The sequence below is a fragment of the Photobacterium atrarenae genome (assembly GCF_024380015.1).
Lineage (GTDB): Bacteria > Pseudomonadota > Gammaproteobacteria > Enterobacterales > Vibrionaceae > Photobacterium > Photobacterium atrarenae.
Window position 1 is genome coordinate 515,037 of the sequence record NZ_CP101509.1, and the last position, 230,686, is coordinate 745,722.

The 230,686-nt window shown below is 53.5% G+C and carries 184 protein-coding genes, 1 tRNA gene and 2 pseudogenes (2 of these 187 only partly in view); 88 read left to right on the plus strand and 99 right to left on the minus strand.

The features are described from left to right. Positions 1–143: the start of an NUDIX domain-containing protein gene (locus NNL38_RS18480; RefSeq protein WP_255391906.1), read on the minus strand. 310 nt of this gene lie to the left of the window's left edge; the window shows 143 of its 453 coding nt (coding positions 1–143); the start codon lies at positions 141–143; the stop codon falls past the left edge of the window. A gap of 127 nt (positions 144–270) precedes the next feature. Between NNL38_RS18480 and NNL38_RS18485 the strand changes: the two genes are divergently transcribed. Then, positions 271–1,395 carry a M14 family metallopeptidase gene (locus tag NNL38_RS18485; protein ID WP_255391907.1) on the plus strand — a complete coding sequence of 375 codons (1,125 nt, stop codon included), beginning with the start codon at positions 271–273 and terminating at the stop codon, positions 1,393–1,395. 259 nt (positions 1,396–1,654) lie between these two features. Here the strand turns inward: NNL38_RS18485 and NNL38_RS18490 are convergent, their stop codons facing one another. After that, complete coding sequence (locus NNL38_RS18490) at positions 1,655–2,536, minus strand: glutathione S-transferase C-terminal domain-containing protein (RefSeq protein ID WP_255391908.1); 882 nt, start codon at positions 2,534–2,536, stop codon at positions 1,655–1,657. 2 nt (positions 2,537–2,538) lie between these two features. After that, positions 2,539–3,096: an NADPH-dependent FMN reductase gene (locus tag NNL38_RS18495; protein ID WP_255391909.1), complete on the minus strand. Its 558-nt coding sequence runs from the start codon at positions 3,094–3,096 to the stop codon at positions 2,539–2,541. 179 nt (positions 3,097–3,275) lie between these two features. Between NNL38_RS18495 and NNL38_RS18500 the strand changes: the two genes are divergently transcribed. Then, positions 3,276–4,184 carry a LysR family transcriptional regulator gene (locus tag NNL38_RS18500; RefSeq protein ID WP_255391910.1) on the plus strand — a complete coding sequence of 303 codons (909 nt, stop codon included), beginning with the start codon at positions 3,276–3,278 and terminating at the stop codon, positions 4,182–4,184. A gap of 44 nt (positions 4,185–4,228) precedes the next feature. On the opposite strand, the gene NNL38_RS18505 is transcribed toward NNL38_RS18500, so the two are convergent. Then, on the minus strand, positions 4,229–5,134 hold the full coding sequence (locus NNL38_RS18505) for a DMT family transporter (RefSeq protein WP_255391911.1): 906 nt from the start codon (positions 5,132–5,134) through the stop codon (positions 4,229–4,231). 273 nt (positions 5,135–5,407) lie between these two features. On the opposite strand from NNL38_RS18505, the gene NNL38_RS18510 reads away from it, so the two are divergent. After that, positions 5,408–6,217, plus strand: a complete 810-nt coding sequence (locus NNL38_RS18510; protein WP_255391912.1) for a hypothetical protein — start codon at positions 5,408–5,410, stop codon at positions 6,215–6,217. Here the strand turns inward: NNL38_RS18510 and NNL38_RS18515 are convergent. Beyond that, on the minus strand, positions 6,214–6,861 hold the full coding sequence (locus NNL38_RS18515) for an HAD family hydrolase (protein ID WP_255391913.1): 648 nt from the start codon (positions 6,859–6,861) through the stop codon (positions 6,214–6,216). The two genes, NNL38_RS18510 and NNL38_RS18515, sit on opposite strands and share 4 nt — an antisense overlap. A gap of 164 nt (positions 6,862–7,025) precedes the next feature. Between NNL38_RS18515 and NNL38_RS18520 the strand changes: the two genes are divergently transcribed. Then, positions 7,026–7,916: a dihydrodipicolinate synthase family protein gene (locus NNL38_RS18520; protein ID WP_255391914.1), complete on the plus strand. Its 891-nt coding sequence runs from the start codon at positions 7,026–7,028 to the stop codon at positions 7,914–7,916. 102 nt (positions 7,917–8,018) lie between these two features. Here NNL38_RS18520 and NNL38_RS18525 read toward each other — a convergent pair whose 3' ends face one another. After that, positions 8,019–9,188: a hypothetical protein gene (locus NNL38_RS18525; RefSeq protein WP_255391915.1), complete on the minus strand. Its 1,170-nt coding sequence runs from the start codon at positions 9,186–9,188 to the stop codon at positions 8,019–8,021. Between the two features lie 272 nt (positions 9,189–9,460). Between NNL38_RS18525 and NNL38_RS18530 the strand changes: the two genes are divergently transcribed. The 4 genes from NNL38_RS18530 to NNL38_RS18545 all read left to right on the plus strand — a co-directional run bounded on the left by NNL38_RS18530 (position 9,461) and on the right by NNL38_RS18545 (position 14,984). Next, the gene (locus NNL38_RS18530; RefSeq protein ID WP_255391916.1) at positions 9,461–10,945 is read left to right on the plus strand and encodes an ATP-binding protein; all 1,485 of its coding nucleotides are present in this window, start codon (positions 9,461–9,463) and stop codon (positions 10,943–10,945) included. After that, positions 10,942–11,586 carry a response regulator transcription factor gene (locus NNL38_RS18535; RefSeq protein WP_255391917.1) on the plus strand — a complete coding sequence of 215 codons (645 nt, stop codon included), beginning with the start codon at positions 10,942–10,944 and terminating at the stop codon, positions 11,584–11,586. The genes NNL38_RS18530 and NNL38_RS18535 overlap by 4 nt, the downstream gene beginning before the upstream one ends. Before the next feature lie 11 nt (positions 11,587–11,597). After that, complete coding sequence (locus tag NNL38_RS18540; protein ID WP_255391918.1) at positions 11,598–12,539, plus strand: DUF2861 family protein; 942 nt, start codon at positions 11,598–11,600, stop codon at positions 12,537–12,539. Between the two features lie 120 nt (positions 12,540–12,659). Continuing rightward, positions 12,660–14,984 (plus strand): glycoside hydrolase, encoded by a 2,325-nt coding sequence (locus NNL38_RS18545; RefSeq protein WP_255391919.1) that lies wholly within the window; start codon positions 12,660–12,662, stop codon positions 14,982–14,984. Positions 14,985–15,196: 212 nt separating this feature from the next. Here NNL38_RS18545 and NNL38_RS18550 read toward each other — a convergent pair whose 3' ends face one another. Next, entirely contained in the window at positions 15,197–16,444 is a 1,248-nt protein-coding gene (locus NNL38_RS18550) for an MFS transporter (RefSeq protein ID WP_255391920.1), read from the minus strand. Positions 16,445–16,569: 125 nt separating this feature from the next. Here NNL38_RS18550 and NNL38_RS18555 point away from each other — a divergent pair, with 125 nt between their 5' ends. Both NNL38_RS18555 and NNL38_RS18560 read left to right on the plus strand, forming a co-directional pair. After that, a complete protein-coding gene (locus NNL38_RS18555; protein WP_255391921.1) occupies positions 16,570–17,487 on the plus strand; it encodes a LysR family transcriptional regulator in 918 nt (305 codons plus the stop codon). Positions 17,488–17,625: 138 nt separating this feature from the next. Next, positions 17,626–18,222, plus strand: a complete 597-nt coding sequence (locus tag NNL38_RS18560) for an acyloxyacyl hydrolase (protein ID WP_255391922.1) — start codon at positions 17,626–17,628, stop codon at positions 18,220–18,222. On the opposite strand, the gene NNL38_RS18565 is transcribed toward NNL38_RS18560, so the two are convergent. Further along, on the minus strand, positions 18,155–18,583 hold the full coding sequence (locus tag NNL38_RS18565; RefSeq protein WP_255391923.1) for a DMT family transporter: 429 nt from the start codon (positions 18,581–18,583) through the stop codon (positions 18,155–18,157). The genes NNL38_RS18560 and NNL38_RS18565 overlap by 68 nt on opposite strands. Continuing rightward, positions 18,580–19,140, minus strand: a complete 561-nt coding sequence (locus NNL38_RS18570) for a DMT family transporter (RefSeq protein WP_255391924.1) — start codon at positions 19,138–19,140, stop codon at positions 18,580–18,582. The genes NNL38_RS18565 and NNL38_RS18570 overlap by 4 nt, the downstream gene beginning before the upstream one ends. A 114-nt stretch (positions 19,141–19,254) precedes the next feature. Between NNL38_RS18570 and NNL38_RS18575 the strand changes: the two genes are divergently transcribed. Continuing rightward, positions 19,255–20,154, plus strand: a complete 900-nt coding sequence (locus tag NNL38_RS18575; protein ID WP_255391925.1) for a LysR family transcriptional regulator — start codon at positions 19,255–19,257, stop codon at positions 20,152–20,154. Positions 20,155–20,221: 67 nt separating this feature from the next. Here NNL38_RS18575 and NNL38_RS18580 read toward each other — a convergent pair whose 3' ends face one another. From NNL38_RS18580 to NNL38_RS18620, 9 genes are all read right to left on the minus strand, one after another. Then, a complete protein-coding gene (locus NNL38_RS18580; RefSeq protein ID WP_255391926.1) occupies positions 20,222–22,219 on the minus strand; it encodes a HAMP domain-containing methyl-accepting chemotaxis protein in 1,998 nt (665 codons plus the stop codon). A gap of 548 nt (positions 22,220–22,767) precedes the next feature. Beyond that, positions 22,768–23,454: an N-acetylmannosamine-6-phosphate 2-epimerase gene (locus tag NNL38_RS18585; RefSeq protein ID WP_255391927.1), complete on the minus strand. Its 687-nt coding sequence runs from the start codon at positions 23,452–23,454 to the stop codon at positions 22,768–22,770. Continuing rightward, entirely contained in the window at positions 23,451–24,992 is a 1,542-nt protein-coding gene (locus NNL38_RS18590; RefSeq protein ID WP_255391929.1) for a PTS transporter subunit EIIC, read from the minus strand. The genes NNL38_RS18585 and NNL38_RS18590 overlap by 4 nt, the downstream gene beginning before the upstream one ends. Positions 24,993–25,119: 127 nt before the next feature. Continuing rightward, entirely contained in the window at positions 25,120–25,971 is an 852-nt protein-coding gene (locus NNL38_RS18595; protein ID WP_255391930.1) for a MurR/RpiR family transcriptional regulator, read from the minus strand. A gap of 1,204 nt (positions 25,972–27,175) precedes the next feature. Next, positions 27,176–28,009 (minus strand): MurR/RpiR family transcriptional regulator, encoded by an 834-nt coding sequence (locus tag NNL38_RS18600; RefSeq protein WP_255391931.1) that lies wholly within the window; start codon positions 28,007–28,009, stop codon positions 27,176–27,178. Between the two features lie 133 nt (positions 28,010–28,142). Beyond that, entirely contained in the window at positions 28,143–29,039 is an 897-nt protein-coding gene (locus NNL38_RS18605; protein ID WP_255391932.1) for a dihydrodipicolinate synthase family protein, read from the minus strand. 60 nt (positions 29,040–29,099) lie between these two features. Further along, positions 29,100–30,383, minus strand: a complete 1,284-nt coding sequence (locus NNL38_RS18610) for a TRAP transporter large permease (RefSeq protein ID WP_255391933.1) — start codon at positions 30,381–30,383, stop codon at positions 29,100–29,102. A 9-nt stretch (positions 30,384–30,392) separates the two neighbouring features. Beyond that, positions 30,393–30,902 carry a TRAP transporter small permease gene (locus tag NNL38_RS18615; protein ID WP_304414215.1) on the minus strand — a complete coding sequence of 170 codons (510 nt, stop codon included), beginning with the start codon at positions 30,900–30,902 and terminating at the stop codon, positions 30,393–30,395. Positions 30,903–30,945: 43 nt separating this feature from the next. Further along, a complete protein-coding gene (locus tag NNL38_RS18620; protein WP_255391934.1) occupies positions 30,946–31,911 on the minus strand; it encodes a sialic acid TRAP transporter substrate-binding protein SiaP in 966 nt (321 codons plus the stop codon). 237 nt (positions 31,912–32,148) lie between these two features. Between NNL38_RS18620 and NNL38_RS18625 the strand changes: the two genes are divergently transcribed. Genes NNL38_RS18625 through NNL38_RS18635 form a run of 3 tightly spaced genes read left to right on the plus strand, consistent with a single transcriptional unit; the run spans position 32,149 to position 34,555 of the window. Continuing rightward, a complete protein-coding gene (locus NNL38_RS18625) occupies positions 32,149–32,850 on the plus strand; it encodes a putative N-acetylmannosamine-6-phosphate 2-epimerase (protein ID WP_255391935.1) in 702 nt (233 codons plus the stop codon). Further along, positions 32,847–33,725, plus strand: a complete 879-nt coding sequence (locus NNL38_RS18630) for an N-acetylmannosamine kinase (protein ID WP_255391936.1) — start codon at positions 32,847–32,849, stop codon at positions 33,723–33,725. The genes NNL38_RS18625 and NNL38_RS18630 overlap by 4 nt, the downstream gene beginning before the upstream one ends. Positions 33,726–33,727: 2 nt before the next feature. Then, positions 33,728–34,555, plus strand: a complete 828-nt coding sequence (locus NNL38_RS18635; protein ID WP_255391937.1) for a GDSL-type esterase/lipase family protein — start codon at positions 33,728–33,730, stop codon at positions 34,553–34,555. Between the two features lie 88 nt (positions 34,556–34,643). Here the strand turns inward: NNL38_RS18635 and NNL38_RS18640 are convergent, their stop codons facing one another. Next, a complete protein-coding gene (locus NNL38_RS18640) occupies positions 34,644–35,153 on the minus strand; it encodes a phage regulatory CII family protein (protein WP_255391938.1) in 510 nt (169 codons plus the stop codon). A gap of 365 nt (positions 35,154–35,518) precedes the next feature. On the opposite strand from NNL38_RS18640, the gene NNL38_RS18645 reads away from it, so the two are divergent. Continuing rightward, entirely contained in the window at positions 35,519–37,030 is a 1,512-nt protein-coding gene (locus NNL38_RS18645) for a vWA domain-containing protein (protein WP_255391939.1), read from the plus strand. Positions 37,031–37,093: 63 nt separating this feature from the next. On the opposite strand, the gene NNL38_RS18650 is transcribed toward NNL38_RS18645, so the two are convergent. Both NNL38_RS18650 and NNL38_RS18655 read right to left on the minus strand, forming a co-directional pair. After that, on the minus strand, positions 37,094–39,109 hold the full coding sequence (locus tag NNL38_RS18650) for a Clp1/GlmU family protein (protein WP_255391940.1): 2,016 nt from the start codon (positions 39,107–39,109) through the stop codon (positions 37,094–37,096). A gap of 44 nt (positions 39,110–39,153) precedes the next feature. Then, positions 39,154–40,350: an RtcB family protein gene (locus NNL38_RS18655; protein WP_255391941.1), complete on the minus strand. Its 1,197-nt coding sequence runs from the start codon at positions 40,348–40,350 to the stop codon at positions 39,154–39,156. Between the two features lie 149 nt (positions 40,351–40,499). Between NNL38_RS18655 and NNL38_RS18660 the strand changes: the two genes are divergently transcribed. Beyond that, on the plus strand, positions 40,500–40,994 hold the full coding sequence (locus NNL38_RS18660) for an SAM-dependent methyltransferase (RefSeq protein ID WP_255391942.1): 495 nt from the start codon (positions 40,500–40,502) through the stop codon (positions 40,992–40,994). Between the two features lie 152 nt (positions 40,995–41,146). Here the strand turns inward: NNL38_RS18660 and NNL38_RS18665 are convergent, their stop codons facing one another. From NNL38_RS18665 to NNL38_RS18700, 8 genes are all read right to left on the minus strand, one after another. Next, on the minus strand, positions 41,147–42,241 hold the full coding sequence (locus NNL38_RS18665) for an HD domain-containing phosphohydrolase (RefSeq protein WP_255391943.1): 1,095 nt from the start codon (positions 42,239–42,241) through the stop codon (positions 41,147–41,149). A gap of 113 nt (positions 42,242–42,354) precedes the next feature. After that, the gene (locus NNL38_RS18670) at positions 42,355–42,849 is read right to left on the minus strand and encodes a SixA phosphatase family protein (protein WP_255391944.1); all 495 of its coding nucleotides are present in this window, start codon (positions 42,847–42,849) and stop codon (positions 42,355–42,357) included. A gap of 128 nt (positions 42,850–42,977) precedes the next feature. After that, positions 42,978–44,225 carry an ABC transporter substrate-binding protein gene (locus tag NNL38_RS18675; protein WP_255391945.1) on the minus strand — a complete coding sequence of 416 codons (1,248 nt, stop codon included), beginning with the start codon at positions 44,223–44,225 and terminating at the stop codon, positions 42,978–42,980. A gap of 27 nt (positions 44,226–44,252) precedes the next feature. Beyond that, positions 44,253–45,695, minus strand: a complete 1,443-nt coding sequence (locus NNL38_RS18680) for an ATP-binding protein (protein WP_255391946.1) — start codon at positions 45,693–45,695, stop codon at positions 44,253–44,255. 44 nt (positions 45,696–45,739) lie between these two features. Continuing rightward, the gene (locus tag NNL38_RS18685; RefSeq protein ID WP_255391947.1) at positions 45,740–46,468 is read right to left on the minus strand and encodes a response regulator; all 729 of its coding nucleotides are present in this window, start codon (positions 46,466–46,468) and stop codon (positions 45,740–45,742) included. A 312-nt stretch (positions 46,469–46,780) separates the two neighbouring features. Further along, positions 46,781–46,987, minus strand: coding sequence for a DUF3283 family protein (locus tag NNL38_RS18690; protein ID WP_255391948.1), 207 nt, complete (start codon positions 46,985–46,987; stop codon positions 46,781–46,783). A 123-nt stretch (positions 46,988–47,110) separates the two neighbouring features. After that, entirely contained in the window at positions 47,111–47,626 is a 516-nt protein-coding gene (locus NNL38_RS18695) for a porin family protein (RefSeq protein ID WP_255391949.1), read from the minus strand. 200 nt (positions 47,627–47,826) lie between these two features. Next, a complete protein-coding gene (locus NNL38_RS18700) occupies positions 47,827–48,093 on the minus strand; it encodes a hypothetical protein (RefSeq protein ID WP_255391950.1) in 267 nt (88 codons plus the stop codon). A 99-nt stretch (positions 48,094–48,192) separates the two neighbouring features. On the opposite strand from NNL38_RS18700, the gene NNL38_RS18705 reads away from it, so the two are divergent. The 4 genes from NNL38_RS18705 to NNL38_RS18720 all read left to right on the plus strand — a co-directional run bounded on the left by NNL38_RS18705 (position 48,193) and on the right by NNL38_RS18720 (position 54,103). Next, on the plus strand, positions 48,193–48,363 hold the full coding sequence (locus tag NNL38_RS18705) for a XapX domain-containing protein (protein WP_255391951.1): 171 nt from the start codon (positions 48,193–48,195) through the stop codon (positions 48,361–48,363). A 41-nt stretch (positions 48,364–48,404) separates the two neighbouring features. Next, entirely contained in the window at positions 48,405–49,115 is a 711-nt protein-coding gene (deoD, locus tag NNL38_RS18710; RefSeq protein WP_255391952.1) for a purine-nucleoside phosphorylase, read from the plus strand. Between the two features lie 347 nt (positions 49,116–49,462). Continuing rightward, entirely contained in the window at positions 49,463–50,953 is a 1,491-nt protein-coding gene (locus tag NNL38_RS18715) for a lactate dehydrogenase (protein WP_255391953.1), read from the plus strand. Between the two features lie 303 nt (positions 50,954–51,256). Beyond that, positions 51,257–54,103 carry a hybrid sensor histidine kinase/response regulator gene (locus NNL38_RS18720; protein WP_255391954.1) on the plus strand — a complete coding sequence of 949 codons (2,847 nt, stop codon included), beginning with the start codon at positions 51,257–51,259 and terminating at the stop codon, positions 54,101–54,103. Between the two features lie 18 nt (positions 54,104–54,121). Here NNL38_RS18720 and norR read toward each other — a convergent pair whose 3' ends face one another. Continuing rightward, the gene (gene norR / locus NNL38_RS18725; RefSeq protein ID WP_255391955.1) at positions 54,122–55,687 is read right to left on the minus strand and encodes a nitric oxide reductase transcriptional regulator NorR; all 1,566 of its coding nucleotides are present in this window, start codon (positions 55,685–55,687) and stop codon (positions 54,122–54,124) included. Positions 55,688–55,906: 219 nt separating this feature from the next. On the opposite strand from norR, the gene NNL38_RS18730 reads away from it, so the two are divergent. The 5 genes from NNL38_RS18730 (at position 55,907) to tkt (ending at position 62,175) form a co-directional block, all read left to right on the plus strand. Beyond that, positions 55,907–58,180, plus strand: a complete 2,274-nt coding sequence (locus NNL38_RS18730) for a nitric-oxide reductase large subunit (protein ID WP_255391956.1) — start codon at positions 55,907–55,909, stop codon at positions 58,178–58,180. Beyond that, complete coding sequence (locus NNL38_RS18735) at positions 58,177–58,320, plus strand: hypothetical protein (protein WP_255391957.1); 144 nt, start codon at positions 58,177–58,179, stop codon at positions 58,318–58,320. Before NNL38_RS18730 ends, NNL38_RS18735 begins: the two co-directional genes overlap by 4 nt. Before the next feature lie 53 nt (positions 58,321–58,373). Then, positions 58,374–58,748, plus strand: a complete 375-nt coding sequence (locus NNL38_RS18740; protein ID WP_255392285.1) for a SirB2 family protein — start codon at positions 58,374–58,376, stop codon at positions 58,746–58,748. A 400-nt stretch (positions 58,749–59,148) separates the two neighbouring features. Beyond that, a complete protein-coding gene (tal, locus tag NNL38_RS18745) occupies positions 59,149–60,099 on the plus strand; it encodes a transaldolase (RefSeq protein ID WP_255391958.1) in 951 nt (316 codons plus the stop codon). 81 nt (positions 60,100–60,180) lie between these two features. Continuing rightward, the gene (gene tkt, locus NNL38_RS18750) at positions 60,181–62,175 is read left to right on the plus strand and encodes a transketolase (RefSeq protein ID WP_255391959.1); all 1,995 of its coding nucleotides are present in this window, start codon (positions 60,181–60,183) and stop codon (positions 62,173–62,175) included. A gap of 131 nt (positions 62,176–62,306) precedes the next feature. Here tkt and NNL38_RS18755 read toward each other — a convergent pair whose 3' ends face one another. Beyond that, positions 62,307–62,537: a hypothetical protein gene (locus NNL38_RS18755; protein WP_255391960.1), complete on the minus strand. Its 231-nt coding sequence runs from the start codon at positions 62,535–62,537 to the stop codon at positions 62,307–62,309. 102 nt (positions 62,538–62,639) lie between these two features. On the opposite strand from NNL38_RS18755, the gene NNL38_RS18760 reads away from it, so the two are divergent. The 7 genes from NNL38_RS18760 (at position 62,640) to NNL38_RS18790 (ending at position 67,838) form a co-directional block, all read left to right on the plus strand. Continuing rightward, a complete protein-coding gene (locus NNL38_RS18760) occupies positions 62,640–63,587 on the plus strand; it encodes a LysR substrate-binding domain-containing protein (RefSeq protein ID WP_255391961.1) in 948 nt (315 codons plus the stop codon). A 280-nt stretch (positions 63,588–63,867) separates the two neighbouring features. Further along, positions 63,868–64,269 carry a DUF2170 family protein gene (locus NNL38_RS18765; protein WP_255391962.1) on the plus strand — a complete coding sequence of 134 codons (402 nt, stop codon included), beginning with the start codon at positions 63,868–63,870 and terminating at the stop codon, positions 64,267–64,269. Next, entirely contained in the window at positions 64,266–64,964 is a 699-nt protein-coding gene (locus NNL38_RS18770; RefSeq protein ID WP_255391963.1) for a PspA/IM30 family protein, read from the plus strand. The genes NNL38_RS18765 and NNL38_RS18770 overlap by 4 nt, the downstream gene beginning before the upstream one ends. 66 nt (positions 64,965–65,030) lie before the next feature. Continuing rightward, positions 65,031–66,053, plus strand: coding sequence for a potassium channel family protein (locus NNL38_RS18775; protein ID WP_255391964.1), 1,023 nt, complete (start codon positions 65,031–65,033; stop codon positions 66,051–66,053). A 63-nt stretch (positions 66,054–66,116) separates the two neighbouring features. Continuing rightward, entirely contained in the window at positions 66,117–66,749 is a 633-nt protein-coding gene (locus NNL38_RS18780; protein ID WP_255391965.1) for a YjfK family protein, read from the plus strand. Positions 66,750–66,776: 27 nt separating this feature from the next. After that, complete coding sequence (locus tag NNL38_RS18785) at positions 66,777–67,193, plus strand: DUF350 domain-containing protein (protein WP_255391966.1); 417 nt, start codon at positions 66,777–66,779, stop codon at positions 67,191–67,193. Between the two features lie 9 nt (positions 67,194–67,202). Continuing rightward, positions 67,203–67,838: a DUF1190 family protein gene (locus NNL38_RS18790; protein WP_255391967.1), complete on the plus strand. Its 636-nt coding sequence runs from the start codon at positions 67,203–67,205 to the stop codon at positions 67,836–67,838. A gap of 97 nt (positions 67,839–67,935) precedes the next feature. On the opposite strand, the gene NNL38_RS18795 is transcribed toward NNL38_RS18790, so the two are convergent. Further along, the gene (locus tag NNL38_RS18795; RefSeq protein WP_255391968.1) at positions 67,936–69,219 is read right to left on the minus strand and encodes a cytochrome-c peroxidase; all 1,284 of its coding nucleotides are present in this window, start codon (positions 69,217–69,219) and stop codon (positions 67,936–67,938) included. Positions 69,220–69,504: 285 nt separating this feature from the next. Beyond that, positions 69,505–69,819, minus strand: coding sequence for a hypothetical protein (locus tag NNL38_RS18800; RefSeq protein ID WP_255391969.1), 315 nt, complete (start codon positions 69,817–69,819; stop codon positions 69,505–69,507). A 315-nt stretch (positions 69,820–70,134) separates the two neighbouring features. Between NNL38_RS18800 and NNL38_RS18805 the strand changes: the two genes are divergently transcribed. From NNL38_RS18805 to NNL38_RS18840, 8 genes are all read left to right on the plus strand, one after another. Beyond that, complete coding sequence (locus tag NNL38_RS18805; RefSeq protein WP_255391970.1) at positions 70,135–70,836, plus strand: helix-turn-helix transcriptional regulator; 702 nt, start codon at positions 70,135–70,137, stop codon at positions 70,834–70,836. A gap of 80 nt (positions 70,837–70,916) precedes the next feature. Then, entirely contained in the window at positions 70,917–71,693 is a 777-nt protein-coding gene (locus NNL38_RS18810; RefSeq protein WP_255391971.1) for an alpha/beta fold hydrolase, read from the plus strand. Between the two features lie 241 nt (positions 71,694–71,934). Continuing rightward, entirely contained in the window at positions 71,935–72,717 is a 783-nt protein-coding gene (locus NNL38_RS18815; RefSeq protein WP_255391972.1) for a protein-tyrosine phosphatase family protein, read from the plus strand. Between the two features lie 418 nt (positions 72,718–73,135). After that, positions 73,136–73,450, plus strand: coding sequence for a (2Fe-2S)-binding protein (locus NNL38_RS18820; protein ID WP_255391973.1), 315 nt, complete (start codon positions 73,136–73,138; stop codon positions 73,448–73,450). Beyond that, positions 73,443–74,828, plus strand: a complete 1,386-nt coding sequence (locus NNL38_RS18825; RefSeq protein ID WP_255391974.1) for an FAD/NAD(P)-dependent oxidoreductase — start codon at positions 73,443–73,445, stop codon at positions 74,826–74,828. The genes NNL38_RS18820 and NNL38_RS18825 overlap by 8 nt, the downstream gene beginning before the upstream one ends. Continuing rightward, positions 74,825–76,078 carry an NAD(P)/FAD-dependent oxidoreductase gene (locus NNL38_RS18830; RefSeq protein WP_255391975.1) on the plus strand — a complete coding sequence of 418 codons (1,254 nt, stop codon included), beginning with the start codon at positions 74,825–74,827 and terminating at the stop codon, positions 76,076–76,078. The genes NNL38_RS18825 and NNL38_RS18830 overlap by 4 nt, the downstream gene beginning before the upstream one ends. A gap of 512 nt (positions 76,079–76,590) precedes the next feature. Then, positions 76,591–77,508, plus strand: a complete 918-nt coding sequence (locus NNL38_RS18835; RefSeq protein ID WP_255391976.1) for a leukocidin family pore-forming toxin — start codon at positions 76,591–76,593, stop codon at positions 77,506–77,508. Positions 77,509–77,591: 83 nt separating this feature from the next. Then, positions 77,592–78,266: a topoisomerase I gene (locus NNL38_RS18840; protein ID WP_255391977.1), complete on the plus strand. Its 675-nt coding sequence runs from the start codon at positions 77,592–77,594 to the stop codon at positions 78,264–78,266. Positions 78,267–78,445: 179 nt separating this feature from the next. Here NNL38_RS18840 and NNL38_RS18845 read toward each other — a convergent pair whose 3' ends face one another. Further along, positions 78,446–79,360 carry an alpha/beta fold hydrolase gene (locus NNL38_RS18845; protein ID WP_255391978.1) on the minus strand — a complete coding sequence of 305 codons (915 nt, stop codon included), beginning with the start codon at positions 79,358–79,360 and terminating at the stop codon, positions 78,446–78,448. Positions 79,361–79,497: 137 nt separating this feature from the next. Here NNL38_RS18845 and NNL38_RS18850 point away from each other — a divergent pair, with 137 nt between their 5' ends. Then, positions 79,498–79,881 (plus strand): winged helix-turn-helix transcriptional regulator, encoded by a 384-nt coding sequence (locus NNL38_RS18850; protein ID WP_255391979.1) that lies wholly within the window; start codon positions 79,498–79,500, stop codon positions 79,879–79,881. A 56-nt stretch (positions 79,882–79,937) separates the two neighbouring features. Here NNL38_RS18850 and NNL38_RS18855 read toward each other — a convergent pair whose 3' ends face one another. The 3 genes from NNL38_RS18855 to NNL38_RS18865 all read right to left on the minus strand — a co-directional run bounded on the left by NNL38_RS18855 (position 79,938) and on the right by NNL38_RS18865 (position 83,530). After that, positions 79,938–80,219: a sll1863 family stress response protein gene (locus NNL38_RS18855; protein WP_255391981.1), complete on the minus strand. Its 282-nt coding sequence runs from the start codon at positions 80,217–80,219 to the stop codon at positions 79,938–79,940. An 88-nt stretch (positions 80,220–80,307) separates the two neighbouring features. Further along, complete coding sequence (locus NNL38_RS18860; protein ID WP_255391982.1) at positions 80,308–81,666, minus strand: DUF2254 domain-containing protein; 1,359 nt, start codon at positions 81,664–81,666, stop codon at positions 80,308–80,310. A 274-nt stretch (positions 81,667–81,940) separates the two neighbouring features. After that, on the minus strand, positions 81,941–83,530 hold the full coding sequence (locus tag NNL38_RS18865; RefSeq protein WP_255391983.1) for an ABC-F family ATP-binding cassette domain-containing protein: 1,590 nt from the start codon (positions 83,528–83,530) through the stop codon (positions 81,941–81,943). Between the two features lie 637 nt (positions 83,531–84,167). On the opposite strand from NNL38_RS18865, the gene NNL38_RS18870 reads away from it, so the two are divergent. The 4 genes from NNL38_RS18870 (at position 84,168) to lhgD (ending at position 90,375) form a co-directional block, all read left to right on the plus strand. Then, on the plus strand, positions 84,168–85,517 hold the full coding sequence (locus NNL38_RS18870) for a sigma-54-dependent transcriptional regulator (protein WP_255391984.1): 1,350 nt from the start codon (positions 84,168–84,170) through the stop codon (positions 85,515–85,517). A gap of 386 nt (positions 85,518–85,903) precedes the next feature. Continuing rightward, complete coding sequence (locus NNL38_RS18875; protein ID WP_255392286.1) at positions 85,904–86,902, plus strand: TAXI family TRAP transporter solute-binding subunit; 999 nt, start codon at positions 85,904–85,906, stop codon at positions 86,900–86,902. Positions 86,903–86,961: 59 nt separating this feature from the next. Continuing rightward, the gene (locus NNL38_RS18880; protein ID WP_255391985.1) at positions 86,962–89,094 is read left to right on the plus strand and encodes a TRAP transporter permease; all 2,133 of its coding nucleotides are present in this window, start codon (positions 86,962–86,964) and stop codon (positions 89,092–89,094) included. Positions 89,095–89,115: 21 nt separating this feature from the next. Beyond that, entirely contained in the window at positions 89,116–90,375 is a 1,260-nt protein-coding gene (gene lhgD / locus NNL38_RS18885; RefSeq protein ID WP_255391986.1) for an L-2-hydroxyglutarate dehydrogenase, read from the plus strand. A 121-nt stretch (positions 90,376–90,496) separates the two neighbouring features. Here lhgD and NNL38_RS18890 read toward each other — a convergent pair whose 3' ends face one another. Continuing rightward, a complete protein-coding gene (locus NNL38_RS18890; RefSeq protein WP_255391987.1) occupies positions 90,497–91,030 on the minus strand; it encodes a GNAT family N-acetyltransferase in 534 nt (177 codons plus the stop codon). Positions 91,031–91,188: 158 nt separating this feature from the next. Between NNL38_RS18890 and NNL38_RS18895 the strand changes: the two genes are divergently transcribed. Then, a complete protein-coding gene (locus tag NNL38_RS18895) occupies positions 91,189–91,902 on the plus strand; it encodes an AraC family transcriptional regulator (protein ID WP_255391988.1) in 714 nt (237 codons plus the stop codon). Between the two features lie 140 nt (positions 91,903–92,042). After that, positions 92,043–92,912 carry a DMT family transporter gene (locus NNL38_RS18900; protein WP_255391989.1) on the plus strand — a complete coding sequence of 290 codons (870 nt, stop codon included), beginning with the start codon at positions 92,043–92,045 and terminating at the stop codon, positions 92,910–92,912. 109 nt (positions 92,913–93,021) lie between these two features. Here NNL38_RS18900 and NNL38_RS18905 read toward each other — a convergent pair whose 3' ends face one another. From NNL38_RS18905 to NNL38_RS18930, 6 genes are all read right to left on the minus strand, one after another. Beyond that, complete coding sequence (locus tag NNL38_RS18905) at positions 93,022–95,256, minus strand: TonB-dependent receptor (protein WP_255391990.1); 2,235 nt, start codon at positions 95,254–95,256, stop codon at positions 93,022–93,024. Between the two features lie 59 nt (positions 95,257–95,315). Next, on the minus strand, positions 95,316–96,131 hold the full coding sequence (locus tag NNL38_RS18910; RefSeq protein ID WP_255391991.1) for a (2Fe-2S)-binding protein: 816 nt from the start codon (positions 96,129–96,131) through the stop codon (positions 95,316–95,318). Positions 96,132–96,312: 181 nt separating this feature from the next. Further along, a complete protein-coding gene (gene fhuB, locus NNL38_RS18915) occupies positions 96,313–98,292 on the minus strand; it encodes a Fe(3+)-hydroxamate ABC transporter permease FhuB (protein ID WP_439651422.1) in 1,980 nt (659 codons plus the stop codon). A gap of 17 nt (positions 98,293–98,309) precedes the next feature. After that, positions 98,310–99,191, minus strand: a complete 882-nt coding sequence (locus NNL38_RS18920) for an ABC transporter substrate-binding protein (protein ID WP_439651423.1) — start codon at positions 99,189–99,191, stop codon at positions 98,310–98,312. A 33-nt stretch (positions 99,192–99,224) separates the two neighbouring features. Further along, positions 99,225–99,992, minus strand: coding sequence for an ABC transporter ATP-binding protein (locus NNL38_RS18925; RefSeq protein WP_255391993.1), 768 nt, complete (start codon positions 99,990–99,992; stop codon positions 99,225–99,227). Between the two features lie 200 nt (positions 99,993–100,192). Continuing rightward, on the minus strand, positions 100,193–102,355 hold the full coding sequence (locus NNL38_RS18930; protein WP_255391994.1) for a PAS domain-containing sensor histidine kinase: 2,163 nt from the start codon (positions 102,353–102,355) through the stop codon (positions 100,193–100,195). Between the two features lie 165 nt (positions 102,356–102,520). Here NNL38_RS18930 and NNL38_RS18935 point away from each other — a divergent pair, with 165 nt between their 5' ends. Then, positions 102,521–103,069: a DUF3016 domain-containing protein gene (locus tag NNL38_RS18935; RefSeq protein ID WP_255391995.1), complete on the plus strand. Its 549-nt coding sequence runs from the start codon at positions 102,521–102,523 to the stop codon at positions 103,067–103,069. A 114-nt stretch (positions 103,070–103,183) separates the two neighbouring features. Here the strand turns inward: NNL38_RS18935 and NNL38_RS18940 are convergent, their stop codons facing one another. From NNL38_RS18940 to NNL38_RS18960, 5 genes are all read right to left on the minus strand, one after another. Next, entirely contained in the window at positions 103,184–104,059 is an 876-nt protein-coding gene (locus NNL38_RS18940) for a 6-carboxytetrahydropterin synthase (RefSeq protein WP_255391996.1), read from the minus strand. Positions 104,060–104,193: 134 nt separating this feature from the next. Beyond that, positions 104,194–104,862: an outer membrane protein gene (locus NNL38_RS18945; RefSeq protein WP_255391997.1), complete on the minus strand. Its 669-nt coding sequence runs from the start codon at positions 104,860–104,862 to the stop codon at positions 104,194–104,196. Between the two features lie 154 nt (positions 104,863–105,016). Continuing rightward, positions 105,017–105,394: a SpoIIAA family protein gene (locus NNL38_RS18950; protein WP_255391998.1), complete on the minus strand. Its 378-nt coding sequence runs from the start codon at positions 105,392–105,394 to the stop codon at positions 105,017–105,019. A gap of 307 nt (positions 105,395–105,701) precedes the next feature. After that, positions 105,702–107,234: a long-chain-fatty-acid--CoA ligase gene (locus tag NNL38_RS18955; RefSeq protein WP_255391999.1), complete on the minus strand. Its 1,533-nt coding sequence runs from the start codon at positions 107,232–107,234 to the stop codon at positions 105,702–105,704. Positions 107,235–107,445: 211 nt separating this feature from the next. After that, positions 107,446–108,405, minus strand: coding sequence for a LysR family transcriptional regulator (locus tag NNL38_RS18960; protein ID WP_255392000.1), 960 nt, complete (start codon positions 108,403–108,405; stop codon positions 107,446–107,448). A gap of 282 nt (positions 108,406–108,687) precedes the next feature. Between NNL38_RS18960 and NNL38_RS18965 the strand changes: the two genes are divergently transcribed. The 3 genes from NNL38_RS18965 (at position 108,688) to NNL38_RS18975 (ending at position 112,651) form a co-directional block, all read left to right on the plus strand. Further along, entirely contained in the window at positions 108,688–110,529 is a 1,842-nt protein-coding gene (locus tag NNL38_RS18965) for a 2-oxoacid:acceptor oxidoreductase subunit alpha (RefSeq protein WP_255392001.1), read from the plus strand. After that, a complete protein-coding gene (locus NNL38_RS18970) occupies positions 110,516–111,517 on the plus strand; it encodes a 2-oxoacid:ferredoxin oxidoreductase subunit beta (protein ID WP_255392002.1) in 1,002 nt (333 codons plus the stop codon). Before NNL38_RS18965 ends, NNL38_RS18970 begins: the two co-directional genes overlap by 14 nt. Before the next feature lie 144 nt (positions 111,518–111,661). After that, on the plus strand, positions 111,662–112,651 hold the full coding sequence (locus tag NNL38_RS18975) for a glutathione S-transferase family protein (protein WP_255392004.1): 990 nt from the start codon (positions 111,662–111,664) through the stop codon (positions 112,649–112,651). Positions 112,652–112,706: 55 nt separating this feature from the next. On the opposite strand, the gene pdxR is transcribed toward NNL38_RS18975, so the two are convergent. Then, on the minus strand, positions 112,707–114,149 hold the full coding sequence (pdxR, locus tag NNL38_RS18980; RefSeq protein ID WP_255392005.1) for a MocR-like pyridoxine biosynthesis transcription factor PdxR: 1,443 nt from the start codon (positions 114,147–114,149) through the stop codon (positions 112,707–112,709). A gap of 46 nt (positions 114,150–114,195) precedes the next feature. Between pdxR and NNL38_RS18985 the strand changes: the two genes are divergently transcribed. The 3 genes from NNL38_RS18985 to NNL38_RS18995 all read left to right on the plus strand — a co-directional run bounded on the left by NNL38_RS18985 (position 114,196) and on the right by NNL38_RS18995 (position 116,343). Further along, on the plus strand, positions 114,196–114,834 hold the full coding sequence (locus NNL38_RS18985; protein ID WP_255392006.1) for an FMN-dependent NADH-azoreductase: 639 nt from the start codon (positions 114,196–114,198) through the stop codon (positions 114,832–114,834). A gap of 236 nt (positions 114,835–115,070) precedes the next feature. Next, on the plus strand, positions 115,071–115,508 hold the full coding sequence (locus NNL38_RS18990) for a carboxymuconolactone decarboxylase family protein (protein WP_255392007.1): 438 nt from the start codon (positions 115,071–115,073) through the stop codon (positions 115,506–115,508). A 133-nt stretch (positions 115,509–115,641) separates the two neighbouring features. After that, positions 115,642–116,343, plus strand: a complete 702-nt coding sequence (locus NNL38_RS18995; protein ID WP_255392008.1) for a DJ-1/PfpI family protein — start codon at positions 115,642–115,644, stop codon at positions 116,341–116,343. A 141-nt stretch (positions 116,344–116,484) separates the two neighbouring features. Here the strand turns inward: NNL38_RS18995 and NNL38_RS19000 are convergent, their stop codons facing one another. The 8 genes and pseudogenes from NNL38_RS19000 to NNL38_RS19030 form a co-directional block, all read right to left on the minus strand. Further along, positions 116,485–117,132 carry a CatB-related O-acetyltransferase gene (locus NNL38_RS19000; protein WP_255392009.1) on the minus strand — a complete coding sequence of 216 codons (648 nt, stop codon included), beginning with the start codon at positions 117,130–117,132 and terminating at the stop codon, positions 116,485–116,487. 328 nt (positions 117,133–117,460) lie between these two features. Beyond that, the gene (locus NNL38_RS19005) at positions 117,461–118,237 is read right to left on the minus strand and encodes a TerC family protein (protein WP_255392010.1); all 777 of its coding nucleotides are present in this window, start codon (positions 118,235–118,237) and stop codon (positions 117,461–117,463) included. Between the two features lie 464 nt (positions 118,238–118,701). Continuing rightward, positions 118,702–119,865, minus strand: a complete 1,164-nt coding sequence (gene ampC / locus NNL38_RS19010; RefSeq protein WP_255392011.1) for a class C beta-lactamase — start codon at positions 119,863–119,865, stop codon at positions 118,702–118,704. A 225-nt stretch (positions 119,866–120,090) separates the two neighbouring features. Then, positions 120,091–120,264: pseudogene (locus NNL38_RS24800) on the minus strand (MFS transporter); the annotation flags it as partial. Positions 120,265–120,669: 405 nt separating this feature from the next. Continuing rightward, on the minus strand, positions 120,670–121,431 hold the full coding sequence (locus tag NNL38_RS19015; RefSeq protein ID WP_255392012.1) for a helix-turn-helix domain-containing protein: 762 nt from the start codon (positions 121,429–121,431) through the stop codon (positions 120,670–120,672). Position 121,432: 1 nt separating this feature from the next. Then, entirely contained in the window at positions 121,433–121,894 is a 462-nt protein-coding gene (locus NNL38_RS19020; RefSeq protein ID WP_255392014.1) for a carboxymuconolactone decarboxylase family protein, read from the minus strand. A gap of 227 nt (positions 121,895–122,121) precedes the next feature. Next, positions 122,122–124,068, minus strand: coding sequence for an alkaline phosphatase D family protein (locus NNL38_RS19025; protein WP_255392015.1), 1,947 nt, complete (start codon positions 124,066–124,068; stop codon positions 122,122–122,124). Between the two features lie 73 nt (positions 124,069–124,141). Beyond that, complete coding sequence (locus tag NNL38_RS19030) at positions 124,142–125,035, minus strand: LysR family transcriptional regulator (protein ID WP_255392016.1); 894 nt, start codon at positions 125,033–125,035, stop codon at positions 124,142–124,144. Between the two features lie 180 nt (positions 125,036–125,215). On the opposite strand from NNL38_RS19030, the gene NNL38_RS19035 reads away from it, so the two are divergent. Continuing rightward, the gene (locus tag NNL38_RS19035; RefSeq protein WP_439651415.1) at positions 125,216–126,571 is read left to right on the plus strand and encodes an MATE family efflux transporter; all 1,356 of its coding nucleotides are present in this window, start codon (positions 125,216–125,218) and stop codon (positions 126,569–126,571) included. 197 nt (positions 126,572–126,768) lie between these two features. Next, positions 126,769–127,128 (plus strand): VOC family protein, encoded by a 360-nt coding sequence (locus NNL38_RS19040; protein ID WP_255392018.1) that lies wholly within the window; start codon positions 126,769–126,771, stop codon positions 127,126–127,128. 9 nt (positions 127,129–127,137) lie between these two features. Here the strand turns inward: NNL38_RS19040 and NNL38_RS19045 are convergent, their stop codons facing one another. Beyond that, on the minus strand, positions 127,138–128,229 hold the full coding sequence (locus NNL38_RS19045) for an FHA domain-containing protein (protein ID WP_255392019.1): 1,092 nt from the start codon (positions 128,227–128,229) through the stop codon (positions 127,138–127,140). Positions 128,230–128,465: 236 nt separating this feature from the next. Continuing rightward, positions 128,466–128,966 carry a DUF2938 domain-containing protein gene (locus NNL38_RS19050; protein ID WP_255392020.1) on the minus strand — a complete coding sequence of 167 codons (501 nt, stop codon included), beginning with the start codon at positions 128,964–128,966 and terminating at the stop codon, positions 128,466–128,468. 144 nt (positions 128,967–129,110) lie between these two features. Here NNL38_RS19050 and NNL38_RS19055 point away from each other — a divergent pair, with 144 nt between their 5' ends. Beyond that, complete coding sequence (locus NNL38_RS19055) at positions 129,111–129,833, plus strand: ArsR/SmtB family transcription factor (protein WP_255392021.1); 723 nt, start codon at positions 129,111–129,113, stop codon at positions 129,831–129,833. Between the two features lie 118 nt (positions 129,834–129,951). Here NNL38_RS19055 and NNL38_RS19060 read toward each other — a convergent pair whose 3' ends face one another. The 3 genes from NNL38_RS19060 to NNL38_RS19070 all read right to left on the minus strand — a co-directional run bounded on the left by NNL38_RS19060 (position 129,952) and on the right by NNL38_RS19070 (position 133,088). Then, positions 129,952–131,499 carry a tripartite tricarboxylate transporter permease gene (locus NNL38_RS19060; protein WP_255392022.1) on the minus strand — a complete coding sequence of 516 codons (1,548 nt, stop codon included), beginning with the start codon at positions 131,497–131,499 and terminating at the stop codon, positions 129,952–129,954. A 3-nt stretch (positions 131,500–131,502) separates the two neighbouring features. Beyond that, complete coding sequence (locus NNL38_RS19065; protein WP_255392023.1) at positions 131,503–131,976, minus strand: tripartite tricarboxylate transporter TctB family protein; 474 nt, start codon at positions 131,974–131,976, stop codon at positions 131,503–131,505. A gap of 131 nt (positions 131,977–132,107) precedes the next feature. Next, on the minus strand, positions 132,108–133,088 hold the full coding sequence (locus tag NNL38_RS19070; protein ID WP_255392024.1) for a tripartite tricarboxylate transporter substrate binding protein: 981 nt from the start codon (positions 133,086–133,088) through the stop codon (positions 132,108–132,110). Between the two features lie 198 nt (positions 133,089–133,286). On the opposite strand from NNL38_RS19070, the gene NNL38_RS19075 reads away from it, so the two are divergent. The 6 genes from NNL38_RS19075 (at position 133,287) to NNL38_RS19100 (ending at position 138,224) form a co-directional block, all read left to right on the plus strand. Next, positions 133,287–134,969 (plus strand): ATP-binding protein, encoded by a 1,683-nt coding sequence (locus NNL38_RS19075; RefSeq protein WP_255392025.1) that lies wholly within the window; start codon positions 133,287–133,289, stop codon positions 134,967–134,969. After that, the gene (locus tag NNL38_RS19080) at positions 134,966–135,658 is read left to right on the plus strand and encodes a response regulator (RefSeq protein WP_255392026.1); all 693 of its coding nucleotides are present in this window, start codon (positions 134,966–134,968) and stop codon (positions 135,656–135,658) included. The genes NNL38_RS19075 and NNL38_RS19080 overlap by 4 nt, the downstream gene beginning before the upstream one ends. Positions 135,659–135,700: 42 nt before the next feature. Further along, positions 135,701–136,456: a sulfite exporter TauE/SafE family protein gene (locus NNL38_RS19085; protein ID WP_255392027.1), complete on the plus strand. Its 756-nt coding sequence runs from the start codon at positions 135,701–135,703 to the stop codon at positions 136,454–136,456. Between the two features lie 9 nt (positions 136,457–136,465). Further along, positions 136,466–137,056, plus strand: a complete 591-nt coding sequence (locus NNL38_RS19090) for an O-methyltransferase (protein ID WP_255392028.1) — start codon at positions 136,466–136,468, stop codon at positions 137,054–137,056. Positions 137,057–137,193: 137 nt separating this feature from the next. Further along, on the plus strand, positions 137,194–137,622 hold the full coding sequence (locus tag NNL38_RS19095) for a hypothetical protein (protein WP_255392029.1): 429 nt from the start codon (positions 137,194–137,196) through the stop codon (positions 137,620–137,622). Between the two features lie 107 nt (positions 137,623–137,729). Further along, positions 137,730–138,224: a copper chaperone PCu(A)C gene (locus tag NNL38_RS19100; protein WP_255392030.1), complete on the plus strand. Its 495-nt coding sequence runs from the start codon at positions 137,730–137,732 to the stop codon at positions 138,222–138,224. Between the two features lie 101 nt (positions 138,225–138,325). On the opposite strand, the gene NNL38_RS19105 is transcribed toward NNL38_RS19100, so the two are convergent. Next, positions 138,326–138,553 (minus strand): hypothetical protein, encoded by a 228-nt coding sequence (locus NNL38_RS19105; RefSeq protein WP_255392031.1) that lies wholly within the window; start codon positions 138,551–138,553, stop codon positions 138,326–138,328. A gap of 230 nt (positions 138,554–138,783) precedes the next feature. Here NNL38_RS19105 and NNL38_RS19110 point away from each other — a divergent pair, with 230 nt between their 5' ends. Beyond that, positions 138,784–139,671 carry a helix-turn-helix domain-containing protein gene (locus NNL38_RS19110; protein WP_255392033.1) on the plus strand — a complete coding sequence of 296 codons (888 nt, stop codon included), beginning with the start codon at positions 138,784–138,786 and terminating at the stop codon, positions 139,669–139,671. A gap of 80 nt (positions 139,672–139,751) precedes the next feature. Beyond that, positions 139,752–140,342: a GNAT family N-acetyltransferase gene (locus NNL38_RS19115; protein WP_255392034.1), complete on the plus strand. Its 591-nt coding sequence runs from the start codon at positions 139,752–139,754 to the stop codon at positions 140,340–140,342. A gap of 116 nt (positions 140,343–140,458) precedes the next feature. Here the strand turns inward: NNL38_RS19115 and NNL38_RS19120 are convergent, their stop codons facing one another. The 8 genes from NNL38_RS19120 to ocd all read right to left on the minus strand — a co-directional run bounded on the left by NNL38_RS19120 (position 140,459) and on the right by ocd (position 154,805). Next, the gene (locus tag NNL38_RS19120; RefSeq protein ID WP_255392035.1) at positions 140,459–143,284 is read right to left on the minus strand and encodes a hypothetical protein; all 2,826 of its coding nucleotides are present in this window, start codon (positions 143,282–143,284) and stop codon (positions 140,459–140,461) included. Between the two features lie 92 nt (positions 143,285–143,376). Further along, entirely contained in the window at positions 143,377–143,865 is a 489-nt protein-coding gene (locus NNL38_RS19125; RefSeq protein WP_255392036.1) for a GNAT family N-acetyltransferase, read from the minus strand. Between the two features lie 102 nt (positions 143,866–143,967). Further along, complete coding sequence (locus NNL38_RS19130; protein WP_255392037.1) at positions 143,968–145,029, minus strand: TfuA-like protein; 1,062 nt, start codon at positions 145,027–145,029, stop codon at positions 143,968–143,970. Next, positions 145,026–146,249 carry a YcaO-like family protein gene (locus NNL38_RS19135; protein ID WP_255392038.1) on the minus strand — a complete coding sequence of 408 codons (1,224 nt, stop codon included), beginning with the start codon at positions 146,247–146,249 and terminating at the stop codon, positions 145,026–145,028. Before NNL38_RS19135 ends, NNL38_RS19130 begins: the two co-directional genes overlap by 4 nt. A 21-nt stretch (positions 146,250–146,270) precedes the next feature. Continuing rightward, the gene (locus tag NNL38_RS19140; RefSeq protein ID WP_255392039.1) at positions 146,271–147,095 is read right to left on the minus strand and encodes a hypothetical protein; all 825 of its coding nucleotides are present in this window, start codon (positions 147,093–147,095) and stop codon (positions 146,271–146,273) included. Positions 147,096–147,115: 20 nt separating this feature from the next. Beyond that, positions 147,116–151,156 (minus strand): protein kinase domain-containing protein, encoded by a 4,041-nt coding sequence (locus tag NNL38_RS19145; protein ID WP_255392040.1) that lies wholly within the window; start codon positions 151,154–151,156, stop codon positions 147,116–147,118. Positions 151,157–151,979: 823 nt separating this feature from the next. Further along, positions 151,980–153,434, minus strand: coding sequence for a Na+/H+ antiporter NhaC (gene nhaC, locus NNL38_RS19150; RefSeq protein WP_255392041.1), 1,455 nt, complete (start codon positions 153,432–153,434; stop codon positions 151,980–151,982). A gap of 324 nt (positions 153,435–153,758) precedes the next feature. Next, a complete protein-coding gene (gene ocd, locus NNL38_RS19155; RefSeq protein ID WP_255392042.1) occupies positions 153,759–154,805 on the minus strand; it encodes an ornithine cyclodeaminase in 1,047 nt (348 codons plus the stop codon). A 155-nt stretch (positions 154,806–154,960) separates the two neighbouring features. Here ocd and NNL38_RS19160 point away from each other — a divergent pair, with 155 nt between their 5' ends. Further along, positions 154,961–155,413 carry an Lrp/AsnC family transcriptional regulator gene (locus NNL38_RS19160; RefSeq protein ID WP_255392043.1) on the plus strand — a complete coding sequence of 151 codons (453 nt, stop codon included), beginning with the start codon at positions 154,961–154,963 and terminating at the stop codon, positions 155,411–155,413. A gap of 237 nt (positions 155,414–155,650) precedes the next feature. Here the strand turns inward: NNL38_RS19160 and NNL38_RS19165 are convergent. After that, positions 155,651–155,741 (minus strand) — tRNA-Ser (locus tag NNL38_RS19165). Between the two features lie 124 nt (positions 155,742–155,865). Further along, complete coding sequence (locus NNL38_RS19170; protein ID WP_255392044.1) at positions 155,866–172,809, minus strand: Ig-like domain-containing protein; 16,944 nt, start codon at positions 172,807–172,809, stop codon at positions 155,866–155,868. Positions 172,810–173,854: 1,045 nt separating this feature from the next. Between NNL38_RS19170 and NNL38_RS19175 the strand changes: the two genes are divergently transcribed. After that, the gene (locus NNL38_RS19175) at positions 173,855–174,580 is read left to right on the plus strand and encodes a YebC/PmpR family DNA-binding transcriptional regulator (RefSeq protein ID WP_255392045.1); all 726 of its coding nucleotides are present in this window, start codon (positions 173,855–173,857) and stop codon (positions 174,578–174,580) included. A 338-nt stretch (positions 174,581–174,918) separates the two neighbouring features. After that, positions 174,919–177,042 carry a methyl-accepting chemotaxis protein gene (locus NNL38_RS19180; RefSeq protein ID WP_255392046.1) on the plus strand — a complete coding sequence of 708 codons (2,124 nt, stop codon included), beginning with the start codon at positions 174,919–174,921 and terminating at the stop codon, positions 177,040–177,042. 137 nt (positions 177,043–177,179) lie between these two features. Here the strand turns inward: NNL38_RS19180 and NNL38_RS19185 are convergent, their stop codons facing one another. The 6 genes and pseudogenes from NNL38_RS19185 to NNL38_RS19210 all read right to left on the minus strand — a co-directional run bounded on the left by NNL38_RS19185 (position 177,180) and on the right by NNL38_RS19210 (position 182,856). Next, positions 177,180–177,710, minus strand: a complete 531-nt coding sequence (locus NNL38_RS19185; RefSeq protein ID WP_255392047.1) for an MltR family transcriptional regulator — start codon at positions 177,708–177,710, stop codon at positions 177,180–177,182. A 120-nt stretch (positions 177,711–177,830) separates the two neighbouring features. Further along, positions 177,831–178,859 (minus strand): annotated as a pseudogene (locus tag NNL38_RS19190) (PTS mannitol transporter subunit IICBA); the annotation flags it as partial. 240 nt (positions 178,860–179,099) lie between these two features. After that, positions 179,100–179,303 (minus strand): hypothetical protein, encoded by a 204-nt coding sequence (locus NNL38_RS19195; RefSeq protein ID WP_255392048.1) that lies wholly within the window; start codon positions 179,301–179,303, stop codon positions 179,100–179,102. A 19-nt stretch (positions 179,304–179,322) separates the two neighbouring features. Then, positions 179,323–179,622 carry a hypothetical protein gene (locus NNL38_RS19200; protein ID WP_255392049.1) on the minus strand — a complete coding sequence of 100 codons (300 nt, stop codon included), beginning with the start codon at positions 179,620–179,622 and terminating at the stop codon, positions 179,323–179,325. Between the two features lie 59 nt (positions 179,623–179,681). Further along, entirely contained in the window at positions 179,682–180,824 is a 1,143-nt protein-coding gene (locus NNL38_RS19205) for a mannitol-1-phosphate 5-dehydrogenase (protein ID WP_255392050.1), read from the minus strand. 97 nt (positions 180,825–180,921) lie between these two features. After that, positions 180,922–182,856 (minus strand): PTS mannitol transporter subunit IICBA, encoded by a 1,935-nt coding sequence (locus tag NNL38_RS19210; RefSeq protein ID WP_255392051.1) that lies wholly within the window; start codon positions 182,854–182,856, stop codon positions 180,922–180,924. A gap of 1,453 nt (positions 182,857–184,309) precedes the next feature. Here NNL38_RS19210 and ptsG point away from each other — a divergent pair. Continuing rightward, positions 184,310–185,698 carry a PTS glucose transporter subunit IIBC gene (ptsG, locus tag NNL38_RS19215; RefSeq protein WP_255392052.1) on the plus strand — a complete coding sequence of 463 codons (1,389 nt, stop codon included), beginning with the start codon at positions 184,310–184,312 and terminating at the stop codon, positions 185,696–185,698. A 246-nt stretch (positions 185,699–185,944) separates the two neighbouring features. After that, the gene (locus NNL38_RS19220; protein ID WP_255392053.1) at positions 185,945–189,004 is read left to right on the plus strand and encodes an EAL domain-containing protein; all 3,060 of its coding nucleotides are present in this window, start codon (positions 185,945–185,947) and stop codon (positions 189,002–189,004) included. An 87-nt stretch (positions 189,005–189,091) separates the two neighbouring features. Here NNL38_RS19220 and NNL38_RS19225 read toward each other — a convergent pair whose 3' ends face one another. Further along, positions 189,092–189,724: a hypothetical protein gene (locus NNL38_RS19225; protein ID WP_255392054.1), complete on the minus strand. Its 633-nt coding sequence runs from the start codon at positions 189,722–189,724 to the stop codon at positions 189,092–189,094. Positions 189,725–189,856: 132 nt separating this feature from the next. Then, positions 189,857–190,771 carry a DUF808 domain-containing protein gene (locus NNL38_RS19230; protein WP_255392055.1) on the minus strand — a complete coding sequence of 305 codons (915 nt, stop codon included), beginning with the start codon at positions 190,769–190,771 and terminating at the stop codon, positions 189,857–189,859. A gap of 437 nt (positions 190,772–191,208) precedes the next feature. On the opposite strand from NNL38_RS19230, the gene NNL38_RS19235 reads away from it, so the two are divergent. From NNL38_RS19235 to NNL38_RS19255, 5 genes are read left to right on the plus strand one after another with little or no spacing between them, the layout of a single operon-like run. Then, entirely contained in the window at positions 191,209–192,327 is a 1,119-nt protein-coding gene (locus tag NNL38_RS19235; RefSeq protein ID WP_255392056.1) for a cytochrome c oxidase subunit II, read from the plus strand. 35 nt (positions 192,328–192,362) lie between these two features. Next, positions 192,363–194,162 carry a cytochrome c oxidase subunit I gene (ctaD, locus tag NNL38_RS19240; RefSeq protein ID WP_255392057.1) on the plus strand — a complete coding sequence of 600 codons (1,800 nt, stop codon included), beginning with the start codon at positions 192,363–192,365 and terminating at the stop codon, positions 194,160–194,162. Beyond that, positions 194,159–194,779: a cytochrome c oxidase subunit 3 gene (locus tag NNL38_RS19245; protein WP_255392058.1), complete on the plus strand. Its 621-nt coding sequence runs from the start codon at positions 194,159–194,161 to the stop codon at positions 194,777–194,779. Before ctaD ends, NNL38_RS19245 begins: the two co-directional genes overlap by 4 nt. A 13-nt stretch (positions 194,780–194,792) precedes the next feature. Then, on the plus strand, positions 194,793–195,482 hold the full coding sequence (locus NNL38_RS19250) for a heme-copper oxidase subunit III family protein (RefSeq protein WP_255392059.1): 690 nt from the start codon (positions 194,793–194,795) through the stop codon (positions 195,480–195,482). A gap of 8 nt (positions 195,483–195,490) precedes the next feature. Then, entirely contained in the window at positions 195,491–195,859 is a 369-nt protein-coding gene (locus tag NNL38_RS19255; RefSeq protein WP_255392060.1) for a cytochrome C oxidase subunit IV family protein, read from the plus strand. A gap of 92 nt (positions 195,860–195,951) precedes the next feature. On the opposite strand, the gene NNL38_RS19260 is transcribed toward NNL38_RS19255, so the two are convergent. Beyond that, positions 195,952–196,509 carry a DUF4231 domain-containing protein gene (locus NNL38_RS19260; protein ID WP_255392061.1) on the minus strand — a complete coding sequence of 186 codons (558 nt, stop codon included), beginning with the start codon at positions 196,507–196,509 and terminating at the stop codon, positions 195,952–195,954. Positions 196,510–196,756: 247 nt separating this feature from the next. On the opposite strand from NNL38_RS19260, the gene NNL38_RS19265 reads away from it, so the two are divergent. Next, positions 196,757–196,948, plus strand: a complete 192-nt coding sequence (locus NNL38_RS19265; RefSeq protein WP_255392062.1) for a hypothetical protein — start codon at positions 196,757–196,759, stop codon at positions 196,946–196,948. 83 nt (positions 196,949–197,031) lie between these two features. Here NNL38_RS19265 and NNL38_RS19270 read toward each other — a convergent pair whose 3' ends face one another. Beyond that, positions 197,032–198,288 carry a D-amino acid dehydrogenase gene (locus NNL38_RS19270; protein WP_255392063.1) on the minus strand — a complete coding sequence of 419 codons (1,257 nt, stop codon included), beginning with the start codon at positions 198,286–198,288 and terminating at the stop codon, positions 197,032–197,034. Between the two features lie 114 nt (positions 198,289–198,402). Between NNL38_RS19270 and NNL38_RS19275 the strand changes: the two genes are divergently transcribed. Continuing rightward, positions 198,403–199,335 (plus strand): LysR substrate-binding domain-containing protein, encoded by a 933-nt coding sequence (locus NNL38_RS19275; RefSeq protein WP_255392065.1) that lies wholly within the window; start codon positions 198,403–198,405, stop codon positions 199,333–199,335. A 335-nt stretch (positions 199,336–199,670) separates the two neighbouring features. On the opposite strand, the gene NNL38_RS19280 is transcribed toward NNL38_RS19275, so the two are convergent. Both NNL38_RS19280 and NNL38_RS19285 read right to left on the minus strand, forming a co-directional pair. Next, positions 199,671–201,131 (minus strand): alpha-amylase family protein, encoded by a 1,461-nt coding sequence (locus tag NNL38_RS19280; protein ID WP_255392066.1) that lies wholly within the window; start codon positions 201,129–201,131, stop codon positions 199,671–199,673. A gap of 234 nt (positions 201,132–201,365) precedes the next feature. Then, positions 201,366–202,019, minus strand: coding sequence for a GntR family transcriptional regulator (locus tag NNL38_RS19285; RefSeq protein WP_255392067.1), 654 nt, complete (start codon positions 202,017–202,019; stop codon positions 201,366–201,368). A gap of 147 nt (positions 202,020–202,166) precedes the next feature. On the opposite strand from NNL38_RS19285, the gene NNL38_RS19290 reads away from it, so the two are divergent. The 3 genes from NNL38_RS19290 (at position 202,167) to NNL38_RS19300 (ending at position 206,395) form a co-directional block, all read left to right on the plus strand. Next, positions 202,167–203,522, plus strand: a complete 1,356-nt coding sequence (locus NNL38_RS19290) for an FAD-dependent oxidoreductase (protein ID WP_255392068.1) — start codon at positions 202,167–202,169, stop codon at positions 203,520–203,522. A 10-nt stretch (positions 203,523–203,532) separates the two neighbouring features. Then, positions 203,533–204,657 carry a mandelate racemase/muconate lactonizing enzyme family protein gene (locus NNL38_RS19295; RefSeq protein WP_255392069.1) on the plus strand — a complete coding sequence of 375 codons (1,125 nt, stop codon included), beginning with the start codon at positions 203,533–203,535 and terminating at the stop codon, positions 204,655–204,657. A 100-nt stretch (positions 204,658–204,757) separates the two neighbouring features. Further along, entirely contained in the window at positions 204,758–206,395 is a 1,638-nt protein-coding gene (locus tag NNL38_RS19300; protein ID WP_255392070.1) for a BCCT family transporter, read from the plus strand. Between the two features lie 580 nt (positions 206,396–206,975). Here the strand turns inward: NNL38_RS19300 and NNL38_RS19305 are convergent. The 3 genes from NNL38_RS19305 to ohrR form a co-directional block, all read right to left on the minus strand. Next, on the minus strand, positions 206,976–207,335 hold the full coding sequence (locus NNL38_RS19305; RefSeq protein ID WP_255392071.1) for a diacylglycerol kinase: 360 nt from the start codon (positions 207,333–207,335) through the stop codon (positions 206,976–206,978). A 273-nt stretch (positions 207,336–207,608) separates the two neighbouring features. Next, on the minus strand, positions 207,609–208,040 hold the full coding sequence (locus tag NNL38_RS19310; protein ID WP_255392072.1) for a universal stress protein: 432 nt from the start codon (positions 208,038–208,040) through the stop codon (positions 207,609–207,611). 178 nt (positions 208,041–208,218) lie between these two features. After that, the gene (ohrR, locus tag NNL38_RS19315) at positions 208,219–208,707 is read right to left on the minus strand and encodes a transcriptional regulator OhrR (RefSeq protein ID WP_439651424.1); all 489 of its coding nucleotides are present in this window, start codon (positions 208,705–208,707) and stop codon (positions 208,219–208,221) included. A 131-nt stretch (positions 208,708–208,838) separates the two neighbouring features. Between ohrR and ohr the strand changes: the two genes are divergently transcribed. Beyond that, positions 208,839–209,261, plus strand: coding sequence for an organic hydroperoxide reductase Ohr (gene ohr, locus NNL38_RS19320; protein WP_255392074.1), 423 nt, complete (start codon positions 208,839–208,841; stop codon positions 209,259–209,261). A 136-nt stretch (positions 209,262–209,397) separates the two neighbouring features. Here ohr and NNL38_RS19325 read toward each other — a convergent pair whose 3' ends face one another. From NNL38_RS19325 to NNL38_RS19365, 9 genes are all read right to left on the minus strand, one after another. After that, positions 209,398–211,272 (minus strand): propionyl-CoA synthetase, encoded by a 1,875-nt coding sequence (locus tag NNL38_RS19325; protein ID WP_255392075.1) that lies wholly within the window; start codon positions 211,270–211,272, stop codon positions 209,398–209,400. 40 nt (positions 211,273–211,312) lie between these two features. After that, a complete protein-coding gene (gene prpF, locus NNL38_RS19330) occupies positions 211,313–212,503 on the minus strand; it encodes a 2-methylaconitate cis-trans isomerase PrpF (RefSeq protein WP_255392076.1) in 1,191 nt (396 codons plus the stop codon). Positions 212,504–212,515: 12 nt separating this feature from the next. Then, positions 212,516–215,101, minus strand: coding sequence for a Fe/S-dependent 2-methylisocitrate dehydratase AcnD (acnD, locus tag NNL38_RS19335; protein WP_255392077.1), 2,586 nt, complete (start codon positions 215,099–215,101; stop codon positions 212,516–212,518). A gap of 128 nt (positions 215,102–215,229) precedes the next feature. After that, on the minus strand, positions 215,230–216,390 hold the full coding sequence (gene prpC, locus NNL38_RS19340; RefSeq protein WP_255392078.1) for a bifunctional 2-methylcitrate synthase/citrate synthase: 1,161 nt from the start codon (positions 216,388–216,390) through the stop codon (positions 215,230–215,232). Positions 216,391–216,694: 304 nt separating this feature from the next. Next, a complete protein-coding gene (prpB, locus tag NNL38_RS19345; RefSeq protein WP_255392079.1) occupies positions 216,695–217,573 on the minus strand; it encodes a methylisocitrate lyase in 879 nt (292 codons plus the stop codon). Further along, a complete protein-coding gene (locus NNL38_RS19350; RefSeq protein WP_255392288.1) occupies positions 217,570–218,247 on the minus strand; it encodes a GntR family transcriptional regulator in 678 nt (225 codons plus the stop codon). Before NNL38_RS19350 ends, prpB begins: the two co-directional genes overlap by 4 nt. A 325-nt stretch (positions 218,248–218,572) precedes the next feature. After that, positions 218,573–221,326, minus strand: coding sequence for an immune inhibitor A domain-containing protein (locus tag NNL38_RS19355; RefSeq protein ID WP_255392080.1), 2,754 nt, complete (start codon positions 221,324–221,326; stop codon positions 218,573–218,575). A gap of 108 nt (positions 221,327–221,434) precedes the next feature. After that, complete coding sequence (locus tag NNL38_RS19360) at positions 221,435–221,734, minus strand: hypothetical protein (protein WP_255392081.1); 300 nt, start codon at positions 221,732–221,734, stop codon at positions 221,435–221,437. 415 nt (positions 221,735–222,149) lie between these two features. Next, positions 222,150–223,100: a LysR family transcriptional regulator gene (locus NNL38_RS19365; RefSeq protein ID WP_255392082.1), complete on the minus strand. Its 951-nt coding sequence runs from the start codon at positions 223,098–223,100 to the stop codon at positions 222,150–222,152. A 114-nt stretch (positions 223,101–223,214) separates the two neighbouring features. Between NNL38_RS19365 and NNL38_RS19370 the strand changes: the two genes are divergently transcribed. The 7 genes from NNL38_RS19370 (at position 223,215) to NNL38_RS19400 (ending at position 229,320) form a co-directional block, all read left to right on the plus strand. Continuing rightward, positions 223,215–223,697 carry a TRAP transporter small permease gene (locus tag NNL38_RS19370; RefSeq protein ID WP_255392083.1) on the plus strand — a complete coding sequence of 161 codons (483 nt, stop codon included), beginning with the start codon at positions 223,215–223,217 and terminating at the stop codon, positions 223,695–223,697. A gap of 3 nt (positions 223,698–223,700) precedes the next feature. Further along, positions 223,701–224,999, plus strand: coding sequence for a TRAP transporter large permease (locus NNL38_RS19375; protein ID WP_255392084.1), 1,299 nt, complete (start codon positions 223,701–223,703; stop codon positions 224,997–224,999). Positions 225,000–225,013: 14 nt separating this feature from the next. Then, complete coding sequence (gene dctP / locus NNL38_RS19380) at positions 225,014–226,072, plus strand: TRAP transporter substrate-binding protein DctP (RefSeq protein WP_255392085.1); 1,059 nt, start codon at positions 225,014–225,016, stop codon at positions 226,070–226,072. A gap of 61 nt (positions 226,073–226,133) precedes the next feature. After that, a complete protein-coding gene (locus NNL38_RS19385; protein WP_255392086.1) occupies positions 226,134–227,249 on the plus strand; it encodes an NAD(P)/FAD-dependent oxidoreductase in 1,116 nt (371 codons plus the stop codon). Continuing rightward, entirely contained in the window at positions 227,185–227,511 is a 327-nt protein-coding gene (locus tag NNL38_RS19390; RefSeq protein ID WP_255392087.1) for a (2Fe-2S)-binding protein, read from the plus strand. Before NNL38_RS19385 ends, NNL38_RS19390 begins: the two co-directional genes overlap by 65 nt. Positions 227,512–227,552: 41 nt before the next feature. Then, complete coding sequence (locus NNL38_RS19395; protein ID WP_255392088.1) at positions 227,553–229,013, plus strand: FAD/NAD(P)-dependent oxidoreductase; 1,461 nt, start codon at positions 227,553–227,555, stop codon at positions 229,011–229,013. Continuing rightward, positions 228,970–229,320, plus strand: coding sequence for a RidA family protein (locus NNL38_RS19400; protein ID WP_255392089.1), 351 nt, complete (start codon positions 228,970–228,972; stop codon positions 229,318–229,320). Before NNL38_RS19395 ends, NNL38_RS19400 begins: the two co-directional genes overlap by 44 nt. A gap of 235 nt (positions 229,321–229,555) precedes the next feature. Here the strand turns inward: NNL38_RS19400 and NNL38_RS19405 are convergent, their stop codons facing one another. Continuing rightward, on the minus strand, positions 229,556–230,686 hold the 3' portion of the coding sequence (locus tag NNL38_RS19405) for an aminotransferase-like domain-containing protein (protein ID WP_255392090.1). The gene runs 273 nt beyond the window's last position; the window shows 1,131 of its 1,404 coding nt (coding positions 274–1,404); its start codon lies off the right edge, out of view; the stop codon is at positions 229,556–229,558.

Sequence of the window (230,686 nt, forward strand, 5' to 3'; positions counted from 1 at the left end):
TCACGCTTGAGTGCCTGTTTGGCCGGCTCGGCAAATTCGATGTGTCCGCCGGGCAGGAAGGTTTTGTCGTCGCCTTTGGCCCGAACCAGCAACACATACGCACCGGAAGTGATAATCCCCCGCGCCTGATAGTGAAACGTCATTCAAATCCCCCTACATTCAAACCGGGACATGATATAACGTTCTTCCCGGATCTGGGGATCCTTTTTCAATCCTGCCCCAAAGTTGTGCTAACCTCGGACATTCATCCTCCAATAACGCAAGATCACCATGAGAATATTCAGTAATTTCGAAAGCGGCAACATCAATGTCGTCAAAGCCGACGATGCCAACGACATTCAACTAACGATCCCGAACGATAACCAGTCTGAGTTTTATCAGTGGTTCCATTTCCGCCTGGAAAGCCAGCCGCATTCAGAGCACCAGATCAAGCTGCTGAACCTGGCTAAATCAGCCTACCCGGAAGGCTGGCAAGGGTACGATGTGGTTGCGTCCTATGATCGCGAAGAATGGTTCCGCATTCCATCCGAGTTCGACGGTGACACCCTGAGCTTTAAGGTGATCCCGGAGCATCACTCGATGTATTTCGCCTACTTTGCGCCGTACAGCTACGATCGTCACCAGGATCTGCTGCATCAGGCGCAGCTGCATCCGGAATGTCGCCTGGAAACCCTGGGCAGCACCTTGGACGGCAACGACATGAGCCTGCTGACCATCGGCGAGCCGTCGGATGAGAAGAAGAACGTCTGGATCATCGGCCGTCAGCACCCGGGCGAAACCATGGCCGAGTGGTTTATTGAAGGCCTGCTGCAACGCCTGCTGGATGATACCGACACCGTGGGCCGTGCGCTGCTGGAGCAAGCGGTATTCCATGTGGTACCGAACATGAACCCGGACGGCAGTATCCGCGGTCACCTGCGCACCAATGCGGTCGGGGTGAACCTGAACCGCGAGTGGCAAACCCCGTCGATGGAGAAGAGCCCGGAAGTTTACCTGGTCCGTGAGCGCATGCTGGCCACCGGGATCGATCTGTTCCTGGATATCCACGGCGATGAAGCCATCCCGTATAACTTTGTCGCCGGCAGCGAAGGCGTGCCGTCTTACGATGCGCGCATGGCTGAGCTGGAGCAGGCCTTCAAACAAGCGCTGCTGACCATCACCCCGGAATTTCAGGACGAGCACGGCTATGACAAAGACAAGCCAGGCGAAGCGAACCTGACGGTGTGCTCAAACTGGGTTGCTGAACAGTTCAAGTGCCTGTCCTACACCGTGGAAATGCCGTTCAAGGATCACAACCTGCATCCGGACAGCTTCTACGGTTGGTCGCCGGAGCGAAGCGTAGCCTTTGGGCAGGACATGCTGGCCGCGATTCAGGCCGTGATTGCCAAGGTGTGATCTGCTTGAAGATAAAAGAGGCTCACCACTTCGGTGAGCCTCTATTGTAACGCCAACAGCAAGCTGATGGTGCTCTACAATATCCTGCTCCATCTCAAGCTGCCGTCGGGGATCCGAAAAGTCGCGTTCAAATCGGGTTGAGTCCAGCCCCACTTCAGCTGCAATCGCGGCGATAAAACGTAACACCAACCGCAGATCGCATCATGAAAAAACTCGACTCGGATTTGCCGACTCAATGCAGCTCTCCTGCATATGCTGATCACCAGTTGAGCGCCGGGCCGGCCGGCACAATGCCGTGCGGATTGAGGGGCCGGTGTGAAACGTAGTAATGCTGCTTCATGTATTCAATATCAATCGTCTGCCCGATGCGCTCCATGCTGATCAGATCCAGCATATATCGATACAGCCGGGTAAACGCACTGAGCGATTGTTTGTTGGCCTTAAAATGAAGCGCATACACCGCTTCAAAACGAACCAGTGTCGGCAGTAGAAACAGATCAGACAGGGTGATCTGGTCACCATGCAAATAACGATGTTCACCAAGTCTGCGATCCAGTTGTGCCAGTGCCGAGAACAACGTATCACTGGCCGCATCGTAGGCTTGCTGATCCGTGGCAAACCCGACGTGATAGACCTTACGGTTGACGTTCTGGTGCAACCACAGATTCATCGCCTCAATTTTTTCGCGTAATTGCGCCGGCACGAGTTCCGCTGGGTGCTTGGCCAGTGGCAACCAGTCTTTAGCCAGCATCACCGCCAGTGCCGACGAGTCATTCCCCCGGATAGTTTGCGCTTGCTTGTCCCACAGTACCGGTACAGTCACGCTCCCGCTATAAGTCGGCTTGGCCTGAAGGTAGCGCTCGGCCAGAGTAGACACGTCATCCAGGGGATCAGGATGTTCCGTATCAAATCGCCAGCCGGACTCAAACCGCTCGGCCGCCACCGAAGAGACCGAGATCGCATCATCCAACCCCAGATAACGGATCACCAAATAAGGCCGGTGGGCAAACGGACAGGCGTAAGACATATACAAGTGATATCGCCCGGCCTCTGCTGCCACCGGAAGGTCAAACTGATCTTCAGTAACCAGATCGCTCGCGACTTTATCGGGATACCAGATCCCCTGCTCCATCACGGCCATGATTAATTCTCCTGCACCGATGAAATCGCCTGCTCAAATGCGGCAACCAGATCGGCCAGCGCTGCTTGTGTCTCAGCATCAAAAGCGCCCTCGCGAAACTTCTCCGGATAACTGCCCAGACTGTAGGTGGCTTTCACATCCCCGCCCCACCACGGCATCAGCTCAGCCATGGTCTTGAGGTTAGTCGCCCCGCCATTCGGCCCCGGCGACGTGCTGGCAAGCAGCACCGGCTTTTTCGTCTCACCAAAGAAAGGCTGGCCCGGCTCGGCCACCCGGGAAAGCCAGTCAATCACATTTTTCAGAAACGCCGGCATCGCGCCATTGTGCTCCGGCGAAGCGATGATCAGTGCATCATGATCGTGCATGATGGCTTTTAACTTCATGACGTTGGCGGGAATACCCTGGGCTTCGATATCAAGACCGTACATCGGCAATTCAAAGTCACCCAGATCCAGCACCGTGACTTCAGACTCGGTCACTTGCGCCGCCAGGGCGTGAATTAAGCTGTTGTGAATCGACTGGCTGTGGTTGCTGCCCGAAAAAGCTAGGATTTTTTTCATCACTTCTCCTTAAAATTGATTTCATCTACACCTCATTGCAAGGTGATGATTCAATCCTAAACAACCAAAACAAGTGAATAAACATTACTATAGTTGCCATATAGTTCACCCTGAGTAAACTATCATTCGTATCACACACCAACTTTGGCCCACCTGATCATCAACTAAGGACGACAAAGATGGATAAAATCAGAGCGCTGACGGTTTTCAGACGCGTGGTGGAACTGGGCAGCTTTAAAGCCGCCGCGGAAGATCTGGCGTTGTCCAAAGCAGCAGTGAGCAAGAACATCAATGAGCTGGAAGATTACCTGAAAAGTCCGTTAATCAACCGCACCACCCGGAACATGCACATCACCGATCAGGGACAGCACTATTACAACCGGGTGTGCCATATTCTCGATGAGCTGGCCTCGGCCGATCTGTCGGTCATTGAGTCTTCCCACAACTTAACCGGCTCGCTCAAGATCAGCGTGCCGATGTCACTCGGGATCCTCGAAATCAACCCGATCATTTGCGAATTCATGCACCAGCATCCGGAGTTATCGATTGAAGTGGTGATGAATGACCAGTACGTTGATCTGATTGATCGGGGTATTGATATCGCGATCCGTGGCGGTGGCGAGCTCAGCAACTCCAGCCTGAGATCGCGCAAACTACTCGAGATGGAACGTGTCCTGTGCGCCGCCCCGGACTATCTGGCTGCTGCGCCGGATCTGCGGGAGCCCCGGGATCTGATCCAGCATCAATGCCTGATCTACAGCTTTTCGTCCTCCGCACGGCGCTGGTTATTCACCCATGCTGACGATGCAACGCAAGTTCAGGAAGTTGATCTGCCGCCCGGCCCCTATGTGGTCAACAACGGCATTGCCCTGAAGCAAGCCGCCTGCGCCGGCCATGGTATTTTATTGCTGCCGAAGTTATTCGTCGATAAAGAGCTCAAATCAGGCCGGCTGATCACGGTGCTGCCAACCTGGCAGGCTGAGACCCATTCTCTGTATGTCGTGTACCCTTACCACAAAGAGCAATCGCAAAAAGTCAGGGCTTTGATTGATTTCATGGCCGAACATTTTTCCAGCGACCAGCCATAAGCAATTCTTTTCCTGACACGTTCACACCTGCTTCGCCCCCGTATTCAGGAGCGAATGCGATCAGACCCCGGTTTAACCGTTGTCATTTGCAGCACGATTGTGGAGACAATCGAGAGGAGGATCCCGGGATAGACAGCAACCGGGATCGCTTTGCCTTCAAACAACAGCATCAGCACCGCGACAAAGACCGGACTTAAATAGATATAGGCCATCACTTTTGCCGGCCCCAGAGCCACAGTGGTTTTGTGAATAATGAAGGTCGAGACCAGGGTGGCAAAGAAAGCAAGATAGAGCATATGGCCGGTCAGCCTGGCATCAAACCGAGCCCAGTCCAGCGGCTGCTCCAACACAAACAGCGCCAGTGCCATCCAAAGCGCGCCGCCGACCAGGGTACAAAAGACAGTCACCACGCTGTCTTCTCCCCGGTGAAACAGTTTCATCGACAGCGAAAAACAGACCATCGACACACATCCGAGCAAAAATAACCCGTCCCCCTGGTTAAGATTCAGGCTCAGTAATGTTGCCAGATCACCACGCACCACGACCCAGCAGGTCCCCGCGGCCCCGGTCAAATAGACCCCCAATCGCACAAGCGAAATGGTTTCCTTAAACAACAACACACTCGCCATCGCAGTGATAAACGGAACCAGGGTATATAACGTGCCGGTATTTAAAGCCGTGGTGGTTTCCAGCCCTTTAAACATGCAGATAAAAAAGATCGCAAAGAACAGGCTCATCACCAAACTTCTTGGAAAGACCCGAATCGCCATCCGGATCCGCGGTTTGGCCAGCAGAATGTAAGGCAGCAAAACCAGAGCCGCCAGCAAGAACCTGAGTAGCGTCAGGGAAAACGGATTCATCACGCCGGAGAGCTGCGCCGAAGAGAGAAAAGAACCGGCCACCAGCGCAGTGACCAATAAAGAGAGTAAATGATATTTCAGAGTGTTCATATCCAGCCTTCTGTGTCAGGAATCCAATAGGGTTATTGCAACACCGGCACTTTATCAACCGGTGACTGTAAATAAACACAGGTTGGGTAACTTCTCTGTTTACTCAAAGAAAACAATCAACGAAAAAAACACAACAAAACCTATAACCAACCGCAAATAATCCACTAACAGTAAATAGTCTATTCACCTAGGTCCTGTTTATCCTCACCCGAACCGCCCCTACACTGAATCGTGAACTCACTATTCAACTTTTGAAAACGCGGAGAGCGAACAATGAACAAATGGATCAACTTGGTACTTGCCGGCATGCTGACTGCCTTACCCATAGCTGAGAGTGTGGCGAAAACAGGATCGACCGAAGGGCAACTAACCTTGCAATACAGCGATGGCCGGGCAGCCTCGCATGGCCTGCAGGAAGTAAACAGAGTACTGAAAACCGTCGGGGTGCGGGTCAGCCAGACAACCATTCCAAGCGAAGCGGCACCGCTCCTGAAAATATCTGAGCAACGGGCGCTGAACAGTGCAGAATCGAACCAGTTAATCTCGATGTTCCACCTGCACCGGGGCGAGCTGTTAGATCAAATCAAACTGGCGGGCCGTGAGCCGGAAGCCCATCGCGGCGGGTATCTGTCGACATCAGAGATCGGTGTCGCCCCTTACCCGAAAGTCTATGACATGAAGGCCATGACCCCGGAAGTGATGTACTATTTGCAGGAGAAGTTCGGCAAACTCCACGTCAACAGTGCCAATAGTGGCGTCGGGATCGACGAAGTCATGACCATTGTCTCAGGCGGGCCGTGGACCTGGTTTTTCGTCCTACCGGATAACGTGATCGGAAAACTGACCCTGGGTGAAGTGTCCTACCCGGGCAACGCCTGGCGGATCAGCTATCCGGGTCTGGTGCCTCATGGTGGATTCCTGGATGCCCCCCACGGGCTGGTGGTGGCCTTCGCGCACGGACCGGAACACTTTGTGATGCGTTACGAAGAGCCCAGCGTGATGGGAACCGAAGTGCTCGGCACCAACAGCTGGATCGACTTCAGCGGCGAAGTTCCTCAACTGCTGGACGAAGCCCAGAACTAAGCGCCACCCCCGATGACGAAACGCAACGCCGCATCGACATCGAGATAGTTCGGCAACTGCTGATGATGCTCGACGCGGTTGCCGATAATCACTAGGTTCACTCCCAGTGACCGGCAGGCATTCACATCCCATAGTGCGTCGCCAAAATAAGTCAGTGATCCCTCGCTCACCTCGCCGACCTGATGTCTGGCGATCTTCATGATCCCGGTCCTGGCATGATGATCATTTGAGGAGGTAAGCTGTAGCCGGCTGGTATCAAACCCGGCAGACTGCAACTTGAGCAGCGCCGTCTCTCCCCATCCGCCGGTCGCCAGGGAGACCGTAAACTGGTCGCTGTCGAGCAGTTGCGCCATAAAATTCCGCGCCCCTGCGATTTCGCGAACCGGATGGTCGCTGATGTGTTGTTTGATATTGCGGATGAACACGGCTTTCACCTGCTGCTCCAAGCTCGCCAAATCGTATTGGGGTAGTTGGCGTTCAATCAAGGTCATCAAAATCCCGCGATCGGTCGCATGAGGATAACGCTCCCAGTTACTGTCCACCGACAAACCGGTCACTTCCTTGATTGCTGCAACAAAACAATCGCTATCAAACTGATACGACTCAATTAAAGTACCGTCGATATCAAACATGACGTGATGCATTCATATCCTCTCCCTTGTCCCACGAAAGCACTGCCCGTGTCTGTTCTGGTGAATAACTGAGAAACCAAACCATGTTCCCTTTTGTCAGAGACCACGGTAACCTGAAACACGCAAAAGGAAAACAGCTTCAATTCATTTGAAAACAAATACATGGAGAGTCAGTCATGGTCAACGGCCTTTGTGCATTTCCCCTCACGCCACTCAACCAACGCGGGATTGATGAAGCGGCTTTCATTCGACTGATCGAGCGTCTGGTCGCCGCCGAGGTCGATTCTATCTGCGTCCTCGGCTCTACCGGCAACTACGCCTACCTCAGCCGTGCCGAGCGTGCGCGGGTGATCCAGTTGGCCATGCAGCATGCCGGACACATTCCGGCGATGGCCGGGATCAGCGCCTTGACTACGAAAGATGTGCTGGATCTGGCACAAGATGCCCAGCAGGCCGGTGCCGGCGCGGTCCTGCTGGCACCGATGTCGTATCAGAAGCTCACCGCGGATGAAGTGTTCGGCCTGTATGAAACCGTAGCCCACGCCCTGTCGGTACCACTGTGCGTCTACGACAATCCGGGGACGACACATTTTGAATTCAGCGACGAACTGCACGGCCGGATCGCGCAACTGCCGAATGTGGCTTCCATCAAGATCCCACCGGTGCCGACCGATCCCGAAGCCGCCAAAGCCAGGGTCGATCGCCTGCGCGCGTTGATCCCATCTCACGTCAGTCTGGGGATCAGCGGTGATGTCTGTGCCGCCACCGGGATCGAGGCCGGATGCGAAACCTGGTACTCCGTCATCGGGGGGCTGTTCCCGCACACCGCCCTGAGCATCACCCGCGCCGCCCAAGCCGGAGACTCCCAAACGGCTGCCAAACTGTCCGCACAGCTGGAAAGCCTCTGGGCACTGTTTCGCCAATACGGCAGCCTGCGGGTTGTTGCCACTGCCGCCGAAATTTTGGCCCTGGCTGAATCACCTTGCTTGCCGGCACCGCTCCAACCGCTGACCGGCCAGGCGCGCCAGCAACTGGCACGGGTGCTGGAGCCGCTGTCACTGAGATGAGTACTGAGGTGAGAATTTCATTGGGGTAAAAAACATCACGGCTTCCCGGAGGAAGCCGTGATGCTTCATTTCGCAAGGAGTGATACCGGCCTGATTCGATAGTTATGGCTCATCAGAACAAAAGACATCCGGAGACAACTGGCAAAGCGCTTCCAGTAATACCCCGGGATCCTCAAAGCCACACGCTTCACTTTCAAGCACGGCCAGCGAATCACCGACGCACACCAGCGCTTCCCTTTCGCCAGTCAACTCGCCATCTTCCATCGCTTCGGCCAGCACAAACCCCACCCCAGCCAGATAATACTTAAATTCACTGGAATCGGGTTCAAGCGGCGTAAAATCAAGCGTTTTCAGGCAATTGCCTTCACAGGGAAATGCTTCATTTTCTTCAGTCGGCGTCGCCATCAGGTTAACATATTGCACGATGTCCTCCGCTTCACCCAGTGCAAACTCTTGTCGGTGTGCCTGATCAACAACAGGTTGTGCTCGGATCAGAACGCCCGACTTGGCAAACGCTTTGCCAGCCTCGAACGAACCATCCAGATTGGACAAGCGGCCGTCTTCGTAATTGCGGGACAGCTCACCACAGTAATAAACATTTCCTGCCTCATCCTGGGCATACCAGTCATCGGTCCATTCTTCCGGAATGTATTGTGCACCGCCATTATCTTCATCTTCTTCCAGCGTCAGCACGATATCGACTACAACCCGGCAGGCGACGCCCTGAATGTCGACGCTTTGATCCGTCACGTGGACAACCACCGTTTCTTCGCCGTCCTCACCAGCCTGCAAGACATACGTATGCCCGGAAACCAGGGAGATATAAGGGTTCGGATCGACGCTGGCTCCAACCTCGTCAGGCGCGACAAAAGTAATGGCAGGATCGAGCAGCGGATCCGGATCATACCGGCTTTCACCTAAGAGCTCGCAGGCATCTTGTCTGGCATCGGACTGCTCCGTACACGCCGCTTGCCCCTCAAGCTGGGCTTCTTCGGCGCTGGTCATACATGCCGCGCGATCAGCATCCAGCGCCAGATTATTGCAGTTGGCCAGCGTCGTGCTGTAATCATCACTGATATCTGCATGGCAGGCCTGAAGAAGTAAATCTGCGGTCACCTGACACTCAGACAGAGGTTCAGGGTCCGGATCTGGGTTTGGGCCAGGATCTGGCTGAGGCTCATAGTAATAGGATTGACCGGCCTCAGCATCCCCGGGTTGAAAGAAGGGTAAACAGAACAACGCCAACACAAATGCCACTGTACAGTTATTCATGGAATTTTCCTCTTCAACAGGATCGATTATTGCGCGAACAAAGAAGATTCAATGGCGCAAAATCACCCAAAAGTTTAGACCACAGAGCAGAAGAACGACGTTTTCTTCCCACAACGCCAAAATACCGATTCAAGGGGCGGCCAACATTTGGAGTCGGCCATCGCTCTTCCCCCATTTCAACACCAATGTTGACACTGAAGTTACAAACCTGAAGTAAAAGCCGCTAAGATTGCGACTCTTATTTTCTGTCACCTCTTCGGAATTGCTGCTGCATGGGTTTGAACTTGTTGTTTCGTCCGCGTATTTTTGCGCGTCAACGCGGCTGCTGCCTGACTGCCTTATTGCTGTTGCCAACGTCAGCGGTAGCAGCCAACCTGCAGGAGCGATGGCAGCAGTTTTACCGCCAGGCCTGGCAGGACGCGGAGATCACCGTCACCCAAGCAGCACTGAGTACATATCCCAAAACCCTGCTGTACAGCGATGTCCGCTATCCGGATTTTGAACGTTTCAGCTGGACGGAAATCCAGCTGCTATGGCAGGTCCGAAACCAATGCCAGCCGAGCGCAGCCAATTTGTCGCCGGCCCTTGCCGCCGCTGAGACCTTTGAGCTGGCTCTGTGCCGTCATCAGCCACTCAGCGAGTCCTGGTTTCGCAACCATGCGCTCCGGCACCCAGCCGGCAACAGTTACGCCGATCGTTATGTGAACCATTTCAAGACCCGGTTCGCCAATACGCCGATCCCTCGTGACTTGGCTACTCGCCTGACCCTGAATCATCCACGCCACCCGCTCTATCCAACCCTGGAGGGACTCAGTGAAACCGGCCGGGACGCATTACTAAACGGCAACCGCGCCTATCTGGACCAGGCGGTGCTGTGGCTGAGCGGGGAAAGCGGCTGGAAGTCTTTGCCCGCTGCGCACTGGCAGCCCCTGGCGCAGCAATTTGGCCTGGCTATCAGTGATGAGGCGCAAGATTGCAGCTTTCGCTACAGCAACCTGTGCCTCAACGAGCCGGAAACCAAGTCACCAGCGGCACAAATTGCCCTGGTCGTCACGGTTATCCTCTTGCTGCTGACACTTGGCTACGGCGGGTACCAGCGCCTCCGGCAAAGGAAGGAAAGACGCTTCATCCTGCAACTGCTCACCCATGAGCTACGCACCCCGATCACCAGCCTGGGACTGACGGTGGAGATGTTCCGCACCGAATTCGATGCGCTCCCTCCGGCCGCACAACAAGCCCTGTGGCGACTGATGTCCGATCATCAACGGCTGACCCAACTGACCGAGGCCAGCAAAGATTATCTCGGCGCCCGGCCGAGCCAGTCCTTGCCACGGCAACCGGCCGATCTTCTGGACTGGCTGGCGCACATTGCCGACAAGCATCCGGTGACGGTTCAGTGTCAACCTGAGCAAGATCCAACGCAGGAGCTTGAGCTGGCACTACCCTATTACTGGCTGACCCTGTGTGTCGATAATCTGATCCGCAATGCCCGCCAGCACGGCCAGGGTGAGATCACACTTGAAGTCTCCGTCTCGGCGCAACCACACATCCTGCGCATTATCGTTGGCGACCAGGGCTGTTTCCCGTCCGGGCTCCGGCGTTTCTATCGACGTGTGTTGCAAACCATCAGACCGACACATCGGCCGGACAACATGGGGATCGGGCTGGATATTGTTGCCCGGCTGATGAAACAGATGGGCGGCCGGTTGATCCTGCGCCGTCATCCGACCCGCTGCATTCTGGAGTTACCCTTATGAGCCGCATTTTGTTGATTGAAGACGATCCCTTGATTGGTGAAGGCCTGACGTATTTTCTCGAATCCCGGGGGTACGCCTGTATCTGGAGGCAAACAAGTGATCAGGTTGAGTCCCACTGGTACCAGGCCGATCTGGTGATCCTGGATCGGCAGCTGGCCGATGGCGACAGCCTGCGCCACCTCCCCCACTGGCTGAGCATCAAGGCGCTCCCGGTGATCATGCTGACCGCGAAAGTCGACGTCGAGCAGCGGGTTGAAGGCCTGATGGCCGGTGCCAAGGATTACGTGATCAAACCCTTCTCCCATGATGAACTGCTGGCCCGGGTGGTCGCCCAGCTGCGCCCGCTCGGGGAAAGCCGGCTCAGTTACCAGGGTATTGAGATTGAGCTGTCTCAGCGCAGCGTCACCCTGAAGGGCGAAGCCATTGACCTCAAGCCGAAAGAATTTCAGTTACTGTTGCTCTTCGTGCAACATCAGGGACGGGTGTTCCACCGGGAAGAGCTGCTGAACAAGATCTGGGGCTATCAGGCGTTTCCCACCACCCGCACGGTAGACAACCATATTCTCCGCTTGCGGCAAAAGTTGCCGGGGTTGACCATCGAAACCCTACGTGGGGTAGGCTACCGGCTGGTGGCGACATGAGGATATCCACGATGAAAACAAAGCTCAATCTATGGTCCGGAACACTGGTATTACTGGCCTCAGGTGCTGTCGCATCAGACACCGCTTGGTTTTCCGATTCGCCGCTGCAGGCCACGTACACGGCACTTGCCCGGCACCAGCCGCTACTGGCGTGGCAGGAGCTGCAACTTACGCTCAGTCAGTCGCCGCTTTCACCGCAGTCTCTTACGCAGCCGTCTCTTTCGCTGAAAGCAGCAGCGCCACCCCCTGCAAGCCAGAATCACCCGCCCCCCTGGCACTGGTTGCCGGTGAAAACTGCAATCCTGAGCCAGACCGACTGCGGACGGCAGTTAACTCAGGGGCCGGCGCTACCCGGGCGGCTGCGGGTGGATTTCATCAGCAAATCCGGCGCGGCAGATCTGGGCTATCAGATCAAGCTGGCGGCAGAGTCGGTCAGCCAGACGATGACGCTCCGACTGCTTGCCCCCGACAGCAAAACATTGCTGAGCGCCCGATTTTCACCCCAGGCACAGTACGCGGAGGCTGAAAGTGAGGAGTTCCTCACCCCGCCTGCGCCTGGCCTGTATCAACTGGTGATCAACGACCACCCCTATCCGCTGATCATTGCCGGACTCAGCGACAACCCCTGGCTTCAACTGGAAAACACCGCCTCGCCACGACTCAAACTGGATCTGCCGCCAAGCCAACCCAGCTGCGCGCCGGCGTTCGCCCACTGGCAGTGGTTTGACGCGCAATACAACCTGGTTGGTCCGCGCCAGCCCGTCATCGCCAGTGGAGCCGAACCGATCGCCGAACTGCCCGCAACCATCCCACCGAAGGCCGTCCGGCTCAGCGCCGCCGTCAGTCAGTACGAATATCAGTCCGGGATCAAAGTGACTTACATCCAGCGGATGGCAATGCCCTTTCCTGCCAGGCAGCAGGACGCAGCCACCAATTCGGCCAACGTCAAATAGGCGCATGATGAAATAGAGACATTCGGGTGACAAATCTGGCGGGAAATTGCGGCTTAATCGCAGGCCTATTTCATTGAGTCATAAACATTGAAACCATCGGCCAACACTCTGGAGAACCTGATGTCCCTTCTTATCCCGGTGCCGCAACGCTGCGCCCTACTTTCCCTCCTGCTCGCCACCATTGCAGGCAGCCCCCAGGCGGCTGAAATTGCCCTCTCCGACGGCGAGCAAGCCGTCACGCTTGATCCGCAGACCCTGAGCATTGACTGGAACAATGTGCAGATTAATCAGGCCACACTGCGCATCGGCGGCAAAACCCAGACTGTCACCGAACTGCGTCAAAGCGCGGCGCAGCAGGCCAGCTGGACCCTGATGCCGGCCAGGGTCCGGGTCCGCGCCTCGCTGGATCAGACGCTGTCGCTGACATTTGCCATCGATGACACCGTGACCATTGCGCGCGATCAGCCCGTCACGCTGGCGTGGTTCGATCTACCGCATCAGGCAACCCGTACCCTTTATCTGCCTTTCAGTGAAGGGATGCGGGTACCGACCGACCATCCGGTTTGGGCGCAGTATCTTCAGCAGCACCATTCCGGTGCTAACACCACCCAGAATTTGAAGATGCCATTCTGGACGACCAGGCAAGGTGACACTTTTATCAGCTATCACCTGGTGACAGCCACCAACAACCAACTGACCTTTACCGAGGCTGCTGAGGGGCCTACCGGCGTTCAGGCTCAAAACCAGGCTCAAAACGAAAAACCGCAGTTGGATATGCAGGCCAGCCATCAGTTCACACCGCTCAACCGCAGTCAGGACTTTGTGGTCCGGATCAGCCTGGGCGATAACCCGCTTTCCGGGGCTAAACAATATCGCCAGTGGCGAGCTGGGCACCATCAGGCACAGCCGCTGGCGGCCAAGCTACAACACAATCCGGCGCTGAAAAAACTCATCGGTGCCAGTCAGGTCTACCTGTTCGGCAAAGATGTACTGGCCGTGCAGGACGTTAAAGACTGGTGGGGGCTGAAAAACTGGATCATGAGCCACCCAGAACTGACACTCAGCAAAGAAGCAACACAAGAGCTCGGCAACCTGAAACAGGGGCAGGACTGGCTGAGCCGCTATCACAAGCAATTGCTGGTCAACAGTCTCAACACCGCACTGAACCAGCTGTTTCCGGCCGAGCCCGTACAGCTCAACAACAACACAATTGAATCCCAATTCAATGCAGCACAACTGCGCAAGTTATGGCTCAGCAACCAGGCCGGGCGCTACCTGACGCCTCCTGACAGCTGGGGACAGGGGCTGGCGAGTTCGATGATCACCAACCTGCAAGCCGCCGGGCTGAGCAAGCTCTGGCTCGGGCTGGATAACTGGATGCCGGCTTTCTATCAGCCGCAGGTGGTCGATCAGGCCAAATCCGCCGGGTATCTGGTAGCCACTTATGATTCCTACAACACGGCGATTCCGGCCGGGCTCAATGACGGCTGGCTGACGGCACAATTGCCGGGTGAAATGCGCACCGGCTGCGCCATCAAACAAGCCAACGGGACGAAAAAGAAAGGGTTTCGCGGCCATGGCTTTTACCTCAACCCGAACTGCCAGCGCGGTTATGTCGAGCAGCGGATCCGCGACATTACCCGGTTTGGCCACTTCGACAGTCTGTTTCTGGATGTTGATGCCACCGCCATGGCGCGGGAGGATTATCGCGATGGCACCAGTGAGCAGCAGATGCTGCACGCCTTTAACGACCGGATGCAGTGGATCGCGGACTCAACATCCATGGTCCTCGGCTCAGAAGACGGCAACAGTTTAACCACCCGGGGCATTGCGTTCGCCCACGGACTGGAAACCGTCGGCTTTGGCTGGAGCGATCCGGACATGAGAAACAACCGTCAGTCGCCTTACTATTTAGGTCGCTGGTATCCCGATCACCGGCCGGACTTTTTCTTCCAACCCGCCAAAGTCAAGGCGCCCTATCAAACCTTGCTGTTTGCCCCGCAATTTCGGATCCCGCTGTATCAGGCGGTATTTCATGATGAGGTGATCAACAGCCACCACTGGCATTCCGACAGTCTGAAGTTCAGCAATGTCCGGACCGAGCGGGATCTGATCGGCATGCTCTATAACACCCCGGCGATGGTGCACCTAAGTCGGGAAGATGCCGCTTCACCGGACAGCCCCCGCATCAAAGCGCTGAGGCATTACCAAGACGGCTATCTCCCGCTTCATCGCGCGCTGTGGGATCAACCCTTGGTTGATTTTCGCTGGCTGGACGATGAGGGCTGGCTGCAGCAAACCACTTTCGATGACGGCAGCCGGGTGATCGCCAATTTTTCCGGGCAAGCCCGGCGCTATCAGCAGCAAACTGTGCCGCCGCAGTCAATCATCGCAACCCTGAGCGATGGTGAGGTCATTCGCTGGCAGTCACAGCCAAACCTCTAGCCCAATGAAGCAAAAGCCGACACGAGGTCGGCTTTTTTGGGGGCCAATCACAGCATCGGGTCAACGCAGCAAGGCCACGACCGTCTGGCGGCGCACATTAACCTGGCACCGATTGCACCGTTGATTCCGCTGTAATACCAATCGCATTAAATAAGGGGTCATCCTAGCTTGATCAAATGCTCGATAACTGACTTACTTTGATTGGTATAACTTCACTGCGACTCGCTTTCACACGGCACTCTGATCAGCGGCACACTCATGATCAGTACCGCAGCAACCCACAGCAGGATTTGATAACTCAGTACGCCCGAGTCTGATACCACAACCAGCCCGGCCCCTGCCATCCCGGCCACGCCGCTGCCCAGATGCATCAACGCATTCTGATAGCCGATAAACCGGGCTCGCAACTGAGCGCTCAGCGCACAGGTGATCTCGGTGACAACCACGGTGGTCCGGGTGGCGCTGAGGATCATAAAGCCAATCAAGCCGGCCAACGCCTGAGGGGCATCCTGGGTGGAAAAACCGGCCAGGACGACCAGCACCATGCCCGTCGAGAGCCCGGCAATCAGCCACTGACTATTTATCCGCTGGCCCCAGCGGCCATAAACCTGGAAGGTAAGAAAGGTCCCGGCCCCGCCGATGATATAGGCACAGCTCAGCGATTCGGTCGCCACCTTGAGGCCGGCAACCAGAAAGACCGGGTACTGGGTCACAATCAAAAAGGTACTGAACACCGCCAAAAATACCGCCAACAACGGCCGGCCAAGTCCCCGGTTCGGGAATGCAACTGAGCCTGAAAGTACTTCAGCAGCCGTCTCTTTCCCGGTTGCCTGACTTGTGACCATACTGTCCGCTCGACTGGCAGCCGAATCCAAGACCTGATCCTGCTTCAGATCGCGAAGTATCACCACCCCAGCGGCCACCAGCAGTCCGCCCCCCAACCACAGAAACGCGGCCTGCCACCCGACGCCGCCGGAAAGCTGCAGCAGCCCGGGCACCCCCAGGGTCAACGCCAATGGAAACATCCCCATCACCAGAGCCACCGCTTGTTTGCGCTTCTCCGGCGCCAGCAAGATCATCAGCAGATTTAAATTCAACGCCACCACCACACCGGCAAAACCGCCGGCCAGGCACCTCATCGCCAACAGTGCGATAAATCCGGGCGCACAGGCAAACCCCAGTGTCACCGCACCCAGTCCCAGCAATGCCAGACGCATGACGCGCAACATGCCCTCCGGCGTCGCGGCCGGCCTGAACAGAACACTCGCCAGCGCCGCAGCCAGAGCATAGCTACTGTTGAGATAACCGGCCTGCTCCGGGGACACCGCCAAGGACAAAACAATCTCAGCACTCAGCGGGATCACGACTAGGGCATCCAACGCGACTAAAAACTGGACCACACACAGCAGGCTGAGCGTCCCTTTGGCTCGCCTGTCCCGATTCTCGATCACAACATCCACCTTTTTCTCCTTCCTATTCAACCGCCTCACTGTATGCTCTGAACAAAGTGGGATAAAGGTGTTAGATTGGGAATGATAATTTCACTTTCAGGGATAATAAGAAGGAGCTGTTATGAGGAACAATGATGATGAGCGAGCTTGATCCCCGCTGGCTGCGGAGCTTCCACCGCGTCGCGGAGTGCCGGAGCTTCAAGGCCGCGGCCGAACAACTTGAGATCCCGAGCTCCAACCTCAGCCGGTATATCGCCAGCCTGGAAAAGCACCTGGGCACCCGGCTGATTGAGCGTACGACCCGACACATGCGACTGACCCAGGCCGGCGAGCAACTCTATACCCGCACTTTCCCCCTGCTCAGCGCACTGGATGCTGCGCTGGAAGATGTCAGCCAGAACACGCAGCAGATCAGCGGTACACTGCGGATCCTGCTGCCAGACACACCTCAATTCGCCATGCTGCTGACCAACTTTGCCCGCCGCCACCCGGCGCTCAATATTCACTGTGAGACCAGCCTGAGCGGACGCGACCTGATGCAGGATTTAGTACTCGACGGCTTTGATCTGGTGCTCACCTTCAATCGCGGCCAGCTGGCAGACAGCGGTTGGATCGCTAAAAAACTGACCGAATGGCCAAGTGTGGTGGTCGGGTCGCCCGAACTCATTCAAGCCTGCGGCAAGCCAGAAACACTTCAGGCGCTGGCCGAACTTCCCTGTATCACCACGCTGACCGCCTCAAATGGGTCCCCGTGGCAATTTGACACCGGCGGGCCGACGCCGCATGCCCTCAGGGTTCAAAGCCGATTTAAGGTCAACAGCGGCCATATGGCGAAAGCCGCAGCCCTCGCCGGGCTCGGTTTCGCCCTGTTGCCCGCATCAGCATGTCAACAAGAGCTCGATGACGGCGAGCTGATCCCGCTCGCGCTGGATGCCCCGCCGGTTGAGCTGGCACTCTATGCTTTTTATGCCGGACGTACCCACTTACCGAAAAAAATCAGCCTGTTTCTGAACGAGCTGGCCGCCAACTTTCCGAGTGAAAAAATGAGTTAACATGCAGCCATCACAGGCCAGTATTCGGCGGCATCAAAAAATCAACTTTACCTTCTGCGTCAAGGCTTAATCTTGAGAATAAGGCCGGGAAACCAAGCGTTATACTTAATCAGTCAAATATTTCCGGCTGAGGGGCTTATGTTACGGGCATATCTCTGTGCTATCGCCGTCTCCATAACTCCCGGCCTATCTTCAGCCGCTACATGGCTCAATAGTATCGAGATCGGTACCGGGAAGTCTTTTGACCATGACAACGTTTACCGGATCAGCCTGCAGCGCCACTTTGATCACCAGTGGATACCCAGTAAAACTGGCTTTCTCAGCGGCTATTTGGATGTATCCTACAGTCACTGGAAAAATGGTCACACCGACAAGAATGGCAACAACAATGTTTATGCACTTTCTCCGGTGTTTAGCTACGTTTTTCACACCCCCTCCCCAACCAGCTATCTCTTTATCGAAGCCGGTATCGGGGCCAGCTATCTCAGCGAGCACTCGATTGGCGATCTCAACTTCGGTGGCCAATTTCAATTTGAAGACCGCCTCGGAATCGGTGCTCAGCATCAGAGCTGGCGTGTTTCATTCCGGCTGTTTCATTTCTCCAATGCCGATATCTACGACAGCAACGACGGCATTGACTTATGGCTCGTCAGTTTACAATACCTGTTCATCCCCGCTTGGTCTGCCAGACCGCAGCCAGAATACAAAGAACACCAAGCAACTGAACGGTACTGATCCCACGGCTCAAGGCGTCCAGCCCCACCCCGGTCAACAACTGCCCCCCAATGACCAGTAGTGCAGTCAGCGAGGCGCCCAACCGCGGCAGCACATAGCTGTTCAGGGCGACAAACAAAGCGCCGATGATCCCACCGCTCCAGGCCAGGAGCGGCGCATCGAGCGTTGCCGAAACAGACGCACTCGACCCGGATGTCGAAGCCGTCAACCAGACCACCAGGCTGAGAAAACCAAAACCGACCAGGTGATTCCACAGGGAGGCATTAAGCGCGCCGGTTTCCTGTCCCAAGCGGCCATTGATGATCCGGCAGATGCTGATACAGCCACCATTGATCAGAGCCAGTAAAATGGAAGTGATCATTGGCCATGGCCTCCGAATAAAATCAGCACGCCTCCAAGGGCTATTAACAACAACACCGCACCATCCCCACGCTTGATTGCCCGCTTGGGCAAACCAAACCAGCCCAAGGCATCACTAAACAGCCCGAACAGCACTTGTCCGGCCATGATCAGCGCGATGGTGCCAGAGAGCCCCAGCGGGCTGTTCACTGTGACAGCCGCCAGGATCACAGTCAATGCACCGGGGATCCCGCCTAAGTAAGCCCAGAACGGCACGCCGGCAACCATGGTTAAACCCAGCCTGGTCCGGTGCCATAAATTTGCGCCCACCACCAGGATCAGACTGGTGACTACACCCACGCCATGGGCCAACCAGGATGCCAGTAATGGTGAGCTATAAGTGGCAAGGTAACTGTTAATCGCAATCATACTAGCCAAGGTGATCCCGCCGGTCAGCGCCAGCACCACGTTCTTCGGGCCGAGGCGATCCGCATTTGGGTGCTGCACGCCTGAATGATTAGAGACCAGGCTAGTGGCCCCGGGATGCTTGGGGTCTAAAGATACCGAATGTGATTTCATCAGAATTTTCCTTCCTTACTGCATGGCGGGCACTATAGTTGGTTTCTTATTTCCTGATAATCACCTATATTTGGATTTCTTTGTTTCCCTAAAATAAACAATAAAACGAAACGCATGGATAACTACACCACCATTCCGGTCTTTACCACCGTGGTCGAACTGGGCAGCTTCTCAGAGGCCGGGCGAAAACTGGGGATCAACAAGTCAGCCGTCAGCAAGCGGATTTCTGCCCTGGAGGCTCACCTGGGCGTCAAACTCATTCAGCGAACCACCCGCAAACTGAGCCTGACCGAAGCCGGCGAACAATATTACAGCTATGTGTGCCGGGCGCAGGCCCTGATCCAGGATGGGGAAGCGGCGATCAGCAGCCTGCAAGGCAGCCCCAAAGGCCATCTGAAGGTGAGTATTCCGATGGTTTTCGGCCAGCGCCATATCGCGCCGCTGCTCAGCGAGTTTCTGCAGCGCTATCCGGCTATCAAGCTGACTCTATCGCTCGATGATCGGGTGGTGGATATATACGAAGAAGGGCTGGATATGGTGCTGCGGATCGGCGCGCTTTCTGATTCAAACCTAGTCGCCCGCAAGCTCTCCCCGTGCCGCAGCGTGCTCTGTGCCTCGCCCGGCTACCTGGCACAACACGGGATACCGGCCAGCCTGGCCGATCTCAAACAGCATAATTGCCTGTACTATTCCTATTTCAGGGCCGGCACCGAATGGACGCTCGAGGGGCCGCAAGGCATTGAGCGGTTCAAACCGGAGGGAAATATTCAGGTCAACAACAGCGAGGTGCTAAAGCAGTTGATGCTGGAACATATCGGGATCGGGCAGATGCCGCTGTTTCTGGTCGAGCCGGAACTGGCTTGCGGCACCCTGGTGCCCATTCTGGAAGACTACACCTTACCGGAGCACGGCATTTATGCCGTCTACCCGGAACGGGCCTTCATGCCGGCCAAACTCCGGGTCTTTATTGAGTATCTGGAAGAAAAGCTATCGGCCAAGCAGCACATCTGGTAGGCATGGGTCGGCACCCGCTGTGTTGAGCCGCCGGGTACCGGCGGCCTGCTCTCGATATCCCGAGCGACTAAACCGCGAACTTCTGCATAGCCTGATTCAGATCGTCAACCTGAGCTTTTATCGCTTCGGCGCGCTGGCGCGCAGCATCGCAATGGCCAGAGACATCACTTGCCGAGCCGGACAGCTCATGCACCAGGCCAGCCAGAGACGCCGCCACTTCCGACTGCTGCTCGGTGGCCACGGCCATGTTGCGCACTTTCTCCGCCACGTCATCCATCGAACGAATCGTCGCCTGCAACGTCTCACCAGCAGCCGCGGTATGCTCGGTGCCGGTCCCCACCAGGGTCTGGCTGTGGTCGATCACCGACACCACCTGGCGGGTCGAGCCCTGAATCGCCTGAACAATGGCATTAATTTCGGTGGTGGAATCGGTCGTGCGCTGGGCCAGCAGCCGCACTTCATCAGCCACCACCGCAAATCCACGTCCCTGCTCACCGGCCCGGGCCGCTTCAATCGCCGCATTCAGCGCCAACAGATTGGTCTGCGCCGCAAGGTTTTCAATCACTTCCGTCACCCGCTCAATCCGATCACTTTCCGCGCTGAGGTTCTCCACCATACTGCTGGCCTGGCCGATCAGGGTATTGAGCTCTGTCACGGTCTGCTGGTTTTGACCCAACGCCTGCTCGCCGTCGGTGAGCAATGACACGGCTTGTTGCAAATCATTTGCAGCCGATTGCGTATGTCGGGCCGTTTCATCGGCCGTCACCGACATCTCTTCAATCGCTGCCGCCATCGAACTGACCTTTTCCGCCTGCTTCACGCTCTCGCTGGCGGTTCCGCTGTTATTGATCAGCAGTTGATCCATACCGGTGTCGACCACCGCCGCTTTCTCGCTCACTCCGGTCACCAGGGACGACAAAGACGCCGTCATCCGGTTCACCGTCGTCACCAGCGCTGCAATTTCATCCCGGCCTTCCCCGCTCAGCGGCTGCCCGGAAAAATCCCCGTGAGAGATCTCATCAGCGCGTTTCACCACCCGTGCCAGGCGCGAGCCAATATGACGTCCCAGCCAGGTCGCCACCAGCAAGGCGAACGCGGCTGCTACCAGCACCACCGTAATCAGTGTCATCATCATCTGGGTTACGTTGTCGCTCACCGCCCGGCCATTGAGCTGAGCTTGCGCCTGTCGGGCCGACACCACACCATCGAGGATCTCCGCCAGCTCACTCGCCGCCGGCGCGGTTTGCTGCGCCATCATAAAATTTGCCTGGTTCCATTCCGGCGACTGACGCAGGGAAATCACCTGCTTTGCCAGCGGCAGATATAGCTGCTGCATCTCTTCAAACAGTTGCCACAGCCCCTGATCGCTGCTGCTTAAACTACTCTGCTTACGTTGAATTTCGGCAACCGCCTGCGCATGGCGTGCCATCCAGTCCTGATACTTATCCAAACGCTCGGCGGCACCATCAAACAGATAATCACGCAACACACCCAGCGCATTCGAGAGCGACGTGTAACTATCGGCATAGAGTTTCATCAGTCGCTTCCGCTCCCCGCCGTCAGGATTAGTCACTTCTTCATTGATCAGGCTTTGCAACTGATCCAAAGCCACTTCCGCGATCGGCGCCGCTTCGTTTTGCATCAGGGCATGTGCCGGTAAATTCTCTTCACTGTGGCTGATCGCAATAATCGCCTGCTCACTGGCCTTCAGCTTGAGCCAGACTGTCTTGAGCTGCTGATACTGAGCATCGCTCACGTGCAGCTTCAGAGCCTCCAACTGTTGATCAACCTGGGCAAAGATCCCGTTGAGCTGCTGGGTTAAGGCTTGCGCTTTCTCCCCGGCACCATCAAGCAACATATACGCCCGCAGCGTTAATAATGAGGATTGGGCCGATTGCTGCAACGAGCGGCTGACTTCGACGGTTGGCAAATCATTATGAAGCAATGAGCGGGCGCTCTGCTCCACCTGACCGCTTTGTTGATAGAGGATCACGGCAGCGCCGATAAACAGTGCGATGATCAGCAAAAAACTCATCCTGAGTTTTCGGGCAATAGAAAATGTCATGGGCAGTCAGTCCGTTGTTACACCACAGAAGGTTAATATAGTGTTAAATAATCAAGGAATAAACAACAAACGGGGATTTATCACCCGAATGAAAGATTAACGACCGATTGATAAGCAATCAACAACATATGCAACCAAGATGTTTACTTACTCAATGTGAAACTGTCATTTTCATTCACGTAGCATTCACCCCGGCCAAAATAATATAAATATCAACAAGAAAACGGGGCAGGAACGTCCCCGTTAAATCACGGCCATAACCAAAAGAACAAAGGGGACAAGCTATGCAGTGTCATCATAAACGCTTACAGCGAATCAAACGGACTGTTTGGCAACGAATGATTTATAAAGAAGTCCATCGCTGTCAGGAATGTGGTGAACGCATTAAGATTTAATCCCGCCAAAAACAGGGGAGGCATGAATAATTCTGAAGTTCGGTGGCGGTTCGATTTAAAACTTATTACCAGCTGGAGACGATGCTTCTGGGGAAGATCAAAATAAAAAGGCCACCTCAAAAGATGGGCCTTTGATCTTAATGGGGAATTATATCACTGTATTGCGGCGACAAATCGCTCGGTGATTTGTTTCGGCCGGGTGATGGCGCCGCCGACTACCACTGCATGACAACCAAGTGCCAGGCAGCGTTTAGCCATTTCCGGAGTTTCTACATTCCCTTCGGCAATCACCGGCACCGTCACCATTTCTAGCAATGCTTTCAGGAACTGAAAATCATGTGAAAAGACCTTATTACCTTGTGTATTTCCGGTATACCCGTGCAGGGTGGATGAAACACAGTCAAACCCTAGCCGCTCAGCCTCAACCGCCTCATCGACCGTTGCAATATCAGCCATCAGCAGAACATCAGGGTACTTTTCCCGAACCAATGCCACGAACGCTGCCAGGTGCCCATTTTCGGGCCGGGCTCTGTGCGTCGCATCCATCGCGATCATCTCCGGGCGGGCCTGCATCAGTTCATCAACTTCCTTCATGGTTGCTGTGATAAACACCTCTGAACCGGGGTAGTCACGTTTGATAATGCCAATGACAGGCAGGCTTACAGTTTGTTGGATTTCTGTAATATCTTCCACAGAGTTTGCCCGAATACCACAGGCACCGCCCTGCATCGCTGCCAGGGCCATCCGTCCCATAATAAAGTCACTGTGCAGCGGCTCATGTTCAAGTGCCTGGCAGGATACAATCAGGCCGCCTTTGGTGTTCGTAAAGAAGTCACTCATAGACTCAAATACTCTTCCAGTTCATTCTTAACGATGGTCACGTGCGGGCCGTAGATGACTTGCACCCCATTTCCTTTTACAACCACGGCAATCGCGCCGGTTGTTTTTAAGCCGTTTTCATCAATTTTGGTTGCATCATTCAGAGTCAAGCGCAGGCGGGTTGCACAGCAATCCACATCTTTAATGTTCGCGGCATCACCCAGGTGTTTCACAATTGCCCCTGCGCGCTCAGTACCGGAAGCGTTGCTGGCCTCAACTTGTGACTCATCTTCGCGTCCCAGGGTTTTGAGATTAAATTTGGTGATCACAAACCGGAACGTGAAGTAATACAGGAAAAACCAGGCGACACCAATCACCGGCACGATCATCCAGTTGGTTTTGGCCTGCCCTTGCAGGATCCCGAACAGAACGAAGTCAATGAAACCACCCGAGAAGGTCTGGCCTATGGTGATTTCAAACATGTGAGCAAACATAAATGCGAAGCCATCAAAGACCGCATGGATCACGTACAGGGCCGGCGCGACGAATAAGAAAGAAAACTCCAGCGGCTCCGTAATACCGGTCAGGAACGAAGTCAGCGCTGCGGAGAGCATCAAACCGCTGACTCTGGCTTTGTGTTCAGGTTTGGCGCAGTGGTAAATCGCCAGTGCCGCGCCCATGAGGCCGAACATCATGGTGATAAACCGACCCGACATGAAACGAGAAGTACCGACGAAGTATTGCTGCACAGACGGATCAGCGAGCTGGGCGAAAAAGATACGCTGTGTTCCTTCGACCAATACCCCGTTGACGACTTCAGTCCCGCCCAGGGCCGTGGTCCAGAAAGGAAGGTAGAAAATATGGTGAAGCCCAAATAGCCCCAACATCCGCAGAATAAAGCCGTAGAGTAATGTACCGATATAACCTGTGGTTTCGATTAAGCCGCCCATGCCGAAGATACCAGCTTGAATCTTCGGCCAGATCAGGTACATGACGGCACCGAGGATGATCGCAGAGAAGGCTGAAACAATCGGCACAAAGCGTGATCCGCCAAAGAATCCGAGGAATTTAGGGAGCTCGATGTTGCTGTATCGTGTATGCAGAAAGCTCGCCATGATCCCGACGATCACCCCGCCAAACACGCCGGTATCGAGGGTTTGAATCCCCAGGATCATCCCCTGGCCAACAGCGCCGAGGTTGCCCGTAGCCAGGCTGCCTTGAAGCGACAGCATGGAGCCGATCGTGGCGTTCATCACCAGGTAAGCCAGCAGTGCTGCCAGCCCGGCCGTCCCTTTATCACTTCTGGCCAACCCGACTGCGACCCCCACGGCGAACAGTACGGGTAAGTTACCAAATACGATAGCACCGGCAGCGGTCATAATGGTGAAGATGGCTTGCAAGAATGCAACATCCAAAAACGGGTACGCGACCAGAGTGTTTGGGTTTGATAAAGCACCGCCAATCCCCAGTAACAGGCCGGCAGCGGGTAGTACTGCTATCGGCAGCATAAATGACTTACCGAATTTCTGTGCAGCTTCAAAGAAGGTAGAACCTGACATAGGAAGTTAAACTCCATTAATTGACAACATATGGAGTATAGTTTCACCAACAAGCGTGATCATCTATCATGAATGCATCAATTCATGAGATGAATCACAAAAATATGGATCACATATGCATGGTATTTTACATGATGGACTGCGTAGTTTTCAGCTTATTGCGTTTAGCCGTGTCGAGATCAGCGCGAACCAGCTCGGTATAGAGGAGGTCAAGGACAAAGACTTGTGCGACCTTAGTCCCGATGGAATCCCCCTGTAACCAGTTTTCCCGGTTACCGTTGAGCAACACTTTGTCGGCATACCGACAAATCGTCGATTGTGAATTATGTGTCAGGGCAACGGTGAATGCGCCCGCTTCTTTGGCAATCCGCAAGGCCTTAATCGTTTCAGGAGACTCCCCTGAATGTGAAATGGCAACTACAACGTCCTTTTCACCAAGCAAGGAAGCCTTCATGTACATGAAGTGATTGTTAGCGATTGCATCAACATTCAGCCCGATCCGCATCAGCTTATTTTTGGCCTCTTCCGCGGTCACACCGGAAGAGCCGACACCAAAGAATGTTGTCGACGCTGAATAGGCGATGCTATTCGCAACCTCCCGCAGAATATCAAAATCCAGGAGTGCCCGCGTTTCTGATAGTACATGCTGCAGCACTAACTGAAGTTTTTCAGCAACGATATCCATCCCGTCCGTCAGATCGATCTCGCTCGACAATAAGCCTGGTTGTGGGGTCTCGTTTTTCACCAGCGAGACCGCCAACAACATTTTGAACTCCTGATAGCCAGAGAAGCCCATCTTCTTACAAAAACGGATCAGGCTTGCTTCTCCGACAGCACAACTGCTGGCAAGCTCAGAGGTGGATAGGTTGGCTATTTGTTCGGGATGTTCCAGAATGAAATCTGCAATCCGCTGTGATGATACAGTGAGGCTGTTTCTGACGCTTCGAATACTCGCCAGAACATCTTTCGTGTGATTCATTGTGTCGCCTTCGTGAAATACTGATTAATGATACTACCGGAACAGGACCGAAGTCGTCTGCCCTCAATATCTTAACCTATGAGGTGCTACGGCGTGATACAAGGCTAATAAATACCCCGAACAATGTTCGCAAACAGGAACTTTCGCGCTCCCCCTGTTGATGTCGCTATCACATAGTTCATTGAGTTTTCATCGATATTGTAAAAGAAACCAGTAACATCAATCATGAAGCCGATGACATTATCTCTCTTGAGGAATCGTTAGCACAGCTCTTTCTGTCCCCACTTTCTGCTCACAATGGCTAAAGAATACAGATTGATACGATATGCTACCAATCTCATTAGGCACTGCTGCTATAAAACTTTGTGTGGCTACTACCGGTGCAGAAAGCTTTCTCTATCGGGCATGGTCAGTATTCATTCACCGCGGACGGGCCCAAGCTAGGACTTGGGGAGCACCCCGCGGCTTGATTGGGGAAATACGCTACACAGAGTGCTCAATTTCGACATTGATTGATCAAAAGTTGACTGTCTGTGTTAGAGAAGAACGGATGGATCAGCCAATCCAATAAATAACCATTTGTGAGCGGCTCTCTTGTGAGTTTTTACCGCCTATCAATATCATGCCATCTTCTGTAGTAATATTGATGCCATACGCAGCACCAGATGATGGACGGGCTGAGCTGACAGGAAATTTCATCGCGTAAATCGAAAATAAACTGTTTTATTTGCGTACTTCTGAGACTCGGCTTCGTTTCACCGTCAATTAAAGTGACGGTATGAGCATCGTGAATCAGCCCTGCATCACAATTGGCTAACAAATACCAGGTGGCCCGGCTGAATCTCACATCCGAAGACTCTCAATTAACCAATCGGGATAACAGTGTCCAGTTGCTACCATTGGCCAATACGGCCATCAAAGTAATATCCGCCCATCAGGACCTGAGGGTGGGATGCGCTGTATCTGTCGAATCTGCGCAAGCAAATGTATTGTGATGAGTTTAGATTTTTTATCCATTGTTCTGATTTCCTTATCATGAATGGCCGAGCCGCCATTGCTACGGGTTAAAACCAGTCCAATGATTGATCAGTGAAGAATTATATATTTGATAAAAATGTCAATGATAATGATTTTTATTCTTTAGTAAAAAAAGCCCATCCTAAACGAGCCTTATCAAAAGTAATTGATCATCCGTCAGAGAGCGTCAGCCATTCAATAATGGCATCACCACTTCCGCGGTATCGACGACGGATTCTGAGTATTCGGGATAAATGTCGAGTAACGTATTAATCAGTACATCCACCAACAACAGGGCACCAACTTTCGAAGCAAATGCACCACCGGAGAGCGGACCTTCCGGCCGCGCAGCGACCAGCATTTCGGTCGACACTACCGTCAAAGGGCTGTGGCTGACATTGGTGAGAGATACGACTGGAATACCACGGGCATACGCTTGGCTGGCCGCATAGACAACCTCTTTGGTTGACCCTGAGCTGGACGCCGAAAACCACAGATCCCCAGTTGAGCACCGGACCGCATTCATGGCTGCTAAATGGGTGTCTTCATACATGGTGACTTTTTTCCCAATCCGCAGCAGGCGATACGTTAAATAGCGGCCGACAATACTGGATGCACCGACGCCGACACAGCTGATGAACTGCGCCTGATGCACTAATTCACAGATACGCAGAAGAGACTTACGGTCGATGAGTTTGGCAGTATCCTGCAAACTCGCCACTGCACCCTGCGCGGAGACATCACAAATATCCCCTTCACTTGCCTGGGGTTGACTGGCGGTCTGACTCAACTCTACAGCCAATGCCATCCGAAAATCTGAATAGCCTTTATAACCCATATCCCGGCATAAACGCACCACAGTCGCTTCGCTAGTCTGTGTCTTACGGGCTAAATCAGTAATCGTCTGATATTGAACATCGTGAGCATTTTCCAAGATATAGTCAGCAACCACTCTGAGCTTTTTACTCAACGGCTCTATGTTGGAACGTAACCGAACTAATAGATTCTTAGGTGAACTCACAAAAGCCTCTTTGGATATTTTTCTACTGCTGTAAAAGTATCAAAGACACGGGTCTATTGACACCATAAGCCTACAGCTTCATCGATTATTTCTGTAACAAAATAGAAGGGGCTTACGCCCCTTTTGTTTTCAGTTATGCAGAGAGAAAGCCAATATCACGCATTTTCGCCACCACATCGGCTTTTTGCGCTGCAGTAAGCGAACGAATTGGCAACCGAGGATCCCCGGCATCAATGCCATGAAGTTGCATGGCCGCTTTCCCGGCTGCAACACCACCGTATTCCACCAAGATACGGACGATAGCGATCACTTTGTCCATTAACTGTGCCACCTTCTCGTGCTGACCCTGATGAAACGCATCGATCATTTCCAGGTAGAGCGGCGCCGCATAGTTATAAGTACTCCCCACTGCGCCGACGGCCCCCACTGCCAGTCCGGCAGGGAAAAACTCATCCACCCCGAACGGCATGTCAAATTTCCCGCCGGCGACCCGCATACAACGTTGATATTCATACAGATCAACATGATTGAACTTCGCGCCCGACAAATTCGGGATTCGCTCGTACCCCTGGATCAGGAACTGCTCAAGATCCAGGTTCACCCCGGACATGCCCGAGTGGTAATAGTAGAAGCCCTTTGATGGTGCAGCGGCGGCAATTTTCGCGCAATAGTCGACCAAATCAGCAACACTGCCCGGTTTGAAGAAACATGGACCAATGGCAGAAGTGGCAAGAATATCCAGAGTTTCTGCGTGGCGCGTCAGCTCCAACGTATCGACGATACTCAAGGAACCGGTATGCAAAATAATATCCAGTTTTCCGTCAACAGCCTTCACCCAGCGTTCGGCAATGACTTTACGTTCTGCAACCGAGCAGTGAATGCCTTCCCCGGTTGTCCCGCATACGTACGCGCCTTGCACGCCCTGTTCAATCAGCAGTTGTGCAATCTCATCAATTGCCGAAAAACTGACTTGATTGTTCGCATCAAACGGCGTGTGCGGCGCAGCAATCAGTCCGGTTAATTTTTTCATCTCAAAGTACCTTTCATCTTCAATTTCGTACCAAATAAAGCCGCATTTGGCGGTTATCAGTTATTGTCCGTAATCCAGCAGCAACTCGGGCAGAAACAGGGTGAACTGCGGAAAGATCGCGACCAAAGCGAGCACAATAAACAACGGCACCAACAGCGGAACAACACCTCGAGTCAAAGTATGGAACGGAATATCCCCCACCCGGGAAACGACATACAATGCCATCCCCATGGGTGGGGTCAGAATCCCGATCATCAGATTCAGGATGGCCATCACCCCAAAGTGAACCGGATCAATCCCCACCGCCGAGGCAACCGGCACCAGGAAGGGCACCAACAACAGCAGTAAGGCCAGCGACTCGATAAACGTGCCGAGAAACAGCAACAGCAAGTTGATCAGCAACAACAAGATCAGCGGATTATCACTGATGGTCAGGAAGTAACTGGCCAGCATTTGTGGCAATTGCTCACGGGCAACGATCCACCCAAATACGGTCACCCCCACCACCATCAGCGCAACCACAGCCGTGGTATTGACCGTTTCTTGCAAAATATTAAGAAAACCTTTCCAAGTCAGCTGCTTATAAACCACCACCCCGAGAAATAAAGCATACAGCGATGACACAACTGCCGCTTCGGTCGGGGTAAATTTCCCCGAGAAGATCCCGCCAATAATGATGACCGGGGTCAGCAGGGACAGAAATGCTTCTTTAAAACGTTTCAACTGCTCCCGACGGGATGCCCGTGGCAAGGTGATGTAACCGCGTTTTTTACAAATCACGTAGCTCATCACCATCAGCGCGGCGCAGCACAGCAATCCGGGAATGGCACCGGCCAGGAACAAGGCGCCAATCGAGGTATTCGATACCACACCGTAGATCACCAGGGGGATCGACGGCGGTACCAGCGGGCCGATAATACAGGAAGCCGCCGTCAAACCACCGGCAAAATCATCATCGTACTTGGCATCGCGCATCGACTTGATTTCAAGCTGGCCCAAGCCGCCCGCGTCCGCAAGTGCTGAGCCTGACATGCCGGAAAACAGCAGGCTGGCCATAATATTCACATGACCCAGGCTGCCGGTAATATGGCCGACCATGGCTTTGGCAAAATCGAAAATACGCTCGGTGATCCCGGCACTATTCATCAAGTGGCCGGTCAGTACAAAGAACGGAACGGCCAGCAGGGTAAAGTTGTTAATCCCACCCAGCATCTGTTGGGCGGCAAAGTTAATCCCGGTGCTTTGGGTCAGCACCAGAAAAACCAGCGCCACAAAAATCAGCGAAAAACCGACCGGCATCCCTGCAAACAGCAGTGCCAGCCAGCCAAATATTGAACCTGTCATAACATTTTCCTACCGGTGAATTTCTTTGGATCGCTGGGACATCACTGCATTCCCTGCGCGACGATATTTCACAACCAGGGCCAGCATCTTCTGCAGCTGACGAAAGACCATAAACAAGCCGCCGAGCGGCAAGCTGTAATTCATCCACTGACTAGAAACACCCAAGGTAATGAGTTCAAAGAACGCATTGCGCTGGACATGTTGGTAGCCGAGATAAATAATGGCGAAGATCGAAATCAGCACCGCCGTCTCCAGTGCCAATGCCAAAATCAGGCGCAACTTTTCCGGTAATTTATCGGAGAAATAGGTGATGTTTACATGTGAATTACGCTTGATAGCAATGGCGCAGCCAATCAGCGACATGTACATAAAAAGCACCCGGGCAAGCTCTTCGCTCCAAAGGGAAGGAGCATTAAACAACCAGCGCGTCACGATCTGCCAGGTCAGGACCACCAGCAATAGAATCATCAACGGCACCGTGATGATTTCTTCAATGTTATTTATCAATTTACGTCGCATGTTTCGCTCCAGGGCTGGCTGTTTCCAGCCAGCCAAGCATTCATTACATATTGGCCAGTTTGTGGATCAGCGGTTCGCCAATCTTCTTATCAAACTCGCGATACAACGGCTCCATCGCCTGGCGGAACGGTGTCAGTTCCGGGTAAGTCACATTCACTCCCTGTGATTCGAAGAAAGACACCAGCTCTTCCTCTTGCGCTTTCACTGTCGCCGTATGGGCTGCACCAGTCTTCTCCACAGCATCCCGGATCAGTTGCTGCTGTTTCTCAGACAGCTTTTGCCACGAAGTTTCCGAAACCAGCACCATTTGATCATTGACAATATGGTTGGTCATCGCCAGGTTGTCCTGCACTTCATAAAACTTCATCGCTTTAATCGTTGGCAGTGGGTTTTCCTGGCCGTCCACCGCATTGGTCTGCAGCGCAAGGTATACTTCCGAGAAGGCCATCGGTGTCGGAGAAGCACCGGAGAGTTTCGCAAAGTTCAGATTGGGTTTGGCGTTCGGCACCCTCAGTTTCAGCCCCTGAAAATCCTGGATCGATTTCAGGGCACGATTTGAGGTTGTTTGACGGGTTCCGTTGTACCAGGTATCCAGCGCTCGCCAGTTGAACTTGGCCAGCATTTCTTCACGGACCTCCTGGCCGAATTCGGAATCAAACATACGGCGAATATGGGCATAATCTTTTGCAACATAAGGGAGGGCGACGGCCTCAGCCCGCGGGATCCACAGGCCAATCCGACCGAACTCGGCATAGGTCAGGTCCAGGTCACCATAGGTCAGTTGCTGCATCATGGCACGATCATCCCCGAGTTGCGCACTCGGGTAGAGAGCAATTTTCAATTCACCGTGGCTCATTTGATCAACGGTATCTGCTAACATTTTGGCCGAGTTGTACTCTACTGAGCCAACGGCAGCCTGCATACCCATTTTCAGCGTGGTCGCTGCTTGCGCTGAGACCGTTACCCCCAGCGAGAGCATTACCAACGTCAGTTTATTGATACCTTTCATATGATTTCCTTTCTGTTCTACACCTGAGTTATACGATAAAAAAAATTTTTATTTGGTTTGAAAAAAATATTCTTGATGAATTATTATTATGGCGGAGATTATTTTCAAACCAAGTTTTTACAAAATGTGATCACGGGCAGCCAATCGCCACCTTCTCAAGCATAGAGCCGATTTTGCGATTGGCTGTGGCCCAAGTTGGCAGCTCCGTGACCATCACAGCGGTAGAAGAGGCGCAGTATGAACACCAAAGTGAACCAGCTCAGTGAACTCAAAAGAAAATTGAATGGCCAGACCGTGGTCTCTATTCAGCCGATTACCGGTAGCCCGTTGGAAAGAACCGACTTTATTGTTGCGATGGCCCAAGCCGCTGAGCAAGCGGGGACTCAAGCGCTTCGTATTGAAGGGATCAGCAATGTTACTGCGGTCACTGCGAAAGTTCGCATCCCGGTGATCGGTATTGTCAAACGCGACCTGCCGGACAGCCCGGTTCGGATCACCCCTTTTCTTAAAGATGTCTTCGATTTAGAGCAAGCCGGCGCAAGTATCATTGCGTTTGATGCCACCGATCGCCCCCGCCCGGCATCCCGTGAGATGATTGCCGGTGCTATTGCCGAAACCCGCTGTCTGGCCATGGCCGATTGTTCCTGTTTTGACGACGGCCTCTGGGCCCACCAACAGGGCGTTGAGATCATCGGTTCAACCCTGTCCGGCTATGTTGGCGGCCCAGAGCCAACTGAACCAGACTTTGAACTGATCCGCCAATTCGCTGCCCAAGGTTTCTTTACTATGGCAGAAGGCCGCTTCAATACACCGGAACTGGCAGCCAAAGCCATTGAGTGCGGCGCAGTGGCTGTCACAGTCGGTTCAGCCCTTACCCGGCTGGAAGTCGTGACCCATTGGTTCAACCAGGCAACCCAAACCGCAGGAGCGCGTTCATGAACGTATTGGCAATTGACATCGGCGGGACCAAAGTCGCTCTGGGCTTGCTCCAGGCTGGCGTATTAACCGAACGCAAACAGATCCCGACACCCGTGGTCACCGCAGCAGATGCGTTCGCCGACGAGATCCTTCAAGCATGTCGCCCCTGGCTGGCACAGGCAGACTGTATCGGTGTGTCCACCACAGGGGTAGTCACCGAGGCCGGGATTACCGCCATCAATCCAGTCACCCTGGCATTCCCGGCACCGTTCCCACTCCAAACCGCCCTACAATCGCAAACCCAACTGCCCGTCAGAATGCTGAACGACGCTCAAGCCGCCGCATGGTATGAGTATCAACGTCTGGACGGGAAATATCGCAATATGGCCTACCTGACGGTATCAACCGGCATTGGCGGCGGATTGGTGATTGACGGCAACCTGCATACCGGAGCACAGAATTTCGCCGGCCACATTGGTCATACGGTGATCGACCGGTTTGGCCCCCCATGCGGCTGTGGCCAAACCGGTTGCGTCGAAGCAACGGCCTCGGGAACCGCAATTCAAACGCTGGCACGGAAACTCATTTCTCCGTCTGTCAGCAATCCGGAGTTGTTCGACATGGCACCGGAACATACACAGGCCGAGGCCATCATTCAGAACAGTGCCCGGGCCGTCGCCACCTTGTGCGCAAATTTAAAAGCCACCCTGGATTTGGAGGTGATCGTACTAGGCGGGGGGATCGGCTTAGCGGCGGGATACCTTGAGCGGGTGAAACAGCACCTCACGACCAAGCCACCGTTTTTCCAAGTCGAACTTGTCGCGGCCCAAGGCGATCATGACGCGTGCTTGCTTGGCGCAGCCTACCTCCACACCCAACTGGCGTCAGGAGCCTAATCATGAGCCAGAACATCAGGCCTGATGGACAGGATGCCGACACAGATCTTATCACCCTGTGCCATACGCTGCAGCCAGTGTCGCCGTATCTGTTTCTGGACAATCTCTTCCGTAACCTCGCGAGTCAAAATCCGGATCTGAGTAAGGCACTGTTTTTAAGTGACGCCTATAGCACCTTAGCGCAGCTACCCGACACTGCGAATGACGCCGAGCGACTGACTATGCTCTGTGACCAGCTCTGTGTAAAACAAACCGCCGGTTTTATCAGTCGATCTTTGCAGATGACCGACTGCCATCGCACGTTCGGGTCCCAAGCGGATATCGTGATGTTTGGCGATTCCATTACCGAGTGGGGGGTGTGGTCTGAGATGTTTCCCGGCATCAAACTGGCCAACCGGGGTCTGGCCGGCGATACCACCCGGGGGATGTTGTGCCGGATAGACACAACGTTACAACTGCAGCCAAAACAAGTCTTTGTCATGGCAGGGATCAACGACCTGGCCCAAGATGAAACCGTCGACGCCGTGCTTGGCCGTTATGAGGAAATGCTCGGGATCTGGCAACAACACGCCATTGAACCGGTTGTACAGTCGACCCTGCATGTTGGCAGCCGATTGGCTTCGCTGAACTCGTCCGTGACGTTGCTCAACCAGCGCCTCAGACAAACCTGCCGTGCAAGAGGGATCCCCTTCATCGACCTGAACGCGGTGTTGAGCGATCGGCAACAGCTCCTGGACGAGTACAGCCGAGATGATCTCCATCTGAATGCTGTAGCCTACCAGAAATGGCAACAGATCATCGAGCCCCTGCTACTTAAAAGTGGCCGCTGAGGTCTGAATGAGAGGGCTGCACTGAAAGCAGCCCTCTCCCTGTCAGCGTCTTGTCTAACCCTACACAATGAATGTTATGAAGCGGGATTTACTTAATATTAATCCGGTTTTCGCAGGCAAATTCCAGCATATCGCGTAGTTTAATCATGGCGTCGATATCCTGGCTCATCTCTTTTTTAATCTCTTCCAGCTCATTGGCGCTGACTTTGCCGTCAGACAGTGCTGCCCGAATTTCCTGCTGCACATCCCCGCGTTCTTTATCCCAGTCCATCCAGGCATTCAAAACATTACGGTAAGTGATCTCATGTAGCTCACCAGTCTCTATACGCTCACATTGAAGCCCGAAGAGCTTTAGCATTTCGTCCAGAATGAACACATGACGTTCTTCCTGCTGCAATACTTTCATGGTCAACATAAACTCCTGCAAAGTCAGCTGATGACCTGCCTGCGCCGGATTGATTTTATTGGAAAACGTCCGTGGACTGATGTTTTTTCCGCTCATCACTTTCACTTCATTGAACAGCTTTTCTATACCGAATTCCTTACTCTGAAGATGAAGTGAGCGTGAAAAACCAGTCAGTAACGAATCTTTGTCCATTCGGATTTCCATAATGTTCAGGGTTACAAAACTAGGGCAATGATAGGGCAATACAGATAAACATCCAGGAAAAACGTGATTCTACTCCAGAAAACCAACTCAAGTGATGAATTCATCAACATAAATGCTTTATCGGTATCAGAAAATATAAGAGACATCCCGAATTTCATGCATGCCTCTGTAACTCTTCCCTCCATAAATTCAAAGAGTTGTAATATGTCAAGCGTATAGACACCAAAATTTTAATGACTGGATACAAGTAGCATTTTTATATGCGTGCAATTCACTATGCATATATATTCATGCTCAAATGATCACTCTTTTGATGGTTTTTTACACAAATAAAACAATAACTGGGTGACACAATGAAGAAGGAACTCTTTACACTAACCGTTCTTGCTGCCGCTTTATTGAGTGGTTGTAATAGCAGCAACTCCTCCGGTGAATCAAAAACAGGTCCCGGACAAACACCGGATACAACCCCGGCGAAAACCACATTCAGCGGGACCCTGGTAACACCGGAACCGGCTCAGGTGACAGCACAAAAAGCTCTGTTCAACGCATCGCGGGGCTTGACAACCAAAGCAACAGACGCGGCTTGTCCGAATGTACCAACCGGCTACTACCCGCTCAGCAATGCTGCAATCTCGCTGGTCGCCAATAATGACGCGATCTTCAGTGAAACCACAACGACCGATGCGTGTGGTCAGTTCACATTGGAAGTTGAAGGGGAAGATACCGCGTTTGAGAACTCCAAACTGGTTGCCACCTCTGACAACTTTAAAACGCTGGAAGCCAATGCCCAGAACTTCATGCAAACCGCTGATCAGGTGAGTGATGTCGTCGCTTCAACGATTGCCAAGGATGCCAGCTATGTGATTAACGGGATCCAGAAAATCGATAATGACACCCTGGCATTCTCGATCACAGACAGCCAGTCCGGCAAAGCAGTGATCCAAGTCGCCAAGGGCGCGTTCCAGATTTTGGTCAATGCCAATGAGAACCCGATCGTTTCCCTCAACACCGCCGATCAGCTGCAAGTCCGCAACAGCATCGTGATGACCCTGGATGCCAGTGGTTCCATGTCTTCGAAAGTATATGACGAGCAAGGCGATCCCGTTACTGACAGTAATGACGTCACCTACAACCGTTTTCGCCTGACAGCGCTGGCAGCACATCAGTTTATGATGGAAAAAAATGTCGAAGATGAAGTGGCAGTGATCCCGTTCAGCCTGGATGTCAACTTGATTAGCAAGTCATTCCTTGATGGTTACAGCTTCCTAGACGAGAACGGCGTCGATACGACCATCAGCTACAGTGATTCCGGCTTTATGAAGGACAAGGCTTCATTGCACTTTGCGATCGATTTTTACAACATGCATGTGCCAATGTGGGAAGACAGAGTGCTCGATACCAAACATGCCGGCCGAACAGATAACGTTCACGCCATTTATGAAGACTACCCTTGGGGAGGCGGAACTGAGCTTGAAGATTCAATTCATGTCGCGCTGGACACCACGAAACAAGCCACGGGTGATGTCAACTCGGTTTTCGTCATGACCGATGGCAATGCCAGGTTTAACGATCTTGACGGCCTGATTGCGAAAGCCAAATCGATGAACCTGCCGGTCCACAGTATTGCCATCAGCAACGACGCCTATACCCAGGACTTAATACAGATCTCGGAGCAAACCGGCGGCAGCTTCAAACACATTACCGATGTCCAGAACATCACCGGCGTGTATTCTGCCCTGCAAACCACGGTGAAGTTTAATTATGTGGCCAACTTAACCCGGCCGGTCATGAGTCAGGATGTGCTCAAAATTATCCTGACCCTAAACGGTGAAGTCGTTGAGCGGGAAGTGACCCTCAACTGATTGTCCTTCCATACAGTTCTAAGCGCACTCGCCCCTCCAGCCCGCCATACTGGCGGGCTGGATTCAGCCAGACAAGCCGGGACCGGCCCGAACCACATGGGGAAAGATCGCTTCGATTTCCCTATACATAGCGTCCGGATCCCCTTCATAACGCCGGGAGAAATGAAACGGTACCAGCTGATTCACGTTTGCAGCGAGAGCAATTTCCCCGCAGGCGGTGGTTGTCAGGTGGCCGTTATTGCGCCCGCGCCATAGATCCTGATGCGAAAATGCCGCTTCGCAGATCAGCGTGTCAGCATCACGGGCCAGTGCAATCAGCTTACGTCGGTTCTCAGGGGTATCGGCGAGATCAGTGGCGTAAACCAGCTTCTTCCCGGCCTGCTTCTCGATCAACTGTGATGCCAGAGTGCTGACCGTACACGCCTCCCCGTTGGGTAAGGTGATCAAATCATCCAGCTCGCCGGCAAGATAGCAATGCTTGAGTTTGCCCAGCCAACGATCCGGCGGATACGGCATGGCTTGCAGCACCTGCTCGGAAATCCGAATGGACTCCACCGGCTCATAAGCGTAAGCAAGAACGGGCGTCCCGTGATCCAACTCGACTGCGCGGATCAAAAACCTGGCTTCCTGGTGGATCACGCCCTGATGAACCGTTTGCTCCGGCAATACATCAACCTGCTTGTAACCGGCCTTGAGCCGGTAGCATCGCAACGTCTTACCATGTAACTCAGCTACCTCAAACTCCGGCCCATTCTCGCCGATGCGATCCCATAAGATCCCGCTCAGCATCCCAGCCACATGCAACGCCAACCCGGGGGGGCCAAACAGCTTGCAAGGCGATGGCGTACCAAGCCGTACCCGTAACAGCCCCATAAACCCGCCGATGTGGTCAAAATGGGCGTGAGTAATAAAAATGTGGCTGACATGATGGCTAAAGCGCATGGGTAAACGGATCGTATTGCCTAAATCAAACAAAATGCAGCGACGACTCCAGTGGGTTTTAATCAGCAACAGCGGATCTTCAAACAAACCATTCACCAACTCGGCAGTCATATCCCGTTGTTTGATCGGCGGGCTGCGATCCACTACTTTGGTCCGGTGGGCATACACCAGGGAAGGTTTACGATTGGATGGAACCGGTTGGATGTGGGGCGTATGACGAACCGTACGCAATTTATGGCCGGGCAAGTGTCTGGCGTCCCGGAGCAAGATCTGACTCGGTGGTCGCAGTTGCAACAGCGATTGTTGGGCTATGTGCGGCACCGGACAGCGCAGCCTGATGTCTTGTGACGCCAACGCCACCACCTCCCCCATGGTTAACTGGCCCTTGTGATCACTGAGCCGGACCAGCAGCCCCGGCCAGCGCTCGGGATCGTTTTGTGGCGGTGGCGTCCCTAATATCGACAGCATATGCAACGGCAGCTCTAACTCAACCGATTGTGCCATATAGTGCTGCCATAGCCGGGTCCGCCAGTCCAGCCGTTCGCTACGCTGGATCAGGCGGGCCTGCGGTGATGGTGACAACCAGAGTACAGGGCAAGATAGGCTGGAAATGACAGGCATCACTTCCGCCACCTGTTCGCGCTCCGCCAACACCACCAGCCGGGACGCCGCCGTGCGGGCCACCAGGGTCTGCAACATTTCTGCCGCAGCCACGCCCTGGGTCATCCCCGGCGCATCTATCAGACACGGGGTATGCTCCGGAGCACTGCGCATCAATTGTCCAACAGCTTCAGACAACGGCAGGCGAAAACGCGCCGCATCCAGACTGCAGAGCCCTTCAAACTCAAGCAACTGCCAGTTGTCCTGGTGGCTGTTCTCCAGACGCCTATGTCCTAGACGCCATTGCCCCAGATTAACCGCCGCCGGTACGCCAAAGCTCGGCGTTCCCGGATCCGCGCTCAGGCATAAACACTCACGACCGGCAGCTGACAACCGCCGGGCCAGCTCGGCGGCCAAAAAGCTTTTGCCAGCCCCGGTCGGACCGAAGATCAGGATACGTTCTGCCTTGTGCAACAGCTTTTCATGAAGCAGCGCCACACCGTGATGGTATGAGAACCTTGTCGTCGGTGCCTCCATGTCTCCCCCAGCGGTTCAGTGAAGTCACTATCTGTTAAGTATACTTAACCTTTGATATTCACAATTTGCCTCAGGGTGTGGACAATATCGACCAAGTCACACTGATTGGCCATTACCGTGTCGATGTCTTTGTATGCCGTCGGAATTTCATCAATCACACCCTTGTCTTTTCGGCATTCTATGCCGGCGGTCTGGGCCTTCAGATCGCTGACGGTGTGCAATTTTTTCGCCTGGGTCCGCGACATGCGACGTCCGGCACCATGACTGCAGCTACAAAAAGCCTCCGGATTACCGAGCCCGCGCACCACATATGAATTAGTGCCCATGCTACCGGGGATCACCCCAAGATCGCCGACCCGGGCCCGAATCGCCCCTTTACGAGTCACCCAGACCTCCCGGCCGAAATGCACCTCGCGCTCAATATAGTTATGGTGACAGTTAATCGCTTCCTGGGTCACGGTGAATGGTGGTAACAGCCGCGCCATGCGTTTCAGCGCCGCGTCCATCATCAGCGCCCGATTCAACCGGGCATAAGCCTGCGCCCAGCTCACTGCATCCACATAGCCCTGATAATTCCGGGCTCCTTCTTCGAAATACGCCAGGTCGGCATCGGGCAGGTGAATATGATGGCGCTCCATATCGCGCTTAGCCTGGGCAATAAAATAACGGCCTATCGCATTGCCAATGCCCCGGCTGCCGGAGTGGAGCATCACCCAAAGATCGTCGGCCTCATCCAGGCAGAGCTCAAAAAAGTGATTGCCGCCGCCCAGGGTCCCGGCCTGATGGGCCCAGCGGCCGGGTTTGACCATCTTCCGCAATTCCGGATTAGCCTGAAGGATCTGCTCGAGCTGAACAGCCAGCGGGGAATCGCCACGGATCCGGGGCCTCTGATGCTCCTGCCCCGGCCCAAGCGGGATCACCGATTCCAACTCCTGGCGCAGCATCCGGCAGCTGTCCGGCAAATCGGCAGCGGTCAGCGACAGGCGCACCGCATTGATCCCGCAGCCGATATCCACCCCAACCGCTGCCGGAATAATCGCCCTGACGGTAGAAATCACACTACCAATGGTCGCCCCTTTGCCCAAATGAACATCCGGCATCCCGGCAACATGATGATAAATAAACGGTAAGGAAGCGGTGTGCTTGAGCTGCAAGGCCGTCTGGTCATCTAGATCATCGGTCCAGACCTTAACCGGATGCAGCTGCTTGCCTTGCGGCGGGTAAAAGGTAGAAACCGGCATGGGAGATGCCTCCACAGAGCGAGCATTTGTCTCCCTTGAGTATATGCGCCCTGGTCGTAAACAAGCAGCGTCGATTTAGTCAGTTCTTCGCAGCTCGGCGAGGAAATGCTATTGTCATCCGTGAATATTCAGAAGGAGCCAGTCATTCAATGAAGCATGGAAAAATTACGGTAGAGCCTGTTGGCCAAGTTGTTTCGACCAGAGCTAAAGCAATTGATGATCATTGGGATGAAGAAACAAGTGCTATCATCATCAGTGACACGTTCAAGTCAGAAGTGCTATCCGGCCTTGCCGACTTCTCTCACATTGAGGTGCTTTACTATTTTAACCAAGTCGATGAATCAAGAATTACCGTTGGCGCACGCCATCCGAGAAATAACCCTGACTGGCCAAAGGTGGGAATATTTGCACAACGGGGTAAAAACAGACCCAACCGGTTGGGCGTCACCATTTGTCGCGTTCTTGCGGTCAAGGGGAACGAGATACAAGTCCATGGTTTAGACGCCATCGATGGCACTCCAGTCATCGATATCAAACCCGTGATGAAAGAATTTCTGCCAAGAGAGCCTGTCAAACAGCCTGTCTGGTCCGAAGAAATCATGTCCAACTACTGGGCGCCGACGAGCAAACCCGATCATGAATAGTCTTTCGACTTATGCTTCTGCGTTCAATGGAGAATAGGGGTATGGCGTTAAGCCGCTACCAGCCTCTACCGTTCATCACTCGTTCTGAGTGAAAAAAGCCGCTAGCGAAAACGTCAGCGGCTTTTTCTCGAGTCGTGTGCTGCTACCGCACCCTACGCACACATCCTGGCTTCTTCCCGGAACAGGGTAAACCGCTGCTGTGCATCCGGCTGATCAAAGTACTGCTGCAGCGCCTCCACACACAACGGATCCAACTTCCCATGATCCGCCATCGCCTGAAGCTCAGTGAGAGCCTGCTCAAGTGTCCAGGCTTTCTTGTAGGGCCTGTCACTGGTCAGCGCATCGAAGATATCCGAAACCGTGACAATACGGGAGAAGAGGCTGATCTCCTCCCCTTTCAATCCCTCCGGATAACCACTGCCGTCCAGCATCTCATGGTGTTCGCTGATCAGCGTCCGAATGATGCGATACGCTTCATGCTGCTTGACGACCCCGTCGCAGGCAGCATCCACCATCGTCATCCCGTACTCCACATGTCGCTTCATTTCCCGAAATTCCTCGGCGGTCAGCCGACCGGGCTTGAGTAAAATATCATCCGCGACACCAATCTTGCCGATATCGTGCAAGGGGGAGAATTTGATCAGGTAATAAACTTCCCGGTCCGTGACCGGGCAATGCTGAACCACATGACGGGCGATAATACGTGTCAGTGTCGTCAGCCGACCACAGTGCATCGCGGTACATTCATCGCGAATTTCTGAGGCCTTCTCAGAAAACTTACTCAACGACACAATGTTGTCGAACAGAGTACGCTCATGAATGATGCTCTCGCGCAGTGACTTTACCGTGTCATCAAGCGTGGCTACGGTCAGCGGATTAAAAAACGCCTTGTTGCAGGAATTAAAAAAGATAAACCCGAGAAAATTGTTCTGAAAAAAGATCGGGATCGTATAAGACGAATGCAATTGGCTCTCACGCAGCCAGGCACTAGCTTTACCGCGACACTGACGCAGGTAACTGGAATAATCATCCACAATCCGGGTTTTCTTCTGCCGAACCAGTGCACTCAGCGACGGGGATTTTTCCAGCGGGATACTATGGTGCTTGAGCGGTTGAATGCCCTCCGTCGAATCAACATACGTTCTGAGATAGGCTTCATCCACCAGGGCGATCGAGATCCGGTGCAACCCCTCCAGCCCAGTCTCAATCAACTCCCTATGCAACTGCCTCACTGTCTCCCTGAGCATCGCCCCAATTTCTCCAATGACTAAAAATTCGGTTTATACATAAACCACACGATTAATGTGCAATTGTAGTCACTGCATTCTGGATTTGAATATAATCATCGCGTTTTTGCTAATCAGGTATGATTTTTTCGTTTCGGGTAATCAAAATAAATGGCACCGACTTGTTTCTGACAAACCGCCTGCCAGCTATCCACTTCGAGACCAAACACCACCACACCACAAGTCGGGACATTATCAGTACGCAAGCCGAGCTGGTTCACCAGTTCATTGATGGCCGGATTGTGGCAGATCACCATCAGGTATTCAATTTGTGGTGGCACCGCTTTGATCACCTTGAGCAGGCCTTTCGCCGAATCCGTATACAGCGCCGGGCACACTTCCAGCCGGGGGTGGCTCTCCAGCCCATCGGCAAAATACTCAGCAGTTTTAAATGCCCGTAGTGCCGAGCTGGAGAGAATCACCTGCGGGCCGGTGCGCCAGGCATTGAGCCGCCCGACCATCTCCGGGGCATTTTTCCGGCCGCGATCACTCAGGGGCCTGTCGTGATCGTCCAGGGTCGGGTCCTCCCAGGAGGACTTGGCATGACGAACCAAAAAAAGCAGCTTCATTCTCATCTCCCCCGGCCTCACATCGCATCTCGGGCCCAACAACCAAACCGTCATTGGCAAGTTCTGATAAGTATAGAAAGCGGCAGGAAAAAAGCCGTCAAGGAAGAGAGACTGTCCGCGGACAGCAGTTAAAGTGCCGACTTCACTGCCCGGGCCAAACGCCGCGCTGCCTTGGCCGGATCCGGGTCTTTGGCATTGAAGAAGTCGCTCACGACATCAAAAATCGCTCCCTGAACATAGCTGGTCAGTGCCATCCCCTGCGAAACACTCGGCACCAGGGCATGGTTTGCAGAGGCAAGATTAAAGGCCGCTCGCGAGTCCTGCGCACACTGATCAAACGAACTCATATCCAGATCGTTGCGCACCGGCATTGAACCTTTATTCAGGTTGAACTGAGTCTGAAAGCGTTTATCCAGAATCGTGTGGGCCAACGCTTGCTGGGCCTGGCGGTTTTCCTCATTGCTGAGGCGGTAAAAGACAAAGCTGTCGATATTGTAAGTAAACTTGCCCTGGGTTCCCGGCGCAGCGACACACAAGTAATCCCGACCGGGCACCTTGCCGGCGGCAGCAAATTCGCCTTTGGCCCAGTCGCCCATCAGTTGCATGGCGGCTTCACCTTCGATCACCATAGCTGTGGCATCAAACCAGCTTCTGCCCCGGTACTGCGGATCAATATAATCCCGCATCTTGCGAAAGTGAGTAAACACTTCAACCATTTTCGGGCTGGAAAGCGCTGCCATATCCAGCTCCACCAGCGCCTTGTGAAATCCGTCGGCTCCGAGCACCGCCAGAGCGACCACTTCAAACAAGGTGATATCCTGCCACGGCTCCCCGCCGTGAGCCAACGGGATATAACCTGCCGCTTTGACCTGCTCAGCCACCTGGTAAAACTCATCTAAAGTGGTCGGCGCCGCAGCATCGGCTTGCTTCAGTACTTCCGAATTTACCCATAGCCAGTTCACCCGGTGAATATTGACCGGCACCGCCACATAGTTGCCTTGGTACTTCATCAGATTGGCAACAATCTCCGGCAAAATGGTATCCCAATTGTTGGTTTTCGCCACCTCGTTCAGATCAGTCAGAAAGCCCAGCTTGGCCCACTCCTGGATCTCCAGTCCTTTGATCTGGGCCGCCGTTGGCGGGTTCCCGGAGACCACCCGGGTTTTCAGCACCGTCATCGCACTGTCCCCGCCACCACCGGCCACAGCGAAGTTTTTCCAGTGATTTCCCTGTGCTTCAACCATGCTTTTCAGCACCGAGACGGACTTGGCTTCTCCACCTGAGGTCCACCAGTGCAACACTTCCACTTCACCGGCTTGCGAGGCAGCCGCGCAAAGCCACAACCCGAGCGCGGGGACTATCTGTTTCAATTTCATCGGCTCTCCCGTGCGTTCTGATGTGTCTTACTCGTCCAGCAGACGCGGAATATAGACTTTCACTTCCAGTCCGCCCGCTTCTGCGTTGTGAATCGTGAGATCCCCGCCATGGGCATGAATAATATTACGCGCGATCCCCATCCCGAGGCCGTGCCCTTCAGCATCTTTGGCGAGGCGAAAATAGGGTTCAAACACCGCTTCGAGTTTCTCTGCCGGGATCCCCGGGCCCTGGTCTTTGATGATCAGTGCCAAGCCATCCGGGTGATCGGAGACAATCACCGTCACTTCACGGCCATATTTCACCCCGTTATCGATCAGGTTACTGAGGCAACGTTTCAGCGCCAACGGCTTGCCTTTCATCGGCGCAATCTGGACGTCCGGCAGGTGAACCTTCACCGTCGGACTGTTGTGGCGCTCGGCAATACTGCGCAGCAGCTCCGAGAGATCCACCTGAGTCAGATTCTCGTGCAGATCGGTATCTTTCACCGTCTGCAGTGCCCCTTTCACCATCATCTCCAGCTCATCGAGATCACGGTTAAATTTGTCAATCTTATCTTCGTCATCAATCAGCTCCGCCCGCAACCTTAACCGGGTGATCGGCGTTTTCAGATCGTGGGAGATAGCTGAAAACAGGTGCTCCCGATCATCAAGGTAGCGCCGCAAGCGGCGCTGCATCCGGTTAAACGCCCGGGTGGCGGTCACCAGTTCACTGGCGCCCTCTTCCGCCAACGGCGGCTGATAAATATCCAGGCTCAGGGCATTGGCGGCATTGGCCAGACGCTTGAGCGGCTTGGTCTGACGCCGGATCATAAAGAAGGTAAAAGCCAGCAGTAGCGCGGTGGTAAAGAGCAGAAACAGGATTTGCTGCCCGGTGATGATTTCATCTTCCAGGGTGACGTACGGCGCCGGCAATAGTGCAGCGATATAAAGCCACTCGTTTTCAGCCAGCTCCAGCTGGACCACCAGGATCGGGGGATTAAACGGCTCCAGGCTCAAAGTATAATGCGCCCAGGAGCGGGGGAGATCGCTGAGCAGAATCCCGTTCTTCAGCACTTGCAACGTTTCCGGACGGGAAAACTCCACCCGGATCACATCCAGCCGGGGCAGCTTTTCATGCAACACATCCTGAAATACCCGCACCGCGGTGTTTTTCATTTGCGAGTCGGGGATGGGGTCGATCCGGATCTCTTCTTCATTGAAAGATACGAAAAACCGGGTTCCGCCCATATTGCGCAGCTGATCAAGCACGATATGGCGGTATTCCAGCGGCAGTGACTGGAAGAAGGTCACGGTTGAGGCGAACATATTGGCCATGCTGGCAGAGGCAGACTCCAGCCCTTCCAGATCCCGCTGCTTGGTTTGGCCATACCAGATCAGGGTAGCAATCAGCTGAGCCAAAAACACCGCCAGCAAGGTGAACCACAAGGTACGCGCCAGCAAAGACTTCGGCCACCATTTTTTCCAATTCATCAGATTGCGCCTCTAACTGCACCGGTATTGCGGGGATGAGCGGATTATTCTTCGTACGTCACTTCGGCGTTAAATGCGTAGCCGTTGCCGCGGATAGTTTTGATCAGCCGCTGCTGAGTGCCTTTATCGCCCAGACGCTGGCGCAACCGACTCAGCTGCACATCGATCCCGCGCTCAGCAGGATGAGCTTCCCGTCCGCGGGTCGCATAAGAGATAGTGTCCCGATCCAACACTTCGTTGGGCCGGGTGAGAAACAGCATCAGCAGGGCGAAGTCGCTCCCCGACAGTTCATACTCTTTGCCTTTCTCCAAATCGAACAAACGATGGGATGCGGTTTCCAGCCGCCAGTTGGCAAACCGGATCGCTTTAGGTGCCGCAGACGGCGCTTGCTGGGCTTCGGTCGGTTTTACCCGCCGCAGCAGGGCCTTGATCCGCGCCATCAGCTGACGTGGGCTGAAGGGTTTGGCAATATAATCATCAGCGCCAATTTCCAGACCAATGATCTGATCCATTTCATCCGAGACAGCCGTCAACATAATAATCGGTACATCCGAGGTTTTTCGAATATGCTGGCATAAGGTAAAGCCGTCATCCCCCGGCATCATGACATCCAGCAGGATCAGATCGGGATATCCCAAAGCCAGGCGGCGCTTCATCTCTTCACCTTCAGCCGCCGTTATGACGGTAAATCCCGCTTTGGTCAGATATTCATCCAACAGTTCACGGATTTCCTGATCGTCATCAACAACAAGAACCTTCTTGCTTGCACTCATGTTACTTTCCTTCATGCCCGATACATGTCACCTGCCGCCGCATATTGCTCACAAGCGTCACGGGTCTCTCTTCTACGCGCAGTTTCAGCTCTAACTTGAGTCTGATAGTTGAGCCCCAACACAGGAGCCACCTTTTCTTTAAGATACCAGAGCAGACCCTAAAAGGCGTCTATTATACCTCAGAATCATTCACTTGGCGGTAAAGATTGATAATCTGGTCAATTTCGGTGCAGTTGACTGTGCGACCCTGTTCGACAGATACAAAAAAGCTGCCAAGTCGAAACGTGGCAGCTTTTGAATCAGGTCGGATGGCTAAGCCACGCCCATCTGGGTTTTATACTTGGTCACCGCGCGCTCAAAAAAGTCCCGGTCATCGTCATCGGCGATGTTGTTGCTCTGCTCAACAAACACATCCGGGCCTCTTTTGGCATTCTTCACTTGCCAGACGGCATAAGCTGCCTGCTTATCCAGCTCAATCCGATTTTTCTCAACCTGAGATAACAACGTTAAGTTATGCATAAACCAAAGCCAGCTCAAAAAACACGGCAAGGATACTAGCTGATTTCACAACGCAGACCAAGGGCGGTCGATACCTGCCACCTAGGGGCAGGCATTACATCGCGTGACATTCACCGTTTGCGGTTACAGACCGATCCCGACCCCAAACAGAATCGCGTTGTTCTCCACATCGCCCATATCGCGGTATTCGTAGCCCAGGGTGAGATCAATCAGCGGCAGCAAGGTGAACATAAAACCGACCCCACCGGTAAACCCCCAGCCATCATCGTTGCCTTTCATGCCGTCACGTTCGATATCGACATCGTAGTAGTTCGCACCGGCCTTGGCATACAAGCTGCCGATCAGCAAAGGAATATCGCCCCGGAAGGTGACCGGAATCGCGGTGTAGTCAATGTCATTATCGGAAGCTGACAGATCAGTCTCCACTTCGCCGCTCCCCTGCACCACGCCGGCATTGACACTGAAAAAGTCATTGAGCTGGTAGCTGGCATTAACACCGTACTCGTAGCCATATTCGCTTTTATCGTCATACTCTAACTGTGCCGCGCCTGCTGTTGCGCCAACCGACAATCCAAAAATATCTGCGCTTGCCGGAAGTGCCGTCAACGCCAGCGCCGCTGCTAGCAACTGTTTTTTCATTATTACATCCCTTTATAAAAACGCTTACTGTCGTGGTCTCTCTTATCTTTAGCCAAATTTTCCGTTAATACCAGCTTCATACTGCAATAACGTGTTGATGTTCTCCACAAAACTATAGATTCTCCCCCGGATAAAAAGGCGCGACCCGGCCGGAGAAATCACTTCCATGCTCACAGTAATCCATGAAATTGACAATCGGATTAAATGCAATCGATTACAACACGGTCACCAAAAACGCTCCCATCACAAATGCAACCCGATGCATCAACAACAGTTAAAAATGAACACAATTGTCTGATAAATATATAAAACATCAAATATTCACTTTTCACCGCGTATTTTTCACCGCTCATAAAGCAAACGGTTTCCATCTCCTTTTCAACAGATTTGGTAATCAATGAGAGAAATTCAGAAAAACGGCTGATAAAATGTGATCGGGATCGCGAGACAACGCGGACATCTTTCATACACTGCTCCCATGACATGGCGATGACAAAAGGTGCCAATAAAGAGCCACCGCATCCGCCGGAGAGAATTCAAAAATGCAATTTTTAGAGGGTAAACACATGAACGAAATTCTGCTTGCCACTTTTGCAGGCTTAATCGTTGGCCTGTTCTTTTCAGCTGTAAAACTACCATTGCCTGCGCCACCAGTGTTGCCGGGCATTATGGGTATCGTCGGTGTTTACCTGGGTGGTATTGCTTACCAGTCCATTGCAGAACGCTTTTTCTCTTAATCGCTTTCAATTTATTTTTCATACATTCCTAGGAGTAAGCTATGGCTACCCCACACATTAATGCTGAACTTGGTGATTTTGCCGAAACGGTCCTGATGCCAGGCGATCCACTGCGCGCAAAATTCATCGCTGAAAACTTCCTGGAAGATATAAAGCTGGTTTGCGATGTTCGCAACATGTTTGGTTACACCGGCACGTATAAAGGCAAGCCAGTGTCCGTTATGGGCCACGGCATGGGTATTCCGTCGTGCTCTATCTATGTTCACGAGCTGATCAAAGATTTTGGCGTGAAGAATATCATCCGTATCGGTAGCTGTGGCGCCGTTCATGATGATGTCAAACTGATGGATGTGATCATCGGTATGGGGGCTTCGACTGACTCCAAAGTCAACCGCATCCGCTTCAACGACCACGACTTCGCAGCGATTGCCGACTTCCACCTGCTGGAAACAGCAGTGAGCCAGGCGCGCCAGCAAGATGTACCGGTTCGTGTCGGTAACGTCTTCTCTGCTGACCTGTTCTACAGCCCGGAAGCCGATCTGTTCGACAAGATGGAAAAGCTGGGCATGCTGGGTGTGGATATGGAAGCTGCCGGTATCTATGGCGTAGCGGCAGAGTTGGGCGCGAAAGCCCTCACCATCCTGACCGTATCTGACCACATTAAGCGTGGTGAGAAGCTGAGCTCGGAAGATCGTCAAAAATCATTCGCTCAGATGATGAATGTGGCCCTGGAAACGGCCATTAACATCTAATACCCCGAAGCGGTTGGCGCGCCCCGATGCGTCGGCCGCTTTTTTCCTCATCCCTATGCGTTTCCAGGCCGGAACGTATAGCGATGAGAAAAAGGGACAATTAGCGTCGGCGAGGATGCAGTCACTCCACGGATCGCGGCTCAATATTTTGTAAAATGTGGCGTCTTACACAATTTGAATGGCGGTGGTTAGCCCCATCGCCGGTGAACCGACGGACTGAAGGCTGAGTTGTCACGCTAATTACGGACTGAATAAAAGGGCCGCCTTTTATTCAGTGCCCTCCCTTCCCTTTCAATGTGGCTGCCGGATATCCAGGCTGCCAGGCACAAGGATAAGGTTAAGTTGGTATGATGACCCCCCTCCACACGGATAGTAATGACTCCTTATTGCCGCCCGCTTGCGGCCACCTCCAGCTTAACCATTGTAAAACAGTGGGTTGCCCGAATTTCGGCTCAGAAGATACCCGCCATTACGTCCTGCAGCGCAACAATCCAAACCGGCCAACCTTAGTTTGCCGCGAATGCGGTGCTTTCCCGCCGCTGATGAACAACCATGATGTTGCTGCCGAAGTCTCACGCCTCAAGCTGATGCAAAGCTGCGGCCTGCCGGCATGCAGCAATCCGGATTGTGAGAGTCTCGGCCTGCCGGTGCTCACCCACCGTCACCTGTATCATGCCTTTGGTTACAGCGGCGATCGGCAACGTTATCGCTGCAAATGCTGCCAAAGCACCTTTGTCGATCGCTGGTCCGGGTTTAACGGTAAAAACCAGGTTCAGCAAAAGCTGCTGGCCCTGTTGTTTACCGGTTATTCCGTGCGGGATATCTGCCGTCGCCTCAGCATGAATCCAAAATCCTTTTACGATCAGCTCTCTCATATCGCCAGTCGCTGCCGTCGCCAGTTGTCGATGTTTGATGCCCGGTTGTTTAAGCATGCCCATCAGCTCTCACTGGCGTCCAACATGTTGCCGTTGCAACCGAAAAGCGATAACGGCGTCAGTTGGATTGCCAGTTGCGAAGCCAACTCCGGATATGTAGTCGGCCAGCATATCAACTACCAGCAAACAGATGTCGAATCGCCTTCGCAAACCCATAACCCTTACCAGAATGACACCCGGTTTATGGCTGCGCCGAGTGCCCGCCTGGTTGAAGTTTCACCGCCGCCCCCGCTGGGGATCCTGGCCCGGGTAGATACCAAGTACCGGGAGATCCTGTCACGCGCAAATATGGAAGATCCGCTCTCCAACATGCCACGCATGAATTACCCGGCCAAGGGCTGTCTGATCCGCCCGCAATATACAGTGTATGCCCATTACCTGCACCTGGCGCAGATGCTGGAACACAATGAATCGCTGGCAATTTTTATGCCGCAGGAAACCTTGTTGCGCTCTGCCTGTATTTCGGTATTTATGGAGCGGATCAAAGCCAAAACCGTTCATCCGGTCTATGTCGAGGCCGACAGCAGCTGGGAACACGGCCGGAGCGCCGGACGCATTGACATCGTGCTGGTAGGCTGGTGGCGCGATCGCTGGGCGTTTACCCGCCACGAAGAGGTCAGCAAAGGTATTTGTCATCTGGGCGGAGAAAAAGGCAATGAGGCGAAATGGCTCGAACTGGCGAGCTGGGATGCCATTGGTGAATATCAGGACAGATTCCACGAGCAGTTCGCTCAACTGGTGAATGAGCCGCGACGCAAGCTGCGTCCGGCAGGGCTGCTCCCACTGCTGGATATCTACCGTGCCTGGCATAACCTCTGCCATCAGGACCGAACCGGAATGACGCCCGCCCAGCGGGTCGGGCTCACAGCCGCGCCGCTCACCCTGGAGCAGCTGCTCAACTAAACAGACTAACCTTACCCAAACCGCAGCCGGAACCACCCGGCTGCGTTGTCGAGCACACTCCTCTCTCATGCTTTCTCTCAACAAGTACCCGCCTGCCGGATCATTGACCCCGACTCTAATTCTGTAATTTGTCTTTTCATCCGTTGTTGAATATTTTCTTTGCAATTGAGATCAACTTTCTATCGTTAATCTGGATGAATCAGATTGATAATCACCTAAGATTTACGGACAACACATAAAAGGAATTATTGAGGGGAATGGAGTTTGAGCAGGTTAGTCCCTAACAGAATTAGACCGATCCTGATGGCCAGTATGCTAACGGTTGGGATCTTGCCCGCCTTGCTCTATGGCTGGGCCAGTAATCACAAAATGTCTTCGGTGGCACTCACGAATATCTCGCAGGGACTCAGCTACCGAAATGAGCTGGCCGCCCATAATATCGACAACCTGATTTCCAAACGCCTGCTGTGGCTTAGCACCTTGGCCCACTCACCGATTACAGAGTTCAAGAAATACCAAACCGCCGACAACGAGTCATTACTCAAACATTATTTTGTCGACCATACCACTGTCGACCCTGCTTTTTCCGCCATATTTCTCCTTGAGCCCGGCCCACAAGGCGATTACCAAATTGCCGAATCCTGCCATGACAATATCACCCCCAACGTACTTGAAGATCTCAGGCAGTCCGGCGGGCCATCCATGGAACAGATTCAGGCACAACTCACCGACTCGGAAAGTAAAATTTATATTTCTCAACCCTTCAATCTCAATCAGGCCCCGTACCTGTATTTTATTACTCCGGTCACCCATAGCCACCAAACTCAGGAACAATCAGCACTATTAGCCGTGCGCTATGAGCTGACCGACATTAATGACGACCTGAAGTATCTCAGCCAACAGAATCAGGACAAAGATTATGTTTTCCTGATAGACGACACGGGGAACGTGATTCTCTCCGGCCGCCACCAGGGGTTTAACATGCAACTGGTGAATGACTTTTTGCAGCACTATCAACAGCAAAGTCCCCCTGAGCAGAGCCAAGTGCTCCATTATGCCGACTACTACAATGACAACCAAATCGCCGTCATTACCCGGCTAAACACCGATCCAAACCATGCCCGGCTGAACTGGTCACTGGTGTCGATCACCCCCGAAGTCGTTGCACTGCAGGGTGTCATTTATCTCAACCGCTACTTTCTGATTGCACTGCTACTCAATGCATTCATTGTGGTTGTCCTTTCCTATACACTTACCCGGCGCATTACTTTTCCGCTGGCCAAGCTCTCTCAGATGGCTGCGCGCTTTAAGCTGGGGGACTACAGTACCAACCCGCCAATCAAAGGGCCCCACGAGTTTCAGGTACTGCATGATGCGCTCAACCAAGGTGCTGAGCGGATTGCCAATGACAACAAACGCCTGAACCAGGCCCTGAGAAAAGCCGAAGCCGCCGATCGGTCCAAATCCGCCTTTCTGGCCAACCTCTCTCACGAGATCCGCACGCCGATGAACGGCATGCTGGGCCTCTCCCAGTTGCTACTGAAAACCGATTTGTCGGTCGAGCAGGAAAAACATATCCGCACCCTGCTGGAATCCGGCAAACATTTGATGTCGTTGCTCAATGACATTCTTGATTTCTCCAAGATCGAACAAGGTCAGCTCAAACTCGACCGAACCAATTTCTGTTTTACCGACCTCGTCGGGACGGTCGAGAGTATCTTCTATCCGTTGGCGATGGAAAAAGGCATCAACTTCAGGGTCCAATGCAATTTCGATGCAACCAACTGGTATTTTGCAGACAAATCCAGGTTGCGCCAGATTCTGTTTAACCTGGTCAATAATGCCATCAAGTTTACCGAGCAAGGGCAAGTCGAGGTACTGCTGAGCATGGAAGCCGGCCAGGAAGCCAACGAATGTTTCCTGACCATTTGCGTCAAAGATACCGGGATCGGCATCGCACCGGACCGGTTGAAAAACATTTTTGACCCATTTGTTCAGGCGGAGGCATCCACCAGCCGACGATTCGGTGGCACGGGATTGGGGCTGAGTATTGTCAAGCAGCTTGCCGAGCAGATGCACGGCAACGTCACAATTGATAGTACACCCGGCCTCGGCTCGGCCTTTACCGTCACGTTAATGATCCACAAAGGCCAATATATAGAGACGGAAAAAGAGCTGATCCACATTACGCCCAACACATTCAAAGGACTGAAGGTGTTGATTGTGGAAGATAACCACCTCAATGTGCTGATTATTGAGGCTTTCCTCAAACAACGGGGGTTTGTCACCGAAGTTGCCGAAAACGGGGCCAAGGCGCTGCAGGTGCTCGAGCAGCAACTGTTTGATGTGATCCTGATGGATAACCATATGCCGGTGATGGATGGGATAGAAGCCACCGAGCAGATCCGGGCGATGGACTCTCCGGTCAGCCAAACCCCTATTTTTGCCTGTACCGCAGATGTCTTCGAGGAAACGCAGAAAAACATGATTGCTGCCGGTGTTGATTGCGTCATCACCAAACCACTGGATGAACAGAAACTTCTGGATGCCCTGCAAAGTTTCAAGCACAAAATTAACTATATGGCGATTTTACGGAACGCTTCCTCCCAGGGACAGGCGGCATCCACAAAACCGGTTTCAATCAACGAGCCAGAGACCGTTCTACTGGACGACTCATCCGATAACCCTGCTCCGGATTTATCGGATTCAGCTCAGTCGGCTGCAAGTGATACAGGCGATCAGCCCTTGATGCAGGCAAATCAAACGGATCGGGCAGGTGATAATGACGATGTCCAATGGGCCGATCGCTTCGAGCAGATCAATATTCACGACCTACTGGAGATGATGGATCAGGACCACGACATCATTATGCAGTTTCTGCAAATGTTTGCCGATGAACATGGTCAGGACATCCAGAAGCTCCAGGCGGCCCTGGACCAGGATGACATTGACATTGCCATCCTGATCAGCCATTCGCTGAAAGGCGCAGCCGGCAGTATTGGCGCCCATCACGTCTACCAGAGTGCACAACATATCGAGAAGGGGTTAAAAGCAGGTCTCCAACCGACGGAGGATGATATCCATCAACTCCGCCACCGACTTGACTTGCTGATCAGCGAGATTTACCAGCAGCTGGAAATCGTCAATTAAGCGGGGAAATCTTCCGGGTTACTTGAGTCCCAACCGCTTTGCCAGCCGATGCAGGTTGCCGCTGTCAATCTGGAGCTGGCGGGCGGTCGCTGCCCAGTTATTCTCATTGCTCTTCAACGCCTGGCGAATAAAATCGGCCTGGAATGCTTCGGTCGCATCGCGCAAACTGCCGCCGAAGGACTGAGGCGATTTCATTGACGAACCGCCCAGCGCCCCCGAACGGCTTACCACTGGCAAATGGCCGCTTTTGCTGGTGTCAGCGGTAAAGTTGAAGTGATGCGGCATCATCTGCGGCGTCCCCGCGCCAAGCTCTGCCCGCGCCAGGATCGCTGCCCGGTGTATCGCATGCTCCAGCTCTCGCACATTGCCCGGCCAGTGGTACGCCTCTAGCCGCGCTAAACCCGCCTGACTTAGCCGCAATGTATTCAGTCCCAACTTCGTTCGGCACTTTTCGATGAAAAACCCCGCCAGCAACGCAATATCCTGTCCGCGTTCACGTAGCGGCGCTACATGAAGCGGAAATACACTCAGGCGATGGTATAAGTCAGCCCGAAAACGGCCTTCAACCACTTCTTGCTTCACATCTTTGTTAGTGGCCGCGATGATGCGGACATTGACTTTCAGACTGCGGTCGTCACCAATCCGTTGCAGATCGCCATACTGGATCACCCGCAATAGCTTCGCCTGCAACGCCGGTGGCAGCTCCCCGATTTCATCCAGAAACAAGGTGCCCTCGTTAGCCATCTCGAACTTCCCGCTCCGATTGCTGATCGCGCCGGTGAACGCCCCTTTAACATGACCAAACAACTCACTTTCTGCCACCGATTCCGGCAATGCAGCACAGTTCAGATACACCAGCGGCTTGTCGGCGCGTCCGGACTGACGATGGATCCCTTTCGCGACCAGCTCTTTACCCACCCCGGTTTCCCCCAGGATCAAAACGTTCAGATCCGAGCTCGCCACTACCTCCATTTCAGTTTTCAGCGCCTGCATCGGCGCCGACTGACCGATCATCTCCTGATGGTCGGTATCGCCCAGGTTCCCCAAAGACAGAGGCGCCGGGCTACCTGCCGCTTCTTTTTCCAGTTGCTCCATCATCAGGGCATTATTGAGCGACACGGCCGCCAGCGCGCTCAGCGTCCGCAGATCCTGATCGCTGAACTCCTGAAAGGCCGAAGTATCAAAACTGTCAATTGTCAGCGCCCCAATCAGGTGATCATTGGCCATCAAGGGCAAACCGATACAGGCGTGTACTTTCAACGCCTCTTCCTGATGCGGGATCAGGCCGTCAAACGGATCGGGCAAATCGCTGTCGGCCGGAAACCGCACCACATCTCCGGCGCGGGCGATGGCTTCTAACCGGGGGTGCTCAGCCAGGGAAAACCGCCGCCCGAGAACGTCCGGCTCCAGTCCATCAATCGCCAGCGGGGTGAATTGCTGACCGCGAAACGCCAGCAGCGCCGAAGCATCACAATTGAGGGTCTGGCGAATAGTATTGAGCAGACGGTGAAACCGATCCTGGTTTGAAATACTGGTGGTCAAATCTAAGGCAATATGGGTGAAATCCCGTGGCGGCAGCACCATACAATGCGCTCCATTCATCATCCGTTGAAGTCATGTCCCCAGCTTAAAAGGCCACCCAACCAGTGTCAATCAGACAGTTTTATGTGAAATTGACATATATCAATGAATGTCACATTGACAATCGACAGCCACTAAAACACAGTATATTCAACAACTTAATTGTTGGCACATTCTTTGATTATCTGAGTGTACGGTCCCATACAAAAAGAGAACTCAGAGATGACGAAACAAAAACTATCGATTATCTCGCTCCTGATCGTCTGCATAGCCTCCTTCACGGTTCTGCTCAGCATCGGCAGCGATATTTACCGGGAGGCACCGCCAATCCCAACTCAGGTTGTCAGCACCCAGGGTGAAGTGATCTACACCAAAGAAGACATCCAACGCGGCCAACTGGTCTGGCGCTCCATGGGCGGCCATCAGCTCGGCTCTATCTGGGGTCATGGCTCCTATATTGCCCCGGACTGGACTGCCGACTGGTTGCACCGCGAAGCCGACAACTGGCTGGAACTGGCCGCGCAGGACACTTTCGGCAAGCCGTTCAGCCAGCTCTCCGGCAGCCAGCAAGCCGGCCTGGAGCAGGCGCTGCGGGAAGATGTACGTCCGAACAGCTACAATCCGGACACCGGCATCATCACCCTTTCTGAACGTCGTTCCGATGCCATCAGCCAACTCCAGCAACACTACATCGGCCTGTTTGGCGACGACCCGGCCTGGCAGCCGCTGCGAAAAGACTACGCGATGAAAGAAGGGACAGTTTCCACTGCCGAACGTCGCCAGCAGCTGACCGCCTTCTTCTTCTGGAGCGCCTGGGCTGCCGGTACAGAGCGGGTCGACAAAGATCACACCTACACCAGCAACTGGCCCTATGATCCGGTGCTGGGCAATACGCCGACTTCCAGCAATATTGTCTGGTCCATTCTGAGTATCGTGGTCCTGATCGCCGGTGTCGGCGCACTGGCCTGGTATCATGCCGCGCTGAAACACGAATCGCTGCCGACCCCACCCAGCCAGGATCCGCTGTTTGACAGCAAACCAACGGCGTCACAAAAAGCTGTCGGTAAGTACTTCCTGACTGCAATTGGCCTGTTCCTGCTCCAAGTCTTCCTCGGCGGGATCACTGCACACTACGGAGTCGAAGGACAGGATTTTTACGGTATTCCGCTGTCTGAAATTCTCCCTTACTCGGTAACCCGGACCTGGCACACCCAGCTGGCTGTGTTCTGGATTGCCACTGCATGGCTCGGTACCGGCCTCTACATCGCCCCGGCGCTGTCCGGCCATGAGCCAAAATTCCAGCGCCAGGGCGTCAATGTCCTTTGGGCTGCTCTGGTTGTGGTCGTCCTCGGCTCGATGGCCGGTGAATGGCTGGCGGTACAACAATACTTCGACCTGGATACCAGCTACCTGATTGGCCACCAGGGTCAGGAGTATATCGATCTGGGCCGGGTCTGGCAGGTCCTGCTGCTGGTCGGTCTGTTGATCTGGCTGACGCTGGTCACCCGTGCCATTCGTCCCGCCCTGTCACAACAAGGGGAGATGCGTGCGGTCGTCTGGGTGCTGTACGCCTCCTGTGTCGCGATTGGCCTGTTCTACGGCGCAGGCCTGTTCCAGGGCAAACACACCAACCTGGCGATTGCCGAGTACTGGCGCTGGTGGGTGGTCCACCTGTGGGTTGAAGGCTTCTTCGAAACCTTTGCCACTTCCGTGATTGCCCTGATGTTTGTTCGTCTCGGCTTGATCCGTGCCGCCACAGCCAACAGCGCCGTCCTGTTTACCACGGTGATTTTCCTGACCGGCGGCCTGATCGGTACCCTGCACCACCTCTACTTCACCGGAACAACCACGCCGGTGATTGCCTGGGGCGCAATTTTCTCGGCGCTGGAAGTGGTCCCGCTGGCGTTAATTGGCTTTGAGGCCGTTGAGAGCTACCGGATGCGCAACGCCACGCCGTGGATGCGCCGCTACAAATGGGCCATTATGTTCTTCGTCGCCACCGCATTCTGGAACTTGTTTGGTGCAGGCGTCCTGGGCTTCTTGATTAACCCACCAGTCTCGCTGTACTTTATTCAGGGTCTGAATACCACCGCGACCCACGGTCACGGCGCATTCATGGGCGTCTATGGCATGTTGGGGATCGGCCTGATGCTGTTCTGCCTGCGCGGCCTGGCCGGTGATGCCAAAGGCTGGGATGACAAATGGCTCAAATGGGCGTTCTGGTCGCTGAACATTGGCCTGGCTGCCATGCTACTGATGTCCCTCCTGCCAGTCGGACTGGTGCAGTTCTTTGCCGTCATTGAAAATGGTTACTGGTATGCCCGCTCACCAGCCGTGATGCACAGCCCGCTGGTAGAGACCCTGATTTGGCTACGGATGCCAGGTGATATGCTGTTCGGCGCCGGCGGGATCTTCCTCGGCTTGTTCCTCACCAAGCTGGTTCTGGATGCCATCAAATCCGGCAAAGCCGCAGAAACGGAGGCCCTGTCATCATGAGATCTTTGGTGCTGGCAACGTTCAAGATCGCCCTGGCCACCAGCGGCATCGTCCTTGGCGTCACCGTGATGAGCAGCCTGCCACAACTGCTCATTCAACTGACATATGAACTGGGGTGGAACGTCGCTGCTCCAATGTAACCGCTGCCCGGGCCGACCCAGTGTCGGCCCGGGCACTTTCGCAGGAATCTATGATGTATTTAACCCTGAAAACCTTCCACGTGCTCACCGTGCTGCTTAGTATCAGCCTGTTTCTGCTTCGCTTCATCTTATGCTGTCGCCAGTCACCACTGGCTGCCAACCCGGTCTTGAAAATCGCGCCCCATGTCAATGATACGTTTTTGCTGACCAGTGGCATGGCGTTGATTGGCCTGACCGGCTTTACTCCCTTTACCCCGGCCGCCCCCTGGCTTTCGGTGAAACTGTTCGCCGTTGTTGCTTACATTGTGTGTGGAGCCTTGGCCCTCAAAGCGAAACAGACATGGCTACGCTGGCTGAGCTTTGCCGGTGCGCTCGGCTGGCTCGCATTTATCATCACACTGGCCGTCAGCAAACAGCTCGGATGGTGAGCCACAACCAACCCCGCTCATTGAAGCACTCAAATTATCACCCCGTTTTCAACATTTATCCTCACCAAGCAGTGAGCAAATGCTACCATTAATGAACATTTGCTCACCCCTCACCATGCATTTACCGCAGGACTAAATCACCACATTGGCGACTTTGGTATGAACATTCTTATACAAACGGTAAAAGTGAGATCAAAGCACGATTTAGTCATGATATTGATTGACAACTTACAACAAAAAGCTAATTATCATCACATCAATTGTTCTTTGGTGATCCATATGTTCACATCGAGCGTGATGTGGATAGAACATTTGGCTCACCGACAGGTAAAAACACCTTTTCTGGCTACACTTTTAGCTAGCATCAGACAAGCCCCTAACATGTTGAAGGTCGAGAGATATGAGCACGAAACTGGAACAACTGCGCGCGCTAACTACTGTTGTTGCTGACACCGGCGACATCGAAGCTATCAGTAAGTATCAACCGGAAGATGCGACGACCAACCCATCGCTGATCCTGAAAGCCGCTCAGATTGAAGAATATGCTCCGCTGATCGATCAGGCGATTGAGTACGCAAAAGCACAAAGCGATGACAAAACACAGCAAATTGCAGATACCTGCGATATGCTGGCCGTCAACATCGGTAAAGAAATCCTGAAAGTTGTTCCGGGCCGTATCTCAACTGAAGTTGATGCTCGCCTGTCTTACGACACCGAAGGCAGCATCGCCAAAGCCCGTCACCTTGTGAAAATGTACAACGATGCCGGGATCACCAATGACCGCATCCTGATCAAGCTGGCGTCAACCTGGGAAGGCATCCGCGCTGCCGAAGTCCTGGAAAAAGAAGGCATCAACTGTAACCTGACCCTGCTGTTCTCCTTTGCTCAGGCGCGTGCCTGTGCCGAAGCTGGTGTTTACCTGATCTCGCCATTCGTGGGTCGTATTATGGACTGGTACAAAGCCAAAGAAGGCCGTGACTTTGAAGCCGCCGAAGATCCGGGCGTTCTGTCTGTCACCAAGATCTACAACTACTACAAAGAACACGGCTACAACACCGTTGTCATGGGCGCAAGCTTCCGTAACACTGGTGAAATCCTGGAGCTGGCCGGCTGTGATCGCCTGACAATCAGCCCGCAACTGCTGCAAGAGCTGAGCGATGCTGAAGGTGAAGTGGTTCAGAAACTGTCTGCTGACGTGGCAACCAAAGCGCGTCCGGCAGCCATGAACCACGCGGAATTCCTGTGGGAGCACAACCTGGACGCAATGGCAGTCGAAAAACTGGCCGAAGGGATCCGCAACTTCGCGGTTGACCAGGGTAAGCTGGAAGCGATGATCGCTGAGCGCCTGTAAGACTTAAACCCCATTTTAGAAAGCGGCCAGCCAGCCGCTTTCTTCCTTTTTGCAAAAACAAATTTGATAGTGGATACAATTATGGAACGCAAAGATCTTGCTAATGCCATCCGTGCCCTGAGCATGGACGGTGTCCAACAAGCCAACTCCGGTCACCCGGGTGCCCCGATGGGGATGGCTGACATTGCCGAAGTCCTGTGGCGCGACCACATGAACCACAACCCACAGAACCCGGACTGGGCTGACCGTGACCGCTTCGTGCTGTCCAACGGCCACGGCTCGATGCTGATCTACTCACTGCTGCACCTGACCGGCTACGCGCTGCCGATCGAAGAGCTGAAGAACTTCCGTCAGCTGCACTCGAAAACCCCGGGGCACCCGGAGTACGGCTACGCGCCGGGCATTGAAACCACCACCGGCCCGCTGGGCCAGGGCATCACCAATGCGGTGGGGATGGCGATTGCTGAAAAAGCAATGGCGGATCAGTTCAACCGCGATGGCCACGACATCGTCGATCACTTCACCTACGCCTTCATGGGCGACGGTTGTCTGATGGAAGGGATCTCGCACGAAGCTTGTTCTCTGGCCGGCACCCTGGGCCTGGGCAAACTGATCGCGTTCTGGGATGACAACGGCATCTCCATCGACGGTGACGTGGAAGGCTGGTTCACCGACGACACCGCCAAGCGTTTTGAAGCCTACGGCTGGCACGTGATCCCGGCGGTTGACGGCCACGATCCGGAAGCGATCAACGCAGCCATCGAAGCGGCGAAAGCAGAAAGCGGCAAACCAACCCTGATCTGTACCAAGACCATCATCGGCTTCGGCTCTCCGAACAAAGCCGGCTCGCACGACTGTCACGGCGCGCCACTGGGCCACGATGAAATCGCTGCGGCACGTGAATTCCTGGGCTGGAACCACGGTCCGTTTGAAATCCCGGCTGACATTGCTGCCGAGTGGGATGCCAAAGAAGCCGGCGCTGCTAAAGAAGCGGCCTGGAACGAGAAGCTGGCTGCGTACGAAGCCGCCTACCCTGAGCTGGCGGCCGAGTTCAAACGCCGCGTGAACGGTGAGCTGCCGGCGGAGTGGGAAGCGCAAGCCAGCCAGATTATTGCCGATCTGCAAGCCAACCCGGCCAACATCGCCTCGCGTAAAGCGTCACAAAATGCGCTGGAAGCGTTCGGTAAGCTGCTGCCGGAATTCATGGGCGGCTCGGCTGACCTGGCGCCATCGAACCTGACCATGTGGTCCGGCTCCAAATCCCTGACCGCGGATGACGCGTCCGGCAACTACATCCACTACGGTGTCCGTGAGTTCGGCATGACCGCGATTATCAACGGTATCGCCCTGCACGGCGGTTTCGTCCCTTACGGCGCAACCTTCCTGATGTTCATGGAATACGCCCGTAACGCAATGCGCATGGCAGCCCTGATGAAAGTGCAGAACATTCAGGTGTACACCCACGACTCCATCGGTCTGGGCGAAGACGGCCCAACGCACCAGCCGGTTGAGCAAATCGCCTCGCTGCGTCTGACCCCGAACATGAGCACCTGGCGTCCGTGTGATCAGGTCGAGTCTGCCGTTGCCTGGAAACTGGCGATTGAGCGCAAAGACGGCCCGACTTCGCTGATCTTCTCGCGCCAGAACCTGGCTCAGCAGGACCGCACTGAAGCGCAGGTCGCTGACATCGCAAAGGGGGGGTACACCCTCAAAGATAGCGACGGCAAACCGGAGCTGATCCTGATCGCCACCGGCTCTGAAGTCGAGCTGGCGGTGAAAGCTGCCGACGAACTGACGGCTGCCGGCAAGCAGGTTCGCGTGGTCTCCATGCCATCGACCGATGCCTTCGACAAGCAAGATGCCGCTTACCGTGAAGCGGTACTGCCATCCGATGTAACCGCGCGTATCGCGATTGAAGCCGGCATCGCCGACTTCTGGTACAAGTACGTCGGCTTTGACGGCCGCATCATCGGCATGACCACTTTCGGTGAATCTGCACCGGCCGGTCAGCTGTTCGAAATGTTCGGCTTCACCACTGAAAACGTGGTAAACACCGCCAAAGAGCTGCTGGCATAAGCCATCCCCTCAAAGGCAAAAACCGGTCATCATGACCGGTTTTTTTCTGCCTGCCTGACCTGCCTGAAATGCCTGAAATGCCTGAAATGCCTGAAATGCAGGTAAGTGTGCCAGCAACGAAGACCGACATCCTATTTTTGTTTCGCCTTGCCCGCGCAGCTGTGTTGTTGTTCTGCCACAGTGTTCGGTGGCATTGCCGTCAGGCGATCCAGCCCGATATCTTCCCGAAGATGTGCCGGGAGATCGGTCAGATAGTGGGTACGGCGTTTTTGCTGACGCCAGCACTGATACAAAGAAAACCCTCGCTTAACTGAAGCCACCACCTGCTGCATGGTTGGAAATACAGGTTCAAACGTTGTCATACGCATAATTCAGCCCTACTATTGTGTCTGTATGGGCTTATCTTGGTCCACCAACGGAAAGTGCTCAAACGATCTATCCTGACACTCAGTTAAGGAAAATTTATGTCAAATGCCAATGACGGGCACACGCGAATGCCGCCGCTGCATGGACTCTATTATTTCCACCAGGCGGCACAGCTTGGCAGCTTTAAAGCGGCCGCCGAGCATTTGTTTGTCACCGCTGCGGCGATCAGCCAGCAAATCCGGCTACTTGAAGAGTGGCTGGAAACGCCCTTGTTCTACCGCCAGCATCGCAAAATCACCCTGACACCCGAAGGCCAAACGCTGTTTGAACATACCCAGCAGGGATTCACGGCGATTCAAAACGGCCTGTGGTTACTCAACCAAGATCCGGAGCCGCAGCGGCTATCTTTATCCACCCTGCCCTCTTTCTCCCAGCACTGGCTGGTGCCCCGGATGAACACCTTTCGAGAAGAGCACCCGGATCTGTCCGTCTTGGTGGAATCGAAAACTGAGCTACAAACCTTTGCCCAGTCCTCCATTGATCTCTGTATCCGCTACGGGGAAGGTCGTTACACCGATCTGACCAGCCAATGGCTGATGGATGACTTGCTTTATCCAGTGTGTCATCCGCTTTATCAAGAACAACATCAAATCTATACCATCGATGATCTGCAACGAGTGCATCTGATTGGCGATATCTGGCCGGATATGGACTGGCAACGCTGGCTGACGCTAGTCGGCGTCAAAGGTGGCACCACGGCGTTGGCCTATGATGGTGCCAATTATGTGCTGGAAGGGGCACTGTCAGTACAGGGGGTCGCGCTGGCCCGCCACACCCTGGCCCAGCGCTATCTGAAAGAAGGGAAACTGGTTCGTATCGATAATATTGCGGTCAAACCCACGTTTCGCTATCACTTGTGCGCGCCGCAAGGGTATTTCAGGCGTAGGAAAGTGATCGCCTTCTGCGACTGGATCCGTCGCCAGGCCGAAGCCTTCCGGCAAACGTTACCGGCCGATCTGACCATCATTGAGGCAACATCGCGATAACCCGCCGGGGCCATGCGCAAAGAATTCAATTCAGAGCAGAGGTCTGTCAGACACCCTGGCCCGGTGCACTTCCAGATCATCATATAAAAATTACGCTCCGCCCCAGCAAGCAGGGAACTCCGCCGCCCAATTACAGTCAGTACCATCATAGACGCGACATAACCTCACAAAACAGCAACAAATCCTTGTCACGCTATAGAAATTTCGTTAGCAGGTTTCATAATATGAACCCTGTTTTTCATGTAAAACAGATCTTAAACCACTAAGGTAGGTACTGAATATGACATGGCAACTCTCCGAGCTTCTCCCCGTCCTTTCCGGACATGAAGGCTGGCAGGTTCGTCAACACGAACAAGCCATTGTGATCCAAAATGAAGACAACATTGAAGCCTACCTGGCGGTAGCAGGTGAACAAATCCTGGTTGAGGTGCTGCTATTTCCTCAACAACAGGTCCGGGACGTCGCCGCGCTCAACGAGCACGTTTTACGCACCCATAAAATGTTCCCGCTCTCGACCATCGGGATCAATGAAATTGACGGCGACAGCTATTACGTCGCTTTCGGCTCGCTGTCTTCCCAATCCAAGCAGGAAAGCATCCTGATTGAAGTCGCGACCCTGTTCCGCAATGTCGAAGCCTTTATTGACCTGTACCAGGAATATCTGATGGAGCGTGCCTCATGAGTGTATGGAAAAAGCTATTTACCGCCATCAAGGGTAGTGCCAACGAAGCAGCCGAGAATATTGCTGACAACCAGGCCCTGCGGATCCTGGATCAGGAGATCCGCGAAGCCAAAGCAGAGCTGCGTCGATCCGATGAAGCCCTGGTTGGGATCGTGGCCAAGCGCAAGCTGGCACAACAGAAAGTCGAGGCGCTGGAAAACAGTATCGGTGACTATGAAGGCCATGCCCGCACCGCGATGGAAAAAGGCCAGCAGGATCTCGCCCTTGAATGTGCTCAGAAAGTCGCCGATCTGAGAAATGAGCAGCAAACCGAGCAAAGCTACCTGGATCAGTTTGTTGCTTCCGAGCAGAGCATGCGCACCAACATTGCCCAAGCCAAAGACAAGCTACGCCAGTTGGAACAGCAAGTCGATGTCGTCAAGGCCAATGAAGCGGTTCAGAAAGCCCAGTCTGCAGTCTCGGCCACCAATGTCGGCGCCAACGCAAAAATGCACACGGCTGTCGAGTCCCTCGAACGCATCAAACAGCGCCAGGCTGAAAAATCCGCTCAGCTCGAAGCCGCTGCTGAAATGGCCGAAGCCCAGTCCGGCAGCAGCCTGGATAAAAAGCTGGCTGAAGCCGGGATCGGGTCAGCACCAAAAGCCTCGGCCCAGGATGAGCTGGCACGGATCCTCGGCAAGCAAGAGAACGGATAATCCATGAAGAAGCGTTTGCCCGCCGTCTTCCCAGCCGCCAGCAGCCATTAACCAGGAGGTTCAGCCGTGTCTTTATGGATTATCTTTCGCCAGTGGGCGGTGAAAAACCTCTCGGATCTCAATGGCAAGAATCTGTTGCTGATCCTGCTGGGTTATGTCGTGCTGAACTGGCTGCTGCTCAAACTGGCGGGTGAGCACGCGATTACCGACTCACTGACCGACTACATCTATTACCTGTTTGTGACAGCCTCCACCGTCGGCTACGGGGATATGTCGCCCACCACTCCGGCGGGCAAATGGATTGTCTCACTGCTGGTGATCCCCGGCGGCCTCGGCGTTTTTGCCGTCGGCGTCGGCCGGATCGCCAGCCTGTTCCTCCAATACTGGAAAAGTGGGTTGCAGGGAAAACGGAGCGTAAAAGTGAAAAATCATATTTTAGTGCTGGGCTGGAATGAGCAGCGCACCCTGCACCTGATCAAAATGCTGCAGCATGAGGAAAGCGGTCGCCGCCCGATCGTCCTGTGCGTGCGTCCGGAAATCGAAAACCCGCTGCCGGGAGAAATCGAATTCGTCCGGGTCACCAGCTTTACCGATCAGGAGGGCATGGCTAAAGCTGCCGTCGAAGAAGCCAGCTGTATCCTAATCGACAACCCGGAAGATGACATTACCCTCTCGGCTGCGCTGTACTGCACCAGCAAAAACCCGGACGCCCACTTGCTGGCCTATTTCAAAGATGAGGGACTGGGCATGCTGCTCAAGCAGCACTGTCCGAATGCCGAGTGTATTCCGTCGGTTGCAGTGGAGATGCTGGCCAAAGCGGCAGTCGATCCGGGATCAAGCGAGCTGCACCACGAACTGCTCAGCACCACCCAGGGCATGACGCAGTACTCGGTCCATTATCCGAAAAACGCAGATGCCACCACCATTGATGCCCTGTTCAACACCTTCAAGCAGCGCTACGATGCCACCCTGATCGGGATTGACTGTGGCCAGGGCGTAGAACTGAACCCGGCCCTGAACAAAGCTGTTCAGCCCGGTTGTAAATTGTTTTATATCTCAGATGAGCGTATCACTGATTTTCAATGGTAACCCTTTCAAACTTTCATATTTACACCCGGAAAACCGGCGGTGCCATCGCGCTGAGGAGAATGTATGTTTAATTGGTTGAAAAAGAAAAAGCCCGAACGGAAACAACCGGATGCACCGGAAATTCTCGGACTACGGTTGGGCGGCGCATTCGAGCTCGATGATCTCAAACTGCGCTTGATTGAACCGGATCTCATCATCGAAGGCGCGGCCCGCACCCAGCTCATCAAAGCCGTCGGTGCCGTTGAACTGGATGAGCAAACCAGATTACTGCGCTATTACACCGACGATGACGGCTTTATCCAGGTGCTCACCCACGGCCCTGGCGAGAGTGATGTCAGCGAGGTCAAACTCTACTATTTCTACGATAGCAAACCGATTGACAACGACACCGCCTGGGAGCACCTGCTTAATGATCAACTGATCCAGCCGCACTGGGAATTGGAAGGCCATACCTTCGACAAGGTGTGGGAAAACACCCGTCCGGTCGTCATGACCGAAAAGACCTGGCAGGAAAACGGCGCGATTACGGAAACCGACCAGTTCGTAATGGTTTATGATCGCGACATTGGCAACGATATCTTCGAATCATTATTTGTGGCCGGTGAAGAGAAAATTATTCATCACCGGGCAGAACGGTCACTGGTGATCAGTACCGGTATCAACCTGACCCCAACCGATTTTAAACTGATTGGCTAAACAGCCAGATAACCACTAGGAAGCATCATGGAAGCATTCACCCAATCCCTGGCCGGCCTTGGCGCCTTTTTACTGTACTTTATTCTGTCATTGGCCTTTCTCATGTTATTTAAGGTGGTGTACGTCCGGTTCACCCCCCATGATGAGTGGAAACTCGTCAAAGAGGGCCAGAATATTGCCGCCGCTATCGGCCTGTCCGGCTCGATCATCGGCTACTGCCTGGCAATCGCCGGCGCTGCCAGTAACTCGGTGAACCTGCTTGACTTTGCGCTCTGGGGCATAGTGGCCCTGCTTGCTCAACTGCTCGCTTTCTATCTGCTACGGTTTGGCTTTATGCCACGCATCGTTGAGCGTATCGAAGCCGGTGAAATCCCAGCCGGGATTATCATGGCCGCAACTTCGGTTTCCGTCGGGCTGCTCAACGCTGCCTGTATGACTTACTAGGAGCCCGGCATGAAACGAAGCAAACAGGTGGTCTTGCCCAGCATGCGCAAGGACGGCATGCGATCAAACTGGCGAATGGGCAGCGCCGCACCAATTTCCGTCGCATTCGCCGGCGTGATGCTGTCAGGATGTAGTGACAACGGCACTGATACCACGATTTATCAGCGTCTTGATGATTGTATTGACGATAATCCCAACTACAGCCAGGAGTGCCGGGCAGCCTATCAGTTCGCGCTTGAGGAAGCGGCCCGTACCGCGCCCAAATATCGCACTGAATATGACTGTAGCGCCGAATTCGGTCTTAATGCCTGTGTTGAGGCGCCAAACAACGATAACTGGTTTATGCCGGCCATGGCAGGCTTTATGTTCGGCCGTATGCTCGATGATGATCGTCGTTACTATTCCCAGCCGATGTTCCGCTCCTACTATCCCGGCAGTATTTTTTATGACCGCTGGACCACAGCCGACGGCTACGACTATGGCAAAAGTAGCTACCGCAAAACCAAGGTCCGGGTTTCGCGGGATCACATGAAGCCCAAACCTACGGTCAGTCGTACCATCTCGCGCGGTGGCTTCGGTTCCACCGTTTCAGCCAAGTCGAGCTGGAGCCGTTCCTCCGGCGGCAGCAAAAGCTGGGGCGGCTGACAGGGCCTGCAATCAAACCGACCACGGCCAGCATTTCTGCTGGCCGTTTTTTGTCGCTTATAGAACAGGTGCATGAGGTACGCTAAGTGTTTAGCGATTAACCTCCCTCAGGCGCAAACGGATCTCTGAAAATGGGGTTGGTCAGGAAGTTCTCGTCGGTCAGGGTTTTGAGAAACGCCACCAGCGCTTCTTTTTCTTCCTGGGTCAGATTCATCTGCACCGGCGCGCCGGTTGTACTGCCGCCCTCGCGCAAGTCCGGGCTGAGGTTCGGATGGGGCTTCACACCGCTGTTATAGAATTCCACTACGTCCATCAAGGTTTCCAGCCGGCCATCATGCATATAGGGCGCGCCCACTTCGATATTGCGCAGAGATGGTGATTTAAAGAACCCGCCACCCGCCCCCGCATCCTGGCTGTTATCCGCATCCAACCCGTTCACATGAGAACGATCCATGGTGTGGGCCGAAGTCTGGTGACATTCAATGCAGCCCAGCGAAGCACTGTTGCCGACGGGAAACCCGGAAAATAGCCGATGGCCCAGCATTTCCTGCTCGGTGAAGACTGCAGCAAAATCCGGGTTGTTCCACGCCCCGGCAGCAAACGCCTGATCAAATTTGGACTGGTAAGACACCATCGAGCGAATAAACTGGGCCATCGCCAGCGCCATCCGCTCATTGGTGATCGCCTCGTCGCCAAAGGCCTGTTCAAACAGTTTGGGGTAAAAGCTGGTCAGCCCCAGTTTGACCTCCAGATCGAACAGGTTCATTCCCATTTCCACCGGATCCTGGATCGGCATCAGCACCTGCTCTTCCAGCGTTTCAGCCCGTTCATCCCAGAAAAACTTACCGGGAGAGTAATACGCCGCATTGGTCAGGCTCATGGAATGACGCCCGGTTTTCCCGCCGTCAAAACCGGTACTGAGCTTGGCCGGATCCGTAAAGCCGTGTTGCTGTTGATGGCAGGAAGCGCAGGAAACGGAGTTATTGGCCGACAAGCGAACATCGTAGAACAGGATCCGGCCCAGATTTGCACCGGCATTCGTGACCCGGTTGGAAAAGGGTGTATTGTCTTGAGAGCGAACATCACCAAACGGCGAAGTCGTTGCGGTGTAGTATCGTGGCTGTGCCATCAAGTAGGCTTCATAGTCAGGCGCATCTGTGAGTGTCGGTAGTGGCAGCCCATCAATATCCAAGCGCGGCTCCGGTGGCGTTTCTTCTTCCGGGGGTGTCTCCGGCTCCGGGCCAGAAGCCGGTGGGCTTTCCGTTCCCGGCGCCTCCACCACACTATTATCTGCAGTCACCTCATCGCTGCCGGTATTGTCCCGGCACGACACAGCGGACGTCAGTACGACCGCCAAAAGCACCCACTCAGAAGTATTCATCAGAAACACCCCGACCTAGCCAAGTTTTTTTAATTGTATTGAGCGCACCTGCGACACATCACGGATCACGCTTTCCATGACTCTAGCAGGCTGTTGGGTGTCTCATTTCTGACTCATGAGAGGATGCCGCTCAAGGGCCCAGGCATTGCTCCAGGGGCTTCAAGCAAACAGGAAACGGTGGGGCATTTCCGAGAGTAATCAAGGGATTATACCAATCAAAAACTCTAACGCAGTTATCGAGCATTTGAACAAGCTAGGATGACCAGTTATTTACTGCGATTGGTATTAGACTTTGGTATTGAGCAAATTACCGGTCATCTCGTTGCTGCGCTGGATCACATTGGCACCGGCCTGGTTATAGGTTTTGGCCTGGAGCAAATCGACTACGGCATTGACCGGATCGGGACGTTGCACCGGCGCTTGCCCTGCCGGGGTACTTAGCTGAGTATTCTGTGCCGCAGCCGCCGGATTGGCGCTCGACGCCGCTGCGTCCTGCGCAGCCGGCAGACTGGCATCATGGATTTTTCGGGCTGCCGAATTGGCTATCCCTTGCGCCTGGTTCAGCAACTGAACTCCAGAGTGATGCGCTGAAATCGTCATGGGCCGTCCTTGTCTTACCGGTCAATAGAAGTGTGTCCATGATGGGCCAGCAACCGGGCGTTGTCAAATCGCCCGGCGTCTCTCAAACCATCAGCAATTTCCTCACAGAAGTAGCGTGCCGCGCTGACAAAGCGAAGAAAATTCAGCGCACCAGAAACGAATCCTCGCGACAGGCTTGTCATTAAAATATACAGGGTGAAACCAGTGAAGCTTTGGGAGCTCAATTAATTTTATCACCGAAAAGCAGGAAAATAGCCCGTGAACCATGAATGCAGTAACATATGTGCAGACTTTTCAATCCAAACCCACGCCAATATGTCCAGAAGTCAGCGCCTGTTCGATTTGCTCCAGTTGCTTCGCTGCCACAAGTATCCGGTGACCGGCGATTACCTCGCCCGTGAGCTTGATGTCAGTGTGCGTACCATCTACCGTGATATCGCGACGCTTCAGGCCCAAGGGGCGGAAATCGACGGCGAGGCCGGCTTGGGTTATGTGCTAAAACCCGGCTTTACCCTGCCGCCGTTGATGTTTACCCCGGATGAGCTGGAAGTGCTGCGGCTGGGTGCTGAATGGATCGCCCGGCAAGCGGATAGTGAGTTCAGCACCAGTGCGCAGCACGCCATCGCTAAAATTGCGGCCGTGCTGCCCCCATCGCATACCTGGCAACCCGATGATGAAATCATGCGCGTCGGCCCGCTTCCGGCGATGACGGATCTGCCGCTCGACATGGCCCAGCTCAGAGCCGCAATCCGGCACCAAGCGAAAATTAACCTGAACTACCGGGACGGTCAGGGCAGCCTGAGCCAGCGCTGTGTCTGGCCGTTGCTGATTGGCGTGTTCCAGCAGTGCTACGTTTTGGTTGCCTGGTGTGAAACACGCGAGGACTTTCGTCATTTTCGCCTCGACCGTATCGCCCGCTTCGCCCCGCAGGCCGAGCGCTATCCGCACCCACGCAAAATATTACTCCGGCAGTGGCGACAATCGGCCGGGATCCCTGCCGCCAAACTCGGTTACTGACAGAAGCGAACGGCTCCTGACAAAAACTGACAGTCCGGCGACGTATGCTCTCTCCGTCCCTAATCATCAAGGAGAGAGACATGACCGGATTTACCCACCAAACAGGACACCTCTTTCAGGTTGACGATGCCGAAATTTATGTGGAATTGGCTGGCAGCCCGACCGGTGCGCCGCTGGTACTGTTGCATGGCGGCCTCGGCAACATGATGGATTTCAACGCCATCCTGGCACACCTACCCGAGCAATTCAGACTCATTAGGATCGATTTTCGTGGCCACGGCAAGTCGACCCTCGGCAACGCGCCGCTGACGTATCATCAGTATCAAACCGATGTCGAAACGGTGTTGGATCGACTCGGGATCACGCACTATAGCGTCATTGGCTTTAGCGACGGCGGGATCACCGCGCTCCGGCTGGCGGCTGCGCAGCCATCGCGGATCCGGGCTCTGATCACCATCGGCGCCCACCACCAGCTGGCTTCAGATGATCCGGTGCTGGGGATGTACGCCGCAATGACAGCGAACAGATGGCGCGCCCTGTTTCCGGACAACGTCGCCCGATATGAAGCAACGAACCCTGAGCCGGACTTTGATCGCCTGGTGCCTGCCGTGGTCGCATTGTGGACGGAGGCCGCCGCCTATCCCGGTGAGGCAGTTCACCACATCACCGCCCCGACCCTGATGGTCCGCGGCGATCAGGATCATCTGTGTACCCGTCCCCATATCCTGGCATTAGGTGAACTGCTACCGCAGGCGGACTGGTTTAACCTGCCCGGGATCGGGCATGATGTCCTCAATGAGGCTCCGGCACTTTGTATGGCTGGGATCGCCCCGTTTCTGGTCCAACATTGTCAGTAGCAAGTTCCCCTTGTCGCAGATTATTTCACTCAAACAGTAACGATCACTCTCATGAGCAGGGCATCACGAAGCGTGGTGCCTTTTCTCCTGAAATACAGAAAACACCGCCAAACGCAATCCTCAGGCCATTATCAATCAATGCTTTTACGCTGCTGAGCACAAGACAAACACAGCCAGGATGCAATGGTCCCCAAAAATGCGGTATTTTAGGCGAAGTAGCAACTGACAAAACATGTAGAAAATGAACACAACCCGCAACAACTTAAACGAGACGGCATTGCAACTTATGGCGATTCGCGGCGGCGCGCGATGCGATACGTTTAACCCGGAGCGTGACCGCTTCAACCTTGGGTACTGCGTCGATACCCGCGTCCGGGATGGGCTGAATGCCAACCGGATCGCCATTAACCAGCGCCACCTCGCCATTGCTTCGCAGTATCCGTTTGCGCACCAGCTAGAAGCGCATTTCCAGATGCTGGTGGAAAACCGGACTCCGGTGCTTGTGGTGCTGGCCAGCCTCACTGATATGCAAAACAATGAATTACCGGATTATTTTTCGCAAGCAGCAACTTTCGGGCGTATTCAAACTCAATCGGCCCTGCACAGCACCGAAGCGCTGGGTGACGGCATTGAAGCCCACCATTACCAACTCACGGTGGCCGGCTATGATGCCACAATTGAAATTCCGGTCATCCATGTTCATAACTGGCCGGATCATCAAACCATCAGCCCGGCGGCAACCGCGAACCTGGTGACCCTGATTGAAAACATCACCCGGGATAAAATCGCCTTCTATGAATCTCGCCGCAGCCGCGCCGTACATGAGTCGACCAAACTGCTGCCCGTGATCCACTGCCGCGCCGGCGTCGGACGTACCGGCCAGACCATTGCCGCAATGGCCATGCGCCAGGACCCGAACTTGCCCCTGCATGTCATTACCCACGACCTGCGGGCCTCGCGCAACGACACCATGATCCAGACCCCGAGCCAGATGGAAACCCTACTTAAAATGGCGAACGCCTAACCCGCCGTCAATAGCTTCAAGCGCCTGATGCTTCAGGCGCTCTATCCAACATAAGCCCGCCCGACAAGCTCCCTGAGCTGCCGCAATGCCTGACGGACCCAGTGAAAAGCCAACTCACGCCCGCTGCACTCATGTCTGGTTCATCGATGTTGTGCTTTTTGAAGTAACTTCCCAGACCGATAGCTATGGTGATCGCTAAGCGACACCGGTTGTTCGCAATCAGCATGGCGAAATTTCCAGCATGCAATCCAACAAATCCCACCAGAAAAAATAGCAAACTCATCACATTCCACTATCAAAATGAGAATCAGCTTTGCAATTTTGTTAAATAAATTTCATTTGTCATAACCTTATAAAGTTAATGGTGATAGTATGCATCCGATTTCACAATCAATCTCACAAGTTGGTATAAAAAATAATGACTAAAAGAACACAAGATATCACTGAGGCACTCGACAAACCGTTTTCGATCCAGGTCAACGGCATCTCGATTCCGGCAGTCGAAGGAGAAAGTGTGTTAAGCGCGCTGCTGGCTTCAAACATTCGACAGATCATGAAAAACGATTATGGTGCCGAATCTGGTGCGTATTGCGGGATGGGCGTCTGTCACTGTTGCCTACTTCACATTGATGGCCGACACAAACAACGCGCCTGCCAAACCATCGTCAAACCAAACATGACAATCGAAACCGGTCGCAACAACGTGTTAGATCAAGGGGTGAAACATGGCTAAGAAAGTTGTCATCGTCGGAGCTGGCCCTGCAGGTATGTCCGCCGCTACGGCACTAGCAAAGTTCGGTATCCACACCACTGTGCTTGAAGAAGCGCCGAAAGCTGGCGGCGTCATCTATCGCGGTCCGTGGCGTAAAACCCTGGATATGCCCCACCTGGATGAAAAACTGCAGAACTCGATCGATAAAATCCAGCAGGACTACCAGCGCCATGCCGCTTTGATTGAGCTCAGAACGCAAACCCGTGTGCTTGGCCCCTTGGGAGACAACAACCTGTTGATCACACATGACCATCAACTTTCGACGACTGAATACGACCAACTGGTTCTGGCAACAGGTTGCCAGGAGCGCAGTGTTCCGTTTCCGGGCTGGCAACTGCCGGGGGTCATGTTACTGGGTGGGATCCAACTTCAGCTGAAAAGCGGGTTGGTCAGACCAGGAAACAAAGTGGTGATCGCCGGCACCGGACCGCTACTCGTGCTGGTTGCCTGTCAGCTACATAAAGCCGGATGCCAGGTTGAGGCCATCTGCGAAGCAGCAAAGTTTTCTGCCATTGCCAAGGAAACTTTAGCCATACTCAACCGGCCACAACAAGCGCTCGATGGGCTTTCGATGATGTGGTACCTCAAACAGCACAAGATCCCGCTGCATTATGGCTGGGGGCTGGTGAAAGCTTCGGGGGACAAGCAGTTAAATGAAGTCACCATCGCACCCTACGATGAGCAATGGGTGCCTGATCACGACCGAGCCGTGACCTATACCGTCGATACACTCGGAGTTGGATATGGTTTTTCGGCGCGTTCGCAACTGGCTCAGTTGATGGGGCTCGACGTGGTATACGACCACATGAGCGGGGCTATACCGACCACGGACGACTGGCAAAGAAGCAGCGTCGGCGGCGTTTTCTGTGCCGGGGACAGTGTCAAACTGGCCGGTGCCGACGCAGCGATGCTGGAAGGCCGGATCACAGCACAAGCGATCGCCGCTGAACTGGGCAAGCAGAGCCATAGTGAGGCGGAGCAACAGATCCATGCCATGCGCCGTCAATTATCGCGGTTGTACCGTTTTCGTCAGGCGTTTGATACCGCCGGCTACCGAGAGCTCGGATTGTTGTCACTGCCGGATGAAGACACCGTGATCTGCCGTTGTGAGCAGGTGAAACGACGTGCAATCGATGAGGCCATTGCGCAAGGTTGCCGCGATATCGTGACGTTAAAAATGCGCACCCGCGTCACCATGGGTGATTGTCAGGGAAAAACCTGCGCCCATTACTGTTATGACCGATTGAAAAAAGAAGGATACAACCAGGAGCAAAGTCTGGTTCGACCGAGATTCCCGTTAGACCCAATTCCGTTTGCTGCTCTGGAGGATAATGCATGAAAACATATGATGTTGTCATTTGTGGGGGTGGCGTAATTGGGGCATCAGTGGCTTACTTCCTCAGCCGTCAGAAAGATCTGAAAATTGCCGTGGTTGATTACAAGTATCCCGGCAACGCGTCACGAGCATCGGCCGGGGGGCTTTGGGCCATGGGTGAATCCACGGGACTGGGATGCGGCGTCATTCTGTTCAAAACCCTCTCGAAGCAAATGCGGGAATCCGGGGCGACCGATGCACCGGAGCTGAACCCGCACATCATGCCAGAGCCGTTTTTTAATATGTCGATGATGTCCAATGCGATGTACCCGGCGCTGTACGATGAACTGCTCGAAAACCATGGCGTGGATTTCAAGTTTGAACGGACCGGCCTGAAGTTTGTCCTGTTCGACCAGTATGACCGCTTGTACGCAGAGCATATCGCCGCAGCCATCCCGGATCGTCAGGCGCATGTGCGTTGGCTCTCGCAGGCCGAGTTGCATGACGAAGAGCCAAACGTCTCGCGCGATGCCGTCGGAGCGATGGAATTCGACTGCGATCACCAGATCAACCCGTATCGTCTGAATGAAGCCTACCTTGAAGCGGCCCGACAGAATGGGGTTGAGCTGTACCTGAACACCAAAGTGACCGGCATTGAGCGACACGGAAACCGCGTCACCGCCGTCAAAACAGAGCAAGGCGTGCTGCCGTGTCAGATGATGATTAACGCCGCGGGGGCCTGGGCAGAAACCATCAGCCAATGGGCAACCGGATATGCCCTCCCTGTTTTCCCGGTCAAAGGCCAGGTGATCATCACCGAGAAGCTGCCGAAGCTACTCAACGGCTGCCTGACCACCAGTGACTGCTACATCGCGCAGAAAGACAACGGGGAAATTCTCATCGGCTCCACCACCGAAGAAAGAGGGTTTGATACCAGCAACGATGTCAAATACATCAAGCAGCTGGCACAGGGGGCGATGAAATCGATCCCCGCACTGCGCGATATGAACATCAAACGTTGCTGGGCAGGACTCAGACCGGGATCGCCGGATGAACTGCCGATCCTGGGTCCGGTTCCGGGGATTGAAGGTTATCTCAATGCCTGCGGCCATTTCCGGACCGGAATGCTGACCTCGGCGATCACCGGACAACTTCTGGATGAATTAGTCCGGGCCATGCCGACCACCATCGACATCGAACCGTTCGCGTATGAGCGTTTCCTGAATGAAGATGGCATCATGATCGCAGAACATAAGCTCGCCCATTCATTATAGGGATTATGATTGTTTCACATCTCATCGTTGGAGCAATTCAGCTTGAACCGATAAAATAACCTCCTTCGGGCCACCTGGTTTAGTATCAGTACTGAATCCCGGTGGTCCGCTTTCCGAGAATGATTCACCAGACGCTAAGGGCATGTGCTCGTCACCTCAGATAAAGCCATCCTGCCACACAAAACCGCGGGAAATAATGCGATAGTGGCCTTTACGGGCGATTCAAGCTATATATCGCCATGCGCTTTCTATGCACAGGTATACGATGACAACCTGTAAGCAACAGCAAAATTTTTTCTGAATATACAAACCACACCAGCGCCAAGAAAGTTGGAACCAAGCGCCCACAAATCTGTACTGTTTCTTTTTTTCATCCTATTCAAAAAGCAATATACACCCGCTTAATCATTAAGCGCCAAACCATAAAAAAATCATACAAAAAAGACTCATAAACTATATTCGGACGCTATTTTATTGAAGAATGTTTATGAGCTGCTTAACAGGAAAATATAATGAAGAATCAACACCTTTCCGTAAGTGTTGTCACCCTGGCTTTGCTTGGATCTCTGGCACCGGCACAAGCCGAGGACACGCTCAAGGCTTATACCTCGACCCTGCTGGAACTGGATGACAGCGACGCACGCGCAAAAAAAATCCGTCTGATCTACTCTTTGGAAAACGTCTGGAACCAATCCTTGTTGCCGGACGGCGCCAAAGAAGCCAAGCTCATCCTGAACGGAGGATCCGGATTCGATATGACCAATGTTCCGCATAAAGAACAAATCTACGTTTTTTCGACCGGTGGTGACTACCGCTACACCATCCCGACCGCTTTTAAGCTGGCCCTGAGCTACCTCAACGGTGCACCGCTGCGTCACATGAGCCATGCACCGGAAAATACCATCGCCACCGCTTCCGTCAGCGAATCACTGGACTTCAATCTGGGCTTCACTGCTTCGCAATCGCCCTCAATCGGCGGCGGGATATCCTGGAGTAACCGGGTGAGTTACGATCAACCAGAGTTCCAAACAGTGGCAGATTTCAGCCAGACCAATGAAAGTATCAGTTGGTTGATCGAGAATCAGACGATCCGCAACCACACTCCGCCGAAAGACTGGTTACTATATCGCTGGACCAGTTGTGACATGGGGAACCTGATCGACTACAGCGAGCTGCCTATCGTTATGCGATCCGATTTTAAACCTCAAGTAGGCGCGGTCTACCGTAAACAAAATATCAATGATGGTGAAGATGTGACGGAGATCAAGCTGGTCGCCGGATGGCGCAAGACCCACTATTACTTTGGTCGCGACTGGTGCAGTTGGTACACTTCTCCGGAAAATACCTGGAAGAAAAACAAAGACAGCAGTCAGTGGACTGAAACCAGCCGGGCAGTGACCGTCGCCTGGAACGACGAGCTCTACCACTAATCGCTGCGCCGGTTACCGCGAACCAAACCAAGGAAGCGGGGTAACCGGCATTTTCCAATGCCAACGACAACAAGACAGACTTCATGGTAGCTAAGAAACAACTATTGATCGGCACAATTCTGGCTGTCGCAGCAGTACTCGGAGCCCGCCTGTTCACCACGAGCAGCGACGCTGGCCCGGCGACATCTGAGATCACAACTGAATCTCCAGAGCAGCAAAGCAACCAAATCACCGAAACGCCAATTGTCTCATCAACACAGGCAATCAGCTCGATAATTGAGCCAAATTCCGCTCAACGCAGTACCGTTGAGGAAGCGAATCTGACAGCGGACACCCCATGGCTCTCAACCCCGTTAAACGAGCTCAGCAACGCGCTATACGATTTCATTGAAACCGAGCAAGTTCGTTATATCAACACCACAGACTACCCGTTTGATGAACACAAGCAGCAACAGCTACGCGCCCTGGCCAAACAAGGCGAGCTGATCATGTTTGACAACACAGAGCCGGATTACCTGGACAGTTATGGCGTCAGCGAAACTCAGGTGGTCTCCGAATACTTCGGTACGGCATCTGAAGGAGATGTCATTATTGCAACCGGCGTCCCGACAGATGATGGGGGCATTCATTATCTTGTTTTACCGCTGTTAAACAAAAACACAGCTGACAACAGTGCGCTGGTTGAAACCGTCAAAGAGGCAGTCACCTTACTGAAAGCGCAAAAAACTGATTTGGTGAAACCCAAGCACCTGCAATAAACGTATAGCAGTCGCGGCCCTGTCGCGACTGCATCTCTTTTATAACTCACAAAAATGAGCCCCTCTTTTCCTTGCCGGTCGGTATTATCTTTCTTCTTATTTTAAATTTCAGCGGAGATATCGCGAGCGCTTAGGGTGACAGAGCTCAGTGAGTAGGCCGCGATATCAATCATGATGATTTAAAGGTGCTGATAATCACCCAAGCACCAATGGGTAATGAGGTTCAGGTATTCTTCTCCGGCATCTTCAGATGAAAAATGGGACGCATTGTCGAATACTACAAGTTTATTGAACGGGATCTGTTTTGATAAGTCGTCTGCATTACTGACAAATACAAATGGATCCAGCTTGCCCCAGGTGATGAGAGTTGGCAGACAAATATCTTTTAACCGCGTCTGGATCCAGGACAAATCCTTCGGATAGGAGCCAAAGAAAGTGATGGCGCACCGATGAGCTTGTTCATCAAAAGCAATATCATAATACTCTTTGATTGCTCGTCTGGTCGGCCGGTAACTGTGGTAGCCATCTTTCACTGCCGTGTTGAAATTCGTTGCCATCACAGACTTTTTGTTAAGCCCTTTTGCTAACCATCGCACCAGGCCAAAGTTAATCACCGCTTTTAGGATCGGCGACATTTTCGCCGGATAACTCCCCGGACCATCAAAAATATTCAGGCTCTCAAATCGATCCGGGTACTCAATCGCAGCCGCAAGTGCAATCGGGGTTCCAACATCCGGTCCAATGAGATGTGCTTTAGAAATCTCAAAATGATCCAGCACCTGAATGATCACCTGGCTTAATTTTCGGGGCGACATGTCACTTTCCTGCGCTTTTGACAAACCAAAACCAGGGATGTCGAATGCAATCAAGTTGAAGTGGCGGCACAGCATTTCCCAGCCGTGTTCCCACATTCGGATACTTTGGGGCAGACCATTAAGCAAGACTAACGTCGGCGCATTCTTCTTCTCATAACGGACATACCGGATGTCAAACTTGCCAATGTTGACGTATTGAGGAGAGAACAGATCGATATCTGATTCAGGTTCGTTTGACGCATATTTTTCCAGCGCCTGATTAAGCAGGGAGTGAGTCATTGCAACACCTTTGATTTCACGTTGTCGAAAACGTTGGTTACTAATATATACTAAAATACATAAATGGGTGTTACTCTACAATAAGGCAGAATATTCTGCCTTAGTTACCTGTTGATAACCGATGAGAACGAAGATAAATGGCTATGAGTAATCAAACGGACAAAAGAGTCTTTGTACAAAGCGACGACTGCCCAATTCGTGATGTCGTTGCTCAGATCGGCGATAAGTGGTCGATCTTGATCCTTTTCAGCCTTGTTGACGGGCCTGATCGGTTCAATTCACTGAAATCAAGAATTGAAGGGATTTCACAACGTATGTTAACGCAAACATTACGGGACCTGGAACGCGATGGCTTTGTCAACCGGACTGTATACCCCGAAGTTCCGGTAAAAGTGGAGTATAAGTTAACTGAGCTCGGGAAAGGGTTAACCAAGTCGGTGTGGGGACTGGTGTCGTGGGCAGATACACACCATGATGACATTCGAGCTGCGCGCCAACATTATGATGCAAGAAAGCAATAGCCCAGCAGCAAAAAGCCGGTTTGCACCGGCTTTAATGCCTCTGAATACCAGCTCAGTTAAAATTTTTGCCGCGCGGACTGAAAGGCTTCTTTCATCGTTTCAAACGCTTCTTCCGCCCCGGCTTTCAAGTCCTGCCAGGCTGCGTCGCTGGACGCCTTGACCTCATCCAGTTTGCTTTTTGCATCCTGCTTTTTCTGCTTCAATTCTTGGATTTCCTCACGATACTCCGCCTGCTTTTCGGCTTTGGCCTGATTGGCTTTGGCTTCCAGCTTATCGATCTCGGCATTCCATTCATCGAGTTTGGCATGAAGTTTGTCAATAAAGGCTTGTCTGTCCATTCGTTCCTCCTCGCTAATTAACGTTCAGTACATATTTCATAATGACCCGCTGCGGAACCATCGCGATTTACGCCAGGTTTCCCGTGCCTTACTGGGTCATCCATCGCAACAACTCAGTCACCTGCTGGTAGCGGGACTGCATTTCTCGCAAGTCTTCAGGCTCGGTCACTGTCTTCTGACCGGCGCGCCATACCATTTCGGCTTGGCACCCAATCGCCTGTTGCTGCTCGGATGTACGGCCATGTTTAGCCATAGTCGCCAAGACTTCCAGCAACCGAATCGACACCGCGACATTGCTCGCCGCACACTGGCGTATTTGATCAAATGCTGCATTCACCATGCCGGTATAACTGACGCTGCGAAACCGGCAACAAACCTGCGCTTCTTCATGGCACCGCAACGGGTGCGGAAACTGGCGGCAGCTCAGTAAGCTCAACACCGCCCCCAACCGATCAAGACAGGTCATCGCGGTAAAAGGATCATTAATCCCCGGTGATAAAGCCCGCAGCGCAATCTCCACCATCTGGTTTAAGGCAAATTCCGGATCCTGCTCAGCCGTGCGCAAAGCACCGCAGACAAACGCCTGCCGAATCTCCTGCGCTTCAACCTCCAACACATCCGAAGCTTCCGGCTCAGGTGACGAAGCCTGCGTGCGATCGCATGGCGTCACCGCCACCAGCGTTTCGCCCCGGGTAATAAAATCACCGGGCCGAAAACGGACATCGTAAAAACACCCGGACTGAGCTGCCGCTTTGACCAACGCCGCATCATCGAGCGCTTGCAGGTAGCCGTCACACGTGGCGGTGATCACTCTGACCGCCGTGGTACTTTCAACAAAATCAGGCATGACCAGGGGATCTGGCTCATGTTGCAGTGGGCCCGGAAAAAACAATTCAATACTGGCAACCAGCTCATCATACACAGTCGCCACCACCTGATCGGCTTGAATGGATACCGACACATGGTGAATAAAGTAAATCAGCACCCCGACATTGAGCACCGCCAGCACCAGCGCTATATTGACGGACAAGTAAGGGACGAAATCCTTCGGCCCTTCGGTATTGACGGCACTGAGCACAAACAGGCAATAAATAAACGTAGCGATAAAGATCCCCAGTACATACTGGGTGCCGGTATCTTGCATGAAGTTTCGCAGCAAACGGGGCCCGAACTGGGAGGACGCCAGGGTCAGCGCCACAATCGTAATGGAGAACACCACCCCAGCTACGGTTACCATAGAGCCGGCCAGGGTGGATAGGATCACCCGGGCACCTTCCGGTCCGCCAAAATAGAGAAAGCTAAACTGACGGATCAACGCCAGCTCGATCAGCTGATCGAAAACTATCAGGCTATGGGCTGCGCCGATGGCGATCAGCACCAATCCGCCCGGTACAAACCAAAAACTGGTCCGTACCCCCTCCCACCAATTTTGTAATTGTATTTTCATGGCGCAGCTTTACCCGAGATGAAAAGCATCTATTAACAGTAGCAAAGCTGGATGCATTTCCGGCAAAAAGCGTTCACTGAAAGCAAAGGGAATGGGCGTCCGAGAAAAAGGTGAATCTGACAGGCAGAAAAAAGCCCGGTCCAATGTTGGCCGGGCAAAAAAGCATGTAACAAAACACTATTAGCGAGAACTTTGAAGTTAGCGTGAACTCTGAAGTTCAGGTTTATCCTAATCGGTGATACCTGAACGTAAGCTGGTCATCCCGGTAAATGATTTACCGGCTGAGTACCAGGCAGCCCTGGATGCCGACCTCGGCCACAAAATCAGGCTCATGGCTGACGAGCAGCATCGGCCCCGGATACTGATGCAGTGCCCGGGACAGCATCTGCTTCGCCGCCAAGTCCAGGTGATTATCCGGCTCATCGAGCAGCAGCAAAGTCTCACCCGGCTGATGACTAATCACCAGCAGCGCCACTTTCATCCGCTCGCCCCCGCTGAGCCGCCCGATCGGCAGCGCTACTCGCTGGCGACGGAGCCCAACCCCGGCGGCCATGGTACGCAATTCTGTCTCGGTGTGCTCCGGGCATAACCGCTGCAAATTGGCCAGCACCGACTGCGTTTCATCCAACAGGCTAAAATGCTGATCCAGATAACAAAGGTTCGCCCGGCAGTGGACTTCCCCCGCAGTGGGCTGCTCGTCACCGAGCAGGGTTTTCAGCAAGGTTGATTTGCCACAGCCGTTGGGACCAACCAGGTGCACCCGATCGCCGTAACAGAGCCGAAAGCTGATGGGAGCGTGCTGACCATAGGGGAGCGTCAGATTAATCACATCGAGCACCACCGAGAGTCGTCTTTCAGCCGCATTCACTTTCAGTTGCTGCGGCTTATCCTGAATATGCCGAGCTTTGTGCTCACTAACACGTTGCTCGGCCACCGCCAATTGCCGGGAGAACTGAACTTTACGCGCGGAGGCGGACAGCTGCGCGGCTTCTTTCTTCCCATCGAGCAACATCTTGGGCTGACTACCGGAGCGCCGCTCTTTCTTGCCCGCCACCGCCCGTTGCTGGGCTTTCTCCTGACTTCGCTGATACTGACGGCGCAGTTGTGCCACCTGGTTCTCTGCGCTGCTCAATGCCCGGGCAGCCGCCACCTGCTGACGTAATTTCTCCTCGGCATAGACCGCATAATTACCGCCATATTGGCAGACACCCGTCGCGGTCAGCTCAAGAATATGATCGGCCTCCTGAAGCAATTGGCGATCATGGCTGATCAGCAACACCCCGCCCCGGAACTGATGCAATTGTTCAATCAACCAACGGCGTCCTGCCTGATCCAGATGGTTACTTGGCTCATCAAGGATCAAATAATCATGATCGCCCTCAAACAACTGCCACAGCTGCAGACGGATCAGCTCACCGCCACTTAATGCCTGACAGGGCTGAAACGGATCCGGCGGCAGTCCGATTGCCGTCAGCCGGGCGTGAAGCACATCCCGGATATCCCAGTCATCACCGACCAGCTCAAAATCATCGGGGGCACAACTGCCGTTTTCAATCCGTGTCAGCGCCTGCAACTTAGCTTCCAGTCCCAGAAATGCCACGACGCTGCCCATCTCAGAACGCTGCGCTGCGTCGGTGATTTGTGCCAGGCAGCCGAGTCTAGCCAGGCTGTGCACAGTGCCGGCATCCGGCCGAATTTGCTGCATTAAAATCTTGGCCAGCACCGACTTGCCGGCACCGTTCTGACCGACCAGGCCAGTGATCTGAAGTTCAAGTGAAAAGCTGACATCGGAAAACAGCGTCTCGCCGTTGTCATGAAATACCGCTAAGTTATGGGCGGTTAATATCGGGGAAGGAATCGCCATTGGCACCTCCTGAAAAATATCTGAGGGTACTCAAACGGCGATGGAATAAAGCGTCGCCGGAGCATCCCAAAACAGATCAGGGGTCACGGGGCACCGCACATCAGTGAAATCATACGCCCGACACAACAGCGCCCGGCGTATCGAGATGAATCCTGAATGCGGTTCAGCATTGCTCGCAGCAACAATAAATCAAAATTGATCAAAGCAATATTGACCACGATAACAAAACTGGTAAAGAAAGCATGCCGCTATCGCGGCGAAGACGAAGTTACGCCCACTAACCCTGAAAATCCAAAAATATAAACAAGGATGTCAGACATTAGTTGTTCATCGTGGCGTAAGCTCCTGAGGAAATGTTGACGCTATTGTAGCCAGACTTTTATCTCTGGCGCAAATCATCTGCAGCAATCCCCCCGGAAATTCGGCCGGGTTCACATCGACTCCCCCAGAATTTGCCTCTCCATCAGATGCAAATCGCCGTTTTCCATTTCGTTGCCCCCACAGAATCGGTGCAAAGCACTTCCCAATCGCGCCAAGTTTTTTTACGGTAATACCAATCGCAGTAAATAACATCCTGAAACGATGTGAAACGTTCGGTTCATGAAGAACCGCCCCCTGTATACGGAACGACAAAGCCATGCCATTACCGGAAAAAATGCCGCTTGCCCTGATCGAAGATGATGAAATTGTCCGCCAGGCCACCAGCCAGTGGTTACAGCTGGACGGGCACCAGGTGCTGGAGTTTGCCGACGGCGAATCCGCCCTGAACCAGCTCCCGCCCGACTTTCCGGGGATCATCATCAGTGATGTCCGATTGCCGGACATCGACGGCATGGCCCTGCTACCCCGCCTGCTTGAGCGCCATCCGGAGATCCCGGTGATCCTGATCACCGGCCATGGCGATGTCGATATGGCGGTTAAAGCACTGCGCGACGGGGCTTTCGATTTTGTCGAAAAGCCGTTCGACCCGGCCCGGCTGTTGCAAACGGTGGCCCGCGCCCTCGAAACCCGCCGGAGCCAGACCGCCCAGCAGGACAGGCATGCCTACCTGGCGCAAGCGGAAGGGCTGGAAAAAGTACTGATCGGCCGCAGCGAGGCCATGGTCCGCCTGCGCCAGCAACTGCTGAAAGTCGCCGCCATCGATACCAATGTGATTATCTACGGCGAAACCGGCTGCGGCAAAGAGCTGGTCGCCCACTGCCTCCATCAATTCAGCACCCGCAACCAGCGTGAATTTGTCCCGATCAACTGTGCAGCGATCCCGGAAAACCTGTTCGAGAGTGAGCTGTTCGGCCATGAAGCCGGCGCATTTACCGGCGCCGTCAAACGGCGGGTTGGTAAGCTGGAATATGCCGATCAAGGCACCCTGTTTCTCGATGAAGTCGAGAGCATGCCGCTCAATATGCAGGTTAAGGTGTTGCGCGCCTTGCAGGAAAATACCGTCGAGCGGGTTGGCGGCAATCGCCCGATCCATATCGATCTGCGGGTGATCGCCGCCGCCAAGGAAGATCTTCATCATCATCCGGAATTTCGCCAGGATCTGTTCTACCGCCTCAACGTCGCCCAGCTCTACTTGCCGCCCTTGGCTGAGCGCAGCGAAGATATCCTGCTGCTGTTTGATCACTACACCCATCAGGTCAATCCGGATACCCGCCTGCCAAGCCCCAGTGATCAGCAGGCGCTGATGCGTTATCCCTGGCCGGGCAATGTCCGCGAACTGAAAAATATCGCCACCCGTTTTGCCTTAGATCCCAGCCTGACGGTCGGGGAGATCCTGGCTTCTCGGCCGAACCTGACCACCGAACCTTCCAGTGCCACCCTGCCGCTGGCGATCCAGGTGCAAAATTTTGAGCGCAAAGTAATCCACGAATGCCTGCAGCGGCATCACGGCAGCATTATTGATGCACTGGAGGAACTCGATCTGCCCCGCCGTACCCTGAATCAGAAAATGCAGAAATACGGTCTCAGCCGCAGCGATTACACCTGACACGCTCTAGCGTGCTTTGTGTTTTTCCGCTCAGGCTATCGGCAAAAAATCGCCGATAGCCTGAGCGCAAGTTTGTTACCAACCTCACATCCCCAATCGCCAGAATACAACAACTCCGTAACAACCCACCACTTTCCATTTCAACAATCGGCCATTTTTTGCTGACTGAATTGCTGGCAAATAAGCGATATCTTGCTCATTAACAGTACTAAACACATTTAGTTAAATAAAATCAATAAGTTACACTGTGGCACGTACATTGCTTTATCTAACCTTCAAGAGATTGACTAAAAAAACAATCATCAACCACACGAGAACAAGTAGAACGTGATGATCTCACCCTGCTTATTCTCTTTACACGGAGCGTATCTATGTTGAACAAAGCAATGCTGAAATCCCTATTCCTCACGGCTGCACTCGGCCTAACCAGCACGACCACCCAAGCGGCTGATAATCGCAGCTATATCATGGCCACCGCCTCGACGGGCGGCACCTATTATCCGGTTGGTGTGGCCATTGCAACGCTCAGTAAGATCAAACTGGAACCTAAGCACCAGTTTTCGCTGGCCGCCATCAGCTCAGCCGGCTCAGGTGAGAACGTCAAACTGCTCAATGAGAACGAAGCTCAGTTTGCCATCATGATGGGTCTTTACGGCTACTGGGCCTGGAATGGTAAAGGACAATTTACCACCCAAGGCCCTCAACAGGATCTGCGCTCGGTCACCATGTTATGGCAGAATGTTGAGCACTTCACGGTGCGTTCTGATCTGGCGAAAACCGGCACCATTGCCGATCTAACCACTATGGCAGACAAAAAGTTCTCGATTGGCAAAAAGAACTCCGGCTCAGAGGGCGCAGCGCGTCATATTTTATCGGGTCTGGAGATTGACCCGGAAAGCTTCAATCTGTCTTACCTTGGCTATGGTGCCAGCGCCGATGCGCTGCAAAACGGCGCCATTGATGGGATGAACACTCCAGCCGGTGTACCGGTCAGTGCGGTCACTCGTGCCTATGCCGCAATGGGAAGCAAAATAAAACTCCTGTCATTTACCGATGAGCAACTTGAACAGGCCAACAGTCAGTACAAGCTATGGACCCGCTATACCATTCCGGCCAATACCTATCCGGGCCAGACAGAAGTCGTCAATACCATTACTCAGCCGAACTTCCTGGCCGTGCGCAAAGACGTGTCTGACGAAGATGTCTACCTGCTGACCAAAGCGATTTACGAAAACCTGCCGTTCCTCAACAGTATTCACAAAGCAACGAAAGATATGGCGATTGAAAAAGCCATCAACGGCCTGCCTGTGCCGCTTCATCCGGGCGCAGTACGTTTCTACCGTGAAATGGGACTCGAGATCCCATCTGAGCTGATTGTCCAGTAATTGTCAGTTAAAGGATGTCCCGGCAGCAGCGGTTCGGCTGCCGGGGAAAGGAGCAAAACATGAGCACAAAGACTGAGCAACAGCTTCAACAGTTTGAATTACCGACCCGAACGGACTTCCCCTGGGTCACCGCGACGATTACAGGGTTAGGCGTCCTGCTTTCTGCACTCCATATCTGGTTTAACACCCTCGCGACGCTGCCCGAGCTCTGGGTTTCGGCCACCCACTTTGCCGGGTTTGCAATCATCTGTGCGCTCTGGTACCCCGCACACCGCAGCTTGAAGCGTAGCAAGCTGGCTCTGGGGGTCGACATTTTAATCGCCCTTGCGGCGTTGTCTTGCCTGATTTATATCCCGCTGGCGGAAGATGCACTCTATGCCCGCGGGGTGAAGTTTATCGCCAGTGACTGGTTCTTTTCCCTGCTGGCCATTGCCATTGTTCTGGAGCTGATCCGCCGCACCATCGGCTGGTTCATTCCGGTCCTGATCGTTCTGTGTCTGAGCTACGTGGTACTGTGGGGCCAGTGGGTCTCCGGCATTTTTCACTTTCCGGGGCTGAGCTTTGAAACCCTGCTCTATCGCAGCTTCTATAGCTCCGAAGGCATGTTCGGCTCAATCTCGCGGATCAGCTGGAGCTTTGTCTTCATGTTCATCCTGTTCGGTGCGTTTCTGGTCCGCGCCGGTGTCGGAGATTACATCATTGATGTTTCCCGCGCTGCAGCCGGCAAAATCATCGGCGGCCCGGGCTTTATTGCCGTCATCGGCTCCGGCCTGATGGGCTCTGTCTCCGGCTCCAGTGTCGCCAATACCGTCTCCACCGGGGTGATCACTATTCCGCTGATGCGTAAAGCCGGGTTCCCGGCCCGGTTTGCTGCCGGAGTTGAAGCCGCTGCCTCGACCGGTGGCCAGTTAATGCCCCCAGTAATGGGCGCCGGCGCCTTTATCATGGCCTCTTACACCCAGGTGCCGTATGTCAGTATTATTGCCGTATCTGTCGTACCAGCGCTGATTTACTTCCTCTCGGTCGCCTTCTTCGTGCGAATTGAAGCCAAGCGCAGCGGTGTCCACCAGGTCACTACCTCAGCCGAGCCGCTGCTCAAAGTGCTGCTGTCTGGCTGGCACAACCTGATCCCGCTGGCCGTGCTGGTCTATCTGCTGGTGAGTGGTTTTACCCCGACTTATGCCGCCGGAATTTCCATCATTTCCGTGATTGTTGCCTCCTGGCTATCACCGAATAAAATGGGGCTGACCGCAATCATCGAAGCCATGGCCCAGGGGGCCCGAAATATGGCCACCACTGCCGTGCTACTGATCGGGATCGGCCTGGTAATCAATGTGATCAGCACCACCGGGATCGGCAATACTTTCTCGCTGATGATCAACGACTGGGCCGGTGGCAGTTTGCTGGTGATGCTGTTACTCATCGCCCTGGCCTCGCTGATCCTGGGTATGGGCCTGCCGGTGACCGCGGCCTATATTGTGCTCGGTACCCTGTCTGCCCCGGCATTGTATAAACTGATGGCAGAAAGCCAGCTGATTGAGATGATGGTTAACGGTCAGCTGCCGGAGCAGGCGCGAGCAATCTTCATGCTGGCCGCCCCGGATCAACTGGCCGCCTTAACCCAGCCGATGTCGGCAGACAAAGCCCAGGCGCTGCTCGCCATGGTTCCAGCCGACTTTATGGGCACGCTGCTGGAGCAAGGGCTGGGAATGGAGAAAGTAGCACTGGCGCTGCTGGCCGCGCACCTGATCATCTTCTGGCTGTCGCAGGACAGTAACGTTACCCCACCGGTCTGCCTGACGGCGTTTGCTGCCGCAACCATTGCTCGCACCCCGGCAATGCGTACCGGCCTGACAGCGTGGAAAATTGCCAAAGGGCTCTACCTGGTACCGCTGCTGATCGCCTATACCTCGCTGGTGAGCTGGGACTGGGCTTCAGTGTTGAGCGTCGGTATCTTTGCCATCTTTGGCACCTACGCTTTGATCGCTGCCATCGAAGGCTACCTGGAAGGTGCGTTAAACTGGCCTTTACGGGCCGCGTTGGTCGCCATTGGTGTCGTGCTGGTGTGGCCGGAAATGCCACTGATGGCCCGCCTCGCTGCAACAGCTGCCTTTATCGCCCTATTTATTGTGACGGGTCGCCAGGCACGCCAGGAATCATTTGTAGCCGCGCCATCGTCATCCTCCAACTGACAGAGCAGGGAGCATTTGTCCGTGACTAAGATTTACGATTACATCATTGTCGGCGGCGGGATCGTCGGCATCTCAACGGCCTGGCAACTGCGCCAGCGCCACCCGGATAAGTCTATCCTGGTGGTGGAAAAAGAAGACGGCCTGTCCCGCCACCAGACCGGCCATAACAGCGGCGTGATCCACGCCGGGGTCTATTACGCCCCGGGCAGCCTGAAGGCCAATTTCTGCAAAGCCGGCGTTAAGAAAACCCTCGACTTTTGCCACAAACACCGGATCCCGGTGGAGAACTGCGGCAAACTGCTGGTGGCGACCAATGCGCAGGAAGTTGAGCGCATGCATGCGCTGTTTGAACGTTGTCAGGAAAATGGGATTGAGGTCGAGCTGCTGAATCAGGCCGCGCTGGCGGAAAAAGAGCCCAACATCACCGGGCTGGGCGCCATCTGGGTGCCTTCGACCAGCATCGTTAACTACCGTCAGGTCACCGAAAAAATGGCCGAAGAATTCCTCGCCCTCGGCGGGGAAATCGCCCGCCGCACAGAAGTAGTTGGACTGGCGGAAGACGACTGCCAGATCACCGTCTCGTGTAAGAGTGACGGTCAGCCTCTGACGCTACGCAGCCGCTTTCTGATCAGTTGCTCCGGCCTGATGGCGGATCGCCTGACCAAGATGCTGAACATTGAGACTGATTTTCAGATTATTCCGTATCGCGGCGAGTACTACCGCCTGGCGCCAAAATTCAACCACATCGTCAATCACCTGATCTATCCGATCCCGGATCCGGACCTGCCGTTTCTCGGCGTTCACCTGACCCGGATGATTGACGGCAGTGTGACCGTCGGGCCGAATGCCGTGCAGGGCTGGAAACGGGAAGGCTACGGTCGATTCAACCTCAGCCTGAAAGATATCAGCGAGATGCTGCGTTTCAGCGGCTTTTGGAAAGTGACCGCCAAGCACCTGAAAACCGGACTGATTGAAACCAAGAACTCGTGGTGGAAGCCGGGATATCTCAAGCTGGTGAATAAGTACTGCCCGCAAATCCAGCTCGGGGATTTGCAGCCGTATCCCGCAGGGATCCGCGCCCAGGCCGTACTGAAAGACGGTACTTTGGTCCACGACTTCCTGTTTGCAGAGAGTCCGCGCAGCCTGCATGTGTGTAACGCGCCGTCACCGGCGGCGACCTCAGCGATTCCAATCGGCGAATACATTTGCGGCAAGGTCGAGGCCAAGGTGGGCGATGCCCCAAAGGAAGCGCAACCGGCACCGGCAGCTGAGCCGGCCTGATTATATCGGGGACGCTTCACAGGGGGGAGTGCCGCCCCTCTGAATGGATAACACAGCACGCGCGACGATCCACAGGGTGATCGACACGAGCACTCCACCTGGATCATCGCGCATGCTGTTATCAAGCAGCGTATGGATTAAGCGGGCAGCGATAGATCAAATCAGCATAGCGACGGTTACCGATCTCATAGGCATCCGGGATCCGCTCCACAAATGCAAACCCACATTTTTCCAGCACCCGGCATGAAGCATCATTACCTTCAGTGACCGTGGCCGTCAGCGCCGTCATCCCGATCTGCCGGGCATAACCCACCACCGCCGACAGTGATACCGTCGCATACCCTTTCCCCTGATGCTCCGGCAGCAGCATAAACCCGACTTCTCCTTGCCCGGAGTCCGTTTCATCCGGTAAAAATCCGGTGAGCCCGACCGGCCGCTGACTGTCCTTTTCGATCACCACCAGGCACAGCCAGTGTGAAGCGCCCGGCTGCCAGGGCGGCAAGCGGCTGGTAAATTTCATTTCCTGCTCAGCGAGGGGCAGTGGATCCCCGACATATTTCATCACGGCCGGCTCTTGCTGCAACTCAGCAAACAGGGACCAGTCCGTGGGTTGGATCTGGCGCATATACAACTGCGGCGTATTGAGTTCGAGCATATCCTTCCTTGATTCAGACATCACAAGCTATAAATGGTAGTCTTAACACAACAAGGGCACTGAAAACCAGTGCAATCAAACACCTACCGGCAATCACCCTGTTTGATGGTGTATACCAACCTTGTCAGGATCATCCCACAGTCTTTACAGGAGCTCCCGTGTCACATCTGAACCGCCTGTCTATCCGGGCCTATACCAGCCAGACGCGCAGCCACTACCATGAGTACCATCAGTTGGTGCTGCCGCTGCATGGCACGATTGATATCAAGGTTGGAGACTATCACGGCAAAATCAGCCCGGGCGATGGAGTGACTATTCCAGCCGGCGAGCGACACGATTTTCGCGCCCATGAGCAAGCGCGATTTCTGGTTGCCGACTTAGATCAGTTGCCGGACAACCTACGCGATGCGACGTCAGCCAAATTTATTGTCAGCCCGCCCCTGTTGGCGTACTGTCAATATCTCGGGGTTCAGCTAGCGCATCAGGTGAACCCGGCGCTGGAGCAGGCCAGTTTTGAGCTGTTTTGCCTGTTAGTGGCCGAGCAAACCAGCCATCAGAAACTCGACCCGCGGTTAGAGCCGGTAATCGAGGCCATTGCGGGGGATCTTAGCGCCGAACATTCCCTCAGCACGCTGGCCAGTCTTGCCTGCCTGAGCCTGACCCAGTTTAAAAAAGTCTTCAAAGCCAGCACCGGCATGACTGCGCAGCAATACATCACCCGGCAGCGGATGGAAAAGGCCAAAGCCTTACTCACCCACTCCGACCTGCCGGTCCGCCTGGTTGCCGAGCAAGTTGGTTATCAGGATTTATCGGCCTTCAGCCGTCGCTTCTCCCGTCATTACGGTCAGCCGCCGTCGGCGTTCTCAACCTAACCTTTTCAACTTAGTCTTCTCAACCTTATTCTCAATGACACATTCAGCTTTTCGGCCAACAAAAGCGTCTTTTCAGCACAACTGATAACCTTGAGAGACACTAAGATTTTGTCATCTTGAACCCTAAAAGGAATATTCAGATGGCAACCTTATTCGGTATTCTGGCCGTCCTGTTATGGGGCATGCTTGCCCTGCTTGGCACCTTCACTACTCGTCTGCCGCCTTTTCAGTTGCTGGCGATCTGTTTTTGTATTTCAGCCTTGCTGATGTTCGGCAAACGTCTGTATCGCCGAGAGCCGGTGTTTACTCGGCCCGGATTGACCCTACCCCAGTGGCTTATTGGCATAACGGGATTGTTTGGCTTTCACTTTTGCTATTTCCTTGCACTAAGGCGTGCCCCGGCCATTGACGTTAGCCTGATCGTCTATATCTGGCCATTGCTCCTGGCTCTGTTTGTTGCCAATCGCCAGACAGTACTCAAAGCACTCGCTGGAGGCATCCTCGGGTTTATCGGGATTGCATTGATTATCACCGGCGACAGCAGCCTGGCGCTGGATCAGGCCCACTGGACAGGCTATCTATTGGCCATGTGCTGCGCCTTCATTTGGTCCAGTTACTCTTTCTACCTGTCGCGCTCGGATAACTCGGTGGAAGATATTGGTTGGTTGTCCGCAGCGGTTGCCATCCTGGCTTTGCTGGCACACCTGGGGCTGGAAAGCGGCCAGTGGCAATTGAGCGGAACGGAATGGCTGGGCGCGCTGTTATTGGGCCTGGGACCGGTCGGCGGAGCGTTTTACTTATGGGATATCGGGCTAAAACGTGGCAACAAGTCACTACTGGCCTCGTTCAGCTTCAGTGCACCGCTGATCTCCTCGGTCCTGCTGGCACTGGCCGGGATCAATGACTGGTCGATGAATATCATCATCGCCCTGGGCCTCATTTTCACCGGTGCGCTGATCAACAACTGGCCCAAACGAGCTCCGCGCCTGTCGCAACCGGATACGGCTTGAGACCAATCGATCATTCGAAAATCAACACCTCATGCACATCCAGCAACCATAAATAATCCCCGGTCAGTAGACCGGGGATTGTTTTCGCGACGCAAAACTGGTTGCTGACTTAGAACTGAACCTGGTAGTTCAAGGTATAAGTGCGGCCACGGCCTTTATAGTCGAAGACTTCTGCTGGCGCGTAGTAAGTGTACCAACCCCGCGCACGCTGTCCCCATACTGTGCTGTAGTCTTTATCCAGCAGGTTCTGGATACCAAAGCCCAGGCTGCCGATCGGCAGTTGCACTGTACCCACCAGATCGAACACGCTATAACCATCAATCTTGCCATCAGCATCATCGGTCAAATCAAACAACGTCTGGTTTTGCAGTTTCAGCGCATAATCGTTTTCATACCAACCCAACCAGGCCCCGGCTTTTGACGAACTGGCGTAGCGAATTGACATTTTCTCCCAGTCACCGTCGCTATTTTGTTGCTCTGATTTGACGATATGACCATTTACCCCGGCTTGGAGCTGATCACTCAGCCAGTAAGACGCCATGGCTTCGGCACCGTAAATACGTTTCTTGTCGTCAAGCACATTCACGTTCAGGGTTTTCTTATCGAACTTCACGGTTTTATCAGACTGAGAATAGTACAACGCGGCCTGCAAGCTCAGCGCATCATCCTGCATCCGGTAACCGATCTCATAGCTGTTGGTTTTGATCCCTTTCATTTTGGAATCATTCACGTTTACGCTCGCAGTCAGCGGATAATGGCCGCTCGCATCTGCCGCGCCATATGTGCCCGTGCCATAATACTTCGCCGGATCAGACAAATCGAAGCCCTGGGAGAAGTTCGCCCACACCTGACTTTGCGGAGTGAAGCGATAGATGGTGCCGAGGTTGAACAAGCCGATGTTATAGTCGGTTTCACCGCCCGGAACCGCGTCAGCCGAGCTGCCCTGGCCCAGCGCAATTTGTTGCTGGATACCGGCACTGACAAAATCATCGACCTTGTTATCCATATACTGATAACGATAGCCACCTTCGACCGTCCAGTCGTCCGTGATATCAAAGCCCGCCTGAACGAAACCAGCGACTGAGGATACTTCGGTTTCCGGGTAACGACCGATGGTTGCCATAGTCCGGTTGACCAGACCACCGCTGGCATAGCTGGTTTGTGGATCAAAGATCACCTGATTGCTCTCCAGCTTGTCGATGTAGCTATCGAGCCCGTAGGTCAGGGTCAGGCGGCCAAACGATTTCAGCAGTGCCGCACGGAAGCTCAGCACATCCGTGGTTTGCTCAGACGCTGCCAGATAGGTGCCGTAAATAAACGGAATGAAGGACAGCTCTTCGCTGCGGTAAGATGCCTGCATGATCAGCTCATGAGACAGGAACTCGGCGTCATGATAGCTGGCGTTCAGCATCACCCGCTCAGTCCCGCCCTGGCGGTCCGACTCAAATCCTTTACGGACATCAATCAGGCTGGTATCCGGATCATTACCGGTAATGTTTTTCGGCGCGCCGGCCAGATCTTCGCCAAAGTAAATGCCATACGGGCTGTCTTGCTGGCTACTGTAATACTGAGCCAGCAGATTAATGGTTTTTGTCTCCGATGGTGTAATCGTCAGGCTGCCCATCACATCCACCATTTCATTGTATTGCAGGGAGCCCTGGGTAATGTCCGGCACGACGATATCACCGTCAGCATCGTAATAACCGCGGGTTTCTCCGTAAACGACCGACGCACGGCCTTTGATCCGATCATCACCGCCACTGATCGACTGCGCCAGCTTGTAGTCAAAATCATCGCTGCTGTTCAGGCCCGAAGTGGTGCTGATATAACTTTCAAACTGCAGTTCACCGCTGTCCGCCTGCTTGGTAACGATGTTGATCACCCCACCGGTTGCACCCGCGCCGTAAATTGACGTCGCGCCGGACAGTACTTCAATCCGCGCAATATTGAACGGGTCGATCGAATCAAGCTGACGACTGATCGAACGTGAAGAGTTCAGAGAAACACCGTCAATCATCACCAGCATGGCGCGGCCACGCAAGTTCTGGCCGTAGTTAGTCCTTCCCTGGCTGCTGACATCCAGCGATGGTACCGCCGCAGCCAGGATCTCGCCCAGGTTTTTACCGCCGCGATACTCCTGCTCAATTTGCTGACCATCGACATACCAAACCGTTCCCGGAATATCACTGATCGCCTTTGCCGCCCGGCTGGCGACCACGACCATGGTTTCGTCAACGACCGTGGCTTCCTGAGCCACAGCCTGCAGGGAGTAGGCAGAACCGGAAAGTGCCATGGCGGCAAGAAGCGGCTTGACCACGAACGTCCTTGATTGCTTTGATTTCATTTTAATCACTTCTTTTCAGTCATTACATGAGTTAAGAGCCTGCAGGAAACCTGCATGTTTCAGGTCGTCAAATTCGCAACGACCAACTGCGTTTGTTCTGCTGCGCTGCGGCGATTACAGGTGCCGCACAGCTTGTTCTCCGCTCCGGGCAGGGTATATTTCAGGCAGCAGCTCCGCCGTCGGGGCACGCAAACATGGCGCTCCGCAACTTCCAGTGACAGCCATTCCAACCCAGATTGCAGTGACGGCGAAAGCTCGCTGAAAAAACGGCTGACATCCTGATGCACCGCCCGACCATCCACTTCGGGAAAACGGTTCAGCTGGCTCCAAGGCGAGGCAATGGCCAGCGCGCAATTGCCCCAGAACACCTGAGGTGCGACGCCGAATTGATGCCGAAACAAGGCAAAGAACCGCTGGGTTACGTGGTCCAGCCAGGAAAGAAAATCTTCTTGCTCCCCCGGACCCGATCCATTGTGCCAACCGACTTGCCAACATAGTGGATCAAACGCCACCGGACGGGCGGGAGACAATGGCGTATAGCCCGTCACCACAAAATGAGCGACCAACGGCGAGAGAAGGGTTGCCATCAGCCGTTTTTGCACCAGCGTGGCGGCCACTTTTCGCGTTGGGGCCTGTTCACGAACCTGGAACGCTTGAATTTGATCAGCAATCCAGTCGCCTGCCAGCAACGCTTCTAAGCTCAGGGAATCCGGACAATTGACCTCATCCCAAGTCCAGGCCGGATTAAGCTGCGCCATTTTGTCGTTCGTACTTTCAACCTGCATGAGCAGAGGTAACAAGTGTTCAAATCGAGACTGCATTTCACGCCCCTGATCGCCGCTGGTGTTGATAGCCACTTGATTATCAAGGGTCATCCCTTTTCAATTTAGCGGGAATGCTAATCAGTCTTATTTGCTAATGCAAATGATTTATAACCCTAATTACATCGCGCCATTGATGATTTCTTTGTACTGACTCAGCATCAAAAATAAAAAAGCCGACAAGATGCCGGCTTTTCATAACAATGAACAATTCTATTGCTTAATTTCGCAACCTTTACTTTCGAAGCAAATAGAGAAAATAACCGCCACCAATCACTGAGGCCAGCAATCCTGCCGGAAACTGCCAGGGAAACCAGACATTACGTCCGACCCAATCGGCCAGCATCATGATATTCCCGCCCAAGAGGCAGGCCACGACCAACTGCTGGCGGGCAGAATACTGTCCCAGAGAGCGAGCCATATGCGGTGCCAGCAAACCAACAAAGCTCAACGGACCGACAACAATCGTCGCCAATGCAGTCAGCATCGCCGCCAGTAGCATCAGGGCCTGGCGAACCCGCTGACAGCTGAGTCCAATCGAACCGGCAATCACCTCGCCCAGACTGATCACATCCAGCCAGCGCTGAAGCAGCAGCAACGCACCACCGATGACGACGACACCCGCGAGCATCAAAATCACATCCTGGCCAGCAACCAGATAGGTCGAACCGGACAGCCAGGTTAGCAAGGCTTTGAGATTCTCCTGCCCGGAAGACATGGCAATGCGGATCATGGCATCCAGTGCCGCACTAATTCCGATCCCGGTCAGCAACATCTGGGTCGGGGCAAAGCGATGACGCCGACCACTGAACCAAATCAGGCCCATCACAACCAGCGCGCCCGCAGTGCCCAGCGCCATCTGTTCGATCCGCTGTACAGTCCAGCCGGCCATCGCCCCCAGAACCAGGGCCAAAGCGGCTCCGGCGCTAATCCCCATGACTTCCGGACTGGCCATCGCGTTGCCGGTCACCCGCTGGATCACTGTCCCTGCCAGCGCCAGCCCCATGCCGGCCAGCAACGCCACCAGCACCCGTGGCAGACGCAAATCAAACAAGGTTTCAGAGACCGTCCACTGCCATCCAGCCTGGCTGTTTCCGGCGACCGTCGCCAGCAGCAGCACCCCAATCGTCATCACACTGAGTACCGTCAGCAGCATCCGGAACGAGCGCGGGTGATAATGGCGGATCGGCTCTTCCTCCGCTTTCAGACTGGAGACAAATGCCTGACGATGAAGTAGCCACAACAGAAACGGCGCCCCGATCAGGGCCGTCACCGCGCCAGTCGGCAACAGCTCACCGCCGACACCGGAGAGCGGCTGGATCACCAGATCTGCAATCAACAACAGCAACGCTCCCACGCCGCTGCTGAGCAGCAGCCGGCTCCACAAGTGCCGCGCCCCCAGCAACTTCGCCAAAGCCGGGGCGACCAACCCAACAAAGCCGATGATCCCCACCTGGCTGACAATCCCTGCGGTGATAAAGATCCCAAGGCCAAGACTGACCACCCGCAGGTGCGCCACTTTCACCCCCACAGAAGACGCCACTTCCTCGCCCAGTTGCAACACCGACAGCGGGCGCAGCAGGAGCACCAGGATCCCGGCCGGGAACAGCAGCAAGGGCAACAGCGCAGTCACCCCTTGCCAGTCATTCTGATTGAGCGCCCCGGCACCCCAGATAAACACACTGGTCAGTTGCTGCTCATGGATCAGCAGCAGCATCATATTCAGCGAGCCGAAGAACAGACTGACCACCATCCCGGCCAACACCATCTGTAGCGGCGCAAAGCCGCGTTTGGCCGTCAGCAGAAAAACCAGCAGGGTCGCCGCGACCCCACCGAGAAAGGCGAACCAATAGTGCCCGATCCCCAGTGATGCCGGGACAAACAACAGGCTGGCTGCCAGTCCCAATTCGGCGCCCGCCGCAACCCCGAGGGTGGTCGGCGATGCCAAGGGATTACGCAGCACATATTGCATCAGACAGCCGGCAACCGCCAGCCCGGCACCACACAGTAGCGCCATGACCAGTCTTGGCAGAAAGGTGAAATGAACAATGATCTGACGATAGTCGGTGACGTCCGGACTGAACATCGCACTGAGCCACTGTCCGGCATTGAGCGGATAAGGTGCGGCACGGTAGAACAAGATCCCCAGCAGCAGGAACATTCCACCGCTGATCCAGACGTATTGCAGCCCCGCTCCTCGTCTGCCCGAGGCCATTTCGATTCCCTGCATCATCAGCTCTGCTGTCCTGCCAGCAAGCGCTGCGTCACCTGTTCACTAAGCCGCTCCGCCGCCTTGAGGCCGCCAAACGACCAGATCGCCGGCAGCTCATAGACCCGCTTTTCTCGGCTGAAGGCCATTGCACGCCACAACGGCGTGTTGAACACGGTTTGCTGCACCTGCTCATCAAGCGGGCCAAAATACACCACGCTGGCTTGCTGCAGCGGCGCCAGCTTTTCCATCCCAGCAGACGAGAAGCCCCACAAATTGGTCTCATGCGCCCAGCCACTTTTGAGTCCCATCCGGGCCAGGGTGTTCTGCGCCAGAGAGCCTTCGCCATGAATACGCAAATGCTTATCGCCGATAAAACGGACAATCAGCAGCGGGTGCGAAGCCATACCGGCCGTTTTCAGGCGCTGGCCGTTTTGCGCCAGTCGCTCCCGTGTTGCGTCAATCACCTGCTCGGCTTTTGCTTCACGTTCAAACAGGACGCCCAGTTGGCGGGTGATCACTTCGGCTTGCTGGTACGGCGCTTTTTTCTCGGAATAGACTGAATAAACCAGGGTTGGTGCAATCGCCGACAGCTTCTCATACGCCGGCGCCAGGTGTTTACTCATCAGGATCACATCCGGTTTAAGCTGCGCCAGCAGCTCCAGATTCGGCTCCCGCCGCGAACCGACATCAACCACACCTTCCGGCAACACCGGCAGGCTCACCCACTCCTGGTAACCTGAAACATCGGCAATCGCCTGCGGCGCCACATCCAGGGTCAGCAGGGTTTCGGTCAGGACCCAATCCAGAGACACCACTTTTTTTGGGGGTGCTGAAAGTTCAGCAGTCCCCAATTCATGCTGATAAGTTTTCGCCGAAACCCCGGCACTAAGCATCAATAGCATTGCAAAAATCACACGCACGTTCTGTTTCCTTTCTTAGCGTACATAACTGATGGGCTGACCGGTTTCCGGATGGGTAAACAGCCCGAGCGGCACACCGTAAACTGACGCCAGTACCGACTCTTTCATCAAATCCTCCGGCGCACCGGATGCCAGCACAGCCCCCGAATGCATGGCGATCAGGTGATCGCTGAACCGCGCCGCCATATTGATATCGTGCAACACCATGATCACGGTCAGCCCGAGGCTCTGGTTCAGCTCACGGATCAGCGACAGCAACTCGTACTGGTGCGCGACATCCAGTGCCGAGGTCGGCTCATCGAGCAAAATGCATTGACTGCGCTGGGCCAGCAACATCGCCACCCAGGCACGCTGGCGCTCGCCGCCGGACAAGGTACTGACGAAACGGTTGGCAAATGCCACCAATCCCACCCGTTCAATGGCCTCATCGACCAGTTGCTCGTCTTCGGCCGAGTAGCGCCCCAGCGCGCCTTTCCAGGGATAGCGGCCAAAGCGCACCAGCTCACGTACCGTCACCCCGTCGGTCAACGGTGGGTGCTGCGGCAGATAGGCCACTTTCAAAGCAAAATCTCGGGCGCTCAGCGCTTCAACCGGCTGCGACTGAAGCAGCACCTGGCCCTGGCTAGCCGCCTGTTGGCGGCTAAGTAATTTAATCAATGTGGATTTCCCGCTGCCGTTGTGACCCAGCAGCGTCGTCACCTGCCCTTCAGCAAATGACAGGGACGTCGGGTGGAGAATGGTTCGCTCACCGGCCTGAAATGCGGCGTCGACTAAGGTAAACATCTTGGGTCTCTGTACTCCGTATCATCTCAAGGAGCCGGTTTCCCCTTAAGGGTGAACAACCTTGATATAAATAACAATAATTTGTATTTTCATTGTACAGAAATATCACTACCGGTGTCATTCCCTGGCTGACCAAGCTGAGATCTCCCCACCCTGGTAAACGCGTCAGCTGGTGAAGCGGCGGCTGCAACCGCAGCGATTCAGTCCAGCGGCCGTGCGGGCCCTGTCTCAGCTTCGACCAGCTGATCCACGGGAGCGCGCTCAAGATCTGCCGCTAAGGCCCGCTGCAGCACAACAGTAAACGTCATCCCGGGGCTCCGGGCACCCTGATCATCTATATTGTTTGCCGCAATAATGCTGCCCTGCATATCCCGCACACTGTTGGCGGTGATCGACAGCCCCAGCCCCAAGCCTTCGCCCATTTTCTTGCTGGTCTGAAACGGCTCAAAAATGCTGCCCAGCTTCGCCTCGCTGATCCCTGTGCCGTTATCCGTCACCTGAATCACAACCTGCTCGTCTTGCTCAGTCGCAGCGACCACCAGGCTCGGTGATGTCGTGCCTGTCATTGCATCCAATGCGTTGCTGATCAGATTCCCCAGCACCTGCATCAATCGCTGCGGCTCACCCAACACTGCAGGCAGCTGCGCCGGCACCCGGATCCGAACCTGAACATTTTCCAGCCGATGCTGATGGATCCGCAACACTTGCTGGAGCACATCAGGCAAAGATGTTGGCTGTAACTGCTCCGGACGATTGAAGGCAAAGGTTTTCAACTGACTGGTCATGCTGGCCATCCGATCGAGCAAGGTATTGACCAGCTTAGTATTGGCCATCAGCAACTGGGTCTCGCCGCGCTCGATCAGCAGTTCATTGCTGGACAACAGGGTTTTGAGTCCGGTCAACGGCTGGTTCAACTCATGGGTAATGGCACTCGACATTCGCCCCAGCGCCGCCATTTTACTACTTTGCACCAGCTCTGCCTGTGCCGCCTGCAGGGCCTCCGTGCGCTCCTGTACCCGTAGCTCCAGCGATTCATTGGCTGCCCGCAAGGCATTCTCAGCTTTTTTGCGCTTACTAATATCAATCACGGTGATCAGTGACTGTTTCTCGCCATACCAGGGCAGTGCGGAAAGCGAAAACAACACCGGAAAACGCGAGCCATCACTGCGCTGCGCCATCGCTTCTACCCCGGAGATCTCCCCCCATTCCTGCTGTTTGGTGAGATTTTTCAGCAACAACATCACGGTTGAATTGCCGGTGTGGGTTTCAAACAGCTGCCAGGCCACAATATGATGAATCATCGAAGGCGACAGGCTGAAATAGCGCATCGCGGTCGGGTTGATTTCACTGATCTTGCCCCGACTGTCGACCAGCATCAGCCCAACATGGGTTTTGCTGAACATCCGCCTCAGCCGGGCTTCGGATTCGGCCACCAGCTGCTGCAACTGCTGTTTAGAGCGCAGCTTCTGCCGCCGTTCAACGACGAACAACCCGAGGGCCAGCAAACTCAGCAGCACAATCGCCGCACTGGTGCCGACCCAGGCCACCGCTTTGTTCAATTCAGTAAGCGGGGTAAGGTAGTAAAGCTTCCAGCGCAGATCATCCAGCTCCACGGTTTGCACCAGATAGGGGGCTTGGCCGAGCTGCCAGGTCGCCAACTCAGTGCCGCTATAGAGCCGGATCGCCTGTATGGGATCGTTCGACCAGGACTTAGCCTGCTCGTTGAGCCATGCCGCGCTGAAACGATGGCTGCTGGAGAGGAAGAAAGTGTGGCCGGGATCGCTGATCAGCACCAGCTCATTTTCCGCCAGCCAGGACTCGGTCAGGGTACTGAGGCCCACTTTAACCACGGCAATTCCGATGATCCCTGCCGGTGTATACACCGGGGCGGCAAGAAAGTACCGGGCCTGCCCGTCCACCATCTTGCTGAGCGTCACCACATCGCCGCCCTGCTGGCGTAGCTTGTCGGCGATAAGCCGACCATCATCGGCAACCCAGTTGTCCGGCTGCTGACTGGCCGCAACCAACTCCCCTTGCGCGGTCAGGATATACCACCCCTTAGTGTTGGCGGCTTTATCCAGCTGCGCTAAATAGGGCTCAACCTGCGCCTGCACCTGCTGCTCGCCAGCCAACAAGCGCCGACTGTCCTGGTGCTCTGCTACCAGGTAAGGCAAATAGTGATAGCGCTGTAATGCCCGGCGGATATCACCGACGTAACTCAGCAGACGGTCTTCGCCTGCCGACTGCGCGGTTTCCAGCAACCATTGGCGACACAACTCCCGGGTCGCCTTAATACCGGCAGCCATCAACAGCACCACTGCCAGTGCCGCCAGCCACATTTTGATTCGACGAGACAACATCATTCCTTGATCGACAACTTTTCCTGCCCTCAGTGTGCTGGGCGCTTTTGATAAAGTCGAGTAAAGCAAGCCATAACAATAAGCTGCGTCACTGTCTGCATGCCGAGAAACGGCTTGGCAGGGATTTGATACACTTAACGATGAAACGAAACAGAAAATCATGTGACCTTGGCCCCGGCCAGCGCCATGCCCCATTCCATTCGGAGACCATCACGCATGAAACGCCTGAGTTGGTTGCTTCCCTGTTTACTTTGGCTGACCACGCCCACCTGGGCCGATGAACGACTCGTGAAACCTCCCGTTTCTGTCACCTGGATCAGCCCCGAAAAATATCGTGATATCCGCTCAGCCACGGGCGGTCAGAAAAGTTTCGAGAAAAAGGTATTTGAAGCCCTGACCTATTATTTTCAGGATGCAGCCGAACACTACCTCCAGAAAGGACAAACGCTTGAGATATCAGTGATTGATCTTGACCTTGCCGGTGATGTCCGGATCAACACCAGCGGGCAGCGCATACGCATCCTGACCAGTATTTCTTCGCCGGCAATCAGTCTGAACTATAAATTGCTGGAGGGAGAGACCATCGTTAAATCTGATAAGGTCTGGCTCACCGATCTTAATTATCAATCCAGCGCGGCCGGGCTGGGCCATCGTTCCCCGCTGGTGTATGAAAGAATCATGATCCAACGCTGGATCCAAAAAACATTCCACCAGTGATACAGAGCCCGCCGCAAAGCTCAGTCGTCCAGTCTCAGCCTTTAAATCGAAAAAAGCCGCAGACCATTTCTGCAACGGTCTGCGGCTCGGGAGTGATGACTGAAACGACTTCGCTTAACGCGTCGCCATCGCCCCTTTACCTACGCCTTCGTAAGCGATCACTTCCAAATTTTTGTCCGCAATCTGGGGCTTCACCTGCTCAGCAATATACTCAGCCAGTAGCTCAACAGTGGTATCTGTGTCCAAGACCTCGGTTTCAGCTTGAGCAATTGCCAGTTCAAACTCACCCTGCGGCGCGGTGTAGCGAAAGCCGTAGTGGGACTGCACGTTGGCAACATCAGCATGCTGGCTGAGGTTCAGCTCACTCAGATCAGCCAGATCTTCCCGGGTGCCCAGGTAGATATCCTGCCAACGCTGGGCCCATTGCTGCTCCAGTGCCGTATCCCGGTGACCGTCAACCAACAACTCAATTGGCGAACGGTGACCATGGGCAATCCGCTGACAGTTACCATCATGCTTTTTCAGGCCATGGCTGTAGTGGTAAAACGCGCCGTCAATGTTTTCGTGACGCAACTTCAGTTCCAGCCCCTGAACATTGTCCGGCAGGTTGCCCTTCAGGACCTGATACAAGTGACGGGTGACCGACTCAATCGTCACCGCCTCATCGTCAATGAAGCAATACGCCTGATCCGGACAGTGCAAGTGGATACTCTTCTCGTCACGGAGCAGATCCACCGTGCTATACCCGGGTTTGCTGGCGGCAGTCTGGATACGGGCGTTCTGAGTCGGCACAATCAGGCGGTGATCGACATATTCATCAACCAGGTGCTTGATCTGCTTTTTGACCCGACCGAAGTCGAGCACCATGCTCATCTCATTGAGCTCACCCGACATCACTACATCGAGAATCCAGCTCTCCCCGACCATTCCCCGCTGACCACACAGGTAAGAGGCATCAATCACGGTCAGATCTCTGACAAATAGCTTCAAACTGAAGTCCTTATTGATAATCGTTGTCATATAACCAGAGCGGCATTATACGCAGCTCAAGCCGGTAGTAAACCAAAGCCACCCGCATCCTCACGCAGGCAACCCACTCCGTCTGACAAACTGGATGCGACCGACTAGAAATAGTAACTGACCGCAGCATACATGGAAGAGACCCCATTTTGCTGCGATTCAAACTGAACCGGATTCCCGCTGCTATCCACACCGTCCCAGGTTTTGATATCAGCCGGCAAGCGGGAATGGCGCACACCAAGCTCCATCGCAAACTGATCCATCACAGCCCAGTTCACTCCGGCCTGAACCCCGAATACGGTTCCGCTGACATCAAATCCCCCCTGCAAATCAGATTCAGATTCCACCCAGGCATAACCAAAATGCAACCCAACAAAAGGCCGGATCTCCTCTCCGTTCCGAAACAGGTAATCGGCGCTGAGCAGATGCAGGTTCGCAACCGTTTCATAACTCAGGTTGTTGGTAAACTCGCTTTCCGATGTGTGGTGCTCATAACTGTAATACAGCCGACTCCGGCCATCCGGGGAAAAAATCCCGATATTCGCCCCACCGAATCCTTCGCTGCGGGTCGTGTCCGCTTCTTGCTTCTCCGTCGCACTCGTCAATCGTTGATCTGAATTGCTGATCTGACTTAAACCTGCTTTAAGACTCACAAAGTACTGAGAGTGCTGCTGCGTCGGGGCCAGCTCTGCGTTCTGAGCCGGCGTTTGCGCCCAGCCGACCAAGGGAAGCAGGGTCAATACACACCCCGCTGTTGCTGTCTTTTTATCCATGATAAACCTGTTCTGTCTCACTTCCGTGGCAACCTGTTGGTCGCAACCAAGCGCAAAAAATATGGCAGGCACCCGACCCGCCATATCCCAATGACTGAACATCTTAATTCATTCGCTATATCAATACTATAACCTCACAGAAGCGACGCTGGGATCAGGCTCGCAACCAGCCAAGCGCCTCCAGCGGATCCTCAAAATAGCGCACTTCACCGGCTACAAACCAGCTGCCAACCTTGGTCATGACTTCCTGCCACCGGCTGTTGCCGTAAAACGCCACTTTGTTGAACTTCTTGCCGTGTTTCAGCCCCAACTTGAGATCATCCCAGGCGGCCTGCAGCTGCCAGCCTTCAAACTCACTGCCGTCGACATAGACATTCACCACCGGGTTTTCAATCCCATCCAGGGCCTCATCAACCATCGGGGTGATTTTTTCATAATCGGCATGCGTCAGGGTTCCGATCGCTTTAAATTCCATGAAGACGATCCCGTCGACATGTTCAACATCCATAGACAGACCATGTAAGTTACTCATCACACCTCCTCAGGAACACCGGTTTCCGGCTGAAAGCAAGCCACATGGCATACTTTTCAGCACCTTCGCTGTGTCTTTTCAGTGTAATACGGATCAACTCACCATGACGGGAAGCTTGCTGAAGCAACCCAGCTTAGCGGCTCGCCCGGTTACCTGGCAGGCTTTCTCAACACGGCGGAAGCCGAAGCAGGCGTCGATACAGTCCGGTATCGAACATAAAAACAAAGCCTTCGGCAGATTATCAGCCGAAGGCTTCAGTCATATAGCAGTTGTGTTATTTCAGCAACCCGAAAGGTGACAACGTCACTTACAGTTCGGCCCTGAGCTCTTTTTTCAGAATTTTTCCGGTTGCGCTCATCGGCAGCTGCTGGCGAATCACCACACTGCGCGGGTATTTATAAGCGGCGAACTGCGCTTTGCCCCACGCCTGCAGCTCGGCTTCTGTGGCAAAGGCACCTTCTTTCAGCACCACATAAGCACGAATGTCCTCACCATACTCTCGATCCGGAATTCCAAGCACAGCCACCATAGACACCGCCGGGTGGGTCATAAAGACTTCTTCGATCTCGCGCGGATAGACATTAAATCCGCCGCGAATGATCATATCTTTCACCCGATCGACAATATACAAATTACCCTGCTCGTCATAGCGCCCGATGTCTCCGGTGAAGAACCAGCCATCACGCAGGGCGCGCTCACTTTCTTCCGGCCGGTTGAGATAACCTTTCATCACATTGTGGCCGCGGATCGCCAGCTCCCCGTCCTCACCGGTCGGAACCGGATTACCTTCGAGATCCATCAGACGAATTTCCACCCCCTGGATCGGCTGACCAATTGAGCCTGGGATCCGTTCGCGATCCAAGTGGTTGAAACACGCCACCGGCGAGGTTTCTGACAGCCCATACCCCTCGAGGATCGGCACCTGAAACTGACGCTCAAACACATGGATCACCTCCTTCGGCATGGATGAGCCACCACTGATCGCAATCCGCAGAGAGGAGACATCATGATCGGCAAAGGCGTGATTAAGTGCGATATACATGGTCGGCACACCAGCAAACACGGTGATCTGGTGCGCCTTGATCAGCTCAAGCACCGCCTGCGGCTCAAATCTCGGTACCAGAACCAGAGTCGAACCGGCCAGCACCGCAGCATTCATATTGACCGTCTGGCCGAAGGAATGGAATAGCGGCAAGGTAACCAGGTGGACGTCATCCCCCTGCGCCGCCATCAGATTTTCCGTTGCCAGTGCGTTGCACACCATGTTGCTTTGGGTCAGTTCGGCGCCTTTGGGCAAACCTGTAGTACCCGAGGTGTAGAGGATCACCGCAGTATCGTCCGCCGAGCGGGAACGGTAGTCAAACTCACCCGGCTGATCCTTGATAAAGGCCGAAAGCGTCGGTTGACCGTTGAACAACAACTGAGTTTGATCCGTGGTCATAACAATCATGTGCTGACAAGCTGCCACCTGCTCAAACGCCGCCACCCCGGCTTCGCCCATCGGCAGGGCATCGGTACCTTCAAAACAGAAATAAAACTTGGCTCCTGCATCTTCCAGATGAAATTTGATCTCCCGCTCTTTGAGCAAGACATTCAGCGGCACCACCACCGCCCCGGCTTTCTGAATTCCGTAATAAATGATGGGGAAAAACGGCAAATTCGGACAGCTCAGCGCAACCCGATCCCCGGGCTGGATCCCTTTGTTCACCAATCCATGGGCAACCTGGCTGGCCAGGGCATCAAACTGAGCATAAGTGATCTGGTTATCGCCGCAGATCAGGGCAGGTTTGTCCGGTTTACAACTGGCATTTCTTTGCAGTGCGGCAGCAAGATTCATCATAGGTGACTACCTTGTCATTGTTTGAATATCGTTGAAATACAGGCCAAATATCCGCGATATGCGACATACCCAATCAATAACTAATGAAGCCCGGCCGGGCTGTCAACGGGCACTGAGCCAGTTGTTAATAATTTGTGATCAATGTAACCGTCGGGGCTTGAATCGTGTGCGAATCTGTGATTTACGCTGATTCAGAGGTATAGCATCCACATCATAGACTTGAATGCTCCGAAGGTCGTGTCGCGCGACTTGTCATCCAACTGCTGTGAGCTGTTTCTCCCTGCTCCTCAAGCATCTGGACCAGATATTCAATAAACACTTTTACTTTCATCGGCATATAGTCCCGGCTGAGATAATATAAATATACCGCTTGATCGGGCGTGCGCTGCGGTGGTGAAATCAACGTTAGTTTACCTTCTTTTACGAAATCTCGAGCAAGATAGTGAGGCATCAATGCGATGCCGACCCCTTGGCTGGCCAGCTGTGCCAACGCATATCCGTTGTCGACAATGATTTGATAGTCGGGCTGAATCTCAGCCGCTTGAGCATTTTGGGGGTAGCTGATCCCAAGTATGCGTCCCGATTGTCTGAACCGGTACAGTATCCAGCGATGCTGATTGAGCTGCTCTGGGGAATTGGGCCTGCCGAACTGCGCCAGATAGGACGGACTCGCAAACATCCCCGTATCAATAGGGCAAAGTCGTCTTGCGATCAGACTGCTGTCATTCAATTTTCCGCTGCGCACCGCAATATCAATACCGCCTTCCACGATATCCGTATATTCATCTGAGAAGCTGAGATCGAGTTTGATGTCCGGATATCGCTGGCAAAACTCGGGGAGTAAAGGAACGACGTAATGTTGTCCGAATGAGAGGGGCAAACTCACCTTCAGCGTCCCTGTTGGTGCGATCGAACTTTGCGCCAATTGTGCTTCACCGTTTTTGAGCAGAGCAAGAACCTCACGCGCAGTTTGCAGGTAGTTGGCACCGGCCTCAGTCAATTGTAATTGACGTGTTGTCCTGTGTAACAGCCGCACACCCAGGCTTTTTTCCAGTCGAGTGATGGCTTTGCTGATCGTCGAGGGTGATTGACCTGACTGGTTGGCAACGGCAACAAAACTGCCATGCTCAACCAGTGAGACGAATAGCTGCAACAAATTTAATTTATCCATCGCAAACTCACATTAGTGAAATATTTTCAATAGTTACGTGACTCACAGAGTATTTTTGCACAGCCTGATCTTTTTTAATATAGCGCAGAGATATCGCACGACTTGCTCATTACGCCAGGTTGTTCAGTCGTACCTTAAAGTGTGACAAGCCCACACCAACAAATATAGTTATTTATTATCAGTACTTTATTGAGATTCTTCCAAAATATTGAAAGGAACATAAAGCAAACTGATTCAATCAAACAAGCGCACCAAAGTACCTACCCGTACTCGGAGGTTTTCATGACATTAATTCAACTTGAGCGTGAAGTGATCTGCTTTGCCGGTGACTCAGGAGACGGAATTCAGTTACTCGGTGCTCGGTTCTCACATCACGCCGCGACATTGGGAAACGACGTGATGACGCTACCTGATTATCCGGCAGAGATCAGAGCGCCTGCTGGCACAACTTCAGGGGTTTCCGCCTTCCAGCTACAGTTTTCTTCAACTGACATCTATACAGCAGGTGACGAATTTTCAGTATTGATCGCTATGAATGCAGCGGCACTGAAAAGCAAGATCACCGACTTGGTGCCCGGTGGTTTAATCCTGGCGGATGAAGAAGGGTTCAGTAAAAAGAACATTGCGCAAGCCGGCTATAGCGATAACCCTTTGGATGATGGCAGCCTGGCTGACCATCGTATCATTGTCGATAATTTTACCCGTTTAACGGTTCAGTCACTTCAAGAACTGAATTTACCGTCTAAACAAATCAAGCGATGCAAAAACTTTTTTGTACTCGGTATCGTCTTGTGGATCTACAACCGCCCACTGGCCCCGACTGTCAAATGGCTGCAAGAGCAGTTTTCGGACCACCATCAGGTAATGGAAGCCAATATTCTGGCATTAAATGCAGGCTTCAATTATGCCGAGACGACAGAAATATTTGGTGAAAGTTTTTCTGTGGAAGCGGTACCCGAGAAAAGCGGACTGTATCGTACGATTTCGGGAAATGAGGCATTATCACTGGGCTTTATTTGCGCGGCAGAAAAATTGCAGCGCCCTTTATTTCTAGGCTCTTACCCCATTACGCCTGCATCGGATATTTTGCATACCTTATCAAATTATCAGAATTTTGGTGTCAAAACCTTTCAGGCTGAAGATGAGATAGCGGCTGCCTGTGCTGCGCTTGGGGCTTCTTATGCTGGGGCTCTGGGCATTACGTCCACTTCCGGTCCCGGACTTTGTTTAAAAACAGAGGCACTCAACTTGGCTGTGATGACAGAGCTGCCTCTGGTGGTGATTAATGTGCAACGGGGCGGTCCGTCGACCGGGTTACCTACGAAAACGGAGCAGTCCGATCTTATGTTTGCCATGTATGGTCGCAACGGCGATTCTCCTTTGCCCGTTTTAGCTGCGGCTTCACCGGCGGACTGCTTTCACATGGCGCTGGAAGCCAGCCGGATTGCGACAACTTTCATGACCCCAGTGATATTGCTCAGCGATGGTTACTTAGCCAATGGTTCTGAATCCTGGCTTGTCCCCGATCCTGAGGAGATTACATTGGAAGTGGTGAAACCAAACCAGGATATTGAGCCATTTTATCCTTACCAACGCGATCCTGTGACCCGAAGCCGCCCTTGGGTCACACCAGGCACCAAAGGGAAAATGCACCGTATCGGCGGGCTGGAAAAGCAATCCGTGACAGGAGAGCCTTCGCACGATCCCGACAATCATCAGCGTATGACGCAAGAACGTGCCGAAAAAATTGCCGGGATCAGTGCATTTATTCCCGAACAGCCATTCACAGGGAGTACTGACGATCATCTGCTCATCCTGAGCTGGGGCAGCACGCATGGTGCTGTCACGGCGGCGGTCAAACAGCTTCGGGAGCAAGGTATGGCGATCGCTCACGCCCATTTACGTTACCTGAATCCGTTTCCTGTCAATTTAGCCACGATCATTGCCGGGTTTGAGCATGTCCTGGTGTTTGAACTCAATGATCAGCAGCTGGTGAAGCTGATCCAGGCTGAATTTGCCATCCAGGCCCAGAGTATCACTCAGGTGACCGGGCTGCCGTTTAAAGTCAGAGATATTGTGAAGTCGGTGATTGATTATTCCGAGGAGCTCAATGATGGGCATTGAAGTACTGAACAGAAAAGATTTTGTCTCTGCAACGCAGATTAAATGGTGTCGCGGTTGCGGCGATTTTAATGTACTGAAAACAATGCAAGCTGTGCTTGCAAAAACGGGGCGAACGCGTGAAAACAGTGTCTTTATTTCAGGCATCGGTTGTTCATCCCGTTTTCCCTATTATCTGAACACTTATGGTTTTCACACAATTCATGGCCGGGCCCCGGCGATTGCCACGGGCGTGAAAGCGGTCAATCCGGATCTGGATGTGTGGGTGATCACCGGTGACGGCGATGCGCTCAGTATTGGGGGAAATCATTTTATCCATGCAATCCGGCGCAATCAGGATATTAAAATCCTGTTGTTCAACAATGCCGTTTACGGCCTGACCAAAGGCCAGTTTTCTCCAACGAGTTCACAAGGGGCTGTCTCGAAGTCCAGCCCGTTGGGCTCTCCTGATCGAGCATTAAGGCCATTGGCACTGGCGGCCTCAGCAGATGCAACCTTTATTGCTCGGACATCAGACAACGACCCTGTCCATATGGCCATGGTGTTAGAAGCGGCAGCGAACCATCAGGGAACAGCTGTTGTTGAGATATTGCAAAATTGTGTGATTTTCAATGATCAGGTCCACGAGCCATACAATGGACCGAAAAGCCGTGATGAACACTTACTTTACCTAAAACATGATAAGCCACTGCTATTTGGTAAAGATCAATCCAATGCATTGGTGAGTGATGGCTTTGGTTTCAAGGTCGCAAAGGCAAATGACGCTTGTTGTCTGGTTCATCGTCCAACAGAAGAGAGCGCTGCTTATGCATTTGCGTTAGCCAGCCTGAGCTACCCGGAGTTTCCTGTACCGGTTGGTATTTTTCGTCAGATTCATCGGCCTACCTTTGATCATGTCTTAACCGAACAGCAAAGCGTCGCAGTTCAAAAGAATGGTCCTGGTGATTTAAAAGCACTGTTACAGAAAAATAGTTATCAGCGGTTGATTTAATCGCATCCAGAAAAAGCAACCGTTGAAAATTCGTTTGTCAACAGGCCATGATCGACTCCCCTGAACCTGTTGCTTTGGGACTTCTGATTTGACGGATAAAAACGGAAATTAAAAACAGGCAGTAAAATGAAAAGCAACACAATAATGAATGAAGATATGACACCAACGCCATTACCAGAGGGCACTGTCGTACTCCATGATAGCAACAAGCTATTTTTGGGTGAGATGACTTCTACGTATAGTGAAAGATTAAAACCTCAACGACATCCAACGCTGGAAATCAATCTCGTTGACCCGTATTCCGGAAAAGCTTTCCGCCTGAAAGGCGCAGCTGAATGCCTTGAGATGAACTCAGCAGCGGTTGGCGAACTCAGTCGGAAAGCATCTCAGCATTACAAGCAGTTTTTTAACCGAGAGTCAGCGAGCCATGATTCGGCAGATTTCGAGTTCATCGGATCCAAGCTGTGTCCATTCGCTCAGCGTGCCGTGATTATCTTACTGCATAAGCAAGTGGACTTTCGTATCCGCTACGTCGATCTGTCAGATCCGCCCGATTGGTTCTTGGCTCTTTCTCCCAACAAAAAAGTGCCGCTATTAATCGTCAATAATCGTGACGTGATTTTCGAGTCAGCAGTGATTAATGAGCTCATCGATGAACTGACACCGAATCGCCTGCAACCGAGCGATCCGATTCAAAATGCACGGAATCGAAGTTGGATTGAATTCAGCTCGGCATGTTTTATGGACACACTACACATGACCACAGCGGAAACTGAGGCATCATTTTTCGAGGCAGCCCGAAAAAATATGTCTAAACTCGAACAAGTCGAAAAGATACTTGGAGACGGGCCGTACTTTAATGGTGCAGCGTTTTCTCTGGTAGACGCTGCTTTTGCACCTCTTTTCATGCGCTTACAATTTATCGATCAATATCGGCCGGTGTTCAAAAAAACAGCATTACCTAAAGTTACACGGTGGGTTGATCAATTACTGGCATGTGCGGCTGTTACCCATTCGGTCGTCCCTGAGTTTCAGGAGCTCTACGAAGCGCTGATCTGGAAGCGACAAGGCTATTTATCACATTATCTTGCAAATATTGATCAACGTCCGTGCACTCAACCTTCACTTTATTAGCTTGTTGAGTCTCTATTTACCGGGCTCCGCTCTAGGGCGAGCCCATCTTTTGAGCTTACAAGAACTCTTTTAGCCGGTAAATTAATGCTTGGCATTCCTCTTCTGTTCGAATATTCGTGAAACCTAGAATGAGGCTTGGATGGGTCGACTTTGATGACCATTGTGATAGAGCTTGGGAAAATAATCCTGCTTTCATCATCTGATGTGATACCTCAATATCATCACGCTTTGGGTCATTTAACTTTGCAATCATGTGCATTCCCCCTGGTTGCGGCTCGATCATGAGTTTGTCGCCTAAAATTTGTGTAAACAACCTGGCAGCTAATTCTCGGCGCTCTCGATACAGTTTCCTCATCCGTTGAATATGGCGAGGAAAGTGGCCTTCTTGCATAAAAGCGAGAATGCAGCTCTGTGTGAAAGTCGAAACGTTTCCGGCAAACAACTCAGAGCATTGCTCAAATAGGCAGACTTGGCTTTCGGGAACCACGATGTATGCAACTCTTAAACCTGGGAAGAGCACTTTGCTGAAGGTACCTAAATAAATGACCCTGTCTTGAGTATCCAGGCTCTTTAAAGCGGGCAGAGGTAGACCAGTGTGGCGGTATTCTCCATCATAATCATCTTCTAAAATCCAGCCTTGATTATTCACGGCCCAGTCCAATAACATCTGCCGTCGTTGAAGCGTCAGTGATACACAGGTTGGACTTTGATGTGCAGGCGTGACGATAAGTGCTTTCACTTCGCTGTTGGCCGGTAGATTTACTCCGTCTTGATCAACGGGAACAGGGACGGGGTGGTATCCACTGTTTTCTAATATCTGTCGTGTTAATGGGTAACCTGGGTCTTCAACACCAATATGAGATGGCGCCTTGAGCAACACGTTGGTAATCCATTGAATTGAGTTGACATAGCCCGATGTAATAAATACCTGAGCTGGGTGACATTGAACACCACGATAAAGTTGCAGATACTGGGAAATTGCCACTCTTAATTCGGGGAGGCCATATGCAGAAGGATAGGCGAGATTGCTTATGCGTGTATTTCTTGCACACCTTGCTGTCATTCTCGACCAAGTTTTAATTGGAAAAGCATCTAAAGCAGGAATACCTAGCTGGAACGGTAAAACATCAGGGCGGTGAATTTCTGTATTAGCCTGGGGGGGACGAACAGGCGCCTGAGCCATTTTCCTTTTTATTGGCGCTAAAAGGCGATGACTGACCACAGTTCCTGCCTGTCCCTTCGCTTCGATGTAACCTTCAGCTTTGAGTAACGCATAGCCTTCTTCTACTGTTCCTCGCGCTACTCCCATTTCTTTTGCAAGTGCGCGAGCTGAAGGGATCCGCTCTCCTGGTTTTAATAGCCCTTGTAGAATCGCAGCGTGAATACGTTGATACACACGCCTATATGCAAGCTGTTTGATATTTTGCTTTTTCATTTTATGGTCCATAAAAATTGAGAATTTATGGTCCTTATCGGGAGCCATAATTCTTTGTACCATATCAACCTAAATGATGGTATCTATCCTGAAGCTTCTGGAGAAACAGATGAATATTTTATTGATTAACAGCAGCCCGAAGCGACATCAGTCCTGCACGTATATTTTGGCTCAAACGATAATCCAGCAACTATCGAAACAGAGTACTGTTGAAGTGATCGAAACTGATGCGACAAAATTACCTCATCTTGATTCTGATTATTCCACAACGCTCTGTTCACCCGGAGTGATGTGTGATGAATCAGTTGGTAGTTTGTCATTGTCAAATCAATTGATTTCCGATCTGGATAAAGCTGATTTAGTGATCATCGCTTCTCCAATGCATAACTTTTCTTTACCTTCTGGTCTTAAAAGCTGGGTGGATCATGTGGTTAGAGCAGGACGTACATTTAAAATTACGTCTACAGGAAAGCAAGGTTTGCTAAATGACAAACCTGTTTATGTCCTTGTTTCGTCTGGCGGAAGTTTTTCTGGAAAAGATGCTTACCAACCTGACTTCTTTACTCCATATATGACGGAAGTCATGGCTACAGTAGGATTGAATAATATCCAGTTCTTTACAATTGAAGGTACTGCCGCAAACCCTGAAGCTGTGCGGGAACAAATTGAAGCAAGACAGAATCAAGTGAAATATCATCTGGAAAATGTCTTGATATCGCAAAAACGTACAGTTGATGCATCCTATTAAATCGACTAGTTTCATCATGACGAATCGCTTTAAAGAACGTTTAACAAATAAACCAGTATGGCATGAGTTTCTGTAGGTATGTCAAGAGAGGTAGAGCTAGGACGGATTCTTACGGCAGGCTGTACGGAATATAGCTTTAGAGTTAAACCATAACTCATCGAAAAATAATGACTTCAGGCCAAATTTCCTATGACGTCAATATATTTTATTTAATAACCACGCAAAGAGGTTTCATCATGGACAAGAGAATTAGTATCAGTCAACTGGAGCCTGACGCTTATAAATCGATGTTCGGACTCGAAAAGTATCTAAACAATACAAATCTAGAGAAAAGCCTAAAAGAATTAATAAAAATCAGAGCATCGCAAATAAATGGCTGTGCGTACTGCATTCAAATTCATACAGAAGAAGCAATGAAACACGGAGAAACAGAGCAAAGGATCTTTGCTTTATCCGCCTGGAAAGAGTCACCTTTGTTCAATGATCAAGAGCGAGCGGTGTTGCAACTTACAGAAAAAGTAACACTAATCGCTGAAGGCGGCTTACCAAAAGAATGTTATGACGCGGCCCTATCCACTCTTGGAGAGCAAGTATTGGCACAAGCAATTATGCAAATAGTTACAATAAATGCGTGGAATAGGATAGCAGTCGCCACCCATATGGTTCATGAGTAATGTCAATGAAAATGGTGTCAAAAAGCACACTAATAGGGGCAGAGTAGGTAGCGACGTCAGTACTAAGTATAGATCGTTATCCTATCAATTCCGATATTAGCTAAGGAGCTAAGCTCCGTCACAGGACAATCAAATGCTAGATAGAACTCATATAGGTAAAATTATATTATTGGTTGTTGTTTCACTGTATTCAGCAACTTCATTTGCCGCAGATAAAAAGATTGGAATATTGGTTTACGACAATGTATTAAGTAGTGATGTAACAGCACCAGCAGAGGTATTTGGCGTTGCTACACGAAAGTCGTGGTTTACGGATTATGAAGTATTATTAGTCGGGGTTGATCGAGATGTACCAGTTATCACTACTGAGGAAGGAATTCGCTTAACGGTTGACAAAACGATTTATGACAACCCTCAATTGGATGCACTAATCGTGACTAGTTCGTATGCTATGGATGTGCTTTTTGAAAACAATGATCTTACGAATTTTTTGCAATCGCAAGCACAAACCGCCTCGTGGCTGGCAAGCAATTGTTCTGGAGCATTCTTGTACGCTCATGCAGGTTTACTTGATGGTTATAGAGCGACAACATGGGCAGGTGGTGAAAAGCAATTACAACGCGAATTTCCTAAAATCAATGTAATTGAGGATCGCAACGTGGTTGTAGATCGCAACAGAATTTCCAGCAATGGTGGCGTCCCGTCTTACCAAAGCGCATTAGTCTTACTTGCTCAAATGAGTAGCGTGAGTAATGCCAAAGAGGTCTTTGAAACTATTCAACTAAATCGTCTTATCCCTTGGTCCGATGTAACGCAGTATTTGCCTAAAGAGTGATCAACATATTTCATTCAAAGAGATGGTTTCAGTTTTCGTAGCAGAAGATCGAGCTTCTAATCTAATTTGCTCCTGAAACCTCTCTTTATTATGCTGTACTCAATAACCCGTATTGATTCATAATTTATCTGTCATTTCGAATTATTCTCTGCTTATTACCTTAGTATCGTAAGCTTCAGCTGCCAGTTTTAGTTTTAAGATATCAGATGAACATAAATGCCTCTTCAGTGCTTCAAACTTTTCTGAAGGCCAATTATATATATTCATAGATACTAGCTCATCAATAACTGATGGTTCAAAGCGATACTTAACAAACTTCGCTGGAGTACCGGCAACAATGCTGTATGGCTCAACATCTTTGGTGACAACACTATTAGCGGCAATAACTGCTCCTTCACCAATGGTAACACCAGGCATAATCATTGATCTCATCCCAAGCCAGGCACCGTCGTGAATACAAGTATCACCTTTCCCCACATAGGCCTCTTCAATAAAGTCCATAAATGGGTATAAGCAAAACCAGTCGGATCGGTGAGTATGATTTCCACCCATCAGAATTATCACTTCAGCCGCAATGCAAACATAGTCACCAATATAGAGTTTATCTATCGGCCATTTCGGATCCCACTGGCGACTAATTTCATCACCATGCAGGTAACGAACAACAGACGCTTCAAATCCATCCCCCCAACAGTCGCTATAATAGCTGTGGGTTCCTTTTACCGTGATATTCGGGTTTGTAACGACTTCGTGAAGTAATTGTGTTCTTGACCAATGTTTTTCTTTCATGAACAACCTCATGTTATTGAATTTAATAATGATACTAACAGGAAAACAATTATGTTCATATGTTTATATCTGATTTAATTCGTCAATAAGTGCAAAGTTGATTTAGTCCAGATGTCAGATTGTTAGCATTCATATATTAATAGTGGATTAATCTTTATTTATAGAATGTTCAACAAAACACTTTACCATTGAAGGTACGGCAGCAACTCATGAATCCGCTCGAAAAAAATAAAACCGGAACATATAATTATTTAGTTCCGGTTTATACTCAATATATCTATCGATTCAGGTGTTTGATATGTCATACTGAACCGGATATTAATAGTGGTTATTCGATTTTTAAAATGCCCTTAGATTTAAATCGAAGGTTGCTAACCCTTTGAATCGTAAAAGTTCGCTTATCTTTTTTCTTAACTTGGATATGACATAGCTCTAGTATGAAAACAAATGCCATCGCAAAGTACACATAGCCTTTATTGACATGAATGGCCAAACCTTCAGCCATTAACAGTCCACCAAGAAGCACTAAGAATAATAGTGCCAAGGTTTTAAACCCTGGATAACGCGTTACCAAGTTGCTAATTTTCTCTGCTGTCATAACCATAATGATTGCAGACGTCAAAATCGCAGCTACCATTACTGGAACTTCTGACGTTAAACCGACCGCTGTAATAACAGAATCCATAGAAAATACTGCATCAACTGCGACGATTTGTAGTAGCACTACAGCTAATCCTGTACGAGCACAAGTCGAATGTGCTGATTCTGTACTCCATAACCACGACCAGAGTTCCTTTGCACTTTTCGCTAAGAGGAATGCGCCACCAAGAACCATAATGGTATCTCGCCCTGTAAATGTAAAACCAGATATACTTAGTAGTGGTTGTGTTAAAGACATCACCCAAGATATAGAGAAAACTAGAGCAATGCGTGTCACTACGGCTAAACCAATACCTAGATTTCGAGCGGTTTTCCGCTGATGAAGTGGTAAGCGCTCACAAAGTACGGAGATGAACACGACATTATCTACGCCGAGGACAATTTCAAGTACAAGTAAAGTTGCAAAGATTGCTAATATTTCGGCTTGTAAGAAAATCTCTAGCATAAGATTGTCCTCTTGTTGTAAGAAGACCAAAGATTGTCAGGTCGCCTAAAGGGTTCATCCATAAATGAAAATAACCTCTTTTTGTTGAAAGGATACTTAGTTAAGCACTTTTATAACATAAAAAAATTGTAAATAGTGCAATGAAATGTGTAAATCATGGTTGTCACTTGAAATATTCATTTACTGTGTAAGTGACGACTATATGTGATCATTAACTGATAATTTTCGGCAGCATGAAAATAAATCACCTTCTATCTAACAGATATTAGATAACAGAGCCACAATCAAGCATCAAACAAACCAACATGAAGACTACCTCTATTAAGGCATTACTATACTTCGCCATGTTGTATCATTTTTCCTGGAAACTCTCAAATAGCCATTGAATAGAAGATGATAGTTAACTCAAACATGATAAATGACAAGTCTGTTCAATTTAATTCTGAACAATACTTAGCTATAAATCACAAAATTGATTCTAAAATATCAAATGCAGCGGTTACTCTTTCTGAGTTAGGATAGTTTTTATTCGCTAGGATAACGATTCCTGCTTTTTCTTCTGGAATATAAGCAACATAGGCTCCAAATCCTCCGGTTGACCCCGTTTTATTAACCCACACGCTCTTCGGTAGAGATTCAGCGTAATTCTGAGATTCAACTGGCTTTGGGTTTAAGATGGTATCTGTAGAGTTTCCTTCCAGAAGGGTATCTAAAGTTACAGGATATGCATAAGCTTCCCAACCCAAGGCTTGCGTAAAAGTACTGGTTTTGTAGTATCCTATATGTGTACTGTTTAAAGCATTTGCGATGTCTTTGTCGAGTGATACCACCCCAAGATTAGATTCAACATAGTTAATCATGTCAGAACTGGTGGATTTCACCCCATAAGCTTCCGCATCTAAAATACCAGGGTTGACTCTCACGGCATCACCATTTGAGTTATAACCAAAGGCATAATCTTCCAACTTATCATCTGGAACATTGATGAAGGTACTTGCCATGTTTAACTTAGGTAAAATCGTATTTTCCATCAGCTCTGAATAGTCTGAGTTCATACTCAGTGCAGCAATGTGACCATAAAATCCGATACTCGGGTTTGAATATTGCCTGTACTTTCCTGGAGAAAATTTAGGTGTCCATGCGTTATAATATTGTAACATTTCGACCTGATTCGTGACCTCATCCGGGAATTGAAGAGGCAATCCCCCTGCTGTATAGGTTGCTAAATGAATAAGCTTCATCTCACCAACACGACTGTCTTGCAAGGCAGGAATATGCTTCTCTACTTTATCATCCAGACTTAAATTCCCCTGACCTTGAGCATAACCTGCCAAAGTTGCAGTAAAAGTTTTACTAATTGATCCTAATTCAAAAATCGTATTTTCTGATACAGGCTGATTGCGTTCTTTATCCGCCATACCATAATTATAAAAGTACTGTTTACCATCTACAGTAATCGCTACCGACATACCTGGTATATCATATTTATCCATCAGATACTTGGTTTTCTCGTCAACGACACTTTGCACGAATTCTGTGTTTGTTTCCGCAAACACAGGAGCCATAGCACTACCCAATATACTTGTAGCAACTAATACAACGAGCTTATTGGTTCTAATTTTAATCATACCTTTCACCTAACATTACAGAGTACTAATGGGCACCAAAAAACATAATCATACGAATCCTATTTTTAAAAATCTATTCGCGTGACTATAGACTGTCGATATGTCTATCTAATTTAATGTACTATTTGGACAGATATACAACCATATTTAACAAATAAACAATGTCAGCGTTGTGTTAAAGTTGTAGCAACACCGAAAACCACAACGACTATTCCCAGATCTGCCTATAGCAACTAAACCTAGGCCACTTCCGTTCGGTAAATCGTACATCAAACCGAATCGAGAACCTGCGCTACCTACTTCTTGCTTGTAATTACTCAGTGCCATACTGAGTATATTAAAAATCGTGAAACCAAAGGGCATTACAACCAACAACATTGGTACCAAAAACCAAATTGAATGCATTCAGAAACAAACACAAACGGCGCCCAATGTCAGTCAGCTGTTCTCATTTTTTATGGTATGGCATGTAGTATACAGAGCAAAAAACCGTAATCGTTAACGATTTTAGGAACTGAAACATCAACATTCGGACTTAAACTGCTCTATTGTTCAGATGAGGCCAGGGACGAATGTTTCAGCCATGGCCGAAGGTGATTGCGTCGTACAATGTTTGTAGGCAGTTTGGTGCTTGCGTCGCAATGCCGCGCTCATTCTTTAACGTTCCGAACGTGGCGTTGGTGTGATAGTCGCCATTGCCCAGCCCTCAGCATAGCTAATTGTCGTTGATCACTGCAGTCGCTGGAAGAGTCCAACCGTAAAGCCGCTCACTGATGGCGCCACAGGGTAAAAGCCAATGAATCTTCATATTTTCCCAGGGGTAATGCATGCAATTACGCGGAACTCCCTTGTCATATGCGCCTGATCACTAAACCCAAACTGCTGAGCAACATCGGCCAAATTTGCGTTTTTGTGCCGCCGTAAAAAGTTGATTGCTTTTTTAACCCTTAAAATACGCTGATAATGTTTTGGCGTCATTCCCAGCCAGAATTGAAACAGACGCTCGATCTGCCGTTGGCTGAGTTGAATATTCTCATTCAGTTGCCCTGGCGTGTCGCCTATTTCAATGCCTTTCAGCGCTCGCTCCAGAGAGACCGGAATCATGTTGGTAAAACTCAGGTGATTGTCTGCCCACTGGTATAAAGCTTCAATCTGACCATTGCTTTCTTTTTGCATCCGGAGTTCAGCGTAGATTTGATAGAAATGATATTGTCCATCTTTTGCCGGAGATAAACGTGTTGGTTTGTCGAAATGTTGCCCTAATACGCCATAACCAATGGCCGGATGAAAGCGAATACCGGCGATTTTAGCCCCAGGAGACAGAACAATGTTTTCTGACACCTTCTTGACCGGAAGCATGATGACACCTTCAGGCAGAGTTTCATGGCCAATTTTTACACCGCCGGCAAGGTTAAACAAAATACCGCTCCCCGCATCAGAATATAAGGGCTTCACGACCGGATCGGATTGAAGACCGGAGACAGATGCTGACCAGATCCCTTGCACAAACGCAGACAGCTGTCCCGATGGTTGAGACAGCTGAAAGTTAAATGCTTGATTAGACAATTTACTGTGGCTTATAGCTGCCTACCTCAGGCTTAAATGTTTTGGCGATTCGGTTCCAGCTGTTGATGGCATTAATCGCAATGGTCAAATCGACAATAGCCTGTTCACCAAGTCGCTGGACGACTTTCTCATATCGATCATCTTCTACGGGCTTACCTGAAGTCAAGTGTTCCGCCCAATCCAGTGCTGCAGCCTCTACCTCTGAATAAAAAGGCATATCACGCCATGCACTTAAGCCAATCAGACGTTCCTGGGACTCCCCTTGTTCAAGCGCATCTCTGCTATGCATATCGATACAAAAGGCACACTGATTAATTTGCGACACTCTCAGTTTCACTAATTCCCAGACACGGATAGTGACAATTTCCGATTCGCTAAATTGCTCTCGCAAGTACCCTTCCTGACTCATCAGAATCTGCATGGCTTTGGAGGCCAGACCGAAGTAGTTTGCACGTAAAGTCATCTCTTATCTCCTCATTGAATGTGGAATAACAAGATAACTTCCCGTTCAAAACAAAGATTGAATATTTCCGACACGCCATCACTCAAATGAATGACAGATAACGGCTAAAGCGAGGGGCACTCACCATGAGACTTTTCGGTTTTGAAGAAAGCGAAGCATCATTTCGCCTAAAAACGTTGCAAACACCCCGGTCGTTCAGCCGTTTGAGTGAAGAGCTGTGAAGGGGATCAACTCTCTGCGATAGGTGGAAAGCGTACCCGCTTGCCACTCGACTGTAGTATCGCTATCTCACATGGTTTGCCTTCTTCATCCAGCCTGAGCTCTCCGATTGCGCTGTGGTTGACGAGCCGACGCTTCCCCGGCGTATCCGGATCCCGTTTCTTGATTTTCATCCGCTTACGCTTGGTCAGCCAGTTCAGCGGTGAGTGCGGGCTGTACAGCGCCCGGTCCATCAGATCGCAAAAACGCAGCAGCGCGCGGGGAAACTCATTTTTCAGGCCACTGGACGTGATCTGGAAAATATTCGGACTGCAGCGTCGAAAGCGAAGTTTGATGTCATAGGCAAAAGAGTAATGCACATCGCCGGACAAGATCACAAAATTAGTCGGCGTCTGTGTATGGGTAAAAATACTCAGCAGCGTATTGGCCGAGCCGGGATGGGCCATCCAGTTTTCCGCATCAACCATCAACGGCTGTCCAAGCCAGCTCACCACCCGCTGCAGGGTTTCAATAAACTTGACTCCGAAAATCGGAGCTGCCGAAACGATAATGACCGCCGGCTCGCGCAACAGGGATTGCTGCAATTCGGTCAGCGCTTCCCAGTCCATCAATCCCGACGGTTTGTTCATTTTGGATTCCGAGCGCCAGCGCCGGGTTCGGGTATCCAGCACCAGCACTTTCGGCGTGGTTTCGATAGTGTAATGCCATTGCTCAAACCGGTATAGCGCATCAATGAAGCGCTCCTGGTGCGCCGCGGTTGGCTCGGCAAAAAAGGTCGTCGCCAACGCCATGAAATCATCATCAAACGAAGCCGGATCGTTGCCCCAGCCCTGACAAAGCCAGTAGCTGAGCAGACCATTACCGATGATCCGCCGCGCCAGCGGATGGCCGTAGGCGGCTTTTTCCCAGCCGACCGTCAGGTTCCAGTCATCCGTCACATCATGATCATCGAAAATCATATAAGTCGGTATATGCGCCATCAGGCGCCGGACCTGGGGTAAACCGGCAACAAAGCCGTCAATATGCGTTTTCTCTTCCTGCCAGTGTTGCTGCCATTTGTCGGCCAGCACCTCGCCGCCCCAACGAAAGCCACATTGCTGCAATCGCTCCCGGTTGGTCAGTTGCCACAGGGTCGGCGACCAGACCAGCAAGTACATCGCAAAAAATTCGCTCAGTCCCATCAGGTGGTTTTCATTTTCCCGCGCACTGAACACCGGCCGACTTCGGTGCGGCAGCCATTTCATCAACGGGTGATCATCCGACAACCCGTAACCGCTGTCGACATACTGCGGCAAAAGCTTATCGCGACCGTAAAAGTTATATGGATGCGCATACAACGCTGCGGTATCGGGCACAGGTCCATCGGGGAAGGTCTCATCCGGTAGTCCCAGCAAGTCAATCACCTGCTGAATCACATCCAGTGTCGGCCCGGCAACGTGATCGGCATAGATCTGATCGCCACTCATCATCAGCAGCGCCGGACGTTCGGCAACCGGCTGAGCCGAGATCTTCTCATCGGCCGCCACCAAACTATCCCGACTCGGGTGATGGGGATTGCGGCAAGAGCCGTGCATGACGTAGTCTGCCCGGCTTTTAATCACCAGGGACAGGCGCTGCTCTGTCGGGTACAAAAGAGAGGGCACCAGCTCGCTCAAGTCACCATCCTGGGTTTGCAGCTGATATTCCAGCGGCGTCTCCAGTGGAAAATCCCCGCTGAAAGTGGCCTGAACGATCCAGGCAGAACGGCCAATCCGGATTTGTGAATCATTGCTGATATCAGCCTCATAGAACGGCTGCTCGTCCCCGGGATGAAACAGCAAGAACCGCCCTTGCAGCGGCGCAGTGGTTGCCAGCCAGACGGTCAGCTCTGAGGCAGTACATTTTCTCAGAATCGGACCGGCTAAAATGAGCGGCAAGGTCTGAGCAGAACTTTCACGGGTTGGCTTGGCTGACACGGGTGACTCCTTTGCGGTTGGTATCTCGTATCATACCGTATCACCTCGCCATTTTTGCAAAGAAAACGTCAAGTTAACGGGCGTTGACTGAATGGCGGAACATCCCTCGCAGTTCCTCGTACATCCAGGCCATGATGGTGCCGTTTCCCTTGTCCCGCCGTTTGACAACCCCCATTTCGACCAGCACCGAGTCGGGAATATGCTCGGTCGACAGCTCGACCAATGCATCAGCGTACCACTCCTCCCGGGCGACATGCTCAGGGATCAGCGCCCAGCCGATCCCACGGATCACCAGGGCGGTAATGTAATAGTAACTGTCGATATGCCAATGGTTGGGCGAAATCGGCCGGGCCGGCGTTTCGCCCATCCGGTCCCGGATCACCAGTTGACGATATGCGTGCAGCTCACTCAATGTCGGCACGGGCTCCGCTGCCAACGGATGATTCGCAGCCACCACCAGCGCCTGGTTAAAGTGGCCTATCGGCATGAACTCCAGGCTTTCCGGCGGCGGCTTTAAGCGAAACAGGATCCCGATATCGGCCCGCTCATCGCTGACCCAGCGGGCAATATCGTCCTGCGAGCCATTGATAATGGTCAGTTTCAACAGCGGGAACTGCTCGGCCACCCGCTGGAAGAAATTCTCAAACGAGGTGATCGGCACTGCCTCATCCATCGCCACCGTCAGTGACATTTCCTCACCGGTTGTGACCGTCATCGCTCGGGACTGCATCCGTTGACGCTGGGCCAGCACTGCCTTTGCTTCAATCAGCATTTCCCGTCCCTGTGGCGTCAACACCGGCAGTCGGGCGCTGCGATCAAACAGCTCAAAACCGAGGTCAATTTCCAGATTGGTGATCGCGGTGCTGATCCGTGACTGGGCTTTCCCCATCTGCCGCGCCGCCGCAGAAAAAGAGCCGCAGTCGGCAGCGCTTACAAAGGCCTCTAGTTGATCAAATGTCCAGTTCATGCTCTCTCCTGCTCAAGACCGGTCCTGAAAATAATTCAGCGGACCATCTCTATATCTCAACATCTCGCTGATTCGACGGAATGGCCCACCCGATCTATCCGATAAGCGGATAGATACTAACTTTGATCAATCTGAATTACGAACATAATACCCCACATTCCTGCTTCACAGTTCAAGATAATGCACGAGATGAACAACAGCTCACAAACAGTCCGCCGGACGTTCTGGCGCTATACGATTCCCTCCGTTGCTGCCATGCTGGTCAATGGCCTGTATCAGGTAGTCGACGGTATTTTTGTCGGCCACTATGTCGGGGCCGACGGTCTGGCGGGGATTAACATGGCCTGGCCGATCATCGGCATCCTGATCGGCCTTGGGTTGTTGGTCGGCCTCGGGGCGGGCAGCCTGATTTCCATTTACCGCGGTGAAGGTAACCCCCAAAAGGCCCGCGATACCCTGTCGACCGGCCTGGGACTGATAGTCCTGCTCGGCGGCTTGATGATGGCACTGATCGCAGCATTCGGCCCGGCAATGATGCTTGCCCAGGGCGCAACCGGCGCCGCCCTGATCCTGGGCACCGACTATATCGACATCTTTGTCTGGGGGGCCGTGTTTACCCTGGCCGGCAGTGCCTTGCCGATGCTGGTGCGCAACGATGACAGCCCGCACCTGTCGACCGGGATCATGTGTCTCGGGGCCGGACTCAATATCCTGCTGGATTACCTGCTGATCGGCGTCATGGACCGGGGGCTGGAAGGTGCGGCGATCGCCACTGTGCTGTCGCAAAGTGTGGTCTGCTTCATTGCGCTGAGCTACTTTTTTTCATCCTGTAGCGGGTTACAGCTGACTTGGCGGCGCCTGATTTTTCGCAGCGCGCTGGCGCTAAAAGCTATTGGTTTAGGTGCCTCTACCTTGTTTATGTACGCCTACTTCAGCTTTGTGGTTGCACTGCATAACCGGCTGTTCATGGAATACGGCACCGCAACCCATGTCGGCGCGTTTGCCATCATCGGGTATCTGATGACGATCTACTATCTGCTGGCGGAAGGCATTGCCGGCGGGATGCAACCGCCAATCAGTTATTACTTCGGGGCGCGTCAGGTGGCACCGCTCAAAGCCACCCTGATGCTGGCGATCAAAGTGACGCTGCTCTCCGGCCTGGGGTTTGTCGCCGCTTTCAACCTGTTTCCGGAAACCCTCCTGGGTTTGTTTATCCAGAACAACCCGGCCCTGATGGCAACCGCAGCCTATGGCATGAAGTTACATCTATTTGCTTTGTATCTTGATGGGTTAATCGCGCTGGCCACAATTTACTTCCTGGCGGTAAACCAAGGCGGCAAAGCATTGGCGATTTCAGTCGGCAACATGCTAATTCAACTGCCTTTCCTTTATCTGCTGCCACAGTGGTATGGGATTGACGGGATCTGGCTCAGCATTCCGCTGTCCAATATCGTTCTGTTTGCCGTCGTAGCACCGTTGGTCTGGCTGGATATCAGACAAAGACAGCAACAACCCCACCCGGCAACGAGCTACTAACCCTCTATTATTATGAGCGACTGATGATGTCGCACAATTTCGTCACTTCCCGGTTGACTTAGCCGGGAAGTGACAGACTTAACAATCTTGAAGCTCTGCCTCACAATATGCACACTGCATCTTATCACGTTCGATATACTCAAACGGTCAATATGAAACTTAACTAAAAAAACCAACGAGAATAAGGAATTCAAACGATGGAAGTGTTCGGACTTCAGCTTAATGTCTCAGATATCGACCTTGCCGCCTCGTTCTACTGTAACAGCTTAGGCTTTGAGGTTGAAAACAAGTCTTTTTTGCCAGAGTTACTGCACATCAGAAAGAATAGTGTGCGAATTATTTTGTACAAAGTCTCAGAGGTTGCACCTCAGCCAGCCAACGATGACCCTCGGTTTGTCCTCAATATGGAGACGGCCAACCTCCAAGAAGAAGTCGAGCGCCTCAAAAAGCTTGACGTACACTTCCTGACCCCGGACGTTCAGCACTGCCCCGCCTCCTCTTACGTGACTGTGCTCGACCCTTTCGACAATGCAATTGATATTGTACAGCTGCGTTAGTTGTTCCGACTAAAGTGCAAGCAACGAGGGGGGTACCATCTGTGGTGAATCAACATCACCTTCAACTTTACCCCCTTTCATCACAATGACATTTTTGGTGTTTAACCGAACCTCGCCATCTTTCAACTGCAAAATCTCACATGCATCAATTCCGCTGAAACTGACGGCATCACGCAAACGCGTCCGAAGTCGATGCAGACGTATTCGGGTATTCTCCGGCTCAATTCCCAACATTTCTGACAACTCATTCAACTCAATCCAGCCACAATGGCAGGCGGCATATCCCTGTACGTTATCAGCAAGTACTTTGCGCGCCAGACAAAGCAACAAATAGAGTTGATTCTGTAAGCGGGCACCTTTCACAACAGAGGACTGTTCACAATCGGTGATCTGAAGCTGAATATCTTCTTCATCATCTGAAACGGTCAGTTGAAATGTTAAATCCTCAACCGAGCTGACCACCGGCCGGTTCTTTTGCGTTTCATACTCGATTCGGTTGGTCTGCAAGTAATATTGCTTGCCGTCTATATCGATATGATCACCATCCTTTAGAGGCTTCTGCCTGTAATGGCCTGTCTCTGAGACCACCAGATGCCACCCGCAGCCTTCGAAAGACAGCACGACCGTCTCAGAAACCACCGTCACCGGCTTTTCCAAATAGATAGGTGACAATTCTGAGTCCACACTGAGCATGACATCACAAGGCTCATGATCACCGATGACCGTAAATGACTCTCCGGCTCTTGAAGAAAAAACTATCGTATCTGACTCGCGAACGGCAATGGGCTGATCTTTGGCAAGTTTCCGTTCATTCACCCAGATACCATTGGTACTTTTGTCCTGGATAAACCACTGCCCGTCTTTCCAGAAAAAAATCGCATGGATACGGGAAATATCACTGCGGGATAAAATGGTATGGCAATCCTGTGAGCGGCCAAAGGTGTGATAATGCCTTAAATGCACCATCTTCCCGGACGATGACTGGAGCGTCCCGCCCTGAATACCGGGCTCAGGAGATTGAACCAGATACATCTTCGACGGCTGATGACGCCTCCCTGATAAAGGCCGGAACAGTGGCGAAGTTTCAAAGTAAATAGACATATCAGCCCCTCAAACACGTCAGCAAAGGAAATCGCTCGAAACCAATGATTAAAATGCGGGTGAACTACTCAAAAACATCACCAATTATACGTTAGCAACATACGAAACCAACTTTAGTGATACTAGCTGCACAAATCAGCTGTAACTGATGTAACTTCTCACCTGTTTCGGATTGAGCATCACACCGTGGAAACGCGGCCACCACTTCATATACCCATACGGCATTTAAGCAAAAGCTAGCCCCACATCCTACTCACCATCACCGCAGCAATATACAGGCCAACCCCGTAAGAGATGTGTGCTACCAGGCTGCGAAAGCGCATCAGGTTCGGGTTGGGCGTTTTCGATGCTGCAATCCCGGCGCCCATCCCGGGCTGAAGAATCAAATACGGTGCCAGCACCGTGATCACCCCGGTCAGCAACGCGGGCAGTAAGGTCGGACTCAGCGCCCATTCCTGTCCGACCACCATCAGCAGACCCGCAGCAAACACCATCCCAATCAGGTAGTGTGCGACCCAGCCAATCACCGTTTCACCGGGAATTGGCGCTGAATTGGCTATCCCCTGATGGACCAGTTGTCCCTTGGGAAGATGACCCAGCCAGCGCCCCACCATCGAATAATTGAGTGACGGGATCTGCCACAGGCGACGCTGCAACCACGCCCAGCCATCCATCACCAGCGTCGCCCCGGCACCAATCAACACCGAACTTCCAACCCATTGCACTAAATCGATCATTGCGATTTCCTCCATCGCTCACTTTACCTTGATGACCAACGTCCGTCTGCACTTCTACAGCCCGGCAACCACTCGACGCTCGTCAGCACACCTGTTAAAATAACATTCAATTGAATTATTGAATGATGATTAAGTGGCTGTTTTATGTCAAGTCTTCCCGACAACCCTCAAGCACAAATCTTCACGGAACTGGCCGAGCTAGCCCGCTGCCTGGGGAATGCGCATCGGCTAACGTTGCTGGAACATATTGCCCAGGGCGAACGCCCGGTCGATCGGCTGGCCATATTGAGTGGTTTATCCGTGGCCAACACTTCACAGCATTTACAACACCTGAAACGGGCCGGATTTGTTACCACCCGACGTGAAGGCAAGCAAGTTTATTACCGCCTGGGCAGCGGACCGATAGAGCCACTGCTGAGCGCGTTGCGCCAGTGCGCCGAGCACAACCGCGCCGAAGTCCAGCGGCTCATCGCCGACAGCTACCAGCACCCGGACACCCTGGAAGCCATTTCCCGCGACGAGCTGCTCAGTCGGATGCACGAAGCCAGTGTCACCCTGCTCGATGTCCGGCCGCAGGAAGAGTTCGCCCTGGGCCATATTCCGGGCGCGGTCAATATTCCCATCGCTCAACTGGCGGCACGCTTTGCAGAGCTGCCATCGGATCAAACCGTGATTGCCTACTGTCGCGGGCCATACTGCCTGTTGTCGGTCGATGCTGTTGAAATCCTGTCCAAGCAGGGCCGCACTGCGCTTCGATTAAAGGAAGGGTATCCGGACTGGAAAGCCGCCGGGCTGGCGGTTGAAACGCTGGACACCGGAGCAACGAATGACAGGGCACAAAACGCAAGCTCAACAGAGGCAAAGTAACCCGGGGAAAGAAGAAAAAACGGGCGAGAAACAAAGGAAAAACAGTCGAAAAAAGCCCCCGGATCCGAGAAATGATGATCCGGGGGCGAACGCAAATCCAAACGGGTGGACTGACCGCCTAATCCTGAGCAGCAGTCTCCGCAGCACGAGGCTGAGCTGACTTTGCCGTTTTGCGCTTCTCCAGCACTGCCGTGAAGATCGGCAACAACAGCGCCAGGACCGCCAGAACCATGATGCTCAGGGTCAGCGGACGTTCCCACAGGAAGGCGTAGCTCCCATCCGACAGCGTCAGGGAGCGGCTTAGGTTTTTCTCCATGATATCGCCGAGAATAAAGCCTAGCAGCATCGGGGCCATCGGGAAGTTCAGCAACTTCAGGAACGTCGCAATCACGGTAATGATCACCATCATCTGAATATCAAAGGCGTTGAAACTGACCAGGTACACCCCGGTGATCGAAAAGAACAGGATCAGCGGGATCAGGATTGGACGCGGGATCACCAACAACCGAGAGATGTACGGGATCAACGGCAGATTGAGGATCAACAACACAATATTGCCGAAGTACATCGAGATGATCACCGACCAGAACACATCCGGGTTATCGACAAACAGCCTCGGACCCGGCTGGATACCATACGCAATCAGCGCCCCCAGCATGATTGCCGTAGTGCCGGAGCCCGGGATCCCCAAGGTCAGCAACGGCACAAACGAACCGGTCGAGGCGGCGTTATTGGCCGACTCCGGTGCCGCCAGGCCTCGCAGCGCACCTTTGCCGAACTTTTCTTTGACCGCCTTCGGCGCCAGATTCCGCTCCATGCCGTAGCTGAGGAACGAAGCAATCGTCGCCCCGGCACCCGGCAGCACCCCCACCAGGAACCCAAAGAACGAGGAGCGGGTCACGGTCGGCGCCACATGCTTCACTTCATCTTTGCTCAGCTTCATGCTGCCCAGCGACGCCATGTCCATTTGCGGCTCTTTTTCCTTATGCTCGCTCCGCAGCACCGTCATCACCACTTCGGTCAGGGCAAAGGTTGCCATCGCCAGCAGCAGGAAACTGATCCCGTCAATCAAATCGACATTGCCGAATGTAAAGCGCGGGCTGCCGGACATCACATCGATCCCGACCGTAGCAATCATCAGGCCGAAGACCGTCATCATCAACGCCTTGAGCACCTGACCTTTGCCGGAAAATGCCGCGACCGCAGTCAGGCCCAGCACCATCAGGGCAAAATAGTCACTCGACTGGAAACTGAGCGAGACTTTCGCCAGCGCCGGAGCCGCAAACAGCAACACAATCGCCCCGATCGTTCCGCCGGTAAATGAAGAGTACGCCGCCAGCGCCAGCGCTTTGCCGGCTTGTTTCTGCTGCGCCAGCGGATAGCCATCAAACGCGGTAACCACGGTACTGGCACAGCCTGGCGCATTGATCAGGATCGACGACGTCGAGCCACCGAAAATCGCGCCGTAGTACACCCCGGCCATCAGGATGATCCCCGATGACGGATCCAGACCGTAAGTGATCGGGATCATCAGGGCAATCGCCGAAATTGGCCCCAACCCGGGCAGCATCCCGATGAAGGTTCCGGCAAAACAGCCGACAATCACCATCAACAAGTTAAAGGGCATCACGGCGGTGCTCAGCCCTGATAAAATTCCATCAAACATCGCTTATCCTCCGATGACAGCCGTCAACATCCGCCCGGGTGCAAGATAAATATCCAGCAACTGAGTCAGTACAAACCAGAACCCGACGGCAAAAGGCACCGATGCCAGCAACAGTATTTTGGGCCGACGCTCGCCGAGCAACCAATAGCCGCCGCACAGAAACAATGCTGTGGAAATCAGAAAGCCGAGCCATTCCAGCGAGAACGCAAACCCCACCATCAGCAGCAACAATTTACCGACCAGGAGAAAATCATAACCACTAAGCGACAGACGGTCTTCACGGGCCTTACTGGCGGTGATCAACTGACAGACCGAGAACAGGATCCCGAGGGCCGCCAGGGCGGCCGGCAAAGTTCTGGCGTGAAACGGTTCGAACTCATCGCCGGGAAACAGCACAATCTGGCTGGTGTAGTAGCCGTAAGCGACGGAAAAACATAAAAATATCAAACCACCGATATGATCTTTGGTAACCGTCATGGGTGATCCCTCATATGACTGATACCAACCTGCATCCGGATCAGGCATTGATGCAGGCTGGTATGATAAGAATTGAAAAAAACGCAGGACGGGCACAGGGTGTCACTGCGCTGTAAAGGGCTTGTAAAGGACTAGTTCAGAAAGCCAAGCTCTTTCATCAGGCCGCCGATCTCTTTTTCCTGTTGCTCGAGGAAGGCTTCAAATTCTGCGCCCGGCTTGTAGATTTCAGTCCAGCCATAGCGATCACGAACGGTAGCCCAGGCATCAGTCTCATACATTTTCTTGAGGACTTCGGCATACTCCGCCGCTTGTTCATCGCTGATTTCCGGAGAGCCGAAGAACCCACGCCAGTTGACGAACGTTGCGTCGTAGCCCAACTCTTGCAGGGTCGGTACATCCGGGGCAGCAGTCGAGCGCTTGTCACCCGTCATTGCCAGGATCCGAACCTCGCCTGCTTCTGCCAGGGTCAGCGCTTCACTCAAACCGGTCGACAGCACCTGAGTCTCACCTGACAGCAGACCCGCCATCGCCTTGCCGCCGGCGTCATAGGCTAAGTATTTCACCCGGCGCGGGTCACCACCGGCGGCTTTGAATGCCAGCGCGGCCACCAGGTGATCCATACTGCCGCGCGCCGAGCCACCCGCTACCGAGACTGAACGCGGATTCTTTTTGTAATCCTCGGCCAGTTGGGTAAAGCTCTGGTATTTCGAATCTTTCGGCACGACAAAAGCGGCATAATCACCAATCGTGGCAGCAATTGGCGTCAAGTCACGGAACGATTGTGGAAAAACTTTGGCAAGAGAGCGGATCACAATCGGGGTTGAGTTGACCATCAGGGTGTCTTGAGACTGTTCGGCCGTTTTGATCAGATAAGCAATGGCTTTACCGCCGCCACCACCGGACATGTTTTCATAAGAGACGTTCTCCACCAGCTCAGATTTGGACAACGCTTCGCCAATCCCACGCGCGGTGCTGTCCCAGCCACCGCCGGCACCACCCGGTACCAGGAAGTGAACAGATTCCACAGTCGCCTGCGCGCCAAAACTGATAGCCGATGCCATCACTGCCGCGAGCACCGAAACACGTTTACTGGACATGAACTGAGTAAGCATAGGGTTTCCTCATGAAATGGTTATGGGTTCCTTCATGAAGAACTGTAATGGGCACCACAAAAGTTTAAAAGATTGTAAAAATAGTGTGAATAAGGTGCATTCTGGCAGTTTTGTTCATATTGTTCACTGCAAGAAAAAAGCAACAAAGGTAAACTGTTGCCATGATAAGACCGAGGGTGAAAGGAGCTCACCAACACGATGCATCCATTTCTGTCATTGCGCCGCTTGCGACTAAAACCCCGTATGATCTTGATCTTAGGGGCCATTGCGATTCTTCAGACCGGTGCGCTCGGCTATTTTGCGATCAATTATCTCGATAAAGTGCTCAATGAGCAGATCGGTCAACAAGCGATGCGGGTTGCGATGGCCATTGCCGCCACGCCGGATGTGATTGACGCCGTCACCGAAAAGAACACAACATTTTTGCAACCCCTGAGCCAAAAACTGGCCCGAGCGGCCGAAGCCCGTTTCGTGGTGTTCGGTGACGCTCAGGGCATTCGCCTCGCCCACCCACTTCCCGCACGTATTGGCCGCCCTATGGCCGATGATGAAGGTGACACCAATGAACCAGCCCTGATACACGGCCGGGCCTATGTCTCAGAAGCCCTCGGCAGCGTCGGCTGGTCAGTGCGCGGCAAAGCCCCCATTTTCAGCCGTGACGGCAGCACCATTGTCGGCATTGTTTCAGTCGGCTATCTGCTCGATGCTGTCGAAGTCATCGTTGGCCATCACACTGGTTCAATGCTCCTGGCGATTGGGGCCGCGTTCCTGTTCAGCGTCGGCACCGCGATTTGGTTTGCCAATCACTTTCGCAAAGCCATTTTTAACTTAGAGCCCGAACAAATTGCCCGAATGTTCCAGGAGCGCAACGCAACTCTGGAAACCGTACGCGAAGGCATTGTCGCCATCAACCAGTCCGGTCACATCACCACCTTTAACCATGCTGCCATCAAAACCCTGGAGCTCCCTGAAGATCGTATCTACATCGGTCGCCATATCACCGAAGTGCTGCCCGACACCGGCATGGAAGAAGTGCTGGCACAGGGCCAGCCACATTTCGACCATGATATCTGGCTCCATGATCACAACCTGATCGTCAACCGGATCCCGCTGCTACAGGACGGTGAAGTCACCGGCGTGGTCTCGAGTTTCCGGTTGAAAGATGAAGTGGATCTGGTCAGCCGCAAGCTGACCCGGATCAGGCAGTATGCCGAAACTCTGCGCAGCCAGGCCCACGAGTACAACAACAAGCTTCACACCATTGCCGGCCTGATCCAGATTGATGCCAAAGCTGAAGCGCTGGCGGTGATCGGCCAGGAAACCATCAGCCACCAGGCGTTTATCCAGCAACTGATGGGCGTGACCTCAGACAGCGTACTGGCCGGCTGCCTGCTGGGCAAATATAACCGGGCCAAAGAACTGGGGCTGGATCTGACGATTGATGAAAACAGCCAGATGTCAGATCTACCTGAGCAATTGCCGCGCGAGCAGCTGGTCAGCATTCTCGGCAACCTGATCGATAATGCTCTGGAAGCAACGCTGAACCATCACGGCCAGGGCGGCACCGTAACGCTGTGCTTCTCGGATTACGGCAAAGAACTGATTTTCGAAGTCAATGATCAGGGCGCCGGACTGACTCCGCAGCAAGCGGACAAAATATTCACCCGCGGCTACACCACCAAAGGCCAGGATGGCCACGGTATCGGCCTGGATCTGGTTCGCAGCCAGGTCACTCACCTGGGCGGACTGATCACCGTCGAACCCGGCGAGCCTGACGAAGCTGGTCGCCTGCAGCATTGCAGCGGTAGCCGGTTTACCGTTTATCTGCCGAAACACGTCTGGCATGCTCAGACCAAGCAAGGAAATGAGGATCCCCAATGACCACACCGATTAGCATCGTGATTGCCGAAGATGATCAGAAAATCGCTGAGATCCAGCGACGCTTCATTGAGAAAATCGATGGCTTTGAGGTGATCGGGATCGCCCATAGCCTGGATGATGCCCGCGATCTGCTGGAAGTCCTTCAGCCGCAGCTGCTACTGCTGGACAACCAGTTCCCGACCGGAACCGGCCTGGAGCTGCTGCGTGAATTGCGGGCTGAGAGTACCCATACCGATGTCATCCTGATCACGGCCGCCAAGGAAGTCGACACGCTGCGCACCGCGATGCATAATGGTATTTTCGACTATATTCTGAAGCCTGTGGTATTTGAGCGGTTGAAATCCTCCCTCGAGCATTATGCGGCACATCTGAGCAAACTGGCAGAGATGGACTCCCTGATCCAGAGCGAAGTGGATGGCCTGCTTCAGCCGGGAACCCATGACGCGAAGCCGATCACTGCGCCGCGGCTGCCTAAGGGGATTGATGCCCTGACCCTGGATAAGATCCGCACCGTTCTGGAGGCCCCCAGTCGGTCGCTCAATGCCGAGCAAGTGGGCCAGGCAATCGGCGCCAGCCGGACCACCGCCAGGCGCTATCTGGAATATATGGTCAGCACGGATGAGTTATGTGCCGAAGTTGCCTACGGCAGCGTCGGCAGGCCGGAGCGCCGCTACCGACGTTCCGGCTAACAGCGTTACATACGGCCACACGGATTAAAGGATAGATTGCCAATGGAATATGATTTCGCCACCGCAGCCCTCATCATGGCTGTTTTTCTGCTGGCCGGCCTGGTGAAAGGGGTGGTCGGCCTCGGCCTGCCGCCTGTCGTACTTGGAGTACTCACCGCCCTGATCGGCATTCATCAGGCCATGGTCCTGGTCGCCCTACCGGCTTTTCTCACCAACATCGTGCAAGCTGTTTCCGGCCGTGAAGGCCGCCAGCTCTGCCGCAATCACTGGCAATTTTTCCTCGCTGCCACCCTGGCCATTGCCGCCGGGCTCACCCTGGCCCTGATGGTTGACCGCCATCTGATGGCTCTGGTGCTGGGCGGATTGCTGACCATCTACGCCCTCACCGGCCTGCTGAAATTTCAGCTCTCGGTGCAACCACAGTGGGAGCCGGGCTACGGCGTTGCCATGGGCACTCTCAACGGTGTCTTCACCGGCCTGACCGGCTCATCAGCGGTGCCTGGTGTGTTTTACCTGCAATCTATCGGCCTGTCTCGCGATCAGCTGATCCAAGCGATGGGCATTCTGTTCACCCTCTCTTCCGTCGGCCTGAGCCTGGGACTGATTTGGCAGGGCCTGCTGACCGTCTCGGCCGGCGGCTTATCGGTGGCGGCACTGGTTCCGGCTTTTGCCGGCATGGCCATCGGCGGCATGATCCGAAAGCGCATCTCCGTGGTCCTGTTTCAGCGGATCTTTTTCTGCGCTTTGTTGCTACTGGGCACCTATATCATCTTCATGAACCTGGGACGTATCCCCTAAGGAGACCTTATGAATCCAGACACGGCACAACTGCTGGATACCCTGCTGGCTTTTGGCCAGGCCAATGATCGTAAAGCCAGCAACAAAAGCGAAAAGATGCTCAACATCACCAAAGACACCGGGGAATTTCTGGCGGCCATGATCCAGGCCACCCGCGCCCGCAACGTGCTGGAGATCGGCACCTCCAACGGCTATTCCACTGTCTGGCTGGCCGATGCCGTGGGCAGCAACGGTCGGATCACCACACTTGATATTACCGCCGAGAAAACCCGCCTGGCGACTGAAAACCTGGCCCAGGCCGGCTATCTGGATCGGGTCAGCTTACTGACTACCCACGCTGAAGATTTTCTGGCCGATCACCACACCCCGCAATTCGACCTGATTTTTCTCGATGCCGATCGCAGTCAGTACACCGACTGGTGGCCGCTACTGAAAAAAGTCCTGGTGCCTTGCGGCACCATCATTGTTGACAACGCCATCTCCCACGCCGAAGAGCTGGCCGCATTCACTGCGCTCATTCAGGCAGAGCCAGCCGTCACCCAGGCGCTAGTACCGGTCGGCAAAGGCGAGCGGATCATTGTGATCAGTGGCGATGCCTGAAGACTTTCGTTACGGGGGTCTCAAAGTCATCACAAAGTCGATACATCATAGGTTACAGACTTATCACTAACTTGGTAAGATGCGCGCTCTTTCAGTTACTTACTCTCAAGTTCATGCAGAAGCTCAGTCGGAACAGGATGGTGCAGCAAGGGGTCATTGCCCTGACCCTGTTGTCGATCCTGTTAACCCAGTTTCTGTCGGCCATCGTGGTCCTCAATCCGGCACATTACCAGGGGAATGGTAACTGGCTGACCGGTGAGAAGGTGCTGATCTGCACCAGCGAAGGCCTGAAGTGGGTTGCCGTCAGTGAGCTTCGGATTCAAAACTCACAAGAAGCCACTGCCAACGAGACGCCGCACGCCCTCAAGTTTCATTGCCCGATCCTCAAGCTGCCGCCAGTCCTTGAACACGCGCCGCTGGCGGCCGGATTTTTCCTGCTTGCCCTGCTGTTTTGTTTTTACCCGGTTCGACTGTTCAACTGCAACCGGGTCCTTGAGCGGATCTATTTCAACTACGCACCCAAACACTCTCCCCCCGTTCGGCATCATCACCACTTGATGGTCTAAACAATTGAAAATAATGATGTCTAAAGCCAAGTCCAGACTTGGCAATATGGGAACCACACTGCCCCGGGAGAGCCATCGACAACCCCCGTGGCAGCAAGGAGAAAATAATGAAAAAACTAATCAACCTTTTTTTGGGAAGTACGCTTTTGCTGAGCACACTGGCCAATGCGCACGATTACCAAGGCGGCAATCTGCACATTGACCACCCGTGGTCGAAACAGGTGCCGCCGACATCCAAGGTTGCTGCAGCATTCTTTGATATCCAAAACCATGGCCACGAAGCCGATACACTGATCAAAGCCGAATCCCCGATTGCCGGTAAAACCGAGCTGCATGCCCATATCCACGAAGACGGGATGATGAAAATGCGTGAAGTGGAAAGCATTGACGTTCCGGCGCAGGGAACCCGCACGCTGAAGCCGGGCAGCTATCACATCATGTTCTTCGAGCTGAAGCAGGTTCCGGCGCTGGGCGATCGCTTCCCGCTGACCCTGTATTTTGCCAAAGCCGGCAAAGTAGACGTGGAAGTGGCGGTTGAAGAAGCAACGTTTCAGCCGAAACAGCAAAACAACAAGCACGCTATGGATCATAGCGGCCACTAATTTCCGCCAAACATCCGACAAAGCAGTTCAAAGCCGTTTGAATTTTCAAGCGGCTTTTTTAATCGACTCAATCATGCTTGCGGATAGTGCCACTCTCATGACTACAACCGGTTGATTTCATTGTTAAGCTGATAGCCGCTGTCGGTCACGATTTTCTCCAGCACCTCAACCCGTTCCTTCAACGCCTTCATTTCTTGTTTCATCTCACCCAATGACCGGGTTTGGTGCTCACTTTCCAGCGCCTTAATTTTAAGTTGATGATCCAGATAGCGTTTAAACATGATTGAAATAAACACAATGGCGACAATAATGATGCCTGTCCAGGCCATAACCTGCTCCTTCTCCGTATGATATTGCATTGATATGCTGCTATCTAACCATGTTCACAGCGACCATATCCTGGATATAACAATCATTTTTGAACCATATCACTGAAAATTCCTCAACTGAAACGGTATAAACAGGCAGCGGCGGATCATATTCGTCAGCTGCCTTGGGGATTTTTGAATCCATGTGAAATAATACAATCGCTTTTTTGCCTGGCTTATCGACAGCGCTTATGAACACCTGGAAACACCCACCCGCCAACCCGGCACTGGCTCCCCTCATCGACAGCTACTGGCTGCTGGAATATTGCCACGATGATGCGGATCGGCCCCAGCCCCTGCTGATCCCCAATCCCAGCTGTCACCTGATCCTGACCCCGCCTGCAGAGATACACCATTACCAGCTGCCCGGACAAGATGGGGGGCAGGACAGTACGGTTGTCGGACCGCATCTGCTGACGCCTTTCACCCAGGCGCTAACAATCCGGGACAATCCGCAAGTGTTACGGCTCGGCGTCAAGTTTCAGCCCGGGGCGCAATACCGGCTCATGGGCCTGAACGGCAAAGCGCAAACCAACCAGATCATCGGCCAACCGGCGACGAAATATCCTGCGCTGGATGCGCTGATCCAACCCGAAACACTCAGCGAACTACTCAGCCAGCGGGATCATCCCGAAGCAGTGGTCGCTGAGCTGGATCGCCATTTCACCGCCCTGCTAACGGGCTCACCCGATGACAGACACAGTCGGCTGGTACAACAGGCGCTGCGACTGCTGGTGCCAACAATCGATCATAGGGATGAGTCTCGCCCCAGTTGCGAATTGGCGCAGATGCTCGGGTGCTCACAACGCACTTTGGAAAGAGCCTTTATCCGGGTCACCGGACTGACGATGAAACAATATCTGATGATGCAACGGCTCGATGAGCTGTTTCTCTATCTGTACCGGCATCCGGACCACCCCCCTGACTGGACCGATATTGCTGCCCGCTTCGGCTTTAGCGATCAGCCGCACCTGAGCCGCCAGCTCAGGCGAGCCATCGGCGCCACACCCGGGCACTACTTGGATGCGCGAAACCTGATCATCGATATTTATGGCGATTTTGGGATAGAGGACGAGTGACCTGCCGCTTTTGTTCAATCCAGCAAGCCGCGTTCGCGCTAAGATGGCCCTATCACCTGAACAAAGAAGTAAAAAAAGCTATGGATTATTCACGCCTGCAACAAGGACTCCCCTGTCTGTTTGACGACACCATCACCATTCAGCTCATCCGCCAGAGTGATTTAGCTGAGATCATCGACATGCTGAGCAACCCCAAGGTCTACCAATACCTGTTCTTCGCCCCGGCACCGACCGAAGTTTACGAGGGCTTCTTTGCCCCAATTATTGAAAATACCCGCGATGCGATCGCCCGGGAGCAATGGCCGGAGCACCCGACATTTATCCTGCGCGATCAGAACAATCAGTTTATGGGCATGCTTGGCATCACCCGGGTGATGATGCTAACGGGCAATTTTGAGGTCGGTTACCAGCTGCCGGAGCATGCCTGGCGCCGGGGTATCGCCACCCGGGGATGCCAGCTAATGACCCAAATTGCCTTTGAACAACTCGCCGCGCACAAGGTCTGCGCCGATTGCTACGGCAACAACATCGGCTCAGCCCGGGTACTGATCAAAAACGGCTTTACTGAGGAAGGGCGTCAAGTGGGCTATTACCAGGTCGGGCAGGGTTTTGATGACCGCGTGCTGTTCGGCATGACCCGCGCCCAGTTTGCGGCCCGGCAGGGTGCATAAATAAACCAATTTCAGATTCCTGCTGGCCGCCAGGAAGCTGAAACGAAAGAACCCGCCAGTGGCTGCTGGCGGGTTCTTTTGGTTAAACAACCGATTACGCTTGCGTACAATTCCCGTTAAAAGCGGCTCACGATGGAGAAATACCACTTATCTTCGCCCAAGTCGCTGTCCAGCCCGTGAGCATAGCCGAGGGTGACCGGCAAAGTCAGCTGATAACCAAGTTTAGCTTCTAGCGTGAGTTCGGCACCCACACCGGTCAGTTGCTTCTTGCTGCTGCCGCTGTCCCAGGCCGCGCCTGAATCAACAAACAGATTGCCGGAGAGATCGCCCAAGCCCACCGGATACAGCGACCAGTTGCGTTCAACCCGGGCCAGCCAGGTTTCCAACGTCAGACGCTGAGTCGCGTAGTGATGACCCACCTGCACGCTGTCGTCATATCCACGCAGCGCCTGGGTATCCCGGCCGAACAAATAGGCTTCTTCGAACAGATCCTGACCGCCGAGCCGGAAGCGCTTGGCCTCATCATCAGCATAGCCTGCCGCCAGCCGGGCGGTTAAGGTGGTGCGTCCCGGCAAATCCCAGGTCCCCTGCCACTGTGCCTGATACTTCTGGCCTTCAAAGTCGCTGTCGAGCAAGTCATTGGTTTCCGCCACCAGATCCAGATAGTGGCCCCAGCCCACACCGGGAACATTGAGATAAGCCTCACGGTTATCAAAGGTCAGCGCCAGGCCGGTCAGGGTTTCATTGCTGTCGCGGAACCGCCCGGCAAAGTCCGGCTGGGAAACCAGCTTCTCTTTGTCCAGCACCACTCCGGCATGCAGGCTAAGCTGATCTTCAAACGCATTGGCCAGATGGTCGCGTTGCAGCAACAGCTCATCATCACGGGTGATCCGGTCATCACTGCGTGCGCCCTGGGTCAACTCATCAAAATCGTGGCTACGACTGTAAGAGAGCAACCAACGGTTGTCATACTGATAAGTTACATTGAGATCACCCAGCTCATTATCGACATCCCACGCCGCCAGCACCTGATAGGTATGGCGGCCCAGCGCATCCGAACCGAACGTCTGCGCCCCGAACAGGGTTTTCATATCATCAATCACCACCACCGGCAGCCAGTTTCGCGGACGTAGGGTTGACCAGGGGGAATAATCACTAACCTCACTCTTGGTGGCCGGCGCACTCACTGCCGGCGGATAGTTATACCGCCCTTGCTGCGTCTCCATCGCAAACTCAGACAGCGCAGCCGGTGCCGTTAAGTATCGCAGCTGATAGCCGTCCGACGTGTAAGCCTGATAGACCAGACCATGTCCGGGCTGCCACACCGGCCGGAACGCCCCGCCCACTTCTCGGGTCCATTGCGAGACCTGACCGCTGTCCGGTGTCAGCACATAGATATTGAAAACCCCGTCGTAATCGGCGCTGAACATCACCCGGCCGTCCGGCAGATAGCGCGGACTATTCTCGGCGGCCCGGGTATCGGTCAGCGCTTCCCAGCGTCGCGTGGTCAGATCGAAGCGTTCCAGGTTCCAGCCCTGCAACGGCCGTTTCACCGCCGCCACCAGCGCACGGCCATCCGGTGAGATATCAAAAGCGCCCAGCACAGTCTCCGGCTCACCGCGCCAAATCCTGCTTGGTTGTGGGGACGATGCTTCTGCATTGAGCAACCACAGCTCGCTGATCCCGGCCACTTTGCGGCTGGCGATCAGCTGTTCACCGTCCGGCAACCAGTGCATCTCTCGAAAGCGCTGGCGTTCGGTCAGTTGCTGCCAGCTGTCATCCCGATATAAAAACAAATCGTTATAGCTTCTGCCATCGGCATAATCGATCCGCCGGGAGGCCAGTAATCCGCCCTGCGGATGGGCATCTAAAGCAGTGATTTGCGAGCGGGCCGTCAGCGCCTGCCAGTCGCCCTCTGGCGTGGTATGCAGCATAATCTCAGGCCGGTCGTCACCATTGTTACGATTGACGAGCAGCCCGTTGTCGCTGGCGGTGACCACCTGCAGGAAAGGCGTCAATTGCAGATCCCGTCCGGTAACGGCCTGCTGCCTGAGCTGAGCCAGCTGCGGCGAAAACTGCGTTTTCATCTGCTGCTGAAAGTCTTGCCACAGGGTGTCGAAACTCACCCCGAACGAAGTCCGGGCGGTGCGATTGAGCAAGAAATAAGGGATTAACTGACGGCTGTAATACTGCAGAAAATGCTGCACTTTCTGCTCACCATAGGTTTGATTGAGATACTCAACGAAATAAGCGCCATAGAGATATTGATAGCCAAGTGGCCATTCTCGATCCGCTACCACAACCTGATCTAAGTCTTTCAGCTCACCACCCGCCACTTCCATCCGCATTTTCATCGCATACTGACTGCTTTGCAGGCGACCGTAGCCTAAGGTTTCATTGGTCTCGAGATACACAGCCAGCCCTTCCAGCAGCATAGACGGCGTCAGCGCATGGGGGAACAACAACCCCTGACGGCCGAAAATATTCTGCAGGATTTCCGGCGCCCCTTCTGCCATCTCCATATGCATCACATGAGCGTATTCATGGCGGATTAGCATATGCAGCCATTCATCACCAGTTGCCAGATCGCCGCCGTCTTCCGGCGGGCTCATGAACAGACGCATCTGCGCAAACGGCAGCGGTGTTGCCCAGCCATTGGAGACATCAAAATCATCGACCATCACAATTTCAGTGCGCTCACCCGGCGCGGTCTGAAAATACGGCAGTTGATCCTGTCGGACCTGCTCGGCAATATCGAGAACTTTGGCAGCGCTTTGCTGATGCCCATCGACAAAATGGACGGTGAAATGTTCAGATTGCTGACTGTACCACTGCGTGCCCGGCGTATCCCAGGCCACCGGCTGCGCATTGACCGCCCCGGAAACCAGCCCTGCGGTGATGAAACATCCTAGCAGTGTTCGTTGAAATCTCTTCCCTAACATGTGTATTGAACCCTGATTGGTCATAGACACAGGTTACCAAGGTTTGCAGATAAAAACATCGTTTTATATCAACATGCTGCACCATACAGGCATCATACTCTGTCAGAAAATTCCCGCCGGAAAAAATCTGTCGTAGCATGTTTTGGATTTGGCTTGAAATAACGCCAGCCCCAGCGCTGATAGTACTTCACCGCCCGTGTGTTGGTGCGACTCACTGACAGCAAAACCCCTTCGCATCCCTGTCGTTTCAGGGTTTCTGCGATAAAGGCTTGCGCCATATCCGCAATACCCTGCCCGCGGCACGCAGGGATCAGATAAATCAGGTGGACATAGCCGTACCCGGCCACTTCCGAAAACGCCCGAAATTCCAGTTGACCAATAATCTGCGCCCCCTGCCAAATATGAATATAAAACCAGTCGGGGTGAGCCAGCCGCTGCTTCATTCGTGCTTGATAACCAATCACCGACTGGGCATACCCATCATCAGTGCCAAAGCTACACACGTAGGAATCCCGCCTGAAGTCATAGCACGTTTGAAAGTCACGCGAGATATCTATGGGCCGAAAAATAATATCCGTCATTCGCTCAATCCATCACAAACTTGGGGATAAAAGCCAGGCAGGTCGCCCGAAACGTCAAAGTGAACTCACACCTATTCGTGTGCCGTGTCCATATTGACCACTTCAGAGGTGACTATCGGCCTGCGCACGCTGAACCTGATCGACATAGGCCATCAATAACGCTTCGCACTCAATCCACTGATCAAACTGTTCGACCTTCATATTCAGCAAATGGATACGATAACTGATTTGCTCAAAATCAGGCTGGCCGTCTTCTTTTACACAATGCCATTGTCCGGCGACTTTCATAAATGCAGGGCGAATCCACGGCTGACCGTTCAGCCCCAGCAGTTTTGCGTGCGCCAGAGCATCACTTTTAAGCTTGGCTGACTGTTCAAATGCCGGACTCAGCAAAACTGCCGGATCCAAACCCGCAACTCCTTGAAACTGTTGCTCTCGCTCGACGTCAGTCACCAGGGTTTGCCACGCATCATTTTCACAGAATTGATAATCGACCTGTTTGGCCGCGAGTGTCGGTAAGTCAAGCGCCGCTAACGTCTGAACAAGTTCCAATGCATCCTGATGCTTGAGTGAGACGGTCCTCTCGTTGAAGAAAGCATGTAAAGTTTCGAGCTGACAAGCAGATAACACGGACTCGGCAAATTGTTCAAGTGCCGATAAGGTACGATAGGGATACCAGAGTGCCTTCAGTTGCCTCTCAATGTCATCTGCTTGTGATCGGGACAGCAATTCATGGGCACAGGCACGTTGCAGATCATCACGCAAATCGACCATCGCTCTGGAAACCGGCTGGTAGTTCAGATGTTCCGGCGCATGAATCAATGCCACTTCATCATCATCTTCCAGCGCCCCGGAAGTATACTGCCGGTAAATTTTTCCGATACCGACCATGCCGAAAACATCCAGCTCTGCGGCTCTCAATGCGCCCATGCTTGAACTGCCGTACACATGAATGCCCAACGACATGGCATAGAGGATCTCTTTATGCCAAACCGCGGGGATCCGCTCAAAAAAGCCGTCTATCAGGGCAATCACCTGTGGCTTATCCTGCGTGGCTAAATAGATATCCCCCTGTTTAGCCGGAGGCCTGACGTCGGCATCGGGCAGGATCGCTGTGATCTGCTCCGCTGAGATCGAAGGGCCGGCAAAAATAATCAGACTCATACGGTTGCCCCCCGATATAGTTTGGCTAAATCTTGCCCGCGTTTCCCGAACTGATACCCCGGCACTTCATGTAGCCCTTCCAGGCCGGGCGCAACCACACGCACCACGGGAATGTTAAATTCAGGTTTCGTTAAATCAACAACAACCGGCTCGGGCAAACCATGCTGCGCCAGTTGCGCGCAGAGTAACTGCAAATCCGCAGCAAACGTATCGTTATCCCAGCTTTCGCGCTGATGAAAATCGACATAAGCGGGGGCTGCCATCAATTCATCCCGAATCGATCGTTGCTGGTCCAGCCGCTGACGGGATTCATACTTGCTGACACTGACATCATCGCGTGAGCCAGAGATCAGGGTGAGCCGGGTTTGGACCGCTTCTGTGATCGCGCGCATCAAGGCAACACGCTTATCCGAATGGGTACCGGAGCCGGCCATGGCATACAGGGGACGGTGCGGGCTTTCCTGGGCATTGATGATCAGGCAGATATACGTTGGGGTTCCGATATCAGACGTGGCATCCCAGACACTGGCCATGACGTCAGCCTGATGGATTTGCTGAAGCAATGCCTGAACCGTCGGATCAGACACTGTCGACAAATCTACTTTTCTCATGGCCTGCACTTCTGTAGGGAGCAGCGACCATAAAGCCATGGCATCACGCTCAATTAATTCACAAAGCGCATGACAGGTCGCCTCTTCAAGGGTATTTCCTGAAGCCAGCCCATTGGTACTGAGCTGAAAACAACCGCTTCCCGGCGGCAGCGGCAGGGTGAAGTCACAATGCACCAGATCATACGGCACAAACTGAAACGCGCCGGAATTGAGCTGACGCCCTTCGATCCAGAGTCGGCGTGAATCCGGGCAAAAGGGCTGTACATCCACCTTCGGCAATCGGTCAACATCAACCACAGCATGATGCAACGCCAACTCCCGGTAACTGATAAACCGAACCGGCAGGTTGATATGCTCGGCATGATAGGTTTCGATGGCTTCCATTGCAGCAGAAGCCTTGGCCGCTGCCAGCGATACCCCTTTCCCCTGTGATACGGCAACGGCTTTGGCATTGGGACGGCAAGCCGTCACTACCGGGATCCCGATATCATCAAGCCCTGTGACGTTTGCAAGCCGGGTGATCCCCATTGCACCAAAGAACGGACGAATCCGTTCTAAGGTTTGCTCGGGGTTGGCAGTACGGTGCGTGCCAATCCGATAAGACTTCATTGACAACTTCCTTTGTCGAACTTACTTACTCTGATTGGTTTTATCCTGAAACGTTTGCAGGTTCGCAATATAGCAGGCTGCACCCACCGGCGAATACGGCCTGATAATATCGATATCGATCGGATTTAATGCGCCTGACTGGACTCGGGTATCCCCGTAGTAGTGCTTCAGGTGGTTCTTCGTATTCGCGATGTCATCCACGATGTCATCTACGGAGTACGCTTTGAAACGTGGGGCATCGGCCTTGTATTCGCAATCGTCCAGCTCGCTCGCTGAAATATAGCTGACGCAATAGCTATAAAACTCATCCACGGTGCGTGATTGGTCTGGGTTCTGGTAGAAAGCGATGTATAGGTTGTCGTTTTCCGGTACTTGTTTCAATTGGTCTAACTTGTCTTCGGGCACCAGATGGTAACCACCTTGAATCGTCGCTCGCTCATGCTGTACCGGTTGATCCGGTGCAAGGCTGTTCACTCCTAAAGGCCGGAACATCTCGAGCCGGTTGAGCGTGATTCGACGTAAATCCAGAAAATACCCGGTTTCAGGTTTCTCTTTCATCTGAGAGACAATGGCTTGATTCCGATGCTCATTTTCTGACAGATTCCACTCAATCACTTTGGTGACGGTTGGCCCGGACAGATTAAACGGATATTTCCCATCTTGCTCGAGGAAAAACCGTTGAATATCACCTTCAACAGGGACCGACTCAATAATACGGGATGGAGCCGTATAAAAATCATAGGGCAGGTACGCTATCTTTCCATTCGGACGCAAGATAAAAACATCGCTAATGGATTCCATGATTCCCTGGTGATCCAATTTATTTTCGCCTTGATTGTTTGACATTATTCTTTCCTTTGTTTGGTTTAGATAAAACGCTGTGTCCTTGCGATATCAATTAAATCAGAAATACCAATTTTTTGGCAATCCTCTTCTGTCTCTGACAATCTAATAAGACATTTATCAATTTCCGGCGTCAGTTTAGCTTGACTCTCATCAAGAAGGTTTTTGGCAAGATTTGGAACCTGATGAAGGTATTTATGTGCAAACATTTCATCAACCTGACAAAGCGCAATGGCATGCAGATGTGATAACCATAAGAATGGGAATGGATAGCGAGAAATTAATCCGCCCCATTTTTCCAGACATTGATCCAGCTCATCAATCGATTGTTGAAAGTTATTTTCTGAATAGGAACTCCAGGACAAATTTGCCAAAGCCGCAGCAACATAATCATCCATGGTTGTCTCTTCTGCCAATTGCAGCGAGCGGGACGCGAACTCTCGGGTCCGCTTCACATTTCCAATAAGCCTGTAAGCGACAGTTAAATAGGTACAACATCGGGTCTGTAACACTCTGTCCTGATATGTCTCAGCCAGCGCGAGTGCCGCCATCAGATACTCTTGTGCCGACTGACTCTCCTGAATGTGGCAATAACAAAATCCCAGTACAAAAAGGGCGTTTGCATGAATGAGCTGGTCGCCACACTGTTCAGACGCATACAGTGCCTTTTTAGCGACATCAAGCTCGGTTTCGCCCAGAATATATCGTTTATCCCGTAGATATAAATGCAAAACATTATCGTAGTATTTCGCCAGTTGCCTGTGATCAGCGATCTCCAGCGCGACGGGCTCGACTTCGGATAAAATGTGCTGCATGTTTTCCGGATTACTCAGCCAGTAATGGACATATAGCTCTGCACTTTTCAATTCCAGCCAGGTTTTCCACCAAGGCGATGGCGTTGGGATCGAGGCATGCTCACATAGCGAAAGAGATTGTTGCGCAGCACTATAGTACTCTAACGCCTGCTCATGATGGTGGACCACTTCAAACGTTTTGCCTAATGCCAGTTGGGTTTCCGCAAGCATTTGATAATCCCGTGTCTGATGTAGCATCGCGATCAGCTTCGCAAGTGGTTCACGGGCATTGATATGCTGACCATTACGGATCAGATTCGCGGTGTAGCCTTCCAATATTCGTTGGTATAACTCATTCCGCTCCGGATCTGCTTCGTATTCGCCGCAAAGCGTCAAAGCGTCTTGATACAATTGGATCGCATCATCAACAGCATAAATCGCAGAGGCTTTGCTTGCCGCACTTTCATACCACCAGCTCGCTTTAAAAGCCTGACCGGCGTTTTGGAAATGCTGCGCGATTTGGTGGCTCGCAAACCGATCCGGCTGCGGGGTGATGCTCATCAAGGTTTCAGCCACCAGTTCATGCAATTCTTCCCGCGTTTTCCAATGGATACTGTCGTAACTTATCTCCCAAACCAAAGCATGTTTAAATAGATAGCTGTCACCATCGACTTTTCGCTGTTGAATAATGATTTGACTTTCAATCATTTCTTCCAAGTCATGTTGAATTTGTAAATCACTCAGCGGCGATGCCTCAATCAGCAAATGATAATCAAACTCCCGACCGATGGTTGCCGCGAGTTGCAACGTATCTTTCGCATAGTTCAGCCCATCGACTTTGTTTTGAATCGACTCTCGTAGTGTTAATGGTATCGTGTTGATCCGCTCTTGATCCACAAACCGAACTTGCCCCTGATCAACATGCGTGATCTGGTGGCGTTTCAACATAAATACCAACTCTTCAATAAATAGAGGAATACCATCCGTGCGTGATAGCAGAACATTCATCACGTCATGAGAAACGGACACTCCATCGAACAGTGCAACAATGAATTCAGATGTTTCAGATAACGGAAGTTGCTGTAATACAATCGAGCTAAACAGATTGTTTTTCAATATATCGGGAAGCGACTGACGAGATGTGGTGATCACCTTGCTGCCACATGTTATATTTTGAGCATTCAGAAATCCGATAAACTCAAGCGTAATTGAATCCGCCCAATGAATATCCTCAAAAATATACACCACCTCTTGTGGACACGTTTGTGACAGAAGATAAAGCAATCCTTCAAACAACAGTGATTTTTGTATGGCCGGATCTAAACTAGATAGTGCTTCTTTTTCAGAGCATTCGATATTCAGCCATGCTAAAAGGATGGTTTTTATTTCATTGGCAGGACCAATGAAAGATCCTTTACTCATCAATTCAGACAGTTGCCTGGCCGGTGCGACGGCACTTTTCAACAGTACGTGCTTAATCAGCGTTAAAACCGGATACAACGCATTGGATTGATACTCAGGCAAGCATTGAAAGATCAACTGAGCGCGTTTCAGCTCCAGTTGACGGAACTCCTGAATAAACCGGGTTTTACCGATGCCGGCTTCACCATAAATATGAATCACATTTTTTGTGCTGTCATCAATGAACGCTCGCAACTGTTTCAGCTCGTGCGCGCGACCAATCAAATGCTGTTGATTACGCACACCACGAAGAAATCCAAACGCTTCCAGAACCCGTTCCGACTTGAGTTCAAAACACCCCTCATTTTCAGATGAAACCAAGGGGGACTTTTCCAACTGATAAAACGGCTTTAACAGGATTTCGCTATCTCCGGAGCAAAGAATACTCCTATCCCTCGCTAATCGCGATAAATCGCTCACAATATGATTTGCAAATCCATCAGGAACCTGATTGTTCCGAACCCAGTACAAATCACTGTGAATCGCCAGATGAAACCTGAATCGGCACCCATAGTGATGTTGAAGATGGGACTGTTGCTTGTTGGCCAGGCTGATAATTTCCAACGCAGTCCGCGCGGCAAACCGCGCATCATTATCGCTTGCTACCGGATAACCGAAATAGAGCAGGGTTAAATCACTCAGATTACCGACATGAAAGGCGCCATAACGTCTGGCGATATCAACACACTGATTCCGCGTGGCATTGAAAACCGTCTCCACAACATCAGCCTGTGAGGAATTAGGATCAACTCCCCTGGCCACAATTCGTAGGGCTAATGCCGTTATCTGTTTCTTTTGAGTGGATACCGTTTTAAAAACCGGTAAATAGTCGGAATCATCCTGACGTAATGCTATCGTTTGATCGTCATGCTGCACCTTGTCTTGCCCGGATTTGGGCTGTATCGCCCCGACGAGATTACTAACCACCATCTTGTCCAGCTGACGGAACACATCTTGCGCTGTAACCACCCGATCGCTGACACGTTTTTGCAACACCCGCCGTAATAGCTCTCCCAGCGGATGAGATAATAATGCCTGAGGAATCGGGATGGGCACATCGCTCAGTTGTTGGTAATAGATTTCCGCAATCCCCGCTCCGCTCACTGCGGGCTCCCCCGTCAGGCACTCCAGGAAGACCAAGCCCCACATATACAGATCAGAGCTGAAGGTGACCAGCTCCCCTCGTAATTGTTCAGGAGTGCAGTAAGTCGGCGTGCCTAATGTTTCCTGGTTTAATGTGAGTGTTTGATAGTCATCTGTTCTTTGGCTGAATGTCTGCGTGCTAATGCCAAAATCGAGCAACTTCACATGGGACTTGGCACCAGTCTGGGAGAGAATGATGTTTGACGGTTTAATATCGCGGTGAATAATCCCGTATTGATGAGCATGAACCAGCGCATCGAGCACCTGCAACATCAATGTATGTGCGTGCTCGATATCCAGTGCACCATAAGACTTCAGATACTCGCTGAGCGAGATCCCTTCTACATATTCAAAAACGCTATAAACACTGTGTGTGGTTATGCTCCCTTTATCGAGCAAGCGGACGATATTCGGATGATTAAACTTACTGACAAATTGGCTCTCCCGTTCAAACCGGGCGATTTCTCGCTGCCTTTTCTTCTCATCCAACTTTGGGTCCAAGTGCAGAAACTTAATTGCGACACTTTGACCTGTTTTTTTATATTCCGCTTTATAGACAGAGCCAAAGCCACCCTCTCCGATTTTATGGCTAAGCTCATAGCCCATCGCTGACATTTCGTTCTTAATTTCGTTGGAATACAGCATTCTTTTAGGTGCTAATTGCACTAAGTGACTCGTTTTATTGATTCAATAGTGCACGCTCATGATCCTGATGCTCTGCTTGTTGGAGCGAACATCCCCCTTTTCTTGTCGGAGTACAGGTCGGTTTATGTTCGATCTCATCCTGTTAATATTTCACTCAATGCACCTATACCCAACGCAATCATATGCATAATGTGTTTATGATAGCAATTGCCCATATCTAATATTGTTACCGGGCACAGATTCTTTGGGTACGTCGTGACAAGCAACGTCTCCAGGACATGTCTTCATTTGGTCTACTGCGAATCCCTCCCGTAACCTATGCCATCATCGCCACATTACAACCTTGACCATCCATCAACAGGAAGCTTTATCCTGCCAGAGAAACAAGTTAGAAATTATCATGGGATCTTGCAATCAAGCGCCTGAAAACGGCAGCAAACAAGTATGTCTATTAGTTTAAGATAACTGCCAGCACGAAAAGCCTCGTCTTGCTCCGTGTACCCGAGGTCACAGCGAAGCCCAAATGACGGCTGACCTAAATAGAAAATTGCAGCAATGCATAGTCGCTGTTTACAGAAGGTACTGCTGGCTGATTATAAAGGAGGGGGCGAGTAGGAAATGAATGCTTATACGCTCAACCTGGGTAAGCTGCATTGTGTAATAGCTTGTCCTGATCCCAGACAATTCTTGGACGTTTAAGCAATATGCTATTCCTGTCATGCCAACAAGAGATAATAATTACGCCGTGGATACATAAAAATAAGATGAGCAATCCATTCCATGAATTGCTCATCAATTTTATGACCTAAAGAAAACTATTATTTATCTGGTGTAGCTATCAGTGTCAGATATTAGTTTGTTGCCTTTGCGGATCAACACCATCGTGTTCTTCAATGTGACTATGCGTTTCGTCATTGGTATTTTGCAGCTTAACGATGGAAAAACCGGTCAACGCAAAGATGATGGAGATCATGGGAACCACAAAGTTGAGTATTGCATAGGGAGCGTACTCAACGGCACCAACCCCAAGAGTTGCCAGAATAAAGACGCCGCAGGTATTCCAAGGAATAAAGACGGAAGTCAGGGTCCCGCCATCTTCCAGTGCCCGGGACAGATTCTTAGAGTGCAGTCCCTTTTCCTGATAAGTACTGGCAAACATTCTGGCGGGCACGACGACAGAGATATACTGCTCCGAACAGCTTGCGTTGGTCAGGAAGCAGGAAGAAATGGTGGTCGGGATCAGGCTTTTTGCCGACTTGGACGAGCTGATTATTTTTTCAACGATAGATTTCAGCATACCGGTGTTTTCCAGTATCCCTCCCAGAGTCATAGCGACAATAGTCATGGAGACCGTATACATCATGGACTCCAAGCCGCCCCGATTGAACAGACCGTCGACCATGTCGTTACCGGTGTCAATGCTGAAGCCGGTTTGCAGTGCTTTCACCGCTTCCGCCACAGAGCCACCCTGAATGAAAATCTGGCTCAGAAAACCCAGCAAAATACCCGCGAATAAGGCCGGCAGAGCTGGTACCTTCCGGGTGACCAGAAAAATCACGAAGACTGGGATCAACAATAGCCAGGGAGAAATGACAAAGTTGTCCCGCAATATGGCCATAGTCGTGCTGATTTGTTCAAACTCGGCGTCGCCGGCAGAGAAGCTCTGACCCAGGTACCAGTATACGGTTAAGGCGATCAGCAGTCCGGGTACGGTGGTGTAGAGCATATGTTTAATATGCTCAAAAAGATCGGTACCGGTTAGTCCCGCGGCCAGGTTGGTGGTATCGGACAGGGGAGACATCTTGTCCCCAAAATAGGCACCGGATATCACGGCACCGGCAACCATGGGGGCGGGGATACCCATGCTGATACCAATACCCATGCCAGCCACACCGATGGTGCCCATGGTGGACCACGAACTACCGATGGCAATAGACACTACGGCACAGATCAGAGTAATGGAAACAAGAAACAGAGATGGAGAAAGTATTTGCAACCCGTAGTAAATCATGCTGGCGACAACGCCACCACCAATCCAAGCGCCAATGGCAATACCAACCAGCAGGATAATTACGACGGCGGGGAGAGCCAGTTTGATGCCACTATAGATACTATCTTCTATGTGCTGCCACTTATAGCCATGAATCCAGGCGACCAGCGCTGCGGTCATGGTGCCAAATACAAGAGGTATATGTGGGCTACCTTCAAATATGACAATGGTTACCAGCATGGCACCGACCATCAGGATGATCGGCAGAATTGCCATGGTGAAGGGTATTTTTGGAGTATCGTTGTTCATAATCCCTCTTACTCTTAATTATTGAGTATAAATTTCACAAACAATTGAATCAAATTGTTAAAATAGTTAAATCCATGTGAACAAACAGGATTATTACACAACATTTAGAAGCTGTCTTGTTTTCGTTAAAAAAACAGCACCGATATTATTTTCTTGAGATATGCGTTCTTAAGATTTTATAAATTTATCTGATGAGATCGTTAATTAATAATAAAGTTAAATGGACCCAAGGAATAATCCCAGGGCCCACTTGTACTTAATATCTAATAGTGAGGTCAAAGCTGACTTAAGTTTTCGTGACCAGCTTAAAATGCTTTATTTTTCTTAGATAGCCTGCATTAATTCAGCGTTCTCATCCTGATATAACAATGCATAAAGATCTTTTGAGTTATCTGGTTGCGGAACCAAATCGATTAACTCACCCAAATTGTTTTGTTGAGAAATATCAAGTAGCAAACGCAGCGCTGAGTAATCTTCTAATGCAAAACCGACCGAATCAAAGATTGTAATTTCCTCATCGGACGTTCTTCCTGGCTTAGTACCACTCAGTACTTCCCAAAACTCGGTCACCTGATACTCAGCCGGCAGTTGCTGAATATCACCCTCAATACGGCTTTGAGGCTCAAACTCAACAAAAATTCTGCCTTGTGTCAGAACATCCATGTGAAGCTCGGTTTTTCCGGGGCAGTCTCCCCCCACAGCGTTGATATGCACCCCGGGTGCCACCATGTCCGGGGTCAAAATGGTCGCTAAACGTTTGTCTGCGGTAACAGTCGTGATGATATCAACATTCTTGACCGCTTCTTTCGCCGAATCACAGATGGTGATGGTCAGACCTTCCACTTTACGAAGGTTACGCTTGAGTTTTTCACTTGCCAGCGGATCAACGTCAAAGCAGCGTATTTCTTCGATCCCCAGCAGTTTATGGAAAGCCAACGCCTGAAACTCGCTTTGGGAGCCATTGCCAATCAGGGCCATGGTACGGGAGTTTTTTCTGGCCAGTTTTTTTGCGACCATCACCGAGGTGGCGGCTGTGCGCAGGGCCGTGGTCAGCGTCAGCTCGGAAAGCAGAACCGGATAACCGGTATCGACATCAGCCAGCACACCAAATGCCATGACCGTCAGCATACCTTTCTCGGTGTTGGCTGGATGACCATTCACATATTTGAAAGAATATTGCTGAGCATCTGCAACTGGCATCAGCTCAATTACGCCGATGTCGCTGTGAGCTGCCAATCTGGCGGATTTGTCAAAATCTTTCCAGCGAAGGAAGTCCTGCTCGATAAACGTCACTAGTTTTTCCATGAACTTATCGGCACCTACAGAACCTACATGCCGGCTAAGGCAATCAACATCAATAAATCGAGTCATCCTTTCCTCACAACAAGTACGTTTTTGATGACGTCATTATCGTGGGTGACAATGCTAAATAATAGATACAAAATGTAGCCAGATTGATAATTCATTTATCATTATGATAACCTTTTATACCAGTTTGATATATTCAGGAAGAAAAAGGAAGATACATGGATTCTATCGACCACATAGACCGCCAGCTGATAGGTCACCTGAGAATGAATGCTCGCCAGCCCGTGGCCTGGTTAGCAAAGGCCGTTGGCGTTTCCCGTGCCACCATTCAGAACCGTATGAGTCGGCTGGAGAAGCGGGGAATCATCAATGGCTATACCGCGCTGGTTTCAAGTGGTGCCAATGAACAACTCGCGATGGTCAGGGCGTTAATGAGCATTGATCTGGAAGGGGATGCGTCCAGAAAGGTACGAACAGAGCTGATGAGTGAGCCCTGCGTGTGCGCCATTCACTCAACGAACGGGCGTTGGGATATGGTATTGGAGTTGCAAGCACGCTCGCTGGAAGAATTTGACGGTGTGCTGGGCCGGATCAGAGAGATTAACGGTATTTCTACCTCGGAAACCAGCATATTGCTGTCGTCTCACCGCATCGGCAATCAGCACATATGATATGTGACACACTTGCTCTCTCGGTCAATCCGCAGCGACTAAGTGCGTCATCACTGCTCTATCCTCGGTGTCCATTCCAACACCGGCAAGACGAATTCGTCCCCGGCTGGCAACGTTGTCTCGCTTCGCTCGGCTGAAGACTCGCCGTCCGCCCCGCTAGGGTTCTTCACCCTATCTCTTTCTTTGCCAATTCACCAAAAACGAAAAACCCCAGCACTGTGGCTGGGGTTTCGAACATGGCGGAGAGATAGGGATTTGAACCCTAGATACGCTACAAACGTATGCCGGTTTTCAAGACCGGTGCTTTCAACCACTCAGCCATCTCTCCGTAAGTGGCGTGCATCATACGGTGGTGGCTGAGGGTTGTAAAGCCGTTCTCACAACATTTTTGTTCAAACGCCTAAAGCATCATCAACCCTTACCTCTCTCGCTCAGATTGCATCCAACCACGGCTATTCTGAGTCCTCCCCGGTACCGAAGTGATAGGTGAGCTTCAGGGCCAGGGTATCCACGTCATTCGGCTCAATAAAATACCGGGTCGCATTAAGCCCAAGTGTCCACTGCTCAGTCAGGGCATAACCGATTTCAGCACCGGCATAGAGATCGAACCCGTCACTGTCAGACTTGATCGTCTCGCCCTGGTAGCGGCTCTCGAAGTCAACATCCCAATACAAGCCGCCCAGGCTCACTTCGGCCCGCCATGCTTCCTGTTGCCAGAAAGCATAACCAACGTCCATTCCAAACCCGTCCGCCAGGACCGGTGTCACCTCTGCAACTTGCTGGTGATAGGCCTGCGGCGTTGCAGACATCGCATCAATCGTCGCACTGCCTTCGCCCATATCGACGTATCGCGCCGTCAACATCCACTGCTCATTGAACGCATAGCCCGCACCAACAGACCAGTAGAAGTCCGTATCCTCGGTCTCAATGACATGTTCTGCTTTCACCGCATCACGTTTGTGCGCGTTGCTAAAGCCAAGATCCGTCTCCATAAACCACGCGGCCTGACTGTTGAAGCTCAGCAGCGCCAGCAAGGCAAGCCATCCGCGTTTGCCGACCCGGCGGGCAAAGCCCAGCAAGGTCAGCAGCGCCAGCGTCAACCCGCCCGTGTGGCCACCGGCCTCATTCTCGACCACCACACTTTGAGTCAGACTGGTTTTCACCGTGACCACCCCGGTATCCTCCAGCCCGTTCGTATCACGAATGACGTAGGTGATCTTGTCCTCTCCTTCAAAACCGACTTTCGGGGTGTAAGACAAAGTCTGGTCGCTGTTAATCGTCACCGTGCCGCTCTGCGCAACCGCCGAAACCACGGTGAGCACATCACCATCCGGATCACTGTCGTTACTCAGTGGCCGGATGACCAGCGGCGTCCGATCATCCGTTGCCACAACATCATCCACCGCAACCGGTGTCTGGCTGTTGACAACTTTCACGGTCACGTCGGCAAAGTCGGTTCCGCCGTTGTTATCAGAGATGCTGTAGCTGATGGTCGCGACGCCATAGAACTGATCTTTGGCGGTATAGCTAAGCCAGTTATTGACCACATCTACGGAACCGAAATCAGCGGTGGCATTGGTGACCGTCAACGGATGACCATCGGCATCACTGTCATTGGCCAGCACATCAATCATGATATGGCCGTTGCGGCTGACAGACACCGCATCGCCCTGTGCTTTCGGCATCGTGTTCGTCGTTGCTTTCACCGCAACACCGCCCGGATCGACCACGCTGCCATTGGCGACACCATCGTCATCATTCGGACCACCATCCTGAATGGTCAGCTGCACACACCAGTGACCCTCGGTCAGCCCTGGTGTCCAGCTGTTGTCTCCCGGAGGTGGACAGTACCCGGCTTCACCTTGCGCAGAGGCCAATGCATTGTTGTCATCCTGAACAAAGTCGACCCAGCCCAGGCCTTCCTTGTATTTACGGTACACGGCATCAGCCGGGATCGGACGCCGCTGCGGGAAGACCACGCGATAACTTTGTCCGGCCTGCGGCAAGCCTGAGGCAACGAAGTCAAAGATCCCGCCAATGTTATCCGCGGCTTCATCCTCACCCAGTTGGGTCGTCACTTCATCCTCCAGCAGCTGTGTCCCGCCGGTTTCATTGCCCGCCAGTGTTACCCCTTTGCGCAGACAAACACCCGGATCCCCTTCAACCAGATAGCTCGACGAATCCGCTACTGTTTCCTGGATCACGTTACAGTCACTAATAGCATCCTGATAATCCGGGATCCCGTCGTTGTCACTATCGGTATGGCCTTCCTGGTTATCCGGGATCAGGTCACCATCACTATCTTCATCGCCCAGGACGGCCAGGGCTTCCACGACCTCAAGATAGACATCCTCTTTCACCGACAGCGGCGCCTGACCGTTATCCGTCACCGTGAGCTGCAGGTGATAGATCGCCGAGCCCAGCTCAGCTGGCGAGAAGCTCAGTATCGATTCATGCTCCTGGCCGGCAATAGCTGTCTTCAACAGGTCATTACCAGCAACCCATACAAAGGTATGGCTGTCCCCGGCATTCGGGTCGGTCACCTTGGCAGTCACCGTCACCACTTGGTCGCTGTTTTCGACCTTGCTGCGCTTTTCGTCACCCTGTGTCACCTGCACCGTGACTTTCGGGGCTACATTCTGCTCATGAATCGTCAGCATGTACTGGGATTTGCTGCCCAGGTTCAGGTCGCTATCCAGCGTAATGGTAAGGGTTTCAGTCCCTTCTGGGATTGCATCAGCGTTCACTTTGAAGGTAATTTCCCCGACGGCGCCAGAATTGATCACCACTTCGCCATCAACCAAATCATGATCATCGCCATCACTGGTGCCGGACACCGTATATGGGATCGTGACCGGATACGACGGTGCCGGGCCATTAAGGTGGACCTTCACCGTATGGGACGTGTCTTCCGTGGTCTCCCCATCTTTATCGATGCTCACCAGCGGATGGACAATCACCGTCTGACTTACTTCAGCAGTGTTACCCTGTGAGTCCTCGGTCTGCCAGTACACGGTATTGACGCCCGGGCGGAAGAAGGTCCGGTTATCAACCAGAGAAACCGGCAACGGCTTCCCGGTACTGTCCTGCGCAACAGCCGTTCCCAGATCTACTTTCGTTGACAGCGCCGTTGCATTCACTTCTACATCGGCTGGTGCCGTGATGGTCGGCGCATCCAGCTTACCGCTCTCAATGGTGACTTGCGCTTTGGCAGTAGCTTTACCACCATGACCATCAACAATGCCGTATTGCACGGTTACCGTACCGATTTGCGTGGTTGTAAACAGGATTTTGCCATCTTGCATACTGGCCTGCCCAGCCGTTGGTCTGACCCAATCAAGCTGCAATGTATCCTCGTCAACATCGCTGTCGTTACTCAGCACGTCCAGGGTGTAAGTCGTTTGACCATTCGCGGTCAAAGCGAACCGATCATCCACCGCAACCGGCGCGTCGTTCACAGCTGCCACATTCAGGGTCACGGTGTACGACGCTGATGACACCTGGCCGTCATTGACCTGATACTGGAAGGTATCGATGCCGTTGAAGTTCACCGTTGGGGTATACGTCCAACCAGTCTGCGTCGTCGCCAACACGCCATGGGATGGCTCCGATATCACTTTCCGGGTCAGGCTATCCTGATCTGCATCCGATACCGCCGGCGTGATCGTCGCGCTGTTGTCCTCATCCAGATTGACGGTCAACGACTCACCCACCGGCGCATCATTGACGTTTTTCACCGTCAGGTTAAAGGCAGGCAGTGACGCACTCGCCAAACCATCAGAAACCGAAATCACAATCCCGCGGGTAGTCCCGACATGGCTGTTATCCGGTGTCCCGCTCAGCGCCCCGCTGGTTTCATCAAAGCTGGCCCAACTTGGTTTGTTGGTGATGCTGAAGGTCAGCGACGTACTATCGACATCCGTCACTTGCGGCTTGTAGTAATAAGCCATATCTTCGTCGACTTCCGTGGCCGGATTGCCACTGATCACCGGTGCATCGTTGACATTGTTTACCGTCAAGCTGAAGCCTGGCAGCGAGGCCGTTTCCGTGCCGTCGGACACCGAAATAACAATGTTATTGGTGATGCCAACATCGCCATTGCCCGGTATGCCGCTTAGCATCCCTGTTGTGTTGTCAAAGCTGGCCCAGCTCGGTTTGTTGGTGATACTGAAGCTCAGCGTATCGGCAGTATCGTTGTCACTCACAACAGGAACAAACTGATAAGCGGTATCTTCGTCGACCGAGGTCATCGGTGTACCGCTGATCGTCGGCGCGTCATTGACTCCTACAATGTCGATGGTGACCGTAGCCGGCGCCGAATCCAGCTCACCGTCGTTGGCAATGTAGGTCAGGCTGTCCTGACCGAAGAAGTTAGCATCCGGTTGATAGGTCACTTCATTGCCCGACAGCAATACACTACCGTTCTCCGGTGGCGTAACCAACTGATACGTCAATGGCGAATCTTCAACATCGCTGCCCACAAGGGTAATCGTCAGGTCCGTGTCTTCCTCGCCGCTGACCGACAGGCTCTGGACATTTGGGGCATCGTTGACCGGGTTGACCGTCAGCGTGACTGCCACCGGCGCGGAGTCCAGCTCGCCGTCATTGACTTTGAACTTGAAGCTGTCTGCACCGCTAAAGTTGGCGTTCGGGGTATACCGCCAGCTATTCTCGCCTAACTGCTCAAGCTCACCGTTGCGGGTGCTTTCAGTAATGCTGAACACCAGGGCATCGTCTTCAATGTCCGTCCCGCTCAGGGTAAGTGCCAGCGTCGTGTCCTCGTCAAGCGACTGTGTTTGGGCAATCGCCACTGGCGCATCGTTGACCGGGGTCACGGTCATGGTCACGGTGGCCTCATTCGAGACCGCACCCGCGGCATCCTTCACGGTATAAGTGAAGCTGTCCTCACCGAAGTAGTTTTCATTGGCGGTATAGACAATCGCCCCTTCCGATGTCACCTGAACCTGACCGTTGGCCGGTGCACTCACAACCGTCACACTCGCCAGGTCAAAACTATCATTGTCATCGACATCGGTATCATTCCCCAATACGTTGACTTCAAACGAGCCTTCTTCCTGCAGCTCCGCCGTATTGTCTTCCGCCACCGGCGCATCATTGACCGGAGTCAAAGTCACCGTCACGGTCGCAGGCTCAGACTGCAACCCTTCGCTATCGGTCAGGGTATAGGTAAAGCTGAAGGTGCCGTTCTCGTTCAAACGCGGGGTGATCGCCAGACTGCCATCGTCCCGAATACTGACCTCAGCTTTGGCATAGCTTCCCGCACCATCGCCTTGATCTTCCAGAGTGATATTCGCTTTGGTGAAACTCTGATCTTCGATATCCGAGTCGTTGGTCAGGATCGCCAGCGTAGCCGCTACATCCTCGTCAGTGGTCACACTGTCATTCCCGGCGATCGGCCGGTCGTTCACCGCCCCGATATTCACCGTCACCGTAGCCGGCTCAGAAACACCGCCTTCGCTATCAGTAATGGTGTAGGTAAAGGTATCGGTGCCGACTTCGTTGAGGTTTGGTGTATACACCAAGGTACCGGCTGCCTGATCGATGACCACACTACCGATGGCAGGCTCCGCCTCAATCGTGATGTCACCGCTTGGCTTGCCGTCTTCAATATCACTGGCAGCCTCACGCACCGCAAGGGCATCAGTAGCATTATCCTCATCCACCGAGGCACTTAGGTTGCCTGCAACCGGCAGATCGTTCACCGCCGTGATCGTCACGGTCACCGTCGCTTCTGCCGACGTATTGAGTGCAGCATCTTTCACCGTATAAGTGAAGCTATCCTGGCCATGTTCGTTGGTATTCGGCGTGTAAGTCGCGACCCCATTAGCAATCGCCACTTGACCCCTGGTCGGCTCAGCAACCACGGCTGCAGAAGATGCCACCATGTCACCTTCCGGATCATAATCATTGTCCAGCAGCTTGATGATAACGGCAGCATCCTCGCTGGTTGTCGCCGTGTCATTGACCGTGACCGGCGCATCCGCCACTGCAGTCATCGTCAGGGTCACAGTATGCGTCTCCGACCTTGCACTGGCGGCATCAACGACCTGGAAGGTAAAGCTGTCACCGTGGTTTTCACTGCCGTCATGCTGGTAGCTAAAGCTGCCGTCCTCGTTGAGGCTCAGCTGGCCATACTGCGGATCCGTCACCACGGACACCGAGAAGGTATCGCCACTGTCGGTGTCATCATCCGTCGCATTGCTGAGCAAGCCTTGATCCACGGCAACCGTCAGCGTCGCGGCTTCATCCAGGGTAAAGCTGAAGTCCTGCCCGACCGGCGCATCATTGGTGTTGACCACCTCAATACTGAAACTGTCCAGCGTATCTTCATCCGTCCCGTCAGAGACTTTGATTTGAATCTCACTGTAATGACCAACATCTTCATCGGCCGGCGTACCGGCGAGCATGCCTGTCTCCGTATCAAACTCAGCCCAATCCGGTTTATTCTCAATGCTGAAGGTGTGAGTATCGTCTTCATCCGAGTCGGTCAGGGTCGGCGTAAAGCTATACGCTGCATCCTCATTGACCGTGGTTGCAGGCGTACCGGACAATTCAGGCGCGACGTTATATTTCTTCTCAACCGTCGCTGAAATACTATCAGCGGAATTCCCCGCTTCATCTGAAATCACCACAGACAGCGTCAGCGTACCCTCAGCCAAACTGCTGACATCAATGCCCGTTACTTGCTGACTCTCGGCATCAATGGCAACTGGTGCCGTGCTGGACACACTGTCCGTCCCGTCGCTGATTTGATATGTCAACGAACCTTCGCTTTCCAGACCAGATAGGGTAAAGCTCAGCGCAGTCTCGTTCTCGCGGTTAATCAGCGCCTGATCAATGACCACGCTGTGGCCACTCGGCAGAACGGTATCCACATTCAGGGATAGCTGGGTTGCCGCGGTGTTGCTGTTGCCCGCCGCATCGGTGAACACATCTGCTGCGATATCCAGCGTCGCCGGCTCACTGCGATCTTCATCCGGGGTAAACGTCGCCGTATACGCCGTGCCGCTGCCTGCGAACTCACTCAGCGTCCCGCCCACAACGGTGACATCTTCAACCGCAAAATCGCTGCTTGCTTCGTTCAGGGTGAAGGTCAGCGTCGCGATCTCACCCGCTTTCAGGCTGGTCTTGTCACTGGTGATGGTCACACTCGGCAGCGCGGTATCCAGGGTGATATTCAACTGGGTGGCCGCGGTGTTGCTGTTGCCCGCCGCATCGGTGAACACATCTGCTGCGATATCCAGCGTCGCCGGCTCACTGCGATCTTCATCCGGGGTAAAGGTGGCCATATACGCGGTGCCGCTGCCTGCGAACTCACTCAGCGTCCCGCCCACGACCGTCACATCCTCAGCCGCGAAATCGCTGCTGGCTTCGTTCAGGGTGAAGGTCAGCGTCGCGGTCTCACCCGCTTTCAGGCTGGTCTTGTCACTGGTGATGGTCACACTCGGCAGCGCGGTATCCAGGGTGATACTCAGCTGGATTGCCGCAGTATTGCTGTTGCCCGCCGCATCGGTGAAGGTACCCGCTGCGATATCCAGCGTCGCCGGCTCACTGCGATCTTCATCCGGGGTAAACGTCGCCGTATACGCCGTGCCGCTGCCTGCGAACTCACTCAGCGTCCCGCCCACGACCGTCACATCCTCAGCCGCGAAATCGCTGCTGGCCTCATTCAGGGTGAAGGTCAGCGTCGCGGTCTCACCCGCTTTCAGGCTGGTCTTGTCACTGGTGATGGTCACACTCGGCAGCGCGGTATCCAGGGTGATACTCAGCTGGGTGGCCGCGGTGTTGCTATTGCCCGCCGCATCGGTGAAGGTACCCGCTGCGATATCCAGCATCGCCGGCTCACTGCGATCTTCATCCGGGGTAAACGTCGCCGTATACGCCGTGCCGCTGCCTGCGAAGTTGCTCAGCGTCCCGCCAACAACCGTCACGTCACCTTCAGCAAAATCACTGCTGGCTTCGTTCAGGGTGAAGGTCAGCGTTGCGGTCTCGCCTGCTTTCAGGCTGGACTTGTCACTGGCGATGGTCACGCTCGGCAGCACGGTATCCAGGGTGACACTCAGTTGGGTGGCCGCGGTGTTGCTGTTACCCGCCGCATCGGTGAAGGTACCCGCTGCGATATCCAGCGTCGCCGGCTCACTGCGATCTTCATCCGGGGTAAAAGTGGCCGTATACGCCGTGCCGCTGCCTGCGAAGTTGCTCAACGAACCGCCAACAACCGTCACGTCACCTTCAGCAAAATCGCTGCTGGTTTCGCTCAGGGTGAAGGTCAGCGTCGCGGTCTCGCCAGCTTTCAGGCTGGTCTTGTCACTGGTGATGGTCACGCTCGGCAGCGCGGTATCCAAAATGATACTCAGCTGGGTGGCCGCAGTGTTGCTGTTACCCGCCGCATCGGTGAAGGTACCCGCTGCGATATCCAGCGTCGCCGGTTCACTGCGATCTTCATCCGGGGTAAAGGTGGCCGTATACGCCGTGCCGCTGCCTGCGAAGTTGCTCAACGAACCGCCGACAACCGTCACGTCACCTTCAGCAAAATCGCTGCTGGTTTCGTTCAGGGTGAAGGTCAGCGTTGCGGTCTCGCCTGCTTTCAGGCTGGACTTGTCACTGGCGATGGTCACACTCGGCAGCGCGGTATCCAGGGTGATACTCAGCTGGATTGCCGCAGTGTTGCTGTTGCCCGCCGCATCGGTGAACACATCTGCTGCGATATCCAGCGTCGCCGGCTCACTGCGATCTTCAGCCGGGGTAAAGGTGGCTGTATAAGCCGTGCCGCTGCCAGTGAACTCACTCAGCGTCCCGCCCACAACGGTGACATCTTCAGCCGCAAAGTCACTGCTGGATTCGTTCAGGGTGAAGGTCAGCGTCGCGGTCTCGCCCGCTTTCAGGCTGGACTTACTGCTCATCAGCATAACGGATGGCAAAATGTTATCTAAGGTAACAGTTGAGCTGGCTGCGGTGGAGGTGTTGCCTGCGGTATCCGCTTGGGTCGCAGACACCGTAAGCGTGCCATTGTTCAGGCCACTGACGTCCAGTTCACTGCCGCTTAGCGTCCAGTTGCCAGAGTTATCGGCGGTCACCGTACGGCTCACCGAGCTGTTATTGTCTGTGATGGTCACAGTCACGCTATTGCCCGCTTCCGCACCCGAACCTGCAATCAGCACATCGTTATCTTCCGCCGCACTGACGATACCATCGGTTTCAATCGGGGTGGTGATGGTCAGCGCCGAAGGTGCCGCGTTATCCAGAGTAATGGTTTGCGTCGCTGCGGTAGAGGTATTTCCGGCGGTGTCCGCTTGCGTCGCAGACACCGTAAGCGTGCCATTGTTCAGGCCACTGACGTCCAGTTCACTGCCGCTCAGCGTCCAGTTGCCAGAGTTATCGGCGGTCACCGTACGGCTCACCGAGCTGTTATTGTCTGTGATGGTCACAGTCACGCTATTGCCCGCTTCCGCACCCGAACCTGCGATCAGCACATCGTTATCTTCCGCCGCACTGACAATACCATCGGTTTCAATCGGGGTGGTGATGGTCAGCGCCGAAGGTGCCGCGTTATCCAGAGTAATGGTTTGCGTCGCTGCGGTAGAGGTATTTCCGGCGGTGTCCGCTTGCGTCGCAGACACCGTCAGGGTGCCATTGTTCAGGCCACTGACGTCCAGTTCACTGCCGCTCAGCGTCCAGTTGCCAGAGTTATCGGCGGTCACCGTACGACTCACTGAGCTGTTGTTGTCCGTGATGGTCACCGTCACACTATTGCCCGACTCGGCACCCAAACCGGCGATCAGCACATCGTTATCTTCCGCCGCATTTACAATGCCATCGGTTTCAATCGGTGTGGTGATGGCCACTGCTGACGGTGCCGCGTTATCCAGGGTAATCGTCTGAGTCGCTGCGGTCGAGGTGTTACCCGCTGTATCCGCTTGGGTGGCCGACACCGTCAGGGTGCCATTATTCAGTCCACTGACATCCAGCTCGCTGCCGCTGAGCGCCCAGTTACCGGAATTATCGGCGGTCACAGTGCGACTCACCGAGCTGTTGTTGTCCGTGATGGTCACCGTCACGCTGTTGCCCGACTCCGCACCGGATCCCGCAATGAGCACATCATTGTCTTCGGCCGCGTTAACAATGCCATCGGTTTCTATCGGCGTGGTGATGGTCACCGCAGAAGGCGCGGCATTGTCCAGGGTAATGGTTTGCGTCGCAGCCGTAGAGGTATTGCCCGCCGTATCCGCTTGCGTAGCAGACACCGTGAGCGTGCCATTGTTCAGGCCACTGACGTCCAGTTCACTGCCGCTTAGCGTCCAGTTGCCAGAGTTATCGGCGGTCACCGTACGGCTCACCGAGCTGTTGTTATCCGTGATGGTCACCGTCACGCTGTTGCCCGACTCCGCACCGGATCCCGCAATGAGCACATCATTGTCTTCGGCCGCGTTAACAATGCCATCGGTTTCTATCGGCGTGGTGATGGTCACCGCAGAAGGCGCGGCATTGTCCAGGGTAATGGTTTGCGTCGCAGCCGTAGAGGTATTGCCCGCCGTATCCGCTTGCGTAGCAGACACCGTGAGCGTGCCATTGTTCAGCCCGCTGACATCCAGTTCACTGCCGCTCAGCGTCCAGTTACCTGAGCTGTCGGCGGTCACGGTACGGCTGACTGATGAATTGTTATCCGTGATGGTCACAGTGACACTGTTACCTGACTCAGCGCCAGAGCCGGCGATCAGCACGTCGTTGTCTTCGGCGGCATTGACCAGGCCGTCGGTCTCAATCGGTGTGGTGATGGTCACCGCTGAAGGTGCGGCATTGTCCAGCGTAATGGTTTGGGTGGCTGCGGTAGAGGTGTTACCCGCCGTATCCGCCTGGGTTGCCGACACGGTCAACGTGCCATTGTTCAGCCCGCTGACATCCAGTTCACTGCCGCTCAGCGTCCAGTTACCGGAGTTATCGGCCGTCACGGTGCGACTCACCGAGCTGTTGTTATCCGTGATGGTCACAGTCACACTGTTACCCGCTTCGGCACCGGAACCGGCGATCAGCACGTCGTTGTCTTCGGCGGCATTGACAATCCCGTCGGTCTCAATCGGCGTGGTGATGGTCACCGCAGACGGCGCGGCATTGTCCAGCGTAATGGTTTGGGTGGCTGCGGTAGAGGTGTTACCCGCCGTATCCGCCTGGGTTGCCGACACGGTCAGGGTGCCATTGTTCAGCCCGCTGACATCCAGCTCACTGCCGCTCAGCGTCCAGTTACCGGAATTATCGGCCGTTACGGTACGGCTCACGGAGCTGTTGTTGTCCGTGATGGTCACGGTCACACTGTTGCCCGCTTCGGCACCGGAACCGGCGATCAGCACGTCGTTGTCTTCCGCCGCATTTACAATGCCATCGGTTTCAATCGGTGTGGTGATGGTCACTGCTGACGGTGCCGCGTTATCCAGGGTAATGGTTTGGGTGGCTGCGGTGGAGGTGTTACCCGCTGTATCCGCTTGGGTGGCCGACACCGTCAGGGTGCCATTATTCAGTCCACTGACATCCAGCTCACTGCCGCTCAGCGTCCAGTTGCCTGAGTTGTCGGCGGTCACGGTACGGCTCACCGAGCTGTTGTTGTCTGTGATGGTCACGGTCACACTGTTGCCGGCTTCCGCACCGGAGCCCGCAATGAGTACGTCGTTGTCTTCCGCCGCATTCACAATGCCATCGGTTTCAATGGGTGTAGTGATGGTGACCGCAGATGGTGCGGCATTATCCAGGGTAATGGTCTGGGTGGCTGCGGTGGACGTATTACCTGCCGTATCCGCTTGCGTAGCAGACACCGTGAGCGTGCCATTGTTCAGGCCACTGACATCCAGCTCGCTGCCGCTCAGCGTCCAGTTACCAGAGCTGTCCGCGGTCACGGTGCGACTCACCGAGCTGTTGTTGTCCGTGATGGTCACGGTGACACTGTTGCCCGCCTCTGCACCAGAGCCGGCGATCAGCACGTCGTTGTCTTCCGCCGCATTGACCAGGCCGTCGGTTTCTATCGGCGTGGTGATGGTCACCGCAGACGGTGCGGCATTGTCCAGCGTAATGGTTTGCGTGGCTGCGGTGGACGTGTTACCCGCCGTATCCGCTTGGGTCGCCGACACGGTGAGCGTGCCATTGTTCAGCCCGCTAACATCCAGCTCACTGCCGCTCAGCGTCCAGTTACCAGAGCTGTCCGCGGTCACGGTGCGACTCACCGAGCTGTTGTTGTCCGTGATGGTCACGGTCACACTGTTGCCCGCTTCGGCGCCGGAGCCTGCGATCAGCACGTCGTTGTCTTCCGCCGCATTAACCCGGCCGTCCCCTTCGATGGGGGTGGTGATAGTGAGTGCCGATGGTGCTGCATTATCCAGGGTAATGGTCTGGGTGGCTGCGGTGGAGGTATTACCCGCCGTATCCGCTTGGGTCGCCGACACCGTGAGGGTGCCGTTGTTCAGGCCGCTGACATCCAGCTCGCTGCCGCTCAGCGTCCAGTTACCTGAGCTGTCCGCGGTCACAGTGCGGCTCACAGAGCTGTTGTTGTCCGTGATGGACACCGTCACGCTATTGCCCGCTTCCGCACCGGAACCGGCGATGAGCACATCGTTGTCTTCGGCCGCATTGACAACACCGTCAGTCTCAATCGGTGTGGTGATGGTCACCGCAGATGGTGCGGCATTATCCAGGGTAATAGTCTGGGTGGCTGCGGTGGACGTATTACCTGCCGTATCCGCTTGGGTCGCAGACACCGTAAGCGTGCCATTGTTCAGGCCGCTGACATCCAGCTCACTGCCGCTCAGCGTCCAGTGACCGGTGCTATCGGCGGTCACGGTGCGGCTCACCGAGCTGTTGTTGTCCGTGATGGTCACAGTGACACTGTTACCTGACTCAGCGCCGGAACCGGCAATGAGTACATCGTTGTCTTCTGCTGCGTTCACTCGACCATCGCCTTCAATCGGTGTGGTGATGGTCACCGCAGATGGTGCGGCATTATCCAGGGTAATGGTCTGGGTGGCTGCGGTGGACGTATTACCTGCCGTATCCGCTTGGGTCGCAGACACCGTAAGCGTGCCATTGTTCAGGCCACTGACATCCAGCTCACTGCCGCTCAGCGTCCAGTTGCCTGAGCTGTCTGCAGTCACAGTACGACTCACTGAGCTGTTGTTGTCCGTGATGGTCACCGTCACATTGTTGCCCGACTCGGCACCCGAACCGGCGATGAGTACATCGTTGTCTTCTGCTGCGTTCACTCGACCATCGCCTTCAATCGGCGTGGTGATGGTCACCGCAGACGGTGCGGCATTGTCCAGCGTAATGGTTTGCGTGGCTGCGGTGGACGTGTTACCCGCCGTATCCGCTTGGGTCGCCGACACGGTGAGCGTGCCATTGTTCAGCCCGCTAACATCCAGCTCACTGCCGCTCAGCGTCCAGTGACCGGTGCTATCGGCGGTCACAGTACGACTCACTGAGCTGTTGTTGTCCGTGATGGTCACCGTCACACTGTTGCCCGACTCGGCACCCGAACCGGCGATGAGCACATCGTTATCTTCCGCCGCATTTACAATGCCATCGGTTTCAATCGGTGTGGTGATGGTCACTGCTGACGGTGCCGCGTTATCCAGGGTAATGGTTTGGGTGGCTGCGGTGGAGGTGTTACCCGCTGTATCGCTTTGTGATGCGCTCACCGTCAATGTGCCGTTGTTAAAGCTACTGACGTTAAACTCGCTGCCGCTGATGGTCCAGTTACCACTGCCGTCGGCAGTCACGGTACGGCTCTGGCTGTTGGCACCATCGTGAATGGTGACGGTGACACTATTACCCGCCTCTGCACCGGTACCCGCGATTAAGACATCGTTATCTTCGGCGGCATTGACCCGGCCATCCCCCTCAATCGGCGTAGTGATACTCGGGGCGCTTGGCGCCGTGTTATCCAGGGTAATGGTGGTGCTGGCAGCACTCGAGGTATTACCCGCCGCATCGCTCTGACTGGCTGACACGGTTAGCGTGCCGTTGTTAAAGCTGCTGACGTCAAACTCGCTGCCGCTGATGGTCCAGTTACCACTGCCGTCGGCAGTCACGGTACGGCTCTGGCTGTTGGCACCATCGTGAATGGTGACGGTGACACTATTACCCGCCTCTGCACCGGTACCCGCGATTAAGACATCGTTATCTTCGGCGGCATTGACCCGGCCATCCCCCTCAATCGGCGTAGTGATACTCGGAGCGCTTGGCGCCGTGTTATCCAGGGTAATGGTGGTGCTGGCAGCACTCGAGGTGTTGCCTGCCGCATCGCTCTGACTGGCTGACACGGTTAATGTACCGTTGTTAAAGCTGCTGACGTCAAACTCGCTGCCGCTGATGGTCCAGTTACCGCTGCCGTCGGCAGTCACGGTACGGCTCTGGCTGTTGGCACCATCGTGAATGGTGACGGTGACACTATTACCCGCCTCTGCACCGGTACCCGCGATTAAGACATCGTTATCTTCGGCGGCATTGACCCGGCCATCCCCCTCAATCGGCGTGGTGATCGACGGAGCTGATGGCGCCGTGTTATCCAGCGTAATAGTGGTGCTGGCAGCACTCGAGGTGTTGCCTGCCGCATCGCTCTGACTGGCTGACACGGTTAGCGTGCCGTTGTTAAAGCTACTGACGTTAAACTCGCTGCCGCTGATGGTCCAGTTACCACTGCCGTCGGCAGTCACGGTACGGCTCTGGCTGTTGGCACCATCGTGAATGGTCACGGTGACACTATTACCCGCCTCTGCACCGGTACCCGCGATTAAGACATCGTTATCTTCGGCGGCATTGACCCGGCCATCCCCCTCAATCGGCGTAGTGATACTCGGAGCGCTTGGCGCCGTGTTATCCAGGGTAATGGTGGTGCTGGCAGCACTCGAGGTGTTGCCTGCCGCATCGCTCTGACTGGCTGACACGGTTAATGTACCGTTGTTAAAGCTGCTGACGTCAAACTCGCTGCCGCTGATGGTCCAGTTACCGCTGCCGTCGGCGGTCACGGTACGGCTCTGGCTGTTGGCACCATCGTGAATGGTGACGGTGACACTATTACCCGCCTCTGCACCGGTACCCGCGATTAAGACATCGTTATCTTCGGCGGCATTGACCCGGCCATCCCCCTCAATCGGCGTGGTGATCGACGGAGCTGATGGCGCCGTGTTATCCAGCGTAATGGTGGTGCTGGCAGCACTCGAGGTATTACCCGCCGCATCGCTCTGGCTGGCTGACACGGTTAGCGTGCCGTTGTTAAAGCTACTGACGTCAAACTCGCTGCCGCTGATGGTCCAGTTACCACTGCCGTCGGCAGTCACGGTACGGCTCTGGCTGTTGGCACCATCGTGAATGGTGACGGTGACACTATTACCCGCCTCTGCACCGGTACCTGCGATCAGGACGTGATTGTCTTCGGCGGCATTAACCACACCATCCCCCTCAATCGGGGTGGTGATGGTGAGTGCCGACGGTGCGGCATTGTCCAGGGTGATACTCTGGATGGCCGCCGTGGAGGTGTTGCCCGCGGTATCGGTCTGCGTCGCCGACACCGTCACAGTGCCGTTATTGAAGCCGCTGACGTCGATTTCGCTGCCGCTGAGGGTCCAGTTGCCGCCCGTATCCGCGGTGACGGTACGGGTGGTGGTATTGTTATTGTCCGTGATGGACACCGTCACGCTGTTGCCCGCCTCCGCGCCTGAACCTGCGATCAGGACGTGATTGTCTTCGGCGGCATTAACCACACCATCCCCCTCAATCGGGGTGGTGATGGTGAGTGCCGACGGCGCGGCATTGTCCAGGGTGATACTCTGGGTGGCCGCCGTGGAGGTGTTGCCCGCGGTATCGGTCTGCGTCGCCGACACTGTCAAAGTGCCGTTATTAAAGCCGCTGACGTCGATTTCGCTGCCGCTGAGGGTCCAGTTGCCGCCCGTATCCGCCGTCACCGTGCGGGTGGTGGTATTGTTATTGTCCGTGATGGACACCGTCACAGGGTTGCCCGCCTCCGCGCCTGAACCTGCGATCAGGACGTGATTGTCTTCGGCGGCATTAACCCGGCCGTCCCCTTCGATGGGGGTGGTGATGGTCACGTCGGATGGCACTATTGTGTCAATGGTGACACTCAGCGCACTGGATGCCGGGCTTACGTTGTTGCTATCAGAAGCCGCTTTTGCTGTGATTGCGTGCGTCACACCAGCCGCAAGTGTGCTGGTCGTGATTTGCCAATTTCCATCGGTTGCGGTACCCGTACCAATAACATCGGCTCCCCCGCCGACTTGATCACTATATAAAGTAACAGTCGAGCCACTCTCAGCAGTCCCACTCAACGTTAGTGTTGTATCGTTGGTGACATTATCGATATTTGATATACCGGTATCCGAGGCAGCATCCAAATCCGGTGTAGATGGCGCATCCGGCGCAGTACTAACCGTAATAAAGTTGAAGGTGTTATCGTCGCTGATCCCGGCAAAGCTGTTGCCTGCGCTGTCGTCAACAGCGCTCGCATCTATGCGAATTGCATAAGTACGGTTGCCCGAAAGGTTATTGGTGGGATTAAGATACACTTTATCGTTGGTAATACTGACGCGGCCTGCGCCTGGTGATGTTGTTGTGCCATCGCTTTCACTTGCAACATCAAATACTTCAAAGTCATTGCTGTCGGTCACGTTGCGTATGGTGATATTGCCACTTCCCAGTGCAATATCTTCATCGAAGTCGATGACTATGTTGTTGCCCAGCGCCACATCGGTTGCATTGTCATTAGGCGTGGAGTTGCCCCCATCGAAGGTCGGCGCTGTTGTATCTGAGGCCGCAATAGTAAAGACGATATTATCAATGCCGACCCGGGAACCATCGGTAGGGTGGTCATAGCTCATGACCACGGAGGTCACAGAGGTCCAGTCTGAGGGGGTCAGGGTTGCAATAAAATCGCTTAAGTCTGGATGGTTTGTCACAATACTGACCGGGGTGCCGCTATTGGGGGTAAACACATAAGTACCGGCACTTTGGTTAGCAAACTCGCCAATATCAAACTGGGTAATGGCAATCGCCTTGTCAAAGCTGATCGTCCAGGTATCGCCGTTGCTCGACACACCCGCGTCCATAAAGCCCGACGAAACGGTAAGCGTATTGCCATTGGATTGCGTAGCGGCGAGCGTCACTGTGTCTATGGTGGTCGTCAGTGTCTGAGTGTTGTTACCATCGACCACTAAGAAAGTAAACTTACTGCTTGAAGCCAAGGAATCAGCGCTGAACATAGCCGACATAAACAGTGCCAACTTGGTCACTTTGTGATAATTGGAAAACCCCATCAATGAAGGAGGATGGTACCTTGCCCCCGAAGTTAACAGATCAGCCTCACACACCATTTTATTTTTCATACCAACTAACCCTTCATACCTCGTCACAATATCATCCGTGAACTTTTTACCGTTTCTGACGTGAACCCGATGAAACAGACTTGTCGAACATTTTCGGATCAAGAATAATTTCTATCGTTTTCGATAAAATAGGTCTGCGTTTATTCGCGCCTGCAGACTCATGCTGTTAACCAACCATGACCTCAAGCAAGCTCATCCTCCGGCTCGCTTTTGAGGCCCCATTCATTTTTCATAAACCGCATTCAAACAGTGCTGCGATGAACGAGTCCTCTCATGCACATTGAATGTATCAACTACGTAATTTTGAAAGGCAACCCATTAAACAGCTGGCTGTTGCACCAAGCTCTGCCGGTTAGAACTTCCGGCGACGGCCCGGCCAACACCATCGACTGAACCGCGCATTCATACATATTCGCAAATAACTGAGTTAAGGCTTGATGATCGATTTTCTCTTGCGACTACACCAACCAATCCCAACTTATTGACCTTTTCCTCGCTTGAATGGCGTTTCTATCATGTCGGCGGGTGCTGTTGTATTACACGTCATTACACGGAGCACCGGAACCTCCCGAAAAACACGCCGGATAGAGATGTACGTACCCATTCCTTCGTTGTGAGAACGCCTGCAACATGTTCAAACGCCAACACAGGGGAAATGACTGAGGGGCTGTGAGCATCCCTATCCACGAAAACTGACAACTACGTCAACTTATGCATACAACACTAGTTCATAATCACTCAGAGGCAATTCATTTTTAAGGTGAATACCTATTAATTGTTATATCTGTAGCGATGATCACAAATGGAAGGGAGATCACATAATATATTGAGCCCAAACGATTAAAGATTTAGCGCTCAGGAGGGATCAGATGTCGTACAGGCGCTCGCCCCATTCTGGTGCATACTTCGCGAACGTGAGCGCCTGAATTCTAGGTCACCCGCCCCGCCCGTGCCGCCGGATGGAAAACCTGCTAGCCATCTTTACCGACAAACTGGTAATATCTGCTTTCAACAAAATCCCAAATATCAAGAGAGAGTGATTCCTATGGGACGCAGTTTTGAAGTCCGCAAATTGTCAATGGCAAAAACCCAGGGCGCTAAAATCAAAGTCTATTCCAAGTACGGTAAAGAAATTTATGTCTGTGCGAAGAATGGCGGCATTGACCCTGACAGCAACCTGTCATTACGTCGTCTGATCGAAAAAGCGAAAAAAGATCAGGTTCCAGGCCACGTGATCGACAAAGCGATCGACAAGGCGAAAGGCGGCGGCGGTGAAGACTTTGCAACTGCGCGCTATGAAGGTTTCGGTCCGGGCAACACTATGGTGATCGTTGACTGTCTGACCGACAATAACAACCGCACCTATATGGATGTGCGTCAGTGCTTCGTGAAAAATGGCGCGAAAATTGGTGCACCAGGCGCCGTTGGCCACATGTTCGATCATCAGGCGGTGTTCCAGTTTGCCGGAGACGATGAAGAGACCGTGCTGGAAAACTTGATGATGGAAGACGTAGATGTGTCTGATATCGAGTGTGAAGAGGGTGTGATCACGGTTTTCGCGCCACATACTGAATTCTTCAAAGTAAAAAACGCGCTGGCTGCCACCATGCCGGATGTGAAGCTGGACGTCGAAGAGATCTCTTTCGTCCCGCAAACCATGACCCCGGTCGAAGGTGACGATGTCGCCGCATTCGAGAAATTCCTCGATGCGCTGAACGACTGTGACGACGTCCAGAACGTCTACCACAACGCTGAACTGCCAGCGGAATAAGCAAATATTTATTTTTGCTTCAATCATCCGCCTGCAAAAAGGCGGATGATGCTTTCTCCTTTATATTCGCCCCACGGCTCATTGCCCAAAAATAGCGCCTCAGCACCACAATAGTGCAACCTCATTGCCAATATGAGATTGATTCCGGATTTTCAGGACGCTCAAGTTATCAAACCACGCCTTTACACCGTCTAATCCCCCGTTTTTACAGAACTTTTCACCATCATCCCGCTGGCACCAAGCTTGCTAACGGTTACTTATTGCAAACTTATCAATAAGGCCACCACTTTGGCGAAACCGCATCACCAAAGCGGCAAGATTGACTCAAGGATGAACACATGAATCTATCGGATAAAGAAAAACACTGGCTGCCTGTCTGGGGCGCAACCGGCAAATTGGCCATGCGCAAAGCCTGCTGGCTCAACCGCTCGCGACGTTCCCTCCTGGCGCAGACCTTTGAAAGCGTAGCCAACAACCGGGTTCAGATCCTGCAATCCTGGGTCAATACCCAATGGGATTTTCTCGACAATGCCGCCTTGTATGTCGCCACCAAGCCTGATCATGAGAAAAATGACGTGCTCAGCCGCCTGCTGGCGCGTAACAGTGATTTTTCCGAACTCTTTATCGTTCGCGAAAACGGTGAAATCCCCTTCTCCAGTTATCGCCCCCATCGTAATACCCGGCATGCCCAGCCAGCGATCCTAACAAGAGGACTCACGGCGCCGTTGCTGCACGGCCCCTATCCGGATCCGGCCACCGAGGCCATCGGCCCGTCCAGCTCAGTCTTTCATGATGCCGTGACCCTGATGTTTTACCAACCGCTCATTGTCGACCACCAGGTGATCGGCTGTTTGTGCGGTCGGGTCCCCAACGATGTGATGGGCGATCTGATCCAGCGAGAAGCCGGGCACATCTACAGCGAGTCCGGCGACAACTACATTTTTATGGTCGACTCTCAGCTCAATCCCGACATCCTGCCCGGTACGGCACTCTCGCGCTCCCGTTTTGAAGATGACACTTTTTCCCACGGCGAGAACCTCAAATCCGGCATCCATACAAAATGGGGGGCAGTTAAAATCCGGCACCACACCGAATTTGAAATCCGCTTTACCGATCCGGCCACCCGTGAGCTCCACCCCGGGGTGCGCGAAACCATTGCCAACGGCAGCAACCTGTATATCGACTATCCCGGCTACTCGGATTACCGCCATATTCCGGTGATAGGCAAAGGGGTGACGTTTCAGCTCAAAGGCTCGCCGGATCGCTGGGGCATGATGTGCGAAGCCGACTTAGAAGAAGTCTATCGCCATCGCTCCCTGGCCTTTACCCTCAGCAAGCAATATACCCTGGCGCTGATCTTCTCCCTGCTCACCCCGCTGCTGCTGACCCACTGGCTGGCCCTGACACCGTTGCAACAAGCATTGCTCACCCTGCTGACCATCGTGTTGAGCAGTTTCAGCTTTACCCGACTGGCTGCTGCGCCGGTCGCCCGTAAACTGGCGCGGATGTCGACGGTGATCCAGACCATTGCCGAAGGCAACGGCAACCTCAAACAGCGCCTGGATACCCGACAGTTCACCCCGGATGAAACCGGGGACATGGGCCGCTGGATCAACAGCTTTATCGACAACCTGGACGGGATCATGCGCGACATGATCCAGGCGTCCCACGAGGTACAGCAAGTGAGTGAGTCCATGCTCCGGCGCTGCGACAGTGTCGATGTGTCGAGCCGGGAAACCGCTGATGCCATTGATGCCATGCTCTCGCTGGCCGAAACCCAGCAGCAGGACATTGCCAATGCCAGTGTCGCCGCCACCACCATGCAGCAGGAGATGCAAAACACGGTCAGCAATGCCCAGCAGGAGTACGAGCAGGCGGTGCGTAACATCAACCGGATCAAGGAAATTGTTCAGGCCTCGGCCCGGAGCGTCAACGATGTGAACAGCCAGATGAAGGAAATCGACGATATCGTCAAATTGATCGCCGAAATAACCGACCAGACCAACCTGCTGGCGCTCAATGCGGCCATCGAAGCGGCGCGTGCCGGAGAGCATGGCCGGGGATTTTCAGTGGTGGCCGATGAAGTGCGCAATCTGGCCACCCGTACTTCGCAGGCTGCCAATCACATCGGCAGCATCATGAATAAGCTGCGTCAGGAATCGGAAACAGCCGTGAACTTCATGGAGCAAGGAATGAAAAACGTCGAGCAGAATGCGATCCGGTTTGATGACGGCCAGCGCAGCCACAAACTCCAGCAGGCAGTGGCCGCGATGTTCGACAATATCAATCATATTGCCAGCAACAGCCAGACCCATACCAGTACCGCCAACCGGGCACATGCCAGCACGCAGACCCTCGAAGTGGCTTCCCAGCAGCTCGGGCGGCGCACCACGCTGCTGAAAAATACCATCCATCAGCTCAACCAGCTGATCGAGCGGTTCGAAGTATCAAAAACCGTGTAAACAAAAGAACAGCGGTAAAGCGGCAACAAACAAGGCGAGCTGGAGATGCAGGTATAAGATCAGAAGAACACTTCGGGGGTGCTGCCTGGTATTTGGGTGAGACCTTGGTGAGACGTTGATGAGGCTTGCGCGAGGGCTCAGAACGGGCTCTCTTTATCCAGCTCGCCGCAGATCCCGGCCACGGCCAGCGCCAGCGCAGATTTGATGATCTGCTCCTGGCGAGCCAGTTGCATTTGATAGAAGCTGAGGTCGGCATCATCGGTCGGCGGGGCAATTTCCAGCTGGACAACACCCATCGCCTGCACTGCGCTCAGTTTTTTAATCGATTCTGAAATGGCCGGGTCGGTAAAACTGTATTCCTTGCCCTCGTTATTGAGGAAATCCCGCAGCTTCATTACCGCTTCAATGTCATGATACGGCGCATCGGCAATCACCCCCAGGCCGAACAACAATTTGAGCCGGACGTTCAACTCCCCAAGCGGGCCGGACTGGCACAGCAACGGTTCGACCACAGATTTCACGGCAAAGTCGTCCTTGCGGAAAATCCGCTGGATCAACCGGTCGACCGCTTCATCAAACACGTCGACCGAAGTGATAAAGAATCCTCGTACGGTCGGGGAAGCATTGAGACGTTCCAGAATGTCTGACTCTTGATCGTGGTCTACCATAATAACTTGATTCTCTATTTCACGGGAAAGCGCCTGTGGGCTTCCCCTTGGCGTGGGGATTATTCCATTTTTAGCTATCAGGCATCAATGCCACTTCTCTCAATAAATTCAATTCCTTGATTCATCGCTTTCTCGCTGCAACTTCAACAGCAGCGCCGAAATCACAAACGATACACTGGCTGCCGCCGCAATCGACAGGATCACCCCGACGTAAGCATTTTTGGGCGTCAGCAACAGCACAGTCACCACCGAGCCTGGCGAGGCCGGCGAGACAATCCCGGCCTGAAACAGCGCCAGCACAAATGTCCCCGTCATTCCCCCGGCAATCACTGCCAGTAACAAGCGAGGCTTCATCAAAATATAGGGGAAATAAATCTCATGAATGCCACCGAAAAAGTGGATCAGAATTGCCCCACCCGCAGTCTGTTTACTGGTGCCGTGCCCGAGCCACAAATAAGCTAGCAAGATCCCCAGTCCCGGTCCCGGATTGGCTTCAACCAGGAAAAACAGCGACTGACCGGTCTCAGCTGCCTGATGCACCCCAAGCGGCGAAAAAATGCCGTGGTTGATGGCATTATTGAGAAACAGCACTTTAGCCGGCTCCACAAACAGCGAGGTCAGCGGTAGTACCCCGGCATCCAGCGCCCAGTTCACGCCGGCAGTTAGCACCGCTGTTAGTACACTAACCGCCGGGCCAATGATATAGAACGACAGTATTGCCCCTAGCATGCCGATCAGACCGGCCGAGAAGTTGTTAATCAGCATTTCAAAGCCACTGCGGATCTTGTTTTCAACGGCCTTATCAAAGACTTTGATCACCCACCCCCCCAGCGGCCCCAGCACCATCGCGCCCATCAACATCGGGATCTCCGTACCAATCACTGCCCCCATGGTGGTCACCGCCCCCACGACCGCACCGCGCTCGCCGCCAACCAGTTTACCGCCGGAATAGCCAATCAGCAGCGGCAGCAGATACAGCATCATGGGCTTCACCAGCTCAGCCAGGGCCTCGTTCGGCCACCAGCCTCGGGGAATAAACAGCGCGGTGATCAAGCCCCATGCGAGAAACGCGCCCATATTCGGCAGTACCATGTTCGACAAAAATCGACCGAAATGATGAATCTTAATCTTGGTAGCAGGTGACAGCATTCACTCTTCCCTTTGGCTTTCTCTTTTAAACCTAAACCAGATAACGAGTGACTGCATCACTATTAACTGGTGCCAAGTCTTCGCTCCAAAAGACAAATATCGAATTGGCGAATAACTTTTCCATAGAGCCACTTATCCTACCCTATCGTTTCAAAAAAATGCCACAGTGACGACGACAACCTTGCCCCCAAGAGGCTGTCGTCGTCACTGTGGCAAACACCAGATAAAAAAGAAACTCAGCTACAGATTCATGATGCTCTCAAGAGCCTCTTCCAATCGCTCGAACTTATAAGTCACAACCTTTTTACCAACTTTGACATCTATCGCAGCCGACACCTCTGCTTCATCATCCTGCTTCCGGTCAAGATATCCGATAGCCTGAACAGCTGAATGAAAGACAATGCTCTCGTGACCACACTGAAAACTACAACTCACAAAATCCATAAATCATCCTTGACTTCTCTTAATTAAAAAATGATTCCGCCATACCAGAAGCGAACCGCTCAATGTCACTCTCCAACAAATGCATTGATTGATAGTCCAGACCAAATTCCATACAGGCCTGCCTCAAATCGCCAGAAATTTTATCGAGCGTATTCTGACTCCATCTGATTTTATATAAGACTTCACTCCTTTCATCGACTTCAATAACTTCTATTGTGCCGACCCAGCCATATATCTCAGTACCAAAATCCGGATCCAAAATATTAGGTTTGACGACCACCACATCAGTCACATTAAATTGATACTCACTACTTCTCATAATGATGCCTGCCAATGACATTTGAAAGGGAGGCCCCTGTTACACCTCCCGTTTAGCTTTTATAACACCCGGTACAGCGTTTGAATTTGCCTGACTTCCTCACTGTCTGCCGTCAGACCGGTGTAGTGCGCCAGGGTCGCCCGCAGCCCTTTGTCGCGCAACGACTGTTGCAGCTCAATCGCCTGCGGATCATCGTCGTTGACGTATTTGAAGGCCGCTGCGATCCCTTTGAGCAAATGCGCGTTGGCGGTACCGTATTCCAGCGTGCCCAGCAGCGGTTTGATCAGGCGATCATTGGCCCCCAGTTTGCGGATCGGCTGGCGACCGACCCGGTCGATTTCATCCCGCAGATACGGGTTGGCAAACCGGCCGAGAATTTTCTCGATATAAGCCTGATGCAGCTGGCGATCAAAGCCATAGCGGCGGATCAGCACTTCCCCGCTCTCTTCCATCGCCGCTTTCACCTGAGCCCGGATCTCGCCGTCTTCAATCGCATCACGAATGGTTTCATGGCCCTTCAGCGCGCCGAGATAAGCGGTGATAATGTGCCCGGTATTGAGGGTAAACAACTTGCGCTCGACAAAGGCCATCAGGTTTTCTGTGGTCTCCATCCCCTCGATTGCCGGGATATCACCTTTGAACTGCTGCTGATCGACAATCCATTCGCTAAAGCTTTCGACGGTCACTTCCAGCGGGTCGTTGGCCGCTTCCGACGGCGGCACAATGCGATCAACCGCCGAGTCGACAAATCCCACCAGCTCATCCGCCTGGTCGTGATAAATGGCATTGAGGTGTTGATAGACCTGCGTTTTCAGGTGGCTGGTCCCCCGCACCATATTTTCACAGGCAATGATGTTTAACGGGCGATTGTTTCCCGCTTCAAAGCGATGGGTCAGACCGGTTGCGATTGTTTTCGCAATGATATCCAACACATTCGGACCCACCGCCGTGGTCACCAAGTCGGTATGGATGATCTGCTCAATCACATCCTGACTGGCCGAGTTCACCGCGGTGACGTGGGTGACGGTATCAACCTGGCATTCCGTGCCCACCACTTTGACCTTGTATGATTGATCATGGCTGAGTTGATCGACCAAAGGCGCATCAACGTCGGCAAACGTGACCGCAACATTAGCATCTGAGAGAACTTTACCGATAAAACCGCGGCCGATATTGCCCGCACCAAAATGAACAGCTTTCATGTGATTTCCTACCCTTAAGACGATTCATATAAGGCCGGCTGGCACGCCGGCCTTCAATGTTTAGAAACAGAGATTAAAAAGAGAGAACAGTTCGGGATCAGGCCGCTTGCTGGCCCGCCAGAATATCCAGCACTTCATTGACATCCCTAGTGCTGGTAAGGCGTGCCACCGCATCCGGATCGTCCAGCGCATTGGTAATCGTGGTGATCACCTGAATATGCTCATCATTTTTGGCGGCAATCCCGATCACCAGTTTCGCCACATCATCTTCATCGTCGGTAAAGGTCACCCCGGCCGGGTACTGACAAATCACAATCCCGGTTTTCATCACCCGATCTTTCGCTTCGACAGTACCGTGCGGAACCGCAATCGACTCGCCCAGGTAGGTCGGCACCAGCTTTTCACGTTCAAACATCGCATCCACGTATTCCGGCTCTGCATAGCCCAGTTTTACCAGCTGCTCACCGGCAAAGCGGATCGCTTCCTCTTTGTTGCCTGCGCTCAGGCCAAGATGGATATTCTCTGCCTGGATCCGGAACACCTGCGGCGCTTGCGATTCAAAGCTGTCATCGTTGGCGGCAACCGGTGATACCTGAGCCGGCACATCATCATTGGCCGCATCCGGACCATTAGCCGCGACAATTCGGGTCACTAGGTCGTTATACACCTGGCTGTCGAGGAAGTTGGTCAGAGATATATGGGTTGCATGGGCAGCATGCTTACGCGCACGCTCCGTCAAATCTTTATGTGTAATCACGATATCCACCTCTTGCGGCAGGCTGTTAATGGCACAGTTGGTTACCTGAATGGTCAGGCCGGCTTCGTTCACTTTCTTGCGCAGCAGGCTGGCCCCCATGGCACTGGAGCCCATCCCGGCATCACAGGCCACAATGATGTTCTGTACCTGGGCCAGGTTAACGTGACCGGCAGGCGCTGCAGCCGGGGCACTTTGTCCTTTCATGCTTTGCATTTTCGACGTGGCCGACGCCAGACTATCGCCTTCATCTTCTGTCTCACGCTGGGTTTTCATCAGGATTGCCGCGACACAGAAAGAGACCGTTGCCGCCGCCAGTACCGAGAGGATCACCCCGGCAAACGAGGCTTTCGGAGTCATCAGCAACACCGCAAAAATAGAGCCCGGCGATGCAGGGGACACAATCCCGGCATTGAACAGGGTCAGGGTGAACACCCCGGTCATCCCACCGGCAATCACGGCCAGGATCAGACGTGGATTCATCAGGATATACGGGAAGTAAATCTCGTGAATCCCGCCGAAGAAGTGAATGATCGACGCACCGCCTGCGGTTTGTTTCGCCGTCCCACGACCAAACACTATATAGGCCAGCAACACGCCCAGACCCGGACCCGGGTTGGCTTCAATCAGGAAGAAAATCGACTGACCCAGCTCATTGGCCTGTTGAATGCCCAGCGGCGAGAAAATACCGTGGTTAATCGCATTGTTCAGGAACAGAATTTTCGCCGGCTCAACAAAAATGGAGGTCAGAGGCAACAAGCCAGCTTCAACCAGCAGGTTGACGCCGCCCGCCAGACCGGCAGACAGAATTTTCACGAACGGGCCGATCATCATGAACGCCAGGATGGCACACAGCATCCCGATGATCCCGGCCGAGAAGTTATTGACCAACATCTCAAAGCCGCTTTTGACTTTGCCGTCGACCCAGTTGTCGAACTTCTTGATCGCCCAGCCGCCCATCGGACCCACCATCATGGCGCCCATGAACATCGGAATATCGGTCCCGACAATGACCCCGGTGGTGGTAATGGCACCGACCACGGCACCGCGATCGCCGCCAACCAGTTTACCGCCGGTATAACCGATCAGCAGGGGCAGCAGGTAAGTGATCATCGGACCAACCAGCTTAGCCAATGCTTCGTTCGGCACCCAGCCGGTTGGGATGAAAAGCGCAGTGATGAAGCCCCAGGCGATAAACGCGCCAATGTTGGGCATCACCATGTTTGAGAGAAAACGACCAAAATTTTGTATTTTGATCTTTGCATCTGGTGATATCATAAGGATTCCCCGTTTGATGTTCAGTTTGAAAAATCAGTGTTAGAACGGTTCGCCAAAACCGTTGATTGCTTCGTACCCAATCAATCTATCACAGAATTTTCAGACGGCACTGAGAACGGGTTTTTCGTGATCAACCTCCTATTTTTATCCCCCTTCGCAAAAAATTAACGTGATCTCTGTTGCAAAACGTCATTGTAACTTAGCTACAAAACACCTACTTCACAAAAGTCAACACTAAATAGAAGATCAATATCACAAAATATTAACAAGCAAAACCCAAACTATTGGTGATTTAAATCACATTTACCAACTTTCACCCAGTTGTCCAGGAATAATATCGTGACACAAATCACGAAATTAGGTCAGACACCAACGAGTAAATCGTGTCGGCGATCCCAGAGACGATATTTTGTAGCTTTCTTACATACTCAACAGCGGAAATATTCCAACAGCACGTCCACCCCAAGATCGTATCCGCTCAAATCGAATTAGATATCCATGACAGCCCGCTTTCTGAATTCCAAATATCATCCAAGCCGGGATCTCACCACGAAGCAGGCGCCAGTCCCAAACTGTTCTGCCGATCCGAATGAATGATCAGCATCACAGATAAAATAGATATATCGCTCCGACGATTTTATTTATATCAATGCAGATAACCATAAACCTTTGGTACACAAACCGAATGACAACGAATATCATTTAACAAGGTGTCTCCTCAAATAAGAAAATCAATAATATTTATCATTCATTTTTACGCATATAAAACCAGATTAATAAAAGATATAAGGCAGACATTTCTATCCAAATTGCAGCCGTGAGATTTTGATGAAATAAACTTCAAGCGATAGCATTCATTCTCATTCCGAACTTGATATTATCCTGTCCTATCTATCTGTTATTCTGCGTTTCCCCTCTTCGAGAAACCTCGTCGATACCAACGCCGCAATGTAACCAGAAACCCTGAACGTAACAAAGTTATCAACCCAGAAATCCATGCAAACCATTGATTTACCAAGATCATTAAATTACACCAAAGAGATTTTGTGAATTAGATCACCGTACCAACTCTACCTTCTGTTACACAGGGCTTACAGAGCCCAGTTTTTTCGTTACCTAAAGAAACTATAAGTTACACTATGTTACGTCCAGTGTGACGTATCACGCGTAATTATTCCCGAACCTGACTTATGATGATTACCGTGAATTGGAGAGCTGGAAAAATAAATATCCAATCATCGATAAATAACAATTTTCTAAATATTCATTTTTGAAAACGACGTGATAATTAATTCTATATTGCACGTAATTGAATAACCATTCCGGTTAGCGTGCAAATATACACTTCACCTGGTAATCCTGTCTTTTAAATCTGACAGGCCGGTTCAGTATGACTTAATTTTTATGTCCACAACATATCTCAATCTAATGTTCATCATGAATGGGGGTTCAAATGAACGTGTTTAGTACGATGCAAAAAATGGGGCGCAGCCTCATGCTGCCAGTCGCCTGTATGCCGGCAGCGGGTATCCTGCTGGGTATTGGCGGTAACGCTGAAGTCGCGAAATTCCTGCCGGAAATCGTGGCGCAAATCATGACCGAGGCCGGTCTGGGTGTGTTTGCCAACATGGCACTGCTGTTTGCCATCGGTGTTGCCCTGGGCTTTACCAAAAACGACGGGGTTGCTGCCCTGGCGGCCGCACTGGGTTACCTGACCATGACCCGTGTGCTGGGCGTGGTGGCTGAAGGCACAGATACCGGTGTATTCGGTGGTGTGATCATGGGTCTGGTTGCTGCACAGCTGTTTAATAAATACCACTCTATCCAGCTACCGACTTACCTGGGCTTCTTCGGCGGTAAACGCTTTGTTCCGATTGTCACGTCCCTGGCGGCTTGTGTGGTTGCAGCGATCCTGGCGATTGTCTGGCAGCCAATCGGTGCCGGTATTCAGTCTTTCTCTGAGTGGGCCGCTTACCAGTCTCCGGAAGTTGCCTTCGGTATCTACGGGATTGTAGAGCGCTCGCTGATCCCATTCGGCCTGCACCATATCTGGAACGCACCATTCTTCTACGAAGTGGGTGAGTTCACCACTGCTGCCGGCGAAGTGGTTCGCGGTGAAATCCCTCGCTACCTGGCGGGCGACCCAACTGCCGGTAACCTGGCCGGTGGCTACATGTTCAAGATGTTCGGTCTGCCTGCAGCATGTCTGGCCATGTACATGACCGCAAAACCAGAGAACAAACTGAAAGTTGCTTCAATCCTGGGCTCTGCGGCACTAACGTCATTCCTGACCGGTATCACGGAACCCATTGAATTCGCATTCATGTTTGTTGCACCTGTCCTGTACGTTGCACACGCCCTGCTGGCTGGTTCTGCATTCGTGGTAATGATTCTGCTGGGTATTAAACACGGTACTACCTTCAGCCACGGTCTGTTTGACTTCACCCTGCTGTTCGGTCATTCCACCAACGGCTGGCTGCTCCCGGTTATCGGTCTGGTGTACGCGGCAATTTACTTCCTGGTATTCACTGCGCTGATTAAAGCCCTGAACCTGAAAACCGTGGGTCGTGAAGACGAGAAAGAAGCTGCGACTGAAGTGGATACTGCCTCTGACGGTCTGGCGAAAGACATTACCGAAGCCTTTGGTGGCAAAGCCAACATCAAAGATCTGGAAGCTTGTATCACTCGTCTGCGTGTCACGGTACACGATGGTTCGAAAGTGAACACAGAGCGTCTGAAAGAGCTGGGTGCTGCCGGTGTCTTCGCCAAGGGCGATAACTTCCAGGCGGTATTCGGAACGCACTCTGAAATCATCAAAGGTCAAATGGAAGCGCTGGCATAATCCATCCGATTCCAAAGATCACTCACTGCAAACCGGGCTGCCTAGCCCGGTTTTTTATATGCAGGAAAAGCCAGCACGGCTGAATCAATTGCTCAACACAATGCAACTGTGAACGAGCAACTCACAATTTTGCAACAATACCAACGACCCATATATGCACTCTGGCTCTGAGTTGTTATATTAGGCATAAGCATGTACTCACTATGTAGGTATACCCACTTTGAGTTATAAGAGATCCGGAATGGCATGAATCACGCCAGCATTCTCGATCTGGTCTACAACGCTGCCCTGCTGCTGGCCATGATCATCATCTACGATATTGCAGCCGGGCGTGGCCACCCTTCCCTCAATCCTGTCCGACAATTGTTTACCGGCCTGGCCTTAGGGGCCATCGGCGTGGTGATCATGCTAACGCCATGGGAATACGCACCGGGGATCATTTTTGATACCCGCTCTGTGTTGCTTAGTATTTCCGGGTTATTTTTCGGCGCTATTCCGGCAGCGATTGCCATGGTCATTACCGGGAGCTTGCGTTATGTGCAGGGCGGCACTGCAGCACTGACCGGCATCTCCGTGATTGTGGCTTCCGGCTGCCTCGGGATCGCTTGGCACTACCTGCGCCGAAGGCCGTTGAGCGAACTCACAGTGCGGGAATTTTACCTGTTCGGAATCGCCGTTCATCTGGCCATGCTCGGTCTCATGCTGACCCTGCCCTGGAACGTCGCCCGCCAGGTGTTGTCCAGTATCACTTTTCCGGTTCTGCTTATTTACCCGATCATTACCGTCGCGCTCGGCATGCTCTTTACCCGCCGGCTTCAGCGAGATGAGACTGCCGAAGCCCTGCGGGAAAACGAGTTTCTGTTCCGCTCCCAGTTCGATTTGGGCAACATCGGCATCGCCATTACCCACCCGGACAAACACTGGCTTCGGGTCAACCCACGGCTGTGTCACATGCTGGGCTATACCGAGCAAGAGCTGTTACAACAAAGCTGGGTGGATATTACCCACCCGGACGACTTAGAAGCCGATCTGGCTCAACACCAGGCCATGCTCGAAGATAGAATCCAGGGCTACAGCATGGATAAACGCTTTATCCGCAAAAACGGCGAGCTGCTCTATGCCCATATGACGATTGCCTGCTACCGGATTGAAAACAATATCCAGTTTTTTATTGCCGGGATCATCGATACCACCGAGAGTAAAGAAGCCGAAGCGCAGTTACGGGCTAAAAAGGAGCAATTGGCATTCGTGCTGGCCGGCAGTGACTTGGGCTACTGGGACTGGGACATTCAAACCAATACGATCCAGAGTAACGAACGCTGGGCTAAAATTCTGGGCGCTGATCCTAATGGTGTTGCTACAGACCATCAGTTCTGGTTTGACCGCATTCACCCCGATGATCGCCAGCGCGTTCGCCAGTCCCTGACGGAGCACCTTGAAGGCTGCACCTCGCAACATAAAATTGAGTACCGGATATTAACCAAACAAGGCCAGTACAAGTGGATCCTCGACTGTGCCAAGGTAGTGAGTTACGACGAAAACGGCAGCCCGCTGCGGATGAGCGGCACCCAGACCGATATTACCCAGCGCAAAGCTGCGGAAGCATCGATGCAGCTGGCTTCGATGGTGTATCAGAACAGCAATGAAGCTATGGTAGTCACCAACAGCCACGGCCAAATCATTGATACCAACCCGGCTTTTACCGCCATCACTGGCTACCAGCCGGATGAAGTTCAGGGGAAAAGCCCGAAAATACTGGTGTCCCGCCACCAGGATCGCAACATTTTCGACAATATCGTCAATGCCCTGTTTGCAGACGGCTGCTGGAAAGGTGAAATTGAACAATGCCGCAAAAACGGCACCACGTATACCGCCTGGCTCAGCATCAATTCCATCTATAACCCGGATGGCTCGGTCCAGCGTCGGGTGGCACAGTTTGCCGATATTACCGAGAAGAAAGAGTCGGATCAGATCATCTGGAGTCAGGCCAATTTCGACGCCCTGACTGGGTTACCGAACCGCCATATGTTTCTGAGTCAGCTGGAGCAAGAGCAGCGTAAAGCCCATCACCGGGGCGATAAGGTCGCGCTCCTGTTCCTCGATCTGGATCACTTTAAAGAGATTAACGACACCCTCGGCCACCATATCGGTGATGAGCTGCTCAAGGCGGTTGCCAAACGGTTGCAGCACTGCGTCAAGGAAACCGATACGGTCTCGCGCCTAGGGGGAGATGAGTTCACCGTCATTCTGAGCGGGCAGAAAAATGCCCGGGGAGCCGAACAGGTCGCCCAGCGTATCCTGTCCCAATTTGCTAGGCCGTTCAGCCTGGATGTCGAAACCATTTATATTTCGCCAAGTATCGGCATCACCCTGTTCCCGGAAGACGGTACCGACGCCGACACCCTGCTGAAAAACGCCGATCAGGCGATGTACGCCGCCAAAGCTCAGGGACGTAACAACTATCGCTATTTTACCGCCTCGATGCAGGAAGAAGCTTTATACCGCCGCCGACTGGGCAATGAACTGCGTCAGGCACTCGGCAGTGATCAGCTGGCGCTGCACTACCAGCCGATCGTTGATTTACGCAGCCGGGAAATCACCAAGGCTGAAGCCTTGCTACGCTGGAAGCACCCGGAACTGGGGTTTATCGGCCCGGCCGATTTCATTCCGGTGGCCGAAGAAACCGGCATCATTGTCGAGCTGGGTGACTGGGTCTTCCGCCAGGCTGCGCGTCAGGTTGCTATTTGGCGCCGCGAGTTCCACCCGGCGTTTCAGATCAGTATCAATAAATCCCCACTCCAGTTTCGTGAGCAGGGCAATGATATCCACAGCTGGATCGCCCATCTCCGCTCGCTCGGCCTGCCCGGCCAGGCAATCGCTATCGAGATCACCGAAGGTCTGCTGCTCGATGCCAGCTCGACCGTGACCGAGAAGCTTCTGGCCTTTCGGGACGCGGGGATCCAGGTGTCCCTGGATGACTTCGGTACCGGCTATTCTTCCCTCTCGTACATCAAGAAGTTTGATGTCGACAATATCAAGATCGACCAGTCTTTCGTGCGTAACCTGAGTGCCGGCTCTGATGATATGGCGGTTTGCGAAGCGATTATCGTGATGGCCCACAAGTTGGGGCTGGAAGTGGTCGCAGAAGGGATCGAAACCGAAGGCCAGCGCAAGCTGCTGATGGATGCCGGCTGCGATTATGGTCAGGGTATTCTGTTCTCCATGCCCAAACCCGCCGACGCGTTCGCGCAGCTAGTGAGTACGCATCAAGAAGCAACCCAGCGCCCCAGTGATCTGCTGGTTTAGGCTGTCTGCCGCATTACCAGACACTACAAACAACCCCAGGCCACCGGGCCTGGGGTTTTCATTTCAGCCAAAATCATACCGGCCGGTTTAATCCTCGACCAGCTCATAGAATTGCGCCATCTCCTTGGGCGCAATCCCGTAGCCGCCGTCGGTCAGATAGCCACCTTTGTAGACGGTCATGCCCTGCTCGTTCCAGTCAACCGCGATTTGCGCCGTCTCACCATCCCGGCTGCCCAACAACGCCAGCACTTCCTTCGTCACCGGAATTGCTCTGATGGTTTTCACCCGCTTGAATGTCTCGAACTCTGAACTCTGGGGTAGTGCGCCGTAAGTTTCGAGCCAGGTTTCCATCGGCACCAGCCATTCGTTATACACTGCCCCACTGACGGGCACTGGATGACGGGCAATCACTACTACATTGGTAATGGTGTTTTCCGTTTCCAGTACCGGCTTGCCATTCTCATCGGCCACAAAGGTCGGCAACACCCGGTCCAGCTCGCTGCGATGGGGCAAACGGCCCAGGGTCAACGCTTTCTTGCGATAGGCCTGTGCCGACTCAAATTGGGCCATCAGTGCTGGGATATCCTGAAACACCACCGGCGCAGCCGTTTCTGCCGGCGCCTTGGCTTCGGATGTCTGCACCGCACTCACATCCGCCGCAGGTGCAACCGATGCCCACAACACCGACGTCAGGGCCGCGGTCAGCAGAAATTTATTCATGTCTATTCTCTCTGAGATCAACGATACAACCTGCTATGTTAATCGCATTTACCGTCTCAATACTAGCTTCTGCCCCACTCACGCCATCTGGGCAGTTCAATTGTGCAATGAGTCACCAGGCAGCGCCGCGGTTTATTTGGCAAGCCGCTTGCCCATCGAGACCCCGGCCAGTACCACGGCGCCGGCTATCAGGCCAACCACAGCGTTAATCAGCGCTGGCAGAATCCAACTGGCGCCCGGTAATCGGGCGAGTTGCTCGGAAAGCTGTTCGACCCAGACATGGGCGTGCGGAATACTGTGCATGATGATCCCGCCACCGACCAGGAACATCGCCGCTGTACCGACCACCGCCAGCACTTTCATCAGGTACGGCGCAGCATTAATCAGCCCGCTGCCCAGCACATGGCGCACCGAACGCCCGGGACTGCCTTTGACCAGCCAGAGACCCAGATCATCCAGCTTCACAATGGCCACCACCAAGCCGTAAACGCCAATCGTCATCAACAGGGCAATTACACAGACCACCAGCACCTGGGTCGAAAAGCTGGCTTGCTGCACGGTTCCCAGCGCAATCACGATGATCTCGGCCGATAGAATGAAATCAGTCCGGATCGCCCCACCGATTTTCTGCTGCTCAAAGGCCACGATGTCCTCCGGCTGCTCCGCCTGCGCCAACTCATCCAGCAGGGCATTTTCCTCAGGTCGGGGATTGTGCTGCCACTTCTCGGCGATTTTCTCCGCCCCTTCGAAGCACAGGTAAAGCCCACCGAGCAGCAGCAAAGGCGTGATCAGCCAAGGAGCGATCGCACTGATCAGCAAAGCCGCCGGCACCAGAATACATTTGTTGCGAAACGATCCCTTGGCCACCGCCCAGACCACCGGGATTTCCCGCTCGGCCCGAACGCCCGCGACCTGCTGGGCATTGAGCGCCAAATCATCCCCAAGCACCCCCGCGGTCTTACGCGCAGCCACTTTACTCATCACCGCCACATCGTCCAGCACGGTGGCAATATCATCTAGCAAGGTCAACAAACTCGCGCCGGCCAAAACCTTCTCCTCATTATCAGCTATCAGGCATCAGTATAGGCTGAACGCCACCCTCAACCGGGCCCAGAAAGGTATACGCTTTCAGACTATGCACTCACAGGCAGGCCTGTTGCAACCGGAAATACCTAAGGCGTACGGACCTGGATCAAACAACCATGCCGCCGGTCCTCACAATTCAGACAAATGAACAGAAATCAGCCGCATGACTCGCGCGCCGGGTATTCCTCCGCTAAGCTCAGTTATGATTCAAACAGAACAATTTAAGAATATTTCAAACAGCATCGTGGCGATGGCGCTGGCAGATTAGCCGGGTAAAGACCTCCCGAACCACCCCAATCCGCCCGCTTTGTTGACGGCCACTTTTCGGGACTCTCCTTACGGAGATCATTTGACTACGGGATTTTTCAGGGACGCAACGACGCGAAGGTGTTGCATCTATGGCTATTGCCATTGCCTTGATTCTCATCGTCATCGTCTCGGTCCTCTTTCACTTCTACAGTCCGTGGTGGCTGACACCGGCGGCTTCGAACTGGGGTGAAATCGATGACGCCTTAACCCTGACCATTGTGATCACCGGGGCATTTTTTATCGGCATTAATTTGCTGATCGCCTGGCTGGTGATCCGCTATCGCCACAAGCCCGGACGTAAATCCCACTACCAACCGGAAAACAAAAAACTCGAAAGCTGGCTGTTCGGTCTCACCACCATTGGAATTGCTGCGCTGCTGGCCCCGGGGCTGGTAGTGTACGGCAAATTTGTCAGCGTCCCGAAAGATGCCAAATTCGTTGAAGTGGTCGGGGAGCAATGGAAGTGGAGCTTTCGCTTTCCCGGCCAGGATGAACAACTGGGCCAGACCGATATTCGCTTTGTCAGCCCCACCAACCCGCTCGGCCTGGATCCGGACGATCCGGCCTCTGCTGATGATAAGGTGATCCTCAGCCCCGAGTTGCACCTGCCGCTGTTCACCCCCTACAAATTCCTGCTGCGATCCAAAGACGTCCTGCACGATTTCAATGTCCCGGAGTTTCGCGCCAAAATGGACCTGGTCCCGGGCACCGTCAGCTACTTCTGGCTCACCCCGACCCGGCGCGGCACCTTTGACATTCTTTGCGCCGAGCTGTGCGGGGTCGGCCATTTCAATATGCGCGGCCGGGTGGTCGTTGAAGATGATGCCGCCTTCGGCGCCTGGCTCGCCATCCAACCGACCTTTGCCGACACCCAGCGCCCGCCGGAAGCCGGTGATGTGACCGATCTGGTCGCGCTAGGGAAAACCCTGTCTGAGGTGAACGGCTGTATTGGCTGCCACAGTCTCGACGGCAAACCCGGTGTCGGCCCGACCTGGCTCGGCCTGTACGGTAAAAACGAACGAATGTCCGATGACACCCTGTTGCGGGTCGATGACGAATACCTGCGCCGGGCCATTCTCGATGCCAATGCCGAAATCGTGAAAGGCTATCCGGCCATTATGCCGATCTACCAGTTCAGCGAGCAGGAAGTCAACGCGCTGATTGCCTATATCAAAGCCGTATCGGATCCGTCGGCCGAATCCGAGTAAGCCATCGGGTCTGTACAAGCGGGGAGAACTGAATCATGTCAGGATACACAGGATCACACAGCAGCGACCATCCCCAGTCTTTCTGGACCAAATACATCTGGAGCCAGGATCACAAGGTGATTGCGATTCAGTACTCACTGACCGCGATAGTCATGGGCCTGATCGCCTTGGTGCTGTCCTGGCTGATGCGGCTGCAACTCGGGTTCCCCGGGGTATTTGAGTTCATTGATCCCGAAACCTATTACCAGTCCATGACCCTGCACGGGATGATCATGGTGGTATACCTGCTCACCGCCCTGTTTCTCGGCGGATTCGGCAACTACCTGATCCCGCTGATGGTCGGTGCACGGGATATGGTGTTTCCTTTCCTCAACATGCTCAGCTACTGGTTCTATCTACTGGCTTCATTGATTCTGGTGGCGAGCTTTTTTGTCAGCGGCGGCCCGACCGGGGCCGGCTGGACCCTCTATCCACCGCAGGCCATTTTGCCCGGCACCCCCGGCACCGACTGGGGCATTGTACTGATGTTGATCTCGCTGGCGGTGTTCATCGTCGCCGCCACTATGGGGGGTCTCAATTACGTCACCACCGTATTGCAGGCCCGCACCGAAGGCATGACCCTGCTGCGGATGCCGCTGACGGTATGGGGGATCTTCACCGCCTCGATCATGGCCCTGCTGGCATTCCCGGCCCTGCTGGTCAGCGCGATCATGATGCTGTTTGACAAATTGCTGGGCTCAAGCTTTTTCATGCCGGCGATCATGTCGATGGGCCAGCAGACCGATTACGGCGGCGGCAGCCCGATCCTGTTCCAGCACCTGTTCTGGTTCTTCGGCCACCCGGAAGTGTATATCGTCGCCCTGCCTGCGTTCGGGATCGTCTCGGATCTGATCAGCATCCATGCCCGCAAAAACATCTTCGGCTACAAAATGATGGTCTGGGCTATTGTCGGCATCGCTGCCCTGAGCTTTATCGTCTGGGCGCACCATATGTACGTTAGCGGGATGAATCCGTATTTCGGCTTCTTCTTTGCCACCACCACCCTGATCATCGCAGTCCCGACGGCCATTAAAGTCTACAACTGGCTGTTCACCCTGTGGCGCGGCGATATTCACCTCAGCCTGCCGATGCTGTTTGCCATCGCGTTTATCAGCACCTTTATCATCGGCGGCCTGACCGGACTGTTCCTCGGCAATGTGGTGGTCGATATTCCGCTCTCCGACACCTACTTTGTAATTGCTCACTTTCATATGGTGATGGGCGTGTCGCCGATCCTGGTGATCTTCGGCGGGATCTATCACTGGTATCCGAAAATCACCGGCCGGATGCTCAATCCGGCGATGGGCCATCTCCACTTTTGGATCACTTTCATCGGCACCTATGCGATTTACTTCCCGATGCACTATCTGGGGATCCTCGGCATGCCGCGGCGCTACTTCGCCTATGAAGACTACAGCTTTATTCCCGAGTCAGCCCAGACCCTGAATGCCTTTATCACCATCGCCGCGCTCATCGTCGGAGCCGCCCAGCTGATGTTCCTGTTCAACCTGGCCTGGAGCCTTAAACACGGCCAGAAAGCCTCGGCCAATCCATGGCGGGCCACCTCGCTGGAATGGCTGACACCGGACACGCCACCGAGGCACGGCAACTGGGGCGAGCATCTGCCGGTGGTGTATCGCTGGGCGTACGATTTCAGCGTGCCGGGACACCAGGAAGATTACATTCCACAAACCACGCCACCGGATGCCCCCCCTGCCGGATACCGAAGCGGGCACGACCGGAACTGCACCGGATCCCGGGCCATTGTCCCGAACCGATTTAAGGAGCGGCCATGATGAAACCTGATCCCCGCACCGCCCCTAACCGGGCCACCCCAACCCTGAGTCCGGACGGCGATCGCGCTTTTACCCCGCCCATGCAGCGGGCACCCGCGTCGGCCGGGGTATGGCTACTGATGGCCGTCATCACCGTGCTGTTTTTCCTGTTCACCGTCGCCTACCGGATCCGGATGGGTTTGAATGACTGGCAGCCGATGAGCGAGCCGTGGCAGCTCGGCGTCAGTACCGTGCTACTGGTCCTGAGCTGCGTCGCCTTGCATCTGTGTTGTCGCAAAGCGGCCCTGCTGCCGTCTCTGCCAGCCTGCCGCCCGCTGTTGCAGCTGGCTGTCGGCCTGACGCTGGGATTTGTGCTGGCCCAGCTCTGGGTCTGGCAGCAGCTGCTGGCGATGAACATTCGGGTCGGGCACAACCCGGCCAACAGCTTTTTCTACCTGCTCACCGGCCTGCACGGTGTGCATGTGCTGGGTGGGCTGATGGCCCTCGGCTGGGTTTTCTATCACGCCAAATATCGTCACAGTGATGCGCTCTATCCGTCACTGCGCCTATGTGCTCGCTACTGGCACTTTTTACTGCTGATCTGGTTATTTTTACTGGGGCTGTTCCGGTTGACCTAAGAGGTATATCACCATGAATTCTCCCTCGCCCCGTCGCGGGGCAAACACTGCACAAACCGGGCAATGGGCAAGCATCGTCAACGACTTTTCAGCCGATCGGGCGGTCTACCCCATCTCGTCTTTCAAAACCATGATGTGGCTGTTTCTACTCAGTGACATCTTCGTATTCGGCTGCTTTCTGACCGGCTACATGGCGGTGCGGATCACCACCACCACGCCGTGGCCGGTCCCCAGCGAAGTCTTCGCCCTGACCATCGGCGGGCAGAGTATTCCGCTGATCCTGATCGCGATTATGACCTTCATCCTGATCACCAGCAGCGGCACCATGGCGATGGCGGTCAACGCCGGCTACCGGCGCAAGCGCAACCAGGCAGCCCTGCTGATGCTGATCACCGCGCTGTTCGGGGCCAGTTTTGTCGGCATGCAGGCGTTTGAGTGGAGCAAACTGATTGCTGAAGGGGTCCGGCCCTGGGGCAACGAAACCGGTGCCGCCCAGTTTGGTGCCAGTTTCTTTATGATCACCGGCTTTCACGGCCTGCATGTCAGTGTCGGGGTCATTTACCTATTGATTGTCGCCGGGAAGGTCTGGCGCGGCGATTATGAGCACCACGGTAACTACGAGATTGTGGAAATCACCGGACTGTACTGGCACTTCGTTGACCTGGTATGGGTCTTTATCTTTGCCTTTTTCTACTTGTGGTAGGAGGCCCTATGAACACGTCACCTTCCCATTCAACCGAGCACCAACAACAGCACCCGATCAGCCTGTACTTCAAAGTCTGGGGTCTGCTGTTTGTGCTCAGTACCTTGTCCTATCTGGTGGACTACTTTCACCTCGAAGGGTTGCTGCGCTGGGGCCTGATTTTGATTTTCATGATCCTCAAAGCCGGGTTGATTGCGAGTGTCTTCATGCACATGCTCTGGGAGCGGCTGGCACTGGTGTACACCATTTTCCTGCCACCGCTGGTGCTGCTGGTGCTGGTTGCCCTGATGGTCAGCGAAGCCGATTATATTTTCCAGCTGCGGGAGCTATTCTTTCACGAAGCACCGTTTATTCCACACGCAAGCGGCCATAAATAGCCTCCTTCTCCCAGCTTAGGTAAGGATGTAATGAAATAAGAAAGAGCAGCAGCCCCATCTCAGGGCTGCTCAATTATCCCTCTGAGTCCGGTTTAGGGCATGGTGCGTTTCATTTTCGCCCATTGGTTTTGCAGGCTGATCAGCCAGTGGGGGGGCGCTTTGCCTGTCCCGGCGGGTTTAAGTTTGTCATGGGCCAGCGTGACATTGGCCAGCGTCAGCTCCTGGCTCGGTTCGACATCTACCATCAGCACATGCTGACCAGACTTCAGGACCTGTTTAAAACGGCGGAACTGATAATGCAGCTCCTGGATCCCGAACAATCCGCCTTCCCAGGTAATAAACCCCAGCATCACAATGGCCAACATAATAAACGGCAGCCAGCCGACCGCTGCCACCGCACCGGACAAATACGCCACCAGCAGAACAATCACGGCGGCCCCGACACCGATCACCGCACCGATCTCGGTTGAGTGAACAATATCGTTGCGCATGAAAGATTTCACCGGGTGAAGGTGATGATGGCTTGAGACCTCGGCATCCTTGTCGGTCAGTACATGAATTTGTGGCGGGCTGATCCCGCTGAGTTCCAGCTCATACTCCACTAATTCAAGATCGTCCAAGTCATCGCTGATATAAAAGACTCGCTTCATGATGGACTCCTGACAAAGTCGTACAGGCACCCCAACAGGGTGAGCTGAACGCCTGTCTCACAGACAGTGACAATACTTGTACACTGCTAGACGTTTCACGAGATAAAACACTGCTTACTCTTCAATTTTACTACAGCTGCAGCCATTCACTTTGCCAAAAAAGCGACCTCTGACATTTTCCTAACATCCCATCTGGCGGGCTGCATTATGATCGACCGTTCACTGTTTCACGAAGCCTTCTACTATTATGAAAAAGCGTAATACCTTCAGCCTTTTACTCCTCACCAGCCTACTGGGCGGTTGCCAGCTGACCCATATTGCAGGCGAAGTGGACGGGGTGAATATCCGTGCGACGACAGAAGATCACAAAGAAAACCGCGACCATCACAGTCACGGTTCATTCTGTCCGCCGGGACAGGCCAAGAAAGGAAACTGCTAAGCTGCTTTTTTGCTTAGCGGCTTAGGGCTTAGCGGCTTAACAACATTCAAACCGAGCCTGAACGGCTCGACCCGAACCACATCTTAGCCAGCGTAACGGAAGACATCCAACCCGCTCGGATCGATATCCGTGTCCTGTCCGCTGACGATATCGGCCAACAAGCGGGCTGAGCCGCAGGCCATGGTCCAGCCCAGGGTGCCATGGCCGGTATTGGTGAACAGGTTGCTGTAGGTGGTTTTGCCGATCACCGGCGTACCATCCGGCGTCATCGGCCGCAGCCCGCTCCAGTATTCGGCCTGGGCGATATCACCGCCATTCGGGAACAGATCCTGGATCACCATTGAAATCGTCGCCTTACGCTTCTCGGCCAGGCTGAAATCATAACCCGCCAGCTCTGCCGTCCCCGCCACCCGGATCCGATCCTCAAAGCGGGTCATCGCTACTTTATAGGTCTCATCCATCACGGTAGAAACCGGCGCCCCGTCCGCATCCGCAATTGGCATGGTCAGCGAGTAACCTTTGACCGGATAGACCGGGAGCGACATCCCCAACGGTGCCAGCAAAGATGCCGAGTAACTCCCCAGTGCCACCACATAGGCGTCCGCTTTCAGCTCTCCGGCGCTGGTTGAAATCGAGGTGATTTTGCCGTGCTGCTGGTTCAGGCTGGTCACCTGAGTCTCGAACAAGAATCGCACCCCGACCTGCTGCGCCAGCTCGGTCAGCTGCTGACAGAACAGGTAGCAGTCACCGGTTTCATCGTCGGGCAGTCGCAGACCGCCGACGATCTTTTCTTTGACTTTCGCCAGCGCCGGCTCAGCGGCGATACAACCGGCCACATCCAGCTCTTCGAAACGGGTACCGCTCTCGGCCAGCACCTGAATATCTTTGGCCACCGCTTCAACCTGGGCGTGCGTGCGGAACACCTGCAGCGTGCCCTTCTGACGACCTTCGTAATGCAAGTCCTGCTCCCGGCGCAGATCGATCAGACACTCGCGGCTGTAGTTGGCAATCCGCAGCATTCTGGCTTTGTTGACCTGGTATTTATCGGGGCTACAGTTGGCCAGCATTTTCGCCGCCCACAGATAGAGCTCCGGCGAAACTGATGGTTTGACCTTCAGCGGCGCGTGCTTTTGCATCAGCCACTTCATTGCTTTGACCGGAATGCCCGGCGCCGCCCACGGGGACGAATAGCCGTAAGAGATCTGCCCGGCATTGGCAAAGCTGGTTTCCTCGGCGCTGCGTGGCTGACGATCCACCACAGTGACATCATGGCCGGCCTTTGCGAGATACCAAGCGGAGGTGAGTCCAACCACACCACTTCCTAAAACAATCACTTCCATCGACGGCATACCTTATCTGTTCGGTTTGAGAATAAAGCGGAGAATGCGCTATTTACATTTGCATAACAATCGATAATATTTAGCAGCAGTATTTAGTTTTTCTAAAGGCAAACAATGTCGTCACCCACCTCGCTTCTCACCGGTTCGACGCTGTCCGGCCTCGCGACCTTTAACATCGCGGCCCGCTACGGCAGCTTCACCCAAGCCGCCGAGCACCTGCACATCACCACCGGCGCGGTCAGCCAACAGATCCGCCAGTTAGAACAGCAGCTTAACCTGACCCTGTTTGAACGCCATTCCCGCGGCATTCGCCTCACCGACAAAGGGCAACAGCTCTACCAAGTGGTCAGCCAGAGCCTCCATGACATCAGCGACACCCTATCCCAGCTACAGCAACCGGATCCGGAAGGGGAAGTGCGACTCAAGCTGACCCCGTCATTTGCTTACAAATGGCTGGTACCGAGGCTTCAGGATTTCTATCAGCAGTACCCGGAGATCAATATCCAGATCTTTGCCGAGGGTGCCCTGGTGGACCACCAGGACACCAGCGTCGACCTGGTGATCGATTATTGTCGCCAGCCGCATACCTCCGGCACCTTGCTGATGAGCGAGTATTTACTGCCGGTGATGAGCCCGGCCTACCGGGACAAGTTCGACTGGCAAGCGCCGAAGTGCTGGGAGCAGGTGGTACTGCTGCACGACGCCATGCCCTGGCGCGATGCCCGCGCTGACTATGAATGGCATCACTGGTTTCAGAAGATGGGACTCCAGGCCAACAGCCAGAAGGGTCACTACTTTAACCGCACCGACATGGCAATGGCGGCGGCTGAAGCCGGGCTGGGGGTTGCCATGGCCCGCGGGGCATTGCTGCACGATGATCTGAGCTGCGGTAAATTGGTCTCGCCATTTGAGGCCATTCCGGCCAAAGCCGGTTACTACCTGATTCAGCATCGTCAAGGCCAGGCCATTCAATGCTTTATTAACTGGCTCTGCCATGCAGCCCGAGAGCAAGCGCCGTCTCCAACGCAAAAGAGCGCAACAAGTTAGACACAAGATCACACTCTGACCTATCGATTGCAGCACCTTGAATCGCTTCGTGGCACATAAGTTTACAATGTAAATCAAATTTCATATCACAATCAGGGGATCTGCCATTTCCAATATGACTGCAGCAACCGGATGGAGTGGACAAGCGTGACAGCGTCACAAAAAATCGTGAAAACCGGGAGCTCTGCAGCAGAAATCAATCCGATGCTGGTGTGATGAGATAATATGGCAACCCATGCATTGAACGGCCAACCGTCTATTACTGAATCACAGTGATGGCCAATGATCGGGCTAGCGCAAGACTAGCCCTTCTTCTGATCGGAGATCCGTATAATTTACAACGCCAACATCCGGGCGGTTCGGGCCGGCACTGTCAAGGTGTGATAGCGCGAGGTGATGGTTTCACTGTGATTGCTCAGCTTATCCTGATACGGCATATACCAGTTGAACTCAGTATTGTAGGTATCGATGGTATAAGAGCGCGCTTCGCCACATTTGTTGATTGCCACCAATCCCTCTTTTTCCCGCTTGAAGATCAGCAGGCAAGAGTCGCTGTACAGGGTCTCCATGGATTTCCCCTGCATCTGGTTATGGAAGCTGATCATGCTGACCATCTCGCTGCGGTTCCAAACCTCTTTCCAGCGGCCATTATCCTTATCCTCTTCAACGGAAAGCGCATCACTGTAAATCAGCGGCGTCCCGCCATCCTTGCCCAGAATATAGGCGTAGGCGAGCTGCTCGTCGGTCGGATCCATAATCTGATAGCGGAAGCCATCATTGGTGGGAATGTCGTGAGTGATGGTAAAGGTAATCGCACGCTCGTCCGCCAGGGCCTGGCCGTACGCTTGCGGGTCGTGGAGCTGGGACATACTGCCGCCGAAAGAAAAGGCAGCGCGGATCGAGGCGAACAGCGGAAAATCGTACGCGCCATGATTGGTGTTATTCAGATACGGCTCCAGGAATGAGTGGTAGTCGCTGCTCCCTTTACCGCCGCTGGTGATCACCTCGCCAAAAACATGCATTCCGGCAGTGATTTCCGGGGTGAATATCTGGCTGATCTGATAATCACTCATGTGCTTAACCGCATCGACCCGAAACCCTTTGATCCCCATCGCTTTTAAAGCCTGCAGGTACAGACGTTGCTGGCCGACCACCCAGGCGTTCGGATCCAGATCCGGCAGCCCGGTATCGCCATTGCCGCCGCACAAACGCCAGTACTGCACGTGGCCCGGATCGCTCCAGTCGGTGATACAGCCGGCCGGGTGGAAATCATTGTCAGAAAACTGCCCCTGGCTGAGATCGCCGAACAGCTTTTGCCGGTTCACATAGTCCATATCCTGGCCGTACTGCGCCAGCAACTCACTGCCGGGATAATTCAGATCACTGCGTTTCCAGCTCTCGTTGGCCATATGATTGAGCACCACATCGGCATAGACAGCGACCCCTTCGTTGTTCAGGGCGGTGATCAGCGCCTGCAAGTCTTCTTTATTACCAAGGGGGGAGTCTATCAGACGAATGTCCTGCGGCTGGTAGCGCGCCCACCACTGCTCCCCGGTTGATTTGAGCGGCGGGGAGATCAGGACTTTCTTATATCCTGCCGCCGCGATGTCTTTTGCCTGGCTGGTCACATCACTGTATTTCCAGTTAAACGCATGCAAAATCGTCTCGGCATGCGCCGTTGAGACCCCGATGCCTGAAACCAGAAGCGCCCCAGCGCCCAACAACAAAGACTTAGTCGTTTGATGAAAGCTAGTTTGATGAAAGTTAAACGGTTTTGTTGATGTAGAAGTACCCATAAGATGACCTTGTGCTTGATTTATTATTGGAATCGTCAATAGGTTATTTATTCATCAGGACAATGGTGAGCAGCGCTTTTTCAAGATGAGAGCAACATCTCCATCGGTAGTGATGGATTTATCAAGCATGTGATCGACAGGGATTTTTGCGGGGCGCCTACAAGAAATTTGAACACTGCTTTGCCATGTAAAAATACATGGCAAAGCCACCCTCGTAGGTGGCTATGATGACGCCTATTTTCGTTGAGTAATACTGCGGTAAGCCATATCGGTGAGGTAGTCATTCAGTCGGTGTGAAGCCAATACTGCTTCTTCCGCATCGGTGTGACTGACAGCTCTTAATACAGCAGCATGATGTGAAGAAGCTTCCACTAGATCAGAATCTTGATTCTTATACGCAAACCAAAAACGACGGGAAAGTCCTTGTAACGGTGCCATCGCGAGTTGGAGGTATTCATTCGCCGCTGCTTTCACCAACAAAATATGGATCTCTTTCAACAAAGTTGCGTACAGAAGATCGTCTTTATTTTGTGCACATGCTTCAAGTTTTTCTGCAAGCAGCAGCATTTGTTGCTTTTCTTCGACGCTCGCACGGGAAGCTGCGTATTTCACACACAATGCTTCTATATCCCGACGAACTTCCAAAATCTTCAGCTGACTTTCGACTGAAATCGCCGGGATCTGAATACCACGTCTAGGGTGAATTTCTACCATCCGCTCATAAGCCAGGCGCTGCAAGGCTTCACGTACGGGTGTTCGCCCTAGCTCCATCCCCTCTGCTAACTGTTTTTCACTCACCATACTCCCCGGCTCTAGCTCACGGAAGATGATCATTTTCTCCAACTGGTTGTATGCAACCTCGGTCTTATTTGCCGTATTTATTGTCATTCAGCGCTCTATTCCCTTGATCAATTTTTAGTGAGCGATCTCACGATAAGCAGTTTTGGAATTGTACCACACAAAAAAAAGGGCATATATTGAAAACACACAATTGATATATCAGATGACTATCAGTTATCTATTAGCGAGGTAATCATGAAAGATTGGAACATTGTTCGCCGTTTTGAACAAATGCCGGATCTCCCAGTTCTGGCCGAAGTGGATGTCTTAGTCATTGGTGGCGGTGCTGCTGGCGTCGCTGCTGCGGAAACTGCCGGCTCTATGGGGAAAAATACCTGGTTAATTGAAAAATATGGTTTTTGCGGCGGTGCTGCGGTGGCCGGACTTTCAGGCACAATTTGTGGCATGTTCATGGCGTCAGATGATGAGCATGCTCAGCCAGAACAAGTCGTCTTCGGCTTCACTGAACGGTTCAGGCAAGCACTCAAAGTGCGAGGTGGTGTGACTGAACCACAAAAATACGGCAAGACCTATACAGTCACTCACGATCCATTGATGTGGCGTGAAGTGGCCGACGACTTTCTGGAACAGGCAGGAGTCACAACACTGTTCCATACCGCGGTCACTGGCGTGATCATGGATAAGGACACCTTCAAAGGTGTTGTGATCGAGTCCAATGCAGGTCAAAGCATCATTTTGAGCAAGATGATTGTTGATGCTTCAGGTGATGCAGCCGTGATCGCACGTGCCGGGATGGATTATTACTTTGGTGATAACGGCCGTATTCAAAACCCGACGATGTTCTTCCGCATTGCCGGTGTCGACATGGAAAAATACCTCGACTACTACGGTGATGACACCATCTGCCCACCGAAAGTCACCCAAAATATTCTCGCAGCCAATGAAAGTGGTGAATACGATTTACCTCGCCACAAAATTTGGATCTTCCCGACCACCCGCCCGGGTGAGCTGATGGTCAATGCCACGCGTCTTGCAGGACAAGATGGCCGCATGCTGAACGTGATTGACCCGAAAGACTTCACAGAAGCGGAAATCTTCGGTCGTCGTCAGGTGCGCGATTATGCCCGCTTCCTGAACAAATTTGTGCCGGGCTGTGAAGATGCCTATGTCGTCGACACTGGCGTCGAAGTGGGTATTCGCCAGACGCGCTCAATCGTTGGTGTCGAAACCCTAACTAATGATAATGTCATCAATTGCGAGAAGCGAAATGATGGTATCTGTCGTACACCCTGGCCAATTGAGCTGCACTCAGGCGACAAGCCTAAGCTGCATTGGCTGCTCAATGACTACTACGACGTACCTTACAACACGTTGGTCCCCATTGTTGGTGAAAACATCATCGCTGCCGGGCGCTGCTTAAGCGCAGAACACGAAGCCCTTGCTTCGGCTCGTGTCACGGCGCAGTGCTTTGAATACGGGCATGCTGCGGGGATCGCGGCGGTCAAAGCGATTAATGAAAACAAACGTATCCGAGACCTTACGGGCGAGGAAATCCGCGCAGTCATGATTAAAAACGGCAGCGCACTATAAGGAGACACCCATGAAAGATACCGTGATCAAACGAGTCGAGTTGTACGCTGTCGCAGACCGAGAGGCGCCGCCAATCCCTTGGGCCGACAACCAAGAGCCTCTTTTATATACCAATAATATCGTTCGCATTATCTGTAATGATGGTACAGAAGGTGTCGGGGCAACGATCAGCTATACCGAAAATGACTTTGACCGCTGCATTATCGAAGCGATGCGGACCATCGTTCCAGGCCTCATTGGCAAAAATCCCTTAATGACCGAAGCGCTATACAGCTGGCTACAGGCACGCTGCACTTGGGGTGGCCTTCCGGCAAAATCACCGATTGATATTGCCGCTTGGGATATCAAAGCCAAAAAAGCCAACATGCCGCTCTATATGTTGCTTGGCGGCGCACGCCACAAGATGAAATCTTATGCTTCGACGCCGATGTTTGACACCGTTGAAGAATACTTTCCGTACGTCGACGACTGTATCGAGCAAGGCTTCACGGCAATCAAACTGCACTGCTACTGTGTTTATGAAAAAGACGTCAAATTAGTGAATGCGATTCAAGCGCGCTACGGCGACACTGGGGTTCGTTTCATGCTTGATACCGCGACGTTCTATACCCCGGCCGAAGCCATGAAGATGGCCAAGCTGATGGAAAGCTATGATTGGGAATGGCTGGAAGCACCGGTTTCTGACTATGACTACAAAACATACCAGCGCCTGGTCGACAAGACAGACCTGGAGATTTCCAGCCATGGTAACTGCTTACTCACCTTGCAAGAAGTAACCTATGCTCTCGGGAATGGGTTTTGGTCAGACGTTCGTCAGGATGCAACGGTTTGTGGCGGGATCACTCCGCTGAACAAATGCTTTGCGATTGCCGAAGGCCACTCTAAAACCCTGGAGATCCAAAGCATGGGTTACACCATCACTCAGGCAGCAAACCTGCATGTCGCACTGGCACACCACAACTGCAAGTACTTCGAACAGTTCTACCCCTACGAGAGTTTTGAACTGGCATCGAAAACCCAAATTCGTACCGACCGCGATGGCTACGTTCATGCGCCGGAAGGGAATGGCCTGGGTGTCGAAATGGACTGGGATGCAGTCAAAGAAGCCTCAATCGCAAGCTACGTTTTCGAATAATCAGAAGGGCGGTCTCGCTGATGACATAAAGCCCTCATAACGTGAAACATGCCGTGTGAGCTTGTTCGAGGCTCACACGCTACAGACTGGACAAAATACTATGAAAGGAATAACAGAAAAAAACCTCGATCGCCCCGCAATTGGGCTATCACTGCTTGTTGTTCTCGCAGTCTCAGGTTTCTTCTTAAATGACCCGGACAGTGCAATCAACATTGCTGGGGACATCTTTACGCTGATTGCCTACAACTTCGGTACGCCGATACTTTGGTATGCTTTCGGACTGGTCGTGATCGCCGTTTACTTTATCTGTTCTAAGTACGGCCACATTCGTATGGGCAACGAAAAACCTGAGTTTTCCACCTTCGCTTATATCACCATGATGGCGCTGGCCGGGGTTGGTTCAGGTACTGTCTACTGGGCATTTCTTGAATGGTCTTACTATATCAAGACTCCGCCATTTAACATCACACCAGATACGGTCGAAGCTACAGAATGGGCAGTGACCTATAGTCTGCACCACTGGGGGATCACAGCCTGGGCAATTTACGCGATCACGGCGATTCCTGTAATGTACTCGTTCTACATTCGTAAAAATCGTTCACTCAAGCTGAGTGACATTATTATGTCGATGATGAAGAACCCGACCGCCGCGAAATGCATCGGCCGTACTATCGATATTCTTTACCCAATCGCAATTGTCTTCAGTTTGATCATTGTGCTCGCACTCGGCGTACCGATTATTTCAGCTGCAGTCTCTTTACTGCTGGGCATTGAAGATACACTGATGCTCAAAGTTTCCATGATTGCTATTGTGGCGGCGCTGCTGACTCTGAGTTCATTCCTGGGAATCGAGAAAGGCATGCAAAAGATCAGCAGCTACGGCACTTACTTCGTGGTTGGTCTGGCGCTTTACCTGCTTTTGTTCGGCCCGACTCAATTCATTTTGGAAAATACCAGCTCTTCGGTCGCAATCTGGGCACAGAACTTCATTAAAATGAGCCTGTATACCGATGCGATTGAACAGGCAAAGTTTCCTCAATCGTGGACCGCATACTTCTGGGCTTACTGGATGATCTTCATTCCGCTGATGTGTGTGTTTGTCACAAAGGTATCGAAAGGCCGCACCATCCGTGAAGTGATTGTCTGCATGATTGGCGGGGGGACCGCAGGTATCGCGGCACTGTTCTCGATTGTTGGCTCATTTATGATGAAGACACAACTCGACGGCAAAGTCGCGATCAGCCAGATTGTCTCTGAAGGTCAGGCAAGCCAGGCAATTGTGAATTCAATCGGTACATTGCCGCTGTCCTCCATTGTCTTGGTGGTATTTATTATCTCCACCTTCCTGCTGCTCGTCACAACAATGGACGGTTCTGTATTCACGGTGGCATGTAATACCCAGAAAACACTGGATGAGAATGCCAACCCGTCGACACCGCTGAAGATCTTCTGGTGCCTGGTCATTGTCGCCATCCCAACGGTCTTCATTATTGTGAATGCGCCGGTTTCTTCAATGCAGTCTGCAATCCTGATTTTTGCACTGCCGCTGTTAGCACTGACAAGCTTCATGCTCTACAAGGTATTTGGCTACATGCGAGAAGATTATGGCCATCTGACCGCATTAGAAATTCAGCAGATGCATCAACTGGAAAGTTCGGTTGAAAAATCGTCGGAAAAAGCAGGCGGCACGCAAGCTGCACCTGCACTCAATCAACTAGGTGAGCAGCAGAATCTGTAAGCACCTGTTCAGACCTAAAAAATCGCCGTCTCCAGGGGCGGCGATTACGGACAGCGTACCTTCCCTATCTTTCCTGCCAAATCTGAGTACAACCTTTCAGTTAACACAAAATACTAATTGATTAAGTCGATAGCCTATCTTTTCTTTAAGAAAAAGTAGCTCAATACAAGGCGAAAACGTCACGCAGAAACTGTCAGGCAAAGTCTCGCAATGAAGAGAACAACAATTGCCATCAGCGTTTTTTAACGCTGACTTATTGATATCGAAATGTGGGTAGGTAACAGACGGCATGGAGTAAAAGTTCAAGGTGAACGATATCCACATAAATATGGGCCTTTCAATGACCCGAAACTTGGCAGACACCAGGCTGGATATTCACCCCAAACTGGGATATTGGAAGCAGATTGTAGAGTACATTCTCTCATCTGATCCCGGGAAAATCACTGCTACCGTCGATCAAACTGGCTGGTACTTCAATCGGTTTGTTACACCCAGCTGGGCAGCATACCGGTCCGGGTCAATTCCAGCGTTAACATCGAGCCATACCGGCACACGATGCTGGCAAAAAGACGAGACAACATCAGACGAACAGAATCACTGCCCAGATCAGCCCAGCCAGTAGCATTGAGACAAACACCGCCGCGGAGCCGATGTCTTTGGCCCGGCCGGAGAGCGCGTGGTAATCATCGCCCACCCGATCCACCACCGCTTCGACTGCAGAGTTCAACAGCTCAACAATTAGAACCAAAACCAAACTCGCCACCAGAGCCAGTTGCTCCAGCTTCGTCACCGGCAGGAAGAATGTAGCCGGGATCACCAGGACCATAATCCAGACTTCCATTCGAAACGCTTCTTCGTACTTCCAGGCTGCTTTCAGCCCCTGAATGGAATAGCAGGTCGCATCATAGACCCGCTTTAACCCTGTCTCACCCGGCTTCATTCTCTACACTCACTTCCCAATCAACATCACAGAGCATCATATGCCATGAAGCCAGTACTATCGAGGGGCCGCCGCCCCGAGACGTGATCCCAGCCAGCAAAAGCAACCGCTTATACCAATCACAATCAGTCAGTGGTCAGAAATAGCGTCGGAAAAATGCTTGAGAACAAAACGGCATTTTTCGATAAGTAGTGATTCTACACTCAAAAACTTTAACGCAGTGATCGAGCGTTTTAACAAGCTAGGATGACCCCTGATTGAGGACGATTGGTATTAATCGTTGAGCTTCAGCAACAGCAAATCACAGGGCATCTGGCGCACCAGCGGCTCGCTCGGGGACAGGAACAACTGACGGAACAGATTACACTGGTGATGCCCGAGCACCAGCAAATCCACTTCGAACTGTGAAATGGCCGTGATCAGTTGATCTTCAAGATAGCCGGTATAGAAGAGGTGTTTATACAGGGGGTAGTTGGTGCCTTTGAGCAATCGCCGCATCGCGGCAACAGACTCATAATGTTCGCTTTCATCGATATTCACCGCATCATATTCGCGCACGCCAACTTCGAGGTGGCCCAAATCCGGGTCCATATGGATCACACTGAACAGGGCATGGTGAATCCGCGCCTGCTCTGCCGCTTTCGAAATCAGATATTCAGCGTATTCATCCAGGTTTACCGCCAGCAGTAAATGCTTGTATCCCATGACAACCTCCTTACAGACTGCAGCGCCACAGGCACACCGGTCAACGCCCGGCCGACCGATGCCTACACAAACCATAGAAGAGAATGCCGCAAAGACGTAGTTTTATTGCCGGATATCCCGCCGTAACACCAGCAGCCAGACCAATCAGTCAGCATCGCCTCTATCCGGCATTGACATGCTAACTCAGGTTCTCGACCAACTTTTCACAACTTTGTTTCAACTCAATCAGCTCATCGAGCGGCATGGCACTCTTACAGAAAATAGCCGCCGGGATTGTTTCTGCCTTCGCTTTCAGCGCGTCGCCCTGCTCGGTCAGAAACAGCTCGCGCACCCGCTCATCTTTTTCGCTGCGACGACGACTGACCAGGCCTTTGCCTTCCAGTCGTTTGAGCAGTGGTGTCAACGTACCGGAATCCAAATGCAGTCTGGCGCCGAGATCCTTCACGTTGATGCCGTTTTCAGACCACAACACCATCATCACCAGATACTGCGGATAGGTAAGCTCCAGCTCAGCCAGAAGCGGGCGATAAGCCCGGATCATCGCATTCGCCGCACTGTAGAGGGAAAAACAGACCTGTTTTTCCAGCACTAAATCAGACGCTTTGCCTTGTGTGAGGGTTTGTGTCTGCTCTTGTGATGTCGCCTGGGATCGGCCCTTGTCTGCCATTGTGATGTACTCGCCAAAAAGTAAATTGCGCACAATATACTTGCCTTCACCCGCAAGATCGAGTTAAGATTGTAAGCAATTAAGTTGTGCACAACCTAAATTACTCACCAAATCCCAAAAAAGGAGTCCACATGACGACGCTATACACCACCACCGCCACAGCATCTGCCGGTCGAAACGGTCAAGCCAGCACCGATGACGGCAAACTCAACGTCAGCCTGAGCTACCCGAAAGAAATGGGTGGCAGTGGCGAGCACACCAACCCAGAACAGCTGTTTGCCGCCGGCTACGCGGCTTGTTTTTCCAATGCCGTGCTCCACGTGGCCCGGGAAGGCAAAATCGCCCTCAAAACAGCGCCGGTCTCAGCTCAGGTCGGCATCGGCCCCAATACACAAGGTGGTTTCGCCCTGACCGTCAGCCTGGCCGCCACAGTGGATCTACCACAGGATCAAGCCATCGCCCTGATCCGAACCGCCCATGACGTCTGCCCGTACTCCAACGCGGTCAAAGGCAACATTGACGTAAAACTGAGCGTCAACGGGGAAGCGCTGTAACACTGGCAAAAGCCTGCGTTTTCAAGCGATAAAAAACCGCCCGGCCGATGCGGATCTCCCCATCAGGCCGGGCGGTTTACATTGTAAAGCGGCAGCCTGAGCTTGCCGCTTTGCGGTCTCTGGCACTTGAAGCGGGTTATTCCAGCACCCGGGCCAACTCGTCCAGAGAGGACGGGTCATCAATGGTTGAGGGCACCACGTACTGCTCACCATCGGCAATCTGGCGGATCACCCGGCGCAGGATTTTACCGGAGCGGGTTTTCGGCAACCGGTCGACGATGATAGCCTGCTGAAAGCACGCCACCGCGCCGATCTCCTGCCGCACTTTCTGCAACAGCGCCTGCTCGATATTACCGTTCTCTGAGACAAAACCGTCTTTCAGCACCACCAGCCCGAGCGGCAACTGACCTTTGAGCTCATCATGGATCCCAATCACCGCACACTCTGCAACGGCTTCATGGCTGCCAACTACCTCTTCCATCTCTCCGGTCGAGAGCCGATGGCCGGCGACGTTGATCACATCGTCAATCCGGCCCATCACGAACAGGTAGCCGTCTTCATCGATATAGCCGCCGTCTCCGGAGACGTAGTAGCCCGGAAACTGGCTCAGATAACCGGACTCAAACCGGTCGTGATTACGCCACACGGTCGGCAGACAGCTCGGCGGCAACGGACGTTTGATCGCGATATAGCCCTGCGTATTGGCAGGCTGTACCTCTCCCAGCTCGTTGAGCACCTCAACCTGATAGCCCGGGATCGGCTTGGTCGCGGAGCCGGGCTTAACCACAAAACGCTCCAGCCCCAGCGGGTTACCGGCAATCGCCCAACCGGTTTCGGTCTGCCACCAGTGATCCACCACCGGACGCCCGGTTTTCGCCTCGACCCACTCCAGCGTCGGCGGATCCAGCCGCTCGCCAGCCATGAAAATCGTGGTCAGGTTCACCATCGGATAATCCTGCAGGAACGTCCCGTCCGGATCTTCCTTCTTGATCGCCCGAAATGCTGTCGGGGCCGAGAACAACACCTTCACGCCGTACTCATCACAAACCCGCCAGAACGCGCTGGGACCCGGGGTCCGGACCGGCTTGCCTTCATACATGATGGTGGTACAGCCATAAATCAAAGGGGCATAGACAATGTAGGAATGGCCCACCACCCAGCCGACATCCGAGGCCGCCCAGAATACATCCCCCGGATCAACGTGATAAATCGTCGACATGCTGTAGTGCATCGCCACCGCATGGCCGCCGTTATCCCGCACCACACCTTTAGGTTTACCGGTCGTACCTGAGGTGTAGAGAATGTAAAGCGGATCAGTCGCTTTGACCGGGACACAGTCATGAGGCGTCGCCGTTCGCATCAGGGCCGACCAGTCTTTATCCCGCGCATGATGCAGGTCCGCCAGGCACTGCTTGCGCTGAAAAACCACCACATGCGCCGGCTTCCAGCGACTGTCCATCACCGCCTGATCAACCATCGGCTTGTAGGGGATCACTTTACTCACTTCCACCCCGCAGCTTGCGGTGATCACCACTTTCGGCTCGGCATCTTCAATCCGAACCGCCAGCTCGTTGGGGGCAAAGCCACCGAACACAACCGAGTGAATCGCACCCAGACGAGCACACGCCAGCATCGCCATTGCCGCTTCCGGGATCATCGGCATGTAAATCACCACCCGATCCCCTTTCTCGACGCCCAGCTCGGCCAGCATCCCGGCGACTTTGGCGACCTGATCCCGCAGCACCCGGTAGGTATAGCGGGCTTTCTGCCCGGTGACCGGCGAGTCATAAATCAACGCCGTCTGATCACCCCGGCCCTGCGCGACATGATGGTCCAGCGCCAGGTAAGCCGTGTTGAGTTCACCGTCGGCGAACCAGCGCTCGATGCCGTGTTCGTCCTGACTCAGAATCGTTGTTGGAAATTGAAACCAGGCCAGATTCTCGGCCTGCTGCTTCCAAAAAACTTCCGGCTCTGCGGCCGATAAATCAAATGCTTCCTGATATGCAGACATATTGCTTCCTCCAGTATGTCTCGATCATCTCCAACCGCGCTCAGGCCACCACTTCTGCGGGCACCCGGACGAATCCTTCCATCAGGATCCGCGCACTACGGCTCATGATGGCTTTTTCCACCACCCAGTCCTGGCCCACAACCCGTGCCTTTGCCCCCACCTTTAAGGTGCCGGACGGATGGCCGAAGGTCACCGACTCCCGCTCACCGCCGCCGGCAGCGATATTCACCAGGGTTCCCGGGACACAGGCCGCGGAGGCAATCGCGACTGCCGCAGTCCCCATCATGGCGTGGTGCAACTTGCCCATCGACAACGCCCGCACCAGCACATCAACATCCCCCGCCGCAATGGGCTTACCACTCGACGAGACATAGGTTTTCGGCTCGGCCACAAAGGCAATCTTCGGCGTATGCTGACGGCTCTGCGCGGCTTCCAGCCGCTTAATCAGCCCCATTTTCAACGCCCCGTAAGCCCGGATCTGCTCGAACATCGCCAGCGTTTGTTCATCATTGTTGATGTCATCCTGCAGCTCAGTGCCGGTGAACCCAATCGCTTCGGCGTCGATAAAAATGGTCGGGATCCCGGCATTAATCAGCGTGGCACTAAAGGTGCCGACGCCCGGCACTTCCAGCGTATCGACCACATTCCCGGTCGGAAACATCGACCCTTCGCCATCAGCCGGGTCCATAAAATCAACCTGGATTTCAGCCGCCGGAAACGTGACCCCATCGAGTTCAAAGGCCCCGGTTTCCTGCACCTGACCCTTGACAATCGGTACATGGACCACAATGGTTTTGCCGATATTGACCTGCCACACCCGCACCGTGGCAATGCCGTTTTCCGGCAAGCGCTCTTTGGCGATCAACCCGGCATGGATCGCGAACGGGCCGACCGCCGCAGACAAGTTGCCGCAGTTGCCGCTCCAGTCGACAAACGGCTGATCAATCGATACCTGACCGAACAGGTAATCCACATCGTGGTCCGCATGCTCGCTTTTGGAAACAATCACGGTTTTGCTGGTGCTTGAGGTGGCACCGCCCATACCGTCAATCTGCTTGCCGTAAGGGTCCGGGCTGCCAATCACCCGCAGCAGCAAACGGTCGCGGGCTTCGCCGGGCACCTGAGCCGCCGGGGGGAGATCTTCCAGATTAAAAAACACGCCTTTGCTGGTGCCGCCACGCATATAGGTGGCAGGCACTTTGACTTGTGACGCTGACACTGTCCTTGTCATACTGCTCTCCCTTTACTGAGCCAGAAAATCTTGCGCGAAGCGCTGCAACACGCCACCCGCGGTATAGACATGCACTTCATCAGCGGTATCGAGACGGCATGTCACCGGCACATCGACTTTCTCGCCATTGGCACGGGTGATCACCAGCGCCAGCTCAGCCCCCGCGGTGATCTCGCCAACCACGTCATACAGCTCGGTGCCGTCCAGTGCTAACGTATTGCGGTTGACCCCGGCTTTAAACTGCAGGGGCAGCACGCCCATGCCGACCAGGTTGGTGCGGTGAATGCGCTCGAACCCTTCGGCAACAATGGCTTCGACCCCGGCCAGACGCACTCCTTTGGCGGCCCAGTCGCGGGACGAACCCTGACCGTAATCGGCCCCGGCCACCACAATCAGCGGCTGCTTGCGGTTCATGTAGGTTTCAATCGCTTCCCACATCCGCACCACCTTACCTTCCGGCTCAACCCGCGCCAGCGATCCCTGCACCACCTCGCCGTTCTCTTTGACCATTTCATTGAACAGTTTCGGGTTGGCCAGTGTCGCCCGCTGCGCGGTCAGGTGATCGCCGCGGTGGGTGGCGTAGGAATTAAAGTCCGCTTCCGGCACCCCCATGGAAGCCAGATATTCCCCGGCCGCGCTGGAAGCGAGAATCGCATTGGAGGGTGATAGGTGGTCGGTGGTGATGTTATCACCCAGAATCGCCAACGGACGCATCCCCGACAAGGTCCGCTCCCCGGCCAGCGCGCCTTCCCAGTATGGCGGGCGGCGAATGTAGGTACTCATCGGACGCCAGTCATACAGCGGATTGCTGTTGCGGGCTTCGTCATCGAGTTTGAACATCTGGATGTAGACCTGATTGAACTGCTCCGGCTTGACGTACTGGCCGACCACTGCATCGATCTCTTCATCCGTTGGCCACAAGTCATTGAGGTAGACCGGATTGCCCTGCGGGTCTGTGCCCAGCGCATCACGCTCAATATCAAAACGGATCGAACCTGCCAGCGCATAGGCAACCACCAGCGGCGGGGAAGCCAGAAACGCCTGCTTGGCATACGGGTGGATCCGGCCATCGAAGTTGCGGTTCCCGGACAGGACTGCGGTGGTGTAGAGATCGCGCTCGATAATCTCTTGCTGAATTTCCGGATCCAGCGCGCCACTCATGCCGTTACAGGTGGTACAGGCATAACCGACAATCCCGAAGCCCAGTTGTTCCATTTCCGGCAGCAATCCGGCTTCTTCCAGGTACAGCTTGGCGACTTTCGAGCCCGGCGCAAACGAAGTCTTCACCCAAGGCTTGCGCACCAGCCCCAGGGCATTGGCTTTCTTGGCCAGCAACCCGGCAGCCACGACGTTGCGCGGATTACTGGTATTGGTACAGGAGGTGATGGCGGCAATAATTACGGCGCCGTCCGGCAATTCACCGGCTTTTTCTTCCCACGGACCGGCAATGCCCCGCGAGGCCAGCTCTGCCGTCGGCAGGCGACGGTGCGGATTCGACGGACCGGCCATATTGCGCGCCACTTGCGAAATATCAAATTCCAGCACCCGCTCGTACACCGCATTTTGCAGATCATCGGCCCACAGCCCGGTTTGCTTGGCGTATTGCTCCACCAGTTTGACTTGCGCCTCATCGCGACCGGTCAGCTTCAGATAATTAATCGTCTGTTCATCGATATAGAACATCCCGGCGGTGGCGCCATATTCCGGCGTCATATTGGAGATGGTGGCCCGATCGCCGATGGTGAGATCTTTGGTCCCTTCGCCGAAAAATTCCAGATACGAGGACACCACCCGCTCATTGCGCAGGAACTCGGTTAAGGCCAGCACAATATCGGTGGCAGTAATGCCCGGCTGGCGTTGGCCGGTCAGTTTGACCCCGACGATATCCGGCAAGCGCATCATGGACGGGCGGCCCAGCATCACGGTTTCGGCTTCGAGGCCTCCGACACCAATCGCGATCACGCCCAGTGCATCGACATGCGGGGTGTGGCTGTCGGTCCCGACGCAGGTATCGGGATAGGCAATCCCGTCCTTGGCCTGGATCACCGGCGACATTTTCTCCAGATTGATCTGGTGCATGATGCCGTTCCCGGCCGGGATCACGCTGACGTTCTCAAACGCAGTTTTACACCAGTTGATGAAGTGAAACCTGTCTTCATTGCGGCGCTCTTCGACAGCGCGGTTCTTGTCAAACGCCTCCGGGTCAAACCCGGCGTGCTCCACCGCGAGGGAGTGATCGACAATCAACTGGGTTTCCACCACCGGATTCACTTTAGCCGGATCGCCGCCTTGCTCGGCAATGGCATCGCGCAGGCCCGCCAAATCAACCAGGGCGGTCTGGCCCAGAATGTCATGGCATACCACGCGCGCCGGATACCAGGGGAAATCCAGATCGCGCTTGCGCTCAATGATTTGCTTCAAACTCTCCGTCAGCCTGTGCGGATCGCAGCGCCGGACCAGCTGCTCGGCCAGCACGCGTGAGGTGTAGGGGAGTGTCTCGTAGGCCCCGGACGCAATCGCATTGACGGCTTCCCGGGTGTCAAAAAAATCGAGTCCGCTGCCGGCCAGCGGCTTACGGTATTGCGTATTAATCTTCATTGCTTCCCTCCGTGAGTCTTGTGCTCACAGACGCTTTCAGACGACGTTCAGGTCTTGATACTCCCCCGGGCATCTGCGCCGGGGGGAGGGATTGGCGGGACTCCTTGGGTGGAGTCTGCTGCGGCGTGTTATTTCCGCGCTTCGATCGGCAGCCACGCTTGCGGCTCCGGCCCGACATAGTCGGCGCTCGGGCGGATGATGCGGTTGTTGGCGCGCTGCTCATACACATGGGCGGCCCAGCCGGTTACCCGACTCATCACAAAGATCGGCGTGAACAGCTTGGTCGGGATCCCCATGAAGTGATAGGCCGAGGCGTGGAAGAAATCGGCATTACAGAACAGATTTTTCTCGCGCTTCATCACCTGCTCTACCCGCTCGGACACCGCATACAGATGGGTATCACCCACATCGGCAGCCAGTTTTTCCGACCATGCTTTAATTAAAGCATTACGGGGATCAGACTCGCGGTAAATCGCGTGACCAAAGCCCATGATTTTCTCTTTCTTTGCCAGCATGTCCATGATCCCAGCTTCCGCTTCATCCGGCGTCTGCCACTGCTCGATCATTGCCATCGCCGCTTCGTTGGCGCCGCCGTGCAGCGGACCACGCAGGCTGCCGATTGCCGCGGTAATGCACGAGTGCAGATCCGACAGGGTCGAGGCACACACCCGGGCGGTAAAGGTTGAAGCGTTAAATTCATGCTCGGCATACAGCACCAGCGAGCAGTGCATCACTTGTTTGTGCAGCTCAGACGGCGCTTTTCCGGTCAGCATTTCCAGGAAATAGCCGCCGATGCTGTCCTGATCGCTGCTGGCGGTATCAATCCGCACCCCGTCGTGGCTGTAGCGGTACCAGTAGCAAATGATGGCCGGCAGCATTGCCAGCAGGGTGTCGGTCTTGCTTTCCTGCTCGGAAAAGTCCAGTTCCTGATCCAGGTTGCCCAGCATCGAGCATCCGGTCCGCATCACATCCATCGGATGGGCATCGGCCGGGATTTCTTCCAGCACTCGACACAGCGCCGGTGGCAGACCACGGGCCTGTTTCAGCACCTGCTTGTAGCCATCCAGCTCGGCCTGGGTCGGCAGCTTGCCCTTCAGCAGCAAATGCGCCACTTCTTCGAACTCGGCATGATGGGCTAAATCTGTGATGTCATAGCCACGGTAGGTTAGCCCGGTGCCGCTTTGCCCCACGGTACACAGGGCCGTTGTCCCGGCGCTCTGTCCACGCAGACCGGCACCACCCAATTGTTTGTTATCCTTTCCCTTATCAGCTACGGCTAACGCAGTCATAGCAGACTCCTTATTTGTTCACGTTATCCAACGCCTGGCATCGGTTACGACGGCTAATCACCTTCGCTTTGATAGTCAGGCAGCGACTGTTTCCAGCGTTTGGTTTGTTATCAAAATAATTAATCTGGTCTTCGCAACGCGCGGCGTTGCGGGTCTTGCTGCGGAGGACTGACAAGGCGGACACTACGAGCCGCACGCCACAGGGCAAAGCAACTCGTCACACCTTCTCTCCATTTAATTATGCGCTTTATTTTATGGTGCGCTTTGGCGACCGAACGGCGACTCCCTGCCATTCAGCGTTCAATCACTCGCCCTTTTGCTGATCGAACAGCTGGTCGAGTTTTTTCTCATAATCATGGTAGCCAAGATAATGGTAGAGCTGCTCACGGGTTTGCATCTGATCGACCACGTTGCGCTGGTGGCCGTCTTTCAGCAGATGCTGATACACATTGAGCGCCGCCTGATTCATTGCGCGAAACGCCGACAGCGGATACAACACCATGTCGACCCCGCACTCGGCCAGCTCATCACGGCTGAACAGCGGGGTCTGGCCGAACTCGGTAATATTGGCCAGGATCGGCACCTTCACCGCCTCGGCAAACTGCTTGTACTGCTCCAGGGTATTGATGGCTTCCGGGAAAATCATGTCAGCCCCGGCTTCGACGCAGGCTATCGCCCGCTCAATCGCCGCGTCCATCCCTTCGACTGCCAGGGCATCGGTACGGGCCATAATGACAAAATCCGGATCCACGCGGGCATCGACCGCCGCCTTGATCCGATCGACCATTTCATCCTGGCTGACTATCGCCTTGTTCGGGCGGTGACCGCAGCGCTTCTGCGCCACCTGATCTTCCATGTGGACCGCCGCCGCACCGGCACGCTCCATCTCTTTAATCGTCCGGGCAATATTGAAGGCGCCGCCAAAACCGGTATCAATATCCACCAGCAGCGGCAGGCTCGAAGCCGCGGTAATACGGCGGACATCTTCCAGCACATCGTTGAGGGTGGTGATCCCGAGATCCGGCAAGCCGTACGAGGCATTGGCAATCCCGCCGCCGGAGAGGTAAATGGCCTGGTGGCCGACCTGCTCCGCCATCATGGCGCAGTACGGGTTGATCGTCCCGACCACCTGCAATGGCTGGCTGGATTCAACGGCCTGGCGGAAGCGTTTTCCTGGACTCATGACACTTTCTCCTTGTCCTCAGTGAGTTGTTGTTCGATTAGCAGTCGGCTGCGCATGATGTGCCGGCGCATCAGCATTTCGGCCAGCTCGGCATCCCGCTCGCGCAAGGCAGACAGCAGATGGAAATGTTCGGTCAGCGCCTGCGCCGGGCGGGAGTGCGAGCGCTGGGACTGATGGCGGTACATCCGTAGCAAATGATAAAGCTCATCGCACAGCAGGCCGATCAGGGTGCTGTTGCGGCTGGCCTGGATGATCCGGTAATGAAAGTCAAAATCCCCTTGCTGATGGAAGTACGACGCGCCTTCCACCTCCTCGATATGCTGTTTGTGGGTATCGAGCAGTTGCTGCAGGGCATCGATCTCGGCATCGGTAATATGCTGGCAGGCCAGGCGCACCGCCATTCCTTCCAGCGCTTCGCGAACCGCGTAGATCTCCACCAGTTTTTCCCGGCTCAGGGCAATCACCCGCGCGCCGACATGAGGTACCCGCTCCACCAGGCCGAGGGATTCCACCCGCATCATGGCTTCGCGCAGTGGCCCGCGACTGACGCCGAAACGGCGTGACAGCTCCGGCTCGGAAATTTTGCTGCCGGCAGAAAACTGTCCTTTCACAATCAAATCAATCAGCTGCTCAGTCAGGTTTTCCGACTTGGTCAGCTCCTTGGCCGCAGCCATAGCGAGGGTGGACTCACCTGCGGATGCTTTCACCTGATTGTCGACATCGCCCGGGGCGACGGCTTGTTCTTTCATCATAACTGTCAACAATTTCTTAAGTTAAGAACAAAAATAGCGCTTAAAGTGCCATCAATCAAGGAGGATTGTTAACAATAGGCGTTAGACCTTAGTCTAGATTGTCGACAATGTGAGGGATAGCCAGAAAAGAAGCCGCAAAAACAGGGACCCGACAGGCAGATTGTCAACAGCAGAAAAAAACCGGCCTGGTCGGCCGGTTTGACGTTCAAGCGAACGCATCGATCACGATGCGCTCTCCGGAACAAGGTTAGATATCGAGCATGATGGTCTTGCGGGCTTTTTTGCCCTGATTGTCAGTGACCACTAACTTCACTTTCTGCTTGCCGCGTTGCTCAAACAGGTGGAATGCCACCACACCTTTTTGCACGCTGCCGTCCGGGAAAACCCATTTGGTATCGACAATGTGGCCATCCGGGTCACTGCTTTCCGACCACAGCATCGCCATCCGGCCCAGGTTGAAATAACCTGCTTCGGCAACCGGCTTCTGGTTGCGCGGCTCCAACTCAACCATTTGCTGGGTAGTGCTGGTGGCGCCGGCATCATCGGTGACGGTCAGGGTCACGGTATAGCGGCCAAAATGCTGATAGCGATGCGATGGATTGGCCTCGGTACTGGTCGCACCGTCACCGAAGTCCCACAGCATGCTGGTAATTTCACCGTCGCTGTCCAGGCTCTGGTTGACGAAATCAACGCGCTTGTGACGAGACATATGGGTGAACTTCGCTTGCGGCGCTTCGTTATCTACCTCGGCAGAAATCCGGATCACACCGTATCTGTTGTCGTCTGCCTGGCTCACCACATCAATCGAAATCCCGAACTGCGCCAGCTGACGACCAGCATCCGGGATCTCCGGTGAGGTATAGTCTGCGCCATCGTTGAACGATGCATTAGCAATCAGGCTCGGATCTTCCAGCACATCATCATTATTGACCAGACGCAGCGGGGCCTGATCCTGCAGTGAGAATGCCGCATCGCGAACCTGGTAGCGGGTGGTTGCCGGCTCACCGGATTGTGACCATTTCAGGGTAGCCTGATCAGCATCCACAACGCCTAACCAGCCTGCGCCTGGGTGCTCGCCGACCCAGTTGTCGGTCATCGACTCATCGACATACCAGACAATCAGACCCGGTTCGAAGGTCATCAGCTGACCCATGCGCTTGATGTTCGCCAGACCCTGGTCGACATCCTGATGACTACGCCATTGCAGCAGGTAGTACTGGTCCGCTTCGTGGAAGCCCTGGTTGCGGGTATAACCGGTGAAGACAAACTGATCTTCGGTTTCCGCATCCGCGCTGAACACCTCAGCATCATCTGCAGTGATCACCATCTGGTCGAGGTAGAAACCTTCTTCGGTCAGGCCGCCATCGGTGATGTAGTCAAAGCTCAGGGTGATCGTTTGTCCGGCCCACGGGGTCAGATCAAACGAGGCATCGGTCCAGCCTTCTGACGAGCCGGTCACAGCCGGCACCAGGCCGGTATTGAGCGGATCGTTCATGGTGGTGATTGAGCCTGAGATCGGCTTGCCGTTCACCAGCACGCGGGCGAAGTCATAATCGGTTTCAATCTGGAACCAGGCCTTGAAGTCCAGCGAGATCTGACCGGCCGACGGCAGGCTGATTTCGCGGCTCATGCTGGTGCGCAGATCGTCGCCTTTCTGCGAGTAGAACTGGTAGTCCCCGGCAAACGGGGCTACCCCGTCGACCTGCTTGCGCGGCAGATCAATGCGCACCAGGTTCATGGCGTCATTATTCACCGTTTCCGACAGGGTGATGGTGTGTGACTGGCCTTTCAGCTCCTCCAGCGACAGAGTGCTGTCGAGGATCCAGTTGCCGCCGATGGCTGATTGAAGGAAGGTTTTCGCCCAGGCACTGAATGCAGTCGGCTGGGTCCCGCCAATCTGACCGGCCCAGCTGCCCGAAGACATGATCGACCAGTAAGACACCGGCTCACCCTGACCGGTATACTTGGTATCATACTCATCCGGCAGTCCCAGATCGTGGCCGTATTCGTGGGCACAAACCCCAGCCGCGGCATCAATCGGCTGAATCGTGTAGTCAAAAGCCGCGTACTGACCGTTAAATCGGCCCGGTACCTGGCTCGACGTCCCGGCCAGAATATGTGGCTGGCCCAGATTGAAACGGTGGGACCAGATCGCGTCTTCATTCAACACCCCGCCACCGGCTTCTTCACCGACCGACGCATGGAACACCATCAGGTGGTCAATCACGCCGTCCGGCTCACGGAAATTCCCGTCACCATCGTAGTCGTAGCGATCTTCAATATCGTAATCGGCCAGATTGACATTCGGATCTTTGGCCAGCTGATCCAGCGCTTCACGCACCAGATCCTGCGCACGCAGATCGTTATCTGTGGTTGGCGAGTTGCCGCCGTAATACGCCGCGTTCTGGCTCGCCCGGTACCAACCGAAAGCCTGACCGGACACGCTATACGTGTTGCCGGACTCCTGCTCGTAATACTGACGCATCGAGATCAGATTCTCGCCGTTCGGGCCGGTGTGTCCCTCACCGGAGAACAGCAAGTTCTGGTAGTGCTCGCTCGGATAGCTGTCATACAGCATTTCCGTATGCTCAGCGGTCAGGCGATTGTCATCCCACGGCAAATCCGGGAAATCGACCAGCAGGGCCAGCACTTTGTCGGTGCGTTTCTGGCTCAGATCCAGCGCGAAGATACTCGGACCATGGGCATGACCCGGCATTTTCATCTGCTTGAGCACATTCGCCCGGTTGAGCAGCGCCTGTTTGTCAAACTGCGCATCCCCATGGAAGCCTTTGTTGGCCTTCTTGGCCAGGTAAGCTTCCAGCGCTTGCTGCTTCTGCTGACTCGTCGCGTCGGGGGCAATGTCCCCGCGCTGGATCAGCATCTCGATCAGCTTCTCTTCATTGGCAATGGCCAAGTCCGCAGGCGTTGCCGCGTGGGCAGACGCCGTTCCTAGCAAAGCAATCAGTGACGTTGCGATTGCAGTTCTTTTTATGCTTATCATTATTATTCCTTTTATCAATGATAATGTTGTGCTGTCTTAAGGGTGCAGCAACCCGACTTCGCCGTGGCGAAACTGAAAAATGCAATCATCCGGAGCGATTCGGGGCTATCAGCCCGAGTTTGATGTCGGCGTAAGATGCTGCGTGATCGCGGCACGCCCGATACAGGGAGTGTCTTTCTTTTCAGACACTTCTTTCTCGGGGGTTCCGGCAGGCAATTTTTGCCGACGATGTTTTTGATTGAGGTAGATTTGCAGCGCCTGTTGCTGTTCGTGCGCGGTCAGTCCCTGGCAGATCACCCCACGGGCAATCAGCGAGCGAATCATTCGCTCATCATCGACAACGGCAGTTTCCGCAAGGGTAAAACCTGAATAAACAGTAACATAAAGTAGAATTAATACTCGAAACACGGCTCGACATCCTGTCCGGCTAACGTGAGTTGAACCTAATTTAGGGCGATTACCAAAGAGTTTCAACGCTCTGGGTGTCATTGGTTAAATAAATGTTAATGGTTAGAACCATCATCACATTATCAACAATTCAGGTCATGATACCTTGTCAAAACCCCAAAAAATGTCTTATTTAGAAGACATCACGCTGCGCCCCATTGGTAGGTACATCACCGCGCCGTAAACCCGACCGGACGGGCCTCAGATTGCCTTGAGCGCATGGGATGAGCACAGAAATATGCTTCTAGACGATGTGGATTCAGGAAAAGCAGGCAAGGCCCGCACGATGAATGTTGCGGACTCCTCCTGCACAATATGCGAACAATCTCACATCTGGCAGCGCCGGTACAATACCCGGCAGTCCCTCCAATCGGCGCTAGAATCCGGTGCTGGAGCCCGGCGCCAGGTATTCCTCCAGACCGGCATTTTTCAGACCGGCATAGATATGATCCACAAACGCCTGCGCCAGACGGGACAAGGGTTTGTGCGACGGGGTAATAATCGCATGTTCAAAAATTACGTCCGGCGCAAACGGGCGAAACACCACTGCGCCCTGGCCGGATTTACTGATGGTGTAGCTGGCCGCACTCATGGGATCGCAAATCGAGCAGCACAGCTGATGCTCAACAAACTCAAAGCCGGAGATGTAATTTTGCAGTTCAAACCGCGGATGGTAGCGAGCACCCTGCTCTTCGAATAAAAAGCGCACCAGCTCACTGGTCGGATGCTGGGCAAACAAAGTCGCCAGCGGCACATTGTCGAGATCGGCCGGAGTGATCACCGCTTTCCCGGCCAGCGGGTGATCCCGGTGCACCGCACAGACCCCTTTGAGCCGGATCGGCTCAACATTGATCGACTCCCGCTCCTTCGGCATTTCCGCATAGCCGATGTCATATTGCTGCGCCGCTACCCAGTCATGCACAATCATCGAGCTACGCATCATCATCGACACATTCACTTCGGGCCGGTCTTTGACAAAGTCAGCAATCACGTGCGGCATAAAATACAGCGACGCCGCCGGCATGCAGGCCACCCGCAGGTTGCCCCGCGACAGGTTCTTCACTTCGGCCATCAGCTGCGCCGCACGTGTCAGGCGCTCTAAGATTGCATCCGTTTCTTCGAGCAGGAAAAACGCTTCCGGCTTGGGGATCAGGCGCCCTTTGTTGCGTTCAAACAACTTAAACCCGAGTTCGTTTTCCAGGCTGACCAGCATCGCACTAACGGCCGGTTGGGTGCGGCACAGGGTGCGTGCCGCCACGGAAACCGAGCCAGAGCGCATCACGGTTCTGAATGTTTCCAACTGCTTAATCGAGAGATTGGTGTCCATGCCATACCCTATAGGAAAAATTTATGGAATCAGAGAAATTTTAAATTTGTTTCTATTGGTTGTCAGCATTAGATTAACAACGTATTCACAAAAGCAACAATAAGGAAATGTGCTGTGGAGCGATTGTTCAGATACCTGCTCACTGCGCTGATGGGCATTGTCGCCCTGACGCAGTTTGTGCAGGTGATAACCCGATACATCTTCGAGGTCCCGATCATGGGACTGGAAGAGTCCGTCATCATCCCAACCCTGTGGCTCTACATGCTGGGTGCAGTGAACGCCTCGCGGGAAGATACCCAGATCCGGGCCAATGTGCTGGAGATTTTTATCAAGACCGAGCGCGGCCACACCATCCTGGCACTGGTTGGGGAAGTGATCAGTTTTGTGATCTCCCTGTGGCTGACGTACTGGGCCTGGGACTATTTCAAATATGCGCTGCGGGTGTGGAAGGAGAGCCCGACCCTTTATATCCCCACTTTTTTCCACGAGTGCTCGCTGTTCCTCGGCCTCGCGATGATCACCGGCTTTATCGGCCTGCACATCATCCGGCTGGTGCGCCAGCTCAACGCCCCCAACTATTCGACAGAGAAGGCTTAAACCATGGTTGAAGTTGCACTATTTGCGGTAGGCGCGCTGGTCCTGCTGCTGACGATTGGCGTGCCGTTGCCGTTCTGTTTCGGCGGCGCCCTGATGATCATGACCTACTTCGGCGAGATGTCGATGAAAGGCAATATGATGTGGGGCACCGGCCAGCTGACTAACCCGATCCTGCTAGCGATCCCGTTGTTTGTGTTGTCCGGCACCATCATGAGCCAGAGCGGCATCGCCGCCAGTTTGCTCCGGTTCGTCAACGTCTTCGTCGGCCATATCCGTGGCGGACTGGGCATTGTCGCCTCGGTCAGCTGTGCCATCATCGGCGCCATTTCAGGCAGCGGCCTGACCGGCGTAGCCGCCATCGGCCCGCTGCTGATCCCGGAGATGGAAAAGCGCGGCTACCCGCGTGCCTATGCCACAGCGCTGATTGCCAACTCCTCGATTCTGGGGCTGTTGATCCCGCCGAGTGTAACCATGATTGTCTACGGCTGGGTCACCGACACCTCGATCCTGGCCTGTTTCCTGGCCACACTCGGTCCCGGTCTGCTGGTCACTTTTAACTTTGCGGTGATCAACCTGCTGATGGCGCGCAAGTTCCCGCTGGTGCTGGAAGAAAAACTGCCGTTTGGCGACATGCTCAAAGAAGCCTCGTCCCGGACCGTGCATGCATTCCCGGCGCTGCTGATGCCGGTCATTATTCTCGGCGGGATCTACGGCGGCATCATGACTCCGACCGAAGCCGCTGCCGTGGCGGTGATTTACGCCATCCCGGTCGGCTTTATGATCTACAAAGGCCTGAGCTGGAAGTCACTGCTGGCCTCGGGCAAAGAGTCCGCCACCGCCGTCGGCTCGATTATGTTCATGATCCTGTTCAGCCTGATCCTCAGCCAGATGTTCGTGGTGGAGAATGTGCCGCAGGAGCTGGTCGATGCCATTTTCGGTATTACCGAGAACAAAGCCCTGCTGCTGATTTTCATTAACTTCATGCTGTTTCTGGTCGGCATGGTGGTCAACGACATCACCGCCATCATCCTGATTGCGCCGCTGCTGCTGCCGCTGATGACGGCCATCGGCATCAGCCCGATCCAGTTCGCCGCCATCATGGGCGTGAATACCGCGATGGGTGGCGTCACCCCGCCCTACGCTTCGATTCTGTACCTCGGTGCCCGCATCGGCAACGTCAAGTTTGCCGAAGTCGTTGGCCCGGCAATGACGCTGATCCTGTTCGGCTACCTACCCGTGGTGATTCTGACCTCGTTCTGGTCTGACTTATCACTCTTCCTGCCAACAATGTTTGGCTACTGATCATAAGGATATTGATGATGAAATTGACAGGTAAGTTCACCCATAGCTTCAAACTGAACAAAATCTTCAAGCTGAAAAAAGCCGCCTACGCCTTGCTGCTGGCCGCCTCGGCGCTGAGCGCACTGCCGGCAACGGCCGCAACGCTGAAAATCAGTCATGTGCGCCCGCAAGGCACCGTGATCGATCAGGATGTCAAACGCATGGGTGAAGCACTGAAAGCCGCCACAGATGGTGATGTTAAACTGCGCGTCTATGCCGCCAACGCCCTCGGTGACTACACCCTGGTACAGGAGCGTATTTCAGTCGGCGCCATCGACATGGCGGTTCAACCCGCCTCAACCGCCACCGACCGCCGGATGCAGCTGGGCCTGCTACCGTATCTCGCCACCAACTGGGCTGAAGCGCAGGCCATTTACGGTGACGGTGCCCCGGTTCGCGAAGCGATGGAAAAACTGTTTGCCCAGCAGGACATCACCCTGCTGGCCGCCTACCCGGTCTATTTCGGCGGGATCTCGCTCAACCGCGACGCCGTTGAGCCGGGCCAGCCGGATGTCAGCAAGGGGATTAAATTGCGGGTACCGCCGATCAAAAGCTTCCAGTTGCTGGCAGACAACGTCGGTTACATCGGCTCGCCGTTGCCATTTTCTGAAGCCTTCACCGCGGTACAAACCGGGGTCGTCGACGGGGTGATTGGTTCGGGTGCCGAAGGCTATTACGCCTCGTTCCGCGATGTGACCCAAACCTATATTCCGCTCAATACTCACTTTGAGATCTGGTATCTGATGATTAACAGCGAGCGCTTTAAGGACCTGTCAGACAGCGAACAGGCAGCACTGAAAACGGCCGCAGCCGATTTCGAGCAACGCCGCTGGCAACATGCGGAGCAGGATCAGGTTGCGAACGAGCAAAAACTCGCAGCTAACGGTGCTGAAATCATCAAAGTCAGTCCGCAACAACTGGCGCAAACCTCAGCCAAAGTGCGCAGTACTGTGTGGCCGGAGATCCTGAACGATATCGGTGCCGAGTGGAGCCAGTCGATTTTAGATCAGGCGCTGGAAAAGACCCCGAATTAATCCTGCACCCAACCGACGGCGGGGCGCCTGCCCCGCCACTGCAACCCTGAAGAGAAATGTCATGAAACCGGAATATACCATTATCGGCGGCGGTGTCGTGGGCTGCGCCGTGGCTTACGGCCTGCTCAAAGCCGGCCACCGGGTGACCATCCTGGATGGCGGCGACCGCGATCACCGCGCTTCCCGGGGCAACTTCGGCCTGGTCTGGCTCTCCTGTAAAGGACTGGACGCCCCGCACTATGCCGCCTGGACCCGCCGCTCCGTCGGGATGTGGCGTACCCTGGCCGACGAGCTGCTGGCGTCCACCGGCATTGATGTCAACCTGGTCCAAAACGGCGGCTACGATTTCCATTTCAGCGAATCGGAAATGATGGCCCGCGCTGCCCAGTACGACCACCTTCGTCAGGTGCTCAGCAGCGATCATCCGTATGAGATCTGGGATCGTGAACGCCTGCGCCAGGAAGAACCCACCATCGGACCGAATGTAGTCGGCGCCATTTACGGCGCTGAAGACGGCCACCTCAACCCGCTCAAACTGCTCAAAGCCTACACGCAAGCGATCACCGAACTGGGCGGCGAGCGGATCACCCGGGTTCAGGTCAAGCACATTGAACGCGATGCCCATGGCCGCTACCAGGCAACCACAACTGACGGCCGCCAGTTTCACAGCGACAAGCTGGTACTGTGCGCCGGGCTGGGCGCCGCACAGCTCGGCCCGCAAGTCGGATTAAAAGCGCCGGTGCAGCCCCAGAAAGGCCAGGTGCTGATCACCGAAAAAATGCCGCCGATGATGAAGCGCCCGTCCGGGATTATCCGCCAGGTCGATGAGGGCGGGATCCAGATCGGCGATTCCAAGGAAAACGCCGGATTTGATGATCAGGATACCCTGGCCGTCACCGCCGCGATTGCCGAGCGGGCAATTGCCGTCTATCCCTTCCTGGCCCACACCAAGCTGATCCGCAGCTGGGGGGCGCTGCGGGTGATTTCGCCGGACGGCCTGCCGATCTATCAGCAGTCCGACTCACATCCGGGCGCGTACATCATCAGCTGCCACAGCGGGATCACGCTGGCCGCCGTGCACAGCTATCTGCTGCCGTTGTGGCTCGAAAACGATGCCAACCAACCTGATTTGGAGCCATTCAGTGAAAAACGATTCGAAATTTCTGAGGCTCGATAACGCCTCACCTGCCCCAACGGTGGTGTTTCACTGGGAGGGCCAAGCCATGACCGCCCGCGAAGGCGACACCATCGCCGCCGCCCTGTTGGCGGCCGGGATCGACCATACCCGCGAAACGCCGACTTCCCAGTCTCCGCGTGCGCCGTTTTGCATGATGGGCAGCTGCTTTGAGTGCCGGGTCGAAGTTGATGGAGAGCCGAACGTACAGGGCTGCATGCGCCAGATTACGCCGGGCATGCAGGTCAAACGCCAGCGATACTGAGCCACCAGCGCCAGCGTTATTTAGCCAACTAAGGAAGAATTATGCGTACAGTCGATGTTTGTATTATCGGGGCCGGACCGGCAGGGATGGCGGCCGCGACGCAATGTGCCAACGCCGGGGCCAGCGTGGTGCTGCTTGATGAACAAGCCCGGGCCGGCGGGCAGATTTACCGCGCCATTACCGCTGATGGCCACCCGCTGAGCGAGGTGCTGGGACCGGATTACCTTCACGGGGCCAGCCTGGTGCAGGCGCTCGACGCCGCCCCCCTGGAGCACATCACCGAAGCCATGATTTGGCGGGTCGATACCGATCGGACCGTCTACTGGAGCCGCCACGGCAAGAGTGAACAGCTGCAGGCCAAACGGATCATCCTCGCCACCGGTGCGATTGAGCGCAGTTTCCCGTTTCCGGGCTGGACCCTGCCGGGGGTGATGACCGCCGGGGCCAGCCAGATCCTGCTCAAAACCGCCCAAGTCGCGCCCCACAACGCGGTGATGGTAGGCACCGGACCGCTGCTGTACTTACTGGCCGCCCAGTTGATCAGTGCCGGGGCACCGCCGGCGGCAATTGTCGATACCCAAATGCCGGGCAGCTACCTCAAAGCCAGCCGCCACTTGGCCGGCGCGCTGCAGGGCCATCAATATTTGGTCAAAGGGCTGAAGCTGCTGCGCCAGATCAAACAGGCTGGCGTCGCCCACTATACCCAGGCCAGTGACATTGAAGCCGTCGGCGAGCAGGCCGTCGAGCAACTGCGCTTTCGCAGCAAAGGCAAAGCAGTCAGCCTGGAAGCGACGACCGTGCTGAGCCACATCGGGGTGATCCCCAATGTCCAGCTTACCCGCGCCATGGGCCTCGACCATACATGGGATAGCGTGCAGCGTTGCTGGCGCCCGGTGCTGGATACCTTTCACAACACCTCGCTGGACGGCGTTGCCGTCGCCGGTGACGGCAGTGGGATCGGCGGGGCCAAAGTGGCCGAGTTGCAAGGCAGCCTGGTTGCTTGCGAAGCGCTCCGTTCCCTGGGCTATCTGAGCCAGGCGCAAAACCAGCAGCAGACTGAGCCGCTGCTTGCCCAAATAGGCAAGGAGCTGGCGATCCGGCCGTTTCTCGATACCTTGTATCCGCCGCCTCAACAAGCGTTGGCCCCGGCCGATCGCACCATTGTTTGCCGCTGCGAAGAAGTCACTGCCGGAGAGATCCGCCGCCTGGCGCGCAACCAGTGCAACGGGATCAACCAAATCAAGAGCCTGACCCGCTGCGGGATGGGACCGTGCCAGGGACGCTACTGCGGCCCGACCGTGGCAGAAATTATTGCCACCGAGACTGGCACTCAGCCCGCACACGTTGGATACTACCGCATTCGTCACCCGATCAAGCCGTTGAAACTAGGCGAACTCGTCAGTTTGACACCGATCGAGAACTCTTTTATTCAGCCTTATCAATCCAAGGAAAACACCCATGACTCAAATCATCAGAAAGCACACCAACCAACGCATGAGTAAAATCGTGATCCACAATGACACGGTTTATCTGTGTGGCCAGGTGGGTGTTGCCGGCACCAGTGTTGCCGAGCAAACCGCCGAAGCCCTGCGCCGGGTCGAAGCGCTACTGCTCGAAGCCGGCTCTGATAAAAACCATATCCTGCAAACCACGGTTTGGCTGGCCGACATGAAGGATTTTGCCGAAATGAACGCGGTGTGGGATGCGTGGTTTGAAGAAGGCTTCCAGCCGGCACGCGCTTGCGGCGAAGCTGCGCTGGCCCGCCCGGAGCTGAAAGTCGAGCTGCTGGTCACGGCTGCGGTTAAATAGTAAGTCCCCAACTCCAGCTGCTGCGTGGCGATATGCCTCCTAAATGGGTTCAACCCGCCACGCAGCGTTTCCATCAGCCAAACTAGATCGACCAGCCTAGATCATCCATACGCACTCGTCCAACCGAGAGCACCAACAATGGCTCAGCCGACTCACGCCACCCACCCCAGATCCAACCCAGGTCCAGCCCGGCTCTGATCCTGTCCCGCCAAACCCCGGGCCTTTGCACCGGAGTCTAGATCAACTGTTTGACCAGCTCACCCAACCGGGCAATTGCCTGTTGGTGGGCATCCGTGAGGGCAAAAGAGGCATTAAACCGGAAACAGTGGTTGAACTGATCACTGGTGGCAAACATTCGGCCGGGCGCAATGCTGATCGTCTCTGCCAACGCCAGATGATACAGCGCCGTGGTATCGACATGCCGCGGTAGTTCGACCCAGAGGAAATAGCCGCCTTCGGCATTATAAATCCGCACGCAATCCGGTAAATGTGCTTTCAGGCAGGCTTCGTTCGCCGCTTTGCGCTGATCCAGCGTACGGCGCAGCAGGCGCAAATGACTGCCGTAATTACGGGTGGTCAGATAATGGACCAGCGCCAGCTGGATCGGCACGCTGGTTGTCAGGGTACTCATCAGCTGAAGTTTCTGGATCTTAAGCGCCTGCTTCCCGGCGGCCACCCAACCGATGCGAAACCCTTCTACCAGGGTTTTGGAAAACGACGAGCAGTGCGTGAAGCGGCCCTGTGCGTCAAAGGCTTTGGCCGGTAGCGGCTTGCTGTCACCGACATACAGCTCACTGTAGACATCATCTTCTATCAGATGGACCTGATACTTGTTCAGCAGCGCGGCCAGTTGCTGTTTTTTCTCCACCGACAGGGAATAACCGAGCGGGTTCTGAAGGTTGGTCATCAGCCAGCAGGCCCGCACCGGATGGGTTTGCAGCGCCCGCTCCAGCGACCCCAGATCGATCCCCTCGCCGGGATGGGTACGCACCGCAATCGCCTTCAGTCCCAGATTCTCCAGCGACTGCAACGCGCCGTAGAACGTCGGCGACTCGACCACCACCCAGTCGCCCGGCCGGGTGACCGCCCGCAAGCTCAGGTTCAGCGCTTCCAGGCCCCCGGCGGTGATCACAATCTCATCCGGGGAAATATTCATCCCCTGCGCCGCGTAGCGTTTGGCGATCAGGTGGCGCAGCTCATCGTTACCCGGCGGCAGATTATCCACCACGCTGGAAAGCGGCATGGTGCGCACCGCCGCGGTCAGTGACTTGTTGACCTGATGACGCGGTGCGAGCGCCGGATCAAGATACGCGTGGCCGAAGCTGGCCATACGCGGGTTACGGCTGGCCTGAAGCACATCAAAAAT

Excerpts from the sequence above, each read along its gene's own strand:
- NNL38_RS18485 (WP_255391907.1), top strand. The coding sequence starts at position 271 with ATGAGAATATTCAGTAATTTCGAAAGCGGCAACATCAATGTCGTCAAA.
- NNL38_RS18490 (WP_255391908.1), bottom strand. The coding sequence starts at position 2,536 with ATGGCCGTGATGGAGCAGGGGATCTGGTATCCCGATAAAGTCGCGAGC.
- NNL38_RS18495 (WP_255391909.1), bottom strand. The coding sequence starts at position 3,096 with ATGAAAAAAATCCTAGCTTTTTCGGGCAGCAACCACAGCCAGTCGATT.
- NNL38_RS18500 (WP_255391910.1), top strand. The coding sequence starts at position 3,276 with ATGGATAAAATCAGAGCGCTGACGGTTTTCAGACGCGTGGTGGAACTG.
- NNL38_RS18505 (WP_255391911.1), bottom strand. The coding sequence starts at position 5,134 with ATGAACACTCTGAAATATCATTTACTCTCTTTATTGGTCACTGCGCTG.
- NNL38_RS18510 (WP_255391912.1), top strand. The coding sequence starts at position 5,408 with ATGAACAAATGGATCAACTTGGTACTTGCCGGCATGCTGACTGCCTTA.
- NNL38_RS18515 (WP_255391913.1), bottom strand. The coding sequence starts at position 6,861 with ATGCATCACGTCATGTTTGATATCGACGGTACTTTAATTGAGTCGTAT.
- NNL38_RS18520 (WP_255391914.1), top strand. The coding sequence starts at position 7,026 with ATGGTCAACGGCCTTTGTGCATTTCCCCTCACGCCACTCAACCAACGC.
- NNL38_RS18525 (WP_255391915.1), bottom strand. The coding sequence starts at position 9,188 with ATGAATAACTGTACAGTGGCATTTGTGTTGGCGTTGTTCTGTTTACCC.
- NNL38_RS18530 (WP_255391916.1), top strand. The coding sequence starts at position 9,461 with ATGGGTTTGAACTTGTTGTTTCGTCCGCGTATTTTTGCGCGTCAACGC.
- NNL38_RS18535 (WP_255391917.1), top strand. The coding sequence starts at position 10,942 with ATGAGCCGCATTTTGTTGATTGAAGACGATCCCTTGATTGGTGAAGGC.
- NNL38_RS18540 (WP_255391918.1), top strand. The coding sequence starts at position 11,598 with ATGAAAACAAAGCTCAATCTATGGTCCGGAACACTGGTATTACTGGCC.
- NNL38_RS18545 (WP_255391919.1), top strand. The coding sequence starts at position 12,660 with ATGTCCCTTCTTATCCCGGTGCCGCAACGCTGCGCCCTACTTTCCCTC.
- NNL38_RS18555 (WP_255391921.1), top strand. The coding sequence starts at position 16,570 with ATGATGAGCGAGCTTGATCCCCGCTGGCTGCGGAGCTTCCACCGCGTC.
- NNL38_RS18560 (WP_255391922.1), top strand. The coding sequence starts at position 17,626 with ATGTTACGGGCATATCTCTGTGCTATCGCCGTCTCCATAACTCCCGGC.
- NNL38_RS18565 (WP_255391923.1), bottom strand. The coding sequence starts at position 18,583 with ATGATCACTTCCATTTTACTGGCTCTGATCAATGGTGGCTGTATCAGC.
- NNL38_RS18570 (WP_255391924.1), bottom strand. The coding sequence starts at position 19,140 with ATGAAATCACATTCGGTATCTTTAGACCCCAAGCATCCCGGGGCCACT.
- NNL38_RS18575 (WP_255391925.1), top strand. The coding sequence starts at position 19,255 with ATGGATAACTACACCACCATTCCGGTCTTTACCACCGTGGTCGAACTG.
- NNL38_RS18580 (WP_255391926.1), bottom strand. The coding sequence starts at position 22,219 with ATGACATTTTCTATTGCCCGAAAACTCAGGATGAGTTTTTTGCTGATC.
- NNL38_RS18585 (WP_255391927.1), bottom strand. The coding sequence starts at position 23,454 with ATGAGTGACTTCTTTACGAACACCAAAGGCGGCCTGATTGTATCCTGC.
- NNL38_RS18590 (WP_255391929.1), bottom strand. The coding sequence starts at position 24,992 with ATGTCAGGTTCTACCTTCTTTGAAGCTGCACAGAAATTCGGTAAGTCA.
- NNL38_RS18595 (WP_255391930.1), bottom strand. The coding sequence starts at position 25,971 with ATGAATCACACGAAAGATGTTCTGGCGAGTATTCGAAGCGTCAGAAAC.
- NNL38_RS18605 (WP_255391932.1), bottom strand. The coding sequence starts at position 29,039 with ATGAAAAAATTAACCGGACTGATTGCTGCGCCGCACACGCCGTTTGAT.
- NNL38_RS18610 (WP_255391933.1), bottom strand. The coding sequence starts at position 30,383 with ATGACAGGTTCAATATTTGGCTGGCTGGCACTGCTGTTTGCAGGGATG.
- NNL38_RS18615 (WP_304414215.1), bottom strand. The coding sequence starts at position 30,902 with ATGCGACGTAAATTGATAAATAACATTGAAGAAATCATCACGGTGCCG.
- NNL38_RS18620 (WP_255391934.1), bottom strand. The coding sequence starts at position 31,911 with ATGAAAGGTATCAATAAACTGACGTTGGTAATGCTCTCGCTGGGGGTA.
- NNL38_RS18625 (WP_255391935.1), top strand. The coding sequence starts at position 32,149 with ATGAACACCAAAGTGAACCAGCTCAGTGAACTCAAAAGAAAATTGAAT.
- NNL38_RS18630 (WP_255391936.1), top strand. The coding sequence starts at position 32,847 with ATGAACGTATTGGCAATTGACATCGGCGGGACCAAAGTCGCTCTGGGC.
- NNL38_RS18635 (WP_255391937.1), top strand. The coding sequence starts at position 33,728 with ATGAGCCAGAACATCAGGCCTGATGGACAGGATGCCGACACAGATCTT.
- NNL38_RS18640 (WP_255391938.1), bottom strand. The coding sequence starts at position 35,153 with ATGGACAAAGATTCGTTACTGACTGGTTTTTCACGCTCACTTCATCTT.
- NNL38_RS18645 (WP_255391939.1), top strand. The coding sequence starts at position 35,519 with ATGAAGAAGGAACTCTTTACACTAACCGTTCTTGCTGCCGCTTTATTG.
- NNL38_RS18650 (WP_255391940.1), bottom strand. The coding sequence starts at position 39,109 with ATGGAGGCACCGACGACAAGGTTCTCATACCATCACGGTGTGGCGCTG.
- NNL38_RS18655 (WP_255391941.1), bottom strand. The coding sequence starts at position 40,350 with ATGCCGGTTTCTACCTTTTACCCGCCGCAAGGCAAGCAGCTGCATCCG.
- NNL38_RS18660 (WP_255391942.1), top strand. The coding sequence starts at position 40,500 with ATGAAGCATGGAAAAATTACGGTAGAGCCTGTTGGCCAAGTTGTTTCG.
- NNL38_RS18665 (WP_255391943.1), bottom strand. The coding sequence starts at position 42,241 with ATGCTCAGGGAGACAGTGAGGCAGTTGCATAGGGAGTTGATTGAGACT.
- NNL38_RS18670 (WP_255391944.1), bottom strand. The coding sequence starts at position 42,849 with ATGAAGCTGCTTTTTTTGGTTCGTCATGCCAAGTCCTCCTGGGAGGAC.
- NNL38_RS18675 (WP_255391945.1), bottom strand. The coding sequence starts at position 44,225 with ATGAAATTGAAACAGATAGTCCCCGCGCTCGGGTTGTGGCTTTGCGCG.
- NNL38_RS18680 (WP_255391946.1), bottom strand. The coding sequence starts at position 45,695 with ATGAATTGGAAAAAATGGTGGCCGAAGTCTTTGCTGGCGCGTACCTTG.
- NNL38_RS18685 (WP_255391947.1), bottom strand. The coding sequence starts at position 46,468 with ATGAGTGCAAGCAAGAAGGTTCTTGTTGTTGATGACGATCAGGAAATC.
- NNL38_RS18690 (WP_255391948.1), bottom strand. The coding sequence starts at position 46,987 with ATGCATAACTTAACGTTGTTATCTCAGGTTGAGAAAAATCGGATTGAG.
- NNL38_RS18695 (WP_255391949.1), bottom strand. The coding sequence starts at position 47,626 with ATGAAAAAACAGTTGCTAGCAGCGGCGCTGGCGTTGACGGCACTTCCG.
- NNL38_RS18700 (WP_255391950.1), bottom strand. The coding sequence starts at position 48,093 with ATGAAAGATGTCCGCGTTGTCTCGCGATCCCGATCACATTTTATCAGC.
- NNL38_RS18705 (WP_255391951.1), top strand. The coding sequence starts at position 48,193 with ATGAACGAAATTCTGCTTGCCACTTTTGCAGGCTTAATCGTTGGCCTG.
- deoD (WP_255391952.1), top strand. The coding sequence starts at position 48,405 with ATGGCTACCCCACACATTAATGCTGAACTTGGTGATTTTGCCGAAACG.
- NNL38_RS18715 (WP_255391953.1), top strand. The coding sequence starts at position 49,463 with ATGATGACCCCCCTCCACACGGATAGTAATGACTCCTTATTGCCGCCC.
- NNL38_RS18720 (WP_255391954.1), top strand. The coding sequence starts at position 51,257 with ATGGCCAGTATGCTAACGGTTGGGATCTTGCCCGCCTTGCTCTATGGC.
- norR (WP_255391955.1), bottom strand. The coding sequence starts at position 55,687 with ATGGTGCTGCCGCCACGGGATTTCACCCATATTGCCTTAGATTTGACC.
- NNL38_RS18730 (WP_255391956.1), top strand. The coding sequence starts at position 55,907 with ATGACGAAACAAAAACTATCGATTATCTCGCTCCTGATCGTCTGCATA.
- NNL38_RS18735 (WP_255391957.1), top strand. The coding sequence starts at position 58,177 with ATGAGATCTTTGGTGCTGGCAACGTTCAAGATCGCCCTGGCCACCAGC.
- NNL38_RS18740 (WP_255392285.1), top strand. The coding sequence starts at position 58,374 with ATGTATTTAACCCTGAAAACCTTCCACGTGCTCACCGTGCTGCTTAGT.
- tal (WP_255391958.1), top strand. The coding sequence starts at position 59,149 with ATGAGCACGAAACTGGAACAACTGCGCGCGCTAACTACTGTTGTTGCT.
- tkt (WP_255391959.1), top strand. The coding sequence starts at position 60,181 with ATGGAACGCAAAGATCTTGCTAATGCCATCCGTGCCCTGAGCATGGAC.
- NNL38_RS18755 (WP_255391960.1), bottom strand. The coding sequence starts at position 62,537 with ATGACAACGTTTGAACCTGTATTTCCAACCATGCAGCAGGTGGTGGCT.
- NNL38_RS18760 (WP_255391961.1), top strand. The coding sequence starts at position 62,640 with ATGTCAAATGCCAATGACGGGCACACGCGAATGCCGCCGCTGCATGGA.
- NNL38_RS18765 (WP_255391962.1), top strand. The coding sequence starts at position 63,868 with ATGACATGGCAACTCTCCGAGCTTCTCCCCGTCCTTTCCGGACATGAA.
- NNL38_RS18770 (WP_255391963.1), top strand. The coding sequence starts at position 64,266 with ATGAGTGTATGGAAAAAGCTATTTACCGCCATCAAGGGTAGTGCCAAC.
- NNL38_RS18780 (WP_255391965.1), top strand. The coding sequence starts at position 66,117 with ATGTTTAATTGGTTGAAAAAGAAAAAGCCCGAACGGAAACAACCGGAT.
- NNL38_RS18785 (WP_255391966.1), top strand. The coding sequence starts at position 66,777 with ATGGAAGCATTCACCCAATCCCTGGCCGGCCTTGGCGCCTTTTTACTG.
- NNL38_RS18790 (WP_255391967.1), top strand. The coding sequence starts at position 67,203 with ATGAAACGAAGCAAACAGGTGGTCTTGCCCAGCATGCGCAAGGACGGC.
- NNL38_RS18795 (WP_255391968.1), bottom strand. The coding sequence starts at position 69,219 with ATGAATACTTCTGAGTGGGTGCTTTTGGCGGTCGTACTGACGTCCGCT.
- NNL38_RS18800 (WP_255391969.1), bottom strand. The coding sequence starts at position 69,819 with ATGACGATTTCAGCGCATCACTCTGGAGTTCAGTTGCTGAACCAGGCG.
- NNL38_RS18805 (WP_255391970.1), top strand. The coding sequence starts at position 70,135 with ATGTCCAGAAGTCAGCGCCTGTTCGATTTGCTCCAGTTGCTTCGCTGC.
- NNL38_RS18810 (WP_255391971.1), top strand. The coding sequence starts at position 70,917 with ATGACCGGATTTACCCACCAAACAGGACACCTCTTTCAGGTTGACGAT.
- NNL38_RS18815 (WP_255391972.1), top strand. The coding sequence starts at position 71,935 with ATGAACACAACCCGCAACAACTTAAACGAGACGGCATTGCAACTTATG.
- NNL38_RS18820 (WP_255391973.1), top strand. The coding sequence starts at position 73,136 with ATGACTAAAAGAACACAAGATATCACTGAGGCACTCGACAAACCGTTT.
- NNL38_RS18825 (WP_255391974.1), top strand. The coding sequence starts at position 73,443 with ATGGCTAAGAAAGTTGTCATCGTCGGAGCTGGCCCTGCAGGTATGTCC.
- NNL38_RS18830 (WP_255391975.1), top strand. The coding sequence starts at position 74,825 with ATGAAAACATATGATGTTGTCATTTGTGGGGGTGGCGTAATTGGGGCA.
- NNL38_RS18835 (WP_255391976.1), top strand. The coding sequence starts at position 76,591 with ATGAAGAATCAACACCTTTCCGTAAGTGTTGTCACCCTGGCTTTGCTT.
- NNL38_RS18840 (WP_255391977.1), top strand. The coding sequence starts at position 77,592 with ATGGTAGCTAAGAAACAACTATTGATCGGCACAATTCTGGCTGTCGCA.
- NNL38_RS18845 (WP_255391978.1), bottom strand. The coding sequence starts at position 79,360 with ATGACTCACTCCCTGCTTAATCAGGCGCTGGAAAAATATGCGTCAAAC.
- NNL38_RS18850 (WP_255391979.1), top strand. The coding sequence starts at position 79,498 with ATGGCTATGAGTAATCAAACGGACAAAAGAGTCTTTGTACAAAGCGAC.
- NNL38_RS18855 (WP_255391981.1), bottom strand. The coding sequence starts at position 80,219 with ATGGACAGACAAGCCTTTATTGACAAACTTCATGCCAAACTCGATGAA.
- NNL38_RS18860 (WP_255391982.1), bottom strand. The coding sequence starts at position 81,666 with ATGAAAATACAATTACAAAATTGGTGGGAGGGGGTACGGACCAGTTTT.
- NNL38_RS18865 (WP_255391983.1), bottom strand. The coding sequence starts at position 83,530 with ATGGCGATTCCTTCCCCGATATTAACCGCCCATAACTTAGCGGTATTT.
- NNL38_RS18870 (WP_255391984.1), top strand. The coding sequence starts at position 84,168 with ATGCCATTACCGGAAAAAATGCCGCTTGCCCTGATCGAAGATGATGAA.
- NNL38_RS18875 (WP_255392286.1), top strand. The coding sequence starts at position 85,904 with ATGCTGAAATCCCTATTCCTCACGGCTGCACTCGGCCTAACCAGCACG.
- NNL38_RS18880 (WP_255391985.1), top strand. The coding sequence starts at position 86,962 with ATGAGCACAAAGACTGAGCAACAGCTTCAACAGTTTGAATTACCGACC.
- NNL38_RS18890 (WP_255391987.1), bottom strand. The coding sequence starts at position 91,030 with ATGCTCGAACTCAATACGCCGCAGTTGTATATGCGCCAGATCCAACCC.
- NNL38_RS18900 (WP_255391989.1), top strand. The coding sequence starts at position 92,043 with ATGGCAACCTTATTCGGTATTCTGGCCGTCCTGTTATGGGGCATGCTT.
- NNL38_RS18905 (WP_255391990.1), bottom strand. The coding sequence starts at position 95,256 with ATGAAATCAAAGCAATCAAGGACGTTCGTGGTCAAGCCGCTTCTTGCC.
- NNL38_RS18910 (WP_255391991.1), bottom strand. The coding sequence starts at position 96,131 with ATGACCCTTGATAATCAAGTGGCTATCAACACCAGCGGCGATCAGGGG.
- fhuB (WP_439651422.1), bottom strand. The coding sequence starts at position 98,292 with ATGGCCTCGGGCAGACGAGGAGCGGGGCTGCAATACGTCTGGATCAGC.
- NNL38_RS18920 (WP_439651423.1), bottom strand. The coding sequence starts at position 99,191 with ATGCTATTGATGCTTAGTGCCGGGGTTTCGGCGAAAACTTATCAGCAT.
- NNL38_RS18925 (WP_255391993.1), bottom strand. The coding sequence starts at position 99,992 with ATGTTTACCTTAGTCGACGCCGCATTTCAGGCCGGTGAGCGAACCATT.
- NNL38_RS18930 (WP_255391994.1), bottom strand. The coding sequence starts at position 102,355 with ATGATGTTGTCTCGTCGAATCAAAATGTGGCTGGCGGCACTGGCAGTG.
- NNL38_RS18945 (WP_255391997.1), bottom strand. The coding sequence starts at position 104,862 with ATGGATAAAAAGACAGCAACAGCGGGGTGTGTATTGACCCTGCTTCCC.
- NNL38_RS18950 (WP_255391998.1), bottom strand. The coding sequence starts at position 105,394 with ATGAGTAACTTACATGGTCTGTCTATGGATGTTGAACATGTCGACGGG.
- NNL38_RS18955 (WP_255391999.1), bottom strand. The coding sequence starts at position 107,234 with ATGATGAATCTTGCTGCCGCACTGCAAAGAAATGCCAGTTGTAAACCG.
- NNL38_RS18960 (WP_255392000.1), bottom strand. The coding sequence starts at position 108,405 with ATGGATAAATTAAATTTGTTGCAGCTATTCGTCTCACTGGTTGAGCAT.
- NNL38_RS18965 (WP_255392001.1), top strand. The coding sequence starts at position 108,688 with ATGACATTAATTCAACTTGAGCGTGAAGTGATCTGCTTTGCCGGTGAC.
- NNL38_RS18970 (WP_255392002.1), top strand. The coding sequence starts at position 110,516 with ATGATGGGCATTGAAGTACTGAACAGAAAAGATTTTGTCTCTGCAACG.
- NNL38_RS18975 (WP_255392004.1), top strand. The coding sequence starts at position 111,662 with ATGAATGAAGATATGACACCAACGCCATTACCAGAGGGCACTGTCGTA.
- pdxR (WP_255392005.1), bottom strand. The coding sequence starts at position 114,149 with ATGGTACAAAGAATTATGGCTCCCGATAAGGACCATAAATTCTCAATT.
- NNL38_RS18985 (WP_255392006.1), top strand. The coding sequence starts at position 114,196 with ATGAATATTTTATTGATTAACAGCAGCCCGAAGCGACATCAGTCCTGC.
- NNL38_RS18990 (WP_255392007.1), top strand. The coding sequence starts at position 115,071 with ATGGACAAGAGAATTAGTATCAGTCAACTGGAGCCTGACGCTTATAAA.
- NNL38_RS18995 (WP_255392008.1), top strand. The coding sequence starts at position 115,642 with ATGCTAGATAGAACTCATATAGGTAAAATTATATTATTGGTTGTTGTT.
- NNL38_RS19000 (WP_255392009.1), bottom strand. The coding sequence starts at position 117,132 with ATGAAAGAAAAACATTGGTCAAGAACACAATTACTTCACGAAGTCGTT.
- NNL38_RS19005 (WP_255392010.1), bottom strand. The coding sequence starts at position 118,237 with ATGCTAGAGATTTTCTTACAAGCCGAAATATTAGCAATCTTTGCAACT.
- ampC (WP_255392011.1), bottom strand. The coding sequence starts at position 119,865 with ATGATTAAAATTAGAACCAATAAGCTCGTTGTATTAGTTGCTACAAGT.
- NNL38_RS19020 (WP_255392014.1), bottom strand. The coding sequence starts at position 121,894 with ATGACTTTACGTGCAAACTACTTCGGTCTGGCCTCCAAAGCCATGCAG.
- NNL38_RS19030 (WP_255392016.1), bottom strand. The coding sequence starts at position 125,035 with ATGAACTGGACATTTGATCAACTAGAGGCCTTTGTAAGCGCTGCCGAC.
- NNL38_RS19035 (WP_439651415.1), top strand. The coding sequence starts at position 125,216 with ATGCACGAGATGAACAACAGCTCACAAACAGTCCGCCGGACGTTCTGG.
- NNL38_RS19040 (WP_255392018.1), top strand. The coding sequence starts at position 126,769 with ATGGAAGTGTTCGGACTTCAGCTTAATGTCTCAGATATCGACCTTGCC.
- NNL38_RS19045 (WP_255392019.1), bottom strand. The coding sequence starts at position 128,229 with ATGTCTATTTACTTTGAAACTTCGCCACTGTTCCGGCCTTTATCAGGG.
- NNL38_RS19050 (WP_255392020.1), bottom strand. The coding sequence starts at position 128,966 with ATGATCGATTTAGTGCAATGGGTTGGAAGTTCGGTGTTGATTGGTGCC.
- NNL38_RS19055 (WP_255392021.1), top strand. The coding sequence starts at position 129,111 with ATGTCAAGTCTTCCCGACAACCCTCAAGCACAAATCTTCACGGAACTG.
- NNL38_RS19060 (WP_255392022.1), bottom strand. The coding sequence starts at position 131,499 with ATGTTTGATGGAATTTTATCAGGGCTGAGCACCGCCGTGATGCCCTTT.
- NNL38_RS19065 (WP_255392023.1), bottom strand. The coding sequence starts at position 131,976 with ATGACGGTTACCAAAGATCATATCGGTGGTTTGATATTTTTATGTTTT.
- NNL38_RS19070 (WP_255392024.1), bottom strand. The coding sequence starts at position 133,088 with ATGCTTACTCAGTTCATGTCCAGTAAACGTGTTTCGGTGCTCGCGGCA.
- NNL38_RS19075 (WP_255392025.1), top strand. The coding sequence starts at position 133,287 with ATGCATCCATTTCTGTCATTGCGCCGCTTGCGACTAAAACCCCGTATG.
- NNL38_RS19080 (WP_255392026.1), top strand. The coding sequence starts at position 134,966 with ATGACCACACCGATTAGCATCGTGATTGCCGAAGATGATCAGAAAATC.
- NNL38_RS19085 (WP_255392027.1), top strand. The coding sequence starts at position 135,701 with ATGGAATATGATTTCGCCACCGCAGCCCTCATCATGGCTGTTTTTCTG.
- NNL38_RS19090 (WP_255392028.1), top strand. The coding sequence starts at position 136,466 with ATGAATCCAGACACGGCACAACTGCTGGATACCCTGCTGGCTTTTGGC.
- NNL38_RS19095 (WP_255392029.1), top strand. The coding sequence starts at position 137,194 with ATGGTGCAGCAAGGGGTCATTGCCCTGACCCTGTTGTCGATCCTGTTA.
- NNL38_RS19100 (WP_255392030.1), top strand. The coding sequence starts at position 137,730 with ATGAAAAAACTAATCAACCTTTTTTTGGGAAGTACGCTTTTGCTGAGC.
- NNL38_RS19105 (WP_255392031.1), bottom strand. The coding sequence starts at position 138,553 with ATGGCCTGGACAGGCATCATTATTGTCGCCATTGTGTTTATTTCAATC.
- NNL38_RS19110 (WP_255392033.1), top strand. The coding sequence starts at position 138,784 with ATGAACACCTGGAAACACCCACCCGCCAACCCGGCACTGGCTCCCCTC.
- NNL38_RS19115 (WP_255392034.1), top strand. The coding sequence starts at position 139,752 with ATGGATTATTCACGCCTGCAACAAGGACTCCCCTGTCTGTTTGACGAC.
- NNL38_RS19120 (WP_255392035.1), bottom strand. The coding sequence starts at position 143,284 with ATGTTAGGGAAGAGATTTCAACGAACACTGCTAGGATGTTTCATCACC.
- NNL38_RS19125 (WP_255392036.1), bottom strand. The coding sequence starts at position 143,865 with ATGACGGATATTATTTTTCGGCCCATAGATATCTCGCGTGACTTTCAA.
- NNL38_RS19130 (WP_255392037.1), bottom strand. The coding sequence starts at position 145,029 with ATGAGTCTGATTATTTTTGCCGGCCCTTCGATCTCAGCGGAGCAGATC.
- NNL38_RS19135 (WP_255392038.1), bottom strand. The coding sequence starts at position 146,249 with ATGAAGTCTTATCGGATTGGCACGCACCGTACTGCCAACCCCGAGCAA.
- NNL38_RS19140 (WP_255392039.1), bottom strand. The coding sequence starts at position 147,095 with ATGTCAAACAATCAAGGCGAAAATAAATTGGATCACCAGGGAATCATG.
- nhaC (WP_255392041.1), bottom strand. The coding sequence starts at position 153,434 with ATGAACAACGATACTCCAAAAATACCCTTCACCATGGCAATTCTGCCG.
- ocd (WP_255392042.1), bottom strand. The coding sequence starts at position 154,805 with ATGACTCGATTTATTGATGTTGATTGCCTTAGCCGGCATGTAGGTTCT.
- NNL38_RS19160 (WP_255392043.1), top strand. The coding sequence starts at position 154,961 with ATGGATTCTATCGACCACATAGACCGCCAGCTGATAGGTCACCTGAGA.
- NNL38_RS19170 (WP_255392044.1), bottom strand. The coding sequence starts at position 172,809 with ATGAAAAATAAAATGGTGTGTGAGGCTGATCTGTTAACTTCGGGGGCA.
- NNL38_RS19175 (WP_255392045.1), top strand. The coding sequence starts at position 173,855 with ATGGGACGCAGTTTTGAAGTCCGCAAATTGTCAATGGCAAAAACCCAG.
- NNL38_RS19180 (WP_255392046.1), top strand. The coding sequence starts at position 174,919 with ATGAATCTATCGGATAAAGAAAAACACTGGCTGCCTGTCTGGGGCGCA.
- NNL38_RS19185 (WP_255392047.1), bottom strand. The coding sequence starts at position 177,710 with ATGGTAGACCACGATCAAGAGTCAGACATTCTGGAACGTCTCAATGCT.
- NNL38_RS19195 (WP_255392048.1), bottom strand. The coding sequence starts at position 179,303 with ATGGATTTTGTGAGTTGTAGTTTTCAGTGTGGTCACGAGAGCATTGTC.
- NNL38_RS19200 (WP_255392049.1), bottom strand. The coding sequence starts at position 179,622 with ATGAGAAGTAGTGAGTATCAATTTAATGTGACTGATGTGGTGGTCGTC.
- NNL38_RS19205 (WP_255392050.1), bottom strand. The coding sequence starts at position 180,824 with ATGAAAGCTGTTCATTTTGGTGCGGGCAATATCGGCCGCGGTTTTATC.
- NNL38_RS19210 (WP_255392051.1), bottom strand. The coding sequence starts at position 182,856 with ATGATATCACCAGATGCAAAGATCAAAATACAAAATTTTGGTCGTTTT.
- ptsG (WP_255392052.1), top strand. The coding sequence starts at position 184,310 with ATGAACGTGTTTAGTACGATGCAAAAAATGGGGCGCAGCCTCATGCTG.
- NNL38_RS19220 (WP_255392053.1), top strand. The coding sequence starts at position 185,945 with ATGAATCACGCCAGCATTCTCGATCTGGTCTACAACGCTGCCCTGCTG.
- NNL38_RS19225 (WP_255392054.1), bottom strand. The coding sequence starts at position 189,724 with ATGAATAAATTTCTGCTGACCGCGGCCCTGACGTCGGTGTTGTGGGCA.
- NNL38_RS19235 (WP_255392056.1), top strand. The coding sequence starts at position 191,209 with ATGGCTATTGCCATTGCCTTGATTCTCATCGTCATCGTCTCGGTCCTC.
- ctaD (WP_255392057.1), top strand. The coding sequence starts at position 192,363 with ATGTCAGGATACACAGGATCACACAGCAGCGACCATCCCCAGTCTTTC.
- NNL38_RS19245 (WP_255392058.1), top strand. The coding sequence starts at position 194,159 with ATGATGAAACCTGATCCCCGCACCGCCCCTAACCGGGCCACCCCAACC.
- NNL38_RS19250 (WP_255392059.1), top strand. The coding sequence starts at position 194,793 with ATGAATTCTCCCTCGCCCCGTCGCGGGGCAAACACTGCACAAACCGGG.
- NNL38_RS19255 (WP_255392060.1), top strand. The coding sequence starts at position 195,491 with ATGAACACGTCACCTTCCCATTCAACCGAGCACCAACAACAGCACCCG.
- NNL38_RS19260 (WP_255392061.1), bottom strand. The coding sequence starts at position 196,509 with ATGAAGCGAGTCTTTTATATCAGCGATGACTTGGACGATCTTGAATTA.
- NNL38_RS19265 (WP_255392062.1), top strand. The coding sequence starts at position 196,757 with ATGAAAAAGCGTAATACCTTCAGCCTTTTACTCCTCACCAGCCTACTG.
- NNL38_RS19270 (WP_255392063.1), bottom strand. The coding sequence starts at position 198,288 with ATGGAAGTGATTGTTTTAGGAAGTGGTGTGGTTGGACTCACCTCCGCT.
- NNL38_RS19275 (WP_255392065.1), top strand. The coding sequence starts at position 198,403 with ATGTCGTCACCCACCTCGCTTCTCACCGGTTCGACGCTGTCCGGCCTC.
- NNL38_RS19280 (WP_255392066.1), bottom strand. The coding sequence starts at position 201,131 with ATGGGTACTTCTACATCAACAAAACCGTTTAACTTTCATCAAACTAGC.
- NNL38_RS19285 (WP_255392067.1), bottom strand. The coding sequence starts at position 202,019 with ATGACAATAAATACGGCAAATAAGACCGAGGTTGCATACAACCAGTTG.
- NNL38_RS19290 (WP_255392068.1), top strand. The coding sequence starts at position 202,167 with ATGAAAGATTGGAACATTGTTCGCCGTTTTGAACAAATGCCGGATCTC.
- NNL38_RS19295 (WP_255392069.1), top strand. The coding sequence starts at position 203,533 with ATGAAAGATACCGTGATCAAACGAGTCGAGTTGTACGCTGTCGCAGAC.
- NNL38_RS19300 (WP_255392070.1), top strand. The coding sequence starts at position 204,758 with ATGAAAGGAATAACAGAAAAAAACCTCGATCGCCCCGCAATTGGGCTA.
- NNL38_RS19305 (WP_255392071.1), bottom strand. The coding sequence starts at position 207,335 with ATGAAGCCGGGTGAGACAGGGTTAAAGCGGGTCTATGATGCGACCTGC.
- NNL38_RS19310 (WP_255392072.1), bottom strand. The coding sequence starts at position 208,040 with ATGGGATACAAGCATTTACTGCTGGCGGTAAACCTGGATGAATACGCT.
- ohrR (WP_439651424.1), bottom strand. The coding sequence starts at position 208,707 with ATGGCAGACAAGGGCCGATCCCAGGCGACATCACAAGAGCAGACACAA.
- ohr (WP_255392074.1), top strand. The coding sequence starts at position 208,839 with ATGACGACGCTATACACCACCACCGCCACAGCATCTGCCGGTCGAAAC.
- NNL38_RS19325 (WP_255392075.1), bottom strand. The coding sequence starts at position 211,272 with ATGTCTGCATATCAGGAAGCATTTGATTTATCGGCCGCAGAGCCGGAA.
- prpF (WP_255392076.1), bottom strand. The coding sequence starts at position 212,503 with ATGACAAGGACAGTGTCAGCGTCACAAGTCAAAGTGCCTGCCACCTAT.
- acnD (WP_255392077.1), bottom strand. The coding sequence starts at position 215,101 with ATGAAGATTAATACGCAATACCGTAAGCCGCTGGCCGGCAGCGGACTC.
- prpC (WP_255392078.1), bottom strand. The coding sequence starts at position 216,390 with ATGACTGCGTTAGCCGTAGCTGATAAGGGAAAGGATAACAAACAATTG.
- prpB (WP_255392079.1), bottom strand. The coding sequence starts at position 217,573 with ATGAGTCCAGGAAAACGCTTCCGCCAGGCCGTTGAATCCAGCCAGCCA.
- NNL38_RS19350 (WP_255392288.1), bottom strand. The coding sequence starts at position 218,247 with ATGGCTGCGGCCAAGGAGCTGACCAAGTCGGAAAACCTGACTGAGCAG.
- NNL38_RS19355 (WP_255392080.1), bottom strand. The coding sequence starts at position 221,326 with ATGATAAGCATAAAAAGAACTGCAATCGCAACGTCACTGATTGCTTTG.
- NNL38_RS19365 (WP_255392082.1), bottom strand. The coding sequence starts at position 223,100 with ATGGACACCAATCTCTCGATTAAGCAGTTGGAAACATTCAGAACCGTG.
- NNL38_RS19375 (WP_255392084.1), top strand. The coding sequence starts at position 223,701 with ATGGTTGAAGTTGCACTATTTGCGGTAGGCGCGCTGGTCCTGCTGCTG.
- dctP (WP_255392085.1), top strand. The coding sequence starts at position 225,014 with ATGATGAAATTGACAGGTAAGTTCACCCATAGCTTCAAACTGAACAAA.
- NNL38_RS19385 (WP_255392086.1), top strand. The coding sequence starts at position 226,134 with ATGAAACCGGAATATACCATTATCGGCGGCGGTGTCGTGGGCTGCGCC.
- NNL38_RS19390 (WP_255392087.1), top strand. The coding sequence starts at position 227,185 with ATGCCAACCAACCTGATTTGGAGCCATTCAGTGAAAAACGATTCGAAA.
- NNL38_RS19395 (WP_255392088.1), top strand. The coding sequence starts at position 227,553 with ATGCGTACAGTCGATGTTTGTATTATCGGGGCCGGACCGGCAGGGATG.
- NNL38_RS19400 (WP_255392089.1), top strand. The coding sequence starts at position 228,970 with ATGACTCAAATCATCAGAAAGCACACCAACCAACGCATGAGTAAAATC.